Source organism: Accumulibacter sp. (assembly GCF_036625195.1).
Classification (GTDB): Bacteria; Pseudomonadota; Gammaproteobacteria; order Burkholderiales; family Rhodocyclaceae; genus Accumulibacter.
This window is the reverse complement of sequence record NZ_JAZKUG010000001.1, coordinates 627,596-858,281: the sequence shown is the minus strand read 5'-3', so window position 1 is coordinate 858,281 and position 230,686 is coordinate 627,596. Positions and strand designations below refer to the sequence as shown.

General features: G+C 65.7%; 185 protein-coding genes, 2 tRNA genes and 3 pseudogenes (1 of these 190 only partly in view). 126 read left to right on the top strand and 64 right to left on the bottom strand.

Annotated elements, in window-relative coordinates:
* Positions 1-168 precede the first annotated feature (168 nt).
* The 14 genes from V5B60_RS03780 to tcdA all read left to right on the top strand — a co-directional run bounded on the left by V5B60_RS03780 (position 169) and on the right by tcdA (position 16,869).
* Positions 169-1,065 carry a GNAT family N-acetyltransferase gene (locus V5B60_RS03780; RefSeq protein WP_332345692.1) on the top strand — a complete coding sequence of 299 codons (897 nt, stop codon included), beginning with the start codon at positions 169-171 and terminating at the stop codon, positions 1,063-1,065.
* Positions 1,066-1,092: 27 nt separating this feature from the next.
* Positions 1,093-2,493: a PIG-L deacetylase family protein gene (locus tag V5B60_RS03775; protein WP_332345691.1), complete on the top strand. Its 1,401-nt coding sequence runs from the start codon at positions 1,093-1,095 to the stop codon at positions 2,491-2,493.
* Between the two features lie 123 nt (positions 2,494-2,616).
* Positions 2,617-3,363, top strand: a complete 747-nt coding sequence (locus V5B60_RS03770; protein ID WP_332345690.1) for a zf-TFIIB domain-containing protein — start codon at positions 2,617-2,619, stop codon at positions 3,361-3,363.
* A gap of 186 nt (positions 3,364-3,549) precedes the next feature.
* Positions 3,550-4,725 carry an aspartate aminotransferase family protein gene (locus tag V5B60_RS03765; RefSeq protein ID WP_332345689.1) on the top strand — a complete coding sequence of 392 codons (1,176 nt, stop codon included), beginning with the start codon at positions 3,550-3,552 and terminating at the stop codon, positions 4,723-4,725.
* A gap of 9 nt (positions 4,726-4,734) precedes the next feature.
* Positions 4,735-5,688, top strand: a complete 954-nt coding sequence (argF, locus tag V5B60_RS03760; RefSeq protein ID WP_034941391.1) for an ornithine carbamoyltransferase — start codon at positions 4,735-4,737, stop codon at positions 5,686-5,688.
* Positions 5,685-6,914, top strand: a complete 1,230-nt coding sequence (locus tag V5B60_RS03755; RefSeq protein WP_332345688.1) for an argininosuccinate synthase — start codon at positions 5,685-5,687, stop codon at positions 6,912-6,914. Before argF ends, V5B60_RS03755 begins: the two co-directional genes overlap by 4 nt.
* A gap of 47 nt (positions 6,915-6,961) precedes the next feature.
* On the top strand, positions 6,962-7,171 hold the full coding sequence (locus V5B60_RS03750; RefSeq protein ID WP_034941400.1) for a DUF2788 domain-containing protein: 210 nt from the start codon (positions 6,962-6,964) through the stop codon (positions 7,169-7,171).
* Positions 7,172-7,243: 72 nt separating this feature from the next.
* Complete coding sequence (locus V5B60_RS03745; RefSeq protein WP_332345687.1) at positions 7,244-7,738, top strand: YajQ family cyclic di-GMP-binding protein; 495 nt, start codon at positions 7,244-7,246, stop codon at positions 7,736-7,738.
* Between the two features lie 227 nt (positions 7,739-7,965).
* Complete coding sequence (locus tag V5B60_RS03740) at positions 7,966-10,977, top strand: DEAD/DEAH box helicase (RefSeq protein WP_332345686.1); 3,012 nt, start codon at positions 7,966-7,968, stop codon at positions 10,975-10,977.
* A gap of 501 nt (positions 10,978-11,478) precedes the next feature.
* On the top strand, positions 11,479-11,691 hold the full coding sequence (gene rpsU / locus V5B60_RS03735; protein WP_012807257.1) for a 30S ribosomal protein S21: 213 nt from the start codon (positions 11,479-11,481) through the stop codon (positions 11,689-11,691).
* A 356-nt stretch (positions 11,692-12,047) separates the two neighbouring features.
* On the top strand, positions 12,048-13,787 hold the full coding sequence (gene dnaG, locus V5B60_RS03730) for a DNA primase (protein WP_332345685.1): 1,740 nt from the start codon (positions 12,048-12,050) through the stop codon (positions 13,785-13,787).
* 50 nt (positions 13,788-13,837) lie between these two features.
* Complete coding sequence (gene rpoD, locus V5B60_RS03725) at positions 13,838-15,781, top strand: RNA polymerase sigma factor RpoD (RefSeq protein WP_332345684.1); 1,944 nt, start codon at positions 13,838-13,840, stop codon at positions 15,779-15,781.
* Positions 15,782-15,925: 144 nt separating this feature from the next.
* Entirely contained in the window at positions 15,926-16,075 is a 150-nt protein-coding gene (locus tag V5B60_RS03720; protein WP_332345683.1) for a hypothetical protein, read from the top strand.
* Entirely contained in the window at positions 16,018-16,869 is an 852-nt protein-coding gene (gene tcdA / locus V5B60_RS03715; RefSeq protein WP_434735359.1) for a tRNA cyclic N6-threonylcarbamoyladenosine(37) synthase TcdA, read from the top strand. Before V5B60_RS03720 ends, tcdA begins: the two co-directional genes overlap by 58 nt.
* A 30-nt stretch (positions 16,870-16,899) precedes the next feature.
* On the opposite strand, the gene V5B60_RS03710 is transcribed toward tcdA, so the two are convergent.
* Positions 16,900-18,684 (bottom strand): GGDEF domain-containing protein, encoded by a 1,785-nt coding sequence (locus tag V5B60_RS03710; protein ID WP_332345681.1) that lies wholly within the window; start codon positions 18,682-18,684, stop codon positions 16,900-16,902.
* 272 nt (positions 18,685-18,956) lie between these two features.
* Here V5B60_RS03710 and V5B60_RS03705 point away from each other — a divergent pair, with 272 nt between their 5' ends.
* Positions 18,957-19,442, top strand: a complete 486-nt coding sequence (locus V5B60_RS03705; RefSeq protein ID WP_295354277.1) for a bacteriohemerythrin — start codon at positions 18,957-18,959, stop codon at positions 19,440-19,442.
* Positions 19,443-19,543: 101 nt separating this feature from the next.
* Positions 19,544-19,617, top strand: a tRNA-Thr gene (locus V5B60_RS03700).
* 15 nt (positions 19,618-19,632) lie between these two features.
* On the opposite strand, the gene asnB is transcribed toward V5B60_RS03700, so the two are convergent.
* From asnB to V5B60_RS03680, 4 genes are read right to left on the bottom strand one after another with little or no spacing between them, the layout of a single operon-like run.
* On the bottom strand, positions 19,633-21,627 hold the full coding sequence (gene asnB, locus V5B60_RS03695) for an asparagine synthase (glutamine-hydrolyzing) (RefSeq protein ID WP_332345680.1): 1,995 nt from the start codon (positions 21,625-21,627) through the stop codon (positions 19,633-19,635).
* A gap of 5 nt (positions 21,628-21,632) precedes the next feature.
* Positions 21,633-22,550, bottom strand: a complete 918-nt coding sequence (locus V5B60_RS03690) for an ACP S-malonyltransferase (RefSeq protein WP_332345678.1) — start codon at positions 22,548-22,550, stop codon at positions 21,633-21,635.
* A gap of 7 nt (positions 22,551-22,557) precedes the next feature.
* Entirely contained in the window at positions 22,558-23,598 is a 1,041-nt protein-coding gene (locus V5B60_RS03685) for a hypothetical protein (RefSeq protein ID WP_332345677.1), read from the bottom strand.
* Entirely contained in the window at positions 23,589-23,756 is a 168-nt protein-coding gene (locus V5B60_RS03680; protein ID WP_295354193.1) for a hypothetical protein, read from the bottom strand. Before V5B60_RS03680 ends, V5B60_RS03685 begins: the two co-directional genes overlap by 10 nt.
* Before the next feature lie 234 nt (positions 23,757-23,990).
* Between V5B60_RS03680 and V5B60_RS03675 the strand changes: the two genes are divergently transcribed.
* The 6 genes from V5B60_RS03675 (at position 23,991) to V5B60_RS03650 (ending at position 34,046) form a co-directional block, all read left to right on the top strand.
* Positions 23,991-24,227 (top strand): type II toxin-antitoxin system Phd/YefM family antitoxin, encoded by a 237-nt coding sequence (locus V5B60_RS03675; RefSeq protein ID WP_295354192.1) that lies wholly within the window; start codon positions 23,991-23,993, stop codon positions 24,225-24,227.
* The gene (locus tag V5B60_RS03670; protein WP_332345676.1) at positions 24,224-24,631 is read left to right on the top strand and encodes a type II toxin-antitoxin system VapC family toxin; all 408 of its coding nucleotides are present in this window, start codon (positions 24,224-24,226) and stop codon (positions 24,629-24,631) included. Before V5B60_RS03675 ends, V5B60_RS03670 begins: the two co-directional genes overlap by 4 nt.
* Before the next feature lie 163 nt (positions 24,632-24,794).
* On the top strand, positions 24,795-26,423 hold the full coding sequence (locus V5B60_RS03665; protein ID WP_434735302.1) for an efflux transporter outer membrane subunit: 1,629 nt from the start codon (positions 24,795-24,797) through the stop codon (positions 26,421-26,423).
* A gap of 36 nt (positions 26,424-26,459) precedes the next feature.
* Positions 26,460-27,644, top strand: coding sequence for an efflux RND transporter periplasmic adaptor subunit (locus V5B60_RS03660; RefSeq protein WP_332345674.1), 1,185 nt, complete (start codon positions 26,460-26,462; stop codon positions 27,642-27,644).
* Between the two features lie 17 nt (positions 27,645-27,661).
* Positions 27,662-30,862, top strand: a complete 3,201-nt coding sequence (locus tag V5B60_RS03655; RefSeq protein ID WP_332345673.1) for an efflux RND transporter permease subunit — start codon at positions 27,662-27,664, stop codon at positions 30,860-30,862.
* Between the two features lie 28 nt (positions 30,863-30,890).
* Entirely contained in the window at positions 30,891-34,046 is a 3,156-nt protein-coding gene (locus tag V5B60_RS03650; protein ID WP_332345672.1) for an efflux RND transporter permease subunit, read from the top strand.
* A 117-nt stretch (positions 34,047-34,163) separates the two neighbouring features.
* Here V5B60_RS03650 and V5B60_RS03645 read toward each other — a convergent pair whose 3' ends face one another.
* Positions 34,164-34,358, bottom strand: a complete 195-nt coding sequence (locus tag V5B60_RS03645; protein ID WP_332345671.1) for a hypothetical protein — start codon at positions 34,356-34,358, stop codon at positions 34,164-34,166.
* A 340-nt stretch (positions 34,359-34,698) separates the two neighbouring features.
* Between V5B60_RS03645 and V5B60_RS03640 the strand changes: the two genes are divergently transcribed.
* Positions 34,699-34,965, top strand: coding sequence for a hypothetical protein (locus V5B60_RS03640; RefSeq protein WP_332345670.1), 267 nt, complete (start codon positions 34,699-34,701; stop codon positions 34,963-34,965).
* Between the two features lie 8 nt (positions 34,966-34,973).
* On the top strand, positions 34,974-35,387 hold the full coding sequence (locus V5B60_RS03635; RefSeq protein WP_332345669.1) for a type II toxin-antitoxin system VapC family toxin: 414 nt from the start codon (positions 34,974-34,976) through the stop codon (positions 35,385-35,387).
* 198 nt (positions 35,388-35,585) lie between these two features.
* Here the strand turns inward: V5B60_RS03635 and V5B60_RS03630 are convergent, their stop codons facing one another.
* Positions 35,586-35,840 carry an AbrB/MazE/SpoVT family DNA-binding domain-containing protein gene (locus V5B60_RS03630; protein WP_332345667.1) on the bottom strand — a complete coding sequence of 85 codons (255 nt, stop codon included), beginning with the start codon at positions 35,838-35,840 and terminating at the stop codon, positions 35,586-35,588.
* Between the two features lie 260 nt (positions 35,841-36,100).
* Here V5B60_RS03630 and V5B60_RS03625 point away from each other — a divergent pair, with 260 nt between their 5' ends.
* From V5B60_RS03625 to V5B60_RS03615, 3 genes are all read left to right on the top strand, one after another.
* Positions 36,101-36,652 (top strand): Uma2 family endonuclease, encoded by a 552-nt coding sequence (locus tag V5B60_RS03625; protein WP_332345666.1) that lies wholly within the window; start codon positions 36,101-36,103, stop codon positions 36,650-36,652.
* Between the two features lie 233 nt (positions 36,653-36,885).
* Positions 36,886-38,334, top strand: coding sequence for a permease (locus V5B60_RS03620; RefSeq protein ID WP_332345665.1), 1,449 nt, complete (start codon positions 36,886-36,888; stop codon positions 38,332-38,334).
* Positions 38,331-38,567, top strand: coding sequence for a thioredoxin family protein (locus V5B60_RS03615; protein ID WP_332345664.1), 237 nt, complete (start codon positions 38,331-38,333; stop codon positions 38,565-38,567). Before V5B60_RS03620 ends, V5B60_RS03615 begins: the two co-directional genes overlap by 4 nt.
* Before the next feature lie 40 nt (positions 38,568-38,607).
* Here the strand turns inward: V5B60_RS03615 and V5B60_RS03610 are convergent, their stop codons facing one another.
* The gene (locus V5B60_RS03610; protein ID WP_332345663.1) at positions 38,608-39,249 is read right to left on the bottom strand and encodes a helix-turn-helix transcriptional regulator; all 642 of its coding nucleotides are present in this window, start codon (positions 39,247-39,249) and stop codon (positions 38,608-38,610) included.
* Positions 39,250-39,824: 575 nt separating this feature from the next.
* Between V5B60_RS03610 and V5B60_RS03605 the strand changes: the two genes are divergently transcribed.
* Together V5B60_RS03605 and V5B60_RS03600 are read left to right on the top strand one after the other, a co-directional pair.
* Positions 39,825-40,265 (top strand): hypothetical protein, encoded by a 441-nt coding sequence (locus V5B60_RS03605; protein WP_332345662.1) that lies wholly within the window; start codon positions 39,825-39,827, stop codon positions 40,263-40,265.
* Positions 40,258-41,577: an ImmA/IrrE family metallo-endopeptidase gene (locus tag V5B60_RS03600; protein ID WP_332345661.1), complete on the top strand. Its 1,320-nt coding sequence runs from the start codon at positions 40,258-40,260 to the stop codon at positions 41,575-41,577. Before V5B60_RS03605 ends, V5B60_RS03600 begins: the two co-directional genes overlap by 8 nt.
* A gap of 556 nt (positions 41,578-42,133) precedes the next feature.
* Here V5B60_RS03600 and V5B60_RS03595 read toward each other — a convergent pair.
* On the bottom strand, positions 42,134-42,700 hold the full coding sequence (locus V5B60_RS03595) for a helix-turn-helix transcriptional regulator (protein ID WP_332345660.1): 567 nt from the start codon (positions 42,698-42,700) through the stop codon (positions 42,134-42,136).
* 160 nt (positions 42,701-42,860) lie between these two features.
* On the bottom strand, positions 42,861-43,070 hold the full coding sequence (locus V5B60_RS03590; protein ID WP_332345659.1) for a hypothetical protein: 210 nt from the start codon (positions 43,068-43,070) through the stop codon (positions 42,861-42,863).
* A gap of 563 nt (positions 43,071-43,633) precedes the next feature.
* On the opposite strand from V5B60_RS03590, the gene V5B60_RS03585 reads away from it, so the two are divergent.
* The 4 genes from V5B60_RS03585 to V5B60_RS03570 all read left to right on the top strand — a co-directional run bounded on the left by V5B60_RS03585 (position 43,634) and on the right by V5B60_RS03570 (position 48,152).
* Positions 43,634-44,341, top strand: coding sequence for a hypothetical protein (locus V5B60_RS03585; RefSeq protein WP_332345658.1), 708 nt, complete (start codon positions 43,634-43,636; stop codon positions 44,339-44,341).
* A 226-nt stretch (positions 44,342-44,567) separates the two neighbouring features.
* Positions 44,568-44,888, top strand: coding sequence for a hypothetical protein (locus tag V5B60_RS03580; RefSeq protein WP_332345657.1), 321 nt, complete (start codon positions 44,568-44,570; stop codon positions 44,886-44,888).
* A gap of 11 nt (positions 44,889-44,899) precedes the next feature.
* The gene (locus V5B60_RS03575; protein WP_332345656.1) at positions 44,900-45,979 is read left to right on the top strand and encodes an MBL fold metallo-hydrolase; all 1,080 of its coding nucleotides are present in this window, start codon (positions 44,900-44,902) and stop codon (positions 45,977-45,979) included.
* A gap of 811 nt (positions 45,980-46,790) precedes the next feature.
* Complete coding sequence (locus V5B60_RS03570) at positions 46,791-48,152, top strand: methyltransferase domain-containing protein (protein WP_332345655.1); 1,362 nt, start codon at positions 46,791-46,793, stop codon at positions 48,150-48,152.
* A 243-nt stretch (positions 48,153-48,395) separates the two neighbouring features.
* Here the strand turns inward: V5B60_RS03570 and istB are convergent, their stop codons facing one another.
* Positions 48,396-49,130: an IS21-like element helper ATPase IstB gene (istB, locus tag V5B60_RS03565; protein ID WP_332345654.1), complete on the bottom strand. Its 735-nt coding sequence runs from the start codon at positions 49,128-49,130 to the stop codon at positions 48,396-48,398.
* 12 nt (positions 49,131-49,142) lie between these two features.
* Positions 49,143-50,684, bottom strand: a complete 1,542-nt coding sequence (istA, locus tag V5B60_RS03560; RefSeq protein ID WP_332345653.1) for an IS21 family transposase — start codon at positions 50,682-50,684, stop codon at positions 49,143-49,145.
* Between the two features lie 159 nt (positions 50,685-50,843).
* On the opposite strand from istA, the pseudogene V5B60_RS03555 reads away from it, so the two are divergent.
* Positions 50,844-53,489 (top strand): annotated as a pseudogene (locus tag V5B60_RS03555) (DUF3427 domain-containing protein); the annotation flags it as partial.
* 167 nt (positions 53,490-53,656) lie between these two features.
* On the opposite strand, the gene V5B60_RS03550 reads toward V5B60_RS03555, so the two are convergent.
* The gene (locus tag V5B60_RS03550; RefSeq protein ID WP_332345651.1) at positions 53,657-55,291 is read right to left on the bottom strand and encodes an ATP-binding domain-containing protein; all 1,635 of its coding nucleotides are present in this window, start codon (positions 55,289-55,291) and stop codon (positions 53,657-53,659) included.
* Between the two features lie 158 nt (positions 55,292-55,449).
* Here V5B60_RS03550 and V5B60_RS03545 point away from each other — a divergent pair.
* Positions 55,450-55,692: pseudogene (locus V5B60_RS03545) on the top strand (DUF2442 domain-containing protein); the annotation flags it as partial.
* A gap of 50 nt (positions 55,693-55,742) precedes the next feature.
* Here the strand turns inward: V5B60_RS03545 and V5B60_RS03540 are convergent.
* Both V5B60_RS03540 and V5B60_RS03535 read right to left on the bottom strand, forming a co-directional pair.
* Positions 55,743-56,543: a polysaccharide pyruvyl transferase family protein gene (locus V5B60_RS03540; RefSeq protein WP_332345650.1), complete on the bottom strand. Its 801-nt coding sequence runs from the start codon at positions 56,541-56,543 to the stop codon at positions 55,743-55,745.
* A gap of 74 nt (positions 56,544-56,617) precedes the next feature.
* Positions 56,618-57,475: a class I SAM-dependent methyltransferase gene (locus V5B60_RS03535; protein ID WP_332345649.1), complete on the bottom strand. Its 858-nt coding sequence runs from the start codon at positions 57,473-57,475 to the stop codon at positions 56,618-56,620.
* Positions 57,476-57,923: 448 nt separating this feature from the next.
* On the opposite strand from V5B60_RS03535, the gene ahpC reads away from it, so the two are divergent.
* Both ahpC and ahpF read left to right on the top strand, forming a co-directional pair.
* Positions 57,924-58,487, top strand: coding sequence for an alkyl hydroperoxide reductase subunit C (ahpC, locus tag V5B60_RS03530; protein WP_332345648.1), 564 nt, complete (start codon positions 57,924-57,926; stop codon positions 58,485-58,487).
* Between the two features lie 126 nt (positions 58,488-58,613).
* Entirely contained in the window at positions 58,614-60,173 is a 1,560-nt protein-coding gene (gene ahpF, locus V5B60_RS03525; RefSeq protein WP_332345647.1) for an alkyl hydroperoxide reductase subunit F, read from the top strand.
* An 87-nt stretch (positions 60,174-60,260) separates the two neighbouring features.
* Here the strand turns inward: ahpF and V5B60_RS03520 are convergent, their stop codons facing one another.
* From V5B60_RS03520 to polA, 3 genes are all read right to left on the bottom strand, one after another.
* Positions 60,261-60,587, bottom strand: a complete 327-nt coding sequence (locus V5B60_RS03520; protein ID WP_332345646.1) for a hypothetical protein — start codon at positions 60,585-60,587, stop codon at positions 60,261-60,263.
* A gap of 132 nt (positions 60,588-60,719) precedes the next feature.
* Positions 60,720-61,313 (bottom strand): DUF2242 domain-containing protein, encoded by a 594-nt coding sequence (locus V5B60_RS03515; RefSeq protein ID WP_332345645.1) that lies wholly within the window; start codon positions 61,311-61,313, stop codon positions 60,720-60,722.
* A 26-nt stretch (positions 61,314-61,339) separates the two neighbouring features.
* Entirely contained in the window at positions 61,340-64,081 is a 2,742-nt protein-coding gene (gene polA, locus V5B60_RS03510) for a DNA polymerase I (RefSeq protein ID WP_332345644.1), read from the bottom strand.
* 243 nt (positions 64,082-64,324) lie between these two features.
* Between polA and V5B60_RS03505 the strand changes: the two genes are divergently transcribed.
* The 18 genes from V5B60_RS03505 (at position 64,325) to V5B60_RS03420 (ending at position 79,757) form a co-directional block, all read left to right on the top strand.
* Positions 64,325-64,666 (top strand): DUF2782 domain-containing protein, encoded by a 342-nt coding sequence (locus V5B60_RS03505; protein ID WP_332345643.1) that lies wholly within the window; start codon positions 64,325-64,327, stop codon positions 64,664-64,666.
* Between the two features lie 52 nt (positions 64,667-64,718).
* Positions 64,719-65,720 (top strand): homoserine kinase, encoded by a 1,002-nt coding sequence (locus tag V5B60_RS03500; protein ID WP_332345642.1) that lies wholly within the window; start codon positions 64,719-64,721, stop codon positions 65,718-65,720.
* Positions 65,713-66,999, top strand: a complete 1,287-nt coding sequence (locus V5B60_RS03495; RefSeq protein WP_332345641.1) for a class I SAM-dependent methyltransferase — start codon at positions 65,713-65,715, stop codon at positions 66,997-66,999. The genes V5B60_RS03500 and V5B60_RS03495 overlap by 8 nt, the downstream gene beginning before the upstream one ends.
* A gap of 86 nt (positions 67,000-67,085) precedes the next feature.
* Positions 67,086-67,823 (top strand): BPSS1780 family membrane protein, encoded by a 738-nt coding sequence (locus tag V5B60_RS03490; RefSeq protein ID WP_332345640.1) that lies wholly within the window; start codon positions 67,086-67,088, stop codon positions 67,821-67,823.
* A 13-nt stretch (positions 67,824-67,836) separates the two neighbouring features.
* Positions 67,837-68,616 (top strand): BPSS1780 family membrane protein, encoded by a 780-nt coding sequence (locus tag V5B60_RS03485; RefSeq protein WP_332345639.1) that lies wholly within the window; start codon positions 67,837-67,839, stop codon positions 68,614-68,616.
* Positions 68,609-69,286: a nicotinate-nucleotide adenylyltransferase gene (gene nadD / locus V5B60_RS03480; RefSeq protein WP_332345638.1), complete on the top strand. Its 678-nt coding sequence runs from the start codon at positions 68,609-68,611 to the stop codon at positions 69,284-69,286. The genes V5B60_RS03485 and nadD overlap by 8 nt, the downstream gene beginning before the upstream one ends.
* A gap of 7 nt (positions 69,287-69,293) precedes the next feature.
* Positions 69,294-69,677, top strand: coding sequence for a ribosome silencing factor (rsfS, locus tag V5B60_RS03475; protein ID WP_332345637.1), 384 nt, complete (start codon positions 69,294-69,296; stop codon positions 69,675-69,677).
* Complete coding sequence (rlmH, locus tag V5B60_RS03470) at positions 69,674-70,144, top strand: 23S rRNA (pseudouridine(1915)-N(3))-methyltransferase RlmH (RefSeq protein ID WP_332345636.1); 471 nt, start codon at positions 69,674-69,676, stop codon at positions 70,142-70,144. Before rsfS ends, rlmH begins: the two co-directional genes overlap by 4 nt.
* Positions 70,145-70,768 carry a Maf family protein gene (locus V5B60_RS03465; protein ID WP_332345635.1) on the top strand — a complete coding sequence of 208 codons (624 nt, stop codon included), beginning with the start codon at positions 70,145-70,147 and terminating at the stop codon, positions 70,766-70,768.
* Positions 70,769-70,875: 107 nt separating this feature from the next.
* Positions 70,876-71,478, top strand: coding sequence for a thermostable hemolysin (locus tag V5B60_RS03460; RefSeq protein WP_332345634.1), 603 nt, complete (start codon positions 70,876-70,878; stop codon positions 71,476-71,478).
* A complete protein-coding gene (locus tag V5B60_RS03455; protein WP_332345633.1) occupies positions 71,475-72,998 on the top strand; it encodes an AMP-binding protein in 1,524 nt (507 codons plus the stop codon). Before V5B60_RS03460 ends, V5B60_RS03455 begins: the two co-directional genes overlap by 4 nt.
* Positions 72,985-73,650, top strand: a complete 666-nt coding sequence (locus tag V5B60_RS03450; RefSeq protein ID WP_332345632.1) for a TenA family transcriptional regulator — start codon at positions 72,985-72,987, stop codon at positions 73,648-73,650. Before V5B60_RS03455 ends, V5B60_RS03450 begins: the two co-directional genes overlap by 14 nt.
* Complete coding sequence (locus V5B60_RS03445) at positions 73,641-74,426, top strand: SDR family oxidoreductase (RefSeq protein ID WP_332345631.1); 786 nt, start codon at positions 73,641-73,643, stop codon at positions 74,424-74,426. Before V5B60_RS03450 ends, V5B60_RS03445 begins: the two co-directional genes overlap by 10 nt.
* 23 nt (positions 74,427-74,449) lie before the next feature.
* Positions 74,450-75,106: a hypothetical protein gene (locus V5B60_RS03440; RefSeq protein WP_332345630.1), complete on the top strand. Its 657-nt coding sequence runs from the start codon at positions 74,450-74,452 to the stop codon at positions 75,104-75,106.
* Positions 75,107-75,769 (top strand): response regulator, encoded by a 663-nt coding sequence (locus V5B60_RS03435; protein ID WP_332345628.1) that lies wholly within the window; start codon positions 75,107-75,109, stop codon positions 75,767-75,769.
* Positions 75,769-77,157, top strand: coding sequence for an ATP-binding protein (locus V5B60_RS03430; RefSeq protein WP_332345626.1), 1,389 nt, complete (start codon positions 75,769-75,771; stop codon positions 77,155-77,157). Before V5B60_RS03435 ends, V5B60_RS03430 begins: the two co-directional genes overlap by 1 nt.
* Positions 77,158-77,221: 64 nt before the next feature.
* Positions 77,222-79,207 (top strand): UvrD-helicase domain-containing protein, encoded by a 1,986-nt coding sequence (locus V5B60_RS03425; RefSeq protein ID WP_332345625.1) that lies wholly within the window; start codon positions 77,222-77,224, stop codon positions 79,205-79,207.
* 157 nt (positions 79,208-79,364) lie between these two features.
* Positions 79,365-79,757, top strand: coding sequence for a hypothetical protein (locus V5B60_RS03420; RefSeq protein ID WP_332345624.1), 393 nt, complete (start codon positions 79,365-79,367; stop codon positions 79,755-79,757).
* A 105-nt stretch (positions 79,758-79,862) separates the two neighbouring features.
* On the opposite strand, the gene V5B60_RS03415 is transcribed toward V5B60_RS03420, so the two are convergent.
* Positions 79,863-80,273 (bottom strand): c-type cytochrome, encoded by a 411-nt coding sequence (locus V5B60_RS03415; protein WP_332345623.1) that lies wholly within the window; start codon positions 80,271-80,273, stop codon positions 79,863-79,865.
* 164 nt (positions 80,274-80,437) lie between these two features.
* Here V5B60_RS03415 and V5B60_RS03410 point away from each other — a divergent pair.
* Positions 80,438-80,514 (top strand) — tRNA-Arg (locus V5B60_RS03410).
* 195 nt (positions 80,515-80,709) lie between these two features.
* On the opposite strand, the gene V5B60_RS03405 is transcribed toward V5B60_RS03410, so the two are convergent.
* Positions 80,710-81,309 (bottom strand): CBS domain-containing protein, encoded by a 600-nt coding sequence (locus V5B60_RS03405; protein ID WP_332345622.1) that lies wholly within the window; start codon positions 81,307-81,309, stop codon positions 80,710-80,712.
* Between the two features lie 369 nt (positions 81,310-81,678).
* On the opposite strand from V5B60_RS03405, the gene secA reads away from it, so the two are divergent.
* Positions 81,679-84,396 carry a preprotein translocase subunit SecA gene (gene secA / locus V5B60_RS03400; protein WP_332345621.1) on the top strand — a complete coding sequence of 906 codons (2,718 nt, stop codon included), beginning with the start codon at positions 81,679-81,681 and terminating at the stop codon, positions 84,394-84,396.
* A 109-nt stretch (positions 84,397-84,505) separates the two neighbouring features.
* A complete protein-coding gene (gene argJ, locus V5B60_RS03395; protein WP_332345620.1) occupies positions 84,506-85,744 on the top strand; it encodes a bifunctional glutamate N-acetyltransferase/amino-acid acetyltransferase ArgJ in 1,239 nt (412 codons plus the stop codon).
* Between the two features lie 182 nt (positions 85,745-85,926).
* Here the strand turns inward: argJ and apaG are convergent, their stop codons facing one another.
* Entirely contained in the window at positions 85,927-86,310 is a 384-nt protein-coding gene (gene apaG / locus V5B60_RS03390; protein WP_287459691.1) for a Co2+/Mg2+ efflux protein ApaG, read from the bottom strand.
* A 168-nt stretch (positions 86,311-86,478) separates the two neighbouring features.
* Between apaG and rpe the strand changes: the two genes are divergently transcribed.
* The 3 genes from rpe to trpE all read left to right on the top strand — a co-directional run bounded on the left by rpe (position 86,479) and on the right by trpE (position 89,449).
* Complete coding sequence (rpe, locus tag V5B60_RS03385; protein WP_332345619.1) at positions 86,479-87,183, top strand: ribulose-phosphate 3-epimerase; 705 nt, start codon at positions 86,479-86,481, stop codon at positions 87,181-87,183.
* Positions 87,183-87,866, top strand: coding sequence for a phosphoglycolate phosphatase (locus V5B60_RS03380; RefSeq protein ID WP_287459699.1), 684 nt, complete (start codon positions 87,183-87,185; stop codon positions 87,864-87,866). Before rpe ends, V5B60_RS03380 begins: the two co-directional genes overlap by 1 nt.
* A gap of 110 nt (positions 87,867-87,976) precedes the next feature.
* Positions 87,977-89,449, top strand: a complete 1,473-nt coding sequence (gene trpE / locus V5B60_RS03375) for an anthranilate synthase component I (RefSeq protein ID WP_287459695.1) — start codon at positions 87,977-87,979, stop codon at positions 89,447-89,449.
* Between the two features lie 39 nt (positions 89,450-89,488).
* On the opposite strand, the gene V5B60_RS03370 is transcribed toward trpE, so the two are convergent.
* From V5B60_RS03370 to V5B60_RS03355, 4 genes are all read right to left on the bottom strand, one after another.
* Positions 89,489-89,992, bottom strand: a complete 504-nt coding sequence (locus V5B60_RS03370; protein WP_332345617.1) for a BCAM0308 family protein — start codon at positions 89,990-89,992, stop codon at positions 89,489-89,491.
* A gap of 197 nt (positions 89,993-90,189) precedes the next feature.
* A complete protein-coding gene (locus V5B60_RS03365; protein WP_332345616.1) occupies positions 90,190-91,611 on the bottom strand; it encodes a homospermidine synthase in 1,422 nt (473 codons plus the stop codon).
* A gap of 91 nt (positions 91,612-91,702) precedes the next feature.
* The gene (lon, locus tag V5B60_RS03360; protein WP_332345615.1) at positions 91,703-94,102 is read right to left on the bottom strand and encodes an endopeptidase La; all 2,400 of its coding nucleotides are present in this window, start codon (positions 94,100-94,102) and stop codon (positions 91,703-91,705) included.
* A gap of 14 nt (positions 94,103-94,116) precedes the next feature.
* The gene (locus tag V5B60_RS03355; protein WP_332345614.1) at positions 94,117-94,521 is read right to left on the bottom strand and encodes an Hsp20/alpha crystallin family protein; all 405 of its coding nucleotides are present in this window, start codon (positions 94,519-94,521) and stop codon (positions 94,117-94,119) included.
* Between the two features lie 239 nt (positions 94,522-94,760).
* Here V5B60_RS03355 and V5B60_RS03350 point away from each other — a divergent pair, with 239 nt between their 5' ends.
* The 3 genes from V5B60_RS03350 to trpC are packed head-to-tail and all read left to right on the top strand — an operon-like array spanning position 94,761 to position 97,171.
* Positions 94,761-95,333: an aminodeoxychorismate/anthranilate synthase component II gene (locus V5B60_RS03350; protein ID WP_332345613.1), complete on the top strand. Its 573-nt coding sequence runs from the start codon at positions 94,761-94,763 to the stop codon at positions 95,331-95,333.
* Positions 95,330-96,355, top strand: coding sequence for an anthranilate phosphoribosyltransferase (gene trpD, locus V5B60_RS03345; protein WP_332345612.1), 1,026 nt, complete (start codon positions 95,330-95,332; stop codon positions 96,353-96,355). Before V5B60_RS03350 ends, trpD begins: the two co-directional genes overlap by 4 nt.
* A gap of 27 nt (positions 96,356-96,382) precedes the next feature.
* Positions 96,383-97,171, top strand: a complete 789-nt coding sequence (gene trpC, locus V5B60_RS03340; protein WP_332345611.1) for an indole-3-glycerol phosphate synthase TrpC — start codon at positions 96,383-96,385, stop codon at positions 97,169-97,171.
* A 126-nt stretch (positions 97,172-97,297) separates the two neighbouring features.
* Here the strand turns inward: trpC and V5B60_RS03335 are convergent, their stop codons facing one another.
* Positions 97,298-97,546, bottom strand: a complete 249-nt coding sequence (locus tag V5B60_RS03335) for an AbrB/MazE/SpoVT family DNA-binding domain-containing protein (protein ID WP_332345610.1) — start codon at positions 97,544-97,546, stop codon at positions 97,298-97,300.
* A 322-nt stretch (positions 97,547-97,868) separates the two neighbouring features.
* Here V5B60_RS03335 and V5B60_RS03330 point away from each other — a divergent pair, with 322 nt between their 5' ends.
* The 15 genes from V5B60_RS03330 (at position 97,869) to V5B60_RS03260 (ending at position 112,219) form a co-directional block, all read left to right on the top strand.
* The gene (locus V5B60_RS03330) at positions 97,869-99,167 is read left to right on the top strand and encodes a porin (RefSeq protein WP_332345609.1); all 1,299 of its coding nucleotides are present in this window, start codon (positions 97,869-97,871) and stop codon (positions 99,165-99,167) included.
* A gap of 360 nt (positions 99,168-99,527) precedes the next feature.
* Entirely contained in the window at positions 99,528-100,733 is a 1,206-nt protein-coding gene (locus V5B60_RS03325; RefSeq protein WP_332345608.1) for a porin, read from the top strand.
* 199 nt (positions 100,734-100,932) lie between these two features.
* Positions 100,933-102,852 carry a tRNA uridine-5-carboxymethylaminomethyl(34) synthesis enzyme MnmG gene (gene mnmG, locus V5B60_RS03320; protein ID WP_332345607.1) on the top strand — a complete coding sequence of 640 codons (1,920 nt, stop codon included), beginning with the start codon at positions 100,933-100,935 and terminating at the stop codon, positions 102,850-102,852.
* Positions 102,849-103,517, top strand: a complete 669-nt coding sequence (gene rsmG / locus V5B60_RS03315) for a 16S rRNA (guanine(527)-N(7))-methyltransferase RsmG (protein WP_332345606.1) — start codon at positions 102,849-102,851, stop codon at positions 103,515-103,517. Before mnmG ends, rsmG begins: the two co-directional genes overlap by 4 nt.
* The gene (locus tag V5B60_RS03310; protein ID WP_332345605.1) at positions 103,496-104,308 is read left to right on the top strand and encodes a ParA family protein; all 813 of its coding nucleotides are present in this window, start codon (positions 103,496-103,498) and stop codon (positions 104,306-104,308) included. Before rsmG ends, V5B60_RS03310 begins: the two co-directional genes overlap by 22 nt.
* Positions 104,305-105,144, top strand: a complete 840-nt coding sequence (locus V5B60_RS03305; RefSeq protein WP_332345604.1) for a ParB/RepB/Spo0J family partition protein — start codon at positions 104,305-104,307, stop codon at positions 105,142-105,144. The genes V5B60_RS03310 and V5B60_RS03305 overlap by 4 nt, the downstream gene beginning before the upstream one ends.
* 145 nt (positions 105,145-105,289) lie before the next feature.
* Complete coding sequence (locus tag V5B60_RS03300; RefSeq protein WP_332345603.1) at positions 105,290-105,652, top strand: ATP synthase subunit I; 363 nt, start codon at positions 105,290-105,292, stop codon at positions 105,650-105,652.
* A gap of 18 nt (positions 105,653-105,670) precedes the next feature.
* Positions 105,671-106,441, top strand: a complete 771-nt coding sequence (gene atpB / locus V5B60_RS03295; RefSeq protein WP_332345602.1) for a F0F1 ATP synthase subunit A — start codon at positions 105,671-105,673, stop codon at positions 106,439-106,441.
* Between the two features lie 114 nt (positions 106,442-106,555).
* Positions 106,556-106,807, top strand: a complete 252-nt coding sequence (gene atpE, locus V5B60_RS03290; RefSeq protein ID WP_034921580.1) for a F0F1 ATP synthase subunit C — start codon at positions 106,556-106,558, stop codon at positions 106,805-106,807.
* Between the two features lie 40 nt (positions 106,808-106,847).
* The gene (locus V5B60_RS03285; RefSeq protein WP_034939400.1) at positions 106,848-107,318 is read left to right on the top strand and encodes a F0F1 ATP synthase subunit B; all 471 of its coding nucleotides are present in this window, start codon (positions 106,848-106,850) and stop codon (positions 107,316-107,318) included.
* Positions 107,319-107,322: 4 nt separating this feature from the next.
* A complete protein-coding gene (locus V5B60_RS03280) occupies positions 107,323-107,859 on the top strand; it encodes a F0F1 ATP synthase subunit delta (RefSeq protein ID WP_287461097.1) in 537 nt (178 codons plus the stop codon).
* Positions 107,860-107,869: 10 nt separating this feature from the next.
* Positions 107,870-109,408, top strand: coding sequence for a F0F1 ATP synthase subunit alpha (gene atpA / locus V5B60_RS03275; protein WP_287461096.1), 1,539 nt, complete (start codon positions 107,870-107,872; stop codon positions 109,406-109,408).
* A gap of 18 nt (positions 109,409-109,426) precedes the next feature.
* A complete protein-coding gene (gene atpG / locus V5B60_RS03270; protein WP_287461094.1) occupies positions 109,427-110,290 on the top strand; it encodes a F0F1 ATP synthase subunit gamma in 864 nt (287 codons plus the stop codon).
* 36 nt (positions 110,291-110,326) lie between these two features.
* Positions 110,327-111,727 (top strand): F0F1 ATP synthase subunit beta, encoded by a 1,401-nt coding sequence (gene atpD / locus V5B60_RS03265; RefSeq protein ID WP_332345601.1) that lies wholly within the window; start codon positions 110,327-110,329, stop codon positions 111,725-111,727.
* A gap of 69 nt (positions 111,728-111,796) precedes the next feature.
* The gene (locus V5B60_RS03260; RefSeq protein WP_332345600.1) at positions 111,797-112,219 is read left to right on the top strand and encodes a F0F1 ATP synthase subunit epsilon; all 423 of its coding nucleotides are present in this window, start codon (positions 111,797-111,799) and stop codon (positions 112,217-112,219) included.
* A gap of 65 nt (positions 112,220-112,284) precedes the next feature.
* Here the strand turns inward: V5B60_RS03260 and V5B60_RS03255 are convergent, their stop codons facing one another.
* The 6 genes from V5B60_RS03255 to V5B60_RS03230 form a co-directional block, all read right to left on the bottom strand.
* Positions 112,285-112,872: a ubiquinone biosynthesis accessory factor UbiJ gene (locus tag V5B60_RS03255; RefSeq protein WP_332345599.1), complete on the bottom strand. Its 588-nt coding sequence runs from the start codon at positions 112,870-112,872 to the stop codon at positions 112,285-112,287.
* A 16-nt stretch (positions 112,873-112,888) separates the two neighbouring features.
* A complete protein-coding gene (ubiE, locus tag V5B60_RS03250) occupies positions 112,889-113,632 on the bottom strand; it encodes a bifunctional demethylmenaquinone methyltransferase/2-methoxy-6-polyprenyl-1,4-benzoquinol methylase UbiE (protein ID WP_332345598.1) in 744 nt (247 codons plus the stop codon).
* A 26-nt stretch (positions 113,633-113,658) separates the two neighbouring features.
* A complete protein-coding gene (locus V5B60_RS03245; protein ID WP_332345597.1) occupies positions 113,659-114,087 on the bottom strand; it encodes a DUF971 domain-containing protein in 429 nt (142 codons plus the stop codon).
* Positions 114,088-114,223: 136 nt separating this feature from the next.
* Positions 114,224-115,831 (bottom strand): hypothetical protein, encoded by a 1,608-nt coding sequence (locus V5B60_RS03240; protein WP_332345596.1) that lies wholly within the window; start codon positions 115,829-115,831, stop codon positions 114,224-114,226.
* A 39-nt stretch (positions 115,832-115,870) separates the two neighbouring features.
* Complete coding sequence (locus V5B60_RS03235; protein ID WP_332345595.1) at positions 115,871-116,302, bottom strand: HIT family protein; 432 nt, start codon at positions 116,300-116,302, stop codon at positions 115,871-115,873.
* Between the two features lie 273 nt (positions 116,303-116,575).
* Positions 116,576-120,451 carry a DUF3683 domain-containing protein gene (locus tag V5B60_RS03230; protein WP_332345594.1) on the bottom strand — a complete coding sequence of 1,292 codons (3,876 nt, stop codon included), beginning with the start codon at positions 120,449-120,451 and terminating at the stop codon, positions 116,576-116,578.
* A 242-nt stretch (positions 120,452-120,693) separates the two neighbouring features.
* On the opposite strand from V5B60_RS03230, the gene V5B60_RS03225 reads away from it, so the two are divergent.
* The 4 genes from V5B60_RS03225 to V5B60_RS03210 all read left to right on the top strand — a co-directional run bounded on the left by V5B60_RS03225 (position 120,694) and on the right by V5B60_RS03210 (position 145,964).
* Positions 120,694-122,892, top strand: a complete 2,199-nt coding sequence (locus V5B60_RS03225) for a type I secretion system permease/ATPase (protein ID WP_332345593.1) — start codon at positions 120,694-120,696, stop codon at positions 122,890-122,892.
* Entirely contained in the window at positions 122,889-124,307 is a 1,419-nt protein-coding gene (locus V5B60_RS03220) for an HlyD family type I secretion periplasmic adaptor subunit (RefSeq protein ID WP_332345592.1), read from the top strand. Before V5B60_RS03225 ends, V5B60_RS03220 begins: the two co-directional genes overlap by 4 nt.
* Positions 124,308-124,310: 3 nt before the next feature.
* Positions 124,311-124,925 (top strand): helix-turn-helix transcriptional regulator, encoded by a 615-nt coding sequence (locus V5B60_RS03215; protein WP_332345590.1) that lies wholly within the window; start codon positions 124,311-124,313, stop codon positions 124,923-124,925.
* Between the two features lie 96 nt (positions 124,926-125,021).
* A complete protein-coding gene (locus V5B60_RS03210; RefSeq protein ID WP_332345589.1) occupies positions 125,022-145,964 on the top strand; it encodes an Ig-like domain-containing protein in 20,943 nt (6,980 codons plus the stop codon).
* Between the two features lie 130 nt (positions 145,965-146,094).
* On the opposite strand, the gene V5B60_RS03205 is transcribed toward V5B60_RS03210, so the two are convergent.
* Positions 146,095-148,032 (bottom strand): bifunctional diguanylate cyclase/phosphodiesterase, encoded by a 1,938-nt coding sequence (locus V5B60_RS03205; protein ID WP_332345588.1) that lies wholly within the window; start codon positions 148,030-148,032, stop codon positions 146,095-146,097.
* Between the two features lie 25 nt (positions 148,033-148,057).
* The gene (locus V5B60_RS03200; protein ID WP_332345587.1) at positions 148,058-148,777 is read right to left on the bottom strand and encodes a transglutaminase-like cysteine peptidase; all 720 of its coding nucleotides are present in this window, start codon (positions 148,775-148,777) and stop codon (positions 148,058-148,060) included.
* 94 nt (positions 148,778-148,871) lie between these two features.
* On the opposite strand from V5B60_RS03200, the gene V5B60_RS03195 reads away from it, so the two are divergent.
* From V5B60_RS03195 to V5B60_RS03175, 5 genes and pseudogenes are all read left to right on the top strand, one after another.
* Positions 148,872-150,416: a TolC family outer membrane protein gene (locus tag V5B60_RS03195; protein WP_332345586.1), complete on the top strand. Its 1,545-nt coding sequence runs from the start codon at positions 148,872-148,874 to the stop codon at positions 150,414-150,416.
* A 159-nt stretch (positions 150,417-150,575) separates the two neighbouring features.
* A complete protein-coding gene (locus V5B60_RS03190) occupies positions 150,576-151,496 on the top strand; it encodes an amino acid ABC transporter substrate-binding protein (RefSeq protein ID WP_332345585.1) in 921 nt (306 codons plus the stop codon).
* 99 nt (positions 151,497-151,595) lie between these two features.
* Positions 151,596-153,107, top strand: coding sequence for a threonine ammonia-lyase, biosynthetic (gene ilvA, locus V5B60_RS03185; protein ID WP_332345583.1), 1,512 nt, complete (start codon positions 151,596-151,598; stop codon positions 153,105-153,107).
* 101 nt (positions 153,108-153,208) lie between these two features.
* Positions 153,209-154,374: pseudogene (locus V5B60_RS03180) on the top strand (MalY/PatB family protein).
* Positions 154,371-155,999, top strand: a complete 1,629-nt coding sequence (locus V5B60_RS03175; RefSeq protein WP_332345582.1) for an alpha-amylase family glycosyl hydrolase — start codon at positions 154,371-154,373, stop codon at positions 155,997-155,999. Before V5B60_RS03180 ends, V5B60_RS03175 begins: the two are co-directional and overlap by 4 nt.
* A 318-nt stretch (positions 156,000-156,317) precedes the next feature.
* On the opposite strand, the gene V5B60_RS03170 is transcribed toward V5B60_RS03175, so the two are convergent.
* Positions 156,318-157,952: a methyl-accepting chemotaxis protein gene (locus tag V5B60_RS03170; protein ID WP_332345581.1), complete on the bottom strand. Its 1,635-nt coding sequence runs from the start codon at positions 157,950-157,952 to the stop codon at positions 156,318-156,320.
* A gap of 47 nt (positions 157,953-157,999) precedes the next feature.
* Positions 158,000-160,735 carry a bifunctional [glutamate--ammonia ligase]-adenylyl-L-tyrosine phosphorylase/[glutamate--ammonia-ligase] adenylyltransferase gene (gene glnE / locus V5B60_RS03165; protein ID WP_332345580.1) on the bottom strand — a complete coding sequence of 912 codons (2,736 nt, stop codon included), beginning with the start codon at positions 160,733-160,735 and terminating at the stop codon, positions 158,000-158,002.
* Between the two features lie 166 nt (positions 160,736-160,901).
* Between glnE and V5B60_RS03160 the strand changes: the two genes are divergently transcribed.
* The 7 genes from V5B60_RS03160 (at position 160,902) to V5B60_RS03130 (ending at position 173,987) form a co-directional block, all read left to right on the top strand.
* Positions 160,902-164,840: a YhdP family protein gene (locus tag V5B60_RS03160; RefSeq protein WP_332345579.1), complete on the top strand. Its 3,939-nt coding sequence runs from the start codon at positions 160,902-160,904 to the stop codon at positions 164,838-164,840.
* 31 nt (positions 164,841-164,871) lie between these two features.
* The gene (locus V5B60_RS03155; protein ID WP_332345578.1) at positions 164,872-165,717 is read left to right on the top strand and encodes a carbon-nitrogen hydrolase family protein; all 846 of its coding nucleotides are present in this window, start codon (positions 164,872-164,874) and stop codon (positions 165,715-165,717) included.
* 39 nt (positions 165,718-165,756) lie between these two features.
* Positions 165,757-167,205: a metalloprotease TldD gene (gene tldD, locus V5B60_RS03150; RefSeq protein ID WP_332345577.1), complete on the top strand. Its 1,449-nt coding sequence runs from the start codon at positions 165,757-165,759 to the stop codon at positions 167,203-167,205.
* A gap of 102 nt (positions 167,206-167,307) precedes the next feature.
* The gene (locus V5B60_RS03145) at positions 167,308-168,972 is read left to right on the top strand and encodes a mechanosensitive ion channel family protein (protein WP_332345576.1); all 1,665 of its coding nucleotides are present in this window, start codon (positions 167,308-167,310) and stop codon (positions 168,970-168,972) included.
* On the top strand, positions 168,969-170,984 hold the full coding sequence (locus V5B60_RS03140; protein ID WP_332345574.1) for a fused MFS/spermidine synthase: 2,016 nt from the start codon (positions 168,969-168,971) through the stop codon (positions 170,982-170,984). Before V5B60_RS03145 ends, V5B60_RS03140 begins: the two co-directional genes overlap by 4 nt.
* 385 nt (positions 170,985-171,369) lie before the next feature.
* Positions 171,370-173,394, top strand: coding sequence for an NADPH-dependent 2,4-dienoyl-CoA reductase (locus V5B60_RS03135; RefSeq protein ID WP_332345573.1), 2,025 nt, complete (start codon positions 171,370-171,372; stop codon positions 173,392-173,394).
* 5 nt (positions 173,395-173,399) lie between these two features.
* Complete coding sequence (locus tag V5B60_RS03130) at positions 173,400-173,987, top strand: TetR/AcrR family transcriptional regulator (protein WP_332345572.1); 588 nt, start codon at positions 173,400-173,402, stop codon at positions 173,985-173,987.
* 110 nt (positions 173,988-174,097) lie between these two features.
* Here the strand turns inward: V5B60_RS03130 and V5B60_RS03125 are convergent, their stop codons facing one another.
* Both V5B60_RS03125 and V5B60_RS03120 read right to left on the bottom strand, forming a co-directional pair.
* Positions 174,098-174,958, bottom strand: a complete 861-nt coding sequence (locus V5B60_RS03125; protein ID WP_332345571.1) for a sulfurtransferase — start codon at positions 174,956-174,958, stop codon at positions 174,098-174,100.
* Positions 174,955-175,326 carry an STAS/SEC14 domain-containing protein gene (locus V5B60_RS03120; RefSeq protein ID WP_332345570.1) on the bottom strand — a complete coding sequence of 124 codons (372 nt, stop codon included), beginning with the start codon at positions 175,324-175,326 and terminating at the stop codon, positions 174,955-174,957. Before V5B60_RS03120 ends, V5B60_RS03125 begins: the two co-directional genes overlap by 4 nt.
* Positions 175,327-175,470: 144 nt before the next feature.
* Here V5B60_RS03120 and xseB point away from each other — a divergent pair, with 144 nt between their 5' ends.
* Genes xseB through folE2 form a run of 4 tightly spaced genes read left to right on the top strand, consistent with a single transcriptional unit; the run spans position 175,471 to position 179,456 of the window.
* Entirely contained in the window at positions 175,471-175,758 is a 288-nt protein-coding gene (gene xseB / locus V5B60_RS03115; protein ID WP_332345569.1) for an exodeoxyribonuclease VII small subunit, read from the top strand.
* Positions 175,755-176,678 (top strand): polyprenyl synthetase family protein, encoded by a 924-nt coding sequence (locus V5B60_RS03110; RefSeq protein ID WP_434735301.1) that lies wholly within the window; start codon positions 175,755-175,757, stop codon positions 176,676-176,678. The genes xseB and V5B60_RS03110 overlap by 4 nt, the downstream gene beginning before the upstream one ends.
* Before the next feature lie 45 nt (positions 176,679-176,723).
* Complete coding sequence (dxs, locus tag V5B60_RS03105) at positions 176,724-178,613, top strand: 1-deoxy-D-xylulose-5-phosphate synthase (protein WP_332345568.1); 1,890 nt, start codon at positions 176,724-176,726, stop codon at positions 178,611-178,613.
* Between the two features lie 18 nt (positions 178,614-178,631).
* A complete protein-coding gene (gene folE2, locus V5B60_RS03100) occupies positions 178,632-179,456 on the top strand; it encodes a GTP cyclohydrolase FolE2 (RefSeq protein WP_332345567.1) in 825 nt (274 codons plus the stop codon).
* Between the two features lie 89 nt (positions 179,457-179,545).
* Here the strand turns inward: folE2 and rplS are convergent, their stop codons facing one another.
* The 4 genes from rplS to rpsP are packed head-to-tail and all read right to left on the bottom strand — an operon-like array spanning position 179,546 to position 181,571.
* Positions 179,546-179,911: a 50S ribosomal protein L19 gene (gene rplS / locus V5B60_RS03095; protein WP_034935693.1), complete on the bottom strand. Its 366-nt coding sequence runs from the start codon at positions 179,909-179,911 to the stop codon at positions 179,546-179,548.
* A 23-nt stretch (positions 179,912-179,934) separates the two neighbouring features.
* Complete coding sequence (trmD, locus tag V5B60_RS03090) at positions 179,935-180,702, bottom strand: tRNA (guanosine(37)-N1)-methyltransferase TrmD (protein ID WP_332345566.1); 768 nt, start codon at positions 180,700-180,702, stop codon at positions 179,935-179,937.
* A 35-nt stretch (positions 180,703-180,737) separates the two neighbouring features.
* Positions 180,738-181,313, bottom strand: a complete 576-nt coding sequence (gene rimM, locus V5B60_RS03085; RefSeq protein ID WP_332345565.1) for a ribosome maturation factor RimM — start codon at positions 181,311-181,313, stop codon at positions 180,738-180,740.
* 3 nt (positions 181,314-181,316) lie between these two features.
* On the bottom strand, positions 181,317-181,571 hold the full coding sequence (gene rpsP / locus V5B60_RS03080; RefSeq protein ID WP_332345564.1) for a 30S ribosomal protein S16: 255 nt from the start codon (positions 181,569-181,571) through the stop codon (positions 181,317-181,319).
* A gap of 332 nt (positions 181,572-181,903) precedes the next feature.
* Between rpsP and V5B60_RS03075 the strand changes: the two genes are divergently transcribed.
* Positions 181,904-183,427, top strand: coding sequence for a hypothetical protein (locus V5B60_RS03075; protein WP_332345563.1), 1,524 nt, complete (start codon positions 181,904-181,906; stop codon positions 183,425-183,427).
* Here V5B60_RS03075 and V5B60_RS03070 read toward each other — a convergent pair.
* Positions 183,424-184,266 carry a YihY family inner membrane protein gene (locus V5B60_RS03070; protein ID WP_332345562.1) on the bottom strand — a complete coding sequence of 281 codons (843 nt, stop codon included), beginning with the start codon at positions 184,264-184,266 and terminating at the stop codon, positions 183,424-183,426. The two genes, V5B60_RS03075 and V5B60_RS03070, sit on opposite strands and share 4 nt — an antisense overlap.
* A gap of 20 nt (positions 184,267-184,286) precedes the next feature.
* Between V5B60_RS03070 and wrbA the strand changes: the two genes are divergently transcribed.
* The gene (wrbA, locus tag V5B60_RS03065; protein ID WP_332345561.1) at positions 184,287-184,883 is read left to right on the top strand and encodes an NAD(P)H:quinone oxidoreductase; all 597 of its coding nucleotides are present in this window, start codon (positions 184,287-184,289) and stop codon (positions 184,881-184,883) included.
* Entirely contained in the window at positions 184,880-185,224 is a 345-nt protein-coding gene (locus V5B60_RS03060; protein ID WP_332345560.1) for a DUF2069 domain-containing protein, read from the top strand. The genes wrbA and V5B60_RS03060 overlap by 4 nt, the downstream gene beginning before the upstream one ends.
* Before the next feature lie 51 nt (positions 185,225-185,275).
* Here V5B60_RS03060 and V5B60_RS03055 read toward each other — a convergent pair whose 3' ends face one another.
* The 5 genes from V5B60_RS03055 to V5B60_RS03035 form a co-directional block, all read right to left on the bottom strand.
* Positions 185,276-186,814 (bottom strand): 2-isopropylmalate synthase, encoded by a 1,539-nt coding sequence (locus V5B60_RS03055; protein ID WP_332345559.1) that lies wholly within the window; start codon positions 186,812-186,814, stop codon positions 185,276-185,278.
* Between the two features lie 280 nt (positions 186,815-187,094).
* On the bottom strand, positions 187,095-187,868 hold the full coding sequence (gene pssA, locus V5B60_RS03050; RefSeq protein WP_332345558.1) for a CDP-diacylglycerol--serine O-phosphatidyltransferase: 774 nt from the start codon (positions 187,866-187,868) through the stop codon (positions 187,095-187,097).
* Between the two features lie 192 nt (positions 187,869-188,060).
* Positions 188,061-189,077 carry a ketol-acid reductoisomerase gene (ilvC, locus tag V5B60_RS03045; RefSeq protein WP_332345557.1) on the bottom strand — a complete coding sequence of 339 codons (1,017 nt, stop codon included), beginning with the start codon at positions 189,075-189,077 and terminating at the stop codon, positions 188,061-188,063.
* A 35-nt stretch (positions 189,078-189,112) separates the two neighbouring features.
* A complete protein-coding gene (gene ilvN / locus V5B60_RS03040) occupies positions 189,113-189,604 on the bottom strand; it encodes an acetolactate synthase small subunit (protein ID WP_034935674.1) in 492 nt (163 codons plus the stop codon).
* Between the two features lie 11 nt (positions 189,605-189,615).
* Positions 189,616-191,328: an acetolactate synthase 3 catalytic subunit gene (locus V5B60_RS03035; protein ID WP_332345556.1), complete on the bottom strand. Its 1,713-nt coding sequence runs from the start codon at positions 191,326-191,328 to the stop codon at positions 189,616-189,618.
* Positions 191,329-191,463: 135 nt separating this feature from the next.
* On the opposite strand from V5B60_RS03035, the gene V5B60_RS03030 reads away from it, so the two are divergent.
* Genes V5B60_RS03030 through V5B60_RS03015 form a run of 4 tightly spaced genes read left to right on the top strand, consistent with a single transcriptional unit; the run spans position 191,464 to position 193,454 of the window.
* On the top strand, positions 191,464-192,027 hold the full coding sequence (locus tag V5B60_RS03030; protein WP_332350401.1) for an RNA polymerase sigma factor: 564 nt from the start codon (positions 191,464-191,466) through the stop codon (positions 192,025-192,027).
* Positions 192,024-192,401, top strand: coding sequence for a DUF3619 family protein (locus V5B60_RS03025; protein ID WP_332345555.1), 378 nt, complete (start codon positions 192,024-192,026; stop codon positions 192,399-192,401). The genes V5B60_RS03030 and V5B60_RS03025 overlap by 4 nt, the downstream gene beginning before the upstream one ends.
* Entirely contained in the window at positions 192,374-193,024 is a 651-nt protein-coding gene (locus tag V5B60_RS03020; RefSeq protein WP_332345554.1) for a DUF3106 domain-containing protein, read from the top strand. The genes V5B60_RS03025 and V5B60_RS03020 overlap by 28 nt, the downstream gene beginning before the upstream one ends.
* Positions 193,025-193,028: 4 nt before the next feature.
* The gene (locus V5B60_RS03015) at positions 193,029-193,454 is read left to right on the top strand and encodes an RDD family protein (RefSeq protein ID WP_332345553.1); all 426 of its coding nucleotides are present in this window, start codon (positions 193,029-193,031) and stop codon (positions 193,452-193,454) included.
* A 16-nt stretch (positions 193,455-193,470) separates the two neighbouring features.
* Here V5B60_RS03015 and lptG read toward each other — a convergent pair whose 3' ends face one another.
* Both lptG and lptF read right to left on the bottom strand, forming a co-directional pair.
* A complete protein-coding gene (gene lptG / locus V5B60_RS03010; RefSeq protein ID WP_332345552.1) occupies positions 193,471-194,559 on the bottom strand; it encodes an LPS export ABC transporter permease LptG in 1,089 nt (362 codons plus the stop codon).
* Positions 194,556-195,635 carry an LPS export ABC transporter permease LptF gene (lptF, locus tag V5B60_RS03005; protein ID WP_332345551.1) on the bottom strand — a complete coding sequence of 360 codons (1,080 nt, stop codon included), beginning with the start codon at positions 195,633-195,635 and terminating at the stop codon, positions 194,556-194,558. Before lptF ends, lptG begins: the two co-directional genes overlap by 4 nt.
* Positions 195,636-195,712: 77 nt before the next feature.
* Between lptF and V5B60_RS03000 the strand changes: the two genes are divergently transcribed.
* Genes V5B60_RS03000 through V5B60_RS02985 form a run of 4 tightly spaced genes read left to right on the top strand, consistent with a single transcriptional unit; the run spans position 195,713 to position 201,019 of the window.
* Positions 195,713-197,209: a leucyl aminopeptidase gene (locus tag V5B60_RS03000; protein WP_332345550.1), complete on the top strand. Its 1,497-nt coding sequence runs from the start codon at positions 195,713-195,715 to the stop codon at positions 197,207-197,209.
* Positions 197,206-197,631 carry a DNA polymerase III subunit chi gene (locus tag V5B60_RS02995; RefSeq protein WP_332345549.1) on the top strand — a complete coding sequence of 142 codons (426 nt, stop codon included), beginning with the start codon at positions 197,206-197,208 and terminating at the stop codon, positions 197,629-197,631. The genes V5B60_RS03000 and V5B60_RS02995 overlap by 4 nt, the downstream gene beginning before the upstream one ends.
* On the top strand, positions 197,631-198,149 hold the full coding sequence (locus V5B60_RS02990) for a hypothetical protein (RefSeq protein WP_332345548.1): 519 nt from the start codon (positions 197,631-197,633) through the stop codon (positions 198,147-198,149). Before V5B60_RS02995 ends, V5B60_RS02990 begins: the two co-directional genes overlap by 1 nt.
* A 32-nt stretch (positions 198,150-198,181) precedes the next feature.
* The gene (locus tag V5B60_RS02985; protein WP_332345547.1) at positions 198,182-201,019 is read left to right on the top strand and encodes a valine--tRNA ligase; all 2,838 of its coding nucleotides are present in this window, start codon (positions 198,182-198,184) and stop codon (positions 201,017-201,019) included.
* Positions 201,020-201,208: 189 nt separating this feature from the next.
* Here V5B60_RS02985 and pabB read toward each other — a convergent pair whose 3' ends face one another.
* From pabB to V5B60_RS02970, 3 genes are read right to left on the bottom strand one after another with little or no spacing between them, the layout of a single operon-like run.
* The gene (gene pabB, locus V5B60_RS02980) at positions 201,209-202,987 is read right to left on the bottom strand and encodes an aminodeoxychorismate synthase component I (RefSeq protein WP_332345546.1); all 1,779 of its coding nucleotides are present in this window, start codon (positions 202,985-202,987) and stop codon (positions 201,209-201,211) included.
* Between the two features lie 54 nt (positions 202,988-203,041).
* Positions 203,042-203,269 carry a sulfurtransferase TusA family protein gene (locus V5B60_RS02975; RefSeq protein ID WP_332345545.1) on the bottom strand — a complete coding sequence of 76 codons (228 nt, stop codon included), beginning with the start codon at positions 203,267-203,269 and terminating at the stop codon, positions 203,042-203,044.
* Between the two features lie 27 nt (positions 203,270-203,296).
* Positions 203,297-204,766, bottom strand: a complete 1,470-nt coding sequence (locus V5B60_RS02970) for a beta-barrel assembly-enhancing protease (protein WP_332345544.1) — start codon at positions 204,764-204,766, stop codon at positions 203,297-203,299.
* Between the two features lie 143 nt (positions 204,767-204,909).
* On the opposite strand from V5B60_RS02970, the gene moaC reads away from it, so the two are divergent.
* From moaC to soxZ, 3 genes are read left to right on the top strand one after another with little or no spacing between them, the layout of a single operon-like run.
* Positions 204,910-205,392: a cyclic pyranopterin monophosphate synthase MoaC gene (moaC, locus tag V5B60_RS02965; protein ID WP_332345543.1), complete on the top strand. Its 483-nt coding sequence runs from the start codon at positions 204,910-204,912 to the stop codon at positions 205,390-205,392.
* A 4-nt stretch (positions 205,393-205,396) separates the two neighbouring features.
* Positions 205,397-205,894, top strand: a complete 498-nt coding sequence (gene soxY / locus V5B60_RS02960; protein ID WP_332345542.1) for a thiosulfate oxidation carrier protein SoxY — start codon at positions 205,397-205,399, stop codon at positions 205,892-205,894.
* Between the two features lie 16 nt (positions 205,895-205,910).
* Positions 205,911-206,231, top strand: a complete 321-nt coding sequence (soxZ, locus tag V5B60_RS02955) for a thiosulfate oxidation carrier complex protein SoxZ (RefSeq protein ID WP_332345541.1) — start codon at positions 205,911-205,913, stop codon at positions 206,229-206,231.
* A gap of 74 nt (positions 206,232-206,305) precedes the next feature.
* Here the strand turns inward: soxZ and V5B60_RS02950 are convergent, their stop codons facing one another.
* Entirely contained in the window at positions 206,306-206,509 is a 204-nt protein-coding gene (locus tag V5B60_RS02950; protein WP_034935631.1) for a cold-shock protein, read from the bottom strand.
* 259 nt (positions 206,510-206,768) lie between these two features.
* Between V5B60_RS02950 and clpS the strand changes: the two genes are divergently transcribed.
* The 4 genes from clpS (at position 206,769) to V5B60_RS02930 (ending at position 210,427) form a co-directional block, all read left to right on the top strand.
* Positions 206,769-207,077, top strand: coding sequence for an ATP-dependent Clp protease adapter ClpS (clpS, locus tag V5B60_RS02945; protein ID WP_034889699.1), 309 nt, complete (start codon positions 206,769-206,771; stop codon positions 207,075-207,077).
* On the top strand, positions 207,078-209,336 hold the full coding sequence (clpA, locus tag V5B60_RS02940; RefSeq protein ID WP_332345539.1) for an ATP-dependent Clp protease ATP-binding subunit ClpA: 2,259 nt from the start codon (positions 207,078-207,080) through the stop codon (positions 209,334-209,336).
* Between the two features lie 74 nt (positions 209,337-209,410).
* The gene (rraA, locus tag V5B60_RS02935; protein WP_332345538.1) at positions 209,411-209,905 is read left to right on the top strand and encodes a ribonuclease E activity regulator RraA; all 495 of its coding nucleotides are present in this window, start codon (positions 209,411-209,413) and stop codon (positions 209,903-209,905) included.
* 15 nt (positions 209,906-209,920) lie between these two features.
* Complete coding sequence (locus tag V5B60_RS02930) at positions 209,921-210,427, top strand: ankyrin repeat domain-containing protein (protein WP_332345537.1); 507 nt, start codon at positions 209,921-209,923, stop codon at positions 210,425-210,427.
* A 128-nt stretch (positions 210,428-210,555) separates the two neighbouring features.
* Here V5B60_RS02930 and minE read toward each other — a convergent pair whose 3' ends face one another.
* The 7 genes from minE to V5B60_RS02895 all read right to left on the bottom strand — a co-directional run bounded on the left by minE (position 210,556) and on the right by V5B60_RS02895 (position 216,864).
* Positions 210,556-210,822 carry a cell division topological specificity factor MinE gene (minE, locus tag V5B60_RS02925; protein ID WP_034935616.1) on the bottom strand — a complete coding sequence of 89 codons (267 nt, stop codon included), beginning with the start codon at positions 210,820-210,822 and terminating at the stop codon, positions 210,556-210,558.
* A gap of 2 nt (positions 210,823-210,824) precedes the next feature.
* Entirely contained in the window at positions 210,825-211,646 is an 822-nt protein-coding gene (minD, locus tag V5B60_RS02920) for a septum site-determining protein MinD (RefSeq protein WP_332345536.1), read from the bottom strand.
* A 106-nt stretch (positions 211,647-211,752) separates the two neighbouring features.
* Positions 211,753-212,547: a septum site-determining protein MinC gene (minC, locus tag V5B60_RS02915; protein WP_332345535.1), complete on the bottom strand. Its 795-nt coding sequence runs from the start codon at positions 212,545-212,547 to the stop codon at positions 211,753-211,755.
* Between the two features lie 133 nt (positions 212,548-212,680).
* Positions 212,681-213,835 (bottom strand): FAD-dependent monooxygenase, encoded by a 1,155-nt coding sequence (locus V5B60_RS02910; RefSeq protein WP_332345533.1) that lies wholly within the window; start codon positions 213,833-213,835, stop codon positions 212,681-212,683.
* Complete coding sequence (locus V5B60_RS02905; protein WP_332345532.1) at positions 213,828-215,135, bottom strand: aminopeptidase P N-terminal domain-containing protein; 1,308 nt, start codon at positions 215,133-215,135, stop codon at positions 213,828-213,830. Before V5B60_RS02905 ends, V5B60_RS02910 begins: the two co-directional genes overlap by 8 nt.
* Positions 215,132-215,833 (bottom strand): N-acetylmuramate alpha-1-phosphate uridylyltransferase MurU, encoded by a 702-nt coding sequence (gene murU / locus V5B60_RS02900; RefSeq protein WP_332345531.1) that lies wholly within the window; start codon positions 215,831-215,833, stop codon positions 215,132-215,134. The genes V5B60_RS02905 and murU overlap by 4 nt, the downstream gene beginning before the upstream one ends.
* Positions 215,833-216,864, bottom strand: coding sequence for an aminoglycoside phosphotransferase family protein (locus V5B60_RS02895; protein ID WP_332345530.1), 1,032 nt, complete (start codon positions 216,862-216,864; stop codon positions 215,833-215,835). The genes murU and V5B60_RS02895 overlap by 1 nt, the downstream gene beginning before the upstream one ends.
* 709 nt (positions 216,865-217,573) lie before the next feature.
* Between V5B60_RS02895 and V5B60_RS02890 the strand changes: the two genes are divergently transcribed.
* The 4 genes from V5B60_RS02890 to rsmA are packed head-to-tail and all read left to right on the top strand — an operon-like array spanning position 217,574 to position 222,998.
* Positions 217,574-219,889: an LPS-assembly protein LptD gene (locus V5B60_RS02890; RefSeq protein ID WP_332345529.1), complete on the top strand. Its 2,316-nt coding sequence runs from the start codon at positions 217,574-217,576 to the stop codon at positions 219,887-219,889.
* A 5-nt stretch (positions 219,890-219,894) separates the two neighbouring features.
* Positions 219,895-221,202 (top strand): peptidylprolyl isomerase, encoded by a 1,308-nt coding sequence (locus V5B60_RS02885; RefSeq protein WP_332345528.1) that lies wholly within the window; start codon positions 219,895-219,897, stop codon positions 221,200-221,202.
* Between the two features lie 3 nt (positions 221,203-221,205).
* Positions 221,206-222,195, top strand: a complete 990-nt coding sequence (gene pdxA / locus V5B60_RS02880; RefSeq protein WP_332345527.1) for a 4-hydroxythreonine-4-phosphate dehydrogenase PdxA — start codon at positions 221,206-221,208, stop codon at positions 222,193-222,195.
* Positions 222,186-222,998 carry a 16S rRNA (adenine(1518)-N(6)/adenine(1519)-N(6))-dimethyltransferase RsmA gene (gene rsmA, locus V5B60_RS02875; protein ID WP_332345526.1) on the top strand — a complete coding sequence of 271 codons (813 nt, stop codon included), beginning with the start codon at positions 222,186-222,188 and terminating at the stop codon, positions 222,996-222,998. The genes pdxA and rsmA overlap by 10 nt, the downstream gene beginning before the upstream one ends.
* A 192-nt stretch (positions 222,999-223,190) precedes the next feature.
* Here the strand turns inward: rsmA and V5B60_RS02870 are convergent, their stop codons facing one another.
* The 3 genes from V5B60_RS02870 to xth all read right to left on the bottom strand — a co-directional run bounded on the left by V5B60_RS02870 (position 223,191) and on the right by xth (position 224,955).
* Positions 223,191-223,388, bottom strand: coding sequence for a YgaP family membrane protein (locus V5B60_RS02870; protein WP_332345525.1), 198 nt, complete (start codon positions 223,386-223,388; stop codon positions 223,191-223,193).
* Positions 223,389-223,513: 125 nt separating this feature from the next.
* Positions 223,514-224,188: a Crp/Fnr family transcriptional regulator gene (locus V5B60_RS02865; RefSeq protein ID WP_332345524.1), complete on the bottom strand. Its 675-nt coding sequence runs from the start codon at positions 224,186-224,188 to the stop codon at positions 223,514-223,516.
* Positions 224,188-224,955 (bottom strand): exodeoxyribonuclease III, encoded by a 768-nt coding sequence (gene xth, locus V5B60_RS02860; protein ID WP_332345523.1) that lies wholly within the window; start codon positions 224,953-224,955, stop codon positions 224,188-224,190. The genes V5B60_RS02865 and xth overlap by 1 nt, the downstream gene beginning before the upstream one ends.
* A gap of 454 nt (positions 224,956-225,409) precedes the next feature.
* On the opposite strand from xth, the gene V5B60_RS02855 reads away from it, so the two are divergent.
* The 5 genes from V5B60_RS02855 to V5B60_RS02835 all read left to right on the top strand — a co-directional run.
* Positions 225,410-226,045: an XrtA/PEP-CTERM system exopolysaccharide export protein gene (locus V5B60_RS02855; RefSeq protein WP_332345522.1), complete on the top strand. Its 636-nt coding sequence runs from the start codon at positions 225,410-225,412 to the stop codon at positions 226,043-226,045.
* A gap of 107 nt (positions 226,046-226,152) precedes the next feature.
* The gene (locus tag V5B60_RS02850) at positions 226,153-227,712 is read left to right on the top strand and encodes an XrtA system polysaccharide chain length determinant (RefSeq protein ID WP_332345521.1); all 1,560 of its coding nucleotides are present in this window, start codon (positions 226,153-226,155) and stop codon (positions 227,710-227,712) included.
* A 9-nt stretch (positions 227,713-227,721) separates the two neighbouring features.
* Positions 227,722-228,726, top strand: a complete 1,005-nt coding sequence (locus V5B60_RS02845) for an XrtA-associated tyrosine autokinase (protein WP_332345520.1) — start codon at positions 227,722-227,724, stop codon at positions 228,724-228,726.
* A 73-nt stretch (positions 228,727-228,799) separates the two neighbouring features.
* Positions 228,800-230,296, top strand: coding sequence for a TIGR03016 family PEP-CTERM system-associated outer membrane protein (locus V5B60_RS02840; RefSeq protein WP_332345519.1), 1,497 nt, complete (start codon positions 228,800-228,802; stop codon positions 230,294-230,296).
* 9 nt (positions 230,297-230,305) lie between these two features.
* A protein-coding gene (locus V5B60_RS02835; protein ID WP_332345518.1) for an XrtA/PEP-CTERM system-associated ATPase crosses the window boundary here: on the top strand, positions 230,306-230,686 show its 5' portion. The gene runs 714 nt beyond the window's last position; the window shows 381 of its 1,095 coding nt (coding positions 1-381); its start codon is at positions 230,306-230,308; the stop codon falls past the right edge of the window.

Here is a 230,686-nt window from a genome sequence, read left to right as displayed (position 1 = left end):
AAGGATGTACATGCGTACTTCATGGATGGCTGGCGATGTGCTGAACCTGCCACGGTTTTCTGGCAAGGCATGGTGCAGCTTGCGGTGCATGGTTGCACGCGGCGCCTTTGCGCGAATGATCCCCACGGCTGCGCGCCGTGTACCAGCTGTGCCCGCGGCGGGCGGCGGATGCTGAATCGTTGGCGTTCCTGGCGCGAGCGCGGCTGGACACCGGTTGCCGCAAGCGATTACGCGCGCGCCTGGCAGCTCTTTGGCGGCAGTGTCGCGACGCATCCAGCGATCGTCGAGCGCCTTTCTGCACTGGCAGAGATTCCCGTGCGCTACCTTGGCTGGTTTGCAGGCGGCGAGCTGCTGGCCGGAATCGCCTGCTGGGAGAGCCACCTCGCCTTGTCGAAGGAGGTTCTGAAGAAGCGCGGCCAGCGCGGACTGTTCGACTTGGGCAATTCGGAGGTCATCCTGCCGCTTGCCGCTGGCGTACAGGTACCGGTGCGCTGGCGGATGCGTTACGTGTCCGAACTCAACTGTGGCCAGATCAGTACGCTGCGGCCGCAACCCGAAGAGCTGGCTCTGCTGCGTCCGCTGCACGACTGCTCGGCGAAGTTCCTCTACAATCAGCGGCGGGAACTGCGGCGACTCGAGGAACGCGGAGGCCGCTTGCGCCCGCTTGCGGGCTACTCACCAACCGAGCAGGCGGCAATCTATGCGGACCTTTTTCGCCGCCGCTGGGGCTTTGCACCCCGGGGCGAGTCGCATCTGGCCGAGGTGTTTGGGTTGTTGCGCGAGTTCATGACGGGTTCGCTGCTCTTGCGTGATGGGCAGCCGATTGCCATCCAGATTCTTTACCGCGTGGAAGCGCCGAAATGGATTTCGCTCGAGTACATCAACGGCGGAGTCGATCCGCAGAACAGCGAGTTCAGCCCGGGCAGCGTGCTGACCTTCGTCAATGCCCAGGCGGCGCGCGCAGAAGCCATGGCGGCAGGCAAGCCATTGCGCTATTCCTTTGGCCGCGCTGACGGTGGCTACAAGGATCGTTGGTGCCATCGCACGCCCGCCTACCGAATCTGAGGACGGGGCAGGGATGCGAGTCCAACCATGAGTCCTCGCAAGCAACACCTGCTGTCGCGCCACCGCCGGCACAAGCGCCTCTTCCTGCTGTGCGGCGCCTCCTTCCTGGTGGCAACAGCCGTCTTCGTGGCCTGGTGGCTGGCGGTGTTGCTGTTGCTGTGCGGCTGGGTCGCGCACGAGGCCTGGTTTGCCGATCACCTCTTCTATTCGCCACGCGCTGATTACCAATACCGCTTCCCGGATGGGACGGCGCAGCAAACGGTTTCGCTGGACGAGGGAAGAGTGACGCTGACCGCGCCGCTGGCCAGCGGCGACACGCTGTTTCTCGAGCTGCGGCTGATCAGTTCCTGGCTTGGCCGCTGGATCGACCCACACGTCTTGATCGGTGGCGACCGGCAGGACTTCGAGCGTGGCGTTCGTGGGCGACGCTTTCTCAACCTGTCGGGGCAGGAGGCGGCGCTGGCCGCGGGAGAGCTGCGGGTCCGAGGCTGCCATTGCCGCCTGTCGGCGAACGCGACTCTCTACGTCCTGCGCAATCCGGACTACGCCGAAAAACGGATGATGATCGTGGCGCCGCATGCGGACGATGCCGAGCTGGCGGCATTCGGTCTCTACCGGCGGGCGGCCAGTGTGGCGATCGTCACCCTGACGCTGGGTGAAACCGAGGCCGGGAGCTACCGGCGCCTGGGTCTCGATGCCGCTGCTGCGGCACGTCTGAAGGGACGCCTGCGCACCTGGGACAGCCTGGCTGTGCCACTGTGGGGCGGAGTCCCGCAGAGCCGCTGTGTGCAACTGGGTTACCACTGCATGCAGCTGTCGGCGATGCTGGCTGACCCCGGATCGCCGTTCCCTTCGCGCGAGTCAGGTGACGCGGATGTGCGCGAAGCTCGCCGCCACAACCCGTTGTCACTACCCGCCGATGCCGACGGGCTGCCGTGCGGTGGCAACCTCGTCGCCGACCTGGCGGCACTGCTCGACCACTTCCGGCCGCAAGTCGTCGTCACCCCGCACCCGCAGCTCGATCCGCACGTCGACCATGTCGCCGCCACGCGGGCGCTCGAACTGGCGATGCAGCAGTCGGCCTGGCAGCCGGAAGTCGCGCTGCTGTACGCCAATCACCTGCATGACAACGACCGCTGGCCAATGGGTCCCGCTGGGAACGGCACGGCATTGCCACCAGCATTGACGGCGCTGCCGGCGGATGGCCTCTGGAGTCCGCTGCTGAGCTCGGCTGCACAGCTCGACAAGGCGATGGCCCTGGCCATGCAGCATGATCTGCAGGGTGGGCTGCGCTGCAAGCTGCGGTTGCGGCGACAGATCCAGCGAGCGCTTGCCGGCCGTAGCTGGCCCGCAACCGGCGACAACGAGTTTTTCCGCAAGTCGGTGCGGCGCCACGAGGTCTTCTGGGTTCGTCGCCTGCATGGCTGAGCTGTCGGCTTCTTGCGACCACGCTGCTGCAGCTATACTGCCGTACCCATCGGCTCGGTGGTCTGTAGCGAGGTCACGACCCGGTCGCGCTCACCGTCTCTTTTCATCTGCTCGTCCACCGCCATGAACCAGCAAACCAATACGCCGCGCGCGCGCATCGAACAAGGCAGTACCTGCCCCAGTTGCGGCGCAGCGATGGCTGTACATCGTTTCAAACGCCAGCTTGGTGGTGAAGTCTTGCTCGACATCTGCTTTGCCTGTCAGGGCATCTGGTTCGACGAGCACGAGAGCGCGCAGCTGGCACCAGCGGGCGTACTCGACCTCTTTCGTCTGCTGCACGAGCACCAGGTTGACCAGCGCCAGCCGTGGTCCACAGTCCTGCGTTGTCCGCGCTGCCGGGAATCCCTGCTGAACTGTCTGGACAGTACCCGTGCCGGTCGCTTCGCCTATGGCCGCTGTCCGCAGCGACACGGCCGCTACAGCGCATTCGCGGCGTTCATGATCGAAAAGGGGTTCGTCCGCCAGCTCAATGGCGCCGAGGTGACCGATCTGGCGCGCAGGGTGCGGACGATCCGCTGTGCAAGCTGCGGCGCGCCGGTGGATATCACTCGCGATCACGTCTGCAACCATTGCCGCTCGCCGATCGTCATCCTCGATCCCGATGCCGTGCGCACGGCTCTCGCTGACTTCGGCAGCAAGGCCCGCCGCCAGGAGGCGGCCGATCCACACGCCATCGCCGATGCGCTGATTGCCAACGAGCGCCAGAAGTCGTTGCATTCGCGGCAGGCGAGGAAGGACGTGCTGGAGACGGAACTCTCCGATCTCGTTGTCGGGGGCATCGAGACGATCTGGAATCTCATCCGCAGGTAGCTATTTTCCCCGTGCCCGCTACACATCGCGGGCGTTATCGCTTAGAATCCTTCGCCTGTAGGCCGGTCCCTGCAACCTCGGCAATGTGTCCGCGGGGAACAGTTTCCGGTCCTGGGTGAGAACGCATCTGTCCGGCGGCGCGAGCCGCCGTTTCAGTTTTGACGTCTGCGCAATGGGTTGTGCTCAATGTCCCATCTGATGAATACCTACAGCCGTTTGCCGGTCGCTTTCAGTCACGGCGAAGGGAGCTGGCTGACCGACACCGAGGGCAAGGTCTACCTTGATGCCCTGTCGGGAATCGCAGTCAATACGCTGGGACACCGTCACCCGGCGCTGGTCGAGGCGATCGCGACGCAGGCTTCGCGTCTGCTGCACGCGTCGAATCTCTACCGGATTCCTGAGCAGGAGCGCCTGGCGGACAAGCTGGCGGTCCTTTCCGGAATGGAAGAAGTCTTCCTCTGCAATTCCGGTTGCGAAGCCAATGAGGCGGCGATCAAGCTGGCCCGCCTGCACGGCCACCGGCAAGGGGTGGACAGTCCAGTGACGATCGTGATGGAGAGAGCCTTCCATGGCCGGACCATGGCGACCCTGTCCGCTACCGGCAACCGCAAGGCGCAGGCCGGCTTCGAGCCGCTCGTCGCGGGCTTCGTGCGCGTTCGCTACAATGACCTCGAAGCGATCAGAACACTGGCCCGCGCGAACCAGAACGTCGTTGCCGTGATGCTCGAAATCGTCCAGGGCGAGGGTGGAATCAATGCCGCCGATATCGAATTCCAGCGTGGTCTGCGGGCATTGTGCGACGACCGGGGCTGGTTGCTGATCTGCGACGAGGTTCAATGCGGGATGGGCCGCACCGGGACATGGTTTGCTTTCCAGCATTCCGGCGTCCGTCCGGATGTGGTGACGATGGCCAAGGGGCTGGGCGGCGGGGTGCCGATCGGCGCCTGCCTCGCTGCCGGGTTGGCGAAGGGCCTTTTCCAGCCGGGCAAGCATGGCTCTACGTTCGGCGGCAATCAGCTGGCGTCGATCGCGGCATTGACTACCATCGACGTGATCGAGAGGGATGGGTTGATCGATCACGCGCGGTGCGTCGGCGAGTTGATCCGCAACGGACTGGCCATGGCACTGGCGGATTGCCGAGGCGTGGTGCAGATTCGCGGCCAGGGTCTGATGATCGGCATCGAGCTTGATCGCCCATGCGGCGAACTGGTGCTGCTGGCGTTGCAGGCCGGCTTGCTGATCAACGTGACGGCAGATACGGTCATTCGCCTTCTGCCACCGCTGACCTTCAGCCCCGATGAAGGACGTGAACTGACGTCGCGCCTGGCGGTTCTCATCCGTGCCTTTCTCGCCTCGACCTAGAGATCGACCATGGACCGCCCTCGGCATTTCCTCCAGTTCAAGGACTTCACGCGTGCGGAGTTCGATCATCTGTTCGAACGAGCGCGTTGGATCAAGGCCGAGTTCAAGGCCTTTCGCAAGTACTGGCCGCTGAGCGATCGCACTCTCGTCATGATCTTCGAAAAGGCCAGCACGCGCACCCGGCTTTCGTTCGAGGCCGGCATGCAACAGCTCGGCGGCTCGGCGATTTACCTCAACAGTCGGGATTCGCAACTGCAGCGTGGGGAGTCGGTTGAAGATGCGGCGCAGGTGATCTCGCGCATGAGTGATATCGTGATGATCAGGACCTTCGAGCAGGCGATCATCGAGCGCTTTGCTGCGTTTTCGCGTGTGCCGGTGATCAATGGCCTGACCAACGAGTATCATCCGTGCCAGATTCTTGCGGACATCTTCACCTATATCGAGCATCGCGGACCGATCCAGGGCAGGACGGTCGCCTGGATCGGCGATTCGAACAATGTCTGCAATACCTGGCTACAGGCGGCGGAAGTGCTCGACTTCCGGGTCCACGTGTCCACCCCTCCAGGCTATGAGGTCGTCCCCGAGCGCCTCGGTCTGCAGGGGACCAGACATTTCGAACAGTTTGCCGACCCTCTGGCAGCAGTCCGGCAGGCTGACCTGGTGACCACCGATGTGTGGACCTCGATGGGCTTCGAAGCGGAGAACGATGACCGGCGGCGCGCCTTCGCCGCTTGGCAGGTGAATCGGGAAATGATGCGCCTGGCCGGTCCGCAGGCGCTGTTCATGCACTGCCTGCCGGTCCATCGGGGCGAGGAGGTTTCGGCAGAGGTCATCGATGGGCCGCAGAGCGTCGTCTGGGATGAGGCCGAAAACCGCATGCACACACAGAAAGCGCTGCTGGAGTACCTGTTGTGCGGGCGCGTCGATGTATCATCATCCTGTTCGCCAGGAGAAAGAACATGAGTCAGATTCGCAAAGCCGTCCTCGCCTACTCCGGCGGCCTCGATACATCCGTCATCCTGAAGTGGTTGCAGGATACCTATCACTGCGAGGTCGTGACCTTCACCGCCGATCTCGGACAGGGTGAGGAGCTCGAGGCCGCGCGTCCGAAAGCGCTGAAGCTCGGCATCGCTGCAGGGAACATCTACATTGAAGACCTGCGTGAGGAGTTCGTCCGCGACTTCGTCTTCCCGATGTTTCGCGCCAACACGGTCTATGAGGGCGAATACCTGCTCGGCACGTCGATTGCCCGGCCGCTGATTGCCAAGCGCATGATCGAGATTGCCAATCTGACTGCTGCCGACGCGGTGGCGCATGGCGCGACCGGCAAGGGCAACGACCAGGTTCGCTTCGAGCTTGGGGCCTACGCGTTGCGGCCCGACATCCGGATCATCGCGCCTTGGCGCGAGTGGGATCTGCTGTCGCGCGAGAAATTGCTGGCGTATGCCGAGGAGCACGGCATCCCCGTCGAGATGAAGCATCGCCAGGGTGGTGCTCCGTATTCGATGGACGCCAACCTGCTGCACATCAGTTACGAGGGACGTCACCTCGAGGATCCTGCAGCCGAAGCCGAGGAATCCATGTGGCGCTGGACCGTCTCGCCGGAGACGGCGCCCGATGCGGCCGAGTACCTCGATCTCGATTTCGAATGTGGTGATCTGGTGGCCATCAACGGGCAGCGGTTGCCGGCACACGGGTTGCTCGGGCGCTTGAATGAGCTGGGCGGCAAGCACGGGATCGGTCGCATCGATCTCGTCGAGAACCGCTATGTGGGCATGAAGTCACGTGGCTGCTACGAAACGCCTGGCGGCACGATCCTGCTGCCGGCACACCGCGCCATCGAGTCGATCACTCTCGACCGCGAGGTGGCGCATCTGAAGGATGACCTGATGCCGCGCTACGCCAGCCTGATCTACAACGGCTACTGGTGGAGCCCGGAACGGCTGGCGCTGCAGAAACTGATCGACCATACGCAACTGGCGGTGAACGGCTGGGTGCGGGTGAAGCTTTACAAGGGCAACGTGATCGTCGTTGGCCGCGACTCGGCGACCGATTCGCTTTTTGACTCGACGATCGCGACTTTCGAGGATGACGCCGGCGCCTATGACCAGAAGGATGCTGCCGGGTTCATCAAGCTCAACGCCCTGCGCATGCGCATTGCGGCCCGACTCGCTGCTCGCCGGCAATGATCCCGGGATGATCGGTCGATGTGCGGCCTGAGAGAAAGACGGCGCCGATGTTTGGCCTGACCGAAGAACAGATCTCGGACTTCGGCATGACCTTCGGGGTCGGTGCCTTCATGCTCTTCATGCTGTTCATCATCGGCGAGATCGCCTGGAAGTCAAAGGCCGGCAAGACCGGCACGATCATTCTTTTTTTCGTCCTTTCATTCGGCATGCTGGGCTTCATTGCCAAGACGATCATGGAAAAGCTCTGGGGGCTGTAGACTGTTCAACTGCCGCGGCCGGCGGCGTGGGGCCGCGTTTCGCGGCCTCTTCGACCGAAAACTGGATGCACTATGCCTTCATTCGATTTTTCTTCCGAAGCCGACATGGCGGCGTTGCACAACGCCCTCGATGTCACCCGGCGTGCCATCGACAATCGCTATGACTTCAAGGGCACGAGCGCCCGGGTGGAGCTCAACGACAAGGACAAGGTCATCACCATGCACGGTGACTCCGAATTCCAGCTCGGCCAGATCAGGGATCTCCTCTTCCCGGCGATGGAAAAGAAGGAAAAGGAAAGCACCAAGCGGCTCGATCATCAGCCGGTGCAGCGCGTCTCGGGCAACAAGGTCAAGCAGGATCTGAAGATCCGGATTGGCATCGAGTCGGAACTGGCGAAGAAGATCGTCAAGCTGATCAAGGACTCGAAGCTCAAGGTACAGGCATCGATACAGGGCGATGCGGTACGCGTCAGTGGCGCCAAGCGGGATGAGTTGCAGGCCTGCATCGCATTGGTCACAAAGGAGATCACCGATTTTCCGGTCCGCTACGGCAACTTCCGCGATTGAGGAAGGGACGAAGGAAAGCACGGTGTCTGCCCTTGCCGGAGCGTGCTGCCCGACGCTGGCTTCCGTCTCGCGGTTGCCGCCAATGCGCCGCTTCGCGTTGCGCGACACGGGCAATCAGCCGCCCGCCTGGCCGCTGGTCAGGAGCTTGAGCGAGCCTGCGATCGCTTGCTCCTCAGGTCGTACCGTCTGGCGCGAGGCATGTGTCGCCGGGCCGTCGGGGCTGCCGCGTGGATAAGCCGGTCGAACGATCTCTGCCGGTCAGCAAGGGTGACGTCGGTGCGCTGTCGTGGACCGAGGAGTTGCGCCGGGTGGCGTTGGCCGTGAGCAAGAAGGACCGCGGTCCTGCTGCGGGCCGTCAGCAACTGTTCTACCTGCTGCATTGGACGGCTGATCTGACGGGCTTCGGGGTCACTGTTCACAAGGGTCGCGAGCCCGAGGGTGCCACCGAGTTGTGGACCATCGATCGTGCGCTCGCGAAAGCCCTTCGCTTCGTGAGCGACGAGGATCGCCCGATCCTGCGACTGCTGTGGGCTGAACGCGCTGTTGACACGGGCCTGCATGCCTTCGGACTCGGGCCGCGACACGGCGGCGAAGCGCTGCAGCTCATGGCGAAGACCGGCCGCCTGTGTCGTGGGGACGATCACTCCTTCCTCACCCTCGCGGCGCCGCGTCCGGCGGCCCTGGGCTGGCGGCAGGCCGGCGAGGGGCGGCAGTTGGCGACGCTGCTGACAGAGCCGGCAGGTGGTCTGGTGATCCCGCTGCCGCAGCCGTGGTTCGTCGATCTCGACCGGCGTCTGGTCGGTCCCCTGCAGGTTGGCGGCAATCCGGCCGTCGTCGCTCGCCTGTTCTCGCTGCCCCCCTTGTCGCCTACCGCGGCAGCACTCGTCGGCGAGGCCCTCGCCGAGCCCGCCATCGATCTGCCCCGGGACCCGGAGCAGGCGGCGAGTGTCGATAGCCGTTGCATCGTTGCCGAGCCGGTCGCCGTGCTGCGTCTGCGGACCCTCCAGACACATGGGAATCGTGCCTGGCGGGACTACTCCACTGTCTACGGCGGTGGACCCTTCGATGTCGCCTTGGCAACGTTTCGCTACGAGGATGTCGAGGTGATTCCCGAAGACCGGCGTGACTTCACCATCCTGGCGAACGGTGAGATGGTTCGCATCGAGCGCCAGCGTGCGCGCGAAGAGGAGTTGATGTCTGAACTGGCGAAGGTCGATCTGGAAAAGATTCCGGGCTACGTGCTGCACACTTTCGGTAGACCGCCAGACAATGCATACGGCCTGGCGCAGGAGAGCAACTGGCCGCTGTTCATGCGAGAGCACCTGGGGCAACTGCGCAGCCGTGGCTGGCAGATCGACTTCGCCATGGAGTTTCGCCATCGTCTGCTCGAGGTGGAGGCTTGGGATGCCGATCTGACTGAGTCCGGGACGGGCTGGTTTGAACTCGACATGGGGATCGTTGTGGAAGGCGAGCGTCTGCCACTTGCGCCCCTTCTGGCCGGTCTCTTCCGGCGTGACGGGCGTTGGCTCGACGCTGCTCTGCTGGAGCAGGTCGCTGACGGCGAAATGGTCGAACTGGTGACGACTGCCGGCCTGAGAATTCGCGTCCCGGCGTGGCGTCTGAAACCGTTGGCGGCGACCCTGATCGATCTCTTCGAGGGGTTCACTGGCGGCACCAGCCTGCGCCTTTCCCGTTTCGATGCGCCGCGCCTGAGCGAACTCAATGACAGCACGCGTTGGCGGTTCAGGGGCCAGAAGGACGTGCTGGCACTTGCCGAGCAGTTGAGTGCGGCGCAGGGCATCAGCCATATCGTGCCACCACGTGGGCTTGGTCTGGAACTGCGCCACTACCAGACCGAGGGGCTGGCGTGGCTGCAGTTCCTGCGCGAACAGAATCTTGCTGGAATTCTCGCCGACGACATGGGTCTGGGCAAGACGGCGCAGACACTGGCACACCTGTTGTTGGAAAAGGAGTCGGGGCGGCTCGACCGGCCGGCGCTTATCGTCCTGCCCACCTCCCTGATCTTCAACTGGACCAACGAGGCCGCACGCTTCGCCCCCGGGCTGTCGCTCCTGTCCTTGCATGGACCAGAACGCAAGAGCCGCTTCGCGGACATCCCGACCCATGATGTCGTGTTGACCACCTACCCGTTGCTGTGGCGGGACGTCAACGATCTGACCCGGTACGCCTACCACCTGCTCATTCTCGACGAGGCGCAGACCGTGAAGAATGCACGCAGTCAGGGTGCTGAAGTGGTGCGTCGGATCGAAGCGCGGCACCGTCTCTGCCTCACCGGAACGCCGCTCGAGAACCACCTGGGCGAACTCTGGAGCCAGTTTGACTTTCTCCTGCCAGGCTTTCTCGGCAGCAACCAGACTTTTGCCAAGTACTGGCGGACGCCGATCGAGAAGCAGGGGGACGTCAGGCGACGCGAGCTGCTGGCACGGCGTGTGCGTCCGTTCATCCTCCGCCGCAAGAAGGAGGAAGTGGCGCGCGAGCTGCCGCCAAAGACGATCATCGTACGCAGGGTGGAGTTGGCTGGTGGTCAGCGCGATCTCTATGAGACCGTCCGTGTCGCAATGGACGCCAAGGTACGCCAGGAAATCGCCAGCAAGGGATTCAATCGCAGCCAGATCGTCATTCTCGATGCTCTGCTGAAGTTGCGGCAGGTCTGTTGCGACCCGCGGCTGCTCAAGTCCAAGTCGGCGCAGAAGCTCAAGGAACGAGCCAAGCTGGCTCTCCTGATGACGATGTTGCCGGAGCTGGTTGAGGAGGGCAGGAAGATCCTGCTGTTCTCGCAGTTCACCAGCATGCTGTCACTGATTGCCAGGGAACTGCGCCTCCTCGCCCTCGACTACGCCCTGCTCTGCGGTGATACGGGTGATCGCGAGGAGCAGGTTCGTCGCTTCCAGTCGGGTGAGGTGCCCATCTTCCTGATCAGCCTGCGTGCCGGCGGCGTTGGCTTGAATCTGACGGCTGCGGATACGGTGATCCACTTCGATCCCTGGTGGAACCCTGCGGCCGAGAATCAGGCGACCGATCGGGCGCATCGGCTCGGTCAGGACAAGCCGGTCTTCGTATACAAGTTGATCGTTGCCGGCAGCATCGAAGAGAAGATCCTCGCCTTGCAGGAGGGCAAGGCCGAACTTGCGGCCCGCATTCTGTCGGCCGATCATGGCGTCGAAGCCAAGTTCGGCAGCGAAGACATCTCGGCCCTCTTCGCGCCGCTGGCGAGTTGAGGAAGAGGCCCGATGCATGGTGGTGGCGCAGGGCGAGCAACGTACGGTTAGCAGGCGGTTGGCCGCATGTCGCACGATTGGTCCGGATCGACGGCCGGACGGCTCCCGTCAGCCGCCAAGACCCGCCGCGGGTGTCCAGCGATAGCCACTTTCTGAACTTGCCGCGTGTTGCATCTGGGCAGTCAGGTCCTGGCACACGCGGTGCACCGGGATCGTGCGGACTGGTTCGAGCACTGGGGCATGGCAGGGGGTTCCCATCGACAGGCATCAGGACTGTCGGCCGTGCGCATGCCTTTGTCCTCGACTCGAATGCCGCGCGGGGCGACCACTTCGTCATGTCTCGGTCGCGTGTCTGCAACGGGGCGGCGGCGATCGGCTCCGATTCGGCAGGGCCATGTGTCAGGGGTGCCGGGCTTTGGCTTTGCTTGGAACTTCGATGGGAGTGTGCTTATAATGGCGGCCTTCGTTGTCGTCCAGAATTTTTGAACTTGGGAAGAGTCGATGCCAGCCATTCGCGTCAAGGAAAATGAACCGTTCGAGGTTGCGATCCGTCGTTTCAAGCGTACCGTTGAGAAAACCGGTCTCCTGACCGAATTGCGCGCTCGTGAGTTCTACGAGAAGCCCACGGCCGAGCGCAAGCGCAAGCTTGCAGCAGCGGTCAAGCGTCATCACAAGCGCATGCGCAGCCAGACCCTGCCGCCCAAGCTTTACTGATCCCACTCTTGTCGCGCAGAGCGCCGCCCCTCTTGCGACGGGCGGCAGTTTGCGCTTGTGGCGGGGTGGATGCCCGATCGGCTGCGTCGGCGTTCCGCCAGTACGCACCGGGGTCTTGGCACGACGAACAGGGGGCTCGGCACGATTGATGTCATTCGGGTGACCACTGCGCATCGCCAGATCTGTTGGTCGTACCGCTACGGCAACTTCGCCAGCGGTGTGCCCTGGGCGATGCTTCACCTGGATCGAGTGCTTTTCCGCGAGCCCGGCTCTTGCCGCCCGATGGTCGGCGATCGCCGGCGGGGACCGGCTCTTGGGCCGGCGCGCGGTGGTCGCCGGAGCATGGGGGTGGGAACTTGATTCCGGAGTCGTTCATTCAGGAGTTGCTCTACCGGGTTGACCTGGTTGACCTGATTGACGAGCTTGTCCCGCTCAAGAAGGCGGGTGCCAACTACGTGGCATGCTGCCCGTTTCACCACGAAAAATCCCCGTCGTTCACCGTCAGCCCGAGCAAGCAGTTCTACCACTGTTTTGGTTGCGGGGCGCACGGCAACGCGATTGGCTTCCTGATCGAGTATTCTGGCCTTGGCTTCGTGGATGCGGTTCGCGAGCTTGCCGGCCGCGCCGCCATGGAGCTTCCCGATGGGCGTGCGGCAGGCGGTGGCCGCGCTCCGCAGGTACAGATTCTGGCCGAACTGATGGGGCGTGCGGCGAAGTTCTACTGCGAGCAGCTCAGGGGTTGCGAGCGGGCGATCGGTTATCTCAAGGAGCGGGGCGTCAGCGGCGAGATCGCGCGTCGCTTCGGAATCGGCTATGCAGCGGAAGGGCGCCAGAACCTCGCCCGGGTCTTCGCCGACCATGCCGATGCCGACCTGCAGTTGGCCGGGCTGGTGATCAAGGATGAGCGCGGTCGCCTGTACGACCGCTTCCGCGATCGCGTGATCTTTCCGATCTGCAACCAGAAGGGCGAGGTGATCGCCTTCGGTGGTCGGGTGCTCGGCCAGGGAGAACCGAAGTACCTGAATTCGCCGGAAACTCCGCTGTTTGAAAAAGGCCGCGAGCTCTTCGGCTTGCCGCAGGCGCGCGTCGCCATCCGCCAGGCGGGGACGGTGATCGTCGTCGAAGGCTATCTGGATGTCGTGGCGCTCGCCCAGCATGGCGTGGAGAATGCGGTCGCGACCCTGGGCACGGCCACCTCGGTGGCGCAGGTGCAGAAGCTGCTGCGCCAGGCCGATCGTATCGTCTTCTGCTTCGATGGCGATGCTGCCGGGCGGAAAGCCGCCTGGCGCGCTCTCGAGAGCAGCCTCGAGGTGCTGGCCGAGCCCAAGAGCATCGCCTTTGCCTTCCTGCCTGAGGGCGAGGATCCCGACAGTCTGGTTCGACAGCGCGGCCCTGAAGCGTTTCGCGCGCTGATGACCCAGGCAACCCCGCTGTCGGAGTTTTTCCTGCGCGAACTCGCCGGACACTGCGATCTGGCCAGTGCGGAAGGTCGAGTCAAGTTGATCGCCGAGGCAAAACCCCTTCTCCTTCGTTTGCAGTCCAGCATGCTGCGCCTGCAACTGGTGAAGCGCCTGGCCGAGCTGAGTGCTTTCTCCCAGGCCGAGGTCGAGCATCTCTGCGACCTGCGTCCGGCGGTTCAATCGGCTCCTGGACGCGCACGACGGCAGGCGCCGTCGCTGTTGCGACCACTGCTGCGCCTGCTGCTGCAGAAGCCCCGGCTGGCGTCCGAGTTGCCCGAGGATCTTCTGCCTGAGGGCTCTGCGGAGGCCAGCGCCGTACGCATGCTGTGCGCAAGCATCCGCTCGGCCCCTGGCGGAGACCTCCCCTATTCGGCATTGCTCGGGCGCCTTCAGGGCAGCGGATGTGAGGACGTTCTCCGGGCGGCAGCTGCTGAACTAATGCAACAGCCCTTTGCCGAAGATGAGATCGACGCCGAGTTCGCCGGTGCGCTCAGCAAACTCCGCGAAGGCAGTCACCGGCGCACCTTTCAGCTGCTGCAGGAGAAGGTGCAAAAGCTTGGCGTGAGCGGGTTGTCGAGTGAGGAAAAGCAACGATACCTGCAATCCATTGCTGTCCGCGGCAACGGTGATGGCTAGCATGTGATAAACTGTAGAGTTTTTCCAGTCCAGCTATTCGGGAATTGGTCATGGTTAGGGAAAAGGCGGTAACGACGAAGGCGGCTAAGGCCAAGGCGACGGCAGATCTCCTGGCGCAGGCGGGAGCACAGCCGGCACCGGTGGATGATGAAACCCGGAAGACGCGTCTGAAGACGCTGATCAAGCTCGGCAAGGAGCGTGGCTTTCTGACGTACGCCGAGATCAACGATCATCTCCCCGATGACGTGGTCGATGCCGAGCAGATCGAGAGCATCATCAGCACCTTCAATGACATGGGTATCCAGGTCTATGACGAGGCGCCCGATGCCGAAACGCTGCTGATGTCCGACGCCACGCCGGCTGCAGCCGCAGACGATGCGGATGTCGAGGAGCAGGCGGAACAGGCGTTGTCAACCGTCGACTCCGAGTTTGGTCGCACGACCGACCCGGTACGCATGTACATGCGCGAGATGGGATCAGTCGAGTTGCTGACCCGCGAAGGCGAGATCGAGATTGCCAAGCGCATCGAGGATGGCCTCAAGCACATGATCCAGGCCATCTCCGCCTGCCCGACGACCATCGCGGAGCTGATCAGTTGTGCCGACCGGATCGGCCGCGACGAAATGCGCATCGATGAACTGATCGACGGCCTGATCGATCCAGAGGCCGACGAGTCGCTCGAAGAGCTGGCGGAGGCGGTCGCCGTGGAAGACGAGGAGGATGAGGAGAGCGCGGAAGCAATCGAGGGTGCCGCTGCCGCGGCCTCACTCCTCAAGCTCAAGACCGAGGGTCTGGAGAGGCTGGAGTTGATCCGCGCGCACTACCTCAAGGCGCAGGTGATCCTGCCCCGGCGCGGATCGCAGGACAGGACCTACCTCAAGCTGCAACAGCAGATCTCGGAAGAGATGATGGGAATTCGCTTTACCTCGAAGACCATCGAGCGGCTTTGCGATTCGGTGCGCGCCATGGTGGAGGAAGCGCGCGCCTGCGAGCGCAAGATCCAGCGCATCTGTGTCGACACCGTACGCATGCCGCGCCTGCACTTCATCAAGGTCTTCCCCGGCAACGAGCTGAACATCGACTGGGTCGATGCTGAAATCGCCGCCGCCAGCAAGACCTACGCCGCGGTTCTCTCGCGCAATGCGCCCAACATCAAGGAGGAGCAGCGCAAACTGCTCGCCCTGCAGGAGCGTATCGGAATTCCGCTGCGCGAACTGAAGGACATCAACAAGCAGATGTCAACCGGTGAGGCCAAGGCCCGCCGTGCCAAGCGCGAGATGACCGAGGCCAACCTGCGGCTGGTGATTTCGATCGCCAAGAAGTACACCAACCGCGGCCTGCAGTTCCTGGATCTGATCCAGGAGGGCAACATTGGCCTGATGAAGGCGGTGGACAAGTTCGAGTACCGGCGCGGGTACAAGTTTTCCACCTATGCCACGTGGTGGATTCGGCAGGCGATCACGCGTTCAATCGCCGACCAGGCTCGCACCATACGCATTCCGGTGCACATGATCGAGACGATCAACAAGATGAACCGCATTTCCCGGCAGATCCTGCAGGAAACCGGAATGGAAGCCGATCCGGCGACGCTGGCAAAGAAAATGGAGATGCCGGAAGAGAAGATCCGCAAGATCCTGAAGATCAGCAAGGAGCCGATCTCGATGGAGACGCCGATCGGCGACGATGACGACTCGCACCTTGGCGACTTCATCGAGGATCAGGCCACTCTCGCGCCGACCGAAGCAGCACTTTATTCCAGCCTGCGCTTCATCACCAAGGACGTGCTCGATACCTTGACGCCGCGTGAAGCCAAGGTGCTGCGGATGCGCTTCGGTATCGAAATGAACACCGACCACACGCTCGAGGAAGTGGGCAAGCAGTTCGACGTGACTCGCGAGCGCATCCGGCAGATCGAGGCCAAGGCTCTCAGGAAGCTTCGGCACCCGTCCCGCTCGGACAAGTTGCGCAGCTTTCTCGACAATGGCAACAGCTAGCGTCACTGGCAAGACGTCTGTCGTGAGGTAAAGGACGGCGCCTTGGTGCACGGCTCAGTCTGGAAATTTCTGGGCCAATGCTGGCCAGCCACACCGATGGCTTTGGCACACACTCTGCGCCAAGGCGTGCCGCAGGGCTCCAGCATGGACGCACAGCAAATCGAGGACTGGCTCCGGGTCGACCCCGACGGACGGCAGGATTTCATCACGGCGCTACGTGACTGCCTGCCGGCCGCATCGAAGCGGATCATCCCGTTCAACCAGGTGGTGCGCCGCCTGCTCGACGACCTGTGAGTGCGGAGACCTGCGATCCGGCGCGCCGTTTCGGCGGGGTAGCTCGCGTCTACGGGGCCGATGCCCTGCGATCCTTCCAGGACGCCCATGTCGCCGTCGTTGGCATCGGTGGTGTCGGTTCGTGGGCAGCCGAGGCGCTTGCCCGTTCGGCGGTTGGCCGGATCACCCTGATCGATCTCGACATGATCGCCGAATCGAACGTCAACCGGCAGATACACGCCCTCGACGGCGAATTCGGCAAGGCCAAGGTCAGCGCGATGGCCGAGCGCATCCGCGCCATCAACCCGCAATGCACGGTGCACGAGGTCGAGGACTTCGTGACCCCGGACAACGTCGAAACGATGCTCGCCGGCGGCGTGCGGCATGTCATCGACGCCACCGACCAGGTGCGGACCAAGGCGGCGATGATCGCTTGGGCGAAGCGTCGCGGCTTGCCGTTGATCACCACCGGTGGCGCCGGCGGTCAGATCGACGCCACCCGCATCGAGGTGGCCGACCTCGCTCGCACGATCCAGGATCCACTGCTCGCCAGGGTGCGCTCGCTGCTGCGCCGCGAACATGGCTTTCCGCGCGAAGCGAAGACGAAGTTCGGTGTGCCCGCGGTCTTCTCCAGCGAGCCCCTGCGCCCGCCGCCGCGCAACCCCGACTGCGCCGTGCCGCAGACCGCGAGCGGCCTGGGCTGCGCGGGTTTCGGCTCGGCAGTCTGCGTCACCGCTTCCTTTGGTTTGCTGGCTGCCGGAGAGGTTCTGCGGCAGCTCGCGAGCAGCTCGCTCGTCGCGGCGCGCGGCCGCTGAGCCCGCGCACGCCGCTTTCGCCGCTGGCGCTCAGCCGATCAGGACCCGGTTCTTCCCTGCCTGCTTGGCTGCGTACATGGCCTCGTCAGCCCGTTTCGTCACCGACGCCTGGGTGTCGCCTGGCCGCACATCGGTGACACCAGCGCTGAAGGTGATCAACTGGCGATCGTTGTTGTGCAGGAAGATGCGCCGCGTCAGCTCGCGCTGCAGGCGGACGACCGCCGTCTGCGCGTCCTCCACCGGCGTCTCGGGCAACAGGATGATGAACTCCTCACCACCGAAACGGGCCACCGTATCCTGTGGCCGCATTGTTTCGCGAATCACGGTCGCCAAGTGGATCAGCGCCGCATCGCCGGCGTCGTGGCCCAGCGAATCGTTGAGTCTCTTGAAGTTGTCGATGTCGAGCAGCGCCACGCAGAGCGCCGACTGACGCCTTTGCGCCCGCCCCACTTCCTTCTCGAAAGCTTCCTCGAGCCCGCGCCGGTTGAGTGCACCGGTGAGCTGGTCATGCCGCACCAGGGTGCTTGCCCGTTCGAGTTCCTGCTGCAGCTCGGCGATCCGCCGCTCGGTTTCACCAACCCGCTGCCGGGCGGCGCGCAGATCATCGCGTGAGCGCTGCGCGTTCAACTGGATGATCCTGGTCTCGCGGATCACTTCGGCGAGCACCTGTTCGAGCTGGGTGATGTCTTCGGCCTGGCTGATCCTTGTCGCGCAGACCTCGATCTTGTCGTGGTAGTCCGAAGTCGAATCGGCAAATTCCGCCAGGTGGTCAACAAACCCCGCCAGCATCTGCTTCAGGTTCTCCCGTGCCTCGTTGAGGCTATGCTTGAGCTGGCTCTGCTTGAAGATGACTTCCTTCAGCCGGATCTCGGCATCCTCGATCGACCGGACATTCAGCGGACCGGCGACGATGTCACGGACGATGTCGATCTGTCCACGCAGCCAGTGGTCCTCGACGACCAGTTCGCCAACGTTCTCGATCAGCAGCTGCAGCAGCTTCAGCAGGCTGGCACGCAACTCGTCCCGATCCTCGGCCAGCAACTCGAGACGAAAGGTGAAGCGCTTGCTGCTGGCCAGCAGGTCGTCGAGCGCGCCGCGCGAAGTGGCGGTGCGCACCCTGTGGATCAGCGCGCGGGCATCGGCAGCCAGCTCCGGCTCGTTGGTGAGCTGCGAGTCGATGAGCGCTTCCAGAAGGTGGGCGAGGAGGTCGCGCAGCGGTCCCGATGGCTCGCTGCCATCGACCGCAGCGGTTGCAGCACCGCCGTCTGCAGACTGTGGCCCGCCGGCGCTGGCTGCGACTGCGTCGGGTGCCAGCAGCGGGATGTCCTCGCCCGCAGGGACGGCTGCCGACCATGACTTCACCAGTCCCTGCAGTCGTCCGAACAACACTTCGCCGTTGCCCGAACCACCGGCCAGAACGCGTTCGAGGGCTTCGCGCTTGCGGGCCACGGTGAGCCCGGCCTGCTTGTTCTCCCATTCCCGAACGAGGTCACGGAACAGCTCGTTCCACGGCAGCTCCTGCTCCTTGCCGATTTGCCGTACCAGGTCGGACAGGCCGGTGCCCAGTTGCTGCCAGTTGCCCGCGGTGAACACTTGCTCCAGGCGTCGTGCCAGCCGCTGCTGCGCCGGTGTCTCCTGTGGCAACGAAGCCGCGAGCGACCTGAGCTCGCGCTGCGGCAGCGCGTCTGCCGGCTGTGTGCCCGCAATCTCGTGGTAGAGCGCGCGGTAGTTGTCGGGCGACGGTTGCAGCCGGCGAACCGCCAGCAAACGCAGCGCTTCGCGTGCAATCTCCGAGGGGTTGGAAGGGGTCGCCATGATTTAACGCAGTGAAGCGGTCGCCGCATTCTAGCAGCGGTCGGCGCCCCGGGAAAGCGGCGGCAGTTGCCCGCACTGGAGCGTCCGCTGTGGCGGCACGGCGGATGTCGACGCCGCTTGCCCGGTTGGCGCTGTCCGGCCGCCGACTCCGGCCGGTCCACTCCGCACCCCGGTGACGTGGTGGCGCGACGAATGATTGATCGATGTCAAGACCACAGGCTTGCGTCCGCGTACGCTTGCATGTCTACGACAATCCGTTTCGGGGGCAGCGCATGGGTGCGACAGACTTGATCCAGTGGTCCGACGAGTTCAGTATCAACATCCAGGAAGTCGACGAACAGCACAAGGTTCTCGTTGGCCTCCTCAACGATCTGCACCGGGCGATTCGCGAACATCACGGCAAGGCCACATCGCGGGAGATCCTCGGCCGTCTGGCCGAATATACCCGCACCCACTTCCTGCTCGAAGAAAGCCTGATGCGGCTGACGCATTACCCCGGGCTCGAGATCCACAAGCAGCAGCATCAGGATCTGATGCAGCAGGTGGATGCGTTGCAACACAAGCTGGACACGGAGAACGCGGCAATCAGTTTCGAGCTGCTTCACTTCCTGCGCAACTGGCTGATCCAGCACATCAACGACAGCGACCGGCGTTTCGGAGCGCACTTCCACAAGGTGGGTCTGGCGGCACACGCGCAGTGGAGCAAGGATACCGAACGGACGATGAAGAAGAAGAAATGGTGGTGGAAGTTCTGGTAGCGGGATCGGCTGTCGTGCAGCCGTTTTCCATGATCAGGAAGCGACATCGGCATGCAGCGACAGCTTGCGGCTCCGGTATAATCGCGGTGCAGCTTTCCTGAGCCCCCGTAGCATGAAGGTCGTGCAGTTGATTTGTAATCATCAGGTCTTGGTTCGATTCCGAGTGGGGGCACCAACGAAACAATAGCGCTCAGCAGCCCGGCCACGGCTTCAGCGAACGCCGGTCATGGATCGTGCGTGGCAGCAGGTGCCACCGTGGCTGTCGGAAATCGTGTCCCTGGCAGACGAAGGAACGGTTGAGCAGGCTCAGGGAGAGAAGGAGGACGAAAGCCTGGTTCTCGGCCTGACTGAGCCGGTCTGGCGGCTTGCGGCGGATCATGTCCAGGAAGCGCAGGCTGGTGCCGAGGTCGAGCACCTCGATCGTAGCCAGTTCGGCGGGGTGGAGAGCCGCGTCGACTTCGTCGACCTGGCCCGCCTGCCCGAGGAAGGCCGGCGCATCCGGCGCGCGATAGGGCTGTTTCGGGCGCGCGGCGATTTCCGGCGGCAGGTGCTCGGCAAAGGCACTCTTCAGGATCTGTTTCTCGCGCAGGCCGTGCTCGAGACGCAACTCCACCGGCAGCGAGGCGGCAAACTCGAACAAGCGGTAGTCGAGGAACGGACAGCGGTTCTCGACGCCGTGCGCCAGCCTTGCACGGTCGCCCTGGGTCGACAAAAGGTAGCCGGGCAGCAGCGTGGCCAGCTCGATCAACTGTCCGCGCTGGACCGACGACCAGTCGAGGAATGCCGGGTGCTGTACCGCAAGGTGCCGTTGCAGACGCGCTTCACCGCCACTACCGGCCTGCAGCAGACGGCCAGCCAGCGCCGAATTGGCGAAACGAGTGGCGTGCGACAGCGACCAATGCTCCGCCAGCTGCGCCTGTCGCTCGTAGAGCGGTACGAGCAAGCGGGCGTTGGCCTTGCTGAAGTGTTTCAGGTAGGGGTACATGGCGGCGACGAAATCGCTTCGCTGTTCGGCGCTCATCGTCGCCCAATGCTGCAGCAGCCACGCCTCCTTGAAGATGTCGTAGCCGAGGAAGGCCTCGTCCGCGCCCTCCCCGGTCAGCACGACCTTGATGCCGTGCTCTCTCACCTTGGCCGAGAGCAGGTGCAGCGGCACGAAGGCGGTACGGAAGACTGGGATTTCGGCCTGCAGCAGCGCAGCGGGAAAGCTTCGCGCGATGTCCCCCGGCTCGATCGTCAGGACATGATGTGAGGTTCCGAGGGCCTCGCTGACACTCCTCTGATGGGCGGACTCATCGAAGTCGGGGTCGGCAAAGGAAACCGAAAAACTGTGAATCCGTTGCCCGGCCTGCTCCTGGGCCAGGCAGGTCACTGCTGCCGAGTCGATGCCGCCGCTGAGATAGGTGGCAACCTCGACGTCGCTGCGCAGGCGCAGGCGAACGCTGTCGGCCAACAGGCTGCGGATCGTCTCCTCAGCCTCCTGCCGGCTGCCAGGGAAGGGTGCCGCTGCCGGATCGGGTCGCCAGTATCTCTGCTGCGTCACCTGCCCGTCGCAGAAGCGGACGCAACAGCCCGGCAGCACCTGCCGGACTCCCTGGTAGCAGCCGTCGTCCGGCAGCGGCGTCCAGCAGGCGAAGACGCTGCGCAGCGCATCCGCATCCCACGCGAAACGCCAGCCCGGAAAGACTGAAAAGGCTTTCATTTCAGAGGCGAACAGCCAGCCAGCGTGATGCTGCGCGTAGAACAGCGGGCGCTTGCCGAAGCGGTCGCGGACCAGCGTGATGCTGCGCTCCAGGGCATCGTAGATGCAGAAGGCGTAGCCGCCGTTGAGCCGGGCGAGGGCAGCGAATCCCCATTCGATCCACGCCTGCTGGACCACTTCGGTGTCGCTGCCGGTACGGAAGCGGCAGCCCAGGTCAGCCAGTTCGCGACGCAGCTCCAGGTAGTTGTAAACCTCGCCGTTGTAGGCAATCCAGTAGCGCTGGCTGGCGTCGCCCATCGGCTGCGACCCGTTCGCCAGATCGATGATGCCCAAACGCACGCAGCCAAGAGCCGCGTGGTCGTCGAGGTAGTAGCCGATCTCGTCCGGGCCGCGATGGACGATGGTCGACAGCATCTCGCCGATGATCCGCTCGTGCATCGCCGGATCGGTCCCGCAGGCGAAGAAACCAGCGATGCCGCACATGGCCGTCAGCCGCTGCTGCCCTGATCGTGGAACGACCGATGCAGCACCTTGCGGTTGATGAAGAAGCCGAACGAAGTGAGCACCTGGCCGAACCCGGTTTCGATGAACTCGTTGCAGCCTGCGCGGAGCAGCGTCAGCATGCATGCTTCCCATTGCACCGGTGCCGCCACCTGCCGGGCGAGTTGCCGCTTCATCTCCTGGTCGTTTTCCGGCAGGAAGCCGCCGCTGACGTTGTCGCAGACGGGCAGCGAAGGCCTGCCGAGCGGCAGTCCTTCGAGAAAGGCAAGAAAGCGGCGCTCGGCCTCGTCGAGCAGGGCGCAATGCCAGGCACCGGCCACCGGCAGGCGCTGGACTTTCTTCGGTTGCAGGGCGGCAAGCCGGGGGATCGCCCGTTCAACCGCCGCCAGCTCGCCGGACAGCGAGTACTGGCCAACGCAGTTGTGGTTGCTGACGGCGAGGAAGCAGCCATCCGCGCGCAACTCCTCGCACACCTGCTCCACCGCTGGCAGCGACAGGCCGATGACCGCGAGCATCGCCCCGCGGCGCTCCGCGAAGCAGTCGTCCATGAACAGGGCGCGGGTGTGGACGATGTCGACCAATCGCTCGAAGGAAACGACGCCGGCAGCGTACAGTGCCGTCCACTGCCCGACGCTGTATCCGGCCAGTGCTGCCGGGCGAGTGCCCTGCGCGCGCAACAGATCGAGCGACAGGCTGCTGGCGAGCACGGTATACAGGGAGCTGACCTGGTTCGTGTTGATCAGCTCGGCCGCATCCGGCTGGCGCAGCGGGTCGAGCTTGATCCGTTCGACGATGCACGCATGGCGCTCGCCGAAAGGCGGGCAATCGCGCAGTCCGTCAAGCATCGCGAGGGCGTGCGCGCCCTGCCCGGGAAACACCAGGGCGGTCCGCCGAGCTTCGCGCATGCCAGCCTCAGGATTGGGGCGGGCGCTCGCGGGCGGCGCCGGGCGCGACTTCGGCGAGCTTCCTGCCGACCGAGGCGACGAGCCCGTCGAGGCTGTTGAGTTGTCCGAGCAGCAGTTCCTCCGCCGCGTACTCGACAGCGAACTCGGTTTCGAGAAAGGAGACCAGCTCCATGAACCCGAAGGAGTCGATGAAACCGCCAGCGAACAGATCGGTTCCCCCGTCGACCTTGTTGCCGTCGAAATCGACGAGAAACTGATCGTGGAGAAAGCGCGCCACGGTCTCCCTCAGGCTTTCAATGTCCATCGCCGTTGCCCTCCGCTGCTCGAGCCAGAGATGGTAGAACCAATCGCTGCCAGTGTGAACCATCCCGAGCTTGCGGTAATACTGGATGGAGACCGGATTGTCACTGTAGATCCGGGTGACGATACCGGTCAGCAGCGGGAAGCGCTGACGACAGAGTTCGAGGTTGGCGCGCAACATCGCCGCCAAGGCGAAGCCGGTACGTGAATCGGCTGACACCACAGACTCGTAGAGGTCGAAGCAGCCTTCCCGTGGCATGCACCCCTGGACGCTGACGACCTCGTCGCGTGATCCCAGCGCGACCAGAAAGAAACCGGGGAAGTCCTGCCAGTAGGTACGCAGACACTTGAGCTTGTGCCGAAGCGCGCGTGCCGGGCCGATGGCCGGGTCGCGACTGAAGCGCGTCGGTGAGGCCTGGCGATAGAGCGCGGCGATGGCCGGCCAGTCACCTTCGGCCAGGGCCCTGGTCCGGTACTTCTGCGGAAAGCGGCCGAGGACTGCCAAGGCAGCGTCGCGGTCGCCCTCAAACTGCAGCAAGCAACCCTGAAAGCACGGCGCCAGGTCTTCGATCGGCTCTGCGGAGCGGACATGGACGACCGAATAGCCGTCCGCCGCCGCGTTCTCGCGCAGTTCCGCCAACTGTCGCCGGGAGACCGCAGGCGGTGCGCGCCAGGTTCCCACCTTGTGCGCGATCAGGCCCTGATCGAAGCGGCATTCGACGATTGCCGGCAAGGCGGTCAGATGCATGCGTCGCTCGCGATGCTCCTGCGCAGGCGATCGCGGCCAGTCGGCATCCATGCCTCGAGACAGGCGCAAACCGGCGCCACGGTCGAAGCGCCGCGTTCGGCGCTGCCCGGGTGCTCGCCGGGCAGGATTTCCTGCAGCCTCGCCTGCAATGGGTCCATCGTGACTCTCCAGGTCTGGGCAGAGCAACACGACCCGGGTGCGCCGATGGGCATCTTCCGGACCGATCCAGTCACCATTGTGCCAGTCTGGCGTTCGCTTGTGGGTGTCGGCGCGTGCGCGCGGCTGCCCAGCATCCGGCTCGGCAGGGGGGCTCTTCTCCTGGTTCTCGCCGCGTTTGAATGCGTACGTCAGATGACGTAACATGTACGCAATCGCCTTCGAGGAAGACTGCCATGGCTCATCGCATGACTGCCACCCGCCTGCGTGCCGAACTGTTCAAGACCCTGGACCAGGTCGTCAGCAGTGGCGAGACGGTCGAGATCGAACGTCCCGGAGGAACCGTGCGCATGGTTCTGGCCGCGTCGGGCAGCCGCTTGGCCCGCCTCTCCCCTCACCCGGGCACGGTCAGCGGCAATCCGGAGGATCTGGCGAATCTCTCGTGGGACGACGCCTGGCAGCCGCTGCCGTGAGTCGAGTGCCGACGCCGGATCCGTCGCCGCTCTACCTCGACACCCACGTCCTCGTCTGGCTCTACCAGGATGGGGCCAGGCGCCTGACGCCAGCCGGCGGTCGTGCCATCGATGCCGCAGAACGGCTGCTGATCTCGCCCATCGTTGAACTGGAACTTGCGTACCTGCACGAGATCGGTCGCATCAACTGCAACGCGGCCACGCTCCTTGACGTCCTTCGCCGCGAAGTCGACCTCGAAACCTGCAAGCGACCGTTCGCTTCGGTCGTGGGCGCAGCGGTAGACCAGACATGGACCCGCGATCCCTTCGACCGGCTGATCGTGGCTCAGGCCGCCCGTGGCCAGGCACCTCTGCTCACGGCCGATCGCAACATTCTGCTCCATTACCCGCGAGCTTTCTGGTAGTGCAGCGGTACCGGCGCCACCCGGATTCGACCGCTGCCGCCACTCGGCCGTCGAGAAGCGCCAAATCGGAGTCGAACACGTTCCGGGATTGACGCTGCTTCACGGGAGCTCATACACTGCCGGTGGTGTCGCTCGATTCCCTATCCTTGTCCCTGGTTGCAGCATGACGGGCGCTCTGAGTTTCCTGACCTTACCGGTTGCCAGCCCTCGGCGCACCCGTTCGCGCGGCGACTGCCGGCCAGCACGGCGCGTGTGGCTTGCCTGTACGTTCGCCCTGCTGTCGTCCGCATGCATGATCGGTCCCGACTTCAAGCGCCCGCCCGTGGAGGTCGCGACCGACTGGATGGATGCCGGCAGCGGGACGATCGACTCCGGCCGGGCGCAGTACCGCGACTGGTGGTCGTCGCTCGACGATCCGGTCCTGTCGAAGCTGATCGACCTCGCCTATGAGCGGAACCTGAGCCTCCTGTCCGCCGGTGTACGCGTCCTCGAGGCGCGCGCCCAGCTGGGTGTTGCGATCGGCGAAATCTACCCGCAGCAGCAGCAACTGAGCGCGACGGCGAGCTACAACCGGATCCCGGTCTCGGTGCCCTATGCGCCCATTGACAACACCTTCTGGCAGCTCACGCTGGGCGCACAGGTCGGCTGGGAGCTCGACCTGTGGGGCAAGGTGCGGCGCGGCATCGAGTCGGCCAGCAGCGCCTTTCTCGCGTCGGTCGCCGCCTACGACGACGTGCTCGTCACCCTGACCGGCGACGTCGCCAGCGCCTACGTCAGGATCCGCACCATCGACGTGCAACTCGACATCGCCCGCGAGAACATCCTGCGCCAGCAGAAGGCGCTGGCGATCGCGCGTGCCCGCTTCGCCGGCGGCGTCGTGACCAGGCGCGACGTCTACCAGGCGGAGAACGTCCTCGGCGCCACCGAAGCGACGATCCCCCAGCTCACCATCGAGCGACGGAAAGCGACGAACGCGCTCAGCGTGCTGCTCGGCATGCCACCGGCGCCGCTCGACGACCTGCTGGCGGGAACGTCCGGGATCCCGGTCGCGCCCGCGAGCCTGGTCGTCGGCATTCCCGCCGACCTGCTGCGGCGCCGCCCCGACGTGCGCAAGGCGGAGCTCCACGCGGCAGCGCAGTCGGCGCAGATCGGCCTCGCCAAGGGCGCGCTCTTCCCCTCCTTCTCGCTCATTGGCAGCATCGGCAGGCTGAGTTCCGACGTCGGCCAGTCGAGCCTTGGCTCCGGCAGTGTCGGCTACTCCGCCGGGCCCGCGATCCAGTGGAGCATCCTCAACTACGGCCAGATCACCAACAACGTGCGCGTCCAGGATGCCAAACTGCAGGGGCTGCTCGTCGACTACCGGAACGTCGTGCTCAAGGCGCAGCAGGAGGTGGAGAACGGCATCACCGAGTTCAGCCAGTCGCGCGTCGAGGCGGCCTTGCTGCAGACGAGCGTCGTCGCCGCGACGGGCGCGTTCCAGATCGCCCTCCTGCAATACAAGGAGGGCACCGCTGACTTCAATGTCGTGCTGAACGCCGAGGAAAACCTCTACAAGGCGCAGAACAGCCTCGCCCTCGCGCAGGGCAACATCCCGCTTGGCCTGATCAAGGCGTACCGCGCGCTCGGGGGCGGATGGGCGTTGCGCGATGGTCGCGATTTCGTGCCGCTGGCGACGCGGGAAGAGATGGCAGCGCGCACCGATTGGGGGGCGCCGGAGCTGTTGCGCCCGCAAGCGCCCGGCCTGCCGGGGCCCGCGGACGTCGGGCCCCTGCTCCGCCCGCCCGAGTGGTGATCCGCTGAGCCGGCCCGAGTGTACGGGAGAGCGCAAATGATCGCTTCGCGCGCGCGCCGCTGCCGCGCTTTCCTGCACCTGCTCGCCGTCGCGGCGGCGGTGGCGTCGGTGCCCGGCTGCCGGGATGCGCAGGAGACCGCGGCCCCTCCGCCGCCGGCCGTCACCGTGGCCCGGCCGGTCAGCGAGAGCGTCGCCAACTACCTCGACTTTACCGGCAACACCGCGGCGACGCAGAAGGTCACCGTGGTGGCGCGCGTCGAGGGCTATCTCGAGAAGATCCACTTCACCGACGGTCAGCAGGTGAAGAAGGGCGATCTGCTGTTCACCATCCAGCAGGCGCAGTACCAGGCGCAGCTGAAGAAGGCGCAGGCACAGGTGGCGGTGGAGAAGGCAGCGCTCTGGCACGCAACCACCGAGCTGCGCCGCTACACCGACCTCGTCCGGCAGGACGCCGCCACGCAGACGCAGGTCGACCACTGGCGGACGGAGAAGGAGCAGGCGGCGGCGAGGCTGCTCGCCGCGCAGGCACAGGTCGAAATCGCGCAGCTCACCCTGGGCTACACGCTGGTCAGGGCACCGATCGCCGGGCGCATCGGCCGGCACCTGGTCGACACCGGCAACCTCGTCGGCGGCATCGGCCAGCCAACGTCGCTCGCCGAGATCGAACAGATCGACCCCATCCACGTCTACTTCACCATCGACCAGCGCGAGCTCCTGCGGCTGATCGAACGGCAGAAGACGCTGCCGCGCGACGCGATCGGCCGCGGACTCGTTCCCGCAACCTTCGGCCTGCTCACCGAAGAAGGCCATCCGCACCAGGGGCACCTCGACTTCGCCGCCATCGGCATCGCGCCGACGACCGGCACCCTGCAGGTGCGCGGCGTCTTCGCCAATCGCGACCAGCGGATCCTGCCCGGCCTCTTCGCGCGGCTGCGGGTGTCCGCCCTGGAAGCGAAGGAGGCCCTGCTGGTTCCCGGCGATGCCGTCCGCTTCGACCAGCAGGGCGAATACGTCCTCGTCGTCAATGCGCAGAACATCGTCGAACGCCGCGGCGTCAAGCTGGGGCTGCAGGTCGGCGACCGCCTCGTCGTCAGCGAAGGCCTCGCTGCCGACGACCTGGTGATCGTCGAAGGCCTGCTGCAGGCGGTTCCCGGGCGCGCGGTGAGCCCGCACCCGGCGGCGGGCAGCGCAGGCGCGGCGCCCGCCAGACCGGGCAGCTGAAGCACCGGGAGGCCGGCGTGTCGCGATTCTTCATCGAACGGCCGATCCTCGCCAACGTCATCGCGATCATCGTCGTCGTGCTCGGGCTCGCCTGCCTGTTCACCCTGCCCGTCGCCCAGTATCCGCAGATCGTCCCGCCAACGATCCAGGTCGCGACCACCTACCCGGGCGCCAGCGCCGAGGTGGTCGCGACCACCGTCGGCATTCCGCTCGAGCAGGCGGTCAACGGCGTCGAGAACTCGATCGCCATGCAATCGACGAGCGGCAGCGACGGCAGCTACACGCTCACGCTCACCTTCGACGTCGGCACCAACCTCAACACCTCGATCGCGCTGGTGCAGAACGCGGTCAACAGCGCGCTCGCGCAGCTGCCGCAGGAAGTCCAGGCGCAGGGCGTCAGCGTGCAGAAGGTGAGCACCAACGTCCTGCTGATCGGCAGCCTCTATTCCCGGGACGACCGCTTCGACGAGACCTTCCTCAGCAACTACGCGCTGATCAACCTGCAGAGCCCGCTGGCGCGCCTGCCCGGTGTCGGCCAGGTGCAGATCCTGGGCGCCGGACCGTACAGCATGCGCATCTGGCTCGACCCAACGAAGCTCCAGTCCTATGGCCTGACCGTGCTCGACGTCCAGAACGCGATCCAGAACCAGAACGTGCAGGTCGCCAGCGGGCAGCTCGGTGCGGCTCCGGTCCCCTCCGACCAGATCTTCCAGTTCACCGTCCTGACGCTGGGGCGGCTGTCGGACGTCGCGCAGTTCGAGAACATCGTCGTCCGGAGCAAGCCGCCGGCGAGCCAGGCCGCGCAACTCCTGAAGGCGACGCCAACGGGCGAGACGGCCGCGATCGTTCGCCTCAAGGACCTGGCCCGGATCGAGCTGAGCCAGCAGACGTTCAACACCTTCTCCGGTCTCAGCGGCCGGAAAGCGGCACAGATCAACGTCTACACGCTGCCCGGGGCGAACGCCCTCAAGGTGGCGGAGGAAGTGCGTCGATCGATGGCGCAGATGCGCGAGAAATTTCCGCCGGGCCTCGAGTACACCGCGCTGCTCGACACCTCGGCGTTCATCGGCGATTCGATCGACGGCGTCTACTTGGCACTGATCGAGGCCGGGGTGCTGGTGCTGGTCGTCATCATGCTCTTCCTGCAGAACGCGCGCGCCATGCTGGTGCCCGTCGTCACGGTGCCGGTGACGGTCATCGGCGCCTTCGCGGCGATGGCCGCGCTCGGCTTCACCGTCAACCTGATGACCCTCTTCGCGCTCATTCTCGCCATCGGCATCGTCGTCGACGATGCGATCGTGATCGTCGAGAACAGCGCCCGCCACATCGAGCAGGGCCTCACGCCGAAGGACGCGGCGATCAAGGCGATGCGCGAGCTGACGGGCCCGATCCTGGGCATCACCCTGGTCCTCACCGCGGTGTTCCTGCCGGCGTCGTTCCTGCCCGGGATCACCGGCCAGATGTTCCGCCAGTTCGCCCTCGTCATCGCCGCCACCGCCCTCATCAGCGCGCTGATCGCGCTCACGCTGAACCCGGCGCAATGCGCGCTCTACCTCAGGCCGGACACCGGTGAGCGGCGGGTGAACGCCTTCTTCCGCGGCTTCAACCGGGTTTACGAAGCCGTCGAGAGGCGCTACATCGGCGTCGTGCGCTGGCTGACGGCTCATCCGCGCAGCATGGGCTGCCTGTTCGTGGCCATCGTCGCCGTCGCCGGAACGAGTTTCGCCCGCCATCCCACCGCCTTCCTGCCGGTCGAGGACCAGGGTTACTGCATCATCGTCGCCCGCCTTCCGCCCGGCGCCGCGCAGCCACGCGTCCGCGAGCTGGCCGCCGACATCGACGCCGTGCTCGGCGCGATGCCAGGGATCAAGGGCTGGGTGACGAGCGGCGGCTACTCCGCGCTCGACTCGGCCACGCTCGCCAACGTCGTCACCGAATACGTGATGTACGACGACTGGGCGCAGCGGCCAGCGGGTTTCTCGCAGGCGAAGCTCATCGCCGATCTGCGCGAGCGGCTCGCCACCATCCGCAAGGCCGAGTTCGCCGTGCTCATTCCGCCGCCGATCCCCGGGCTCGGGCAGGCGGGCGGCTTCGAGATGGTGCTCGAAGACCGCGGCGGCATGGGCCCGCGTCCGTTCCAGGAGGTCGTCCGGCAGACCCTGTCGAGCGCGCGCGAGCAGCCCGGGCTGCGCGGCGTGACGACGACGTTCAGCGTCGACAGCCCGCAGCTCCATCTCGACATCAACCGGACGATGGCCGAGTCGCTGGGCGTCACCATCGACGACGTCTTCCAGACGCTGCAGACCTATCTCGGCTCGACCTATGTGAACCAGTTCAACAAGTTCAATCAGAGCCTGCAGGTGCGGGTACAGGGCGAGGCCGCGCAACGCCGGCAGTTGCAGGACATCGCCGACCTGCACGTCGCCAACCGCAGCGGGCAGATGGTGCCGCTCGGCGCCATCCTCGGCGTTCGCCGCACGCTCGGCCCGGAACTGGTCACCCGCTACAACCTCTATCCATCGGCATCGATCGTCGGCGGCGCGGCACCCGGCTTCAGCTCCGGCCAGGCGCTCGACGCCATGCAGCGCGTCGCCGTCGCCAAGCTGCCACCGGGAGTCGGCCACGACTGGAGCGGGCTCGCCTACCAGGAGCGGCTGCTCGGCAACCAGGCCTACTTCATCTTCGCGCTGTCGCTGACCCTCGTCTTCCTCACCCTCGCCGGCCAGTATGAAAGCTGGACCGATCCTGCGGTGGTGATCCTGTCGGTGCCGATCGCCCTCGTCGGGATCGTCGCCGCGCTCGCCATCCGCGGTTTTCCCGCCGACCTGTACACGCAGATCGGCGTCGTCCTGATGATCGCGCTGGCGGCGAAGAACGCGATCCTCATCGTCGAGTTCGCCAAGCAGCTGCGCGCCGACGGCATGTCGGCGACAGACGCGGCGGTCGAGGCCGCGCGCCGCCGCTTCCGGCCCATCGTCATGACCTCGATCGCCTTCATCCTCGGCGTCGTGCCGCTGCTGACCGCGACCGGGGCGGGCGCCGCCAGCCAGCAGGCCCTCGGCACGGTCGTCTTCGGCGGCATGCTCGCCTCGACGCTGATCGCCATTCCCTTCGTGCCCGGCTTCTACGTCGTGATGGAGAACCTCGCCGAGCGCCGGCGCGGGCGCAGGAACGCCGCCGCCGGGCGGCCGCCGGCGCCGGCGTCGGACGCGCCGTAGGCGCGCGCGGCGGCGGCGCTCCCGACCCATGTCGACCTTCTTCATCGACCGCCCCATCCTCGCCAACGTCATCGCGCTGGTCACGCTCCTGCTCGGTGCCGTCTGCCTGTACGGGCTGCCCGTCGCGCAGTACCCGCAGATCGTCCCGCCGACGATCCAGGTGGCGACCAGCTTCGCCGGTGCCGATGCCGAGACGGTGGCGAACACGATCGCCATTCCGCTCGAGCGCGCCGTCAACGGGGTCGAGAACTCGATCTACCTGCAATCGACCAGCGGCAGCGACGGCAGCTACACGCTCACCGTCACCTTCGCCATCGGTACCGACCTCGACACCGCGCTGGCGCTGGTGCAGAACGCCGTGAACAGCGCCGTGCCGCAGTTGCCGCAGCCGGTGCGGGCGCAGGGGGTGAGCGTGCGCAAGCTCAGCACCAACATCCTGCTGATCGCCAGCCTCTTCACGCAGGACGACCGCTTCGACGAGACCTTCCTCAGCAACTACGCGATCATCAACCTGCTGAGTCCGCTGGCGCGCCTGCCCGGCGTCGGCCAGGTGCAGGTCTTCGGCGGCGCGCCGTACAGCATGCGCGTCTGGCTCGACCCGGGCAAGCTGAAGGCCTACGGGCTGACCGCCATGCAGGTGCAGCGGGCGATCGAGCGGCAGAACGCGCAGGTCGTCGCGGGGCAGGTCGGCGGCCCGCCGGCGGCGGCGGAGCAGTTCCTCCAGCTCACCGTGAACGCGCTCGGCCGGCTGTCCACCGTCGCCCAGTTCGAGGACATCGTCGTCAGCAGCGAGCCGCCGCCGACCCGCAGCGCGGCGGCCGCGAGCGCCGCGCAGCCGCTGCAGACCGCCTCGCTGGTGCGCCTGAAGGACGTCGCCCGGGTCGAACTGAGCCAGCAGGCATTCACCGTCTTCTCCAGCCTGAACGGCAGGAAGACCGCACACGTGGCGGTCTTCGCGCTGCCGGGAGCGAACGCGCTGCAGGTCGCCGGCGAGGTGCGCGCGCTGCTGGCCGGCATGCGCCAGGACTTCCCGCCCGGCCTCGAGTACACCTCGCTCTACGACACCACCGTCTTCATCCAGCAGTCGATCAGCGCCGTCTACGAGACGCTGCTCGAGGCCGGCGTGCTGGTGCTGGTCGTCATCCTGCTCTTCCTGCAGAACGCGCGCGCCATGCTCGTGCCGGCGACCACGGTGCCGGTGACGATCATCGGCGCCTTCGCGGCGATGGCGGCGCTCGGCTTCACCGTCAACCTGATGACCCTCTTCGCACTCATCCTGGCGATCGGCATCGTCGTCGACGACGCCATCGTCATCGTCGAGAACAGCTCGCGCTACATCGAACAGGGCCTCGCGCCCAGGGAGGCGACGATCAAGGCGATGCGCGAGCTGACCGGCCCGATCCTCGGCGTCACGCTGGTGCTCACCGCGGTCTTCCTGCCGGCCTCGTTCCTGCCCGGCATCAGCGGCCAGATGTTCCGCCAGTTCGCGCTCGTCATCGCCGCCACCGCGATCATCAGCGCGCTCAATGCGCTGACGCTCAAGCCGGCACAGTGCGCGCTCCACCTCAAGCCGCGCCCGCCGCAGCAGCGCCCGAACGCGTTCTACCGCGGCTTCAACCGCACCTACGGCGCGCTCGAGCAGCGCTACCTCGGCCTCGTCGGCTGGATGGCGCAGCGGCCGCGCAGCATGGCGTGCGTCTTCCTGGCGCTGGTCGGGCTCGCCGCCGGCGTCTTCGCCGTCTACCCGACGGCGCTGATGCCGCTCGAGGACCAGGGCTACTGCGTCGTCACCGCCAAGCTGCCGCCCGGCGCGGCGCAGCCGCGCGTGCGCGAGGTCGCCGCCCGCGTCGATGCCCTCCTCGGCAAGACCGCCGGCGTCCGCGGCTGGGTGACGATCGGCGGCTATTCCGCGCTCGACTCGGCCAGGATCGCCAACGCGGTGACGACCTTCGTCATCTACGACGACTGGGACAGGCGCCCGCCAGGATTCTCGCAGTTGCAACTGATCGGCGACCTGCAGCAGCAGTTCCGGTCGATCCCGCAGGCGAGCTTCGCCGTCCTGCCGCCGTCGCCGATTCCCGGCCTGGGGGTTGCCTTTGGCTTCCAGATGATGATCGAGGATCGCGCGGGCCTCGGGGCGCGGGGGCTGCAGGCGGCGACGGACGAACTGCTGCGCCGGGCGAGCGACGAGCCCGGGTTCCTTCGCCTCGCTTTCACCACCTTCAGCGCCGACAGCCCGCAACTCCTTCTCGATCTCGACCGCGACCTGGCCAGGGCCCTCGGCGTTCCCGTCGACGAGGTGTTCCGGACCGTGCAGACGCATCTCGGATCGAGCTACGTGAACCTGTTCAACCAGTTCAACCAGAGTTTCCAGGTGCGCGTGCAGGCCGATGGGGACTACCGCCGCAGCGTCGAGGACATCCGCAATCTCGCCGTCGCCAACCGCAGCGGACAGATGGTGCCGCTCGGCGTCCTCGCCGATCTGCGCCCGATGCTCGGCCCGGAGCTGATCTATCGCTTCAACCTCTACCCGGCCGCCGCGCTCATCGGCATCCCGACGCCGAAGTACAGCTCGGGCGAGGCGCTCGGCCGGATGCACGATCTCGCCGCGGCGACGCTGCCGCCCGGCATGGCCTACGAGTGGACCGGGCTCGCCTACCAGGAAAAGCTCATCGGCAACCAGTCCTACTTCCTCTTCGCGCTGTCGATCGTCCTCGTCTTCCTCGTCCTCGCGGCGCAGTACGAGAGCTGGACCGATCCACTCGCCGTCGTCCTGACGGTCCCGATGGCGCTCGTCGGCATCGTCATCGCGTTGCTGCTGCGGCGCTTCCCGATCGACATCTACACGCAGATCGGCCTCGTGCTGATGACCGCGCTGGCGGCCAAGAACGCGATCCTCATCGTCGAGTTCGCGCGCCTGCTGACGGCCGCCGGCATGGCGCCGACCGAGGCGGCGATCGAAGTGACGCGGCGCCGGTTCCGGCCGATCGTCATGACCTCGCTGGCCTTCATCCTCGGCGTCGTGCCGCTGCTCACCGCCACCGGGGCCGGCGCCGCGAGCCAGCAGGCGCTCGGCACCGTCGTCTTCGGCGGCATGCTGGCCTCCACCTTTCTCGCCATTCCCTTCGTCGCCGTCTTCTACGTGCTCATGCACCGCCCGGCCGCGAGCAAGTCAGCGCCTTGAGCGAGCGAGCAGCAATGGCTGCGCATGGCTGGTGGCAGGGGCCCGGAGATGGTCGCCACGGTTGAGCAGTCAGCAGACAGCCCGCGCGGTGGTGCTGTGGGCGCCAGCGCGCGTGCTTCATGCTTCCGCCAGTTCCTGCGACAACTCGGGGTGCTTGATGATCAGCCGAAGCAGGCACGAGTCCTCCCACGACGGGCGATGACAATTCATCATGCTGCAGTCTGGACCCTTGCGCATTGGCACCTGGCAGGCAATGCGCTGGTCGAATTCGTACTCCGGCACTGGTTGGGCCTGCGCTTCGTCCTCGCCCATGTTGGTGTCCAGCCTCCCGGAGCGGGGGCGCACGGGCTTTCATCAGACGTGGCGGCGAGGTCGCTTTGCCCAAGTGGCTCAGGATCTCGCGGACGGCACCGGCGTCGGTGATGACGGCGATGATTCGCATCCCGCCGCCGCAGCGTGCACAGACGAGCGGAAAGACCTCATGGCAGCAATGCCGCAAGATTCCTCGCGGCAAACGCGATTGGGCAAACGATTCGTCGTCACCGACGGATTTCGACACCGGAATTCCGCCCTGACTTTGACGAAAGTCCTTGCGGCGCCTTGCTCCCGGAAATATCATCATTGTTGAAATATTCCACAACCGGAGCAAGCCATGGCCACCATGAACTTCAGCGTTCCTGACGACGTCAAGGAAAGCTTCAACCAGACCTTTGCCAACCAAAACAAGAGCGCCATCGTGACCCGCCTGTTGCAGGAAGCCGTCGCGCAGGCGCGGCGCAAGGCGCAAAGCGACGCCGCGTTCATGCGTATCCTCGTGCGCCGGCAACAGGCGCCGCATGTTTCCAGCGAGGAGATCCTCCAGATGCGCGACGATATCCGGGCCGAATCCGACAGCGCCCACGGCATCCCGGGGCGATGACCCGCTATGTGATCGACGCCAGCGTCGCGATCAAATGGTTCCTGCCCGATACGGCGGACGAAGCCGATACGCAGCAAGCGCTGGAGCTGTTTCTGCGACTGCGGGCGGCGGAAGTCTCGCTGGTGCAGCCGGCGCACTGGAAAGCCGAGGTAGCCAGCGTGCTGGCGCGCCGCGCGCCGACCACTGCCGCCGCCGACCTTGACGACCTGAACCTGCTCGAAGGCATCCAGGTCATCGACACGCCGATGATCTATCATCGCGCCGTGGAGCTTGCCGTCGGCTTGTCACACCACCTGTTCGACACGCTGTACCACGCCACCGCGATCGAAAGCGAAGCGCTGATGATTACTGCCGACCGCCGCTACCATGACAAGGCGGCCCATCTCGGACGCATCGTGCTGCTCGAACAGCTTGCCGCATGAACGACATCGAGTTCCGGGGACAGCCGGAGTTCCAGTCCGTGTGCCCGCCCGCTTCGATCCAGCGCAGGCGTTGCACTTCGCCCGCGACCTGCAGATCTGCCCACGGACCGAAGTGATCGTCGCCCCAGGCGCTTGCCCACTGCGGCGGAAACGCATCGGGACCGCGACGCTGCCATTCGGCAAGATCGAAGACGGTACTCATCGTACCGCAGCGTCGGGCAACGCACCCGGGCCATTGGCGACTCCGACGCAGACCACCCTGTGCGAATCGAGGCCGGCGGCGAGCCACTGCTTCTCGATTTCGACGGGATAAGCCGCCGCAGGACGCAGCACGATGGCGCCGTCACCGGTGGTGTCCACCAGCAGCGCGATATCGCCTTCGAGTCCGAGCTTTTTCAGTATCGATCGGGGAATCGATACCTGTCCCTTCTTGCCGAGCTTGACCAACTCCATGAGAACCATCGTCAATCAACCCGGCACGCCGGAAACCGGGAAATCATGCCGCCCGCCCGGGCGACCGGGAAGCAAGTCATCAACGCGTTGCCCGCCAGCGTTTGCGCGCTCCATGAGGTCCTTTCGCCGCCCAGCGGCGCTGTCGCGAAGCACTCCCGCAAGACGAAGACCAAGCTTGACGGCCATCCATCGGGCTTCGTACACTGATGAGGCTCCGTCGGACCCCGGTCCGTCTGCAAACGAAGGGAGTCCTCCTCGCCATGCCCACACAGCCAGCAAGCGAAGCCTACACGGTGCAGGATTACCAGCAATGGCAAGGTGACTGGGAGCTGATTCACGGCCAACCGGCAGCCATGGCCCCGTCGCCCAGCTTCGATCATCAGCGGGTGAGCGCCGCCGCATTCCGGCAACTCGACGAATCGCTCGACGATTGCCCGCACTGCCAGGCGGCGTTTGAGGTGGACGTGGAATTTGCCCAGGACACCGTCGTCCGGCCCGACGTGCTGGTGATCTGCTACCAACCTGAGGGTGAACGGCTGACCCGCGCCCCCGATCTGATTTTCGAAGTCATCTCGCCCAGGACCGCCCGCCGGGATGAAGTCCTCAAGTTCGATCTGTACCGCGCGGAAGGCGTATCCCATTACGTGCTGGTCTACCCGGAGGCAAGAAAGGCCAAGGTGTGGCGTCTGGTGCAGGGCGAATATCGCAAGGTCGGCGACTTCCACGACGAAAGCTGCCGCTTCGAACTGTCCCGATGCGCCCTTGATTTCGATTTCGGCCGCCTGTGGAAGCGCAAGGGCGTCCAGGCATGAAGGCCCCCGGATTTCGCGCGTGCCCCGTGCCCGGGCGGCGGGTGTCGTTGCAGCCGATGCCGTGAGCGAAAAAGGGTCGGATTGGGTGAGTCGCCAGGGCGACTTTCACGGCAGGCCGCCATGACCGGTATGGGTGCGTGCTCGATTCCGGCCTTGCTGGTGGCGAAGGTCGCGAACGCCGCGATGGGGCAGTACGCAAGGACGCAGAAAACCAGGGCAACAGGGAGTGACCCATGAACTGGATGATGACCGCGTTGCAAGGCGGCCTCGCCAGCCTCGTCTCCTACCTTGCCGCCCACGTGCTGCTCTGTCTGGTGCCGGCCTTCTTCATCGCCGGCGCGCTGTCGGCCCTGGTGCCACAGCAGTCGATCATCCGTTTCCTCGGACCCGACGCGCCGAAGTGGAAGTCCTACTCGGCCGCCGCCGGTGCCGGCAGCCTGCTGGCCGTCTGCTCCTGCACCATCCAGCCGTTGTTCGCCGGCATCTACAAGAAGGGTGCGGGCCTTGGCCCGGCGGTGACCTTCCTGTTCTTCGCGCCCGCAGCCAACATCCTGGCCCTGGCCTATACCGGTGTCGCACTCGGCGCCGAGTTCGCCACTGCCCGCATCCTGCTGGCGCTGTCGTTCGGCATTGGCATCGGCATGATCATGGCCATCATCTTCCGCGAGACGGATGTGGCCCGGGTGGCTGGTGCCCAGACCTTTGCCGAAGGTGGTGGCATCCCGGGCAAGACGCTGCTCTTCATCGGCGCGCTGGTGGCACTCCTGATTTCCGGTACGCTGAAGCTGGACTTCCTGCAGGCCGTACTGTTCGCTGCGGAACTGCCGTGGGGCGGCGCAACGGCCATCCAGCAAACCCTCGACCGCTGGGTGCCGGTCGATGAAGCCGTCGGTGCGGAAGGCCTGAGCCTGCAAGGGGCCATCCTGATTGCCCTGCTCGCGGCCATCGGCGTCTTCGCCTGGCGAGGGCTGGGCGAGGTCGATGAAGGCTTCAACCGCTGCACGCCCATCGCCCTTGGGCTGACGATCCTGACCCTGGTGTTTGCCGCGCTGGGCTGCAAGGTGAACGATGCCGGCATCGCGCTGACCGTGACCGGGCGAAGCCTCGCGGTGACGCTGTTCTGTCTGGCGCTCGTTCGGTTGGCTCGCCGCTTCGATCCCTGGGATGTGCAGCAGTGGCTGTGGGAAACCGGACGCTTCGTGAAGCAGATCTTTCCGCTGCTGGTGGTCGGCGTGTTCCTCGTCGGCGTCGTCCGCGTGTTCATCCAGCCCGAGTGGATTCGCATGGTGGCTGGCGAGAACACCGTGCTGGCCAATCTGGCTGGCGTCGTGTTCGGCGTCTTCATGTACTTCCCGACCCTGGTCGAAGTCCCCATCGCCAGGATGTTCCTGTCGCTCGGCATGCACCCGGGGCCGCTCATTGCCTACCTGATGGCCGACCCGGAACTGTCGCTGCAGAGCATCCTGATCACCGCCGCCATCATCGGCAAGCTGCGGGCCTGGACCTATGTCGGGCTGGTGGCGCTGTTCTCGACGGTGTCGGGCCTGGCCTACGGCGCCTGGGTCGATGGCACGTCGTCATGGCTGCTGGCGGGTGTGATCGGCGGCTTCATTGCGCTGATCGTCGGGACCCTGAATTGGATTGAAGCCCATCGCAAGACGCTCATAGAGGTGAAAGCATGATCATCAAGATTCTCGGAAGTGGCTGCGCCAAGTGCAGTCGTCTCGAACAACTGACGCGCGAGGCCGTGGCCGAGCTCGGAATCGAGGCGACCTTTGAGCATTTGAAGGAGATGGACAAGATCATGGCCTATCCGATCATGACGACGCCGGCACTGGTGGTCGACGAGCAGGTCAAGGTGGCCGGGCGCATTCCGAGCAAGGCTGAATTGGTCGGCTGGCTGAAGGCCGGCTGATTCCCGGATTTCGGGCGCGCCAGTCGAATCGAGCCAAGGGTCATGGCTTCGCCGGACACTCCGGATGATGCAAGCCATGAGCGTTCCCCGCTCCCCCGGCTACTCTCCAGCGGGCGGGCGAGGGGAGATTCGTCATCGTCACCCGTCGGTCGGTATCGTTTGTCAGCTCGTCGGTGCCGCGCGCATGGTAGCGGATCAGCAGGCGTTTTCGCCGCAGCAGGGCGGAGCCGACGCTCTGGAAGTGGTCCAGGTGCAATTCGCGGGCACCGACCGTCTGGATACGGATGCGGCGCTGCACCTCCTCGGCCGGGTTGTCGGCGCTGCCGGGCAGGCCGGTGAGACGGGCGAGCAGGGGCCGGATCTGCGGCCCGAGCAGGCCGCCGGTGTCGAGCTTCGACAGGAGATGATGCATGGTCAGCAGGGCATGGATTTCCTCGGCGCTGAACCACAGGCCGGGCAGCTCATGGTGCGCGCCGACCCGCTGTCCGGCCTTCTCGAAGCGGTAGCCGCCCAGGTTGCGGTCGAAGCGGATCGGCGCGTTCAGGCGGTCGCGCATGTAGGCGAGGTCGCGCTTGAGCGTGGCCCAGCAGACGCCGAGACGTTCCTGCAACTCCTTGCGGGTGACGCAGTGGCGTGCGCCGAGAATCTGGTCGATCTGATAAATACGTTCCATGTTGTTCATGGCAGTCCTCGAGTGATCCGCGGTCTCAGTCATCGCCTTGCTGTGAGCCCGCCGCCTGGCATGCTCGCACAGGACGGGAGGCAACGCAGGGGCCAGGCGCGTTTGCAGAAATCCGATACAACATTCGGTCCTTGGGCCCCGATGCTTGTTCACGGTGAGCCAAGGTTGGCCGCGAGCGACCGGTCAGAAGCCGCCATTGGGCTGAGCTGCGGATCCTCTCGACTTCCCGACCGCTCCTGTGCAGGAAGCGGCCACTGGGTGTAGGATGGCGGCGGTCGGTGACCGGCCGGTAGCGGCCGCAGCTGCCCCTGAAGATCGAGCAGCCCGAGCGGCAGGTAACCGATCAGAGACCGGCCGCTCGGCGCTGTAGTGGGTCGGCCTGCTTTTCGGCCAGAGCAGTCATTGGGGGTGGCGAGGATGCATGGCTGAAGTCGCACGGATTGCTGTCGCTGTCAGCTTGAATGGCCTGACCGTTGGCGTTCCCGGATGACGAACGCGAACTACCGGTCCATTTTGGCCAGTACCATCGAATGGGCTGGTAGACTCAACAGCGGTACTTGTCTCCCCTGAACACGATGAAGCGTCGCTACGCACAGTTCAATCCCAAGCGCAAACTACTCTCGCCCGCTGAGGTGGAAGTTCGCGTGGCCGAACTCCGTGCGTTGGCCAGTCGCGCTCGCTATGGCGGCAACCCGGAGCATAAGAAGAACCCCGGCGATTTTGGGCTCGTTCCACCTTCCGATCCAAGACAAGGGAAATCGCTGTGCGATTTCGCCAGGATTCTCAAGCGTAACCAAGCTGAAGCGTTACTTCGCGCGGGACTGCGCAAGGGCCTTGTCAGCGACCGGATGGTTGGCGATTGGCCGAAGAACGTATGGGCAGTCACTGACGACGGTCTTGCCGTGGAAGCGCAGCTTGAAAGCCCGGATTTGGGGACCTATCACGGGTACCCCATGCCTGAGACTGATCCGCTGTCGCTGGAAGTCATTCGTCGCTGGCGGTGCCTCAATGGCTGAGCTGCGCATCAACGCAAAGTGGATGGCATCAGTATCCGGGGAACCGGAAGTCATGGCCACAGCAGCCTGTGTCGAGATGTATGTCGACAACATCAGCCTGACTCGGAACCAGGACATCTGGGCGGAGACCGTGCGTGACAACGTCTTTGTCTCTGCCTACCCGCTGGCCATGTGGTTTGCGAGTTCGTGGTGGCGCCTCAACCATGAGCCCCTGCCAACGCAGCAGCCTCGCCATGACTGGCGTATGGTCCATGAACTCGGTGCAGCCAATCACGGCTTCGTATGGCCGCGCGTCATCTTCATCCCGGATGGTGAGGCGATTCACGTGTGGGCCGGGACGTCGATGATGCCGGAGCAGTCGGTGCAGTACCTGCAAGCGCTGGAGGTGCCGAGAATGATCACGTTGACTGGCTTTCAGCAGAGCGTCGAGCGCTTCATATACAGCGTGCTGGCCCGCTTGGATGCCAAGGGGCTCGCTGGGTCGAATTTGGCGCACCTGTGGGCCCTCGTGCAGGAAGACTTGGCCGACCCCGAGGCGGTCCGCCGGCGGAAGCTGGAGGCCGAACTGGGATTTGATCCCGAGGAGTGTCCGGAGCAAGCGCTGGACGCGGCGCTGCAGCGGGAGAGCCAGGTCGGAGACGCGGCACTTTCAGAACTGGCACCGGCGATTGCAGCGTCGGGAGGCCCCCCGGATTTGGCGCTGATTGGGCAGCTGGCCAGCGCCGACGGAATTCTTGGCAGCCCCGATGTCTCGCCTGGCAGCATCGATCACCTGGACCACGGGGCACCCTGGGAGCGCGCGGTTCATGACGCTCGTGCGCTTCGCAACAAGATTGGCAATGTCAGAGACCCAGTTCCCGACCGCAGTCTGCATGACCTGCTTGGCATGAGCAGTGAAGCTGCTGCCAAGTACTCGGTGCCGGTTGGACGGTCGCCAGTCGCGGTGGCGATACCGACGAACGATCACCGGTTGAAGTTCGTTCCGCGCAAGCGCAACCCTGGCGGGAAACGCTTCGAGTTGGCACGTTTCCTGGGCGAGTACCTCCGTCCCGCGGCTGACGAATTGCGTTGGCTTGTATCAACCGACCTATGGACTTTCCGTCAGAAGTACCAGCGCGCTTTCGCCGCAGAGTTTCTTTGCCCCATCGATTCATTGACGTCTTTCCTGAACGGTGATTTCTCTTCCTACGCCATCGAAGAAGCCGCCGCCGAGTTCGACGTCAGCGAGCAGACGATAACGAGCCTGTTGCGCAACAATGGCTACATGCACGATCACTGGACCGATGGCATGCCGTATCGAATGGCAGCCTGATCTGCTTTTCGTGATCTCAACTTCCACTTGGGGTCGAGAGTTCGCCTTCCCCAAGGGAACCGCAGAACAGGCGCCGTCGATCCTCGATGGCAGTTGGAAGGTTCCTGAGGTCCAGGAAGCGTCCTAGCCGGGCGCCCGGGCTGGCCGGTTACCGCGCCTGCCGCTGCAGGACGGTTCGAAGACGAAGAGCCCGCCGGACGGTGGGCTCTTTCTTGCCGCGTGCGCGCGTGTTCCGATCCGCGGCCGATCAAGCGCTTCAGCCGAACAGGCACCTCCGTCTGTATTCCTGACCACTGGCATCATCGACTGCGTCGTCGCTGCTGCTGCTCAAGGGCGCGCCGCTGCGTCGAGTGGATCGTTCGGCACGCGGCAATCACCGCAACGCCCGTCCGCCACCCAGGTCGGTCGGCGCCGACCTCGGGAAGCCGCTCAGGCTCGCTGCCCGAACGGGCATCAACCAGAGAACAGCCCGCAGCGTCGACGCCGATCACCCGTGCAGGATCAACCTCGGACGCAGCACGCCGTGCGCGGCGCCGACGAACAGTTGCGCAGTCGATCAGGCCGAGGTTCCGTAGCGAGCCAGCCCCGCCGCGACCTTGGCCGCCACCCGCGCCCTGAGCGCTTCCGACCCGATGACCTCGCAGTCGCTGTCGCCGCCGTACTTCATGATGTCCATGAACAGCTCGCGGTCGTCGGTGTAGGGAACGCGCAGATCGTAGCGCCGGTTCGCGAGAAACGCGCCCTCCTGATCCGTGTGCCAGCGCTCGGAAGCGACCCAGCGCGCCCGTTCCGGCGTTAAGCGCAATACCGCCCAGGCGATGCGCTCACCCGAGAAGACGCCGTAGCCCGATCCCGGCACTTCGTCGAGGCGCTCGTCGGCGACATCCAGGGCGCGCGTGTGGAGGATCTCGGCGTGTTCGATGGCGTCGACCGAGAAGGCGCGCAGGCCGTCACGCAGATGGCACCAGCCGTCGAGGTACCAGTTGCCGCGGTGGTGGTTGAGGCGTTGCGGCGATACCTCGCGTTCCGTCACCTCGTCGGTGCCGCGCGCAGGGTAGCGGATCCGCAGGCGCTTTCTCCGCAGCAGGGCGGAGCCGACGCTCTGGAAGGGGTCCAGGTGCAATTCGCGGGCACCAGACCGTCTGGATACGGATGCGGCGCTGCACCTCCTCGACCGGATCTGCGCCCCTGCCGGCCGCCGGTGTCGAGATTCGACAGGAGATGATGCATGTGCTCAGCACCGGATGCATTTTCTCGGCGCTGAACCACAGACCGGGCAGTTCCTAGTGCGCGCCGACCCGCTGTCCGGCCTTCTCGAAGCGGTAGCCGCCCACGTCACGGTCGAAGCGGATCAGCGCGTTCAGCCGGTCACGAATGTAGGCGAGTTCGCGCTTCAGCGTGGCCCAGGAGACGCCGGGGCGTTCCTGCAACTCCGCGCGGGTTAAGCAGTGGCGTACGCCGAGAATCTGGGAAATCCGTTGCATGTTGTTCATGGGACGCCTCGAGTGATCCGCAGTCTCGATCATCGCCTTAACGCAAGCCCACGGCCTAGCATCCTCGCACAAGCTGGGAGGCGATGTAAGCGTCAGGCGGGGTTGGTATACGACATCCAGTGGTTGGGCACCGGTGCTTGCTCACGGTGAGCCGACGTTGGCCTCGATCGACCAGTTAGAAGCCGCCATTGGGCTGAGGTGCGGATTCTCTCGACTGTCCGACCGTTACTGTGCAGGAAGCGGCCACTGGGTGTAGGATGTCGGGGTTCGGGAATTGGCCACGAACTGTCCTTCGACTATCCTTCAGAGCAGTTACCTAAACGGCAGCATGACTCTAAGACCTGCCGGAATACCAACGCCAGTAACTCAGGCTTTGCAGCCGTTCAGGCATTGGGCTGGGTCGGATGGCAATGTGGCATCGCCCGGCCGTACCCCATGCAGTTGTCCGCCTAGGGAACCAAATGCTTGAGGCATGCGAAGATTCTTGATACGGCGCTCGCCTACTGTTGGCCACGTGTATAATCAGCTACTTGCACTGGATTCGCTCAAGGAGGGAAAGTCCCGTGATCTACAAGCCAGAAGCCACCTCGGCCAGCATTGTTGCCATTGGCTCCTTCAATCCGGCGATATTTTCGCCCGATTGGTTAGAGGCGAATGGTCTAATCGGGTCTGACGATGCGAAAGAGATGCGGGACAAGCCGAACCTGATAATCACGCATCAGGTTACAGTCCTTGAGGCTGCTGGATTCGTTCTTCAAGTAGACGAAAATAGGTTCAACGTGAGCAGCAAAGGCGTTGTTACGCCTGCACTACGCGATCTTGCGATGGGGATCTTCGAAGTTCTCCCGCATTCGCCGATCAATGCGCTTGGCCAGAACTTTGACACCATGTTCAAGTTCCTCGACAAGATTGCGTATCACCATGTTGGCGATGCTCTTGCGCCAAAATCGCTCTGGGGCAAGGTCTTTGATTCAGAAAAATTCGTTGCTGGATTGGAGCGCCTTGTAATCAAAATTGAAGAAGGAAGCCGTTTTGGGGAAGTGAAAACTGCGAATTGTACGAATGTCACCGTCTCGCGAGGCGCAACATCCTTTCCCGCAATTATTTTTTCGTACAACGACCACCACGATCTGACTCAGGATCGCGTAGAAGGTCAGACTTCTGCTGAACAAGCTGCAAGTATCGTGCGGTCGAGTTGGGAAGAAACTTGGCGCTCTTCAGGCGATGTCTTCAAGAGACTGATAGATCTAACATTGCCGAAAGATGCCTGACATGATGAGATCAACCACTTTGGAGCCAAGCGCGATGCCGTTTGTGCCGAGTGCTCCACTCCCAACTGACGCTGACGTTGCACGGTTACGTCCCTACGAAGTCAAGAATTATGCGGCGACCTCTGCAGACACCGATGAAGGGCCGAGTACTGCTAACGCTTCCAGAAAAAGGTTGGGAATAGCTTCGGTAGAGGCAGTTCGCCGGCGGAGTGTGAGTGCAGATTCATTGCCGATCCAGATCTGGGAAGGAACGGTGATGTCGGTAGATCGTGAATTGGGGTCGATGGACGTTCTACTCGAAGCCAAGATTGGCCAGCTGCCTCGTCACGTGGCCACGATTTCATTGGAATGGGTGCCGGATCAGGATATTCCCCTAGTCATGCCGGGGGCTGTTTTCTACCTTACGCTCTACAAGCAATCTGAACGTACCACAGTGCGCAATGCACAGGAGATTCGTTTTCGAAGGCTGCCTTCTTGGTCGAGTTCGCAGATTCGCCGTATTCAAGAAGATGCTGATCTTCTTAAAGCAGGTTTCGCTGAAATTTGACGATCCGGCGCATGATTGACTACGGCCCCCCACCCGCGGCAGACGAAATAGAGGTTACAGTATTCGGTCCGGGTTTAGGTGAAGCTGTCGTCGTCCACCTCGGTGAAGACAACTGGATTCTTGTCGATTCATGCGTTTCCGAAAATGGTTCTGCTCCGGCAAGCGCGGAATACCTGACCGCACTGGGTGTACAAAAAGATAGAGTCCGCGCTATTGTCGCAACGCACTGGCATGACGACCATGTTCGTGCAATCAGCCAGCTCGCGCGGACCTATATAGAAGCTGACTTTTTCGTTTCCGGGGTGTTGCGTGAGAAAGAAGCGCTCGCCTTTCTCGCGACTTACAGCGGCCGAATTGCCCCCGGCCAAACAGATGGAACGAAAGAGCTTGTTTCCGTATTGCAAGAGCTAAATGGCAAGAGACGGGTCAAACCGACCCAGAGCCAGACGTATCTCGTTGACGAGAAGATAAACGGGCAAAACGTGAAAGTTTCAGCACTTTCACCGCTTCCTGCCGCCAACCAGAAAGCTGCCGCCCACCTTGCGCAGTATCTAGTAAAAAAGGATCAACCCATCAACAAAGCTCCTCCCGAGCCATCTCCTAATGCTGCTGCGATAGTGCTGCATCTCGATTTTGGAGGTGGCGACGCCGTCTTGTTGGGTGCCGATTTGGAAGACAACAAGGTATGGGGTTGGTCAGCTATGGTTGCTGATGACTGGGCGCTCAAGAAAAAGAATGCCGGCGCTTATAAGGTCTCTCACCACGGCTCGAAATCAGGCGACAGTGACCATATTTGGACCACTTTGCTTACCAAAAACCCCGTCGCTTGCATAACCCCGTTTATTTTCGGCCGCCACAACCTTCCGACCGACGACGATAAGGCCAGAATAAGGGCGCGCACCAACCAAGCATACATCTGCTCTGGCGCAAGCCGAAAGCCGGCCATCGATTCCGATCAACTTAAACGGCTCAACGACATTTGTACTAAGGTGCGCCGAGTCGATACAGGACTTGGTGCAGTACAAATTCGAAAGAAGATTGGCGCAGATAGTTGGTCGATAGCGCTATTCGGAGCTGCAAGCAAACTGTAACGACAAAATATCGGGATATCTTTGAGCAAATCAGTCGATTTGTCGATCGCACGATATTAACCAAGAATGGGAAATCCACTGGCTCTGCCGCCATCCGCACAACTTAGCACTTGAGCATAATCTCGATGGCGCTTCCAAGGCCACGCAGGCGTTCGCCTTGCGGCGGGTATAGGTCTGTTGCATCGAGGACTCAAAGGGCCTGGATGGACTTATCTTGATGAGATCAGTACCTCCGTCCCTGTCCTGCCGGGCAACCCAAACAGCGCAGAAATTCGTTGATCAATCCATTGACGCAGAAGTCTATGCCGGAAGGCGGCAAAGCCGCATGAAGCGGTCGGATGGCTTTGGGATGTCATGAGGCCGCTATGGGTCGTTTGCCGTCATCAAGTCACCCGCGCTGAGTGGCCGCTCATGCGCGGGAGCGGCCAGCCGGGCGAGCACGCGTTGAGGGCCGTCGCCAACGGCCTCGTGAGCGTACCAGGCAAGTTCTTCGTCACCCGTCGCCAGAGGCGCTTGCCGCCGAGGCGCGAGGAAGGTCCGAAGCCTCGAGTAGCGCCACGCCCAGTTGGGCGCCCCAGCAGGCCGCGCCGCTCTCGCTTGCCCGCCTTGCCGCCGCCCGTCTCGACTGTGGCCTGCCGCCCGTTGTTCGGACGGTTCCCGCACTCAGCAGCTCTGGCAACCAGCCCTTTCCTGCGCTAAGCTCGTCCCCAACGCCGCTTCTCTCCTCCGGTCGATGAACGCCTCGACAAGCTCATCTCGCCGAATCGAACCGGTGGCTGACCAGCCTCCCCACTTACCGCAAGCCACAGATTTGACCTCCGATAACGCCTCGTACTACGACGGTCACGCCCGAGAGTTCTTCGACGCGACCGTCAGTGTCGACATCTCGCCGCTGTATGAGGTCTTTCTGGCGAAGTTGCCTGTAGGGGCGACCATTCTTGACGCCGGGTGCGGGTCGGGGCGTGATGCCCGGGCCTTCCGGGATCGAGGCTACCGGGTGACCGCATTCGATGCATCCCCGGCGCTGGCGGCGTTGGCGGCTGAGCACTGCGGTTTCGAAGTGGAGGTGCGCGGTTTCACCGATGTCGGCGAAGTCGGCGCTTACGACGGCATTTGGGCCTGCGCCAGCTTATTGCATGTCTCGCTCGCGCAGATGCCCGATACGCTCGGGCGGTTGTGGCGTGCCTTGCGGCCCGGTGGCTGCCTTTACCTGAGTTTCAAGCTTGGACGCGGCGAACGTGAGCACGAAGGGCGCCACTTCACCGACGCGGACGACGAGATGCTCAAGGTCTGGTTTGATCAGTTGCCCGATGTGGCTTCGATCGAGTCGTGGATCACCGCTGACCGTCGGCCGGGGCGGGAAGATCGATGGGTCAATGGGCTGGTTTGCCGCGCCGAGAGGCCGGTCGGTAAGCTGATCACGGGTGGCGACGACCCCTTCCTCCCGCACTTGTTGAAGTCCATCGGCCGGGCGAGCGAAATCGATATCGCCGTGGCTTTCGTCAAGACCACGGGTTTGCGTTTGTTGATGCCCGATCTGCTGGTAGCGCTGTCGCCGGCAGAGGATGCCCGGCAAACGCCCTGTTGTGTGCGCATCCTGACCAGTGACTACCTGGACGTCACCGACCCGGAGGCGCTGCGCCTCCTCATGCTGCTCCAGGAGCAGGGCGCCGATACGCGCGTGTTCGAGGTTGGGGACGCGAGCTTCCACCTCAAAGCCTACCTCTTCGCCAGCGCCGCGGATGGCGGGATCGCCGAGGGAACGGCATTTGTCGGTTCCAGCAACATCAGCCGCCAGGCTTTGACCGACGGCCTGGAGTGGAACTACCGTGCGAGCTACCCTGGTGATGACGGCTTCCTCGAAGCGCGGCGCAAGTTCGAAGAACTCTTTGCCCACCGGCGGTCGTTGCCGCTGACTGCGGACTGGGTCGAGCGCTACGAGCAGCGCCGCGTTCCGCTGCCGCGTGCCGTTGCGCCCGGTAGCACTGAACAGGAGCCACCGCCGATTCCGACCGAGATCCAGTGTGTATTCCACGCAAACTGGACACTCATTCCACGCCAAACTGGACACTCATTCCACGGCAAACTGGACAGTCGGAGCGTAGCGACGCGGGGTGGATCGGTTGTACTCCAAGACGCTTGCTCGGGTCAAGTTTTTAGCTCGTCCGAATAAATGTCTTTGGGCTTTTTTTCACCTGTCGGTAGAGGCCGGATTCGTTTCTCCGCAACGATTTCGGGCCCCCCTCGACGCTGTTTCTGGTATCAGTGATTGCAATCGAGGCGCAGGCGGTGGAGTGCCTGGCGCCTGGAGGAGCAACGCGCAGAGTTATCCACGGGCGCCCGCCAGACGGCGCTCCTTCTATAGCTGGACGGCTGGCGGGCGGCGGTGGATAACTCGTCTGGCTGGCTCGGAGGTTCATTCGGGTTTGGCGTTCTTGCGCAGCGATTCGCCATCGAGATCCAGGACATGCGCCTGATGCACCAGGCGGTCGAGGATCGCGTCGGCAAGCGTTGGATCGCCGATCGAGGCATGCCAGTGCTTGACCGGCAACTGACTGGTGATGATCGTCGAGCGGGTACCGTGGCGGTCGTCGAAGATCTCCAGGAGGTCGCGACGGCTCTCGTCGGTCAGTGGCGCCAGCGCCCACTCGTCGATGACCAGGACCTCGGTCTTGGCGATCTGCGCCAGGGACTTGAAGTAACTGCCATCGCCGCGGCCGATGGCCAGGGTCGGCAGGAGTCGGGTCAAACGCACATAAAGCACCGAATGACCCTGTCGGCACGCCTGATTGGCGAGCGCGCAGGCGAGAAAGGTCTTGCCGATGCCCGTCGGACCGCAGAGCAGGACGTTCTGGTGCTCGCACACCCAGCGGCCGGTCATCAAACGAGCGAACAGCGCGCGGTCGAGACCGCGCGGATGCCGATAGTCGACATCCTCTGGCGTGGCGGCCTGTTTGAGTCGGGCCCGCTTCAGACGGGCGGCGTTCTGCCGCGACTCACGGTCGGCGGCCTCGCTGTCGACGAGCAAGCCGAGGCGCTCCTCGAACGACAGTTGGCCGATGTCCGGGGTTTGTGCCTGGCTGGCCAAGGCACGAGCCATGCCGGAGAGACGCAGTTGGTGGAGTTTATCGACGGTCGGATGGTTGAGCATGGCAAGTCTCGTTCAGTGGTAGTAATCGGGGCCACGCAGATTGGCGTGTTCGACGGGCAGACAGGTCTGGGCCGGGGCGCTGACGACGCGCTTCTGGTCCAGACCGTTCTTCAGGATCGATTTCAGGCTGCTGTAGGACGTCGCGCCGATGGCGATGGCCCGTTCGCAGGCGGCTTCCAGGCGATCGTCGCCGTAGGTCTTGCCGAAGCGCAGGATACCCAGGCACGCCCGGTAACCCTGCTGCGGATGTCGGCGCTGGTGCAGAAGGCTCTGCACGACCGCAGCGGTATGCGGCCCGATCCGCCCCGCCCAGTCGAGCAGTCGGGGCGCATTCCAGCCGAGGACCGCTTGGTGGCCCGGGGTCATGTGCGCATCAACCGTGGTGTGCCGACCACGGGCGTCGTTCCGGGCATGGCTGGCGATGCGCACGCCGCGGTGAAACAGTTCGATGGTCGTCGCCGTCAGCCGACTGTCGACCTTCTCGCGGGCAAAGCGGTAGGGCACCGAGTAGTAGTGGCCAACCACCTCGACGTGATAGTCGATGCCGACCCGGACCACTTTCCATTCGGCAAACTCGTAACGCGTGAGCGGCAAAGGCCGCAAGGCGGGCCGGTCCATTTCGCCGAAGGCCGACTGACGGCAGCCCGGTAACTTCTTGAACGGACGGCTATTGAGCGCCGCCATCAGTTCGACCAGGCGGCCGTTCAGTTCATCCAGGCTGAAGAACGTTTGATGCCGCAGGCGGGCCAGAACCCAGCGCTCGACCAGGAGCACGGCTGCCTCGACCTTGGCTTTGTCTTTCGGGCGATGCGGTCGGGCGGGGAGGACCGCCGTGCCATAGTGGGTGGCCAAGTCGCGGTACGTCGGGTTGAGTTCGGGGTCGTAGAAGCAGGGGGTGGTGACCCCGCTCTTGAGATTGTCTGGGACCAACAGAGCCGTGCAACCATTGAGGTGCTCGAAGGTGCGCACATGGCTGCCAATCCAGTCGGGCAGGCTCTGACTCCAGGTAGCTTCGCCGTAGGTGTAGCTCGAGGCGCCCAGGACGGCCAAAAAGATCGCCGCCTGGCGAATTTCCCCGGTCATCGCGTCGGTGATCGGCACGGTCGGGCCGGCGTAGTCGATGAACAGTTTCTCGCCCGGGGTGTGCGTCTGGCGCAGGCTGAGCGAGAGCCGGGCGACCCACCGCCGATAATGGGCGCAGAAGCCACTGTAGTGGTAGCCCGACGGATGCTCGGCCTTGTATTCCTGCCACAGCAGGTCGAGCGTGACCCCCTTGCGCCGCAGTTCGCGGTGGACGGACGGCCAATCGGGTTCGGGACGGCTCTGGCTCGACGGCGCCACCGGCGGGTAGAGCTGCGCCTCCAGCCACAGCTCGCTCACACCTGCCGGCAGCGGCCAAGTCACGCCGACGAGCTTCGCCCGGCGCAGGATCTCGCCGACCGTCGTCGGCGAGCTCTTGACCACTCGGGCGATCTCGCGATGGCTGAGGCCACCCTCGTGGGACAGCCGCAAAACGTCAATAATCTTGCGCATGGATAACCTGGTATTCGCCATGTGGGCCTCGGCAAAGTGACCGAGGGTGCCACAGTTATCCCGCGCGCTACTTTACGACAAATGACTGTCCAGTTTGCCCTGGAATCGGTGTCCAGTTTGGCGTGGAATCACTGTCCAGTTTGCCGTGGAATCGGTGTCCAGTTTGCCGTGGAATACGCAATCCAGGAACGGGCGCTCGTAGCGCTGGCCAACACGCGCGCCGAAGGCTTCGGGCGCGGCCTCGTGGTGCTCGCGACGGGCCTTGGCAAGACCTGGCTGGCGGCCTTTGATGTGGATCGTACGAGGGCGCGCAGGGTCTTGTTCGTTGCGCACCGGCAGGAGATTCTCAGCCAGGCGGCGCAGACCTTCCTGCGTATTCGCCCCAGCAGTCGGATCGGTTTCTACACCGGTCTGGGCCGCGACGTGGATGCCGACGTGCTCTGCGCATCGGTCCAGACCCTGGGGCGTGCCGTGCATCTGGAGCGCTTCAACCCGCGGCACTTCGACTACCTGGTGGTCGACGAATTTCATCACGCCGAGGCGCCGACGTATCGGCGTCTGCTCGCTCACTTCCGGCCGACCTTCTTGCTGGGGCTAACGGCGACGCCAGACCGAACGGACCAGTCCGACATCCTGTCGCTGTGCGACGACAACCTGGTCTTCACCTGCGGCCTGTTCGAGGGCATCGAAGCCGGTCGCCTCGCCCCGTTCCACTACTACGGCATCCTGGACGACTCGGTCGACTACCGGGAGTTGCCCTGGCGCAACGGCCGCTTCGACCCGGAGCAACTGGCGCACAAACTGGCCACGCTGGCGCGCGCTCGCCATGTTCACAAGGAATGGCGCGCCCGTGCTCAGCAACGCACGCTGGCCTTCTGTGTGTCGACGCGTCACGCGGATTACATGACGGAGCAGTTCCACAAGGCCGGGGTAGCGGCCGCGGCGGTGTACGCTGGTTCGCAGATGGGCCGTGCCGAAGCGTTGGAGGGTTTGCGTGCCGGCCGCCTGCAGGTCATTTTCTCGGTTGATCTGTTCAATGAAGGGGTTGACCTGCCCAGCATCGACACGGTCATGATGCTTCGCCCGACAGAGTCCAAGATCCTGTTCCTGCAACAGTTGGGCCGTGGGTTGAGGCGCGACGAAGGCAAGTCGCACCTCGTGGTACTCGACTTTATCGGCAACCATCTGGCTTTCTTGCAGAAGCCGCAGGCGCTGTTCGCTGCCGGCTCGACCTATCGCGCACTGGCGGCGTTCGCCCGCGATGTGGAGTCGGGACGGCTTCAATTGCCCGAGGGTTGCTACGTCAACTACGACCTTCGCATCATCGAGTTCCTCAAATCGCTCGACAGCAGCGGGCCGGCGAAGGACTACGAGGCACTACGCCTGAGCCTTGGTCGCCGGCCGACACTCGCGGAGTATTACCGCGCCGGCAGCAGCATGCAGGAGATGCGGCGGCAGTATGACAGTTGGTTCGAACTGGTGGAAGCCATGAGCGATCTCGAGGCCGGTCAGGCGGCCGTGCTGCGTGCTCAACTCGGGCTGTTGCGCGAGATCGAAACCACGGCGATGACGAAGAGCTTCAAGATGGTCACGCTGGAGGCTCTGCTCGAACTCGATGGACTGCGGGATCCGCCACCGCTACCGCAACTGGCGGAACGTTCCTGGCAAATCCTGAACCGGCGGCACCAGTTCCTGGCCGATCTGCCGGAAGCACTTCGCACGCTACCCGACGGACGATCGACGGAGTGGCAGGGCTACTGGCGGGGCAACCCGATCAACGCTTGGCTCGGGGGCAATCGTGCCGAGCGAGCGGCGGCGCAGTTCAAGCTGGAAGGCGATCGGTTCCGCCTGCTCGCTGAGGTATCCGCCGAACAGGTTGCCGACGCAGAGGCAATGCTCCAGGAACTGGTCGACTACCGCCTCGCAGCCTACGAGGTCCGGCAGGCGGCGCAAGAGACGCCGCCAAACGTGATCCCCTTCGTAAAGCCGACGACGAGGGAGCGGGTCGAACTGCCGTACTTCCCGAACCTCAAGATCGCCTGTGGTCACTTTCGCACCGGCAGACACGACGCCGAGGAGTACAAGGCCCTGCCGGTCGAGTATGGCCGACTCGAGCCGCAGAGGCATTTCATCGCGCGCGCCACAGGTGATTCGATGAACGGTGGCAAGCAGCCGATTCGCGACGGTGACTACCTCCTTCTTGAACTCGTGACACCGAGTAGCGCTGGCTCGATCACCGGCAACGTGATGGCGATCGAACGTCAGGACGTCAGTGGCGATAGCCAGTATCTGCTGCGCGTGGTCAGGAAAGTGGCCGGCGGTGCCTACATGCTGAAGGCCAACAATCCCGACTACGAAGACCTCCCTGCCACCGACGAGATGAAAACGCTGGCGCGACTCAAGGCCGTCGTCGATCCACTGGACTTCGTCCTGGGCGAGAGCTTTGACCGCGAACAGATTCCGACCCTGTTCGGCGAGACCTTCAATCCCGGCAACTGGAACTCCGGCCATGTCGTTCTCAACGAGCAGAAGGTCCACGTGCTGCTGGTGACGCTCAACAAACAAGGCAAGGCCATTCAACTCCGCTTTCACGACTACTGGATCGACGAGAACACCTTCCACTGGCAGAGCCAGAACGCCACGACGCCGACCAGCAAGCGCGGGCAGGAGCTGATCCAGCACGAGATGTCAGGCATCCGCATTCACCTCTTCGTGCGGGAAACGAGGCTGAAGGGCGGCAAGGCAGCACCGTTCGTGTACATGGGCAAGCTCAAGTACCGGTCACACGAAGGCACTCGCCCGATGAGCGTAATTTTCAGTCTGTGATATGGGCCTGCCGCTCCGGCAAGGGCGCGCTTGAGCGCCTGGAGTAGGATCCGGTGGGCGTCGTGGTCCACCCGCGGCTCTCCTTTTCGTCCATCGCCACTGCCGGCAGATGCGGGCCGGATCACTATCGCCGGACTCGCACGAACCGCCTCCCGGCAGAAGATTGCTCAGCCAATACGTTCCAGCAGCCGGGCCGCGGACCTCTCGTGCACGACCAGAATCACCTTCATCGAACAGCGCGTCGCGCCGACGAATAACTTGCGCACCGCCCGGTCGTCGAGCGCCTCGAAGTCGACCTCGGCGAGGATCACCGCGGGCGCCGACTGGCCCTTGAAGCGGTAGACCGATTCGACCAGTACGTCGCCATCCGTGTACACCGGCTGCCCGAAGAGATCGTAGTTGCCGGTGAAGTGGCGCAGGCTGGTCTGGCCGAGCCGGTCGAGGGCCATCAGCTGCGAGCGCTCGCGGCCGTGGTAGCTGACGATGGCGAGGTCGTGCTTCCTGAAGCCCGCCGAGTAGCAGATGCGGATGGCTTCCTTGATGCGCGCGAACAGGCCGGCGGTGTCGGCATAGTCGAGGAACTCGATCTCGTCGGCGGCGATCGGCGAGGCGGCCTCGATCGCGGGTTCGCCGGGGAGCAGACGACGCAGCAGCTCGACGACCGGCCGCGGGCTGCGGTAGTTGCTCTGCGAGCGCAGCGTCACCCAGCCCGGCAGCGGCGTCGGCGGGCGGCCGTAGAGGTTCTGCATCGGGTCTTCCAGCCAGAGGAGGCGCGCATCGGCGCGGGCATGGCGGAAGATGAAATCGCGCCACGTCTCGGAGATGTCCTGGCCCTCGTCGACGATGATCGTGTCGAAGACGAAGGCGGCGTCCACCGGCAGTGCCGCGGCGCTTTGCCGCAGGCGCTCGAAGGCGTCGGGTGCGCTGAAGTCCGCTTTCTTGCCGGCGTCGCGCAGCCGCTGGTCGCAGAGCTGGTGGAAGGTGCAGGCGACGCCGCCGCGCGGGGCGATGCGCTTGAAATGGTCGGCCAGCGGGCGGTTGAAGCAGACGTAGAGCGGCCGCTTGCCGGCCTCGATGGTGGCGCGGTATTCCGCCAGCGCGAGTTGCGTCTTGCCCGAGCCGGCCGTGCCGCTGATGCGCAGCCGGAAGGGCGCGAATTCGAGCCGCCGCGCCCACTGCGCGAGGCCGCCGGAAACCCGCGTGACGAGGTTGCGCGCATGCCCCATCAGCGCGCTGACGTCGGTTTCGAGCTGGATCAGGTCGCGCAGGAAGGCGTCGATTTTCGGCGTCGCGGGCGTCTTCGCGCGCGCCGGCAGCAGTTCCTGGATGATGCGGCACAGCTGCTCGCGCGTGCTGGCGTCCACGATGCGCTCGCGGACGAGGCCGGCGGTTTCCGGGCTGCGGACCGTGTAATCCGGGCAGTAGAGCAGGGCATCGATGTGCACCGAGGGGATGTCGGCGCGGCTGGCGAGCTTGCCGCGCAGCTTGCCGACCATGCGCGAGATCTGCACGGGGACGCTCTTCGACCGGCCGGGGTACTGTTTGACCAGCCCCGCGGCGGTCTCGCCGAGGAAACCGCTCTTCTGTTCGATCAGCAGGATGTCGCCGGAGAGGTTCACCACGGCGAAGTCGATTTCGCCGAAAATGGCCTGGCGCCCTTCGGTCGCGGTCCAGTGCACGGCGTGATACACCGAATACGCGTCGGGCAGGCCTTCGGCAAGGAGGGCGAGGGTTTCGATCTCGCGCTGCGCGCCCCCGGTGACCGAGAGTTCGCGCCAGCCGTCGGGGATGATGCGGGCCATGCGGGTCTCCTGCCGAGCGCTGTCTGTCAGCACACGATGGTACGGCAGGTCGGGGCGATCAGTGTACTCCGCCGGCAACCGCGGTTTGGTGCCCCGGGATTTGCGGGAAATCGAGCGGCTGGGCCTTGAAAACGAACGACCATTGAACGAGCGATACCATGATCACTGAAACCGAACCCGTAGCCATCAGGGCCTGGTCTGAAAAGCGGTTCATCTATCTCGAACTGACCGACGGAAGGGTATTCGGCTTTCCGGCAGACCGTTTTCGCATTCTTTGCCAGGCGTCTGACGATCAGCTCAAGGAGGTCCGGGTCGCAGTCGATGGACATGCGCTGCGCTGGGAAGAGCTTGACGAAGACCTGAGCGTCGCCGGTGTCGTTGCGGGAAGATTTCAACTTCCCCTGTCGAGACGGGCATCCCCGACTGCTCGCGACGATTTCGTGACGACCGCTCAGACGACGTCCGGAAACGAGCGCAGCAGCTCGGCGCAACGGCTGTCGACGTCGGGTCGGCGATAGTCGCCGACGAGGCGCTCGGGGCTTTCGTTGCCGCGCAGCAGCCGGGCGTCGAGCGGGGCGGGTTCGGCGAGGCCGAAGGCCGAGTAGTAGTCGGCGAACTTGAGCGTCGAGCGGATGTGGTCGGAGATGATCATGCGGCGATTCGGGACCTCGAGCCCGTCGCTGATGATCAGTCCGTGCAGGCTCGATGACAGCACCTGTGCGCAGGAGAGCACCTCGTGCAGGATGTCGTCGATCGGCGCGAAGACGTTGATCAGCCGCGCGCCGGGGATGCGCAGCAGCGCGGCGACGGCGGCGCTGTCCTGGTCGACGAAGTGCGGGATGACGCCGAGCGCGTACCGCTTCGGCGGCCGCGGCCGGCCGCTCCAGTAGTGGCCGACGAGGAGTCCCGGGTCGCCGAGCGCGGCACCCTGGCCGCCGCCGGCGATTGCCGCCAGCGTGTGGCGGCCGCGGACGGCGTGATAGTGGTGGCGGCCAGGGAATCGTTCGCTGGCGTCGCCGGCACCGCTGCCCCAGATGTGCAGGCGGCGCGGCAGCAGGAGCCGGCGGGCCTGCCGTTCCCGTTTCAGGATCGTGCCGATGGCGAGCAGGTCGGCGCTGGCGACCGGCGCGTGCACCACGGGTCGCCCCGACACCATGCCGACGATCAACGGCGACAGGTAGTCGCCAAAATTCTGCCGGGTCGGGTCATCGCGGCCTTCGCCCTGCCACCAGTAGAGTCTGATCGGCTTCAAGAGTCCCTCTCCCGCCCTGTGGGTTGGTCACCGCTCGCCCGGCGGGCTGCGGCCGCTGCCCGCCCGCGGCCCGCTCAGGCGGTGGCGGCGGCGACCATGACGTTGATGTCGCCGTGCTCGGGCCAGGCGCGCTTCGATGCGAGGTAGGTCTGCCAGGCACGCAGGCTCCAGCGTGGCCGCGTCAGCGTGCGGCGCAGCGAGGGCGCCGAGTGGTCGACGTCGAGTACCCGGAAGGCGGAGAAGCCGGCACGCGTGACGACCGTCTCCAGGCTGTGCGGCGAGAAGTAGAAGTGGTGGTCGAGGAGATAGAGGCTCCAGCGCTCCCCTTCGAGGATCCGGCGCCAGTTCTCGTAATTGCCGGTTTCCAGCAGCAGGACGCCTTCCCGGCGCAGGCGGTCGTGCAGCATCCGCAACACGGTGAGTGGGTCGCGCAGGTGCTCGACGACGTCCCACATCGTGATCACGTCGAACTCCTCGTCGGGCAGCGTCGCCTGCAGTTCAACGCCGTAGTACTCGCGCGCGCGGGCGATCGCCGCTTCGCTCTGTTCGACGCCGATGGCCTGCCAGCCGGCATCGAGGCTGGCGCGGACGAAGGCGCCGGAACCGGCGCCGAAGTCGAGCAGCCGGCCAGGCAGCGGGCGCACTTCCTGCACGTGCTCCAGTTTGGCGCGCGCGGCGCGGCGCTTGTTCTCCGAATCGGTCACGTAGCTGTCGCCGGAGGACCAGCGCCAGTTCATGTAGGCGCGCGACGCTTCCTCGGATGGCCGCGGCGTCTGGTAGGCGAGGCGGCAGGGAGCGCACTCGGCCACCGACGTCAGCATGCCGAAGCGGGCGGGGATGACGCGCGCCGCGTTCGATTGGCCGCAGAGCGGGCAGGCGATCGGCTCGAGCCGTGGAAAGCTGGCGCCATCGATGACGTCGACCATGCTCATCGCCAGGGCTCCGCCATGGCGTTCGCCGGCAGGCCCGCCGGCAGGGGTGGTGCAGGGAAAGGGGGATTCACCGGTCCGGATCCTGAAACAAGGTTGCCTGCGTCGAACGGCCGCGTGCCGCGCCACTGCCCGGACCGGGCCCGGTCAACCGCCAAGTGGCGCGCCGGAATGACCGGGCGATCACCTTGCCGAGCGGGGGGTTCGTGCTCATCGGCAGAGCCCCGAGTATCGGCGAAATGGTCGTCGGCCGTCAATCCGCGTCCGTCCCGCTGGCGCGATCCCGCCGCCATTGCTCCTTGCGCAGGGGATGCGCCCGTCGTCCGCGGTCGTGCCGGATAGCGCCGGGCTATGGCAGAAATTACCAGAATCAATTGGAACCAATCCGCCGCCTGCACTACGATTCGTCCGTCGCTTCTTTTCATCCACCGAACTCGAAGGAGAGCTCACGATGTCCTTGATCAACACCGAAATCAAGTCGTTCACAGCCACCGCTTTTCACAATGGCAAGTTCGTCCCCGTTTCCGATGCCGACCTGAAAGGCAAGTGGTCCGTCGTCGTTTTCTACCCGGCCGACTTCACCTTCGTCTGCCCGACCGAACTCGGCGACCTGGCCGATGAGTACGATGCCTTCCAGAAGATCGGCGTCGAAGTCTATGCGGTGTCGACCGACACCCACTTCACGCACAAGGCGTGGGCCGATGCGTCGGAGACGATCAAGAAGATCCGCTATCCGATGATCGGCGACCCGACCGGCAAAATCACGCGCAACTTCGACGTCATGATCGAGACCGAGGGCCTGGCGCTGCGCGGCACCTTCGTCGTCAATCCGGAGGGCGTCATCAAGGTCTGCGAAATCCACGATCTCGGCATCGGCCGCGACGCCAAGGAACTGCTGCGCAAGGTGCAGGCCGCGCAATACGTCGCCAGCCACCCGGGTGAGGTCTGCCCGGCCAAGTGGACTCCGGGTGAGGCCACCCTGGCACCGTCGCTGGATCTCGTCGGCAAGATCTGAGCGCCGCTGCACGCGCCGCTGCCGGGCGTGCAGTCCGGCAGCCGCCGCGGGTGCCAATGCACAGGGGCCGCGAAGCACAGCTTGGCGGCCCCTTTTCAATGCCACTCGTCAATGGAGAATGGAGTCATGCTCGACAGCAACATCAGGAACCAGTTGCGCGCCTACCTGGAGAAGATCCAGCAGCCGATCGAACTCGTCACGTCGCTCGACGACAGTGACCAGGCGCGCGAGATGCTCGCGCTGGTACAGGAAATCGCCGAGTTGTCGGCGAAGGTCAGCGTCCGCCAGGACGGCGATGCCGTGCGCCGGCCGTCGTTCGCCGTCGGCCGGGTCGGTGAGGCGGCGCGCATCAGCTTCGCCGGCATCCCGATGGGGCACGAGTTCACCTCGCTGATCCTCGCCCTGCTGCAGACCGGTGGCCATCCGCCGAAGGCCGAGGCGAGCGTGCTCGACGAGATCCGCGCGATCCCCGGCCGCTTCCACTTCGAGACCTTCATCTCGCTCTCCTGCCACAACTGTCCCGACGTCGTGCAGGCGCTCAACCTGATGTCGGTGATCAACCCGGGCATCAGCCACCAGATGATCGACGGCGCACTGTTCCAGTCGGAAGTCAGCGAGCGGCAGATCATGGGCGTGCCCACCGTCCTGCTCAACGGCGAGCACTTTGGCCAGGGGCGGATGACGCTCGAGGAGATCGTCGGCCGGATCGACGTCGGTGCCGTGCAGCGCGAGGCCGAGAAGGTCTCGGCGCGGGCACCGTTCGACGTGCTGATCGTCGGCGGCGGCCCGGCGGGTGCCGCGGCGGCGATCTACGCCGCGCGCAAGGGCGTGCGCACCGGCGTCGTCAGCGAGCGCTTCGGTGGCCAGGTGCTCGATACGCTGGCGATCGAGAACTTCATCTCGGTCAAGGAGACCGACGGCCCGAAGCTCGCCGCCGGCCTCGAGCAGCACGTGCGCGAGTACGAGGTCGACATCATGAACCTGCAGCGTGCCGAGCAACTGATCGCCGCCGGCGAAGACGGTCTTGCCGAGGTCCGCCTGGCCAGCGGCGCCAGCCTGCGCAGCCGGACGGTGATCATCGCCACCGGCGCCCGCTGGCGCGAGATGAATGTCCCCGGCGAGAAGCAGTACCGCGGCCATGGCGTCGCCTATTGCCCGCACTGCGACGGCCCGCTGTTCAAGGGCAAGCGGGTTGCGGTCATCGGCGGCGGCAACTCGGGCGTCGAGGCGGCGATCGACCTCGCCGGCGTCGTCGGGCATGTCACGCTGCTCGAGTTCGAAGCCAGCCTGCGTGCCGATGCGGTGCTGCAGAAGAAGCTGTTCAGCCTGCCGAACGTCCGCGTGATCACGCAGGCGCTGACCACCGAAGTCACTGGCGACGGGCAGAAGGTCAATGGCCTCGTCTACACCGATCGCGCCAGCGGCGAGTCGCAGCGAATCGACCTCGAGGGCGTCTTCGTGCAGATCGGCCTGCTGCCGAACAGCGACTGGCTGAAGGGAACACTGGCGCTCTCGCGCCACGGCGAGATCGAGATCGACGCGCGCACGCAGACCTCGCTGCCCGGCGTCTTTGCCGCTGGCGACGTGACGACCGTGCCCTACAAGCAGATCGTCATCGCCATGGGCGAAGGCTCGAAAGCCGCGCTGAGCGCCTTCGATCACCTGATCCGCACGTCCGTCTCCTGATGCCCTGGCCGTCGTGGTCGGCGCGGGCGCCGGCCGCGACCGGGGCACCACTGCAGGTTGGGGCCGGCCGCCGGGTGGCGGGCGTGTTCAACCGAGAACGATGACCTTGAGCTTGTCGTAGAAGCCGAGCCCCTCCCACCACTGCCGGCCCTTGTCATGGAAGCTGCGCCCCGTCGGCGTCAGGCGCAATTGGTGGGCGCCGAACTCGGTCAGCCCGGCATCCCGGACGAAGGCATGCCGCATCAGGAACTGCGCGATCGCCGGCTGCACCTGCTGCCCGCCGAGGGTCCAGCGGGTGCCGTAGCCGTCTTCGTCTCCCGGCAGCATCATGAACGGTTCGCCCCGCCCCAGATGGTGCAGGACCATCAGCGTCTCGTAGCGGGCCGGGATCTCGCTTTTCTGGTAAGGGCTCATCACGCCGCCGACTCGCGGCTCTCCGGAGAGGGAATGCCACGGCAGGGTCGCACGCATCCGCGCACGCGCCGGGTAAGCCGGGCGCCCACCCGAGCCAGGGGCCCCGTTTCTGGCGGGCGATGCCGCTGCCGTCTACCGCCCACCTGCCTGCTGTGCCAGGTTGCGGTGCATCAGGGCGAAGAAGCGGTCGTAGAACGGCCCGGCGGGGATCGTCTCGCTGGCGACCTTGACCAGCGAATCCTCGTTCGCGCCGAGCGGGATCGACAGCGAGCCGATGGCGGCGACACCGACGCTGGCCGAGTTCGGGTTCTTCTTCAGCGTGTAGCGGTCCTCGATGGCGCTGACGTAGGCCGTCGCCAGCTCTTCGTTGCCGCCCTCGCTGGTGCACACGACGTTGAAGACGATCTGCACATGCACATCGCCCTGCGGCTGGAAGTTCTTGCTGGCGCTGACCGCATCCGGCTTGACGGCGGTCAGCAGGTAGCCCTGGCTGAGCAGCGCGCGCCGGGCCGCTTCGCAGGTCGCTTCGGGGCTGGCGTCGAAGAGGCGCGAGAAGGTCTCGTCGGCGGCGAAATCCTCGCTCTGGTAGACGGCGACGTTGCGCGTCGCGTCGCCGCAGGCGGTGAGGCCGCAGGCGAGCAGCGCCGCCAGCAGCAGTCCGCGCGCGCGCCCTGGCCGCAGGGATGTCCGTTGCTGCGCGGGTGGCTGGCGGCACGCGGGGTGCATGTTGCGGACGGCCCTGTCGCCTCGTCTCAATGTGCCTCGTCCCAGTTGCCGCCGACACCGATGTCGACAACCAGCGGCACACGCAGGCTGGCGACCTCGCTCATCAGCCGCGGCAGCTCGCCGCGCACGGTTGGCAGTTCGTCCGCTGGCACTTCGAGGACGAGTTCGTCATGCACCTGCAGCAACAGGCGGGTGCGCAGCCCTTCGCCGTCGAGCCAGCGCTGGACGGCGATCATCGCCGACTTGATCAGGTCGGCGGCGGTGCCCTGCATCGGCGCGTTGATCGCCGCACGTTCGGCGCCCTGGCGGCGGCCGACGTTGCTCGAGCGGATCTCGGGCAGCCACAGCCGGCGGCCGAAGACGGTCTCGACGTAGCCCTGGCGCTTCGCCGCCGCGCGCGTCTCTTCCATGTAGGCGGCGACGCCCGGGTAGCGGGCGAAGTAGCGATCGATGTACGACTGCGCGGCACCGCGTTCGAGGTCGAGCTGGCGGGCCAGGCCGAAGGCGCTCATGCCGTAGATCAGGCCGAAGTTGATCACCTTGGCGACACGCCGCTGGTCGGCGCCGACTTCCGCCGCCGCGACGCCGAAGATCTCGCTCGCCGTCGCCCGGTGCACGTCCTCGCCGGCGGCGAATGCGGCGAGCAGGCGCGCGTCCTGCGACAGGTGCGCCATGATGCGCAGCTCGACCTGTGAGTAGTCGGCGGAGAGCAGGTGGCTGCCGGGCGGGGCGATGAAAGCGGCGCGGATGCGGCGGCCTTCGGCGGTGCGCACCGGGATGTTCTGCAGGTTGGGGTCGTTCGACGCGAGGCGGCCGGTGACCGCCACCGCCTGTGCGTAGCTGGTATGCACGCGGCCGGTGGTGGCGTTGATCATCTTCGGCAGCTTGTCGGTGTAGGTGCCCTTGAGCTTGGCGAGCTGCCGCGATTCGAGCAGGATCTTCGGCAGCGGGTAGTCGAGCGCGAGCTCGGAGAGCACTTCTTCGTCGGTCGACGGCGTTCCCGTCGGGGTCTTCTTCTTCACCGGCAGCCCGAGGCGGTCGAACAGGATCTCGGCGAGCTGCTTTGGCGAATTGAGGTTGAACGGTTGCCCGGCGGCGGCATGCGCGCGTTCCTCGAGTTCGAGCAGGCGCTTGCCGATCTCGTGGCTCTGCTGCGTCAGCAGCCCGGCATCGATCAGGATGCCGGTACGCTCCATGCGGAAGAGGACCTCGCGCACCGGTATCTCGATCTCTTCGTAGATCCGCCGCAGGCCGGCGTCGCTGTCGATCTGCGGCTGGAGCTGCTGCTGCAGGCGCAGGCAGAGGTCGGCGTCCTCTGCGGCGTAGGCTGCCGCCTGGTCGATCGCCACCTGCTCGAAACCGATCTGCTTCGCGCCCTTGCCGCAAAGCGCTTCGTAGGGGATCGTCTGCAGCCCGAGGTGGCGGCTGGCGAGCTGGCCGAGGTCGTGCCCGCGGACGCCGTCGCGGCCCGATTCGAGGACGTAGGACTCGAGCAGCGTGTCGTGCCGCACGCCGGCGAGGCGGATGCCGTGGTTGGCGAGGACGTGCTGGTCGTACTTCAGGTTCTGGCCGATCTTTGCCTGCGTGGGGTCTTCGAGCCACGCCTGCAGGCGGGCCAGCACGGCGTCCTGCGGCAGTTGCGACGGCGCGCCGGGGTAGCGATGGGCGAGCGGCAGGTAGGCTGCCTCGCCCGGCGCGACCGCCAGCGACAGGCCGACGAGGCGGGCGGCGAAGGGGTCGAGGCTGGTGGTCTCGGTATCGAGCGCGGTCAGCGCACAGTTGCCGATCTTCTGCAGCCAGCGGTCGAAGGCCGGCCAGTCGAGGATCGTCTCGTAGGCCGCGCGGTGCGCGCCGTCGGCCGCCGCGGGCGTGGCGGCGGCCGGTGTCGCTGCCGGAGCTGCCGCTGTGTCAGCCGTGCCCTGCACCTCGCGCAACCACGAGCGCATCTCGTAGTGCCGGAAGAGCTCGAGCAGCCGTTCGCGGTCGAGGGCACGCGGCTGCAGCTCGGCGAGCGTCAGCGGCAGCTCGAGGTCGCAGCGCACGGTCAGCAGGCGGCGTGCCAGCGGCAGGAAATCGAGTGCGCGCCGCAGGTTGTCGCCGACGGCGCCGCCGATGTCGTTGGCGGCGGCGATGACCCCGTCGAGCGAGCCGTACTGCTGCAACCAGCGGACGGCGGTCTTCGCTCCCACCTTGGCGACGCCGGGGACGTTGTCGACGGTGTCGCCGACCAGCGCCAGGTAGTCGACGATGCGCCCGGCGGGAACGCCGAAGCGGCTGACGACGCCGGCCTCGTCGAGCGTTTCGTTGCTCATCGTGTTGACCAGACGGACCTGCGGGCCGACGAGTTGCGCCAGATCCTTGTCGCCGGTGGACACCACGACCTGCATGCCCTGCGCCGCCGCCTGCGTCGCCAGCGTGCCAATGACGTCGTCCGCCTCGACCCCGTCGACGACCAGCAGCGGCCAGCCGAGCGCGGCGATGGCGGCGTACAGCGGCTCGATCTGGCGGACGAGGTCGTCGGGCATCGGTGGCCGGTTGGCCTTGTAGGGGGCGTACCAGTCGTCGCGGAAGGTGCGCCCCTTGGCGTCGAAGACGCAGGCCTTGTAGTCGACGCCCGCCGCCTGATGGTCGCTCTCGAGCCGCCGCAGCATGTTGAGGACGCCGTGCAGGGCGCCGGTCGGCTCGCTCTGCGTCGTGCGCAGATCGGGCAGCGCGTGGAAGGCCCGGTAGAGATAGGAGGATCCGTCGACCAGCAGCAGGGTGGGCATGGGCGGGGTCAGGGCAATGGAGGTGAACGATGAGCGCGCCTGGCGTCTGGCGTGAGCGACATGCCTCGCGTCGTGCCGTCGCCAGCGCGGCCGCGACGAACCATCCGCATTATGGCAGAGTTCGGCGGTCGGCCGCGCCGCCTGCGGACTGCCGGCGGTCGCAGACAGCACGTGATTCTGTACTACAATCGGTGCTGGCCGGCCGCATGTCGGCGAACCGATCAATCACCCGGAAGACCGCCGATGCGCCGCACCCATGCTTTTCTGGCCACTCTGGTTCTCGCCACGGCGCCAGTGCTTGCCCAGACTCCGCCCGATCTGCAGCCGTTGCCGGCAGTGCCGCCGCCACCGCCGGAGATGGCGCCGCTCGACGCTTCGCTGGAGCCGCAGGTGACGATCGTCCAGCGGGACGGCGAGACGGTCGAGGAACACCGGATCGGCGGCAGGCTCTACATGATCCGGGTGACGCCGGCGCACGGCGTGCCGTACATCCTGGTCGACCACCAGGGCGACGGGAACTTCGCGCGGCATTCGATCGGCGGTCCGCCGATCAGTGTGCCTATGTGGACCATCGGCACGTTCTGAGCGGCGGGTCACCAGCCTTCCTGCCGCTGCCCGCCCGACATCGACCGCGCCCATGTCGGTGTTCACCGAACTCAGCGCCAGTGTGGTGTCTGCCTGGCTCGAGAACCATTCGCTGGGCACGCTGCGGGACCTCACCGGGATTGCCGAGGGCGTCCAGAACTCGAACTTCTACCTCGCCACGACGAGCGGTGATTACGTCCTGACCCTCTTCGAGCAGGTGCCGCACGCGCAGCTTCCGTTCTACACGCAGTTGCTGGTTCATCTGGCGGCGCGCGGAATTCCCTGCCCGGCGCCGGTCGCCGACCGGCGCGGCGGCTATCTCGGCGAACTCGCGGGCAGGCCGGCGCTGGTCGTCAGTCGTCTCGCCGGTGCTTCCGAGGCCGTTCCGAGCGCGCGGCAGTGTGCGGCGGTCGGTGCGGCGCTGGCGGAGCTGCACCTGGCCGCGCAATCGTGCCCACTGCGCCAGCCGCACCCGCGCGGTACGCAGTGGTGTGCCGCAGTCGCCGCGCAGCTCGCACCGCGCCTCAGTCCCGGCACGGCCGCCCTGCTGGCCGACGAGCTGCAGCAGCAACGGGCCTTGCGGCCCGGCGGCCTGCCGCGTGGCATCATCCATGCCGATCTCTTCCGCGACAACGTCCTCTTCGTCGGTGACCGCCTCAGCGGCCTGCTCGACTTCTATTTCGCCGGTGTCGACGACCTGCTTTTCGACCTGGCGGTGGTCGCCAACGACTGGTGTACCGCGGCCGGCGGTGGCATCGATGCCGATCGCTGCCAGCTGCTGCTGGCTGCCTATCATCGCCGGCGGCCACTGACTGCCGGCGAACGGGCGGCGTGGCCGCTGCTGCTGCGTGCTGCGGCCCTGCGTTTCTGGCTCTCGCGCCTGCAGGACCAGTTGCTGCCCCGATCCGGTGAGGTGGTGACGCAGCGCGATCCAGCGGTTTACGAGGAGATTCTGCTGGCGCACCGGGCGGGCGACGGCCGCCGGCAAGGCTTGGCGCCGGTTTCGGATGGACTCTTGGCCGACGAAGTGCCCAGGGCGGCATGGCATGAGTGACGCGGTCCTGCCACAGGTCCGGGAGCAATACGAAGCGCTGCCCTATCCGCCGCGCGATCCCGACGAGGAAAGACAGCGGCTGCTGCCGACCTGGCTCGACTCGCTGCCGATGATCAACCACTACTGCTGCGCCGGCCGGCAGGATTTCCGCCGCGGCTGGCGCGTTCTCGTTGCCGGTGGCGGTACCGGCGACGCGACGATCTATCTCGCGGAACAGTTGCGCGCGACCGACGCCGAGATCGTGCACCTCGACCTGAGCGCGGCGAGCATCGCCATCGCGCGCCGCCGGGCCGAAATCCGCGGCCTCGCGAACATCCGCTGGCTGCAGGCGTCGCTGCTCGAACTGCCCCGGCTGGGGCTCGGCGAGTTCGACTACATCAACTGCTCGGGGGTCCTGCACCACCTGCCGGACCCCGATGCCGGCCTGCGCGCGCTGCTCGCCGTCCTCGCGGCCGGCGGCGCGATCGGCGTGCTGGTCTACGCGACCTACGGCCGTACCGGCGTTTACCAGATGCAGGAACTGCTGCGCCGGATCAACGTCGGCTGCGGCAGCATCGACCAGCGCCTCGACCATGCCCGCCAGGTGCTGGCGACGTTGCCGCAGACGAACTGGTTTGCCCGCGGCGAAGCCTTGATCTCCGACCATCGGCGCGGTGATGCCGGCATCTACGATCTGCTGCTGCATGCGCAGGACCGCTCGTACACCGTCGAGGAGCTGTACGCGTGGCTGCACGACGCGCACGGCCTGCACATCGAGTTCTCCGACGTCGGCCGCGGGCGGGCGCCGTACCTGCCGGCGCTGGTGCTGGCGCCGCGACGGCCGCCGTTCCTCGACGCCGTTGCGCACCTGCCGCTGCGCCAGCAGCAGGCGATCGCCGAATTGCTCGGCGGTACGCTGGTAACGCACTCCTTCTATCTTTGCCACGGTGCGCGCGTCGCTCCCTATGGCGACCCGCAGTACATCCCGTTCTTCTGCCACGAACCGGTCACCGGGCCCGAGTTGTCGGCCATCATCCACCGCAGCACCGAGGTGCCCTTCATCATGCGCCACAGCCATACCGGCATCAGCCTGCCACTCGACGTCGGCCGCTTCGGCAAGTTCATCCTCAAGTACATCGACGGCCGGCGCAGCTTTGCCGAAATCTTCGCGCTGGTGCGCGGCGAGGAGAAGTTCCGCCGCTCGCCGCCCGACGATGCCACGCTGTTCGCCGACTTCGCACCGCTCTACGGCTTTCTCAACGCCATCGAGCGCATGCTGCTGACGCGTTGCCCGACCTGAGGACGGCGCGGATCAGCGGTGCGGCTTGCCTCGTTCGTTGCGGGACGCTAGCATCTCCTACCCTTTGCCATCAGGCCGCGATCCCCATGGAGCAATTTCCGATCCCCGCGCCGCAGTTCGACGGCGCCAGCCGCCGGCTCGAAGCGGGCAGCGTGTTCGACTGGTTCCGCCAGGGCTGGGCGATCTTCGCCGCCAACCCGGCCGTCTGGATCGCCATGATGGTCCTGATGATCGTCATCTACGTCGGGCTGGCGGTCGTTCCGGTCATCGGCTACCTCGCGGCCTACCTGCTGACGCCCTTGCTGGCAGCGGGAATGTTGCTCGCCTGCCGCAAGGCGGTGATCGGCGAAGCGCTCGAGGTCGGCGACCTGTTTGCCGGTTTCAGGCGTGACACGGGTGCGTTGATGACGCTGGGCGTTTTCTACATGTTGGCGATGCTGCTGCTCGTCGTGTTGGTCTTCCTCTCGCTGGGCGGCGGCATCGCCGGCGGCCTGGTGCTGGCCAACCCGCTCGGCGTCGGCATCGCGCTCGGCGGCATCGCCGTCGCCGGCCTCGTCTGGTTGCTGCTGTCGCTGCTGATCGTCATGGCCGTCTGGTTCGCGCCGGCGCTGGTCGTGTTCAACGGCATGCCACCGACGGCGGCGCTCAACGCCAGCTTCCATGCCTGCATGAAGAACCTTCCCTGCCTGCTGGTCTATGGATTGCTGACCATGATCCTGTGCTTCTTCGCCGCCCTGCCGCTCGGCCTCGGATTCCTGGTCCTCGGACCGGTACTGGCGGGCTCCGTGTATGCTTCGTATCGCGATACCTTCATCACCGCCTGAGCCGCCCGAAAACATGCAAGCACTGACTCTTTCCGCAGCGCAGGGATGGCGCTGGCTCGCCGATGGTTTCCGCATCTTTCGCCGGGGGCACGTGATGCTGACCTTCCTCGTCGTCAGCTACTGGCTGCTGATGGCGATGGTCAACCTGTTGCCGGTGATCGGCACGGTGCTCACCACGCTGTGCATCCCGGCCTTCTCGGTCAGCCTGATGAACGTCTGCCGCAACATCGACCGCTCGTTGCCGGTGACGCCGCAGATGCTGTTCTCGGGCTTTCGCAGCAACCAGCGTTCGCTGCTGGTTCTCGGCGCCGCGTACCTGGCGGCGACGGTCGGCATCCTGGCGATCTCGGCGGTGGCCGATGGCGGCGCGCTGATGGCGATGATGCTGCTCGGCACGAAGCCGGCGGACGACGTGCTGGCGAGTGGCGACATGCTTTTCGCGGCACAGGTCGCGCTGCTGTTCCTCTGCCCGCTGGTGATGGCCTACTGGTATGCGCCGGTTCTCGTCGGCTGGCATTCGCTGCCACCGGCGAAGGCGCTGTTCTTCAGCTTCGTCGCCTGTGCCCGCAACTGGCGCGCCTTTCTCGTCTACTCGCTGGCGCTGGCCCTCGTCGCGGTGGTGCTGCCGGCGTTGTTGCTCGGCGTCGTCGGGACGCTGCTGCAGCTCGGCGCGTCGCTGGTGGCCACCGGCATGACCGTCCTCGTCCTCCTCGTCGTCGCGCCGACGGTCTTTGCCAGCTTCTACGTCAGTTATCGCGATGTCTTCGTCAGCACCGGCGACAGCGATGCCTGATGCGGGTGGCGGCGATGGCCCGCTGGGGATCTTCGGTGGCACCTTCGACCCGGTTCATTACGGCCACCTGCGCCTGGCCGAGGAGGCCGTCGGCGCACTCGCGCTGAGCACGATCCGCTGGCTCCCGGCGGGTCAGCCGCGGCTGCGTGACGCGCCGCGGGTGACCGCCGGGCAGCGGCTGGCGATGGTCCGCCTGGCGACTGCCGACAACCCGTTTTTCGAGGTCGACGAGAGCGAGGTGACGGCCGCGCGGCCGAGCTGTACCGTGCCGACGCTGGAACGACTGCGTTCGCCCGAACACTGCGGCCGCCGCCGGCCGCTCGTCCTGCTGCTCGGCGCCGATGCATTTGCCGGCCTGCCGGGCTGGCATCGCTGGCAGTCGCTGTTTGCCCTGGCGCACCTCGCGGTCGCCCATCGCCCGGGCTATCCGCTCGACCCGGCGCAGTTGCCGCCGGCGCTGGCGGCGCACTGCCGCGACCGCTTCTGCAGCAGCCCGGCCGAGCTTGCCGCTTCGCCGGCGGGGCTGGTCGCCACCTTTGCGATGACACAACTGGCGATCTCGGCGACGCGTGTCCGCCAGCTGCTCGCCAATGGCGAGAGCGTCCGCTATTTGCTGCCCGATCCGGTTATCGCTTATATTCGGCGCCATCGTCTTTATCCCCACTGCTGAGCTGCCCATGAAACTTGCCGATCTCGAAAAGCTGGTCGTCGCTGCCCTCGACGACATCAAGGGCCGCGATATCGAGGTCATCGACACCAGCCGCCTGACGGCGCTGTTCGACCGGATGATCATCGCCTGCGGCGATTCGAACCGTCAGGTCAGGTCGCTGGCACGCAACGTACAGGAAAAGGTGCGCGAGGCCGGTGGCGGAGTCCTCTCCTGCGAGGGCGAGGAGGCGGGCGAGTGGATCCTCGTCGATCTCGGCGACATCATCGTCCATGTCATGCAGCCGCCGGTCCGCAGCTATTACAACCTGGAGGAACTGTGGGGCGGCAAGGGTCCGCTGCGCGTTCGCCAGGCCGGTCGCCAGCTCGCGGAGGCCAGCCTCGGCGAGGCATGAGGCTGGCCATCGTCGCCGTCGGCAACAGGTCGCCCGCCTGGGTCAGCGCTGGCTGCGCCGAGTACCTCAAGCGCATGCCGCGCGAACTGCCCCTGTCGGTGATCGAGGTCAAGGCCGAGGTGCGTGGCGCGAAGAGCCGCGAGCAGCTCCTGGCCGCCGAGCGGACGCGCCTGCTGGCGGCGCTGCAGGGTTTCCGCCGGCTGGTGGTACTCGACGAGCGCGGGTCGGATCTGAGCACGCTCGAGCTGGCGCAGCGCCTTGCCGGCTGGATGCAGGCCGGCGGCGACACCGCCTTCGTCATCGGCAGTGCCGACGGCGTCGACGCGGCGTTGAAGCAGCAGGCCGACGAGCTCATTCGTCTCTCGCGCCTGACCCTGCCGCACGCGCTGGCGCGGCTGCTGCTGTGCGAGCAGCTCTACCGCGCCTGCAGTGTGATCCGCAACCATCCCTACCATCGCGAGGACTGAGTGCCTGCCGGCCCGCTGCAGCAACGCGTCCATCTCGCCTCGCGCAGCCCGCGCCGGCGCGAGCTGCTGGCGCAGATCGGCGTGGCCTTCGACACCATCAGTTTCCGCAGTGCGCCACGCGAAGATGCGGCGGTCGACGAGACGCCGCTGCCCGGGGAGGATGCGCGCCATTGCGTCGAGCGCCTGGCGCGCAGCAAGGCGGAGCACGGTTGCGATCTGGTTCGCTGGCGACGGCTGTTGCCCCAACCGGTTCTCGCCGCCGACACGACTCTGGAACTGGCCGGTGAGCTGATCGGCAAGCCGGCCGATGCCGACGATGCCTGCCGCATCCTGCGCTCTCTTTCGGGTCGCAGTCATCGCGTGCTGACCGCCGTCGCGGTGGCCTTCCAGGGGCGCATCGAACTCGCGCTGTCGGACAGCGTGGTGCGCTTCCGTCAACTCGACGATGGCGAAATCTGTCGCTACGTTGCCAGCGGCGAGCCGCTGGACAAGGCCGGCGCCTACGGCATCCAGGGTCGCGCGGGGATGTTCGTCGAGCATCTCGCCGGCAGCTACTCCGGGGTCATGGGTCTGCCGCTGTGCGAGACGGCGCTGTTGCTCAGGCGCTGCGGCGTCTTGCCCTAGCCGCCTGCCCACCTTCCTTTCGCTTGCATGCCCCGCGGCGTTGCCGTTTAAGAGCTTGTTAAGGAAGCCTCGTCAAGCTGCGCGCACTTGCTCAGAGGGTTCCTGCCATGCAGCCAGCACGCCGCCACTTCTTCGACAACCAGAGCGACACGGTCACCGTGACGCACGCCGATCCTGCCTCGCCCCGCCGCGCGCAGGCCGAGTCGTTCATTCGCCAGGTCTTCGCGCGCCACCATGCCGCCGACGTCACTTCCTTCGCTCCCAACCTGGTGCTCTTCGAGCGTCGCCAGCAGATCGTCGCCGCCTGCGGCTGGCGGCCGGCAGCCAGCGAGAAGCTGTTTCTCGAATGCTACCTCGAGCAGCCCATCGAGCACGCGATGACCGGCCTGGCGCAGCAGCCGGTTCGCCGTGACGAGATCGTCGAGGTCGGCAACTTGGCGGCGGACAAGCCGGGTGGAACGATACAGGTCGTGCTGGCGCTGACGGCCCACCTCGATCGGCTGGGCTACAAGTGGCTCACCTTCACCGCCACGCGCGAGCTGATCGCCATCCTGAACCGACTGGGGCTGCCGGCGCTGGCACTGGCGCCGGCTGATCCGCAGCGGCTGGGCGAGGCTGCGGCAGCCTGGGGCAGCTATTACAGCCAGCAGCCCGTCGTCGTCGCCGGGCGTATCCGGACGGCCCTGGCGCGCGTCGGCCGGCGCGCATGAGCGGCGCTCCGCAGACCGCGCAGGGCCTGGGCGAGCAGCTGTTCGATTCGCTGTCGGCGCGTCCGCGCGATGCGGTCGTCCTGCGTGGCGACAGCGAGACCTGGCGGGCCGCCGCGTTGCAATCGGCCATCGACTCGCTGGCCTGCGGCCTCGCGGGCGTGCGGGTGCTCGCCGTGCTGGCGGACAACGGGCCCGCCTGGGTGATCGCCGACCTCGCTGCCTTGCGTGCCGGCGTCGTCCATCTGCCGTTGCCGGGCTTCTTCAGCCCGTCGCAACTGGCGCACGCCCTGACGCAGGCCGGTGCCGACACGGTGCTGACCGACCAGCCGGCGCGGATCGCCAGTCTGGACCTCGGATTCACCGTGGTCGGCAAGGCGAACGGGCTGCTGCGGATGGCGCGTGCGACGCCGGCAGCGCCGCTGCCGCCGGCAACCACCAAGATCTCGTTCACCTCCGGCAGTACCGGCGCTCCCCGCGGCGTCTGCCTGAGCGCCGCCGGCCTGCTCGATACCGCCGTTGCCGTTGCCGGCTGCTTCGCCGACCTGGCGATCGAACGGCATCTGGCCGTCCTGCCGCTGTCGCTGCTGCTCGAAAACAGCGCCGGCATCCACGCGTCGCTGTTGCTCGGCGCCGAGATTCGCGTCGCCGGACTGCAGACGCTTGGCTGGCGCGGCATGGTGGGTTTCGACCCGGTCGCGCTGCAGCGGACCGTCGTCGCCAGCGCTGCCAACAGCCTGATCCTGGTGCCCGAACTGCTCAAGATGTGGAGCGCGCAGCGGGCGGCAGGCGAACCCGCGGCGGCGAACGATCTGCGCTATGTTGCCGTCGGCGGCGCGCGTGTCGCCCCGGAGCTGCTGGCGCGGGCGCGTGCCGTCGGTCTGCCGGCCTATCAGGGGTACGGACTGACCGAGTGCGGTTCGGTCGTCAGCCTCAACCGTCCCGGCGACGATGCCGAGGGTGTCGGGCGTCCGCTGCCGCATGTTCGCGTGCGCATCGCCGACGGTGAAGTGCTGGTGGGCGGGCGCGCCTTTCTCGGCTACGTCGGCGACGAGTGGCCGCAGCCGGCGACGGCGGCGAAGCTGCCGGAGTTCGCCACCGGCGACCTCGGCCGGCTCGACGGCAATGGCCATCTGCACCTCGACGGGCGTCGCAAGAACCTGCTGATCACCTCCTTCGGCCGCAACGTCGCGCCGGAGTGGATCGAGTCGCTGCTCCTCGCCGAGCCCGCAATCGCCCAGACGATCGTCTGCGGCGACGGCATGCCCGGCCTGTGTGCGCTGCTGGTCGCCGCGCCGGGAGCCGAGCGCGGCGCCCTGGGCGCGGCGGTGGCGCGGGTCAACGCCGGATTGCCGGATTACGCGCGCATCGCCGACTGGCTGCCGGTAGCCCCCTTCAGCGTCGACAACGGGCTGGCCACCGGCAACGGACGGCCGCGCCGCAACGCCATCCTGCAACATCACGCTGCCGATCTGGCGGCGCTCTTCCATCCAGAAAGGGAAGCAAACGATGTCCTTTCATGAACGACTGATCGCCGCCACGGCCACCGAGCGCGCACGCCTGCTGGCCGCGCCGGTGATCGCCGACTGCCTGCAGGGACGGGTCAGCCTCGGCACCTACCTCGCCTTCCTCGGCCAGGCCTATCACCACGTGCGCCAGACCACGCCACTGCTGATGACACTCGGCGGTCGGCTGCCGGAGCGGTTGTCGTGGCTGCGGCGGCCGGTCGCCGCCTACATCGACGAGGAAATCGGCCACGAGGAGTGGATTCTCGACGACATTGCCGCGGCCGGTGGCGATGCCGACGCGGTGCGTGCCAGCCAGCCGGATCTGCCAGCCGAGCTGATGGTCGCCTATGCCTACGACCTGCTCCATCGCGGCAACCCGGCGGCCTTCTTCGGCATGGTCTTCGTCCTCGAGGGCACCAGCGTCGCGCTCGCGCTGCAGGCGGCCGACCGCATCCAGCAGACACTCGGTCTGCCCGACAATGCCTTCTCCTACCTGCGTTCGCACGGGACGCTGGATCAGGAGCACACGATGCACCTGGCCCGCCTGCTCGAGCGGATGACGCCGGACGACCAGGCCGACGTCGTGCGCAGCGCGCGGGTCTTCTACAAACTCTATGGCGACGTCTTTCGCGCCCTGCCTTGCGTCGAGGAAGAGGCATGCAGCTGAACCATGCCCGCATCCTCCTCACCGGTGCCAGCGGCGGACTCGGGCAGGAACTCGCCCGCCAGCTGGCCGCCGCCGGTGCCGTGTTGCTGCTTGCCGGGCGTGACCATGCCCGCCTGCGCGAGTTGAGCGCCGCACTCGGCAACGGCTCGGCGTGCGTCACCGGTGATCTCGGCCGCCCCGCCGGCGTCGCGGCGCTGGCTGCGGCAGCGCGTGACTTCGAGCTCAACGTGCTGATCAACAATGCCGGCGTCGGCGCCTTCGGCCTTCTCGATACGCAGGAGTGGAGCACCGTCGAGGAGGTGCTGGCGACCAACCTCGAAGGCCCGATCCACCTCACGCACGCCTTGCTGCCGTGGCTCAAGGCACAGCCGCAGGCGGCGATCGTCAACATCGGGTCGACCTTCGGCAGCCTGCCGTTCCCGGGTTTCGCCGCCTACTCGGCGGCCAAGGCAGGCCTGCGCGGCTTCTCGCAGGCGCTGCGCCGAGAGCTGGCGGATTCGCTCGTCGCCGTTATCCACGTCGCGCCGCGGGCGATCGATACGCCGCTCAACAGCGCTGCGGTCAACGCACTGAACCGGGCGCTGAAGAACCACAGCGACCCGGCGGCAGAGGTGGCGCGACAGATCGTCGCCGCTCTCCGCCGTGGCGACGGCGAGCACCATTTCGGCTTTCCGGAACGCTTGTTCGCCTGGCTCAACGGCGTCGCTCCATCGTTGATCGACCGCGGCCTGGCCGGCAAGCTGCCGATCGTCAAGCAGCACAGTCCATCATCCTGAATCGTATCGAAAGGAACATCTCCATGAAGACCGCGCTTGTCGTGGGCAGGTTCATCACCCTGCTCGCCTTTCTTGCCGGCAGCTCGCTGGCCACCGCCAGCACCGCTGACGATCTCATCCGGCCGATCCAGGAGCAATGGGCCGAGATCAAGTACCGCCAGCCCGACAAGCAGCAGGCCGAGGGCTATCATGCTCTGGCCGAGCAGGCGCGCAGGATCGTCGAAGCCAACCCGAAGATGCCCGAGGCACTCATCTGGGAAGGCATCGTCCTTTCCAGTGAAGCGGGTGCCAAGGGTGGCCTCGGGGCCCTGTCCCTGGCCAAGGAAGCCCGGCAGCGACTCGACGAGGCGCTCAAGCTGAACGACAGGGCGCTGAATCGATCGGCCTACACCAGCCTGGCGACGCTCTACGCCAAGGTGCCGGGCTGGCCGGTCGGCTTTGGCGACAAGGAACGCGCCGAGGAGTACTTCCGCAAGGCGCTGGCGATCAACCCCGATGGTATTGACCCGAACTTCTTTTACGGCGAATATCTGGCCGATCGTGGCCGATCGGCCGAAGCCCTGCCGTACCTCGAGAAGGCACTGAAGGCGCCACCCCGTCCCGGGCGCGAACTCGCCGACAGTGGCAGGCGGCAGGAGGTCCAGGCCTTGCTGGCAAAGCTGAAGAAGGAAACCAGGTAATTGCGCGTCCTGCTCGTCGAAGATGATGCCCTGCTCGGCGACGGCGTCCGCGCCGGCCTGAAGCTGGGCGGGTACACGGTTGACTGGGTGCGCGATGGCGAGGCAGCGCGACTGGCGCTGCTCGACCACGCCTACCAGGCCTGCGTGCTTGACCTCGGGCTGCCGAAGCGCGGCGGCCTGGCCGTATTGAAGGACTTGCGCGAGCGCGGCAACCCGCTTCCCGTCCTCATCCTGACGGCGCGCGACAGCAGCGCCGACAAGATTGCCGGGCTCGATGCCGGTGCCGACGACTACCTCACGAAGCCCTTCGATCTGCCGGAACTGCAGGCGCGCCTGCGTGCGCTGCTGCGCCGCGCCGGCGGCACGGCGACGCCGACGCTCGAGCACGCGGGTGTCGTGCTCGACCCGGCGAGCAAGCGGGTGACCCGCGACGGCGAGGCCGTCAGCCTGTCGGCGCGCGAGTACACGCTGCTGCTCGATCTGCTGCGGCACAGGAACCACATCCGCACCCGCGCCCAGCTCGAGGAAAGCCTCTATTCCTGGGGTGAGGAAACGGGCAGCAATACGGTCGAAGTGTATGTCCATCACTTGCGCAAGAAGCTGGGTGCGGACTTCATCCGCACGGTGCGCGGGCTTGGGTACCAACTCGGCGATTCTGCCTGATGCCCGGTTCGCTGCAGAGTGTTCGCCTGCAGTCGCTGCGCTGGCGCCTGCTGCGCACCGTCTGCCTCGCTTCGCTGTGCGGCCTGGCGTTGACCGCGACGATGAGCTACTGGCAGGCGCAGCATGAGGCCGAGGAGCTCATGGATGGGCACCTGGCGCAGTCCGCCCGGCTCCTGTTGGCGCTGGTGCGCGACAACGAGGCGCATCTCGGCGACCTGGCAACGCGGCTGGCGACGGTGCGCAGCAACGAGGAGAACCTCTACGAGCCGCCGCTCGAATTCCAGATCGGCGGCGTCGATGGCGCCTTGCTGTTGCGCTCCGAACACGCGCCGCCCGTGGATCTCTCCGCTCCTGCCGGCTACACGGACATCGAACACGATGGCCAACCCTGGCGGATCCTCAGTCTCGTCGCCAGCTCGGGTGATTACCGGGTGCAGGTCGGCCAGTCGATCGTGCTGCGTGACCGGGCGGCGCTGGAGGTGGCGGTGCAATCGGTCCTGCCGATCGCGCTGATGTCGCCGTTGCTGCTGCTGCTGCTGTACTACTCGGTGCGGCGTGGATTGAAGCCGCTCGACGACCTGACCGCCGACGTCGCCGCCCGTTCACCGGACAACCTGATGCCGCTGGCCGGGCGTCACGTGCCGACCGAAGCGCAGCCGCTGGTGGTCGCGCTCAACCGCCTGTTGTTCAGGCTGCGCGCCACCCTCGAAAACGAACGTCGCTTCACCGCCGATGCCGCGCACGAGCTGCGAACACCGCTGGCGGTGGTCCGCATCCAGGCGCAGGTGGCGCAGCTCACTGCCGACAGCGCCGATCGGCAGCACGCGCTCGACCAGGTCCTGGCCGGTACCGACCGGGCGACGCGGGTGGTCGAGCAGCTGTTGCGCCTGGCACGCCTCGACCCGCTGGCGCGGCTGCCGACGTCGAGCGAGATCGACCTGGCCGAACTCGCGCAAAGGGTGCTCGCCGATACGCAGGTGCCGGCGAGCCGGCCGGGACCGCGCCTGCAGACAAGCGGGACGCCGCTGTCGGTCAGCGGCGACGGCGAACTGCTCGAGATCGCGCTGCGCACGCTGCTCGACAACGCCCTGCGCCATACCCCGGACGAAGCGCGGATCACGGTCATCGTCCGCCGTGAGGCGGCGGAACTGGCTCTCGCCGTGGCCGACGACGGGCCGGGGGTCGCCGCGGACGAACTGCCGCGCCTTGCCGAACGCTTCCATCGCGGCAGCGAGGCCGGCGGCGATGGCAGTGGCCTCGGCCTTGCCATCGCGCAGCGGATTGCCGAACTGCACGGCGCGCGTCTGGAGGTCGAGAACCTCGTCGCAGGGGGCTTCGAGGCCCGCCTGCGCTGGCCACGGCCGGCTGCCAGCGTGCAGCGGGGGTGAGGCTGCGGTCGGCGCCGCCGGGTGCGTGCTAGAATCGCGCCCCGGTCCAGCCCACCCTGCCGCAATGTCCGTTCTCAACCCGCAGCAGCGCGAAGCGATTCACTACCTCGATGGTCCGCTGCTGGTCCTGGCCGGCGCCGGCTCGGGCAAGACGCGGGTGATCACCGAGAAGATCGTCTACCTGATCGAGTCCTGTGGTCTGCAGCCGCGCAACATCGCCGCGATCACCTTCACCAACAAGGCCGCGCGCGAGATGCAGCAGCGTGTCGGCAAGCTGCTTGCCGGGCGTTCGGCTGCCGGTCTGGTCCTCTCCACCTTCCACGCCCTGGGTGTACGGATGCTGCGCGAGGAAGCGGCGGCCATCGGCTACAAGCCGGCTTTCTCGATCCTTGATTCGGCTGACTGCCTCGGCATCCTCGCAGAGCTGTCAGGCAGCGCCGACAAGGCCCTGGCGCGCCGGTTGCAGTGGCAGATTTCGAGCTGGAAGGGCGCGCTGGTGCTTCCCGGGGAGGCGGCACGGATTGCCGGCAACGAAAGCGAAGCGCGCGCTGCCCGGGTCTACGCGAGTTACGCCGAGACCTTGCGAGCCTATCAGGCGGTCGACTTCGATGACCTGATCGCCTTGCCCGTACGCCTGCTGGAGACGCAGCCTGCACTGCGCGAGAAGTGGCAGAATCGCCTGCGCTACCTGCTGGTCGACGAGTACCAGGATACCAATGCCGGTCAGTACGCATTGCTCCGCCTGCTGGCCGGGCAGCGCGCGGCCTTCACCGCAGTCGGCGACGACGATCAGTCGATCTATGGCTGGCGCGGTGCCGACCTCGCCAACCTGCGCGGCTTGCCACACGACTACCCGAACCTCAGGCTGATCAAGCTGGAGCAGAACTACCGTTCGACGGCGCGCATCCTGAAAGCGGCCAACGCGCTGATCGCCAACAACGAGAAGCTGTTCGACAAGAGCCTGTGGTCGGAGCTCGGACCGGGCGATCCGATCACCGTCAGCGCCTGCCCGGATCAGGAGCGCGAGGCCGAGTCGGTGGTCATGAAGCTGCAGGCGCACCGCTTCGAGCACCGCGGCCGGTTCAGCGACTACGCGATCCTCTACCGCGGCAATTTCCAGGCGCGCGCGGTTGAAGAGTTCATGCGCAAGCAGCGCGTTCCTTACCGCTTGTCGGGCGGCCAGTCGTTCTTCGACAAGAGCGAGATTCGCGACATTGCCGCCTATCTGCGCCTGCTGGCCAATACCGACGACGACCCGGCGTTCATTCGTGCGGTCGGCGTGCCACGGCGTGGTGTCGGCAGCAGCACGCTGCAGGCACTCGGCGAGTATGCGGGCGAACGCCATCTGCCGCTGTTCACGGCTGCCTTCGAGGAGGGGTTCGCGCAGCGGGTGCAGGCCCGCCAGCTCGCGCCACTGCTCGAGTTCGCTGCTTTCGTCCGCCGTCTGCAGCAGCGCGCCGAGCACGCGCCGGCGGCGTCGGTGCTCGACGAACTGCTTGCCGGGATCGCCTACGAGGACTGGCTGCGCACGCAGGACGACGCGCGCACGGCGCGCAGCCGGCTGGAGAACGTGCGCGAGCTGTGCGACTGGCTGGGCCGGAAGGCTGCGGAGGAGGGCAAGACCCTGCTCGCGGTGACGCAGGGAATCGCCCTGATGAGCATGATCGAGAAGGACGAGGTCGACGCCGACGCCGTCCAGTTGTCGACGCTGCACGCCGCCAAGGGCCTCGAGTTCAAGCATGTCTTCCTGATCGGTGTCGAGGAAGGGGTGCTGCCGCACCGCGAAGCGCAGGCCGAGAACCGGCTCGAGGAAGAGCGTCGCCTGATGTACGTCGGGATCACCCGCGCGCAGCGATCGCTGCATCTGAGCTACGCTGAGAGACGCCTGCAGGGCCGGCAGCTGATCCCCAGCGAGGCCTCACGCTTCATTGGCGAGATGGGCGGTGCCGACCTGCGCTTCCTCGGGCGTGGCAGCGACGGCGTGCCGGACAGGGCGGGGGGCGCGCAGCGCCTGGCGGCACTGCGGGCGATGCTCGGCGGAGCCCGCTGAGCAGGCTGCGGCAGGAGGTCAACGCGCGTCACAGCGCGTTACGCAACTGCTGACATCGCAGCCGTCGGCCACCGCGTTGATCGGTGCAAGGCCGCAGGACAATCCGACAGTTCCCTGGAGCGGCCGAGCAAACCCCAATCAACTCAAGGAGATCATCATGCTGAAGAACATCATCGCCATCGCCGTCGCCGCTGCTTTCGGTACCGCCGCCCTTGCCCAGGGCACCGCCACCAGCCCGGCGAAACCGGCCGACACCGTCAAGCCGGCTGCCCAGGCTGCCGCCGCGCCAGCCGCCGCCGTCGCCACCAGCCCGGCGAAGCCGGTCGAATCCGCCAAGCCGGTTGGCCAGGTCGCCGCGGCGCCCGCCCCTGCCACCGCCACCCCGGCTGCCGGCAGCGTTACGACCGCGACGCCGGCGAAGGGCGAAGCGGTAGCGGTCGAGAAGACGCCGCACGCGAAACCGCAGGCGAAGAAGGCGCAAGCTGCGCCCGCCGTGACGACACCGGCTCCGGCTGCCACCACCGGTTCCGCTCCGGCAGCAGGCAAGTAATCACCAGCATGGCGCAGCCCGCGCCGTTGCCCGGCAGCGGCGCGGGCTGCGCGCAGAAAAGAAAAGGAGGCCCACGGCCTCCTTTTCATGCTCCCCAGGTGAAGTCTATTTTGCGAGGCCGACGAGATGCTCCACCGCTGCCTTGATCTCGGCGTCGCTGAGATCCGCGCCGCCTCCCTTCGGCGGCATGGCGCCCTTGCCGTTGGTGACGCTCTTGACCAGTGCGGCGGTGCCCGTCGCGATGCGCGGTGCCCACGCAGCCTTGTCACCCGCCTTCGGCGCTCCGGCCGCGCCGCTGGCGTGACAGGCCATGCACACCGACTGATAGACGGTCGCCCCGTCGCGTGGCTTGCCATCGGACTTGGCGGCAGCCGCCTTCGCCAGTTCCACCTTCGCGACCGGCTGGATGCGCGCGTCCGCGTCATCGGTAGCGCGGGGCGTGCCTGCACCCTTGCCCATCAGCGACAACGGCCAGATGACGACGACGAGAAGGAGCGCGACGACGATGGTGATCACGAGAATCAAGCGCGATGAGGATTGCTGCTGAGCCATACCAAGTCCTTAGTGGTCTGCTGGTCAAAAACCATATTCTACCGCCGTTTGGCGCCGTCCAGAAGTGGCGGGAAGTGCTCGCAGGCTGGACTGGCCGCGACAAACCGGTTAAGCTTGCGACCCTGCACGCGCCCGTAGCTCAGCTGGATAGAGTACTGCCCTCCGAAGGCAGGGGTCGGACGTTCGAATCGTCTCGGGCGTGCCATGCACCCAGCCGCTTGGCTCATCCCTCGACGGCAGGGCTCTCCGAACCCAGTAAGTACGGATACCCTGGCAAGTCTCGCCCATCGGCGCCACCGGAAACCGCCCCGCGTGACGGCGGCAGCGGCATGCAGCGGGCCTGCTGGCCGTTGCCCTCGACCGCCCGGCGATCTGCCGCCGTGTCAGGGCGTCAGGTTGCTCAATGGCCGAGCGAACTGACGACCTGCGAGAAAGTCTGCGCGATCTCCTCGGTTGGGGAAGTGAGGCCGAGTTGCCGGTCGATCTGCGCCAGCGAGAAGACGCCACAGAGCACGTGGTGGTCTTCATCGTCGTGATCCACCACCAGGCAGAACGGCGAGCCGATTTCGCGCAGGGCGGCGAGGACGTTGCCCACCTTCGCCGATCCGAGGTCGCGCAGATGGATGACTTCGGCATCGTCATGCTTGCTCACCATGACGTCGCCAACGACCAGCTCGGCGGGTTTGACGCCCAGTCGGTGCGCCGCCGCCAGTGGCCGGTGGCCCCTCGTTCCGGCTTCGCTGACGATGCCGACGAGATGCCTCTGCTCGTCGGCCACGAGAAGGTAATGCGCGTGGCTGAGTTCCATGAGCCTGTTGGCGTCTTCAAGCGAGGTGTCGCGGCTCACCGTGACTGGGGGCTGGCGTTGAAAATCGGTCATCACGGCCAGTGCCGGCGAATGGATATCGACAGCCGGGCGGGGAGCGGCTTTCGGGAGGTAACAGGGGACGCCCCGCTGCAGTCGCGTCCACGGCAGGGGTTTGAAGCGCGTATCGGGCATGTGCGGTTTCCTCCGGCGTCTGTGATTGCAGAAGCATTAGAGCATTGATGTTTGCCCACTGGCAAGCCTGCCGCGTCCGGCCTCCGGTGGTTGCCGCCGGAGACCGGGCAGCGGGCCACAGGGGGCTGCCAGCGCCCGGCGCAAGCAGGGCGATGAGGCCGAATTGCCAGGCGGAATGCGCCAGGCAGAATTGCGTCGGGCGAGTGTTGAAGGTAGTATCGAGGCCGCGCGCCGCATGATGGTCGGGATGCAGTCATCGTGCCGCTCAGGTGGCGCAGTGCGAACGGCACTGCCAGCTCCACCGCGGAGGCGAGTCGGCCCCTGGCTCGGGTCCGCCCATCAACTGCAACTTCCTCTACCGTTCCCAGAATGATTTCCGGTTTACTCAAGAAGATTTTCGGCAGCCGCAACGATCGGCTGATCAAGCAGTACTTGCAGGTCGTGCGCAGGATCAACTCGCTCGAGGCGGGGATCGCTGCGCTGTCCGACGGCGCGCTGCGTGACAGGACGGCACACTTCAAGGAGCGGGTGGCGAATGGCGAGACGCTGGACGCGTTGTTGCCGGAGGCATTCGCCGTCGTCCGCGAGGCCGGCAAGCGGACGCTGGGCATGCGGCATTTCGATGTCCAGTTGATTGGTGGCATGGTCCTCCACGATGGCAAGATCGCCGAGATGCGCACCGGCGAGGGCAAGACTCTGGTGGCGACGCTGGCTTCCTACCTCAACGCGCTTTCCGGCGAGGGCGTGCACATCGTCACCGTCAACGATTACCTCGCCAATCGAGATGCCGAGTGGATGGGGCGGCTGCACCGCTTCCTCGGCCTCACGGTCGGCGTCAACCTGTCGCAGATGCCGCATGACCAGAAGCAGGCGGCTTACGCCGCCGACATCACCTACGGCACCAACAACGAGTTCGGTTTCGATTATCTGCGCGACAACATGGTCTACTCGGCCGGCGAGCGCGTGCAGCGCAGGCTGGCTTTCGCGATCGTCGATGAGGTGGACTCGATCCTCATCGACGAGGCGCGGACGCCGTTGATCATTTCCGGGCAGGCGGAGGACCATACCGACCTCTATGTACGGATGAACAGGGTGGCGCCGTTGCTCAAGCGCTGCGCCGAAGAGAATGGCCCTGGCGACTACTGGGTGGACGAGAAGGGGCATCAGATCCTGATGACCGAGGACGGGCACGAGCATGCGGAAGAACTGCTCGCCAGTGCCGGGCTGTTGCCCGATGGCGGCAGCCTCTATGACGCTTCCAATATCCTCATGATCCATCACCTCTACGCCGCACTGCGGGCACACAACCTCTTTCTGCGCGATCAGCAGTACGTCGTGCAGAACGGCGAGGTGGTCATCGTCGATGAGTTCACCGGTCGCCTGATGTCCGGCCGCCGCTGGTCCGACGGCCTGCACCAGGCGGTCGAGGCGAAGGAAGGGGTGCGCATCCAGAACGAGAACCAGACACTGGCCTCGATCACGTTCCAGAACTACTTCCGCATGTACGGCAAGCTGTCCGGGATGACCGGGACGGCCGACACGGAAGCCTACGAATTCCAGCAGATCTATGGCCTGGAGACGGTCGTCATCCCGACCAACCAGCCGATGCGGCGGACCGACAACAACGACCAGGTCTTTCGCACCGCCAAGGAGAAGCACAGCGCGATCATCGCCGACATCCGCGGCTGCCGCGAACGCGGCCAGCCCGTTCTGGTCGGCACCACGTCGATCGAGAACTCGGAACTGCTGTCGGCTCTGCTCGACCACGAAAAGCTGCCGCACCAGGTGCTCAACGCCAAGCAGCATGCGCGCGAGGCCGAGATCGTTCGCGAGGCCGGCCGGCCGGGGATGATCACCATTGCCACGAACATGGCCGGCCGCGGTACCGACATCGTCCTTGGCGGCAGCATCGAGAAGCAGGTGTCCGCGGTGCGTGACGACGAGGCGCTTGGCGAGGCCGAGCGCACGGCACAGATCGCCGCGATCCGGGGGCAGTGGCAGGTGCTGCACGAGCAGGTCGTGGCGGCCGGCGGCCTCCACATCATCGGTTCCGAGCGTCACGAATCAAGGCGCATCGACAACCAGTTGCGTGGCCGTTCCGGTCGCCAAGGCGACCCGGGGTCGTCGCGTTTCTACCTCGCCCTCGATGATTCGTTGCTGCGCATCTTTGCCGGCGAACGCCTGAAGGCGATCATGGAACGTCTGAAGATGCCGGAAGGCGAGCCGATCGAGCATCCGCTCGTCTCGCGTTCGCTGGAATCGGCGCAGCGCAAGGTCGAGGCGCGCAACTTCGACATCCGCAAGCAGCTGCTCGAGTACGACGACGTCGCCAACGACCAGCGCAAGGTGATCTACACGCAGCGCAACGAGCTGCTCGAGACCGAGGACATCACGGAAACCATCACCGCCATGCGCGAAGGCGTGTTGCACGACAGCTTCCGCCTTTACGTGCCGGCCGACACGGTGGAGGAACAGTGGGATCTGCCCGGACTCGAAAAGGCGCTCGCTGCCGATCTGCAGATCGTCCTGCCGGTGGGCGAGTGGGCGCGCGATGAACCGAACCTGCGTGATGACGAAATCCTGCGGCGGATCGTCGATGCGGCGGCAGCCAGCTACGCCGCGAAGATCGATCTGGTGGGGGCCGAAATGTTCCACCAGTTCGAGCGCAACGTCATGCTGCAGAGCCTCGACACGCACTGGCGGGAGCATCTGGCGGCGCTCGATCATCTGCGTCAGGGCATCCACCTGCGCGGCTACGCGCAAAAGAACCCGAAACAGGAATACAAGCGCGAAGCCTTCGAGCTCTTCCAGCGCATGCTCGACAGCGTTCGCGCCGACGTCACGCGGCTGCTGGTGACGGTGCAGGTGCGGGCGCAGGATGTCGAGGAAACGGCGCCACATGCCGAGGTGCAGAACGTCCGCTACCACCATGCGGATTATGACGAAGCGCTCGGTCAGGCTGCCGCGGCAACGGGTGCAGCGGCTGCCGCCAGGCCGGCACCGGCGGCGCACAAGGTCGGGCGCAACGAACCGTGCCCCTGCGGCTCGGGGAAGAAATACAAGTACTGCCATGGCAAGCTGTCCTAGTTCCTGCCGCGGCTGATCCGCAGCAGCGGAGCAGCGGCGCTGGCCAGCCGCGGTTGCCGGCGCGCGGCCCCTTGTCTGCCGCCGGTTTGCCTTTGCCAGCGAGGTCTTCATGCCCGTCAACTACCGTACTCCTGCCGCCGCCGAGCTGTTGCCGGTGGCTGGCGTTCGCCTCGGTGTCGCCGCAGCGGGAATCCGCAAGCCGGATCGCCGCGACTTGGCCGTTCTGGCTTTCGACAGCGGGACCCGGGTCGCCGGCGTGTTCACCGCCAACCGCTTCTGCGCGGCACCGGTACAGGTCTGCCGCAGGCATCTCGAACTCGGCTGCGACATCCGTGCGCTGGTGATCAACACCGGTGTCGCCAACGCCGGCACCGGCGAAGCCGGCTGGCAGGTGGCGACGGCGACCTGCGCCGCCCTGGGCAAGCTGCTGGCGATCGCCGACCGGCAGGTGCTGCCCTTTTCGACGGGAGTGATCCTCGAACCGCTGCCGCTGGATCGCCTGCTCGCCGGCCTGCCGGCCTGCATCGCGGACTTGCGGGCGGACAACTGGCACGCGGCGGCACACGCCATCATGACCACCGACACGGTCGCCAAGGCGGCATCGCGGCGCGTCGAGGTCGCAGGCCGGGCGGTCACGGTCACCGGCATCAGCAAGGGGGCGGGCATGATCCGGCCCAACATGGCGACCATGCTGGCCTTCGTGGCCACCGATGCCGGCATCGCCGGCCCGCTGTTGCAGGAGTTGTTGCGCGAAGCGGCCGATGAATCGTTCAACGGCATCACCGTCGATGGCGATACCTCGACCAACGATTCCTTGATCCTCGCCGCCACCGGCCAGGCAGGGGTCGATGTCAGCGCGCCGACGGACCCGGGCTACCAGGTCGTGCGGCAGGCGGTGATTGCCGTCGCCAGCGAACTCGCGCAAGCCATTGTCCGTGACGGCGAGGGGGCGAGCAAGTTCATCCGCATCGCCGTCGAAGGTGGTCGTGACCGTGCCGAATGCCGTGGCGTCGGCTACGCCATCGGCCACTCACCGCTGGTGAAAACGGCATTCTTTGCCGCCGATCCCAATCTCGGCCGCATCCTGGCAGCGATCGGCTACGCTGCGCTCGACGAACTCGACGTCGGGCGGGTGCGTGTCTGGTTGGGCAGTGCCGGGCGCGAAATCCTGGTCGCCGAGAACGGCGGCCGGGCGGATTGCTATCGCGAGGAGGATGGCGCTGCGATCATGCAGGAGGCCGAGATCACCGTCCGTGTGGCGCTTGGCCGCGGCGACGCACGTGCCACCGTGTACACCTGCGACCTCTCCTACGAGTACGTCCGCATCAACGCCGACTACCGCAGCTAGCAGCCTGTCGGACTTGACCAAGTCGGCTGCAAGAAGTGGGAAGACGGCTCATTTCTCCCCGTATTTCTGCACGAATAGAACCACTATTCGCTTGAAATCCGTGAAAAACTGCGCTCGTCTCCCACTTCTTTCGCTTCGACCCATCAAGTCCGACAGGCTGCTGGGCCAGACTGGACGACCGATCAGTGCAGGACGTGCGGTACCGCGAGCGTGAAAACCGGGATCTCCGCCTCGAACTGCTGCCCATCGACGGCGGTGAACTGGTAACTGCCACGCATCGTGCCCACTGGTGTGTCGAGCTGGCAGCCACTGGTGTAGGCGAACTTCTCGCCCGGCTGCAGGAGCGGCTGCCGGCCGACTACCCCGAGTCCCCGTACCTCCTGTACCTCGCCGGTGGCATCGGTGATCACCCAGTGCCGCGAAACGAGTTGCGCTGCCACCGTGCCGACATTCTCGATGCTGATCGTGTAGGCGAAGACGTAGTTGTCGCGCGCGGGATCCGACTGTTCGGCAATGTATTGCGGCAGAGCGCTGACGGCGATCTCATATTTTTTGCTGGCGGCCATTGTTGCCCCGTGGCGGATCGATCGGAACCGGCATTGCACACCAAACTCGCGACGCTGACAAGTCCGTCGGGCAACCCGTCCGGCAGCCTGCGACTGACCGAACGCTTGCTCTAAGCCAGGCGCCCTTTTCGCGCTAGAATCAAGGCCCATATCGCGAAGGCCCCCGTCATGTACGTCATCGCTCCAAGCATCCTCTCCGCCAGCTTTGCGCGGCTCGGCGAGGAGGTGGTCAACGTCATTGCCGCCGGCGCAGACTGGATTCATTTCGACGTGATGGACAACCATTACGTACCCAATCTGACCATCGGTCCGCTCGTCTGCGAGGCGATCCGGCCATTGATCACGGCGCCGATCGATGTCCACCTGATGGTCAAGCCCGTCGACCGCATCGTTCCCGATTTTGCCCGTGCCGGTGCCAACGTGATCAGCTTCCATCCCGAAGCCTCCGAACACGTCGACCGGACCCTGGCCCTGATCCGCGAGAATGGCTGCCAGGCGGGATTGGTGTTCAATCCGGCGACGCCGCTTGCCCACCTCGACCACGTCATGGATCGACTCGACCTGATCCTGCTGATGAGCGTCAACCCGGGCTTCGGCGGGCAGGCGTTCATTCCGTCCACGTTGCCCAAGATCGCCGCTGTGCGCGCCCGCATCGACGCCTACGAGCGCGAGTGGGGCCGGCGGATCCGGCTCGAGGTCGATGGCGGAGTCAAGGTCGACAACATCGCCGCGATTGCGCGCGCCGGCGCCGACACCTTCGTCGCTGGCTCGGCCGTCTACGGTGCGGGCCGCGACGGTGACCCGAATCGCTACGACAGCGTCCTCGCCGCCCTCCGCGCACGACTGGAGAATGCACGACTGGAGAATCCATGATGCCCCCGCCGCTTGCCGTACGTGCCGTGCTCATCGATCTCGACGGTACGCTGCTCGATACCGTGCTTGATCTGCATGCCGCGGCCAACGCCATGCTGGACGATCTGGGCCGCCCCGGGGTCGCCGTCGAATCGATCCGCAGCTATGTCGGTCGTGGCATCGCCAATCTCGTCAAGCGCGTGCTGGCCGGGTCGATGGCGGCTGCCGACGATGGCACACCACCGCCTGCCGACGCGCTGGCCAGCTTCAAGCGGCACTACAGCATCGAGAATGGTCGCAATGCCACGCTCTTTCCCGGCGTCCGCGAGGGTCTCGATGCCCTCCAGGCCCTTGGCTTGCCACTCGGCGTCATCACCAACAAGGCCGAGGCCTTCACCCTGCCCCTGCTGCAGCGCACCGGCCTCTATCCCTATTTCGACGTCATCGTCAGCGGCGACGTCCTGCCGCGGCCGAAGCCTGATCCGATGCCGCTGCTGTGGGCCAGTGGCCGCCTCGCCGTGTCGCCGCTCGACGTGCTGATGATCGGCGATTCGGTGCACGATTTTCATGCCGGCCGGGCCGCCGGCTGCCATGTCTTTCTCGTCCCCTATGGCTACAACGAGGGGCGCGACGTTCGTGAGCTGGCTTGTGATGGTATAGTCGCGAGCCTTGCCGAGGCGGCGGAGCGCCTGGTTCACGCCTGAGCAGGCTGCCGAGGCGGCGAGCGGCGGCCGCGCGCCACGGATTGCCGCGCAGCATGCGAACACCGGCAGGAAGCCCGTCCGCCGCCGGCGTGTTTCCTTGTGGAGTTCCGATGACCGAAGCCTATTTCAATCGCCTGGCTGCCGAAGGTTACAACCGCATCCCGGTGACGCTCGAGACCTTTGCCGATCTCGACACGCCGCTGTCGATCTACCTCAAGCTGGGCAATACACCGTACAGCTATCTGCTCGAATCGGTGCAGGGTGGCGAGCGCTTCGGCCGTTACTCGATCATCGGCCTGGCCAGTCCGACGCGCATCGTCGTCAACGCGCACCAGGTGCTGGTCCTCAACGGCAACCGGATCGCCGAGCGTGAAGACGACACCAACCCGCTCGAGTTCATCGGCAAGTACATGAAGCGCTTCCGCGCCGCGCCGACCACCGGCCTGCCTCGTTTCTGTGGCGGGCTGGTCGGCTGTTTCGGCTACGATACCGTGCGCTACATCGAGACCCGGCTGACTCGCTCGCAGAAGTCCGATGAGCTGGGGATTCCCGACATCCTCCTCCTCCTGTCCGAGGAGATCGCGGTGGTCGACAACCTCTCCGGCAAGCTGACGCTGGTCGTCTACGCCGAGCCGGGGGTTCCCGCGGCGTACCAGAAGGCGCAGGCGCGCCTGCGCGAACTGCTCCTCCGGCTGCGCGAGCCGGTCGCCATTCCGCCGGAGACGCCGCAGTCGTCGCCGCCGGCGGCGTCACTGTTTGGTGAGGCCCAGTTCCGGCGGGCAGTCGTCAAGGCCAAGAGCTACATCAGCGAGGGCGACATCATGCAGGTCGTCCTCTCGCAGCGCATGAGCAAGCCCTTCGCCGCGAGCCCGATGGCGCTCTACCGCTCGCTGCGCTCGCTCAATCCGTCGCCCTACATGTTCTACTTCGACTTCGAGGATTTCCATGTCGTCGGCGCCTCACCGGAAATCCTCGTACGCCTCGAGGGCGACACGGTCACCGTGCGACCGATTGCCGGAACGCGTCGGCGTGGCGTCTCCTTCGAGGAGGACCAGGCGCTCGCCGCCGAGCTGCTCGCCGACGAGAAGGAGCGGGCCGAGCATGTCCAGCTTCTCGACCTCGGCCGCAACGACGCCGGCCGTGTCGCCCGCGTCGGAACGATCCGGCTCACCGAGAACATGATCGTCGAGCGTTACTCGCACGTGATGCACATCGTCTCCAATGTCGAGGCCCGACTGCAGCCGGGTCTGGACGCTCTCGACGTGCTGCGCGCGACCTTTCCCGCCGGCACCGTTTCCGGCGCGCCGAAGGTGCGCGCGATGGAGATCATCGACGAACTCGAGCCGGTCAAGCGCGGCATCTATGCCGGTGCCGTCGGCTACCTGGGATTCAACGGTGACATGGATCTGGCGATCGCCATCCGCACCGCCATCGTCAAGGACGATCACCTGCACGTGCAGGCCGGAGCCGGAATCGTCGCCGATTCCGATCCGGCGGCCGAATGGCAGGAAACGCAGAACAAGGCGCGCGCGATCCTGCGCGCCGCCGAACTGGCGGAGCACGGTCTCGACACGCGCTTCTGAGTGCCGATGGTGTCGCCGCGCCCGTGGCTCGGCTGTCGTTCAACGCGACCAGTGCACGTGCAGGCGGAGTTCCTGCGGGTTGTAGTGGAACTCGAGGGTACCCTGGTAGGCGTGATGGACCGCTTCCCCGATGGCGCGCGCGAGGTGGATGTCGGTGGTGCTGAGCGTCAGCTCTGCCTCGTGGTCCTCGAAGGCCATCACCCGTTTCAGGGGGTGCTCGGCGCGTTGCCTTTCCGCCTCGTTGCGCACCAGGTGGACGATGTCGTCGTGATGCGCCTGCAGGAAGGCGCCGTCGAGGACGACGCAGCCCGCCGGACAGTGGTCGTGGACGCGGTGGCATGCCGGGCAGCGGACGCGGTGCGCGTCGGCCGGCGCGGCAATGCCCCATTGCCAGCGTCCGTGGTTGAACACCGCATGGCAGTCCGGGCAGATGGTCGGCTCGGCGAGCTTGCCCTTGCTGCGGTAACTGTCGTGCGCCTCTTCCTGCAGCAGGCGGTCACGGCGTATCTGCTGAAAACCGGCGGGAATGGACTTGCTGCTCATGATCAACCTCCTTGTCGATGGCCAGGCCACCAGCCTTCGTGGCAGCAGCCCTGCGTCGTCGGCGGGGCAACCGCCGCCCTGCGGTTGACGGCCCGGGCTGCCCTCGTCCTGCTTTAAGGATAGATCGTGCGGCTGCGTTTGCCAGTGCAAATACCTTGCGCCAACGGGGAAACGTGGCCGCCGCCGGGCGCGGCCTGCTACTGCACGCGGACGTTGCTGAATTGCCAGGGATCCGAGTCGTCGAGTTCTTCCGGGAACAGGCGGCCGCGCCCATGCAGTGGCGTCCACGCGGTGTAGGTGCCGATCACCCGGCCGAGGTAGGGCATGCAGACCGGCAGCACCCGCTCGAAGTCCATTTCATCGGGCTCGACGATCCCACGAGCGGGATTCTCGATCGCCCAGATCATCGCCGCGAGTGCTGCCGCGCAGACCTGCAGGGTGGTGGCGCTGTTGTGCGGCGCGAGACGCCGCGCCTCATCGATCTCGAGTTGCGAGCCGAACCAGTAGGCGTTGCGTGCGTGCCCGGCGAGCAGCACGCCCAGTTCGTCGATGCCGCCGGGCACGATGTCGTCGAGCAGGATGCGTTTGCGTTCCGGACTCTGGTAATTGCGCGCCGAGAAATCGTGCAGCGACAGCAGCGCGTCATCGCATGGCTGATAGGCGTAGTGCACGGTCGGCCGGTAGCTCGGTGCCTCGCCGCGGCCGACGCTCAGGTAGTCGGCGATCGAGATCGATTCGCCGTGTGTGATGGCGAAGCCGTGGAACGGACCGCCACCCGGTGTCCAGCTGCGCACGCGCGTCGCACACCCCGCGCGCCGCAGATAGATGGCTGCCTGCGAGCCGCTGCCATGGCGGCAACCATCCTCCGGCAGGCGGCGCTCGTGCGAGCCCCAGCCGATCTCGCACGGCTGCTGCGCCTCGCTGATGAAGCCATCGACCGACCAGGTATTGACGAACTCATCCGCCTGCCGGCGCAGCGCGGAGACCTGCGTGTCGCGCTCGGCGATGTGGATCGTCCGCACGCCGAGGCGGCAGGCAAGCTCTGCCCAGTCTGCACGCTGCCGCGGGGTGGCAATGGCCAGACCGGTTTCGGCGGCGAGGTCGAGCAGAGCGCGCTTGACGAAATGCGAGACCAGGCCCGGGTTGGCGCCGTGCGTCAGCACCGCCGTCGGCTGTTGCGGCGAGTCGGTGCGCAGCGCCAGCGCCTGCTCGCGCAGCGCGTAGTTGGTGCGTGCGGCGAGCGCCAGCGTCGGGTCATCGTAGCCCCCGCGCCAGGGCTCGATCGACGTGTCGAGGTAGAGGGCACCGCGGCTGCGGGCGTAGCCGATCAACGCCAGCGACGAGACATCGACGGCGACGTTGACCAGGAAATCGCCACGGCCAAGCAGTGGATCGAGGATCTGTCGGTAGTCCTGCGGGCGCAGGACGTGCGTCAGCAGACGGATCCCGGCCTGTTCGGCGACGGCAGCGCCTGCCGCGTCGGCGGCGACGACGGCGATCCGCGCCGGGTCGATGCCGATGTGGCGCTGGATGAGCGGCAGCAGACCCTGGCCGATGCAGCCGAAACCGACGAGGACCAGACGGCCGGGAAAGTCGAGGTGGCGCCTGTGCCCGCTCATGCCGCATCGCCAGCAGGATCAGGAGCGGGACCTGGCGGCGCCAGATGGCCGGCGGCGGGCGGCAGGCTTCGCGTGCGGTCGCGCCACCCGTTCATTGCCGTTCGCCAGCCGTTGCCACTGTTTCCTCGCTGCGCAGTGCATTGGCCAGGGCGTCGTCAACGCTGTCGAGAAAGACGAACTCCAGCTTCTCTCTCGCCTCGCTGGGGACCTCTTCGAGATCGCGACGGTTTCTCGCGGGCAGCAGGACGCGCCTGATGCCGGCGCGCATCGCCGCCAGCACCTTGTCCTTGATGCCGCCGACCGGCAGCACGAGTCCGCGCAGGCTGATCTCGCCGGTCATCGCGGTGTCGTTGCGCACCGGCTGGTCGACGAACAGCGATGCGAGCGCAACGAAGATCGCCACACCGGCGCTCGGGCCGTCCTTCGGGATCGCTCCAGCAGGCACGTGCACATGCACGTCGCTCTTCTCGAAGCGGCCAGGGTCGATGCCAAGGTTGCCGGCATGGGTCTTCACCAGCGTCAGTGCCGCCTGTGCCGATTCCTTCATCACCTCGCCGAGTTGCCCGGTGAGGATCAGCCTGCCGTCGCCGATCGTCCGGCTGGCCTCGACGAACAGGATGTCACCACCGACCGGCGTCCAGGCCAGTCCGGTGGCGACACCGGCCAGCCCGGTACGCAGGGCGACTTCGTTGTCGTAGCGGCCGGCGCCGAGGATGCCGGCGAGATCGGCTTCGCCGACCTGCATGCCTGCGCGCTTGCCCTCGGCGATCTCCACCGCGACACGGCGGCAGACGGCACCGATCTCGCGTTCGAGCGAGCGCACGCCCGCTTCGCGCGTGTAGTCGCGGATGATCGCCTGCAGCGCTGCCGGCGCGAACTCGATCTGTCCTTCGTGCAGGCCGTTCTGCACCATCTGCCTGCCGACCAGGTAGCGTTTGGCGATTTCGCGCTTTTCCTCCTGCGTGTAGCCGGGCAGCTGGATGATCTCCATGCGGTCGCGCAGCGGTCCCGGGATGTTGTCGAGCACGTTGGCCGTGGTGATGAAGAGCATTCGTGACAGGTCGAAGGGCAGCGCCAGGTAGTTGTCGCGGAAGCTGTCGTTCTGCTCCGGGTCGAGCACCTCGAGCAGCGCCGCCGACGGGTCGCCCTGGAAACTGGCGCCGAGCTTGTCGATCTCATCGAGCATCATCACGCAGCCGCGTGAGCCGGCCTTGCGGATCGCCTGGATGATGTTGCCGGGCAGGGCGCCGATGTAGGTCCGCCGGTGTCCCCGTATCTCGGCCTCGTCGTGGCAGCCGCCGAGCGAGGCGCGGACGAACTTGCGACCGAGTGCGCGCGCGATCGACTGCCCGAGCGAAGTCTTGCCGACGCCGGGCGGCCCGACGAAGCAGAGGATCGGCCCGTGGCCCCCGGGGTTGAGCTTGCGCACGGCGAGGAACTCGACGATCCGCTTCTTCACCTGGCTGAGGCCGAAGTGGTCGGCTTCGAGGATGCGGCGCGCTTCGGAGATCTCGATGCTGTCCGGCGGTGGCTCCCGCCAGGGCAGCTCGATCAGCCAGTCGAGGTAGGCGCGGACCATCGAGTACTCGGCCGAAGCGTCGGTCATTCGCTCCAGGCGCCGGAGTTCCTTGCTCGCCTGCGCCTCGACCTCCTGCGGCATCGCCGCCTCGGCGATCGCCTTGCGCAGGGATTCGATCTCGACGCTGTTGCTGCCGTCGCCCTCGCCCAGTTCCTTCTGGATCGACTTCATCTGTTCGCGCAGCAGGTACTCGCGCTGGCGCTGGTCGATGCTCGCCTTGGTTCGCTCGTCGACCTCGCGTGACAGCCGCAGCACCTCCAGCCGGCCGAGCAGGCAGGCGAGCACGACGTCGAGCCGCTGCGTCAGATCGACCGTCTCGAGCACCAGCTGGCGATCCGCCAGCTTGAGTTCGCTGACGCCGGCGACCAGGTCGGCGAGTGCGCCGGGCTGGCTGATGCTCTTCACCGCGCCGACCAGTTCCTGCGAAACCTGCGGCAGGTACTGCAGGAGCTCGAGCGCGCGTTCGCGGACGCGGATCATCCTCGCCTCGATCTGGCTGTCGGTCGTCTCGGGCTCGTCGATCCGCTCCGGATGAGTCACCGGGAACGGGTAGCCGGGCAGCAAGCCGCTGACGCGAAAGCGCTGCAGCCCCTGGCAGACGATGACGTGGGTGTTGTCCGGGAGGGTGACGTAGCGCAGGATGTTGGCAATCGTGCCGACCGGGCACAGATCCTGCTGCGTCGGTTGCTCGACCTCGGCGTCGCGCTGCAGCAGGATGCCGACAGGCCGATCGGTCTTGGCCGCCTGCTGCGCGGCAAGGATCGAGGGCTCGCGACCGATCGTCAGCGGCAGGATCATGCCGGGAAAGAGGACGGTATTGCGGATCGGGACAATGATCAATGCGTTTTCCGGTACCACCAGCAGGCTGCCGCCCCGTGGCTCGCTCCTGTCGTCGCCCCGCTCACCGCGCATGTTCTCGTCGCCTCTCAGAACGGGTGCAGGACGAGCATCAGGCAGCCGTCCGCGATGAAACGCTCATGCAGGCGGTAACGCCCCGCCGGCAGGGGGATGCGGCGCTCGAAGCGGCCATAGGGAATCTCCAGACGGTGTATCGCCGCTCGGCTGAGCCGCGCCGGCATCGGCCTTTCGCCGCGCACCAGCAGGCCCTCGTCGTCGAGCGCGACTTCGACCTGCCGTGGGCTGACTCCGGGCAGCGCGACCAGCAGGCGCAGCTCGTCATCGTTCTGGTAGACATCGACCGCCGGCTCCCAGCACGGTACCGGCTGCGGGCCATCGAGAGTGAAGAAACGACGCTGCAACCGCTCGCCTCCCTGCAGAAGTTCAAGGGTCTCCGCCCACATCCAGAAGCTTCGCGCGCGCGATCTCATCATGTATTACCTTCCCTCTCCGGACCCGGGGTAGCCGTTGCCCACGTCCATCAGAAGTATCAGTATAGTGGCAGATGGCGATCCTCAACCGGTCGGCGAGCTTGAGCTTGCCGGCGGCAAGCGCGATAATCGCCGCTTTTTCCGCAGCTCTCGGCGGCGACCCCCGGCAGGCCTCGCCGGTGCGGGCAGCGAGCGGTGACATGGCAGCTGGGAGCCTGCCAAACCGGAAGGACGGATTCCGCATGCTGTTGATGATCGACAATTACGACTCCTTCACCTACAACCTCGTGCAGTATTTCGGCGAGCTGGGACAGGAGGTCCGGGTCTTCCGCAACGATGCGATCGGCATCGCCGAGATCGCCCGCCTGGCGCCGGCGCTGCTGGTCATTTCGCCAGGGCCCTGCGCGCCGGCGCAGGCCGGCATCTCATTGACGGCGATCCGCGAGTTTGCCGGCAGGATCCCGCTGCTCGGCGTCTGCCTTGGCCATCAAGCGATCGGCGAGGCATTCGGCGGCCGCGTCGTGCACGCGCAGAAGCTGATGCACGGCAAGGTGTCACCGGTGCAGCACAACGGGCAGGGCGTCTTCCGCGGGCTGCCGAGTCCGCTCACCTGTACACGTTACCATTCGCTCGCCGTCGAGCGAAAGTCGCTGCCGGCGTGTCTGGAGGTCACCGCGTGGACCGACGACGGCGAGATCATGGGCCTGCGGCACAGGACGCTGGCCGTCGAGGGCGTGCAGTTCCACCCGGAGTCGATCCTCACCGAGCATGGCCACGACCTGTTGCAGAACTTTCTCGAGGAGCACGGCAAATGAAGCCGCAGGACGCACTGGCGCGGGTCATCGATCACCGCGAGATCTTCCACGATGAAATGGTGGCGCTGATGCGCCAGATCATGGGCGGCGAGGTGACGCCGGTGATGATCGCCGCGATCATCACCGGATTGCGGGTCAAGAAGGAAACCATCGGCGAGATCTCGGCGGCGGCGCAGGTGATGCGCGAGCTGTCGACGAAGGTGCAGGTCCGCGAGCGCACGCACCTCGTCGATACCTGCGGTACCGGCGGCGACGGCGCGCAGACCTTCAACATCTCGACGGCGGCGATGTTCGTCGCCGCCGCAGCCGGCGCGCGTGTCGCCAAGCACGGCGGCCGTTCGGTTTCGTCGCAGTCGGGCAGTGCCGATGTGCTCGAGGCGCTCGGCGCCAACATCAGCCTGACGCCGGAACAGGTCGGCCGCTGCGTGGACGAGATCGGCATCGGTTTCATGTTCGCGCCGAGCCACCACAGCGCGATGAAGCACGCCGCGCCGGTGCGCCGCGAACTCGGTGTGCGCACCCTGTTCAACATCCTCGGGCCGCTGACCAATCCCGCGAACGCGCCGCACCAGGTGCTCGGTGTCTTCCATCCCGATCTCGTCGGCATCCAGGTGCGCGTCCTGCAGCGGCTCGGCAGTTCGCACGCGCTGTCGGTCTTCGGCCGCGAAGGACTCGACGAAATCTCGATTTCCGGCGAGACGCTGGTCGGCGAGCTGAAGAACGGTCGCGTCGAGGAATACAGCGTCCATCCCGAACAGTTCAACCTGCCGGTGCACGACCCGCGCGTGCTGCGCGTGGCCACCGTCGAGGAGTCGAAGGCGATGCTGCTGGCCTCGCTCGAAGGACGCGCCGGCGCCGCGCGCGACATCGTCGCCCTCAATGCCGGTGCCAGCATCTACGTCAGCGGTCGGGTAGCCAGCCTCGCCGACGGCGTCGACCAGGCATTCGAAGCGATTGCCTCGGGCGCGGCGCGGGCCCGCCTCGACGAGTTCGTCGCCTTCACCCAGCGCATCGCCAGCTGATCGACCGGCCCCTCGCCAGCGCACGTCATGAGTGACATTCTCGACCGGATCCTTGCCGTCAAGCGTGACGAGGTCGCTGCCGCGCAAGCTCGCGTGCCGCTGGGCGAGTTGCGTGCCAGCGCCGAAACGGCGCCGCCCGTGCGCCCCTTCGTCGGCAGCCTGAGCCGACGGATCGCCGCCGGCGAAGCGGCGGTGATCGCCGAGATCAAGAGGGCGAGTCCGTCGCGCGGTGTCCTGCGCACCGACTTCCGGCCGGCCGGGATCGCCGCCAGTTATCAGCGGCATGGCGCGGCATGCCTGTCGGTGCTGACCGATCGGCAGTTCTTCCAGGGGTCGCCCGGCTTCCTGCAGGAAGCGCGTGCCGCCTGCGAGCTGCCGGTTCTGCGCAAGGATTTCCTGGTCGACCCCTATCAGCTGTACGAAGCGCGGGCGATGGGCGCCGACGCCGTCCTGTTGATCGTTGCCGCGCTCGACCTGCCGGCGCTGCGCGACTTCGAGGCGCTCGCCGACGGCCTCGGAATGGCGGTTCTGGTCGAAGTGCATGACCGCAGCGAACTCGATCTCGCGCTGCAGCTCGCGACACCGCTGCTCGGCATCAACAACCGCAACCTGCGCAGCTTTGCCGTCAGCCTGCAGACGACGCTCGAGCTGCTGCCCGAAATTCCCGCCGACCGCCTCGTCGTCACCGAGAGTGGCATCCTCGCCCCAGCCGACGTGCGCCTGATGCGTGCGCACGGCGTGCACGCCTTCCTCGTCGGCGAAGCCTTCATGCGTGCCGAAGAACCGGGCGAGGCGCTCGCCGGGCTGTTCGCCTGACGCGGAGAGTGGTCGCCAGCGGCCGCGACCCGGAGAGCGCCGACAGCCTGGCCATCCACCATGCGGACCAGCTGCTCTCGGCTGCCAGAAGATCGATGATGACGCACGAGTCGACCAATACTGGCGTCACGCTTCCGGGTCTCTCAGGAAGGCCATGATCTCGTCGGCAGACTTGCCACGGAAAGCCTGCGTCAGGGGCACCGCACGCGCGCGCTGGATCGCCGCTTCGAATCTTGACCGCCGGTCGTGGTCGCTGGCGCGCAGGATGACCTGCTCGTTTTCGTAAACGAATTCGACTTCAGTGTGCGGCAGCAGCCCGGCCGCATGGCGGATCGCCTGTGGCATGGTGACTTGGCCTTTGCTCGTGACACGCATCCCGGGACTCCAACAAGCAAGAGTGCGAGTAAGAATTCTACATCGTTCCTCTTTGTCCGGCAGGGCGAGCGCTTTGGTCGCGCTTGCGCGCCCGATCGCAGGCTGGCAGGACAATCGGTCGAATCTTTTCTCGCGAGAATTCTGCCGCCTGTTGCGAAAAACCAACAAACGCCCGCGGGCCGTCAATGAAAGCGTACACGGCGCTTGCCGCGGCAATTTCGCTTTGCCAGAATCGCTCCAACTTCTCGTTTCTTTTTCGAGAGGTCCGGTTTGGTGAGGCTGCAGTTCGCTTCATCGATCTCAAACCTAGAGGAGATTCACCATGCAAAAGAAACTCATCGCACTGGCAGTCGCCAGCGTGGCTTCGGGCGCCGCTTTTGCCCAGACCAATGTCACGATGTACGGCATCGTCGATGCCGGCTATGTCTATAGTTCGGGAGACGCTGGAAGGGCTTACGTTCCTGCTCTTGGGGGGCAAAGCCTTGATATCGTCCAAGTTCCAGGCAAGAACACCTTCAGCGGCATCCAGTCCGGCCTGCTGAGCGGCTCGCGTCTTGGCTTCCGCGGGGAAGAAGCTCTGGGCAATGGCCTGAAGGCCGTCTTCACCCTCGAGTATTCGCTCGGCATCGATGGCAACAATGGCGTCGGCAGCACCGGTAGCCTCAATGCCCGCCAACAGTTCGTCGGTCTTGCCGGCAACTTCGGTCAGATCGCCCTAGGTCGCCAGTATTCGCCGGGCTACCAAGCGACGGCGAACAACGATCCGGCCGCTGGCGCTGCCTTCGAGCCGCAGTCGTTCATGACCGCTCAGGCCGGCAACACCATCACCCCGAACAGCAACGCACGGTGGAACAACGCCCTCACCTACACGACTCCGAACTGGGGTGGGTTCACGGGTAAGGCAATCTATTCGTTTGGCGAGAACAGCACTTGCACGACGTTTCGGGTTCCGACCGCAGCCAATCCGAGTAACACGACAACGGCTGCCACCTACAACGACAATTGCGTCTCGACCACCGACAACAGCCGCTGGGCTCTCGGTGCCAACTTTGCAACCGGCGGGCTGAATCTCGATGCCGTGTATCAGGTTCGCCAAAAAGTCCGGACCACGGACGGCTACATCCCGAATGCCAACAATGCGTTGCCTCTCGTAAACAACACAAACACTGCATTCGCGACGGCGCCGATTACCTACACCACCAATTCATTCGCCTGGGGTGACGACATCAACGAGTGGTATGTCGGCGGCAGCTACGACTTCAAGGTCGTCAAGGTGATGGCCAGCTACCAAGACCAGAACGACAAGAACTTCTATGACAACGACAACAATACTTGGTCGGTCGGTGCGGTGGTCCCGCTGGGCAACGCCAACATCCATCTTGCGTGGGCGCAGACGAATTTCGATGGCGCTGTCGACGGCAAGAGCAACGGCGCGATGATCGCCGGCACCTATGCCTTCTCGAAGCGCACGACGGCGTACGCGGGTTATGTCTGGGTCAAGAACGACAACGACAGCATGCCGCTCAACCCGGTCAGCGCGAATGTCGGCGGCTTTGGCGGCACCGGTGGCATGGGCGAGAGCAACAACACCTTCCTCGCGGGCATTCGCCACAGCTTCTAAGCCGGCTACATCAGGCTGAAATACGGAACGGGCGCTTCGGCGCCCGTTTTTTCTTGCCTGGCGACCACCTCCCCAAGCGATTCATGCCACCGGGGCAGCCATGGCGCACGAACTCACCTCCCGGGTAGCCATGCCGTTTTCGCCCACAGCCATGCGGCGTCCGCAAGAGATGTGACGAAAAGGCAACACTTTTCGCCGGCCAGCAGCAACGGCGGGCGACACAGCTTGCCGATTCCTCGCCCCGCTGCCAAAATTGCGCCATGGAATACAAAAGAAGCGGGCGTCCAGCGAGCTGAGGCGTTCGCACTGGTGAGAGAAATCAGTCCGGCTTTCCCTAATTGACCTATCGGAGTTGAGCTCATGAACAAGAAGATCATCGCACTAGCCGTGGCAAGCCTTGCTTCAGGCGTTGCTGTAGCGCAGACCAACGTCACCATGTACGGCGTACTCGACAACATGTACGTTTATAGCCAGGGCAAAGCCGGGGTCGGCGGCGGTACCAACAAGTTCAGCGGTCTCAATGGCGGCGGCGGAACGGCCGGCAATCGCCTCGGATTCAAGGGTGAAGAGGCGCTGGGCAACGGTCTGAAGGCGGTGTTCACGCTTGAGTACGGTCTCGACATCGACGGCAACAATGGTATCGGTACCGCCGGCTTGAATGCGCGGCAGCAGTTCGTCGGACTGTCGAGCAACTGGGGCACCGTTGCCCTCGGCCGGCAGTATGCACCCGGCTTCAACGCCACCGCCAACAACGACGCGCTAGAAGCGACCGACTTGGGTATACAGTCGAGTTTGAGCGTCTACGCGGGTAACTCGATCACCCCGAACAGCCCGGCGCGCTACAACAACGCGATCACCTACACCAGTAACAGCATGGCCGGCTTTACGGTCAGCGCGATCTACGGCTTCGGCGAAAACAGCAGCATAACCGAGCGTACGCCGACCCCTGCCGACCCGGATGCGACGACTACGATCACCACCCGCAACGACAAGTTGGTTTCGACCAGCGAAAATGGCAGTGTTGGCCTCGGTCTCAACTATGCCAATGGCCCAATAAACCTCGATGCGGTCTACCAGAGCCGCCAGAATGTCAAGCAGAAGTGGCCGGCGCAGACCCTCGGTCAAGGCCAAGGCGCGGACATCAACGAGTGGTATGTCGGTGGCAGCTGGGACTTCAAGGTCGTCAAGGCCTACGCCAGCTATCAGGCGCTGGATAACAACAACAGGGGTATCGTTCTTGGCGCATATGGAAACGAGATCGCTGCCAAGAATGACATCTGGACCGTCGGCCTGTCCGCGCCTCTGGGCAATGGCGTCGTCGGCATCAGTTACGGCAAGCTTTCGGTCGACAACCGCAACGCCCCTGACGGCGACAGCTGGGGATGGGGTGCAATGTATCAGTACAACCTGTCGAAGCGCACGGCGCTGTACGCCGCCTATAGCTACTTCGACAACGACCGCTACTCGGTTCCTGTGCAGACCCAGGTCGCTGGCAACGGCGAGGGAATCGGCGCGCGTGGCGAGAGCAACTACACGCTGGGTGCCGGGATTCGCCACAGCTTCTGATCGTCTGCAGACTTCTCCGAGTATCACCAGCGGGCGCTTCGGCGCCCGTTGCCGTTCACGCCTGCAGCACGGACCTATCGCCACGGGCGGTGCCGCGGCGCGCGCCGCGCCAGCGCGGAATGCTTTGGGCGGGCGGCGAACTGGCGTAGAATCGCGCGCTCCCGCTCTTTCCATTGCGTTTCCAGATCGCGTATCGCCGATGCTCTTCCCCGACCGGTTCGACGTCATCGTCGTGGGTGGCGGCCATGCCGGCACCGAGGCGGCGCTCGCAGCGGCGCGCATGGGCGTGCGGACGCTGCTGCTGACGCACAACCTCGAAACGCTCGGTGCGATGAGCTGCAATCCGTCGATTGGCGGCATCGGCAAGGGGCATCTGGTGAAGGAGGTCGACGCGCTGGGCGGGGCGATGGCGGTGGCTACCGACGAGGCTGGGATCCAGTTCCGCATCCTCAATGCCAGCAAGGGCCCGGCGGTTCGTGCGACGCGTGCGCAGGCCGATCGCGTGCTCTATCGCCAGGCGATTCGCCGCCGGCTGGAGGTGCAGGAGAATCTGACGATCTTCGCCCAGGCCTGCGACGATCTGCTGCTCGACAACGGGCGGGTCGCGGGCGTCGTCAGCCAGCTCGGCATCCGTTTTCCGGCGCGTGCGGTGGTGCTGACCACCGGCACCTTCCTCAACGGCCTGATCCACGTCGGTCTCGCAAACCTCAGCGGCGGCCGGATGGGCGACCCGCCGTCGGTCTCGCTGGCGGCGCGGCTGCGCGAGCTGCAGTTGCCGGTCGGCCGCCTGAAGACCGGCACGCCGCCGCGGCTCGACGGCCGCACGATAGACTTTGCGGCGATGACCGAGCAGCACTCGGATGATCCGCTGCCGGTCTTCTCCTTCCTCGGCGCCGCGAGCCAGCATCCCCGTCAGCTACCGTGCTGGGTCACCAGCACCAACCAGCAGACGCACGACATCATCCGCGCCAACCTCGATCGCTCGCCGATGTACACCGGGGTCATCGAGGGGGTCGGACCGCGTTACTGCCCGTCGATCGAGGACAAGATCCATCGTTTCGCGAGCAAGGACAGCCACAACGTCTTTCTCGAGCCGGAAGGTCTGGAGACGAACGAGATCTACCCGAACGGGATCTCGACCAGCCTGCCGTTCGACGTGCAACTGGCGATCGTCCGTTCGATTCGCGGTCTCGAGCGCTGTCACATCCTGCGCCCGGGCTACGCGATCGAATACGATTTCTTCGACCCACGGCGCCTGCGTGCCTCGCTCGAGACCAGCGCCATCCCTGGCCTGTTCTTCGCCGGCCAGATCAACGGCACCACCGGCTACGAGGAAGCTGCCGCACAGGGCCTGCTGGCCGGCGCCAACGCGGCGCTGCTGGTGCAGGAAAGGGATGCGTGGACCCCGCGCCGCGACGAGGCCTACCTCGGAGTTCTGGCCGACGACCTGGTCACCCGTGGCGTTTCCGAGCCCTACCGCATGTTCACCAGTCGCGCCGAGTATCGCCTGTCTCTGCGCGAGGACAACGCCGATCTGCGGCTGACCGCGATCGGGCGTCGACTCGGGCTGGTCGATGACCGGCGCTGGGCGGCCTTCTCTGCCAAGCAGGAGGCCATCGCCCGCGAGCAGGAGCGGTTGCGGTCCACCTGGGTCCATCCCGCCCGGCTGGCCGATGCGGAAGCGCTGCGTGTCTTCGGCAGGCCGCTCGAGCGCGAGTATGCGCTGCACGAACTGCTTCGTCGACCGGAGGTCAGCTATCCGACGTTGATGACGCTGCGCGTAGACGGTGTCCTCGTCGATGCCGGTCTCGACGATCCGCAGGTCGCCGAGCAGGTCGAGATCCAGGCCCGGTATCAGGGCTACATCGAGCGCCAGCAGGACGAGGTGGCAAGGAAGCAGGCGAGCGAAGAGCTGCGTTTTCCCGACGATTTCGATTTTGCGCAGGTCGGTGGGCTGTCACGCGAGGTACGCGACAAGCTGCAGCAACAGCGCCCGCAGACGCTCGGGCAGGCCTCGCGGATCCCGGGCGTGACGCCGGCGGCGATCTCCATCCTGCTCGTCTGCCTGAAACGCGCGCAGCCAGGCGGCGGCACGCGGTCTTCCGGCGAGGAGCGATGAGCCTATCCGAGCAGTTGACCGAGGGTGCCGCCTGCCTCGGCATCGAACTGGCACTGCCGGCACGGCAGAAGCTGCTCGACTACCTGCAGCTGCTCGAGAAGTGGAACAGGGTCTATCGCCTGACCGCCATCGCCGATTCGGCACAGGCCGTCAGCCATCATCTGCTCGATTCGCTGGCGGTGCTGCCCTTCGTCGGTGGGACGCCGCTGCTCGATGTCGGCAGCGGTGGCGGCATGCCGGGAATCCCGCTGGCGATTGTCCGCCCGGAGTTGCAGGTCGTCCTCGTCGACAGCAACTCGAAGAAGGCGGCCTTTCTGCAGCAGGCGGCGATCGAGCTGGCGCTGGGCAACCTCGCCGTACACTGTCGGCGGGTGGAGGCCCTGCAGCCGAGTGGTCGCTTTGCGGCGATCACCGCGCGCGCCTTTGCCGATCTCGGCACGCTGGTCTCGTCCTCACGCCACCTGCTGCGGACGGGTGGCCGCTGGCTGGCGATGAAGGGGCAGCGGCCGGACGAGGAGATCGCGCGGTTGCCGGCCGGGGTCCGCGTCGCCGGCGTGCATCGCCTGGCGGTACCGGGGGTTGGCGGCGAGCGCCATCTGGTGGTGATCGAGACTGATACAGCAGCATGCAGGGGAGAGTCGAGTTGGCAACAGTCATCGCAGTGACCAATCAGAAGGGCGGTGTCGGCAAGACCACGACCGCTGTCAACCTTGCCGCCTGTCTGGCCGAACTCGGGCAACGGGTGTTGCTGATCGACCTCGATCCGCAGGGCAACGCCACCACCGGTTGCGGGGTGGTCAAGCGGGAGGCCATGCCGACCGTCTATCAGGTGCTGATCGGGAGTTCGACTCTGCTGGCTACCTGTCTGCGGACCGACTTCGCCTTCGACCTGCTGCCGGCGAACCGGGAACTGGCCGGTGCCGAAGTCGACCTGATCGACCTCGTCCGGCGCGAGTACCGCCTGCGCGAAGCACTCGTGGCGGTTCGCGGCAGCTATGATTTCATCCTCCTCGATTGTCCGCCTGCGCTCAACCTGCTGACGGTCAATGGCCTGGTGGCTGCCGATCGGGTGATGATCCCGATGCAGTGCGAGTATTACGCCCTCGAGGGCCTGACCGATCTCGTCGCGACGCTGAAGAAGGTGCGCGCGCATCTCAACCCCGTGCTGGAAATCGAGGGGCTGCTGAGGACGATGTTCGACCCACGTTCGACGCTGACGCAGCAGGTGTCACGCGATCTCGAGGGGCACTTCGGTGGCAAGGTCTATCGCACGATAATCCCGCGCAACGTCAGGCTGGCGGAAGCGCCCTCCCATGGCAAGCCTGCGATCGCCTTCGATCGCGCATCGAAGGGAGCGCAAGCCTACCTCGCGCTGGCACACGAAACGCTGGTGCGGCACCGTGACCAGGCCTCCACGGCGAAAGCACCGCCGGCCACTGCGGGAGGGAGGCCATGAAGATGAAGGGACTCGGGCGCGGGCTCGATGCGCTGCTGGCTGGCGACGAGGCGGAGAAGCGCGAGCAGCAGCGGACGCTGCCGGTTGCCTTGATCCAGCCAGGCAAGTATCAGCCGCGAACCCGGATGGACCTCGCTTCATTGGAGGAGTTGGCGGCATCGATCAGGGCACAGGGGCTGATGCAGCCCATCCTCGTCCGCCCGATCGCCGCCGAGCGGTACGAGATCATTGCCGGCGAGCGGCGCTGGCGGGCAGCGCAGATGGCTGGCCTGCACGAGGTGGCGACGCTGATCCGCGAGATTCCGGACGAAGCTGCGCTGGCGATGGCACTGATCGAGAACATCCAGCGCGAGAACCTCAATCCGCTCGAGGAGGCGCTCGGTCTGCAGCGGCTGATCGACGAGTTCTCGATGACCCACCAGCAGGCTGCCGATGCCGTCGGCCGCTCGCGACCGGCAGCATCGAACCTGCTGCGCCTGCTGCAACTCGCGCCGCCGGTACAGGAACTGCTGCTGCAGGGCGAGATCGACATGGGGCATGCGCGGGCGCTGCTGCCGTTGGCCGGCGCGCAGCAGGTGCAACTGGCGCAGCGCGTGGTGCACAAGGGGTTGTCGGTGCGTGAGGCCGAGCGCCTGGTGCAGCATGCGCTGCAGCCGCCGAAGGCCGTGGCGTCGGTACGGCCGGACCGTGACCTGTTGCGTCTGCAGGACGAACTCGCCGACCTGCTGGGCGCTCAGGTGGCTATCCGTGCCAACCGACGGGGAGCCGGCAAGGTTCTGATCGACTTCGGGGATCTCGACCAGCTCGAGGGTATCCTGCAACGCCTGCGTCATTGACGCGGTGCACCATGGGGGGGCCTGAACGACCGCCTGAACAGCCCTGCAAGCCAGACGCAGTAAAGGAATCCAAACTTTTTTGCATGTGCGGTTTGATTCCGCTTTGCGAGTCTGGTATCCTGCGAACGTTTTGGAGGGGCTAGCTGTGCATCCACAGGTCCGCTGGATCCTCCGCTGCCAGTTTCTGGTGACGCTGGCGGCGGCTATCCTGGCTGGACTGGCAGCAGGCCTTGATGCAGCCGTTTCCGCAGTGCTCGGTGGTGGCATCGCCATGGCAAGCGCTTTTGCCTATGCCTGGCGCGCCTTGCGGCCATTGGAGCAGACAGCGGCGGACGCGCGCAAGGCCTTCAATGCGCAGGTGGCCGGCGAGGCCTACAAGTTCGCTGTGAGCCTGCTGCTGTTTGCTCTGGTCTTCAAGACCTATGCACAGCTCGCCGCCTTGCCGCTCTTCCTGGCCTATGCGGCAACGATTGTCGTTTACTGGATGGCGCTGCTCCGGCAGCAATAGTCGAAACGGGGGGAATTCATGGCTTCGGGCGAACCGCTCACAGCGAGCGCTTACATCGTTCACCACCTGACCAACCTGACCGTCGGTCAAGGGTTCTGGGCCCTGCACCTTGATTCGCTGATCGTCTCCGGCCTGCTCGGCCTGGTCGCCTTCGTCGGCATGGCCATGCTGGCGCGCCAAGCGACGGCGGGAGTCCCCGGCAGGATGCAGGCCTTCGTCGAGATGCTGGTTTCGTTCATCGATCAGCAGGTGAAGGACACCTACCACGGCAAGAGCCCTCTGGTGACGCCGATGGCGATCACCATCTTCGTCTGGGTGTTGCTGATGAACGCCATGGACCTGATTCCGGTCGATTTCGTGCCGATGCTCCTCGGCATGACCGGCGTTCATTTCTTCAAGGTCGTTCCCACCACCGATCCGAACCTGACCTTCGGCATGTCGCTGAGCGTTTTCGTGGTCATGATCGTCATGGGCTTCAAGGTGAAGGGTTTCGGCGGCTTCATGCACGAGGTGTTCACCGTTCCCTTTGGCGCCAAGATGGCGCCGGTCAACCTGCTTTTCCGCCTCATCGAGGACATCGCCAAGCCGATCTCGCTCTCGCTGCGTCTGTTCGGCAACATGTACGCCGGCGAAATGGTCTTCATCCTGATTGCCCTGCTGGGCATCTGGCAACTGCCGCTCGCTTTGCCCTGGGCGCTGTTCCACATCCTGATCATCACCCTGCAGGCTTTCGTCTTCATGATGTTGACCATCGTGTACCTGTCGATGGCCAGCGAGTCGCATGGTTAGCGGCCCGCTTGCCCTGCACCGATCACCGGTTTGATCCACGCGTTGTCCCCGTTTAACCCGTTTAACCCGTTTAGCATGTCTTACTAGGAGAGACTAATGGAAGCTGCTCTGTCAATGTTGCTCGGTAACACCGCCATCGCCGTCGCCATCCTGATCGGCGCGGGCGCTCTTGGTACCGCCATCGGTTTTGGTCTGCTTGGTGGCCGCTTCCTCGAAGGTGCAGCCCGGCAACCGGAAATGATCCCGACTCTCCAGGTAAAGATGTTCATCGTTGCCGGTCTGCTCGACGCGGTCACCATGATCGGTGTCGGTATCGCTCTCTTCATGCTGTTTGCCAACCCCTTCATCGCTGTCGTCAAGGGCTGATCGCTACTCCTTGCCGACAAACTTTTGACAGGAGGTTAGCGTGAACATCAACGCAACGCTGATTGGCGAGGCGATCTGGTTCGCCGTCTTCATCTGGATCACGATGAAGTACGTCTGGCCGCCGCTGGCGAAGGCCATGTCTGATCGCCAAAAACTGATTGCCGACGGGCTTGCCGCCGGTGAGCGTGGCAAGCACGAGCTGGAACTGGCCGGCAAGCGGTCCGCCGATGCCCTGCGCGACGCCAAGGCGAAGGCCGCGGAGATCATCGCAGCAGCCGAGAAGCGCGGTGCGCAGATGGTCGAGGAAGCGAAGGTCGCGGCCAAGGTCGAGGCCGACAAGGTGGTTGCCGCGGCCAAGGCGGAGATTGCACAGCAGGTCGAGCAGGCGAGGGCAGAGTTGCGCGGCCGGGTCGCCGACTTGGCGGTGGCTGGCGCCGAGCAGATCCTGAAGCGTGAGGTGGATGCCAAGGCCCATGCCGAGATGCTGACCGCACTCAAGCAGGAACTCTGAGATCATGGCCGAACTCGTTACCATCGCGCGCCCCTACGCCGAGGCGGTCTTCCGGATGGCGCTGGAAAACAAGGCACTGGCGGCTTGGTCCGAGCGGCTGTCGCTGCTTTCCGCAATCGCCTCGAATGAGCAGATGCGTGCCTGCATCGGCAATCCCGAGCTCTCGGCCGCGCAGAAGAGCGCGCTCTTCAAGTCGCTGGCCGGCAAGGCACTTGCAGGCGGTGAGGCCAATCTGATCGACGTCCTCGCCAGCAACGAGCGGCTTGCCGCACTGCCCGAGATCGCGGGTCTCTTCGAAGGGCTCAGGGCTGCACAGGAAGGCGTCAAGGAAGCCACGATCTACAGCGCTTTCCCGCTTGACGAACTGCAGCGCAAGACTCTGGTGAGCGACCTGGAAGCACGCTTCAAGACCCGGCTGACTGCCGAAGTGGTCGTCGATCAATCGCTGATCGGCGGCGTCAAGATTGTCGTTGGCGACCAGGTGCTCGATACCTCCGTGCTCGGAAAGATCGAGAGCCTGCGGTTGGCGCTCAAGAATTAGGAGAATGTCCATGCAGTTGAATCCTTCCGAAATCAGCGAACTGATCAAGAGCAAGATCGAGAATCTTGCGATCAGCGCCGATCTGCGCACCCAGGGCACCGTGGTTTCGGTGACCGATGGCATCTGCCGTGTCTACGGCCTGACCGATGTCATGCAGGGTGAAATGCTCGAGTTCCCGGGTAACACCTTCGGCATGGCGCTCAACCTCGACCGCGATTCGGTCGGCGCCGTCGTCCTCGGTGAATACGACCAGATCAGTGAGGGCGATACCGTCAAGACGACGGGCCGCATCCTCGAGGTGCCCGTCGGACCGGAACTCCTCGGCCGCGTGGTCAACTCGCTCGGGCAGCCGATCGACGGCAAGGGTCCGATCAACGCCAAGCTGACCGACAAGATCGAGAAGGTCGCACCTGGCGTCATCTGGCGCAAGTCCGTCTCGCAGCCGGTGCAGACCGGCCTCAAGTCGATCGACGCCATGGTGCCGATCGGTCGCGGCCAGCGCGAACTGATCATCGGCGACCGGCAGACGGGCAAGACCGCGGTTGCCGTCGATACGATCATCAACCAGAAGGGCCAGGATCTCATCTGCATCTACGTTGCCGTCGGGCAGAAGGCCTCGACGGTTGCCAACGTCGTTCGCAAGCTCGAAGAGAACGGCGCCATGGAGTACACCATCATCGTCGCCGCGACCGCTTCCGAGTCGGCCGCGTTGCAGTACATCGCGCCCTACTCGGGCTGCACGATGGGCGAGTACTTCCGCGATCGCGGCCAGGATGCGCTGATCATCTACGACGACCTGACCAAGCAGGCGTGGGCCTACCGCCAGGTCTCGCTGCTGCTGCGCCGGCCGCCGGGTCGCGAGGCCTATCCGGGTGACGTCTTCTACCTGCACTCGCGCCTTCTCGAGCGCGCGGCGCGCGTCTCGGCGGATTGGGTCGAGCGCTTCACCAACGGCGAGGTCAAGGGCAAGACCGGCTCGCTGACCGCCCTACCGGTCATCGAGACCCAGGCGGGCGACGTATCCGCCTTCGTGCCGACGAACGTGATCTCGATCACGGACGGCCAGATCTTCCTCGACACCGACCTTTTCAATGCCGGTATCCGTCCCGCCATCGACGCCGGCATCTCGGTCTCCCGGGTTGGCGGTGCGGCGCAGACGAAGGTCATCAAGAAGCTCGGCGGTGGCGTGCGCCTGGCACTCGCCCAGTACCGCGAACTCGCTGCGTTTGCCCAGTTCGCCTCCGATCTCGACGAGGCCACCCGGAAGCAGCTCGACCGCGGCCGGCTGGTGACCGAGCTGATGAAGCAGCCGCAATATTCGCCGCTCACCATCTCCGAGATGGCGATCACGCTGCATGCGGTCAATAAGGGCTACTTCGACGACGTGGATGTCAAGAAGGCGCTCGCCACCGAGAAGCAGATGCATGGTTTCGTCAAGCAGAAGTACCCCGACCTGATCACGAAGATCGAGACGAGCAAGGATCTTGATGCCGACGCCGAGCAGAAGCTGAGCAAGGCGATCGAGGAATTCAAGGCCACTCTGGCCTGATCGAGCGAGGAGATCGCCATGCCCAGCGGCAAGGAAATCCGCACCAAGATCAAGAGCGTCGAGAGTACGCGCAAGATCACCAAGGCCATGGAGATGGTGGCCGCGTCCAAGATGCGCAAGGCGCAGGACAGGATGCGGGCCGCCCGCCCATACGGCGAGAAGATCCGTGTCGTTGCCGGCAATCTTTCGCACGCCCTGACCGACTACCGGCATCCCTTCCTCACCGTGCGCGAGCAGGTGAAGTCGGTCGGCCTGATCACCATCACCTCCGACAAGGGACTCTGCGGCGGCCTCAACACCAACGTGTTGCGCCTCGCTCTGGCCAAGATGAAGGAGTGGGATGCCGAAGGCAAGAAGTTGCGGGTGACGGCGATCGGCAACAAGGGCCTCGGGTTCATGCAGCGTGCCGGCGCCAACATCGTTTCGCAGCTCACCGGAATCGGCGATACCCCGCACCTGGAACGGCTCATTGGCCCGGTCAAGGTGCAGCTCGATGCCTACATGAAGGGCGAGATCGACGTTCTCTACATTGGTTTCACGCGCTTCATCAACACCATGAAGCAGGAGCCGACGCTCTACCAGCTGCTGCCACTGGCTGGTGATCTGGTCGGTGGCCAGGGCAACCGCTGGGACTACCTTTACGAGCCCGATGCCAAGACGGTGATCGACGATCTTCTCGTGCGCTACGTCGAGGCGATGATCTATCAGGCCGTCGCCGAGAACATGGCGTCCGAACAGAGCGCGCGCATGGTTGCGATGAAGTCGGCATCGGACAACGCCAAGAACGTCATCGGTGAGCTCAAGCTGGTTTACAACAAGGCTCGCCAGGCAGCGATTACCAAAGAGCTTTCGGAGATCGTCGGCGGCGCAGCGGCTGTCTGACCACGGATAATCAGTTTATTGTTTAGGGATACGACGATGAGTCAAGGAAACATTGTTCAGTGTATCGGCGCCGTGGTGGATATCCAGTTCCCGCGTGACGCAATGCCCAGGATTTACGACGCGCTCGAGCTCGACAAGGCGGAAGAGTCGGACATGTGCGAAGCCGATCTGGTCTTCGAGGTGCAGCAGCAGCTCGGCGACGGCATCGTGCGCACCATTGCCATGGGATCGTCGGACGGACTGCGCCGTGGCATGAAGGTGAACAACACCGGTAGCGGGATTTCCGTGCCGGTAGGCGACGCGACCATCGGCCGGATCATGAACGTCCTCGGGCGGCCGATCGATGAGGCGGGCCCGATCGCCACCGACGAGCGGCGCGAGATCCACCAACTGGCGCCGAAGTTCGACGAGCTGTCGCCATCGGTCGACCTGCTGGAAACCGGCATCAAGGTCATCGACCTCGTCTGCCCCTTCGCCCTCGGTGGCAAGGTCGGCCTCTTCGGCGGCGCCGGCGTCGGCAAGACCGTCAACATGATGGAGCTGATCAACAACATCGCCAAGCAGCGCTCGGGTCTGTCGGTTTTTGCCGGCGTTGGCGAGCGGACGCGTGAAGGAAACGACTTCTATCACGAGATGAAGGAGTCGAACGTACTTGACAAGGTGGCGATGGTCTTCGGCCAGATGAACGAGCCGCCCGGCAACCGCCTGCGCGTCGCACTGACGGGCTTGACCATGGCCGAGCGTTTCCGCGACGACGGCCGCGACATCCTTTTCTTCGTGGACAACATCTATCGTTATACGCTGGCCGGTACCGAGGTGTCGGCGCTGCTCGGCCGGATGCCTTCTGCCGTCGGTTATCAGCCGACGCTGGCGGAGGAAATGGGGCGCCTGCAGGAGCGGATCACCTCGACCAAGGTCGGTTCGATCACCTCGATCCAGGCGGTCTATGTGCCTGCCGACGACTTGACCGATCCGTCGCCGGCGACGACCTTCCTGCACCTCGACTCGACCGTCGTCCTGTCGCGCGACATCGCCTCGCTGGGTATCTATCCGGCCGTCGATCCGCTCGACTCGACCTCGCGCCAGCTCGATCCGCAGGTGGTTGGCGAGGAGCACTACAGCGTCGCCCGCGCGGTCCAGATGACGCTGCAGAAATACAAGGAACTGCGTGACATCATCGCCATTCTCGGCATGGACGAGCTGTCACCCGAGGACAAGCTGGCGGTATACCGGGCACGCAAGATCCAGCGCTTCCTGTCTCAGCCATTCCACGTTGCCGAGGTCTTCACCGGCTCGCCGGGCAAGTTCGTTCCGCTCAAGGACACGATCAAGGGTTTCAAGATGATTGTCGACGGGGAGTGCGACAACATCCCCGAACAGGCCTTCTACATGGTGGGTGGCATCGAGGAGGTCTTCGAGAAGGCCAAGACCCTTTAAGGCGCCGATCGGGCAACGTTGCGCCGCCGCCAGCTTGCGGCCGGCGGCGCGACCCAGCAAGGAAATACCATGGCAATCAGAGTACATGTTGACGTCGTCAGCGCCGAGGAACTGATCTTTTCCGGGCAGACCGATTTCGCCGTCTTCCCTGGCGAGGCCGGCGAGTTGGGCATCTACCCGAAGCACACCCCGTTGCTGACGCGCATCAAGCCCGGGACCGTCCGTCTGAAAGTCCCGGACCGCGATGAGTACGAGCTGGTATACGTTTCGGGAGGCATGCTCGAAGTACAGCCGGAACTGATCACCGTTCTGGCCGACACGGCAATCCGGGCGCACGACCTGGACGAAGCGAAGGCAGCGGAGGCCAAGCGTCGGGCGGAAGAAGCACTGCGCGATCGCACCTCGGATATCAGTCTGGCGACCGCGGAAGCGGAACTGGCACAGGCGGTTGCCCAGTTGCAGGCCATCAAGAAACTGCGCAACCGTCATTAGCAGCTGCTGCCGGCGACAGCAGCCAGCAGGCAGGGGCAGCCGTCAGCGCGGTTGCCCTTTCTTGTTCATGGAGTCTGGCGGCTCGCTTCCAGCCTTCTCAACCTCTTTTCCAGGCGCGCGAAGTCGTCACGAAGCAGGTCGACCTGTTCGCAGAAGCCGTGGATGTCGCGTCGATTGGCGATCTCCGCCGCTTCCTCGGTCAGGTACTCTGCGACCGCGCCTGCCAACCTGTTTGCCGCCTGCCAGTGCCAGCGGGCGACGTGTCCGGCCAGCTGCAGACCACGACGGGCGGCGATGTCGCCGACCAACTGCGACAGATCCTCCTCGATATCCCAGCGCAGGTTGCCGAAAACCTGGCCCAGGGTCTGCGCCAGATCGGCCGAGCCGGCGATCGTCGCCGCCGAGAACACCGCAGCCCGGTCGCCAAGAAGCCGTGCCGGAGTGTCTGCAGGAAGTTCGATGCTGACTGTCGGGCTCGTTCCGGCGGCGTCCCGTTGCAGCAGCCCGTGCTCGTCGATGACCACCCGCAGGAACTCGCGTCCACCAAGGCGCAGGCTTGCGGTCTTGCCGACGAATGTGGCAAGGCGTTTGCGTGCCCAGTCGTCGGCTGCCAGCAGGTGGTTGGCGAAAGGCAGCACGACCGGGGCGATCATCGCGCGGTGGCCAGATTCAGAACTTGAAGCCGCGATGCAGCGCCACGACACCCAGTGCAAGGTTGAAGTATTCGACGTTTTCCAGTCCGGCTTGCGCCATCAGTTCCTTGAGCGCCTGCTGGTCGGGATGAACACGAATCGACTCGGCCAGGTAGCGATAGCTCGCCTCGTCACCGGTGACCATCTGGCCAAGGCGCGGGATCAGCTTGAAGGAGTAGAAATCGTAAGCTGGGGCCAGCGGCTTCCAGACGCGGGAAAACTCGAGTACGAGCAGTCGCCCGCCGGGGCGCAGCACGCGCCGCATCTCGGCCAGTGCCACGTCCTTGTGCGTCATGTTGCGCAGACCGAAGGCAACCGTCACGCAATCGAAGTGCTCATCCGGAAACGGCAGCTTCTCGGCATCACACTGCGCCACGGCAACGATGAAACCCTTGTCGGCCAGGCGATCGCGGCCACGAGCAAGCATGGCGTGGTTGATATCGGTCAGCCATACCTCTCCTTCGCCAGCCAATCTCCTGGCGAACGCCAGCGACAGGTCGCCGGTCCCTCCGGCAACGTCGAGTATGCGCCAGCCGGGGCGGACGCCACTCTTGGCGATCGTGAACGCCTTCCAGAGGCGGTGCAGGCCTGCCGACATGAGGTCGTTCATCAGGTCGTAGCGCTCGGCGACCGAATCGAAGACATCTGCGACGTGCCGGGCCTTCTGGTCCTCAGCGACTTCCTGGAACCCGAAGTGGGTCATGCTCTTGTCGCTGGTCATCCCCCCGCCCCGGACCGTGATCGTCGTCAGGATTTCTTGCAGCCGCCAGCTACCTTGACGGACGGTGCCGCAGGCGGCGACTCGCCATCGCGGCTCGCGCCGGCGAGTCGCAGGCGATCCAGGTAGCTTTGCCAAAGCGTGTCATGATTCCTGCCCAGGTCATAGAGCAGATCCCACGAATACAGTCCGCTGTCGTGTCCGTCGGAGAAGACCGGCCGGATGGCGTAGTTGCCGACCGCCTCGACTCGGTCGATGTCCACCGTGCGCTTGCCGACCTGCAGGACCTCCTGCCCCGGTCCGTGGCCGCGCGCCTCAGCCGACGGCGTGAAGACGCGCAGGAACTCGTAGCTCAACTGGAAGCTCTCGCCGCCATCGAAGCTCACTTCCAGCAGGCGCGACTTCTGGTGCAGCTTGATCTCGGTCGGGATTCTGGTACTTGCGTCCAGGCCAGCCATTGCGGTCTCGGTACGGGTTGACGACGCCACATGATAACGCAAAAACGGCGCACCGGCGGCCGTGGGATGCCAGCTGCGGCCGGATCGAGGCGTCGCCGGTATTCCACGCGGATCCTTGGGCCGCCGCGCGCCGCCGCTAGAAGGCGACGAAGCTGACCCGCTCGAAATCCGGGCCATCGCCGGTCACGTGTTGCAGCCGCACGCGCGTCAGCCCTTCGTCGTAGACTTCAAGGACTCGTTGTGGACGATACCAGCCACGGGGAATGATCAGCGTCGGCTCCGAACCCATCGCCGGCAGCGCCGGCAGCAGGAAGGCACGGCTGAAGAGCGCGGATGAATCGGCATCGATGCCCAGCATGCGGGCGGCGATGGCCCGAGGTCTGCCGGGCAGGGCCGCGACCCCGACCGTCAGGCTGTCATCGTTCTCCTGCATCAGCCAGATGACCTGCGCCAGCAGGTAGGAGTGGCCGTCATGGGGGCAAAGGGCAAGCAACTGGCCACCTTCGATCCTCGTACCAGCGAGCGAGCGCAGCATGCGGAAGCCGTTGGCGCACTGGTCGAGAACGGTCCAGTTGTCGAGGTGGAGCCCCAACTGCGACTGCCGGACCTCGAGAACCTGAGTCGGATCCAGCATGTGGCGAAAGGCGAAAAGGCTGTCGAAATCCTGGCGCGAATACGCGTTGCCACTTTCCGGCTGAGTGAACTCGCTGCCCAAGATGTGGAAGTGCATGCCGACGAAGCCGGTGCACACCTTGGCGGTGCCCGCAGCATCGTGGCGACGGAAGCGGCGCCCGGAGCGCATCAGGCACCACGGTCGATAGAGCCGGTTGAGCAGGCGCTGACACCGTCCCGTACTGCAGTCTTCACCAAGCCCCAGTTGTGCCGGCGCGATGCGCTGCTGCAGTTGCGTCCTCGCGGCGCTGATCTGCATCGCCAGACGAGAGGTCTCGAGGCGGCGGATGTGGTCGCTCACCCGGCCACCGACCGGGCTCCGCGGGCCGCCATCGTGCATCAGATCGGCCACGAGCGCCGGGAGTGGCTCACCCGCGACAGGCGGCTGCAGGCTGACCAGTGGTGCCCAACTGTTCGCCCAGCGGCGAACGAGACCGAGATCGACGGCGGAGAGGCTGTAGGGGCCGGCAAGTTCGAGCAGCAGCAGGGCGACGGTGGCCGCCATGCAATGCGTGCTGCGCCCATGGCAATCGAGAGAATCGGCGACCGGCAGGGTTGCGATGCCCCACTCCTCGGCGCTGGCGTAGTAGCCGTGCAGGTTGAGCCACAAGCCTGCCGGTAATTGGCGGCGGGCTCGGAAGTGCTCGGTGATGGCCATGCCCGTGTAGTAGATGCAGCGATGCAGGATCAACGCCAGGCGTTCGGCCTGCGCAGCGCTGTCGCCGGGACCCTGCAGTTGTGCGCAGTGGGCGTAGGCACGAGCGGCCTTGAGCCAGGTTCCAACCACTTGCCGGAAGGCTTCCTCCTCGCTGCGGCCGAGTGGCAGCGCCTTGTCCGTGTAGCGTCGCGCGAGTTCCTCCTCGATGAAGCAAAGCGAGATGCGCGTCTGTTCGAGGAGTTGCAGGTACACCTCGGCGGCTGGCGGACTCTGCAGCAGGCTGTCGAGGAAGTGGTTGATCTCGCATTCGGCGCGCTCGGAGTTCGCCAGGGGAAGGCGGGAAAGAAGCTCGAAGCCGCTCTGCAGGTCGGCGATCCTCCTTCCTGCTCGGGCTTCAGCGAGGGCTGCGTTCATGATGTCCTCCTCTTTTTCTTCCATAAAGCGAAGCGAACACTAGCGAGTGCGTAGGGCGTGGATGATCTGGTCCGCCAGGCGACGACCGTCGACCTCGCGGCGGTGCGCCGCGTGCGCACGCTGCGGCGTTGCCCAGACCGGCTGCGGGAAGTGCCGGTCATCCCGCCAGCGCGGAATCACGTGCCAGTGCAGATGCGGCGTCATGTTGCCGAGGCTCGCGAGATTGATCTTGTCCGGCTGGTAAAGGGCGCGAATCGCCTTCTCGACGCCAAACAGCACGTGCATCAGCCGTATCCGTTCCTCTTCGCTGAGATCAGTCATTTCGCGCACATGGCTGTTGAGGATGACGCGGCAGAAGCCGGGGTAGTCGGGGTCACCGACGGCCACGACGCGACACAGCTCGCTCTCCCAGATCACCTCTCCGCCAGGTGATTGGCACAGCTCACAATCCTCGATACGGTGTTCCGGCACCTGCAGACTCCTCGTCAATCACGCGGCGCTCCAGAGCCGCCTTGAGGCGAACGATACGCACGCGGGTGGACCAGCGTTAGGAAATAGGTCACGGTCGGGGAGCTGAGAGACGCAGTCCTGTGGCAAACTTCACCAGTCGTCGCGCATCGATCCTTGCTTGGAGCGCCGACCCCGACGCGTGTGTGTACGCACCGGCCGGCCGGCGCAGAAGCAGGCGCGTGCCGTCGGGGCTCGCGGCGAGCCAAGCGGGGGGCGACGGCTGGCTGTGGCTTGCTAGAGGAGGACCCGTTCGATGCCGCCATCGCTGGCGGCACTGAGGTAGCGCGCCATCCAGTCATCGCCGAGCCGCCGGCGCACGATCTCGACGACGATGTAGTCGGCGACGGTGTCGGCGTCGCCGTTGTAGCGCGACAGTCCCTGCAGGCACGAAGGGCAGGCCGTCAGGAGCTTGACCTCGCCACTGAAACCCGTGCCGCGCAGCCTGGCGGCAGCTTTTTCGATCACTTCCTGCTTGCGGAAGCGGACTTGCGTCGATACGTCCGGGCGCGTCACCGCCAGCGTTCCCGACTCGCCGCAACAGCGCTCGGACAGTTCGACTGCCTGCCCCATCAGCTGGTTGACGACCTTGATTCCCGGCATCGTGCGCATCGGCGCATGACACGGGTCGTGGTACAGGTAGCGGCTGCCGCTGATCCCAGGGAGCCGGACACCCTTTTCGAGGAGGTACTCGTGAATGTCGAGCAGGCGACAGCCGGGGAAGATCTGCTCGAAGTGGTACTTCTCGAGCTGGTCCATGCAGGTGCCGCAGGAGACGATGATCGTCTTGATATCCAGGTAATTCAGCGTGTTGGCGACACGGTGAAAGAGCACCCGGTTGTCCGTCGTGATCCGGCGACCCTGGTCGGCTTCGCCGGCTGCCGTCTGCGGATAGCCGCAGCACAGATAGCCCGGCGGCAACACCGTCTGCGCGCCGATCTCCCAGAGGATCGCCTGCGTCGCCAGTCCAACCTGCGAGAACAGGCGCTCCGAGCCGCAGCCCGGGAAATAGAATACCGCTTCGCCATCGTAATCCGCGGCGGCAAGTTTTCGCGGGTCACGGATGATCGGCACGATGCGCTCGTCCTCGATGTCGAGGAGCGCACGCGCCGTGCGCTTCGGCAAGCCGGACGGCAGCGGCTTGTTGATGAAATGAATGACCTGCGAGCGCAGCGCTGGCGCGCCGACCGTCGCCGGCGGCTGCCGGGTCTGGCTGCGCAGCAGCCCCAGCGACACGGCAGCGCGATGTGCCAGCCGCTGTCCCCGGTAGCCCCAGTCGATCATCAGCTTGCGCACGAGCTTGATCGTCACCGGATCCTTCATCGTCAGGAAGGCCATCGCTGCCGCCTTGGCAGGGACGAACTTCTTTCGTCCCTGTTCGCGCAGCAGGTTGCGCATGCCGATCGAAACGTCACCGAAGTCGATATCGACCGGACAGGGGTGGACGCACTTGTGGCAGATGGTGCAGTGATCGGCGACGTCGCTGAACTCGTCGAAATGCCGCAGAGAGACGCCGCGGCGAGTCTGTTCCTCATAGAGGAAGGCCTCGATCAGCAGCGAGGTCGCGAGGATCTTGTTGCGTGGCGAGTAGAGGAGGTTGGCGCGCGGCACGTGCGTCGAGCACACCGGCTTGCACTTGCCGCAGCGCAGACAGTCCTTGACCATCGCTGCGATGTGGCCGATCTCGGATTGTTCCATGATCAGCGATTCGGTCCCGAGCAGCGAGAAGGACGGGGTATACGCCCGCGCCAGGTCGCCGCCCGGAAGGAGTTTGCCCTTGTTGAAACGACCGGCGGGATCGACCCTCGACTTGTAGTCGCGAAACGGCTGCATCTCCGCTTCGCTGAGGAACTCGAGCTTGGTCATGCCGATCCCGTGCTCGCCGGAGACGACGCCATCGAGCGCGCGCGCCAGGTGCATGATGCGTTCGACGACCGCGTAGGCCGTCCGCAGCATCTCGTAGTCATCCGAGTTGACCGGTATGTTCGTATGCACGTTGCCATCGCCGGCGTGCATGTGCAGGGCGACGAACAGGCGGCTGCGCAGGACCCGGCGCTGGATCGTCGCGATCTGCTCGAGCACCGGGCGATAGACGACCCCGTCGAAGATTCCCGCGAGCTGCGGCCGGAGCTCCGTCTTCCACGAAACGCGCAGTGAGTGGTCCTGCAGACGATGGAACAGCGTTGGCGCCGGCGCCTGGTTCTGCAGCGGTCCGGCAGAGATGCCCAACGCGTCGAACTGCTTCTCCGCCTCCGCCAGTGGCAGGTCGAGGTGGTCGAACAGCCATTGCCAGCGGCAGCGCACGCCGCTGACTGCCTCCAGCGCAGCCGCCCGCCGCTCGCCGACCAGTGCCTCCTCGTCCAGCGCGGCGTCGCCCTGATGCAGCGGCAGGCTGCCGCGCAGGAAGCGCTCCAGCGCATCGCACAGCGCCAGCTTGTTGCGCAGCGACAGCTCGATGTTGATGCGCTCGATGCCGTCACAGTACTCACCCATGCGCGGCAGTGGAATCACCACGTCCTCATTTAGCTTGAAGGCATTGGTATGGCGGGAGATGGCAGCGGTGCGCGCGCGGTCGAGCCAGAACTTGCGCCGTGTTTCGCCGTCGACGGCGATGAAACCCTCGGCGCCGCGCAGGTTGCACAGGCGCACGACCTCCGACGCGGCGCGCATCACGGTCGTCTCATCGTCACCGACGATGTCGCCCAGCAGCACCATCTTCGGGCGCCCGGCGGTTTCCGCGCGACGCTTTGCCTTGGTGGCGTAGCCGACGGCGCGCAGGTAGCGCTCGTCGAGGTGCTCGAGGCCGGCAAGCAGGACACCGCTGAGTCTGCCGGCACCGCCGGGCTTGAAGTGATCGGTGATCTCGACGATCGCTGGCACGGCTTCGCGCACTTGGCCGAAGAATTCGAGGCAGACGGTCCGCGTGTGCCGCGGCATCCGATGCAGGACCCAGCGCGCGGCGACGATCAGGCCGTCGGTTCCCTCTTTCTGCACTCCCGGCAGACCGGCGAGGAACTTGTCGGTGACATCCTTGCCGAGGCCGCTGCGGCGAAACTGCACCCCGGGGACCGTGAGGATTTCGGGTTCGCCATAGGGGGTGCGACCGTCGCGTCGCAGGCGCCTGATCTCGAAGCGCACCCATTCCTGTTCGTGGATCTTGCCCAGGTTGTGATCGAGGCGGGTGATCTCCATTTCGTGCCCGGTGGCGTCGACCATCTTCCACCAGACCAGATTGTCGAGGGCGGTGCCCCAGAGTACGGCCTTCTTGCCGCCGGCGTTCATCGCGATGTTGCCGCCGATGCACGAGGCCTCGGCCGACGTCGGGTCGACGGCGAAGACGTGGCCGGCAGCAGCGGCGGCTTCGGCGACGCGGGCGGTGACGACTCCGGCGCCGGTGCGGATCGTCGCGCAGGGCCTGTCGCAACCGGGTAGCGTCAGCTCCTCGACGGCGCCGAGGTCGATCAACTTCTCCGTGTTGATGACGGCGGCGAGCGGGGTCAGGGGGATCGCGCCCCCCGTGTAGCCGGTGCCGCCGCCACGCGGGATGATGCTCAGACCGAGCTCGATGCAGTCACGCACCAGCAGTGCGATCTCCGCCTCGCTGTCTGGATGGAGGACGACAAAGGGATACTCGACGCGCCAGTCGGTGGCGTCCGTGACATGCGAGACGCGCGCCAGCGCATCGAAGGCGATGTTGTCGCGGCGCGTGTGCCTCGCCAGCACGCGGGTGGCCCGGGCACGCAGCCGGACCGTCTCGGCGAAGTGCCGCTCGAAGTCGTCGACCGCCTTGCCTGCGGCGACCAGCAACTGCTGTACGCGGCTGTTGCCGTGCCGCCGCTTTTCGATCTCGCGCAGGCGATGGCGCAGCGCGTCGACCAGCGCGTCGCGGCGCGAGCCACTGGCCAGTAGATCGTCCTCGAGGTACGGGTTGCGCTGCACCACCCAGATGTCGCCGAGCACCTCGTAGAGCATGCGTGCCGATCGGCCGGTGACCCGCTCGGCGCGCAACTGGTCGAGCAGCAGCCACATCTCTTCGCCGAGCAGGCGTATGACGATCTCGCGATCGGAAAACGACGTGTAGTTGTAGGGAATCTCGCGCAGGCGTGCGTCCATGCATGTTCCCGGCGGCTGCCAAAGGATGCATTCTAACTTACCGCAATGCAGCATCGCAGCGTTTGCCGGTTCCTTCGAGCGGCGCGCTCAAGCATTGCAGTCGCGCTGCCGTAAGCTAAGATGCCGGATCGAAGGTGTACCCGGTGGATTGACGAGGAGGAAACAATCTTGATGGCGATCTGTCACGAGTCCGCCCTTTGTGACGAGCCGCAGTTGCCGAAGCCGCGGCTGGAGCCCGTGTGATGCCGGTCACGCCCGCACAGGACACGACGGCCAGCGGCGAGCGCGGCCGGTCCGCTGCTGGTCTGCGCGAGGATCTCCTGCATCACGACCCACTTCTGGCGTGTCTCGTCGAACTGACGCGGCTCCATGGCCGACCGAGTACGCGCGCAGCGTTGTCGGCCGGGCTTCCCTTGGGCGCCGAGCGACTCACTCCTTCGCTCTTCTCGCGCGCGGCTTCGCGGGCGGGGATGGCCAGCCGGATCGTCCGCCGTCCTCTCGAGCGCATCGATGGCAGCCTGCTGCCGGTGATCCTGCTCCTCGCGGGCGACGAGGCCTGTGTTCTCCTCGGTTGGCAGGATGACGGCGAAACGGCTCGCCTGCTCTTTGCCGAGACCGGCCAGGGAGAGGTCCTGCTGCCACGTGCGGTGCTGGGCGAGCGCTACCTCGGCATCGTCATCTTCGCCCGACCGCGCTTCAGCTTCGATGCCCGCACGCCGGAAGTCGGCCAGGTGGCCGATCGTCATTGGTTCTGGGGGGCGCTTATCGAACAGCGGGGCCTGTACCGCGACGTGCTCGGTGCCGCGCTTCTGGTCAATGTTTTCGCCCTGGTCATGCCGCTGTTCGTGATGAACGTCTACGATCGCGTCGTTCCCAACAACGCCACCGACACGCTGTGGATGCTGGCGCTTGGCGTGCTCCTGGTGATCGCCATGGACTACATGCTGCGCCTGCTGCGCGGCCGCTTCATCGACCTCGCCAGCGCGCGCATCGACGTCAAGCTGTCGGCGTTGATCATGGAGCGGGTTCTCGGCATGCGCCTCGAGACGAGACCGGCGTCGGTGGGCTCCTTCGCCGCCAACCTGCGTTCGTTCGAATCGGTGCGCGACTTCATCGCCTCGGCCACCGTCTCGGCGTTGATCGATCTGCCCTTCGCGCTGATCTTCCTGCTGCTGATCGTCTGGATCGCCTGGCCCCTGGTCCTGATCCCGTTGCTGGGCCTGGTCGTCGGCGTGGTCTACGCCTATCTCGTGCAGCACCGGATGCACGAGCTGGCGGAAACGACTTACCGCGCCGCGGCGCAGCGCAATGCCGCACTGATCGAGAGCCTGACGGCGCTGGAGACGATCAAGACGCAGTGTGCCGAGGGTGTCGTCCAGAACAAGTGGGAGCGGACGACGGCGTTCCTCGCGCGCAGCGGGGTGCAACTGCGCCTGCTGTCGTCGTCGGCCAGCAACGGAGCGGCAGCGGTGACGCAGGTGGTCAGCGTCGCCTTGGTGATCGCCGGTGTCTACCTGATCCAGGAACGCCTGCTGACCATGGGCGGGCTGATCGCCATCAGCATGCTCGGTGGCCGCGCCATCGCGCCGCTGGCGCAGGCAGTCGGACTGCTGATGCAGTATCAGAACGCGCGCATGGCCCTGTCCTCACTGGACCAGATGATGGCGCAGCCGATCGAGCGCCCGGACGCGACGGCCTTCGTCCATCGACCGGAACTCAGCGGCGAGATCGAGTTCCGCGACGTTTCATTCAGCTATCCGGAGCAGGGCGAAGCGGCGTTGCGCAACGTCTCGCTGCGCATCGTGCCGGGCGAGCGCGTCGTCATCATCGGCCGCACCGGCTCCGGCAAGAGCACGCTGCAGAAGCTGATGCTCGGTCTCTACCAGCCGGGCAGCGGCGTCGTCCGCATCGACGGCATCGACCTGCGTCAGCTCGACCCGGCCGACCTGCGGCGCAACATCGGTTGCGTCGGCCAGGACGCGACCCTCTTCTACGGTACCCTGCGCGAAAACATCGCCATCGGCGCACCCTACGCCGATGATGAGGCGATCGTCGCCGCCGCCGAGCTCGCTGGCCTGGCGCCGTTCGTCAATCGCCACCCGAAGGGCTTCGACATGCTCATCGGCGAGCGCGGGGAATCGCTCTCGGGAGGTCAGCGGCAGGAGGTGGCGATCGCCCGCGCGGTCCTGCTGGATCCGCCGATCCTGTTGTTCGATGAACCGACCAGCGCGATGGATTTCTCGACCGAACAGGCTTTCAAGGAGCGCCTGATGCGCTTCGCGGCGCACAAGACGGTGGTCCTCGTCACCCATCGGACGAGTCTGATCGACCTTGCGACGAGAATCATCGTCGTTGATGAGGGTCGCATCGTCGCCGATGGACCGCGCGCAGAGGTAGTCGCCGCCCTGCAGTCCGGGCGAGTCGGACGGGCAACGCCATGAGCAAGCCGCTGCTCGTCCTCCTGCGTCGTCTCCTCGGCGGACTCGAGTGGCTGCGGACGCGCCTGCAGCCGGCCTTCGACTCCTGGGTGAATCGTGCGATCAACGTTGAGAAGGAGCGTGAGCAACAGGGTTTTGCCGCCGACAGCGATTACGCCATCCTGCAGCAGGAGCCTCTGCGGGCGCGTGTTCTGCTGAAGTCGATTGCAGTCGCTTTCGCCGTGTTCGTGATGTGGGCAGCGGTGACGCGGGTGGACGAGGTGACGCGTGGTGAGGGCAAGGTCATCCCGTCGCGCCAGTTGCAGGTGCTGCAGAGTCTCGACGGCGGCGTCGTGGACGAGATCCTGGTCCACGAAGGGGATATCGTCGAGCCCGAGCAGATCCTGCTGCGTATCGACCAGACGCGCTTCGTCTCGTCGGTGCGCGAGAGCCGAGTGCAGTACACAGCGCTGGTGGCAAAGGCCGCACGCTTGCGGGCCCTCGCCGAAGGTGGTGCGTTTGCGCTTCCGGACGAGGTTCTGCAGGAGGACCCGAAGACCGCCGAAGAGGAGCGACGCCTGTACGAGTCCCGGCGCAGCGAACTCGAGACGACGATCTCGATCGCTCGCCAGCAACTCGCGCAGCGCCAGCAGGAACTGGTCGAGGTGCGTGCCAGGCACGAGCAGGCGAGCAAGGCGCATGAACTGGCGGCACGGGAACTCGCGGTGACGAAACCGCTGATCGGCTCGGGTGCCGTATCGGAAGTCGAACTGCTGCGCCTCGAGCGCGACGTGGCGCGATTCCGCGGCGAGCGTGAAATGGCTGCGGCGCAGATCGGCCGCCTGCAGTCGGCCATCAACGAAGCCAACCGCAAGATCGAGGAAGTCGCCCTGGCCTTTCGCAACGAGGCTGGAAAGGAATTGGCGGAGACGATGGCCCGTCTGAAGAGCCTCGCCGAAGGAGGGGTCGGCCTCTCCGACAAGGTCAGCCGATCGGTCCTGCGTTCCCCGGTCAAGGGCACGGTCAAGCGTCTGTTGGTCAACACGGTCGGTGGTGTCGTCCAGCCGGGGAAGGACATCGTCGAAATCGTCCCGCTGGAGGATAACCTCCTTCTCGAAGCACGGGTCCATCCGCGTGACATCGCCTTCCTGCATCCGGGTCAGAAAGCCGTCGTCAAGTTCACGGCCTACGATTTCGCCATCTACGGTGGTCTCGAAGGCAAGCTGGAGCACATCGGTGCCGACACCGTGGTCGACGACAAGGGCAATGCGTTCTACGTCGTTCGCGTACGCACGCACCAACCGACGCTCGGCAACAATCTGCCGGTCATTCCCGGTATGGTGGCCGAGGTGGATATCGTCACCGGCGACAAGAGCGTCCTCTCGTACCTCCTCAAACCAGTTCTTCGTGCCAGGGCACGTGCCTTCTCGGAACGTTGAGGGATGCGCCAGCTTTTTCTCTCGGCCGACGCGCGTCAGCGGGACTCCTGGCGGGAAGCGTTTCCGGACCTGATGGTGGGGTACCTCGATGAGGTGCCCGCGGATGCGGCGATCACATGGGCGCTGCTGCCAGCCGGACGCGACGTTGTCGAGCTGATCGCGAAAGTGCTTGGTTCTCTGGCAGGGCGCCCGCTCGTCATCCTGGCAGACGAACCGGACGAGGAAATGGCGTTGGCTGCCCTCAATGCCGGCGCGGCGGGCTTCTGCAATGGCCACGCTGCGCCGGTGGTCCTGCAGCAGGTGGCGGCTGTCGTCGGCAGCGGTGGCATCTGGATCGGGCAGGGTTTGATGAAGCGTCTGCTGGCGGCCACTGCCCGGCTGCTCGGCGAGCGCGATACGGCCCGCGCTGCCTGGCGCAGCAAGCTCACTCCCCGCGAGCAGGAGGTGGCCGTGGCGCTCGCCAAAGGCTCCAGCAACAAGGAGATCGCCCGCCAGTTCGGCATCAGCGAGCGTACCGTGAAGTTCCACGTCAGCGCCCTGTTCGACAAGCTGGCGGTGCGCGATCGGCTGCAGCTCTCGCTGGTCGTCAATGGTGTGGACCTCGGCGCCTGCACCTGAACCGCGCCGCACCGGTACCCGTACTTCAGTACAGTAGGCGAGTGTCGTGCCCAAGCGTATCGTGCGCATTCCCAAACTTGGTCGCGAGAGTTCGTCATGGCTGATCTGATCCCGGTGGCACGCGTTTCAGCAATTCAGGGCAAGGCATACATCAGGCAGCCGGATGGCAGTCTGCGGCCGTTGCAGGTCGGCGACATGGTCTTCGAAGGGGACGTCATCGTCGCCGGCAGGGCCAGCCGTGTCGAGTTGAGCACCCCGGATGGTCGTGCCGTGCTGCTGCGGGCCAACGAGACGCTGACCATGGATGGCGAGGTCAGCGCAGCAATCCCGCCAAGTCGGACGGAGGCTGCCCTGAGCTCCGGAGCGGCCGACGTCAGCAAGGTGATCCAGGCGCTCACCAGCGGGGCGAGTCTTGACGATCTGTTGGACGAGACGGCTGCCGGGACGGGCACGCCGGGAGCGGACGGCGGACCAAGTTTTGTCCGGCTGTTGCGGATTGCAGAGAATGTGGACCCTCTTGTCTTCGAGTTCGGCACTGCGCGAGGCCGCGTCATCGAGGATGCCGGCGGTGGTGCAGCCAGTGCGGGGGCGGATCTCCTGGCGTTGGCTGAGTCCAGCGTCGCGGGACGCGACACGGTGGTCGTCGACAGCACCGCCCCGACGATCAGCATCGATGTCGTCGCCGGCGATGACCTCATTGACGACGCCGAAGACCAGAGCGTCACCTTGTCGGGCAGCACCAGCGGCGTCGAGAACGGCCAGGTCGTCAGCATCACCCTGGTTGACGCCGGTGGCACCGTCGTCTACAGCGGCAGCGCCGTGGTCGGCAACGACGCCTGGAGCATCGCCGGCGTCGACCTCTCGGCCTTGCCCGACGGCGCCGCCTACACCGTCACCGCCAGCGTCTCCGACGCCGCCGGCAACGCCGCGACCCCGGCGACGCGGCCGGTCAGCACCGTGGACAGCAGCGCCCCGACGATCAGCATCGCCGTCGTCGCCGGTGACGACGTCATTGACGACAGCGAAGACCAGAGCGTCACCCTGTCGGGCAGCACCAGCGGCGTCGAGAACGGCCAAGTCGTGAGCGTCACGCTGGTCGACACCAGTGGCACCGTCGTCTACAGCGGCAGCGCCCTCGTTGGCAACGACGCCTGGAGCATCGCCGGCGTCGACCTCTCGGCCTTGCCCGACGGCGCCGGCTACACCGTCACCGCCAGCGTCTCCGACGCCGCCGGCAACGCCGCGACCCCGGCGACGCGGCCGGTCAGCACCGTGGACAGCAGCGCGCCGACGATCACCATAGATGTCGTCGCCGGCGATGACCTCATCGACGACAGCGAAGACCAGAGCGTCACCCTGTCGGGCAGCACCAGCGGCGTCGAGAACGGCCAGGTCGTCAGCATCACCCTGGTTGACGCCGGTGGTACCGTCGTCTACAGCGGCAGCGCCCTCGTTGGCAACGACGCCTGGAGCATCGCCGGCGTCGACCTCTCGGCCTTGCCCGACGGCGCCGCCTACACCGTCACCGCCAGCGTCTCCGACGCCGCCGGCAACGCCGCGACCCCGGCGACCCGCCTGGTCAGCACGCTCGACAGCACCGCGCCGGCGATCACCATCGATGCCGTCGCCGGCGATGACGTCATCGACGACGCCGAAGACGACAGCGTCACCCTGTCGGGCAGCACGAGTGGCGTCGAGAACGGCCAGGTCGTCAGCGTCACCCTGGTCGACGCCGGCGGCACCGTCGTTTACAGCGGCAGCGCCGTGGTCAGTGGCGGCACGTGGAGCCTCCCCGGCGTCGACCTCTCGGCCTTGCCCGACGGCGCCAACTACACCGTCACCGCCAGCGTCTCCGACGCTGCCGGCAACGCCGCGACCCCGGCGAGCCGCCCGGTCAGCACCGTGGACAGCAGCGCCCCGACGATCACCATCGATGTCGTCGCCGGCGATGACCTCATCGACGACGCCGAAGACGACAGCGTCACCCTGTCGGGCAGCACGACTGGCGTCGAGAACGGCCAGACGGTCAGCGTCACCCTGGTCGACGCCGGTGGCACCGTCGTCTACAGCGGCAGCGCCGTGGTCAGTGGCGGCACTTGGAGCCTCCCCGGCGTCGACCTGTCGGCCTTGCCCGACGGAGCCGCCTACACCGTCACCGCCAGCGTCTCCGACGCCGCCGGCAACGCCGCGACCCCGGCGACGCGGCCGGTCAGCACACTCGACAGCACCGCGCCGACGATCAGCATCGCCGTCGTCGCCGGCGATGACGTCATCGACGACAGCGAAGACCAGAGCGTCACCCTGTCGGGCAGCACGACTGGCGTCGAGAACGGCCAGGTCGTCAGCGTCACCCTGGTCGACGCCGGCGGCACCGTCGTCTACAGCGGCAGCGCCGTGGTCAGTGGCAGCACTTGGAGCCTCCCCGGCGTCGACCTCTCGGCCTTGCCCGACGGAGCCGCCTACACCGTCACCGCCAACGCCTTCGACGCTGCCGGCAACGCCGCGACCCCGGCGAGCCGCCCGGTCAGCACCGTGGACAGCACCGCGCCGACGATCACCATCGATGTCGTCGCCGGCGATGACCTCATCGACGACGCCGAAGACGACAGCGTCACCCTGTCGGGCAGCACGACTGGCGTCGAGAACGGCCAGACGGTCAGCGTCACCCTGGTCGACACCAGTGGCACCGTCGTCTACAGCGGCAGCGCCGTGGTTGGCAACGACGCCTGGAGCCTCCCCGGCGTCGACCTCTCGGCCTTGCCCGACGGCGCCAACTACACCGTCACCGCCAGTGTCTCCGACGCCGCCGGCAACGCCGCGACACCGGCGACGCGGCCCGTCAGCACGCTCGACAGCAGCGCGCCGACGATCACCATAGATGTCGTCGCTGGCGACGACGTCATTGACGACAGCGAAGACCAGAGCGTCACCCTGTCGGGCAGCACCAGCGGCGTCGAGAACGGCCAGGTCGTCAGCATCACCCTGGTCGACGCCGGTGGCACCGTCGTCTACAGCGGCAGCGCCGTGGTCAGTGGCAGCACTTGGAGCCTCCCCGGCGTCGACCTGTCGGCCTTGCCCGACGGCGCCGCCTACACCGTCACCGCCAACGTCTCCGACGCCGCCGGCAACGCCGCGACACCGGCGACGCGGCCCGTCAGCACGCTCGACAGCACCGCGCCGACGATCAGCATCGCTGTCGTCGCCGGCGATGACGTCATCGACGACAGCGAAGACCAGAGCGTCACCCTGTCGGGCAGCACGACTGGCGTCGAGAACGGCCAGGTCGTGAGCGTCACCCTGGTCGACGCCGGCGGCACCGTCGTCTACAGCGGCAGCGCCGTGGTCAGTGGCGGCACGTGGAGCCTCCCCGGCGTCGACCTCTCGGCCTTGCCCGACGGCGCCAACTACACCGTCACCGCCAGCGTCTCCGACGCCGCCGGCAACGCCGCGACCCCGGCGAGCCGCCCGGTCAGCACCGTGGACAGCACCGCGCCGACGATCACCATCGATGTCGTCGCCGGCGATGACCTCATCGACGACGCCGAAGACGACAGCGTCACCCTGTCGGGCAGCACGACTGGCGTCGAAAACGGCCAGGTCGTCAGCGTCACCCTGGTCGACTCCGGTGGCACCGTCGTTTACAGCGGCAGCGCGGTGGTCGGCAACGACGCCTGGAGCATCGCCGGCGTCGACCTCTCGGCCTTGCCCGACGGCGCCGGCTACACCGTCACCGCCAGCGTCTCCGACGCCGCCGGCAACGCCGCGACCCCGGCGACGCGGCCGGTCAGCACACTCGACAGCACCGCGCCGACGATCAGCATCGCCGTCGTCGCCGGCGATGACGTCATCGACGACAGCGAAGACCAGAGCGTCACCCTGTCGGGCAGCACGACTGGCGTCGAGAACGGCCAGGTCGTCAGCGTCACCCTGGTCGACGCCGGCGGCACCGTCGTCTACAGCGGCAGCGCCCTCGTTGGCAACGACGCCTGGAGCATCGCCGGCGTCGACCTCTCGGCCTTGCCCGACGGCGCCAACTACACCGTCACCGCCAGCGTCTCCGACGCCGCCGGCAACGCCGCGACCCCGGCGACGCGGCCGGTCAGCACCGTGGACAGCAGCGCGCCGACGATCACCATAGATGTCGTCGCCGGCGATGACCTCATCGACGACAGCGAAGACCAGAGCGTCACCCTGTCGGGCAGCACCAGCGGCGTCGAGAACGGCCAGGTCGTCAGCATCACCCTGGTTGACGCCGGTGGCACCGTCGTCTACAGCGGCAGCGCCCTCGTTGGCAACGACGCCTGGAGCATCGCCGGCGTCGACCTCTCGGCCTTGCCCGACGGCGCCAACTACACCGTCACCGCCAGCGTCTCCGACGCCGCCGGCAACGCCGCGACCCCGGCGACGCGGCCGGTCAGCACACTCGACAGCACCGCGCCGACGATCACCATCGATGTCGTCGCCGGCGATGACCTCATCGACGACGCCGAAGACGACAGCGTCACCCTGTCGGGCAGCACGACTGGCGTCGAGAACGGTCAGGTCGTCAGCGTCACGCTGGTCGACACCAGTGGCACCGTCGTCTACAGCGGCAGCGCCCTCGTTGGCAACGACGCCTGGAGCCTCCCCGGCGTCGACCTCTCGGCCTTGCCCGACGGAGCCGCCTACACCGTCACCGCCAACGTCTTCGACGCTGCCGGCAACGCCGCGACCCCGGCGACCCGCCCGGTCAGCACGCTCGACAGCACCGCGCCGACGATCAGCATCGCCGTCGTCGCCGGCGATGACGTCATCGACGACAGCGAAGACCAGAGCGTCACCCTGTCGGGCAGCACGACTGGCGTCGAGAACGGCCAGGTCGTCAGCGTCACCCTGGTCGACGCCGGCGGCACCGTCGTCTACAGCGGCAGCGCCGTGGTCAGTGGCAGCACTTGGAGCCTCCCCGGCGTCGACCTCTCGGCCTTGCCCGACGGCGCCAACTACACCGTCACCGCCAGCGTCTCCGACGCTGCCGGCAACGCCGCGACCCCGGCGACGCGGCCGGTCAGCACCGTGGACAGCAGCGCGCCGACGATCGCCATAGATGTCGTCGCCGGCGATGACGTCATCGACGACAGCGAAGACCAGAGCGTCACCCTGTCGGGCAGCACGACTGGCGTCGAGAACGGCCAGGTCGTGAGCGTCACCCTGGTCGACGCCGGCGGCACCGTCGTCTACAGCGGCAGCGCCGTGGTCGGCAACGACGCCTGGAGCATCGCCGGCGTCGACCTCTCGGCCTTGCCCGACGGCGCCAACTACACCGTCACCGCCAGCGTCTCCGACGCCGCCGGCAACGCCGCGACCCCGGCGACGCGGCCGGTCAGCACACTCGACAGCACCGCGCCGACGATCACCATCGATGTCGTCGCCGGCGATGACCTCATCGACGACGCCGAAGACGACAGCGTCACCCTGTCGGGCAGCACGACTGGCGTCGAGAACGGCCAGGTCGTCAGCGTCACGCTGGTCGACACCAGTGGCACCGTCGTCTACAGCGGCAGCGCCGTGGTCGGCAACGACGCCTGGAGCATCGCCGGCGTCGACCTCTCGGCCTTGCCCGACGGCGCCGCCTACACCGTCACCGCCAGCGTCTCCGACGCTGCCGGCAACGCCGCGACCCCGGCGAGCCGGCCCGTCAGCACACTCGACAGCACCGCGCCGACGATCAGCATCGATGTCGTCGCCGGCGATGACCTCATTGACGACGCCGAAGACGACAGCGTCACCCTGTCGGGCAGCACGACTGGCGTCGAGAACGGCCAGGTCGTCAGCGTCACCCTGGTCGACACCAGTGGCACCGTCGTCTACAGCGGCAGCGCCGTGGTCAGTGGCGGCACTTGGAGCCTCCCCGGCGTCGACCTCTCGGCCTTGCCCGACGGAGCCGCCTACACCGTCACCGCCAACGTCTCCGACGCCGCCGGCAACGCCGCCACACCGGCGACGCGGCCCGTCAGCACGCTCGACAGCACCGCCCCGACGATCAGCATCGATGTCGTCGCCGGCGATGACGTCATTGACGACAGCGAAGACCAGAGCGTCACCTTGTCGGGCAGCACCAGCGGCGTCGAGAACGGCCAGGTCGTCAGCGTCAACCTGGTTGACGCCGGTGGCACCGTCGTCTACAGCGGCAGCGCGGTGGTCGGCAACGACGCCTGGAGCATCGCCGGCGTCGACCTCTCGGCCTTGCCCGACGGCGCCGCCTACACCGTCACCGCCAGCGTCTCCGACGCTGCCGGCAACGCTGCGACCCCGGCGAGCCGGCCCGTCAGCACACTCGACAGCACCGCGCCGACGATCAGCATCGATGTCGTCGCCGGCGATGACCTCATTGACGACGCCGAAGACGACAGCGTCACCCTGTCGGGCAGCACGACTGGCGTCGAGAACGGCCAGGTCGTGAGCGTCACGCTGGTCGACACCAGTGGCACCGTCGTCTACAGCGGCAGCGCCGTGGTCAGTGGCGGCACTTGGAGCCTCCCCGGCGTCGACCTCTCAACCTTGCCCGACGGCGCCGCCTACACCGTCACCGCCAGCGTCTCCGACGCCGCCGGCAACGCCGCGACCCCGGCGACGCGGCCCGTCAGCACGCTCGACAGCACCGCCCCGACGATCAGCATCGATGTCGTCGCCGGCGATGACGTCATTGACGACAGCGAAGACGACAGCGTCACCCTGTCGGGCAGCACGACTGGCGTCGAGAACGGCCAGGTCGTCAGCATCACCCTGGTTGACGCCGGTGGCACCGTCGTCTACAGCGGCAGCGCGGTGGTCGGCAACGACGCCTGGAGCATCGCCGGCGTCGACCTCTCGGCCTTGCCCGACGGCGCCGCCTACACCGTCACCGCCAGCGTCTCCGACGCTGCCGGCAACGCTGCGACCCCGGCGAGCCGGCCCGTCAGCACACTCGACAGCACCGCGCCGACGATCAGCATCGATGTCGTCGCCGGCGATGACCTCATTGACGACGCCGAAGACGACAGCGTCACCCTGTCGGGCAGCACGACTGGCGTCGAGAACGGCCAGGTCGTGAGCGTCACGCTGGTCGACACCAGTGGCACCGTCGTCTACAGCGGCAGCGCCGTGGTCAGTGGCGGCACTTGGAGCCTCCCCGGCGTCGACCTCTCAACCTTGCCCGACGGCGCCGCCTACACCGTCACCGCCAGCGTCTCCGACGCCGCCGGCAACGCCGCGACCCCGGCGACGCGGCCCGTCAGCACGCTCGACAGCACCGCCCCGACGATCAGCATCGATGTCGTCGCCGGCGATGACGTCATTGACGACAGCGAAGACGACAGCGTCACCCTGTCGGGCAGCACGACTGGCGTCGAGAACGGCCAGGTCGTCAGCATCACCCTGGTTGACGCCGGTGGCACCGTCGTTTACAGCGGCAGCGCGGTGGTCGGCAACGACGCCTGGAGCATCGCCGGCGTCGACCTCTCGGCCTTGCCCGACGGCGCCGCCTACACCGTCACCGCCAGCGTCTCCGACGCTGCCGGCAACGCTGCGACCCCGGCGAGCCGGCCCGTCAGCACACTCGACAGCACCGCGCCGACGATCAGCATCGATGTCGTCGCCGGCGATGACCTCATTGACGACGCCGAAGACGACAGCGTCACCCTGTCGGGCAGCACGACTGGCGTCGAGAACGGCCAGGTCGTCAGCGTCACGCTGGTCGACGCCGGTGGCACCGTCGTCTACAGCGGCAGCGCCGTGGTCAGTGGCGGCACTTGGAGCCTCCCCGGCGTCGACCTCTCGGCCTTGCCCGACGGCGCCGCCTACACCGTCACCGCCAGCGTCTCCGACGCTGCCGGCAACGCCGCGACCCCGGCGAGCCGGCCCGTCAGCACACTCGACAGCACCGCGCCGACGATCAGCATCGATGTCGTCGCCGGCGATGACGTGATCGATGACAGCGAAGACGACAGCGTCACCCTGTCGGGCAGCACGACTGGCGTCGAGAACGGCCAGGTCGTCAGCGTCACCCTGGTCGACGCCGGTGGCACCGTCGTTTACAGCGGCAGCGCGGTGGTCGGCAACGACGCCTGGAGCCTCCCCGGCGTCGACCTCTCGACCTTGCCCGACGGCGCCAACTACACCGTCACCGCCAACGTCTCCGACGCCGCCGGCAACGCCGCCACACCGGCGACGCGGCCCGTCAGCACGCTCGACAGCACCGCCCCGACGATCAGCATCGATGTCGTCGCCGGCGATGACCTCATCGACGACGCCGAAGACGACAGCGTCACCCTGTCGGGCAGCACGACTGGCGTCGAGAACGGCCAAGTCGTCAGCGTCACCCTGGTCGACGCCGGTGGCACCATCGTCTACAGCGGCAGCGCCGTGGTCGGTAACGACGCCTGGAGTATCCCCGGCGTCGACCTCTCGGCCTTGCCCGACGGCGCCAACTACACCGTCACCGCCAGCGTCTCCGACGCCGCCGGCAACGCCGCGACCCCGGCGACGCGGCCGGTCAGCACACTCGACAGCACCGCGCCGACGATCAGCATCGATGTCGTCGCCGGCGATGACGTGATCGATGACAGCGAAGACGACAGCGTCACCCTGTCGGGCAGCACGACTGGCGTCGAGAACGGCCAGGTCGTGAGCGTCACCCTGGTCGACACCAGTGGCACCGTCGTCTACAGCGGCAGCGCCGTGGTCAGTGGCGGCACTTGGAGCCTCCCCGGCGTCGACCTCTCGGCCTTGCCCGACGGCGCCGCCTACACCGTCACCGCCAGCGTCTCCGACGCTGCCGGCAACGCCGCGACCCCGGCGAGCCGGCCCGTCAGCACACTCGACAGCACCGCCCCGACGATCAGCATCGATGTCGTCGCCGGCGATGACCTCATTGACGACGCCGAAGACCAGAGCGTCACCTTGTCGGGCAGCACCAGCGGCGTCGAGAACGGCCAGGTCGTCAGCATCACCCTGGTTGACGCCGGTGGCACCGTCGTCTACAGCGGCAGCGCCGTGGTCGGCAACGACGCCTGGAGCATCGCCGGCGTCGACCTCTCGGCCTTGACCGACGGCGCCGCCTACACCGTCACCGCCAGCGTCTCCGACGCTGCCGGCAACGCCGCCACACCGGCGACGCGGCCCGTCAGCACGCTCGACAGCAGCGCGCCGACGATCAGCATCGATGGCGTCGCCGGCGATGACGTGATCGATGACAGCGAAGACGACAGCGTCACCCTGTCGGGCAGCACGACTGGCGTCGAGAACGGCCAGGTCGTGAGCGTCACCCTGGTCGACACCAGTGGCACCGTCGTCTACAGCGGCAGCGCCGTGGTCAGTGGCGGCACTTGGAGCCTCCCCGGCGTCGACCTCTCGGCCTTGCCCGACGGCGCCGCCTACACCGTCACCGCCAGCGTCTCCGACGCTGCCGGCAACGCCGCGACCCCGGCGAGCCGGCCCGTCAGCACACTCGACAGCACCGCCCCGACGATCAGCATCGATGTCGTCGCCGGCGATGACCTCATTGACGACGCCGAAGACCAGAGCGTCACCTTGTCGGGCAGCACCAGCGGCGTCGAGAACGGCCAGGTCGTCAGCATCACCCTGGTTGACGCCGGTGGCACCGTCGTCTACAGCGGCAGCGCCGTGGTCGGCAACGACGCCTGGAGCATCGCCGGCGTCGACCTCTCGGCCTTGCCCGACGGCGCCGCCTACACCGTCACCGCCAGCGTCTCCGACGCTGCCGGCAACGCCGCCACACCGGCGACGCGGCCCGTCAGCACGCTCGACAGCAGCGCGCCGACGATCACCATAGATGTCGTCGCTGGCGACGACGTCATTGACGACAGCGAAGACCAGAGCGTCACCCTGTCGGGCAGCACCAGCGGCGTCGAGAACGGCCAGGTCGTCAGCATCACCCTGGTTGACGCCGGTGGCACCGTCGTCTACAGCGGCAGCGCCGTGGTTGGCAACGACGCCTGGAGCCTCCCCGGCGTCGACCTCTCGGCCTTGCCTGACGGCGCCAACTACACCGTCACCGCCAGTGTCTCCGACGCCGCCGGCAACGCCGCGACCCCGGCGAGCCGCCCGGTCAGCACCGTGGACAGCAGCGCGCCGACGATCAGCATCGCCGTCGTCGCCGGCGACGACGTGATTGACGACGCCGAAGACGACAGCGTCACCCTGTCGGGCAGCACGAGTGGCGTCGAGAACGGCCAGGTCGTCAGCGTCACCCTGGTCGACGCCGGCGGCACCGTCGTTTACAGCGGCAGCGCCGTGGTCAGTGGCGGCACGTGGAGCCTCCCCGGCGTCGACCTCTCGGCCTTGCCCGACGGCGCCAACTACACCGTCACCGCCAGCGTCTCCGACGCTGCCGGCAACGCCGCGACCCCGGCGAGCCGCCCGGTCAGCACCGTGGACAGCACCGCGCCGACGATCACCATCGATGTCGTCGCCGGCGATGACCTCATCGACGACGCCGAAGACGACAGCGTCACCCTGTCGGGCAGCACGACTGGCGTCGAGAACGGCCAGGTCGTGAGCGTCACCCTGGTCGACGCCGGCGGCACCGTCGTCTACAGCGGCAGCGCCGTGGTCAGTGGCGGCAATTGGAGCCTCCCCGGCGTCGACCTCTCGGCCTTGCCCGACGGCGCCAACTACACCGTCACCGCCAACGTCTCCGACGCTGCCGGCAACGCCGCGACCCCGGCGACGCGGCCGGTCAGCACCGTGGACAGCAGCGCCCCGACGATCAGCATCGCCGTCGTCGCCGGTGACGACGTCATTGACGACAGCGAAGACCAGAGCGTCACCCTGTCGGGCAGCACCAGCGGCGTCGAGAACGGCCAGGTCGTCAGCATCACCCTGGTTGACACCAGTGGCACCGTCGTTTACAGCGGCAGCGCGGTGGTCGGCAACGACGCCTGGAGCCTCCCCGGCGTCGACCTGTCGGCCTTGCCCGACGGCGCCAACTACACCGTCACCGCCAGCGTCTCCGACGCTGCCGGCAACGCCGCGACACCGGCGACCCGCCCGGTCAGCACGCTCGACAGCACCGCGCCGACGATCAGCATCGCTGTCGTCGCCGGCGATGACCTCATTGACGACGCCGAAGACGACAGCGTCACCCTGTCGGGCAGCACGACTGGCGTCGAGAACGGCCAGGTCGTCAGCGTCACCTTGCGCGACAGCGGCGGCACCGTCGTCTACAGCGGCAGCGCCGTGGTCGGCAACGACGCCTGGAGCATCGCCGGCGTCGACCTCTCGGCCTTGCCTGACGGCGCCAACTACACCGTCACCGCCAGCGTCTCCGACGCCGCCGGCAACGCCGCGACCCCGGCGACGCGGCCCGTCAGCACGCTCGACAGCACCGCGCCGACGATCAGCATCGCTGTCGTCGCCGGCGATGACGTGATCGATGACAGCGAAGACCAGAGCGTCACCCTGTCGGGCAGCACCAGCGGCGTCGAGAACGGCCAGGTCGTCAGCATCACCCTGGTTGACGCCGGTGGCACCGTCGTTTACAGCGGCAGCGCGGTGGTCGGCAACGACGCCTGGAGCATCCCCGGCGTCGACCTGTCGGCCTTGCCCGACGGAGCCGCCTACACCGTCACCGCCAGCGTCTCCGACGCCGCCGGCAACGCCGCGACCCCGGCGACGCGGCCGGTCAGCACACTCGACAGCACCGCGCCGACGATCAGCATCGATGTCGTCGCCGGCGATGACGTGATCGATGACAGCGAAGACGACAGCGTCACCCTGTCGGGCAGCACGACTGGCGTCGAGAACGGCCAGGTCGTCAGCGTCACCCTGGTCGACGCCGGCGGCACCGTCGTCTACAGCGGCAGCGCCGTGGTCAGTGGCAGCACTTGGAGCCTCCCCGGCGTCGACCTCTCGGCCTTGCCCGACGGAGCCGCCTACACCGTCACCGCCAACGTCTCCGACGCCGCCGGCAACGCCGCCACACCGGCGACGCGGCCCGTCAGCACGCTCGACAGCACCGCCCCGACGATCAGCATCGATGTCGTCGCCGGCGACGACGTCATCGACGACAGCGAAGACCAGAGCGTCACCCTGTCGGGCAGCACGACTGGCGTCGAGAACGGCCAGGTCGTCAGCGTCACCCTGGTCGACGCCGGCGGCACCGTCGTTTACAGCGGCAGCGCCGTGGTCGGCAACGACGCCTGGAGCATCCCCGGCGTCGACCTCTCGGCCTTGCCCGACGGAGCCGCCTACACCGTCACCGCCAACGTCTCCGACGCTGCCGGCAACGCCGCCACACCGGCGACGCGGCCCGTCAGCACGCTCGACAGCAGCGCGCCGACGATCAGCATCGCTGTCGTCGCCGGCGATGACGTCATTGACGACAGCGAAGACCAGAGCGTCACCCTGTCGGGCAGCACGACTGGCGTCGAGAACGGCCAGACGGTCAGCGTCACCCTGGTCGACGCCGGCGGCACCGTCGTTTACAGCGGCAGCGCCGTGGTCAGTGGCGGCACTTGGAGCCTCCCCGGCGTCGACCTCTCGGCCTTGCCCGACGGCGCCAACTACACCGTCACCGCCAGCGTCTCCGACGCCGCCGGCAACGCCGCGACCCCGGCGACCCGCCCGGTCAGCACGCTCGACAGCAGCGCCCCGACGATCAGCATCGCTGTCGTCGCCGGCGATGACCTCATCGACGACAGCGAAGACCAGAGCGTCACCCTGTCGGGCAGCACGACTGGCGTCGAGAACGGCCAGGTCGTCAGCGTCACCCTGGTCGACGCCGGCGGCACCGTCGTTTACAGCGGCAGCGCCGTGGTCGGTAACGACGCCTGGAGTATCCCCGGCGTCGACCTCTCGGCCTTGCCCGACGGCGCCAACTACACCGTCACCGCCAGCGTCTCCGACGCCGCCGGCAACGCCGCGACCCCGGCGACGCGGCCGGTCAGCACACTCGACAGCACCGCGCCGACGATCAGCATCGATGTCGTCGCCGGCGATGACGTGATCGATGACAGCGAAGACGACAGCGTCACCCTGTCGGGCAGCACGACTGGCGTCGAGAACGGCCAGGTCGTGAGCGTCACCCTGGTCGACACCAGTGGCACCGTCGTCTACAGCGGCAGCGCCGTGGTCAGTGGCGGCACTTGGAGCCTCCCCGGCGTCGACCTCTCGGCCTTGCCCGACGGAGCCGCCTACACCGTCACCGCCAACGTCTCCGACGCCGCCGGCAACGCCGCCACACCGGCGACGCGGCCCGTCAGCACGCTCGACAGCACCGCCCCGACGATCAGCATCGATGTCGTCGCCGGCGATGACGTCATTGACGACGCCGAAGACGACAGCGTCACCCTGTCGGGCAGCACGACTGGCGTCGAGAACGGCCAGGTCGTCAGCGTCACCCTGGTTGACGCCGGTGGCACCGTCGTCTACAGCGGCAGCGCCGTGGTCAGTGGCGGCACTTGGAGCCTCCCCGGCGTCGACCTCTCGGCCTTGCCCGACGGCGCCGCCTACACCGTCACCGCCAACGTCTCCGACGCCGCCGGCAACGCCGCGACACCGGCGACGCGGCCCGTCAGCACGCTCGACAGCACCGCCCCGACGATCAGCATCGATGTCGTCGCCGGTGACGACGTCATTGACGACAGCGAAGACCAGAGCGTCACCTTGTCGGGCAGCACCAGCGGCGTCGAGAACGGCCAGGTCGTCAGCATCACCCTGGTTGACGCCGGTGGCACCGTCGTCTACAGCGGCAGCGCCGTGGTCGGCAACGACGCCTGGAGCATCGCCGGCGTCGACCTCTCGGCCTTGCCCGACGGCGCCGCCTACACCGTCACCGCCAACGTCTCCGACGCCGCCGGCAACGCCGCCACACCGGCGACGCGGCCCGTCAGCACGCTCGACAGCACCGCCCCGACGATCAGCATCGATGTCGTCGCCGGCGATGACGTCATTGACGACGCCGAAGACGACAGCGTCACCCTGTCGGGCAGCACGACTGGCGTCGAGAGCGGCCAGGTCGTCAGCGTCACCCTGGTCGACACCAGTGGCACCGTCGTCTACAGCGGCAGCGCCGTGGTCAGTGGCGGCACTTGGAGCCTCCCCGGCGTCGACCTCTCGGCCTTGCCCGACGGAGCCGCCTACACCGTCACCGCCAGCGTCTCCGACGCCGCCGGCAACGCCGCGACCCCGGCGAGCCGGCCCGTCAGCACGCTCGACAGCACCGCGCCGACGATCAGCATCGCTGTCGTCGCCGGCGATGACGTGATCGATGACAGCGAAGACGACAGCGTCACCCTGTCGGGCAGCACGACTGGCGTCGAGAACGGCCAGGTCGTCAGCGTCACCCTGGTCGACGCCGGTGGCACCGTCGTCTACAGCGGCAGCGCCGTGGTCGGCAACGACGCCTGGAGCATCGCCGGCGTCGACCTCTCGGCCTTGCCCGACGGCGCCAACTACACCGTCACCGCCAACGTCTCCGACGCTGCCGGCAACGCCGCGACCCCGGCGACGCGGCCGGTCAGCACCGTGGACAGCAGCGCCCCGACGATCAGCATCGCCGTCGTCGCCGGTGACGACGTCATTGACGACAGCGAAGACCAGAGCGTCACCCTGTCGGGCAGCACCAGCGGCGTCGAGAACGGCCAGGTCGTCAGCATCACCCTGGTTGACGCCGGTGGCACCGTCGTCTACAGCGGCAGCGCCGTGGTCGGCAACGACGCCTGGAGCATCGCCGGCGTCGACCTCTCGGCCTTGCCCGACGGCGCCGCCTACACCGTCACCGCCAACGTCTCCGACGCCGCCGGCAACGCCGCCACACCGGCGACGCGGCCCGTCAGCACGCTCGACAGCACCGCGCCGACGATCAGCATCGATGTCGTCGCCGGCGATGACCTCATTGACGACGCCGAAGACGACAGCGTCACCCTGTCGGGCAGCACGACTGGCGTCGAGAACGGCCAGGTCGTCAGCGTCACCCTGGTCGACACCAGTGGCACCGTCGTCTACAGCGGCAGCGCCGTGGTCAGTGGCGGCACTTGGAGCATCGCCGGCGTCGACCTCTCGGCCTTGCCCGACGGCGCCGCCTACACCGTCACCGCCAACGTCTCCGACGCCGCCGGCAACGCCGCCACACCGGCGACGCGGCCCGTCAGCACACTCGACAGCACCGCCCCGACGATCAGCATCGATGTCGTCGCCGGCGATGACGTCATTGACGACGCCGAAGACGACAGCGTCACCCTGTCGGGCAGCACGACTGGCGTCGAGAACGGCCAGGTCGTCAGCGTCACGCTGGTCGACACCAGTGGCACCGTCGTCTACAGCGGCAGCGCCGTGGTCAGTGGCGGCACTTGGAGCCTCCCCGGCGTCGACCTCTCGGCCTTGCCCGACGGCGCCAACTACACCGTCACCGCCAGCGTCTCCGACGCCGCCGGCAACGCCGCGACCCCGGCGACCCGCCCGGTCAGCACGCTCGACAGCACCGCGCCGACGATCAGCATCGCTGTCGTCGCCGGCGATGACCTCATCGACGACAGCGAAGACCAGAGCGTCACCCTGTCGGGCAGCACGACTGGCGTCGAGAACGGTCAGGTCGTCAGCGTCACCCTGGTCGACGCCGGCGGCACCGTCGTCTACAGCGGCAGCGCCGTGGTCGGCAACGACGCCTGGAGCATCGCCGGCGTCGACCTCTCGGCCTTGCCCGACGGCGCCAACTACACCGTCACCGCCAACGTCTCCGACGCTGCCGGCAACGCCGCGACCCCGGCGACGCGGCCCGTCAGCACGCTCGACAGCACCGCGCCGACGATCAGCATCGCTGTCGTCGCCGGCGATGACGTGATCGATGACAGCGAAGACGACAGCGTCACCCTGTCGGGCAGCACGACTGGCGTCGAGAACGGCCAGGTCGTCAGCGTCACCCTGGTCGACGCCGGTGGCACCGTCGTCTACAGCGGCAGCGCCCTCGTTGGCAACGACGCCTGGAGCATCGCCGGCGTCGACCTCTCGGCCTTGCCCGACGGCGCCAACTACACCGTCACCGCCAGTGTCTCCGACGCTGCCGGCAACGCCGCGACCCCGGCGAGCCGCCCGGTCAGCACGCTCGACAGCACCGCGCCGACGATCAGCATCGCCGTCGTCGCCGGCGACGACGTGATTGACGACGCCGAAGACGACAGCGTCACCCTGTCGGGCAGCACGACTGGCGTCGAGAACGGCCAGGTCGTCAGCGTCACCCTGGTCGACACCAGTGGCACCGTCGTCTACAGCGGCAGCGCCGTGGTCAGTGGCGGCACTTGGAGCCTCCCCGGCGTCGACCTCTCGGCCTTGCCCGACGGCGCCGCCTACACCGTCACCGCCAGCGTCTCCGACGCTGCCGGCAACGCCGCGACCCCGGCGAGCCGGCCCGTCAGCACACTCGACAGCACCGCCCCGACGATCAGCATCGATGTCGTCGCCGGCGATGACGTCATTGACGACGCCGAAGACGACAGCGTCACCCTGTCGGGCAGCACGACTGGCGTCGAGAACGGCCAGGTCGTCAGCGTCACGCTGGTCGACACCAGTGGCACCGTCGTCTACAGCGGCAGCGCCGTGGTCAGTGGCGGCACTTGGAGCCTCCCCGGCGTCGACCTCTCGGCCTTGCCCGACGGCGCCAACTACACCGTCACCGCCAGCGTCTCCGACGCCGCCGGCAACGCCGCGACCCCGGCGACCCGCCCGGTCAGCACGCTCGACAGCACCGCGCCGACGATCAGCATAGATGTCGTCGCCGGCGATGACCTCATCGACGACAGCGAAGACCAGAGCGTCACCCTGTCGGGCAGCACGACTGGCGTCGAGAACGGCCAGGTCGTCAGCGTCACGCTGGTCGACACCAGTGGCACCGTCGTCTACAGCGGCAGCGCCGTGGTCAGTGGCGGCACTTGGAGCCTCCCCGGCGTCGACCTCTCGGCCTTGCCCGACGGCGCCGCCTACACCGTCACCGCCAGCGTCTCCGACGCCGCCGGCAACGCCGCGACCCCGGCGACCCGCCCGGTCAGCACGCTCGACAGCACCGCGCCGACGATCAGCATAGATGTCGTCGCCGGCGATGACCTCATCGACGACGCCGAAGACGACAGCGTCACCCTGTCGGGCAGCACGAGTGGCGTCGAGAACGGCCAGGTCGTCAGCGTCACCCTGGTCGACGCCGGCGGCACCGTCGTTTACAGCGGCAGCGCCGTGGTCAGTGGCGGCACGTGGAGCCTCCCCGGCGTCGACCTCTCGGCCTTGCCCGACGGCGCCAACTACACCGTCACCGCCAGCGTCTCCGACGCTGCCGGCAACGCCGCGACCCCGGCGAGCCGCCCGGTCAGCACCGTGGACAGCAGCGCCCCGACGATCACCATCGATGTCGTCGCCGGCGATGACCTCATCGACGACGCCGAAGACGACAGCGTCACCCTGTCGGGCAGCACGAGTGGCGTCGAGAACGGCCAGGTCGTCAGCGTCACCCTGGTCGACGCCGGCGGCACCGTCGTTTACAGCGGCAGCGCCGTGGTCAGTGGCGGCACGTGGAGCCTCCCCGGCGTCGACCTCTCGGCCTTGCCCGACGGCGCCAACTACACCGTCACCGCCAGCGTCTCCGACGCTGCCGGCAACGCCGCGACCCCGGCGAGCCGCCCGGTCAGCACCGTGGACAGCAGCGCCCCGACGATCACCATCGATGTCGTCGCCGGCGATGACCTCATCGACGACGCCGAAGACGACAGCGTCACCCTGTCGGGCAGCACGAGTGGCGTCGAGAACGGCCAGACGGTCAGCGTCACCCTGGTCGACGCCGGTGGCACCGTCGTCTACAGCGGCAGCGCGGTGGTCGGCAACGACGCCTGGAGCATCGCCGGCGTCGACCTGTCGGCCTTGCCCGACGGCGCCAACTACACCGTCACCGCCCGCGTCTCCGACGCCGCCGGCAACGCCGCGACCCCGGCGACCCGCCCGGTCAGCACGCTCGACAGCACCGCGCCGACGATCAGCATCGCCGTGGTCGCCGGCGATGACGTGATCGATGACAGCGAAGACGACAGCGTCACCCTGTCGGGCAGCACGACTGGCGTCGAGAACGGCCAGGTCGTCAGCGTCACCCTGGTCGACGCCGGTGGCACCGTCGTCTACAGCGGCAGCGCCGTGGTCAGTGGCGGCACTTGGAGCCTCACCGGCGTCGACCTCTCGGCCTTGCCCGACGGAGCCAACTACACCGTCACCGCCAGCGTCTCCGACGCCGCCGGCAACGCCGCGACCCCGGCGACCCGCCCGGTCAGCACGCTCGACAGCACCGCGCCGACGATCAGCATCGCCGTCGTCGCCGGCGATGACGTCATCGACGACAGCGAAGACCAGAGCGTCACCCTGTCGGGCAGCACGACTGGCGTCGAGAACGGCCAGGTCGTCAGCGTCACCCTGGTCGACGCCGGTGGCACCGTCGTTTACAGCGGCCGCGCGGTGGTCGGCAACGACGCCTGGAGCCTCCCCGGCGTCGACCTGTCGGCCTTGCCCGACGGCGCCAACTACACCGTCACCGCCAGCGTCTCCGACGCTGCCGGCAACGCCGCGACCCCGGCGACGCGGCCGGTCAGCACCGTGGACAGCACCCCGCCCGTTCCGACGATCAGCCTCGATCCGAACATCACCGCCGACGACACCCTCAACGCCGCCGAAGCTTCGGCTCCAGTCACGCTCACCGGCCGCGTCGGAGGCGACGCGCAGGTCGGCGACACCGTCACCCTGACGATCAACGGCCAGAGCTTCAGTGGGTCGGTCGTGTCCGGTCCCGGCGGCAGCCTCGTCTTCGCCGTCGTCGTTCCCGGAGCCGACCTCGCCGCCGACCCCGACCGCACCATCGACGCCAGCATCAGCACGACTGACTCTGCCGGCAACAGCGGCAGCGCCAGAACCAGTGAACGCTACACGGTCGACGTCAGTGCTGCGGCGGCGATTGCCGTCGATCCGATCACGGCCGATGACGTCCTCAACGACGCCGAGGCAACAGGCCGGGTTACTGTCACCGGAACGGTTGGTGGTGACGCGGCTCCCGGCGACACGGTGGTCCTCACGATCAACGGCACCGCCTATGTCGGCTCGGTGCTGCCAGGGAACACCTTCAGCATCGACGTTGCCGGTGCCGATCTCGCCGTCGATACCCTGTTCCTGGCGTCGGTCAGCGGCTTCGACGATGCGGGCAATCCCTTCGTCGGCACCGCCCTGTCGCAGCACACGGTCGATCGCTCGGCTTCGGCGACCATCACGGTGGACCACATCACCGCCGATGACCTGTTGACCGCCAGTGAGGCCGCCGGGATGGTGCCGGTTACCGGAAGAGTTGGCGGTGATGCGGCGCCGGGTGACACGGTCGCACTGTCGATCAACGGCGTCTCCTATGTAACGACGGTTCTTCCCGGAAACACCTTCAGTGTCAGCGTTGCCGGATCCGACCTGGCTGCAGGAACCCAATTCACGGCAACGGTCAGCGGTACGGATGCTGTGGGCAATCCCTTCACTGCGACCGATACCTCGACCCACCGACTCGGCCCGGTGGCGGTCGATGACCGGGCGATGGTCTACGAACTACCCGCGCAGCGGATCTACTACAACGACTCGGCTGGAAACATCGGTACCGTCAGTCCAGCAACCGGAACACGCTCGCTGATCGGTAATGCCGGCCGGGTCTTCGGCGACATCGCGGTTGGTTCGACGGGCACGTTGTTCGGGATCACTCTCGACTCGACGAGTGTGCTCTACAGCATCAATCCGGCGACCGGCAGCGCAACCCGCATCGGAACGGTGACCGGCGCAGGTTTCATCAACGCCCTGGTCGCAAGTCCTGATGGCCGGCTTTTTGCTGCGGGAAACACTGGCGATCTGTACCAGTTGTCCACCATCACAGGTGCGGCGACACGGATCGGTACTTTCGGTTCCGGGCAAGGCTCGTCGGGCGATTTGCTGTTTGCCAACAATGCGCTCTACCTGTCGACGACGAACGGGACGATACGCAAGTTCGACCTTGCCACCGGTATTGCCACCACGGCCGTCTCCGGCCTGCCGAACGACCTCTACAATCTGGCGCAGACCGACGTCGGGAGCTGCGTCGGCAGCACGTCGAGCGGGCAGATGTATACCATCGATCTCGCCGCGGGAACTGCGGTTCGCACCGGTGTTTCGTCGGGTGGATCACCGTCGATGTATGGTTTCGCCGCCGCCCCGGTGGGCGGACCACTGGTGACGATCAGCGGTGACGTGACGCCGAGCACGGTCGGGCAGGACCGCGATCCCGATGGCTCGACGCTGGCCGTTGTCGGCGTCGTCGCCGGCGACGTCCCGGCGCCGGCGGCGACCGGTGTGGGTGCCGTCATCGATGGCACCTACGGGACGCTCACCATCGCTGCCGATGGCAGTTACGGTTACTCCCTCGACCATTCCCGAGCCGCCGTCCAGAGCCTCGGCGCGGGCCAGGTTGCCGACGACGTGTTCACCTACACGATCCGGGATGCCGACGGTGCGGTCGATACCGCCACCCTGACCGTCCAGGTGACCGGCGCCAGCGAGGTCCCGCCGCCGGTGAGCACGACGGGTGGCGCCGGCGCTGACACGCTCACCGGTGGTATCGGCGCCGAGACCATGCTGGGTGGCGCTGGCAACGACCTGATGAGCGCGGGGCTGGGTGCCGACGTGTTCGCCTGGCGTCTTGCTGACCGCGGAACGCCGGCAACGCCGGCGGTCGACACGATCACCGATTTCTCGGTCGCCTCGCGGGCGGCCGGTGGCGACGTCCTCGACCTGCGTGACCTGCTGCAGGGCGAGAACTCCTCGCCAGGCAGTTTGGACAACTACCTGCACTTCCGCGTCGAGGGTGGGGCAACGACTGTCGACGTCAGCAGTTCTGGCGGCTTCGCGGCCGGCTACGATCCCGCTGCGGTCGACCAGCAGATCGTCCTCGCCGGCGTCGACCTCTCGGCTGGAGGCCTGAGCACCGATCAACTGATCATTCAGGATCTGCTCAACAGGAACAAGCTGATCACCGACTGACCCTGGCGCTTTTCCTCCTGCCTGCCGACGGCGGCTTCTGCCCCGGCAGGCAGGCGGTGGCGGGGGCAGTGGTCGCCGTCGCTCGCACGCTGCAATGCGAGCTCGCCGTGCCGCTACCGGCGCGCGGGGGTCAGTCCCACTGCGGGTTCGCTGCCGGCGCCAGCACTGCCGGACCGGTGGCGCCGTCAAAGCCCAGGTCGGCGACAGCGGAAAGTTCATCCGCCGTCGCCACCCCCTCGGCGAACACCTGCCAGTCGAGTGCATGCGCGATCGTCGTCAGCCCCTTGAGAAAAGCCTGGTTGCCCCGGTTCGACGTGATGCCGCCAATGAAGCTGGCATCGACCTTGATGTAGTCGAGCGCCAGATCGTGAAGCGATCCGACTTGGCTGAAGCGGTTGCCGAAGTGCTCCAGGCCGACGCGGCAGCCGGCGGCTCTGGCGTCACGACAGAACTCGCGGAACGCGGTGAGATGCCGCAGGGCGCCGCTTTCGCCCACTTCCAGCCAAAGCTGCCGGGAATCGCTGGCGGCGTCGGCGAGCATGCTCAGGAGGGTCCGCCGGAAGCGTGTGTTCGCCAGCGAACTGGCGGCGAGGTTGATTGCCAGTCCATGGGGCGCGGGGTACGCCCGCAGTTGGCCGATGGCCAGGCTGACCGCCGCGAGATCGAGCGCAGGAGTCAGCCGCAGCCGTTCCGCGACCGGCAGGAAGACGCCAGCCGCCAGCCACTCCCCCTCTTCCGCGAAACGCAGTCGCAGGGGGCATTCACGGTGCGACAGCTCGCCCGTCGTGTCGATCACGGGGAAGGATGCCAGCCGCAGCCACTTCCTGTCGACGGCGCGGGAGATGGCTTGCGCCCATTGATCGGCCGTCGGCGGCAGCGCTTGCGCTGCGCCCGCGGTCGCCCCGCGGGTGCAACTGGTCCCAGTTGCTTCCGCGGCGGCGAGTGCGCGGTCGACCCTGGCGAGAAGATCGGCAAGCAGCGTCCCGTGCCTGGCGTGGCCATAGCCGATCCAGGCGAATGCCTCCTCGTCCGAGTAGGGTCTGCCGGCCTCGCGCAGCGCCGCCAACAGCTCGGCCGCTGCTGCCTGCGGATCGCGTCCGCCCGACAACATCATCGCGAAATCGGCGCCGTTCAGCCGACCGGCAAGCGACTGGCCGTCCCTTGCTGTGTGCTCCCGTATCGTTGCCGCAAGACAGCGAAGGAGCTCGTCCGTCGTCGCGCGGCCGAGCTGTCGGTTGCGGTCGGCCAGGTGCGCGAGGCGGATCAGAAGCAGGCTGCCCTCGCCGGCATGCTCGGCGTCGAGCCACTGCTGCAGTTGTGCCATGAAGTGGCCGCGGTTGGCGAGACCCGTCAAAGGATCGAGGTTGGCTTCCTGATGGAGCTTGTCGAGGCGCGCGGCTTCGTCGGCGAAGATCGTTGCGAGTCGCCGCACAGTCGCGTTCATCGCCATCGCCAGACGCTTCAATTCGGGTACCCTCGGCTCGTCGATGGTGACGAAGCGCCGCTCGGTGATCGCCGTGGCCTGCTCGATCACCGCCTGCAGCGGCGCCTTTAGGCGGCCGACGATGAACCAGCCGAGGCCGCCGGCGACCAGGCTGGCCAGCGCCAGTGCCACCACTACCCGCCAGACGCCCTGCCACAGGACCGTGTAGGCGAAACGCCGGTTGCTGATCACCGTCAGGGTGCCGATCTGATCCCAGCCGCTGCTGATCTGCGCCGTACCCGGTATCGCCTCGATCGGCAGCAGCCGGACAAACCAATCGGGAGCGTCGGGATCGTCTGGCAGGGCGGCCTTCTCGACCAGCGTTGCCCCTTCAGCATCGACGACCCGGATCAACTCGTAGCGGCCGCTGTCGAAAAGCGCCGCCGCACTCAGTTCGACCATCGCCGCGTCCGGTTTGCCAAGGCTGATGGCCAGTGCCAGAGCCGTGGCATTGTCGGCGTTCTTGATCGACAGCTCCGCCTCGAGGTAGGCACGCGCGCTCAGCAACGAGGCGACCAGGCTGCCTCCGAAAGCGAGCAGCATGCTGGTGACGATGGCAAGCCAGAATTGGCGGTAGATGGACATGATCGTGATCCTCTCTGTCGGCCCCTCAGTGGAAGCCCTCGCTGCGCGCCCGTTGCAACAGTCTCTCCCAGCGCGAGAGGCGACCAAGTGGCCCCGCGCTGGCCGACGTGGTTCCGGCGATCCCGGGATAGAGCCCCTCGCTGTTGAAGCTGAACACCGGCTGCAGGTCGCGGCGTTGCGCTGCCGGTCTAATGGTGGTGTGCAGATTGTCCAGCAGGACCGGTTCGGCGCGCGGGTTCGCGTAGTAGGCGAGGACCATGTGCGCCTGCTGTGCCGCCCCTGATGGCGTCGTCGTGCTGGCACGGACGTAGATGAGGCGCATCTTGCGCACCGGAATGCCGGCAAGCTGCAGCGAGAAGTACTTGGCAATGGCGAAATCCTCGCAGTCGCCCCTGCCGCGGCCGATGGTCTCGAGCGGCGTCGCCCAGTAGTCCGACTCCTGCCAGATCGCCCGGTCGTCGTCGAAGCTGATGTTCTGATTGAAAAAGTCGTTGATTCGCCGCAATTTTTCGCTGTCGTTGAGGAGGCTGGTCGAGGCGATCATGCGGGCCCAGTCGCGCAACAGGGTGATCCGGGCGGGGCCGAAGCGGGCGATGAGCTGTTGCTCCATTGCCGCCAGGTCGGGGTTGGCGGCTGCGTACCAGCTGGCGACGAGCAGCAGCGAGGCCGCGACGCAGGCCTGCACGCTGGCCGCGAGAGCGCCGAGCGCCGGCCGGATCGGTGCAAGGCGGGAGAAGGTGAGCAAGATCGATCAATCCCGGGGCATGAGCGGCCTTGTCGCCGCGGACCAACTGCTGAGTATAATGCGGCAAACCTCACACTCTCGGGTCCACTTTGACATGAAAAACAAGAGACAGGGTTCAAGCCTGCCCCCCGTGTCATTCCTGCTGGCGGCTCTGCTGCCGCTGATGACTTCCTCTGCCGCCAGTGCAACGAATCCCGAGCATGTCTCTCTGCACGAGGCGGCGCAGATCGCAGTGCTGCGGAACCCCGAGGTGCAGGCGCGCTGGCATGCCTTTCGCGAAGGGCGGGAGGAGGTCGACGTCGCGCGCGGCGGTTTCCTGCCGCAGGTCGACGTCGCGGCGGCCGTCGGTCGTGAGAGGCTGACGCCGCGAAGCGATCCCGCCGCCGAGACGTCCTGGAGCCGAAATTACGCACTGATCAACCTGCGGCAGATGGTGTTCGACGGTTTCGCCACCGCCAGCGAGGTCAAGAGGCTGGGCAAGGCCAAGCTCGTCCGTTACTTCGAACTGCTCGATGCCTCGGAGAATACGGCTCTCGAAGCGGGCCGCGCCTATCTCGACGTCGTTCGCCATCGTCGTCTGGTGTATCTTGCCGAGGAGAACTACATCCAGCATCAGGCGGCGCTCGATCAACTCCGCTTGCGGGCCGAATCGGGTGTCGGCAAGCGGGTCGATGTCGATCAGGCCGCCAGCCGCTTGGCTCTGGCGGATGTCAACCTGACTACCGCACTCGCCAACCTGCACGATGTGACGGCGCGCTATCTGCGATTGATTGGCGAGCAGCCGGCGAAAGTCATGTTTGCCCCGGCCGATCTTGCGAGTTCGTTTCCCGATCGCGCCGAGGCCGTCCTCGTCGTGGCACTGGCGAACAACCCGGCCTTGCAGGCGACGGTCGAGAACGTCGAAGCATCGCAGCACGACCTCGAAAAGCAGCGCGCCGCCTTCATGCCGCGACTGCACCTGATCGCCCGCAGCGAGCATTTCAGTGACTTCGCGGGCCTCGGCGATGCCCGCGACAACAGCGTCGTCGAAATGCGGCTCGACTACAATCTCTACAACGGCGGCTCGGACCTGGCGCGCAACCGCCAGTACCGGGAGCGCAAGAACATCGCCCTCGACCAGCGCGAGAAGGCCTGTCGGGACATCCGGCAGACGCTGTCGATCGCCTTCCACGACACGATCCGCCTGCGCGACCAGATCGGCCAGATCGCCATGCAGGTCGAACTGGTCGAGAAGACGCGCAACGCCTATCGCGACCAGTTCAACATTGGCCAGCGCACACTGCTCGACCTGCTCAACACCCAGAACGAGTATTTCGATGCCCGCCGCTCGCAGGTCAATGCCGAGATCGAGCTTGCCCTGGCCTATTTGCGCAGCTACGCCGGCATGGGCCGACTGCTCGAGAAGCTCGGCCTGAAACGTGCGGAAGGCGATGAAGCGCCGGCGGCCAAGGAAATGGCGGCGGCCGATCCGGCGCAACTCTGCCCGCCAGCGGCACCCACCTACGCCCAGCCCGATCGCGAACTGCTCGCGCGCAGGGCCAAGGAATTGAGCGACGGGGCAGCGGCTGGCCTGGTCGGCGCTCGCAACCAGCCGGTGGTACCCGGTCAGTTCCCCGCGACACGGCCGGCGGTGCCGTGAACTCGGTCGCCCGCCTGACGACCGGCGTCGCTGCCGCCGCGCGCACCGCCACGGCAACTCACGCTGGCAATAGGTTCGGCATGCGCGCGGCATCGCGTTTCGCCATTGGCCGCGCCGCCCGTCGCCCGGGCCGGCCGGTCCGACCACGGAGGTCGTGACATGAGAGTTGCCGCTGCGTGCCTGTCCCGCGCCTTGCTCGCTGCCGCCTGCCTGTTCCTCCTCGTCCCGGCGCCGAGCGCCGAGGAAGGACCGGCGTCGCCGACCTTGGCGAAGATTCGTGCGGCGAACGCGGTCTATATCGGCTACCGTGAGGCCGCCATCCCCTTCTCCTATCTGGCTGGCGGGGGTGAGGCGATCGGTTTCGCGATCGACCTCTGTCGTCATGTCACCGACGCCATCCAGGCGCAGCTGAACCTGCCGCATCTGGCGGTGGTGCCGGTTCCGACGACGCCCGGTGCGCGCCAGATCATGCTCGAGACCGGAACGATCGACCTCGATTGTGGCGCAACGATCAACACCGAACATCGGCAGCGCGACCTCGCTTTCAGCAGCACCATCTTCGTTGCCGGCATCCAGGCGCTGGTCAGCAGGGATGCCGGCATCCGTTCATTTGCCGACCTGCAGGGCAAGACCGTGGCGACCGTCTTCGGGACGACGGCGGCGGCCTACCTGGCTTCGGCAGCCGCCCGCCAGGGACTGCAAGTCAGCCATCGCGGCAGCCGTGATCAGGCGGAAGGACTGCGACTCCTGCTGCGTGGCGAGGTCGCTGCGCTGGTGCTCGACGACGTGTCGCTGCGTGGCCTGTTGCTGCAGCTTGCCGCCGTTGAGCGCGAGCGCTTCATGTTGCTCGACGACCGCTTCGGTTTCGAGCCTTACGCCATTGCCTTCCGTCGCCACGACGCGCAGTTCAAGAAGCTGGTCGATCGGACACTGGGCGGCCTGATGCAGAGCGGCGAGTTCGCGCGCATCTACGAGCGTTGGTTCACCTCGCCGATTCCGCCAGACGGTGGCAATCTGCATCTGCCGATGGGCGACGCCCTGCGGCAGCTCACGCTGACGCCCAACGATCGCGGGGCCTGAAGCGGCCGCGCAACCGCCGCGCCAGCGGGCAGCGGCTGCTCGCCGCCTTCTCCTGCTAGAATCGGCGCCTTTGGCAAAGCACTGGGGCGACCTGCCGCCATGCCCATCGATTACCTCGAGAGAATCCTCAACGCCCGCGTCTATGACGTGGCGATCGAAACCCCACTCGACCGGGCCCCTGGCCTGTCGGCACGCATCGGCAATCGGGTGCTGCTCAAGCGCGAGGATCTGCAGCCCGTCTTCTCCTTCAAACTGCGTGGCGCCTACAACAAGATCGTGCACCTGTCGAAGGAGAAGCTGCAACGCGGCGTGATCTGCGCTTCGGCAGGCAACCATGCGCAGGGCGTCGCGCTGGCCGCAGCCAGGGTGGGCTGCCGGGCAGTGATCGTCATGCCGACGACGACGCCGCAGATCAAGGTCGAGGCAGTCCGGCAACGCGGTGGCGAAGTGCTATTGGCCGGTGAGTCGTACGACGACGCCTACGCGCATGCGCAGGCAATCGAGAAGAGCGAGCGCCTGAGCTTCGTGCATCCCTTCGACGATCCGGAGGTGATCGCCGGCCAAGGCACCATCGGCATGGAGATCCTGCGCCAGCATGCGGAGCCGATCGACGCCATCTTCTGCTGTGTCGGTGGTGGCGGGCTGATCTCGGGAGTTGCCGCCTACGTCAAGCGCCTGCGACCAGCGACCCGGATCGTCGGCGTCGAAGCGGTCGACGCCGACGCCATGGCGCGCTCCCTGCGTGCCGGCAAGCGTGTCCGGCTCGAGCACGTCGGCCTGTTTGCCGATGGCGCCGCTGTCAAGTACGTCGGCGAGGAGACCTTCCGCCTCTGTCAGACCCACGTCGATGAAATGGTGCTGGTCGATACCGACGCCATCTGCGCCGCGATCAAGGACGTCTTCGAGGACACGCGCGCGGTGCTCGAGCCAGCCGGCGCGCTGGCAGTTGCCGGCGCCAAGGAGTACGCGGCGCGCCACCGGCTGCAGGGCAGGACCCTGGTCGCCACGGCATCGGGCGCCAACATCAACTTCGACCGGCTGCGTTTCGTCGCCGAACGGGCGGAGATCGGCGAGCAGCGCGAGGCGGTCTTCGCCGTGACGCTGCCCGAGCGACCGGGGGCCTACAAGCAGTTCGTCGCCCTGATCGGTGCCCGCAGCATCACCGAGTTCAACTACCGCTACAACGATCAGCGCGAGGCGCACATCTTCGTGGGCATCCAGGTTGCTTCGCGTGCGGAGTCGGTACGCCTGTTGCAGCATCTGCGCAAGCACGGCTACCCCACCCTCGACCTGACCGACGACGAAATGGCGAAAGGCCACATCCGTCACCTGGTCGGCGGTCACTCGCCGACGATCAGCAACGAGATCGTCTACCGCTTCGAGTTCCCCGAGCGACCGGGAGCACTGATGAACTTCCTCAACCGGATGAGTGCCGGATGGAACATCAGCCTCTTCCACTATCGCAACCACGGCGCCGATTACGGCCGCGTGCTGGTCGGCATGCAGGTGCCACCGGACGAGATGGGCGACTTCCGGCAGTTCCTGCGCACGCTCGGTTACGCGCACTGGGACGAGACCGGCAACGAGGCCTACCGGCTCTTTCTTGCCTAGCCGGCCGGTGCGGCCGCTCATCGATCATTCCCGGGAGAGTCCTCGTGTCCATGGTTCAGCAAGCGCCGCCTGACGGCCCGGCTCGACGCCCGCAGCGCACGGTGCGCAGCTGCGCTGCCGATCTGCCGGCTCACGACTTCGAGCGGGTCATCGACCGCTCGTCCGGCGACTCGCTGAAATGGAACCGCGCGCCGGGCGCGACGTGCTGCCGCTGTGGGTTGCCGACATGGATTTCGCCGCGCCGCCGGCGATCATCGCTGCACTCGAACGCCGCGTCGCGCACGGCTGTTTCGGTTACGCCGAACCGATGCCCGAACTCCACGAGGCCGTCATCGGCCATCTGCAGCGCGAGTACGGCTGGCAGGTCGAGGCAGACTGGCTGCTCTGGTTGCCCGGCCTGGTGAGCGGGCTCAACGTCGCCTGCCGCGCCGTCGATGGTGACGTGATCACGGCGACGCCGGTCTATCCGCCGTTCCTCAGCGCGCCGCGCCTGTCCGATCGGCGGTTGACGACGGCGCCGCTGTGCCAGGTCGACGAGCGCTGGGTGTACGATTTCGCGGCGCTGCAGGACGCGGTACTGCCGAGCAGCCGGCTGCTGTTGCTCTGCCATCCGCACAACCCGGTCGGTCGCGCCTGGGAGCGCGAAGAACTCGAGCGGATCGCAGCCTTCAGCCTGCGCAACGACCTCATCGTCTGCTCCGACGAGATCCACTGCGGGCTCGTCCTTGACGAGCACCGCCGGCACCTGCCGTTGGCGATGCTCGACGACGAGGTGGCGCGGCGAACGATCACGCTCATGGCACCATCGAAGACGTGGAACATTCCCGGCCTCGGCTGTGCCTTCGCCGTCATCGCCGACGCTACACTGCGTCGCCGTTTCAACGCCGCCATGCGGGGCATCGTGCCGCATGTCAATGCGCTCGGGCTGGCGGCCTGCGAAGCCGCCTACCGCGACTGTGACGACTGGCAGCGCGCCCTGCTCGCCACCCTGCGGCGCAACCGCGACACCGTCGAGGCTGCCGTCCGCTCATTGCCCGGCCTTGCCATGAGCCATGTCGAGGCGACCTACCTGGCGTGGATCGATGCGCGCGGCCTCGCCGTCGCCGATCCGGCGGCCTTCTTCGAGGCAGCCGGGGTCGGCCTGTCGAGCGGCGCCGAGTTTGGCCTGGCGGGGTGGGTCCGGCTCAATTTCGGCTGCCCGCGACAGACCCTCGCCACCGCCCTCGACCGGATGGCCACCGCCTGCACGGCCGCCGTGCGATCATGAGCGCTACCGCCAGCTGGTGGCAGACCGGCATCATCTACCAGATCTACCCGCGTTCGTTCCAGGACAGCAATGGCGATGGCGTCGGCGACCTGGCGGGGATCATCGCCCGTCTCGATTACCTGCACAGCCTCAACGTCGATATCCTCTGGCTGTCGCCGATCTATCCGTCGCCAATGCATGACTTCGGTTACGACGTCGCCGATTACTGCGCCATACACCCCCTCTTCGGCACGATGGCCGACTTCGACCGCCTGCTCGCCGAGGTGCACGCGCGCGGCATGCGGCTTCTTCTCGATCTGGTTCCCAACCACAGCTCGCATCTCCATCCCTGGTTCATCGCCAGCCGCAGTGCGCGCGACAACCCGCGGCGAGCCTGGTACATCTGGCGCGACCCGGCACCCGGCGGCGGCCCGCCGAACAACTGGCTGAGCCACTTCGGCGGTCCGGCCTGGACCTTCGACGAGGCCAGCGGCCAGTACTACATGCACCAATTCCTGCCGCAACAACCGGAACTGAACCATCGCCACCCCGAAGTCCTGCCGGCGATCCTGGACTGCATGCGCTTCTGGCTCGACAAGGGTGTCGACGGCTTCCGCGTCGACGTCATCGGCGAGCTGCTGAAGGACCCGCTGTTCCGTGACGAACCGGAGAACCCGAACTGGAACGGGGTTCGCGAGTACCAGCGGCTGCTGCATGTGCACACCGGCAACCTGCCTGAGGTGCACGGCCTGATTCGCCGCATGCGGACCTTCCTCGACGGCTGGAACGACCGCCTGATGATCGGCGAACTTTACCTGCCGAACGCCGACTTGGTCCGCTACTACGGTGATGAGCAAGGCGCGGAGTGCCATTTGCCGTTCAACTTCCAGCTCATCCGTGCCTCCTGGGAGGCCACCGTCGTCCGCCGCCTGGTGGACGCTTACGAAGCGGCCCTGCCCGGGCACGCCTGGCCCAACTGGGTGCTCGGCAATCACGATCAGAAGCGGCTGGCCAGTCGTGTGGGATCGCGCCAGGCACGGGTCGCGCACATGCTGTTGCTCACCCTGCGCGGTACGCCGACCTGCTACTACGGCGACGAGATCGGCATGCTCGACGTGCCGCTGCCCCTGACGCTGATGCAGGACCCGCCGGCGCTCAGGCAGCCGGAAATCGCCCATCTCGTCGGCCGCGACCCGCAGCGCACGCCGATGCAGTGGGATGCCTCGGCGAATGCCGGCTTTGCGGCTGCCGGGGTCCGTCCGTGGTTGCCATTGGCGCCGGATTGCGGCGCGCACAACGTGGCCCGCCAGTTGGGTGACCCGAGTTCATCGCTCGCCTTCTTCCGCGCCATGAGCACGCTGCGGCGAGCCGAGCCGGCACTCGCCAGCGGTTCCTACCGTTCTCTCGACGCCGGGCAGCCGGACGTCTTCGCCTACCTGCGCGGTGACCCGGGCAACGCCCTGCTCGTGCTGCTCAACTTCGCTGCCGAGCCTCGCTGCCCGGTGTTGCCGCTGTCCTGCGCTGCGGCCGAACTGCTGCTGTCAACAACCATGACTCCGCCACGACGGGTCGGCCTCTCGCCGTTGGTCCTCGCAGCCGACGAGGGCATGGTCCTGCGGCTTCCCGTCGCCGGCTGCGTCGCCTGAACGGTGTCCCGGCCCACGGCCGGGCGAGCCGGTCGCGCGGGTACTGCCAGTGCATGTGGGCCGATCGCCCGGTCTGCAGGCGCTGCTGGCACAGCGTCTGGTCTTTCTGCCCTGGGCCGCTGCGTTCTCGAGCATTCGGCTCTGCCGGGGCTACCTCGGCCCAACGTCGTTCTCCACATCGCCTGGCATGAGGACGTGCTGGTGGGCGACGGTGAGGCGCTTGTTGCCGGCATGTCCCGTCTGCGCGCAATGGTCCGCCGGTCCGGCGACCGCTGTCGCCGCCGTCAGCGTGGTCCTGCGAGCGGCACGGCCAAGCTGCTAGAGTGAGAACTGGCCGACCGACTTCTCCATCCGGTCGACCATCGCCGTCAGTTCAACCACCATGACGTCGGTCTGGCTGGCGAGCGCGACGCAGGCGGCGGTCATTGCCGATACCTGCCTGACGTTTTCCGCCAGTTGCGACATCGCGGCGGTCTGGCCCACCGAGGCTTGCGAGATTTCCTCCACGCGCCGGATCGTCTCGTCCATCTCGGCATTGATCCGCTGCAGGATTTCCTTCGACGAAGTGACCCGTTCGACTCCCTCGCCAACCTGCGTCGCACCGGCGCGCATGCCATCGACCGCGGTCGTGGTTTCAGCGTGGATGGCGGTGACCAGGTCGCTGATCTGCTGCGTCGCCTTGCCGGTGCGTTCGGCCAGTTTTCGCACTTCATCGGCCACCACGGCGAAGCCCCGTCCCTGCTCACCGGCCCGCGCAGCCTCGATGGCGGCGTTCAGCGCCAGCAGATTGGTCTGATCGGCTATCTCCTTGATCACCGAGGTGATCTGGCTGATCTCGGTCGATCGCTGGCCGAGCGTCTCGACCTGTTCGGCCGACAGGCGGACCGTTTCGGCGAGGGAGCCGATCGCCGCACAGGCCTGCTCGGACTCCTTGGCTCCGGCGCGCGAAACGCCGCCTGTCTGGCTGGCGACTGCCTGCGTTGCGCGGGCATTGTCGGCAACGCGGGCGATCAGGGCGGTCACTTCATCGACCGCGGCGGTTGCCGAAGCGGTCGCCACGTTCTGTTTGCCCGTCGCTTCCTGGACCTGTTGCACCCCGCGTCCGACATCGCGCGTGGCATCGCCGACCTGCGCCGCGACGTCGGCCATCCCCTGCACGGTCGCCTGTACCGAGGAGACGAAGCGGTCGGTCTGGCGGATGACGGTGCCGATCAGGTCGCTGCGTGGCGAATCGATTCGTTGCCTGAGATTGCCGCTGGTGAGCAGTTGCTCGAGCCACTCGGCGAATCCGTGCAGGTCGCCATGCAGGCGTGGCACATAGGCGAAGAGGAAGAACAGGCCATAAAGAACGGAAGCAACCGCCAGCAGGTCGAGAAGCGTACCCAGTATGCCGCCGCTGAAGCTCGTACCGCCAAGGCGCATCGCCGCACCGAACAGCGCGACGCTGCCGACCAGCGTCAGCTGTACCGGAAGCGAGAGCAGGCGGGCGATGCTTGCGGCACGACGATTCACCACGCGGCCCTGCTCGATGCGCAGCCGCGGGTCGCCCTGGCGGATGCGCTGGTAGGCGCTCGCCGTGGCATCGATCTCGGCGCGGGTCGGCCGGCTGCGCACCGACTGATAGCCAACCACGTGGCCACCTTCACGGACCGGCGACACATTCGCCACCACCCAGTAGAAGCCGCCGTCCTTGCGCCGGTTCTTGACGATGCCACGCCAGGGGCGACCACTCTTCAGCTCGCGCCAGAGGTCGGCGAACGCCTCGACCGGCATGTCGGGGTGACGCACGATGTTGTGTGGCTGGCCGACCATCTCCCGCCGCTCGAAGCCGCTGACACTGGCAAAGGCTTCATTGGCTTCGACGATCACGCCCTTCAGATCGGTCCGGGAGTAGATGAACGCGTTCTCGGGCAGCATCGTCTCGACATCAGTCACCGGCAGGTTCTGGCGCATCGGCGTCCTCCATTGCTTGCTGTGGGAGCGTGGATGATAACCGATGCCTACGGCGAAGCGAAAACCTGCTGCCAGAGTGCGAGCACCGCCTCGATGCGGCCGCTGACCGTGGCACGTGCGACGCGCGCGCGGCGGCCGGCGTTCAGTCGCAGCACGTGCTGCATGCGGCGATACTCGCGGTAGGCGTCACGCACCGCCGTCGCGGCTGCGACCGGAATCAGCCCCAGATCGCCGGCGATGCCGAGCAGCGCGATGTTGCCGAGGTTGCCGCAGAGTCGGGCATGGTGCTGTGCATGGCCGAGGATCAGGTACTGGACGATGAACTCGACGTCGATCAGGCCGCCACGGTCGTGCTTGATGTCGAACGACTGCTGGCTACCCGAGCCATGCTGCTCGAGCATGCGCTGTCGCATCGCCAGCACTTCCCGGCGCAGGGTCGCCAGATCGCGGGGCTGGCGCAGGATCTCGGTGCGAATCGCCTCGAAGCGCTCGCCGACAGCCGGGTCGCCGGCGCAGAAGCGCGCGCGCGTCAGGGCTTGGTGTTCCCACACCCAGGCGTGCTGCAGTTGGTAGTCGCGGAAGGCGTCGACCGGGCAGACGAGCATTCCCGAATCGCCGTTCGGGCGCAGCCGCAGGTCCACTTCGAAGAGGCTGCCGGCGGCGGTCTGGCTCGACATCCAGGTGCTCATGCGCTGGCCGAGGCGGGCATAGAGCTCACCTGCGCCGCTCTCGGGGTCGTCATGCAGATAGACGAGGTCGAGGTCGGAGGCGAAGCCCAGTTCCTTGCCGCCGAGCTTGCCGTAGGCGATGACGGCAAAGCGTGGCGGCAGTTCCGGACGCGGGTGGCGGGACTTCAGCTTCTGCCAGCAGAGATCAAGGGTCGTCTGCACCATGATGTCGGCAAGCTCGCTGAGCCGGTCGGCGAGATGCTCGACCGTGTGCATGCCCGCCAGGTCCTGCGCCAGGAAATGGAAGACCTGCGCATGATGGGTCTCGCGCAGGATGTCCATCTCCCGCTCGGTGTCATCGACGTGCTCCGCCAGCCGCGCCTGCAGGTTGCCGCGAAACTGCTGCCAATCGGTGGTGACGTCGAAGATGCGCGAATCGAGGAGCTCGTCGAGCAGGATCGGGTGGCGGGTCAGGTAGTCGGCTGCCCAGGACGAACTGCCGATCAGCTCGGCGAGTTTCTTCAACGTCTGCGGATACTGCTGCAGGAGCGCGAGATAGGCGCCGCGACGGCTGATCTTGTCGAGAAAGTCAAGGCCGCGCTGCCAGGTTGCGTCGGGTGTCGCCGTCGCGGCGGCCGCATCGATCAGTCGCGGACCCAGCGCGTCGAGCCGCTCGCGGTTGCTCGCCGGCAACTGCAGATAGCGGCCGCTGTCGCGGAAGCGCTGTACCCGTTCGATGAGCGCCTGTGGCTGGCGGAAGCCGAGCGCCGCCAGTTGCTCGAGACTGTCCTCGTTGGCCGTCGCGCCGTCCCAGATGCCGGCCAGCGGGTGCCGTCCTTCCTCGGGCTCGGAGAACACCTGCTCGAAGTGGCGGGCGACGAGCGCACGATGCGCGTCGAGCGCCACCATGAACGAGGCCCAGTCGTGGCAAGCCATCGAGGTTGCGATCGCCTGGCGCTCGTCGTCACCGCCCGGCAGGCGGTGCGTCTGCGCGTCAGCGACATACTGCAGGCGGTGCTCGAGGCGGCGCAGGAATTCGTAGGCGGTCGCCAGCTCGCGTTCACTCTCCGCCGGCAGCAGCCGACGCTCGGCGAGCAGGGCGAGGATCCGCAACGTCGGGCGAACCTGCAGTGCCGGGTCGCGCCCACCGCGAATGAGCTGGAAAACCTGGGCGATGAACTCGATTTCGCGGATGCCTCCGGGGCCGAGCTTGATGTGCTCGGCCATGTCGCGACGCGCCACTTCGCGCCGGATCTGCGCGTGCAGCTCGCGCATGGCGTTGATCGCCCCGAAATCGAGATACTTGCGAAAGACGAACGGGCGGCAGATGCGCTGCAGGGCGTCGATCCACTCCGGTTGCAGATTGGCTCCCTCGTTCATCACCCGTGCCTTGATCCAGGCGTAGCGCTCCCACTCGCGGCCCTGTGCGATGAAGTAGTTCTCGAGCGAGCCGAGCGAGCCGACCAGCGCCCCGGAATCGCCGTTCGGCCGCAGTCGCATGTCGACACGGAAGACCTGGCCATCCTCGGTGGCGTCGCCGAGGGCGCCGATCAGTCGCTTGCCGAGGCGCAGGAAGAACTCGTAGTTGTCGAGGCGGCGACCGTTGCCGGCGGTTCGCCCCTCCTCCGGATAAACGAAGATGTAATCGACGTCCGACGAAACGTTGAGTTCGCGACCGCCGAGCTTGCCCATGCCGATGACGAGCAGCCGCTGCGGCCGGCCGTGCTCGTCGAGGGGCTCGCCGAACTGTCCGGCGAGCTGTCGATGCAGGAGGTCGAGCGCGAAGTTGGTGACGACGTCGGCGAGCCGGGTCATCGTCTCGATGACCTCGGAGAGGGGCGCCAGACCACCGATGTCGCGCACGATCAGCGTCGCCATGACGCGTTGCCGCAGGTGCCGCAGGCAACGCTTCAGTTCCTCTTCGTTGCGCGGTGCGGCAGCGCGGAGGAAGGCGCTCATCCGCTCCGCGGAAAGTGGGCTGGCGGCGTTGCCGTCGAGCCAGACGGCGACTTCCGGCCGCGCTGCCAGCAGCTGACGCAGGTAGCGGCTGTGCGCAGTCGCCGCCAGCCGCGCGGCAGCGAGATCGGGTAGCCTGGCGTCGCGGGAGCTGTTCATGGTTCCTTCATCTCGTCTGGATCCGGATCGCGCGCTGCGCCACGGACGCTGAAGCGGTGCGGCAAAGCCGTTACAATGGGATATTGGCGAACTCGACCGGGTACCCCGACATTCTAGTGACGCGCACCGACTGTTGGCAAAAGTCTCTCCGCGCGAGCCCACTCTGATGCGGCAGGAGGAACTGCGCCCGGCGGTCTACCATCGCCTGCACCGTCTCGTGCCCTTCGTCTCGCATCCGGCGGTGCGCACCGGCTGGCGCTGGGCCGTGCGCGCCGCCCTCGTGCTCTACTTCGCCTTCGTGCTGCTGGTGCTTGGCCTGCGCTACCTGATCCTGCCCAACATTGAGCACTATCGGCCGGAAATCGAACGTGCGGCTGGCCAGGCGCTCGGCCTCTCGGTCGCCATCGGCGGCATCGAGGCGAGCTGGGCCGGTCTCAATCCCGATCTCGTCCTCTCCGACGTGCGCATCGCCGATGCCCGGGGCCAGCCCGCGTTGGCCTTCTCGCGCGTCGAGAGCGTGCTGTCCTGGTCCTCGCTGCCGCGGCTGCAGTTGCGCCTGCGCCTGCTGCGCATCGATGAGCCGACGTTGCATCTGCGGCGTGACCACGACGGCCGCTTCTTCGTCGCCGGCATCGCCGTCACCGAGGATGACAGCGATGGAGGTGTCGTGGACTGGGTCCTGGCGCAGAAACAGATTCGCGTCAATGGCGCAACGGTGCTCTGGGAGGACGCCAGACCCGGCGCCCCGCCACTGGTACTGGAAGACGTCAACCTGGCGCTCGACAATGACGGCCGCCACCACCGCTTCGGATTGACCGCGCTGCCGCCTGCCGAGCTGGCGTCGGCGATCGACCTGCGCGGCGACTTCCGCGGCAGGGACCTGGAGAACGCCGCCAGCTGGAAAGGGGAGGCCTTCGTCCAGGTCGACTACGTCGATCTCGCTGCCTGGCGGGCATGGATCGACTATCCTTTCGCGCTGCCGCATGGTCGTGGCGCGATACGCGCGTGGGCAGGCTTTGCCGAGGGGGCGCTGCAGAACCTCACAGCCGACCTGTCGCTCGCCAGCGTCAACCTACGGTTGGCCAGGAACCTGCCGGAACTGGCTCTGGATCGGCTCTCCGGGCGTGTCGCGGCACATTTCCTGGCCGCGGGCATGCGCCTTGACGGACGTCGCGTCGAACTCCTCGCCCAGTCGCCGGCGCCAGCGGTGGCTGCCGATGCCGCCGCAGCGGGACCGCCGGAGCAGGCAGGCGGACTGCGCATCGAGCCGACCGATTTCCACCTCGAATGGCAGCAGGAGAAGGCGCCGAGCGCTTCGCTGCGCGGCAGTGCGACGGCGACAGCGGTGGACCTCGGCGTCCTTGGCGGACTGGCCGCCTACCTGCCGCTCGACCCGCAGTCGCGCCGCCTGCTCGACGACTTCGCGCCGCGCGGCCGCATTGGCGACCTGCACGCCAGCTGGCGCGGCAGCTCCGAGGAGCTGCAGGCCTATTCGCTGCAGGCTTCGTTCGCCGACCTCGCGTTGCGACCGGTGCGGCAGTTCCCCGGCGCCAGTGGCCTGTCGGGCTCGCTCGACGCCAGCGAGAAGGGCGGTGCCGTGCAACTGCGCTCGCGGCAGGTGCGTGTCGAGCTGCCGCAGGTCTTTCCCGAGTCGGCGATCGCCCTCGACACGCTGCACGCGCAGGCGAAGTGGAAGGTCAGCCAGGGTCGGCTCGAGGCCGAGCTGTCACGTGCCGAGTTCGCCGGCGCCGACGCGGCCGGTTCGGCGCAGGGAACTTACCGCAGCAGTCCGGACGGGCCGGGCAGCATCGACCTGACGGCTGCGCTGACGCGTGCCGAAGCGACCGCGGTCTGGCGCTACCTGCCGGCGGCGATCAACGTCGATGCCCGCCACTGGGTGCGCGACGCGCTGCTGGCGGGAACCGCCAGCGAAGCCCGGCTGATCCTCAAGGGCGATCTGGCGCACTTCCCCTTTCTCGACCGCAAACAGGGACAGTTCCTCGTCACCGTCAAGGCGCAGGATGTCGTCCTCGACTACGGTACCGGCTGGCCGCCGATCACGAGCATCGATGCCGACCTGCGTTTCGAGGGCAACGGCATGGTGGTGCAGGCGCGCCACGGCACGATTCTCGGTGCGACGCTGGCGCAGACGCGGGCCGAGATCCCGGATTTCGACGCACCGGTGAGCACGCTAAAGCTCAAGGGCCACGTCGCCGGGCCAACCGCCGAGTTCCTCAAGTTCATCGACCAGAGTCCGGTGGCAGCGCAGATCGACCACTTCACCGAGAAGATGAGTGCACGCGGAGCAGGCCGGCTGGAAATCGGTCTGGTCATTCCGCTCGAGGAGGCGCGGCTCGGCGATTCGAAGATCGACGGCACCTATACGTTCCAGGCCAACGAGGTCGTCGTCGACCCTGTGCTGCCGCCGTTGCAGCAGGTGAAGGGCAACCTGCAGTTCTCGGAACGGGACCTGCGTGTCCCCGGGATCAACGCGACGCTTTTCGGCGGCCCGCTGCGCATCACCGGGGGCACCGAGTCCGGCAGGGTGCGGGTGCTGGCAAGCGGCTCGCTGCTGGTCGACGATCTGCGCCGGCACATCGGCTCGCCCGTACTCGCCGCTTTCGCCGGCGGCACCGCCTATCGCGCCGAGATCCGGTTGCGCAAGCGCGATGTCGACGTCCTGGTGGACAGTGATCTGCTTGGCGTCAGCTCGACCCTGCCGGCGCCGCTTGGCAAGTCTGCCAGCGAAGCGATGCCCCTGCATTTCGAGAACGGACTGCTGCCGGCGGCCGCTGGCGGCCAGGCCATCGTCCGCGATCAGGTCCGTGCCACCCTCGGCGACGTGCTCAGCGTGCAGCTGGTCCGCCGCAGGAAAGACAGCGAGGCACAGATCGAGCGCGGCATGATCGCGATCGGCCGGCCGGCCGCGGCGCTGCCCGAGCGCGGGCTCAATGTCGGCATCAGCGCGCGCAGCCTCGATCTGGACGCCTGGCAGAGCCTTCTCGGCGGTGGCCGGAAGAGCGCTGAGGTCGCCGCGACCGGCTTCCCGGTCGCCGTCGATGTCAGGGCTGACGAACTCGTCGTCATTGGTCAGACCTACACCGGCGTCGGTGTTGGCATCACCGGCATCACGACGCGCTGGCGCGGCAATGTCGAGTCGGAGCAGGCGATCGGCAGCTTCCAGTGGGACGGCAGCGGTGCCGGCAGGTTGAAGGCGCATTTCAGCAAGTGGCGGCGTCCCGACAGGGTGCGCAGCGATACCACCAGCCGCGAGCCGCTCAAGGAACTGCCGGCGCTCGACGTCATCGTCGATGATTTCACCATCGGGCAGAAGCGCTTCGGACGCCTCGAGGTGCAGGCGCACAACGACGGCGGCATCTGGCGCCTGGACCGCATCGATCTGCGCAACCCGTATGGCAGCCTGGCGGGCAGTGGGCAGTGGCAGCTCACTGCAGGGAACCGGACGCAGCTCGATTTCGCCCTCGAGAGCGGCGATGTCGGGCGTCTGCTCGACCGCCTCGGCTACGGTGGCACGATACGCGGCGGCAAGGCGGCGATGAAAGGCCGCATCGGCTGGACCGGCGCGCCGACCGAGCTGGACCATGCAACCCTCGCTGGCGACATCCAGGTCGAGGCAAGCCACGGCCAATTCCTCAAGGTCGATCCCGGCGTCGGCAAGTTGCTCGGGCTGATCAGCCTGCAGGGGCTGCCGCGACGCTTCACCTTCGATTTCGGCGATATCTTCAGCGAGGGTTTCGCGTTCGACGGCATCACCGGCAGCATCGCGGTCAAGAGCGGCGTCATGCACACCGATCGGCTGCAGATCAGCGGCCCAGCGGCGCGCGTCGTCCTCAGCGGCGACGCTGACCTGAAAAATGAGACGCAGCGCCTCGAAGTCAGCGTCCAGCCCGATCTCGGCAGCAGTGCGGCGCTCGGCGTGGCGGTGATCAACCCGCTGGCCGGCGTCGCGACGCTGCTCGCCGACAAGATCCTGCAGGGGCCATTGAGCAAGGCCTTCAGTTTCGACTACCTGGTCACCGGCAGGTGGGACGACCCCAAGGTGGAGCGCCTGTCGCGGCCGCCGGCGGTCGCGACGACGCCGTGACCGAAACCAACTCAGCCGAGTGGAGCCCACCATGAAGCCACACCCCGACGAGCGGCTGCCGGCAGCGCCAGCCACCGGCGTCCTCCGCGTCGCCGCCCTGCAGATGGTGTCGACGCCACGCGTCGACGAGAATCTGCGCACCGCCGCGGCGCTGATCAGTGAAGCCGTTGCACAGGGCGCCGAACTGCTCGCGCTGCCGGAATACTTTGCCATCATGGGAATGACCGATGGCGACAAGTTGCAGTTGCGGGAGGCCGATGGACATGGCCCGATCCAGGATTTTCTTGCCGCCAGTGCGCGCGAACACGCGGTCTGGCTGATTGGCGGCTCGCTGCCGCTGCTTGCGGGCAGTCCCGACAAGGTGCTCAACTCCACGCTGGTCTACGATCCGCAGGGGCGGCGTGCCGCCCGCTACGACAAGATTCACCTCTTCGGCTTCCAGCAGGGCAGCGAGCGTTACGACGAGAGCACGACCATCGAGGCTGGCCGCCAGCCGGCAGCCTTCGTCACGCCTTTCGGCCGCGTCGGTCTGTCGATCTGTTACGACCTGCGCTTTCCGGAGCTTTATCGCGCCATCGGTGTCACAGATTTGCTCGTCGTGCCAGCGGCCTTCACCGAGACGACCGGCCGTGCCCACTGGGAGATCCTCCTGCGCGCGCGGGCGATCGAGAACCAGTGCTACGTGCTGGCGGTTGCCCAGGGTGGCCGGCACGAGAACGGCCGCGAAACGCACGGCAACAGCATGCTCATCGACCCCTGGGGGACGATCCTCGATCGCAAGCAGAAAGGACCCGGCATCGTCATCGGCGACCTCGCAAGAAGTCGCCTGGATGAGGTCCGAGCCAGCCTGCCGGCACTCGCGCACCGTGTCATGTAGACGTCGGCGGCAGAAAACCGCAGCAAACAGGGAAACCGAATGACCAACAGAGCCCAGACCCTTCTCGCGCAGGCACGCAAGACCCTGCTCACGCCCTATGGCCTCGATGTCGCCGACCTGACGCCGGTGTTCGGCAGGATCATGGCGCACCAGGTCGATTATGCCGATCTCTACTTCCAGTACAGCCGTTCCGAAGCCTGGAGCCTTGAAGAGGGCATCGTCAAGAGCGGCAGCTTCAGCATCGACGAAGGCGTTGGCGTGCGTGCCTTGGCCGGCGAGAAGACCGCTTTCGCCTATTCGGACGACATCAGCAGACCGGCGCTCGACGCCGCCGCCGCCGCCGTGCGGGCGATTGCCGGCGCCGGGCAGGAACGGCGCGTGCCGGCGCTGAAGAGGAGCACGGCGCACCGCCTCTACCTGCCGAACGATCCGCTGGCTTCACTCGATGCGGGCAGCAAGGTCAGTCTGCTGGAGCGGCTCGAAGCGCTGGCGCGTGCTGCCGACCCGCGGGTGACGCAGGTCATGGCGCACCTCGCCGGCGAGTACGAGGTGGTCCTGGTCGCCGGCAGCGATGGCCGCCTGGCAGCCGACGTGCGGCCCCTGGTGCGGGTCTCGCTGACGGTCATCGTCGAACAGGGCGGAAAGCGTGAACAGGGGTCGGCCGGCGGCGGTGGACGCACCGACTACGGCTTCTTCACCGATGCGGTGCTGCAGGACTACGCGCGCGAAGCCGTACACCAGGCCGTCACCAACTTGGCGGCGCGACCGGCGCCGGCCGGGACGATGACCGTCGTCCTTGGTGCCGGCTGGCCCGGCATCCTCCTGCACGAAGCCGTTGGCCACGGACTCGAGGGCGACTTCAACCGCAAGGGCAGCTCGACCTTCGCCGGTCGCATCGGTAGCCGCGTCGCCGCCAGCGGCGTGACGGTCATCGACGACGGCACGATCGCCGGCCGGCGCGGTTCGCTGAACATCGACGACGAAGGCAATCCGACGCAGCGGACGGTGCTGATCGAGGACGGCATCCTGCGGGGCTACATGCAGGACAGCCTCAACGCGCGCCTGATGGGCGTCGCGCCGACTGGCAACGGTCGCCGCGAATCCTTCGCCCACCTGCCGCTGCCGCGCATGACCAACACCACGATGCTCAACGGCGAGTCCACTCCGGAAGAGATCATCCGCTCGGTGAAGAAAGGAATCTACGCGGTCAATTTCGGCGGCGGACAGGTCGACATTACCAATGGCAAGTTCGTCTTCTCGATGTCCGAGGCCTACCTGATCGAAGACGGCCGCGTGACCACGCCGGTCAAGGGGGCGACCCTGATCGGCAGCGGCCCTGAGGCGATGACGCAGGTGTCGATGATCGGCAACGACATGCGCCTCGATCCGGGCGTCGGCACCTGCGGCAAGGAGGGACAGAGCGTGCCAGTCGGTGTCGGCCAGCCGACCCTGCGCATCGACGGCCTGACGGTCGGCGGCACCGCCTGATCATTGGCCGGTCGCGATCGGCGCTCGCGGCAAAGCCATGCTGCCGGGCAGGGGCTATAATCGCAGCCCAGTCCAGACCGTCACCCACCTGCCGTCATGATCATGAAGCCGTTCTGCTGCCGGCTGTCCGCCGGCTTCGCCCTCTTCGGGCTCCTCGCCAGCCTGTTCCTTGCCAGCCTGCCGGCGGCCGCCGCCGCTGCCGGCGAGGCGCGTCCGGCAGAGGCGACGCTGCACTACCATTTCCGGCCGATCGTCACCCTCCGCGCGACCTTGGTCGGCGCCAGCCCGGAGTATCGCGTGCGCCGCGCCCTCGCGCGCATCGATGCCCTGCCGGCGGCGCAGATGCAGCAACCGATCGAACTGACGCCGTTCTCCATCGACAGTCGGCGGGGAATCAGCCTGCACATCGGTGAATCGGTGCTCTTCGGCATCGTCGACGGCGACCTCGACCCCGAGGAGAAGATTTCGCTCGAGGCGGCTGCCCGCCGCAGCGCCGACGAACTCCACACGGCCCTGCTGGCGGTCAGCGAGCAGCGCCGGCCGATGGTACTGGTCAAGGGGATTGGCCTGTCGCTGGCGGCGACCGCCATCGCCCTGCTGCTGCTGTGGCTGATTCGCCGCACCACCGCGTTCATCGTCCGTCACTTCGAAAAGGTCATCGACGCGCATCCCGAGTCCAGCGGCTTCCGCTGGGCGCGGCATGGCTGGGCGCTGGTGCAGCGGATCGCGCAGCTGCTGATGGGCTTTCTCTGGCTGAGCGTCGCCTACCTCTGGCTGACCTTCGTCCTCGCGCGCTTCCCGTTGACCGAACCGCTTGGCGACCGCCTGACCGGCTTCCTGTTCGGCCTGTTGGAAACCATCGGCATCGGCTTTATCGAAGCCGTACCGGCGCTGACCACCGCCCTCGTCATCCTCTTCCTGACCAAGGCCTTCAACGACGCCCTCGGCAACTTCTTCAAGGCGGCAAGGGCCGGGCGCGTGCATGTGCACGGTCTGCACCCGGAGACCGTCAACGCTACCCACCGCATCTGCACCATCATCGTCTGGGGCCTCGGCATCGCCGTTGCCTATCCGTTCATCCCGATGTCCGACAGCGATGCCTTCAAGGGACTGTCGGTGATGTTCGGCTTCATGTTGACGCTCGGCTCGGCCGGCATCGTCAACCAGTTGATGAGCGGTCTCGTGCTTGTCTACTCGCGCGCGCTGTCGGTCGGCGACTTCGTCGACCTCGGTGAAACCGTCGGCGTCGTCAGCGAGGTCGGCGCGCTGTCGACCAAGATCATCAACATGCGCAACGAGGAAGTGACGATTCCCAACGCCGTGCTCGTGGGCAATCCGATCAAGAACTACTCGCGCCTGGCCGGCGCGCGCGGGACGCTGGTGTCGACCAAGGTGACGATCGGCTATGACACCCCGTGGCGGCAGGTGCACGCGCTGCTCATCGCCGCGGCCGAGCAGACGCCGGGCCTGCGCGCGTTGCCGAAGCCCTTCGTCTATCAGCGCGGACTCGGCGATTGGTACGTCGAATACGAACTCTTCGCGCACATGGACAAGCCGCTCGAGCGGGTACCGGTGCTCTCCGCACTGCACGCGAACATCCAGGATCAGTTCAACAGCTACGGCGTGCAGATCATGTCGCCGCATTTCGTCATGCAGCCGGCGAGCAACGTCGTCGTCCCGCGCGAGAGCTGGCATGCGGCACCGGCGGCAGCGGAGGCTGCAGGGCCGGCGACGGAAACGGCGCCGCAGCCGGGAACACCGGCATGATCAGCTTTGCGGTTACCGTCTTCCTCTCCGCCTTCCTGCTTTTCCAGATCCAGCCGATCATCGCCAAGATGATCCTGCCCTGGTTCGGTGGCTCGTCGTCCGTGTGGAGCACCTGCCTCGTCTTCTTCCAAGCTGCGCTGCTGCTCGGCTACCTCTATGTTCACCTGCTCCACGAGTGGCTGTCGCCACGCCGTCAGGTCATCGTGCACGGCGTGCTGCTGTTGCTCAGTCTGGCGACGCTGCCGGTGGTCGCCAACCCGGCCTGGAAGGACGTCGCCTTTGCCAGCCCGACGTGGAACGTCCTCGCCGTCCTCGCGACGACGGTCGGCATGCCCTACCTGCTGCTGTCCACCACCGGGCCGCTGATGCAGGCGTGGTATGCGCGCTCGTTCAACAGCATGATGCCGTACCGGCTTTATGCGCTGTCGAACCTGGCGTCGATGCTCGCGCTGCTCTCCTACCCAGTGCTCGTCGAGCCCTTCTTCGTCGTCGTGCAGCAGGCACATGCCTGGTCGGTTGGCTACGTCTTCTTCGTCGTCGCCTGTCTGGCCAGCGCCTGGCAGTCGTGGAAGGGTGTCTCGAGCGAACTCGAGCGCCGCCCGGCCAGTTCGGAGCCAGTCCCGCGGCCGCCGCTGCGCGAGTGCCTGCTGTGGATCGGCCTGGCGATGACCGCCTCGATCCTCCTCCTCGCGCTGACCCGCCACCTGACGCAGGACGTCGCGCCGGTCCCCTTCCTCTGGGTGCTGCCGCTGAGCATCTACCTGCTGAGCTTCATTCTCTGCTTCGATGCGCCGCGCTACTATCATCGTCGGGGCTTCCTGATCGCGCTGCCGATCGCCTTCATTGCCCTCGATCAGGTTCTCGCCGAAGTCGGCATGCCGGTGCCGTTGCTGGTCAGCCTGCTTTGCGGCGCTCTCTTCGTTTTCTGCATGGTCTGTCATGGCGAGCTGGTGCGGCGGCGACCGCCGGTGCGTCACCTGACGCTGTTCTACCTGATGCTGTCGATCGGCGGCGCGCTCGGCGGCAGTCTGGTCGGTCTGCTCGCGCCGGCGCTGTTCAACGCCTACTTCGAGCTGCCCATCGGCCTCTTTCTCTGTGCCGTGCTGGTGATCATCGTCCTCTGGCCGCAAGCCAGGCCGATCTGGCGCTGGCTGTTGCTCGCGGCCCTCGCCGTGTATGGCTGCCGGCTGGTGGGGCTATCGGTCGATTATGTCGAGGATTACCGGCGCGTGATGCGCAACTTCTACGGCCAGCTGCGGATTTCCGACGTCAGCGAGGAAGATCTCGGCATCAAGCGCAAGCTCCTGCACGGACGCATCAACCACGGCGAGCAGTTCATCGCCACCGAGCACAGTCGGCGGCCAACCGCTTATTACTGCGAGCGTTCGGGAATCGGCCAGGCTCTGCTCAGCCTGCCGACCGAGCGGCCACGCAGGATCGGCGTCGTCGGCCTCGGTGCCGGTACCCTCGCGACCTACGGCCGCGAGGGCGACGAGATGCGGCTGTACGAGATCGACGACCAGGTCCTCGAGCTTGCGCGCAGCGAGTTCAGCTACCTGGCGGCAAGCCGGGCGCGCATCGTGCCGGTGCTCGGCGACGGGCGCCTGATGCTCGAGGGCGAAGCACCACAGGCCTTCGACCTGCTCGCCATCGACGCCTTCTCCGGCGACTCGATCCCGGCGCACCTGCTGACGCTCGAAGCGATGCAGTCCTACCTGCGGCACATGAAGGGCGACGGCATCCTCGCCGTGCACATCACCAACCGCTACCTCGACCTGCAGCCGGTGGTCGCTGCCGCCGCCGCGAAGCTCGGGCTGAGCGTCCTCGTCGTCGATCTCGAACCGGCTGACGGCGACGTCTTCTGTCGCCGTTCTCTGTGGGCGCTGCTCGTCCGACCCGAGCGCGCGGCGAGCCTGCAGGCGGCGATCACCAGTGCCCGGCCGCTGTCGCCGCGGCCCGGTTTCGCGGCGTGGACGGACGGTTTCTCGAATCTGCTCGGGATTCTGAAGTGAGGCGGTGCCAGCGGATGGCCGGCGGCGGGTGATCAGGCCGCTGAACTTGTGATGCCGGGAATCCTGCGCAGGTCCTGGCGAACACCATTGATCCGGCCACCGGCGAGCGATGTCTGAAACCGGTGCGAGTTCGATTGTTCGGTGCGGGTGAAGACGAGGCCGTGTCGCTGCCGCGATACCTGCAGGACGCCTGCCTGGCCCGCCTCCGCCACAGCCACCCTGCCGCCGTGGCCCCGGCTTCGCCGTCTCCGGGCGGCTTCCCGTCGCGGCCGCAGCAGCCACGCACTTGCACCCCGCAAGCCGATCGTCGATAATCGAACAAGCGCCTGCTTGCCCAAACTTTGATCGCCCAGCCCTCGACTACCTGTCCCAGGAGATTCCCTGCATGCACCATTACGCCTATCCCCATCTGCTCGCCCCGCTCGACCTCGGTTTCACGACGCTGAGGAATCGCGTCCTGATGGGTTCGATGCACACTGGTCTCGAAGAGGCGCCGCAAGGTTTCCGCCGTCTCGCCGCGTTCTATGCCGAGCGCGCGCGCGGCGGCGTCGGCCTGATCGTCACCGGCGGCATAGCGCCCAACCAGGAAGGGGTCGTGATGCCCGGCGCGGCGGCGCTGGAGAACGAGGCACAGGTGGTCAAACACCGCCTGGTCACCGACGCGGTGCATGCGGCCGGCGGCAAGATCGCCATGCAGATCCTGCACACCGGCCGCTACGCCTACCATCGCGGCGCGGTTGCGCCGTCGCCGTCGCAGGCGCCGATCTCGCCGATTCGCCCGCGTGAGCTGAGCGCCGAGGACATCGAGCGGACACTCGACGATTACGCCCGCTGCGCCGGGCTGGCCCAGGCGGCCGGTTATGACGGGGTCGAGGTGATGGGCTCGGAAGGCTACCTGATCAACCAGTTCATCGCCCGCCAGACCAACTTCCGCGAGGATGGCTGGGGCGGCAGCTTCGAGAACCGCATCCGCTTTGCCCTCGAAACGGTGCGCCGGGTGCGGGCAACGACCGGGCCGAATTTCATCATCATCTTTCGCCTGTCGATGCTCGACCTCGTCGAGGGTGGCAGCACCTGGGACGAGATCGTCGCACTCGCCAAAGCGGTCGAGGAGGCCGGCGCAAGCATCATCAATACGGGCATCGGCTGGCACGAGGCGCGCATCCCGACGATCGCGACGATGGTGCCGCGCGCTGCCTTCGTCTGGGTGACGAAGCGGCTGATGGGGCAGGTGGGCATCCCGTTGGTGACCACCAACCGCATCAATGCGCCAGAGGTGGCGGAGGAGGTGATCGCTTCCGGTTGTGCCGACATGGTGTCGATGGCACGCCCCTTCCTGGCCGATGCCGAGTTCGTCAACAAGGCGGCGGCCGGCCGTGCCGACGAGATCAACACCTGCATCGCCTGCAACCAGGCCTGTCTCGACGAGATCTTCGAGGGTCGGCTGACCTACTGCCTGGTGAATCCGCGGGCGTGCCGCGAGACCGAGCTGGTGATCGCGCCGGCGCCGGCGCCGAAACGGATCGCCGTCGTCGGTGCCGGACCGGCCGGCATGGCCTGCGCGCTCACCGCCGCCGAGCGTGGCCACTGGGTGACGCTGTTCGACGCGGCGCCGGAAATCGGCGGCCAGTTCAATCTCGCCCGCCGCATTCCCGGCAAGGAGGAGTTCGCCGAGACGCTGCGCTATTTCGGTCGCCGCCTCGAAAGAGTCGGCGTCTCGCTGCAGCTCGGCAGGGAGTGCACCGCCGCCGAGCTGGCGGATGCCGGCTTCGAACATGTCGTGCTGGCGACCGGCGTCGTGCCGCGGCGGCCCGACCTGCCGGGGATCGAACACGAGAAGGTGATTTCCTACATCGACCTGATCGAGGGCTATCGCGTTGCCGGCGAGCGTGTGGCGATCATCGGCGCGGGTGGCATCGGCTTCGATGTGGCCGAGTTCCTGACGCATGTCGAGGACGATCGCGATGAACTCGAGCGCTTCCAGAGCGAGTGGGGAATCGACGCCGATTTCGCCAATCCGGGTGGCCTCAAGGCACCCACCGGCGACCGTGGCCGGCGCCAGGTCTGGCTGTTGCAGCGCAAGGCGGCAAAGGTCGGCGATGGTCTGGCCAAGACGACCGGCTGGATTCGCCGCACCCTGCTCAAGAAGCGCGGTGTGCAGATGCTCGCGGGGGTCAGCTACGAGCGCATCGACGACGCTGGACTGCACATCGTCGTCGATGGCCAGCGGCAGTGCCTGCCGGTCGACCATGTCGTCGTCTGCGCCGGCCAGGAACCGCGGCGCGAACTGGAGGAGGGGTTGCGTGCCGCCGCCGTACCGGTGTCGCTGATCGGTGGCGCCGACGTTGCCAACGAGCTCGACGCCAAGCGTGCGATCGACCAGGGCACCCGCCTGGCGGCGACGCTCTGAGCTGGATGCCGGTCGGGCACCGAAGGGCGCGTGCGGCGCCCGAGATCAACCGCCGCGACGACCTGCTGCGCGCCGCGGCGCGCCTGTTCGTCGAGAAGGGCTTTGCCGCGACGACGACGCGCGACATCGCGCAGGCAGTCGGCATGCGCTCGGGCAGTCCGTTCTATCACTTCCGCAGCAAGCAGGATCTCCTCAAGGCGGCGATGATCGAAGGGCTGGAAGCGGGGCACCGGCGCCTGCAGGCCGCGATCGCAGGGGTCGACGATCCCGAGCGACGCCTGCGGCTGATGATCCGGATCCACTTCGGCAACCTCCTCGAGGGCGACTGCCATACGCCGATGCTGATTCACGAGTCCCGTTCGCTCGATGCCGCGGCGCGGGCCGAGATCGCCGCCGCCAGTGACCGTTACCAGGCGGCGTGGCAGGGCACGCTCGACGAACTGGCGGCGTGCGGCCGGTTGCGCAGTGCGGCGAGTCCGGTCCGGCTGCTGCTCTTCGGCATGCTCAACTGGAGCGGCCAGTGGTATCGGCCCGATGGCCCGCTGTCGCTGGACGAGATTGCCGACGCGGCCAGCGAGCTGCTGTTGCGCTGAAGGCGTCGCTCGCACTTCGCCGGCCGCAGCCGCTTGCGCTGCGGTCGACAGCAGGCGAGGTGGCGGCCACGTTTCCCGGGGAAGTGGCAGCGGCCGGCGAGTCCGGTGTGTCAGGCGGCGATCGTCGACGTCCGGCAGGCGATCGGTCGTGCCGGGTCGCTGCACCATTCGCTCCACGAACCTGCGTACAGGCGGGCGCCCGGGAGGCCGGCGAGCTCCATCGCCAGCAGGTTGTGACAGGCGGTCACTCCCGAGCCGCAGGACATCACCACATCGCGTGCGTCGAAGCCGGCGAGGATCTCCGTGAACTCGCGCCGCAGCTCGGCGGCTGGCCGAAAACGGCCGTCGGCATCAAGGTTGTCGCGAAAGAAGCGGTTGTCAGCGCCGGGTATGTGTCCGCCGAGCGTATCGAGGGTTTCGTTCTCGCCACGGAAGCGGTCGGGGCTGCGGGCATCGATCAGCCGGAATCTCTGGCTTGCGAGATTGGCCAGCACGTCGTCGGTGCTGACGACCCGGTCTTGCCGCTGGATCACGAAGGTCGCCGGTTGTCCCTTTGGCACTGCCGCAGACAGCGGTCGACCCTCGGCCAGCCAGGCGGCGATGCCACCATCGAGCACGGCGACGCGATCGTGGCCCAGCCAGCGCAACAACCACCACAGGCGAGCGGCGAAGGCGCCACCGGCATCGTCGTAGGCGACCACCTGCGTCCCGCACGAGACGCCGGCAGCACCGAGCCTGTCGGCAAGCTCTTGTGGGTCGGGCAGCGGATGGCGCCCGTTGCGGCCGTTCTTCGGGCCCGACAGGTCGTCGTCGAGATGGCAGAAGAACGCGCCCGGCAGATGCCCGGCGCGGTAAGCCTGTTGTCCGGCAGCCGGATCGCTGAGCAGGTGACGGCAGTCGAAAATGCGCCAGTCGGGATCCCCCAGGTGCGCGGCGAGAGCCGCGCAATCGACCAGCGTGCGGTGGCTCATACCGCTTCCCCTCCGGCCCCGGCATCCTCGGCCAGCCAGGCGCGCGCCTCGGTTTCCTCGGCGAAGATTCGCATCTCGGCGCGGACGAAGATCTGCGACAACCAGGCGCTCCAGGCGACCCACTGGCTGTCGGTCAGCACGGCAATGCGGCTGAAGTCGTTGGCATGGGCGCGGGCGAAGACGATGTCTTCCCAGGCGACGTCGAGGGTGAAGTCGGCCATCTCGCGCAGGTCGAAGAGCAGGTCGACCGGCCCTTCGAAGCGGATCGCGTCGTTCACGACACTCTCGAATTCCTTGTAGTCGGCCAGAGTGAACTCGGCGTACACGGTCACTTCGACGCGCTTGGGTTGATGCTCGATGACGATCATGTTCGGCTCCCTTCATGTGCAAGGCAAGTTTAGCACCTCTGTCGGGCGGCGAGTTCGCGGCCATGCCTGCCGAGCGACCCGTTTTTGATTTGACCGCAAGCCCAGTAATAGGCTATTTTCGCCCGTTTGATTCGAGCCTTGTCCATGTCCCGACCGAAACCCGAGCCTGCTGCCGGCACTGACAGCACCATCGTGCCGCCGACCGTCGTCGGCGAGATGAAGTTCGAGATGGCTCTGGCCGAACTGGAAGGCATCATCACCAGCATGGAGGGCGGCCGGCTGCCGCTTGCCGAATCGCTGGCCGCCTACCGGCGCGGCAGCGAACTGCTGCGGCACTGCCAGCAGCAGCTTGCCGATGCGGAGCGCGAGATCCTGATTCTCGAGAACGGAAGCCTGCGCGATTTCGCCGCCGGCAACGGGCGATCCGGATGAGTCCAATGGACACGGTGTCGGGCGCGGCGACGCGGCTTCTCTTTCCGGACTGGATGCGCGGCGTGCAGGGCCGCGTGGAAACGGCGCTCGCCCGCCAACTGCCAGCTGCCGAAGCGATCCCCGCCCGTCTGCACCAGGCGATGCGCTATGCCACTCTGAACGGTGGCAAGCGGGTGCGGCCCCTGCTGGTGTTCGCTGCGGGTGAACTGAGCGAGGCACCTCTGCCCCGACTGGAGGTCGCCGCCTGCGCCGTCGAGCTGATCCACAGCTATTCGCTGGTGCATGACGACATGCCGTGCATGGACGACGACGTGCTGCGCCGCGGTCGTCCGACCTGCCATGTCGAATACGACGAAGCGACCGCGCTGCTCGTCGGCGACAGCCTGCAGTCCCTGGCGTTCGAGATCCTGGCACGCGCCGATTTCGCTGATGGTCCGCGGCAGCTCGAGATGCTGGCCCTGCTCGCCCGAGCCAGTGGCTCATGCGGCATGGCGGGCGGACAGGCGATCGACCTCGCGGCCGTCGGCAGGACACTCGATCAGCCGGAACTCGAATTGATGCACGCGCTCAAGACGGGGGCGCTGATCCGTGCCGCGGTCCTGCTTGGCGGTCTTTGCGGGACGGCGCTCGGTGCCGACGAAAGGGATTCCCTCGACCGCTTTGCCAAGCGCGCCGGCCTGCTCTTCCAGGTCGTCGACGACATTCTCGACTGCACGGCCAGCACGGTGACGCTGGGCAAGACGGCCGGCAAGGATGCCGCTGCGGCGAAGCCCACCTACGTCAGCCTGATGGGGCTCGAGCGCGCACGCGAGTTCGCTGCCGATCTCGGGGGACAGGCCCTTGCGGCACTGAGTTCATTCGGTGAGCGCAGCCGGCGCCTGGTCGAGTTGACCGATTTCATCACCCAGCGGAAATTCTGACCCCGTCGTGTGCGGTCAGTCGCTGCAGCAGGACAAGACAAGCCAATGATGCGTTATCCCCTTCTCGACACGATCAGCGATCCGACGCAACTGCGCAAGCTCGATCGCCGGCACCTGCCGCAACTGGCCGACGAGTTGCGCACCTTCCTCGTCGAGTCGGTGGCCAGGACTGGCGGTCACCTGTCGTCGAATCTGGGCACGGTCGAACTGACGATCGCGCTGCACCACGTCTTCGATACGCCGCATGATCGCCTCGTGTGGGATGTCGGCCACCAGACCTACGCCCACAAGGTGCTCACCGGGCGACGTGCGGGCATGGCGAGGCTGCGCATGCAGGGCGGCGTCTCGGGCTTCCCGAAGCGCAGCGAGAGTCCTTACGACACCTTTGGTGTCGGTCATTCGTCGACTTCGATCTCGGCCGCGCTCGGCATGGCGCTCGCCGCCAAGACCAAGGGTGAGGCGCGCAAAGTGGTGGCGATCATCGGCGACGGGGCGATGTCGGCCGGCCAGGCTTTCGAGGCGCTGAACAATGCCGGCGTTGCCGACGCCGACATGCTCGTCATCCTCAACGACAATGACATGTCGATCTCGCCGGCTGTGGGAGCCCTCAACCGCTACCTGGCACGCCTTTTTTCCGGCAGCAGCTTCAACGCCGCGCGCAAGGCAGGGGAAAAAATCCTCGATTTCTCGCCGTCACTGCGTGAGTTCGCCAAGCGCGCCGAAGAGCACGTCAAGGGAATGCTGACACCGGGCACGCTGTTCGAGGAGATGGGCTTCAACTATATCGGGCCGATCGACGGCCACGACCTGGAGTCGCTGATCCCGACGCTGCTCAACCTGAAAAACCTGAAAGGGCCGCAGTTCCTGCACGTGATCACCAAGAAGGGACAGGGTTACAAGCTGGCCGAGGTGGATCCTGTGCTCTATCACGGGGTCTCGAAGTTCCAGCCCGACGTCGGCATTGCCGGCGGATCAGGCGGTGGCAAGCCGAGCTATACGCAGGTTTTCGGCGACTGGTTGTGCGACATGGCGGCGGCCGACTCGCGGCTCGTCGGCATCACCCCCGCGATGCGCGAAGGTTCCGGGTTGCTGCGCTTCAGCGAGAGCTTTCCCGAGCGCTACTACGACGTGGGCATCGCCGAGCAACATGCCGTCACCTTTGCTGCCGGTCTGGCCTGCGAAGGACTGCGGCCGGTTCTGGCGATCTACTCGACCTTCCTGCAGCGGGCCTATGATCAGTTGCTGCACGACGTCGCGCTGCAGAACCTGCCGGTGGTCTTTGCGCTTGATCGTGGCGGTCTGGTTGGCGCCGACGGCCCGACCCACCACGGTGCCTTCGACCTCTCGTATCTAAGCTGCATTCCCAATCTGCTGCTGATGACACCGTCGGACGAGGACGAGTGCCGCAAGATGCTGACCACCGCCTTCGGCCACGATGGACCGGCGGCGGTGCGTTATCCGCGCGGCGGCGGTCCGGGCGTCGCGATCGACCCGCAGCTGGTCGGCCTGCCGGTCGGCAAGGGGGAGATCCGCCGCCAGGGCCGGGATGTGGCCCTGTTGGCCTTCGGCAGCATGCTGACACCGGCGCTGGCGGCAGCGGCCGAGCTCGGCGCAACGGTGGCCAACATGCGCTTCGTCAAGCCGATCGATCGCGAGCTGATCCTGTCGCTGGCGGCGGAACATTCGCTGCTCGTCAGCGTCGAAGAGAATGCCGTCATCGGCGGGGCAGGCGCCGAGGTCGCGCGCGTGCTCGAGGAGGCCCGTAGCCTTGCCCGACTGTTGCGGCTGGGCATTCCCGATCGCTTCATCGAGCATGGCGACCAGGCGCTGCTGCTCGCTGACGTCGGGCTGGACCGGGCGGGCATCGTGCATGCGGTTCAGGCCTGTCGATCGGCGGCGGATGCGGGTACGGCGCCAGGCGCAAACCCGGAATGACCATTACCAGGAGCTGCAATGAACGCCCCCGAAACCCCGCGCAGTCCGGCCGCCATGGCCGATGTCCAGGGCTCCGCCGATACGCGGCGGATTGCCATCAACAAGGTGGGCATCAAGGCCATGCGGCATCCTGTGCGGGTGCTGGACAAGTCTGGCGGCATCCAGCACACGATCGCGCTCTTCAACATGTACGTCGGGTTGCCGCACAATTTCAAGGGCACCCACATGTCACGCTTCGTCGAAATTCTCAACGGCCATGAACGCGAGATCTCGGTGGAGAACTTCCCGGCGATGTTGCGCGAGATGGTCGATCGGCTGGAGGCCGAGACCGGCCACATCGAGATGAGTTTTCCCTACTTCATCAACAAGGCGGCACCGGTTTCCGGGGTGCAGAGCCTGATGGATTACGATGTCACCCTCACCGGCGAAATCTGCCACGGGCGGATCGAGTCGACGATCCGGGTGGCGGTCCCGGTCACCAGCCTGTGCCCGTGTTCGAAGCAGATCTCGGAACGCGGCGCGCACAACCAGCGCTCGCAGGTGACGGTGACGGTGCGCATCAACGAGCATCTGTGGATCGAGGAACTGGTCGAGATCGTCGAAGCGCAGGCATCCTGCGAGTTGTATGGGTTGCTCAAGCGGCCGGATGAGAAGTATGTCACCGAGCGTGCCTACGACAACCCGAAGTTCGTCGAAGACATGGTGCGAGACGTTGCCGCGCGGCTCGGCGTTGAAGCCCGGATCGATGCCTTCATCGTCGAGTCGGAGAATTTCGAGTCGATCCACAACCACTCGGCGTACGCGCTGATCGAGCGGGACAGGCGGCTGGCCGGCAATTCCTGAGAGCTTGTACAGTCGTCGCGGGAACAAGAAAAAGGGGGCGAAGTCCGCAGACTTCGCCCCCTTTTTTCGTATCGCCGCGCGCCAGCCGTTCAGCGCTGCTTGCGCACGAGTTTTTCCTTGATCCGCGCCGACTTGCCCGAGCGCTGGCGCAGGTAGTAGAGCTTGGCACGGCGGACGTCGCCGCGGCGCTTGACCTCGATTGACGCGACCAGCGGCGAATAGGTCTGGAAAGTACGTTCGACACCCTCGCCCGAGGACACCTTGCGGACGATGAAACTGGAATTGAGGCCGCGGTTGCGCTTGGCGATGACGACGCCTTCGTAGGCCTGCAGACGCTCGCGCGCGCCCTCCTTGACCTTGACCTGGACGACGACCGTGTCGCCCGGAGCGAACTCCGGAATGACCTTGCCCAGACGGGCGATTTCTTCTTGCTCAAGTTGCTCGATCAGATTCATTTATTGAACTCCATGGATGATTGTCAGCTCTTGTTATCCTGATCGCATTGCTCCTGAAACTTCACCAGGAGTTGCGTTTCCAGCTTCGACAGCGGGCGGCCCGCCAACAACTCGGGTCGCCGCTGCCAAGTCCGACCCAGCGCCTGTTGCAGGCGCCAGCGCCGAATCTCTTCGTGATGTCCGGACAACAGCACGTCCGGCACCCGCCACCCGCCGTGTTCCTCCGGTCGCGTATAGTGCGGGCAATCCAGAAGGCCCGCAACGAAAGAATCCTGCTGCGCGGACTCGGCGTCGTTGAGTACGCCCGGCAGTTGCCTGAGCACGGCGTCGAGCAGCGCCATCGCCGGGATCTCGCCACCGGAGAGGACGAAATCCCCGATCGACACCTCCTCATCGACATGGCCGTCGATCACACGCTGGTCGATTCCCTCGTAACGTCCACAGACGAGAACCAGTGCCTCCGCGGCCTGCGCCAGGCGCACCACTCGCGCATGGGTCAACAGCGGCCCCTGCGGCGACAGGCAGACGACGCGACTGCGGTCGGCGCCGAGCGCCCGTTGTCGCGCTTTCGCTGCCGCGATGGCCGCTGCCAGCGGCGGCAGCATCATGACCATCCCCGGTCCGCCGCCGTAGGGACGATCATCGACCGTACGATGCCTGTCGGCCGTGAAATCACGAGGATTCCACAGGTGCAGCTGCCAGCGGCCGGTTGCCAGTGCCCGTCGAGTGACACCCGCGCCAGTGAGCGCGGAAAACATTTCCGGAAACAGCGTCACGACATCGGTCACCAAGGGCCGCAGGTCCGACGCCGCGTCCGCTGCGCCGCTTACCAATCCGCTTCCCAGTCGACCGTCATGTGACCACCAGCCAGGTCCACTTCGAGGACCACTGCCGCGACGAAGGGCAGCAGTCTCTCGACACCGGTTCCATCGGCCACCTGGAGCACTGCGTTCGCCGGCGTCTCGATCAGGCCGACGATGCGGCCGAGTGACTGATTCCGGATATTGCCCACCGCCAGACCCAGCAGATCGGCCCAATAGTACTCGTCCTCGGCAGTCGGTGGCAGTGCCGAGCGCGGCGCACCGACGAGAACGCCCCTGAGCGCCTCGGCCGCATTGCGGTCGACAACGCCTTCGAGCTGAGCCGTCAGCCGGCCGTTGCGAAACGAACATCCGATCAGCTTCCGTTGTTGCCAGCGCGCGGCCGCATCGCCCTCGCTGCCGAGCCACCAGTGCGCCAAGGTCGACCACTTGTGAGGGTCGTCGGCGAAGGGGTGTACATGCACCCCGCCCTTTACTCCGCTGGCCGCGCCGATCCTGCCGAGAACGACCATTTCCTGCGGCGTCGGCCGGCCATCCGCCACGACGGCAGCGCCACCGGGCGGCTGCGCCTGTGCCGACAATGCCTAGGCCGCTACCTTGGCGGCGGCCTGCTTGAGCAGGCGGGTGACGGTCGGCGAAGCCTGCGCACCTTGCTGCTGCCAGTAGCTCAGGCGATCGACCGCGACGTGCAGGCCCTGCTCCTTCTCCGTCGCGAGCGGATTGTAGAAGCCGATGCGCTCGATGAAACGACCATCGCGACGGGACCGTGAATCGGTTACGACCATGTTGTAGAACGGGCGTTTCTTGGCGCCACCACGGGCAAGACGAATAACGACCATGTGACTCTCTTCCAGAGCAGAAAAAAGCGCGAATTATAACAACAAAGGGCCTTCCGGGCGTGCGCGATCGGTAGCTCATCGCGGTTTCAGCATCGGCCCGCGGCTTTTTGAGGGGCCTCCTGCCCCGCCTGAGCCATCCTTCGGAGAGGTGGGCAACACACTTCCCTGTTTCCTGGCAGTATATAATCAAAGCCAGAGGCAGTTCAGGGCACGCAATGGCGACGGGCTGGGGCGTGCCATTCCCCTTTCCGGCAGTTGCTTCGTTCCGTCGGGCAGCGAACGCCGCTGCAGCTGCCCGCGCCGTGATGCAAACCTCCTTCGCAGGTGGCCTGATGACCGAGACCCCTTCTACCGCTACGGGCAAGGATCGCGGAGCCGCTCCGGAATCCGGAATACGGTCGATCCTGCAATGGCTGGCGCTGCCGCTTGCGCCGCACCCCGTCGAGGAGTTGCCGTCGCTGCGCTCACACCTGATAGCCCTGCGCGACGTCGGGGGGTCGGCGGAACAGCGCGCTCTTGCGCTGGATGGCCTGTATCGACGAAGCAGCACGGTGATCGACGGCCTACTCCCGGCGCTGAGCATCGACTTGGTGTTGCCGGTGCCGCGGAAGGAGCGACGCATCGTTCGCAGTGTCCTCGACCTGTTGCAGATGCTCGCCGACGAAGCGCTGGCCTTGTTCGAGAGGGGGCCGCCGCCGAAGAACGCAGACCCATCCCGGGCACCCGACCTGGCGCTGTGGCGCAGCGTGGATGCAGTCGCCAGGCAACTCATGATCAGCGACCTGATCGCTTCGCCGGCACGTGCCGGCGCCTGGCAGCAACTTCACCAGACCTATGCCACCGCGCAGCGGTCGCGGTTGCATACGGTACGCCCCGAAGGCGCGCCGCGCAGCCTGCAGGAGGTCTACCACGCGGCCGTACTCCTCGGGTGTGCCCAGCCGGCTTCGCTGACGCCGCGCGAAGTGCTGTTCCTCGCCAGCTATTTCGAACGCTTCTGCCACCACATCGAGGCGGTTCCGAACGGTTCCCTGCGAGCACCCGGCGTTTTCTGGATCGACCCGGCGCGTGACGCGCCAGCGGTTTCCTCACTGCGCAAACCGCTGCAGGCGGATTCGCCGGGCAGCGGGTTTTCGAGTTCCGCCCTCTGTCTGTTGCTCAGGGCGCAGATCGATCAACTCGAGGGTGGTGCGCTGCCGCAGGACCTGAACCTGCCGGATTTTGCGGGCACGGCTGCCGGCCGGGGAGTGCTGCAAAGACTCTCGGCGCGGTGGGGCGATGCTGGCCGACGCCGCTTCCATCGCCGGCGGCAGAACCATCGCACCCTCCTCGCTGCCGGTATCGATGGATTGTGGCACCTGTCCCGCAAGGGGGAAGGGGTTAACGTCGATCTGTCGACCTGGATGATCACCAATGAAAGTCCCGAGGGTTATGCCGTGATGCATGTCTCCGGCAAGCCCGGGGCGCTGACGGTAGGCGACGTGGTGACGGTGCGTACCGCGCTCGATCCCAACTGGCAGATTTGCCTGGTGCGCTGGGCGATCTCGGAAAACCCCGAGCACCTCGAACTCGGACTGCAGGTTCTGGCGCCGAAGGCCGTACCGGCGACTCTGGCGCTGCCGGGCGGGAACGGCGGCACGGATCTGCAACGGGTGCTGATCCTGCCGGAGATTCCCAAGCTGCGCTCACGGCAAGCGTTGATCGTCGCTGCCGGCGTCGTTCCCAGGGAGAGCAGGAAGCTGTTGCTCCTGATCGAGGGCCAGAATCTCATCGTGCGCGAGGTCAACCGGACTTGTGTCGACGAAGAGACGGGCAGCATCGAGATCCTTTCGATCGAGCCGGACCAGAATCCGCATTAGGGCGGCGCGTCTTTCGCGCAACGAGCCCTGAACTCTGGCAGAGTGGCAGCCACCAGTGCGCCCAGCAGGACGACCGCCCAGGACAGGTAGAGCCAGAGCAGGAACACCGGCACCGTCGCAAAGGCGCCATAGACCGCGGTGTACGATGGAAAGCTGGCGAGGTAGAGCTCAAACCCCTGCTGCAGGATGAGGAAGCCGATCGTCGCGACGATGCCCGCGCAGGCAGCGTCGCGCGCCGCGACGCGGGTATTCGGCAAGGCATGGTAGAGTCCGCCAAGGAAGAGTCCGGCGATCATCAGGCCGAGCGCCCTGAACAGCAGTCGTCCCAGCCACCCGGGTTCATGCAGCAGGCCGAGGGAGACCGTCACGGCATAAGAGGTTGCCAGCAGGACGCCACCGATGACCAGTGGCCAGAGGACGATCAGGCCTGAATAGAGGCGGGCGCGCCGCCACCAGGAGCGTGTTTCGCGTACCAGCCAGACGTGGTTGAAGGCGCGTTCGATGGTCAGCAGCAGCATCGCTGCCGTCGCCACCAGCACCAATGAACCGACGGCAGTGACCTTGATCGCTTGCCGGGAGAACTGCAGGACGTGTTCGATGATCATCCCGGCACTGCGCTCGGGCAGGAAGCTGCGTGCCAGGAAGAGTTCGAGCTGCTCGACCATGCTGGGAAAGAACGGCACTGCGGCGACGATGCTGAGGACTACGGCGACCAGCGGCACCAGCGACAGCAGGGTCGTGAAGGCGAGACTGGCACTGATTTGGTCGAAGTTCTCTTCGACGAAGCGACGCGCGATGCGTCCCAGAAAGCGGCGCCAAGGGAAGCGTGAGAAGAACATGAGGTGGATATAATAAGCCGATGTCGGAGATTCTCGTCCTTTACTACAGTCATCGGGGTTCCGTACGGGCCTTGGCACAGCAGATCGCGCGCGGCGTCGAGTCCGTCGCCGGCGTCACGGCTCGCTTGCGGACGGTGCCGCGGGTCGCCACCGTGTGTACCGTCGGCGAACCGGGGATCCCGCCCGTTGGGGCGCCGTACGCCGATGCCGCCGATCTCGACGAGTGCATCGGCCTTGCGCTCGGCAGTCCCACCCGTTTCGGCAACATGGCGGCGCCGATGAAGTACTTCTGGGACAGCACCGCGGCGCATTGGTCGGCCGGCGTCCTGGCCGGCAAGCCTGCATGCGTCTTCACCTCGACCGCCAGTGCGCACGGCGGTCAGGAGAGTACGCTGCTGTCGATGATGCTGCCTCTGTTCCACCACGGCATGCTGCTGCTTGGCCTGCCCTACAGCGAAAGTGCGCTCTCGGTCACCCGCAGCGGTGGTACGCCGTATGGCGCCAGCCATGTGGCTGGTCCGGAAGGGAGCCCGACACTCTCCGACGAAGAGCGGCAGCTCGCCTTTGCGCAAGGACGCAGACTGGCATCGATCGCCCTGCAACTGCGTCCGCGATGATCCGTGTCTTCTATCTGGGTGCTTGTGGCAGCCTGATTGCGCTGATCTTCCTCTGCTTGGCGTGGGAGTTGCGCCTGGCGCCGGTAGTACCCGGAGGTACTTGGCTGGCGCTGAAGTGCTTGCCTTTGCTGGCGCCGCTTTTTGGCATTCTCAACGGACGGCGCTACACGTACCAGTGGGCGTCGATGCTGATCCTGTTGTACCTCACCGAAGGCATCGTGCGGGCAACCACCGAGCACGGTGCGGCACAACTGCTGGCCATCACCGAAATCTTCCTGGCGTCGATCTTCTTCTGTTCCTGTGTCGGCTACGCTCGCCGCACGCGCCCGTCCGCGCTCTGAAAGCAGTCGCTCCAGCTGGGCGGCCGCCGCGCGCAGCGGGCGAGGCTCTGCTCAGACGTCGCCCTGCGGGTCCAGCCGATCGGGAAACTGCAGTTTGTTCAAGGCGTTGAGATAGGCTCGTGCGGAAGCGATGACGATGTCCGTATCGGCACCGTTGCCGTTGACGATTCTCCCCTGCCGCGCCAGGCGAACCGTGACTTCGCCCTGTGCGTCGGTCCCGGTGGTGATCGCGTTGACCGAGTAGAGCAGCAACTGTGCGCCACTGGCGGCGATCGACTCGATTGCCTTGAACGTTGCATCGACCGGGCCGCTGCCGATGCCTGCAGCCTTCCGCTCGACCCCGCCCACGGTCAGAGTGACGTCGGCTGCCGGCGTTTCACCGGTTTCCGAGCAGACGCGCGAGTAGACCAGCTTGAAGTGCTCACCTGGCGGCGTCATTTCATCATCGGAGACCAGCGCCTGCAGGTCCTCGTCAAAAATCTCGTGCTTCTTGTCCGCCAGTTCCTTGAAGCGGCCAAAGGCGGCGTTGAGCGCCTCCTCGCTTTCGAGCACGATGCCGAGTGCCGACAGGCGGGACTTGAAAGCGTTGCGTCCCGAATGCTTGCCGAGCACCAGCTTGTTCTGAGCCCAGCCAACATCCTCGGCCCGCATGATTTCGTAGGTCTCTCGATGCTTGAGGACTCCGTCCTGATGGATGCCCGATTCATGGGCAAAGGCGTTGGCGCCGACCACCGCCTTGTTCGGCTGCACCGGGTAGCCGGTGATCTGCGACACCAGCTTCGAAGCGGGAACGATCTGTGTCGTATCGATGCGAGTCTGTACCGGAAACAGGTCGCTGCGCGTGCGGACGGCCATCACGACTTCCTCGAGTGAGGCGTTGCCCGCGCGCTCGCCGAGACCGTTGATCGTGCACTCGACCTGCCTTGCCCCGGCGAGTACCGCCGCCAGTGAGTTGGCGACCGCCATGCCAAGATCGTTGTGGCAGTGCGTGGACCAGACGACGCGCCCAGCTCCCGGGACCCGCGCAATCACGGTACGCATCAACTCGCCCCAGACCGTGGGAACGCTGTAGCCGACGGTGTCGGGCACGTTGATCGTGCTGGCACCAGCCTCGATGACCGCCGCGAAGACGCGGCAAAGGAAGTCGACTTCGGAGCGCACTGCGTCTTCGGCCGAGAACTCTACGTCATCGGTGTACTCGCGTGCCCAGTGCACGGCTCTTACGGCTGCTTCGACCACCTGATCCGGCGTCATGCGCAGCTTCTTCTCCATGTGGATCGGACTGGTGGCGATAAAGGTGTGGATGCGACCGCGTGCCGCCGGGGCGATGGCCTCGCCGGCACGACGAATGTCGTTCTCGCTCGAGCGGGCCAGGGAGCAGACCGTCGAGCTCTTGATGACGCGAGCAATGTTCTGGATCGCTGCGAAGTCTCCCGGGGAGGCTGCCGCGAACCCCGCCTCGATCACGTCGACCTGCATGCGCTCCAGTTGCCGAGCAACGCGCAGTTTTTCTTCCTTGGTCATCGAAGCGCCGGGGCTCTGTTCGCCGTCCCGCAACGTGGTGTCGAAGATTACCAGATGCTCTTTCATGTCCTGACTCCGCATGGAACGATGGGACCGCCAGCGTCGTTGCCCGAGCCGGGCAAGGGCTTGCGGTACGCAAATAGGGGGATGGCTTTCGTGGCGTGTGTCGCGCTGCAGCGCCCGTCGCAACAGTCAGGCACCGATCAGGATGTGGCAGGACCCTTGATTGGGCTGAGGTATGCGCTGGACTATAAACAGTTTCGAATCGCCGTGTCAATGAGGCTGCCAGCGGCACTCCGCATGCCACTGCACTTGCTCGCTGTGGTCAGGGAGCCGTGGTTCGAACTCAGACGCGAGGCGGTAGCTGTGGTTGCGTTCTGCGTCTGCATCGTTGCAGCAGCGCCACGATGTAGCCGGACACGGAGTAGGCGACGAAGAGGCCGAACACGGCGACTGGCGTATCGTACGACAGGACGGCAAAGCCCAGGGCGATACCGACGACGAAGATGAAAGGGACGCTGCGCCGCAGGTTGATGTCCTTGAAGCTGTAGAAACGCAGATTCGAGACCATGGAAATGCCGGCAAAGACCACCAGCCCGCAGGCCAGCCAGCGGACTTCGGCAGCGGCGACGCTCTTGTCGATCATCACCCAGAAGAAACCGGTGACCAGAGCCGCTGCAGCCGGGCTGGGCAGGCCTTGGAAGTACCGTCTGTCGACCACCTCCAGGCTGGTGTTGAAACGTGCCAGGCGCAACGCTGCACCAACGCAGTAGACGAATGCGGCAATCCAGCCGAGGCGGCCCATGTCCTTCAGGGCCCAAGCATAGATGACGAGTGCTGGCGCGACGCCAAAGGAGACCATGTCGGAGAGCGAGTCGTACTCGGCCCCGAAAGCGCTCTGAGTTCGCGTCATCCGCGCCACCCGCCCATCGATGCCGTCCAGGATCATCGCCACGAAGATTGCCACTGCGGCCCGCTCGAAGCTGCCGGTCATTGCCTGCACGATGGCGAAGAAGCCGCAGAACAGGGCGGCTGTGGTGAACAGGTTGGGCAGGACGTAGATGCCTCGACGCCGCAACTCGGGGTTGAAGAGTGTCTTGCGAGGCTTGATTTCTGGCATTGCTCTGTCAGGCTGGAGTCAGACGCGGAAGCCGCTGCCGGGAGCTTGCTGGGCAGGTTGCCGGTGGCCACCGGTGCCGTGTCGGTAGACCGTCGGCGGGCAGGTGTGCGGTGAGGTGCATCGAAGACCCGGCGCGGCGGCAGGGGTCGTGCTCTGGTGCCAGACCGGGCCTGCCGCCGCGCCAGGGAGCAATCAGTTCTTGCTCTGGTCGACCAGACGATTCTTCTTGATCCAGGGCATCATGTCGCGCAGCTTGGCGCCGACGACCTCGATCTCGTGCTGCGCCGTCAGCCTGCGACGGGCGGTCATCGAGGGATAGTTGGTACGTCCTTCAAGGATGAACATCTTGGCGTAGTCACCGTTCTGGATCCGCCGCAAGGCGGACCGCATCGCTGTGCGTGAGGTCTCGTTGATCACCTCAGGACCGGTGACGTACTCGCCATACTCGGCATTGTTCGAGATCGAGTAGTTCATGTTGGCGATCCCCCCCTCGTACATCAGGTCGACGATCAGCTTCAATTCGTGCAGGCACTCGAAATACGCCATCTCGGGCGCGTAACCGGCCTCGACCAGGGTCTCGAAACCCATCTTGACCAGTTCCACCGCGCCACCGCAGAGCACGGTCTGTTCGCCGAAGAGGTCGGTCTCGGTTTCCTCGCGGAAGTTGGTCTCGATCACACCGCCCTTGGTACCTCCATTGGCGGCAGCATAGGAGAGGGCGATGTCGCGCGCCTTGCCTGAACGATCCTGGTGCACGGCGATCAGCGACGGCACGCCACCACCCTTGAGGTACTCCGAACGTACGGTGTGTCCCGGGCCCTTTGGCGCAACCATGATCACGTCGAGGTCGTCGCGTGGCACCACCTGGTTGTAATGGATGTTGAAACCATGCGCAAAAGCCAGGGCGGCACCCTTCTTCATGTTCGGCGCCACATCGGCGTTGTAGACCTGCGGAATGCTCTCGTCGGGCAGCAGAATCATCACCACGTCCGCACTGCGGACCGCTCTGGCGACCTCCTCCACCTTCAATCCAGCCGCCTCGGCCTTGCTCCACGAAGCACCGTCCTTGCGCAGCCCGACCGTGACCTTGACTCCGGAGTCATTGAGATTCTGCGCGTGTGCGTGGCCCTGCGAGCCATAGCCGACGATGGTGACCTTCTTGCCCTTGATCAGTGAAAGGTCGGCATCCTTGTCGTAGAAGACTTTCATTTGATTTCCTCTGCTTGCTGTTGTCGGTGGTCTGCTCAGACCTTGAGAATGCGTTCGCCGCGACCGATGCCACATACGCCGGTGCGGACCGTCTCGAGAATGAGTCCGGCGTCGATCGCCTGGATGAACGAGTCGAGCTTTGAGCCGCTGGCGGTCAGTTCGATGACATAGGTCGATTCGGTCACGTCGATGATGTGGCCGCGGAAGATGTCGGCCAAGCGCTTCAGCTCCTCGCGGTCCTTGCCGGTGGCGCGCACCTTGATCAGCATCAACTCACGCTCGATGTGCGCCGCCTCCGAGAGGTCGACGACCTTGATGACGTCGATCAGCTTGTTCAGCTGCTTGGTGATCTGCTCGATCACCGCATCGGTGCCGGTGGTGACGATCGTCAGGCGGGAGAGCGAGACGTCTTCTGTCGGTGCCACCGTCAGCGTTTCGATGTTGTACGCACGGGCGGAAAAGAGGCCGGCGACGCGTGACAGGGCACCTGCTTCGTTCTCGAGCAGGATCGAGATGATGTGTCGCATCTTGCTTCCCCCTACAGGTCTTCGGTGAGGATCATGTCCGCCAGACCCTTGCCGGCGGCGACCATCGGGAACACGTTTGCCTTCTGATCGGTGATGAAGTCAATGAACACGAGATCGTCCTTGTGGTCGATGAACGCCTTGCGCAGCGCCGGCTCGACATCCTCCGGCCGCTCGACGCGGATGCCGACGTGACCGTAGGCCTCGGCGAGCTTGACGAAGTCCGGAAGCGAATCCATGTACGACTCCGAGTAGCGGCTGCCGTAGAACATCTCCTGCCACTGCCGGACCATGCCGAGATAGCGGTTGTTGAGGTTGACGATCTTGATGGGCAGGCGGAACTGCTTAGCCGTCGACAGCTCCTGGATGCACATCTGGATCGAACCCTCGCCGGTGACGCAGACCACCGGCATCTCCGGGTGCTGCAGGGCGGCACCCATGGCGTACGGCAGGCCGACCCCCATCGTTCCGAGGCCGCCTGAATTGATCCAGCGGCGGGGCTCATCGAACTTGTAGTACTGCGCTGCCCACATCTGGTGCTGACCGACGTCAGAGGTGACGATGGCCTTGCCGGCGGTCACCTCATACAGCTTCTCGATGACGTACTGCGGCATGATGACGTTCTTCTTCCTGGCGTACTTCATGCACTGCTTGGCGCGCCAGGCGGCGATCTCCTTCCACCACGCGGCCAGAGCCTGCGCGTCCGGTGCGGCGTTCCCCGCGCTGAGCAGGCGGAGCATCTCCTCGAGCACGTCGGGGACATTGCCGACGATCGGGATGTCGACCTTGACCCGTTTCGAGATCGACGAGGGGTCGATGTCGACATGGATGATCTTGCGCGGGATCGACGCGAAGTTGTCGGGATTGCCGATCACCCGGTCGTCGAAGCGGGCACCGATGGCGAGCAGCACGTCGCAGTGTTGCATCGCAAGGTTGGCCTCGACCGTACCGTGCATGCCCGGCATGCCGAGGAACTGTGGGTCGGTCGCCGGAAACGCGCCGAGCCCCATCAGGGTATTGGTGATCGGAAAGCCGAGGCGGCGGGTCAGGCGGGTCAGTTGCTCGGCGCCATTCGCCAGAATGACCCCGCCTCCGGTATAGATCATCGGTCGCCGGGCTTCGAGCAACAGGTGTACGGCCTTCCTGATCTGGCCCAGATGACCCTTGACCACCGGGTTGTACGAGCGCATCTGGATGGCTTCCGGATATTCGAATTTGCACTTGGCGGCGGTGACGTCCTTGGGGATGTCGACGACGACCGGACCGGGGCGACCGCTGTTGGCGATGTAGAAGGCCTTCTTCAGCGTCAGCGCGAGCTTGTGTACGTCGTTGACCAGAAAGTTGTGCTTGACGCAGGGCCGCGTGATGCCGACGGTATCGCACTCCTGGAAGGCGTCCTGGCCGATGTAGTCGTTCGGCACCTGCCCCGAGATGACGACGACCGGGATCGAATCCATGTAGGCTGTAGCGATCCCGGTCACGGCATTGGTCGCACCCGGGCCGGAGGTGACGAGCGCGACGCCGACCCTGTTCGACGAGCGTGCCAAGCCGTCGGCAGCGTGTACGGCAGCTTGCTCGTGGCGGACGAGAACGTGCTTCACCTGATCCTGCTTGAAGAGCGCATCATAAATGTGCAGCACGGCGCCACCGGGATAGCCGAAAACGTACTCGACCTTTTCTTCCTGCAGGCACCTGATTACAATCTCAGCACCGGTCATCATCGTCATTGCCGTCGCCCCAGCAAGCAAGTTACGTTAAAAAAATCAGCAACGTTAAAGCTTTGGCTTCGATTGGTCAAGGCGTTCACGACGACCAGCGACTGCGGTAGCCACTTCCAAATTGAAAATGCAAGGATTTTCGCTCTGGCCAGCCAACGCGAACTGTCGGATTTCCTGACTGCCGTCGAACGTCGTGCATTCAAGCAGGCCATGTTCGCCGTGCACAACCAAGAGTCGGCGCTCGACATCGTCCAGGACGCGATGATGAAGCTCGCCGAGAAGTACGGTGACCGCCCCGCCGAAGAACTGCCGATGCTGTTCCAGCGCATCCTGCAAAACACCATCCGGGACTACTATCGGCGCAGCCGGGTGCGCTCGCTGTGGACGACGCTGCTGTCGGCGCTGTCGCCGAACGATGATGAGGACCACGATCCACTCGAAACCTTTGGCAGCGAATCGGGGTCCTATAGTCCGCAGCTGCCCGAGGAGCAGCTCGAGCAAACGCAAGTCCTTGCCATCATTGAGAAAGAGATCGCCTCCTTGCCAACGCGTCAACGCGAAGCCTTCCTGCTGCGTTACTGGGAAGACATGGACGTCGCCACGACGGCAGCCGCCATGGGCTGCTCTGAGGGCAGCGTCAAGACGCATTGCTCGCGTGCCAATCACACGCTGGCAGCAGCACTGAAGGCAAAAGGAATCACGCTATGAACGAACAGCATTTCGCCTACAAACTCAGGCAGCACCTGAACCGTGGCTTGCACGAGTTGCCGGGGGACACGCGCTCGCGCCTGGAAGCCGGACGGCGGCTCGCGCTGGCGAGGCAGAAAGTGGCCGTTCGGCATGGCGCGCTGGCTGGGGTCGCCGGCTTTCTGCAGCAGCAGGCAGACCATTTACGTCTCAGGCAGGTGGCGCTTGTCCTTTTTGTGGTGCTGGGGATCGGTACCTACACGGTCTGGCATGCCGAGCAGAGCATTTCCGAGCTCGAGGTCATTGATAGCGCGCTGCTCTCGGACGAACTGCCGGTCGCTGCCTTCACCGACAAGGGCTTTGCTGCATGGCTGAAAAGCTCGGCGCAGCAATAGCAGTCCTGGCAAGTCTCCTGCTGGTGCTGCCGGTCGGGGCCGAGGTGTCCGGGCCGTCGGCAATCATCACTCCGGCGCAACCGCAGTGGACCGAACTGACCGTCGAGCAGAAGATCGTCCTCGCGCCGTTGAGTGACGACTGGGATAGCCTGGAGTCCAATCGCCAGAAGAAGTGGCTCGGCATCGCGCGGCGTTTTGCCAGCATGACGCCTGCTGAGCAGAAACGCATCCAGACGCAGATGCAGGAGTGGGGCAAGCTGACTCCGGCACAGCGCGCCTTGGCGCGCGAGAACTTTCTCAGCGCCAGTCAGTTGCCGGCCGAGAAGAAGGAACAGTTGCGGCAGAAATGGGAAGAGTACTCGAGCCTGCCGGAAGAGGAGAAGGAGCGGTTGAAGAAACAGGCCGCAAGCAGGCCGCTGCCGAAGCCCGGGCACGCCCCTCTGAGCACGACCCCGCCAGCTGCCCCACGCGAGACCCAGTCCGGCTTGGCGACCGGCAGGGCATCGAAGGATGGCACGGACGGAGTCGCTGCCCTGCCGTCGTCGGCGCCCGGCAACGCCACGGTGCCGGCGGCCGAAGCGGTCCCGGCCCCTGGCGCTGGCGCTGGAGATTCGGGGCGCTGACGGCGTGCCGCTCGCACGGCCCGTCGCCAGCCCCGGGATTGCCCGCCGGCTCGCCAGCATGTGTTACGAGTCGCTGCTCGTGCTGGCCGTGCTTGCCGTCCTTTTCGTCTTGCCGCACCTCATGCTTGGTGTCTTTGCGCAGCGCATGGCCTCCCCGGCGATCATCCAGGTGCATTGCTTTCTTGTCCTGCTGGTCTATTTCGTCTGGTTCTGGTTGCATGGTGGGCAGACACTCGCGATGAAGACGTGGCGCATCCGCCTGGTGAGTTCCGATGGTCTACCCCTTCGGCCGGGGCAGGCGCTGTTGCGTTACCTTCTCAGCTGGCCAAGCGTCGTGCTTGGCGGAGCCGGTCTCGCCTGGGCCCTTCTCGACCGCGACGGGCAGTTTCTGCACGATCGCCTTGCCGGGACCCGCCTCATTCTTGCCTGAAGCGCGACTGCTCCCCTCAGCGCCGTTCAACCCACCAGATCATCAGCCCCGCCGCCAGCAGGAACAGGGCCGACGGAGCCGCTGCACTCAGCAGAGGTGGCCAACCATGGATTGCTCCAAGGTTCGACGACAGGCCGTTGAGCGTGTGAAAGAGGACTCCGATCATGACCCCGACGAAGATCTGCAAGCCGATTCCCGATGCGCGGTGATGGCCGGTGGAGAACGGCAGGGCCAGGGCAACCATGACCAGACCAGCGAGCGGGTAGACGATCTTCTTCCAGAACGCGATGTCGTAGCGGTTGGTTCGCTGGCGATTGTCGGACAGGTGCCTCGTATACGCCGACAGATGACGCAGCGACATGCGGTCGGGTGGAAGCATGAGCACAGCAAGCATTTCGGGATTCAGCGCCGAGCGCCACGACAATTCAGCCAGCTTCTCGACTTTGGCGCTGTCCTTCTGCAGCACGGTATGGGCTACGTCAGTCAAGCGCCAGCCGTCGGCCGCTGTGAATTCCCCTGCGCCTGCCTCGGTCACGCTGCGCAGCTTGCCGTGTTCGTCAAACTGGAAGATCCGGATGCCGCGCAGACTCCTGTCGGAGAGGAGGAGGCGGATGTTGATGAAGTTCCTTTCGTCTTTGACCCATAGCCCGGAACGCAGATTGCGCACGCTGCGCAGTTCCTGCATCGTGCGCCCACGTTCCTTCAGCCGCAACTGGCTGGCGGCATGCTCCGCCGGTGGTGCGACGTACTCGCCGATCAGGAAGGTGAGGACGGCAAACGCAGCAGCGATCTGGCACAGGCAGACGAGCAGCCGGCCGGTCGATAGACCGGAGGCACGCAAGACAGTGATTTCGGAGTGCCGCGACAGGTTGGCCAGCGCATACAGGGTGCCAATCAGGATGGCCAGGGGCATCAGTTCATAGGCCCGCCCGGAGAGACGCAGCAGGACATAGACAAAGGCATGTTGAATCCTGTAGCCACCTTGGCCGAGACTGCCCACCTCGCCGAGCAGATCGAAAAAGGCGAAGAGTGCCAGGAAGGCGAGCAGGACGAGCAGGACCGCGATGACTACTTCGCGCGCGAGGTAGCGCTGATAGACCTTCATCGCGCCAGCCGCAAAAAGGAGGATACGGCAATCCGTCGGTAGAAGAGCACGGGCAGGAGACACAGCATCAGCAGATGAATGCCGAGCAGGGCGACGGAGAAGGAGAGCTTGCCGCGCGCCACCCATTCCTGACCGATGGTCACCAGATTGTTGTAGAACAGATAGGCCAGAATCGCCAGCAGCATGTTGGCCGAGCGACCGGCGCGCGGATTGACGAAGGAGAGCGGAATCGACAGCAGCGCCAGGATCAGCGCCGAAATCGGCAGGCTGAGGCGGCCGAGCAGTTCGCTTCGATGTTGCCGCGAGTCGTTCGCCGCCAGTTCCACAGTGCCCATGCTGCGGGGCGTCTGGACCACACCGCGCGCCTCCTTGGTTTCCAGGCGAACCGCATAGCGTGCGAACTCGATCTGACTGATCTCGGCGCTCCCCGGCGCGAACTCGTAGCGGCGACCTTCCTGAAGGACGATGAAGCGATCGCCGTTGGCGGCAATCTCCTGGTATCCCGTGCCGGCGGTGGTGATGCCGAGGTGGTCGGGACGCGTGTCACTGACGAAGACGTTGCGCACGTGGCTGGTGTCATCGGCGACTTCTTCGACAAACACCACGCGGTTGCCCGTCGATGATTCCTGAAAGGTGCCAGGTGCCACCTGACCGGCGTCCCGGCGCGTGCTGAGCTTGTTGCGGAACTCGATGCTTTCGGACACGGCCCAGGGCGACAGGAAGAAGGCCAGTGCGGCGATGGTCGCCACCAACGGCGCGGCGAAGTCGATGACGGGGCGGATCCATGCTGTCAGCGGTAGACCACAGGAAAACCAGACGACCATCTCGGAGTCGCGGTAAGCCCGGGAGAGACTCAGGAGAATGGCGACGAACAGCGACAGAGACAGCAGGTGCGGCAGGTAGTTGAGTGCGGCAAAGCCAAGCAGTGCTGCCACGGCGTCCGCTTCGACCTTGCCCTGGACAGCCTCGTTGAGCAGGCGGATCAACTGCGTTGTCAGCATGATCGCGAACAGAGCCGTGAAGATACCTGCCGCCGTCTGCGCAAACTCGCGCCGCACCGCCCGCTGAAAGATCATTCTTTGACTTTGCTGAAATACTGCAGTGATAATCGATGCTTTTCTGAACCAGCACGCGCTTGACGAGGAGGGGGTCGGTGGAATTTAGCATAAAAAGTGGCAGCCCGGAGAAGCAGCGCAGTGCCTGTGTGGTAATCGGCGTCTTCGAACCGCGGAAGCTGACGCTGACGGGCGAAGTCCTCGACAATGCGGCCCGGAACCATTTGTCGGACATCATTCGTCGCGGTGACATGGAGGGCAAGGCAGGTTCCACCTTGCTGCTGCACAACGTTCCCGGCACCCTGTGCGATCGGGTGTTGCTGGTTGGACTCGGAAAGGAGAAGGAGTTTGGTGACAAGGAGTTCGCTGATGCCATCCGTGTGGCGGTGCGCACGCTGAATGAAACGGGATCCTTCGACGGGACGGTCTTCCTGACCGACACTGCCGTCAGGAGACGCAGTACGGCGTGGCGTGTGCGACAGGCGGTGATCGTTGCGCACGAGGCGGTCTATCGCTTCGACCAGTTCAAGAGCAAGAAGGACAAGGTGCGCCGGCCGCTGCGCAAGCTGACCTTCGTCGTCGACCGGCGGAATGAACTTGCCGCCGCCGAGGCGGCCCTGATCCAGGGTCAGGCGATCGGCGAGGGCATCAACATGGCCAAGGATCTTGCCAATCTGCCAGCCAATGTGTGTACGCCCAGCCATCTCGCCGAAACGGCACAGAGGCTGGCGGTCGAGCACAAGCTCGACTGCCAGATAATTGACCGCGACGAGATGACCGCACTGGGCATGCATTCCCTGCTCGCAGTTGCCAGCGGTTCGCGCCAGCCAGCCAAGCTGATCGTCCTCCAGTACAAGGGAGGCAAGGGGGATGACAAGCCCCTGGCGCTGATCGGCAAGGGCATCACCTTCGACACGGGTGGCATCTCCCTCAAACCGGCGGCCGACATGGACGAGATGAAATACGACATGTGCGGCGCTGCCAGCGTGCTCGGTACCATGAAGGCAGTGGCCGCGATGAGACTGCCGCTCAACCTGACCGTGATCGTTCCGGCGGCGGAAAACATGCCGGGCGGGGGGGCGACGCGTCCGGGCGATATCGTTACCTCGATGTCCGGTCAGACCATCGAGATCCTCAACACCGATGCCGAGGGCCGGCTGATCCTGTGCGATGCACTGACCTATGCTGCGCGCTTCGACCCGGATATCGTGGTCGACGTCGCGACGCTGACCGGTGCCTGCGTGATCGCTCTCGGTCACGTCGCCACCGGTCTTTTCGCCAACAACGACACGCTCGCTCGCGAGCTGCTGCACGCCGGTGACGAGGCACACGATCGTGCTTGGCAGATGCCATTGTGGGGCGACTATCAGGAGCTGCTCAAGAGCCCGTTTGCCGACATGTCGAATGTCGGTGGCCGCTTCGCCGGCAGCATCACGGCTGCCTGCTTTCTCGCCCGTTTCGCGCGGAAGTACGTCTGGGCGCATCTTGACATCGCCGGTACGGCCTGGAAGTCGGGGAACGACAAGGGTGCGACGGGGCGACCGGTTTCGCTGCTCCTACACTATCTGCTCAAACGAGCCGGAAGACTTCATTGACCCGGATCTTCTTCTACCACAACACCGCCGATCGGGTGGCAACGGCCGCCAGCCTGATTGCCCGGGCGGTGGGCCAAAAGAAGAGCTTGCTGGTCTACGCGCCCGACACTGCGGTTGCCGCGGCCCTCGACCGTCACCTCTGGCTACATCCACCGACCGGCTTCGTGCCGCACGTCGCCAGCGATTCTCCGCTGGCTGGAGAAACACCGGTGGTGATTGCCGGCCGACTGGATGCCATCGATCGTGATGAGCGGCTGTTCAACTTGGCACCTGAGGTGCCGCCGGGTTTCTCGCGTTTCAATAGCCTGATCGAGATCGTCGGCCAGGATGACGAGGGGCGAATTGCCGGGCGCCAGCGCGCGCGGTTCTACCGCGATCGTGGCTATGACATTCAGTACTTCGATCAAGGGGGGAGAGTCTGATGGCGGACGACGGCGACCTGATCAGGCGTGCGGATTCGCTGATCGGATCCGATGCGGGTGCGACTGGCGCCGAACGTCACGGCAATCCCCGTCCCGGGCGGCGTCGGCGCAGCTTCGTCGCGTCGACCGCAGACCGGCCCGCCGTCGGAGGCGGCGCGATGGCTGGTGGCGAGGACGAGGATCTGCCGTTGCTCACTGAGGTCGTTCCTCCGGCAACGGGTGCTGTAGATGAAGTGCCGGCAGCAGTCGCTGCGGCCCTTCGCGCTCATCTTGCCGGTGACCTTTGCCACCAGCTCGAGCAGCGGCTGGCGAGCGAAACGCCGGCCCTCATCGCGTCGACCCTGGACAGCGCGGGCGTGCAACTGCGACGGGGGATCACTGCAGCCATAGTTGCCGTACTGGATGACTTCCTAGCGCAACGTGGCCAGCTGCCGCTGCCGGGGTTCGAGGAACGCTCGTCGCCGGCAACGGTCGGAACGCGGCGGGTGACAGCTGAGGCCATGGACGATCCGTTATAATGTGCTTCCCTCACCTCTCGTGATGCGCGCCCATGGAACTCGCCAAGAGCTTTGAACCGGCAGAGATCGAACGTCGCTGGTATCCTGTCTGGGAGGCACGGGGCTACTTCGGTGCGGGCTTGGACACGGGCAAAGGTAGCTCTTTCTGCATCCTGCTGCCACCGCCCAACGTCACCGGTACGCTGCACATGGGCCACGGCTTCAATCAGGCGATCATGGATGCGCTGACGCGCTACCACCGCATGCGGGGTGACAACACACTGTGGCAGCCGGGTACCGATCATGCAGGAATTGCGACGCAGATCGTCGTCGAGCGCCAACTCGACGCCGAAGGGGTCTCGCGCCATGATCTCGGGCGCGAGAAGTTCTTGCAGAGGGTATGGCAGTGGAAGGAGTTTTCGGGTAGCACCATCACCCGCCAGATGCGCCGCTTGGGCACCTCGCCCGACTGGAGCCGCGAACGTTTCACGATGGACGCCGGCCTGTCGCGAACGGTCACCGAGACCTTCGTCCGACTCTACCGGGAGGGTCTGATCTATCGCGGCAAGCGCTTGGTCAACTGGGACCCCGTCCTGCAGACCGCAGTTTCTGACCTGGAAGTGGTCCAGGAAGAGGAGCGCGGGCATCTTTGGCACATTCGTTACCCATTGGCTGACGGCAGCGCGTCGCTGGTTGTCGCGACGACCCGTCCTGAGACGATGCTCGGTGACACCGCGGTCATGGTTCACCCCGACGACGAGCGCTACCGCCACCTTTTGGGGAAGATGGTCCGCCTGCCACTGTGTGGGCGCGAAATCCCGATCATTGCCGATGCCTATGTCGATCTCGCCTTTGGCACCGGCTGTGTCAAGGTGACCCCGGCACACGATTTCAACGACTACGCGGTCGCTCAGCGTCACCGGCTACCGATGATCCCGATTCTGACGCTCGACGCGCGCGTGAGCGACAACGCTCCGGAACGCTATCGCGGTCTCGATCGCTTCGCCGCGCGCGAACTGGTCGTCAGTGATCTCGAGCAGCACGGCTTTCTGGACCAGGTCGAGCCGCATGCTCTCAAGGTTCCACGTGGAGATCGCACGGGTGTCGTCCTCGAGCCGATGCTCACCGACCAATGGTTCGTGGCGATGAGCAAGCTTGGTGCCGACGGCAGCAGCATCGCCGGCAAGGCCCTCGACTGCGTCGCTTCAGGCGAGATCCGCTTTTTTCCGGAGAACTGGGTCAACACCTACAACCAATGGTTGAACAACATTCAGGACTGGTGCATCTCGCGGCAACTCTGGTGGGGTCACCAGATTCCCGCCTGGTACAGCGAAGATGGGCGGGTCTTCGTCGCCCACGACGAGGACGAGGCGAGGGCGGAAGCGAACGCTGCCGGCTGCCAGGGTCCGCTGGTGCGTGACCCGGATGTCCTCGACACTTGGTATTCGTCGGCGCTGTGGCCGTTTTCGACGCTCGACTGGACGCCGCGATGGCCGGTGGAGAGCAACCCCGCACTGGACCTCCACCTGCCGTCGACGGTGCTCGTCACGGGGTTCGACATCATCTTCTTCTGGGTTGCGCGGATGGTCATGATGACTCGGCACATCACCGGCCGCATCCCGTTCAGGCATGTCTATGTCCACGGCCTCATCAGGGACGCCGAAGGGCAGAAGATGAGCAAGTCAAAGGGCAACGTGCTCGACCCGATCGATCTCATCGACGGCATCGGTCTCGATGCGCTGATCGAGAAGCGTACCAGCGGGCTGATGAACCCGAAGCAGGCCGAGCAGATCGAGAAGCGAACGCGCAAGGAGTATCCGCACGGGATTGCGGCCTTTGGTACCGATGCCCTGCGCTTCACCTTCCTCTCGCTCGCCAGTCCGGGACGTGACATCAAGTTCGATCTCGGCCGCTGCGAGGGCTACCGCAATTTCTGCAACAAGCTGTGGAACGCGAGCCGTTTTGTCCTGATGCACACTGCCGGGCACGATCTGGGCCTCGATGACTGCACGCCCGGCGGTTGCACAACCCGACTTGCCTTCTCCTTTGCAGACCGCTGGATCGTCAGCAGGCTGCAGCGTGCCGAGGCCGAACTGGCGCAGCATTTCGCCGACTACCGTTTTGATCTGCTGGCGCGGTCGCTTTACGAATTCGTCTGGGACGAGTTCTGTGACTGGTACGTCGAACTGTCGAAGGTTCAGCTGCAGCACGGGAGCGAAGCAGAGGTGCGGGGGACGCGTCGGACGTTGGCCCGCGTGCTGGAGGCAGTTCTTCGCCTGGCACATCCGCTGCTGCCGTTCATCACTGAAGAACTTTGGCAGGCGGTGGCCCCGCTTGCGGGTCGCAAGACGCATGACTCGGTGATGCTGGCAGCCTATCCGCAGGCGCAGCCGGAGAAGATCGATGCGCAGAGCGAAGCCAGCGTGCAGGAGTTGAAGTCACTGGCATACGCCTGTCGCAATCTGCGCGGCGAAATGAAACTGTCGCCGGCAGTGCGGGTGCCTTTGGTCGCTTGCGGCAAGGCGAGCGTATTGGCCGATTTCGCTCCCTATCTGAAGGCGCTTTGCAAGCTCTCCGAGATGCAGATCGTTCCCCAGATGCCGGGCAGCGCCAATGCGCCGATTGCCGTCGTCGGTGAGACCAGACTCATGCTGCAGGTCGAGATCGATGTCGGCGTAGAGTGTGAAAGGCTCGACAAGGAGATCGCCCGGCTCAGCGGTGAGATTGGCAAGGCGAGAGCCAAGCTGGCCAATGCGAGCTTCGTGGCGCGTGCACCGGCTGTGGTGGTCGAACAGGAGAGACAGCGTTTAGACGCTTTCATCGCGACCCTCGCCGAACTCGAGCCGCAGCGTGCGCGCCTTGACGGAGGCCGGAGGCCGGCCGGCCACTGACGAAGCTCGACCGCCGCCGCTCCGCGGCGGCGGTCGAGCGGTCGTGAAGAAATCGTCTCGCGCAGGCCGCGATGCAAGGCGCGATGGGGGCGAATGACTAGGCGTATCAAGTGCATGGGCGCAGAGTGAACGACTGCGCAACGCAGCACATCGGTTGCGCAGTAGGCTCCTTCATGCGCTCTAGGCCGTTCAGCCGGCCAGGGTCACGGCGACCAAGCCACGCAGGGCGTTGCCGAGGTAGAGGCCAGAGGCCCGCTGCAGGTCAGTCCGCCGGAGGATCCTTTCGACCGCACGTCCTGACTCGAGCAACTGTCGCCGCAGGACTCCCGGCAACAGACCGCAGGACGGCGGGGGGGTCAGGAGCAGTCCGCCGTGCGCGACGAACACGTTGCTGCGCGCGCCTTCGCAGACCTCGCCGCGTTCGTTGCAGAAGATCGCATCGAACACCGTGGGTCGATCGGCCAGTGCCGCCAGCGCGCGATCGTATCGACACCGCGCCGTGGTCTTGTGTCGCAGGAGGTAGTCATCGGCGGACACGGCGTCGCTGGCGAACACCGCCGTACGTTCAGCCGCTGCGTCGTCTGTCAGCGGCGACACGTCGGTGACATGGCTCCCATCGTGGCGGAGCAGCAGGCGAACCCGGAAGACACCTTCCGGATGGCTGGTGGCGGCAGCGGCGAGCGCGGCCGACAGGCGGGGTAGCTCACAGGTGAAGCCAAGGCTGGCGGACGACGCCTGCAGGCGCTCGAGATGCAAACGCAGCAGGGGATAGCGGCCGGCTTCGAGGCGCAGCGTTTCGAAGAGTTCGAATCCGGGGTCGGAGTCGACCAGAAAACGCGCTTTCAGCAGGCACTCGGCGTATTCACTCGCCGCAACGGCATCGGCGACGATGCCGCTGCCGACGCCCATCCGCGCGTACCCGTGCGGGTCGAGTTCGAGGGTGCGGATGGCCACGTTGAAGCGGCAGTCGCCGCCCGGGGCCAGCCAGCCCAGAGCGCCAGTGTATAGCCCGCGCGGTTCCTGCTCTAGTTCGGCGATGCGTTGCATGGCGCGGATCTTCGGTGCGCCAGTGATCGAGCCGCACGGAAACAGTGCGCGGAACAGGTCGACAAGGTTTACGCCTGGCAGCTCAGCGGACACCGTGGATACCATCTGCCACAGTGTCGGGTAGGCCTCAGTCTCGCAGAGGGCACGCACGTGGATCTTTCCGGGTTGGGCCAGCCGTCCGAGATCGTTGCGGAGCAAGTCGACGATCATTATGTTTTCCGCGCGCTCCTTGGGCGAAGAGACGAGAGCTGCACGCCGCGCCTCATCCTCTGCCGCCGTTGTGCCGCGAGCTGCAGTGCCTTTCATCGGCCGCGTCAGCACTTGGTCCGCTTGGCGCTGGAAGAACAGCTCGGGAGAAAACGAAAGGATTCTCTCGCCGGCGATTTCCAAGTAGCCGCCATAGCGTACAGGTTGTCTTGCCCGCAAGCGTCGATACAGAGCCAGCGGGTCGCCATAGACACGACAGCGCATGGGGAACGTGAGGTTTATCTGATAGCAGTCGCCAGCAGCGATCCAGTCGCGGATCTGCCTCACCTGGTCTGCGTACCGTGAAGTCGAGACGCTTGGCAGCAGATCGGCGATGCCCGTCGCTCTCTGCGCTTCAGGGAGGACGGCCACGCGGGCGGACAGGAAATCGCTGACTGCCTGCGCGTCGAGCCATTCGCCACTCTGGAACACCCAGGCGCGGATGACTGCTCCCACTCCAGGTATCGCCGTTGCGGCGGCCTCAAAGGAGGTCGCGAGTGCGTAATCGGCGGCCATCGCAACCCACCGCCCGGCCGCGAGTTCACCCTCGATCGCCACGAAAAGAGGTGTGGGATCGCGCCTTGCGGCGAGCCGGAAAATACGGCAGCAGCCGCCAAGCAGCAGCGCATCGCCGCGATCACCATCGAACAGCGCGAAGTCGCTGCTGCCCGACATCAAGCTGCGGGCGCCTGAGCCCTCACGCGCCACGCGTTGTGATGGCTGGGCGTGTCACTTGCGCCGGATAAAGAACTCGAAGGACTTGCCGGTCTCGGAACGCGACAGCAGCTCGTTGCCCGTTTGTCTGGCGAAGGCCTCGAAATCCTTGACGGCGCCGGGGTCCGTCGCCAATACATGCAGCACCTCACCTGCCGACATTTCGGCAAGCGCTTTCTTGGTCCGCAGGATGGGCAAGGGGCAGTTGAGGCCCTTGACATCTAACTCTCGATCGAAATGCATGCTGTGATCCGCAAGAAAGCCAAGTCGCTATTGTAAGCTCTGGAAACCGCTTCTTCTCTGCTTCGCTTCCTCAGCCTGCAGTCGGCGCAGTTCGCGCAAGCGTGCGTCCACTGCTGACTGCTCGAAGAAACTCCCGTCGGCCGCCTGTTGCGCAAACTGCAGTTGTTCGACGGCGGGTCCGAGTTGTCCCTGCAGAAAATAGAACTCGGCTTGCGCGCGATGCTGCTGCAGGCGCTTGCCGGTTGCCGAAAAGGTCCTGGCCAACAAGCCGTACAGTTTGTAGTCCGACGAACGAAGCTGCAACTGCGCATCGAGGAAGATGCGAGCCTGCTGGTACTCCTTCGCAGCGAGGAGCGCGTCAGCGTAACCGTAGGCCAAGGCCATGGACTGCGGATAGCGCTGCAGGCCCTCACGATAGATCGCCGCTGCGCCGACCGGGTCGCTGTCGGCGATCCTGATCGCCGCTGCCAGCCCGGCAAGCAGCGGCGACGAGGGTTTCAGCGCGGCCAGTGCGTCGTACTCGCGCTGTGCTCCGGCGGTGTCCTTTGCTCGCAGCAGCGAGTAGCTCAGCCCGTAACGGACTGCCACCTCTGACGCATACTTCTTCTCCCGAAGTTGTCTGGCGAACTCACTGATTCCCTCCTGCGGTGTGCTCGCCTGGGCTCGCAACTTGGCCCGAACGAGCTGGAAGTCGAGACTGTCGGCCACTTGGCGATAGGGGGCGCTCTGCGCCCGGTTCTGCATGTCCGACATTCGCTCGACGGTCAGCGGGTGTGATCGCAGGTAGACAGGGGCGCTGTTTTCATAGACCTTGCCCGCCTGTTGCAGGCGGCCAAAGAAATCCGCCATCCCGCGTACGTCGAAGCCGGCCTGCCCCAATGTCTGAAAACCGACGCGATCGGCCTCACGTTCGAAATCGCGGCTGTAGGCGAGCTGCGCCTGTATCGACCCGGCTTGTGCCGAAGCGATGGCGGCGTGTGCCACTTGCGAGTTTGAGCGAGCGGCGAGCACGCCGACGGCCATGGCGATCATGGTGGCGACCGAGCTCTGCTTCTCGCGCATGATCTGTCGCGCCAAGTGTGCCTGCAGCACGTGCGAGATTTCGTGCGCCAGGACGGCCGCCAGTTCGGACTCCGACTGCGCCGTCAGCAGGGTGCCGGTGTTTACGCCGATGAAACCACCGAACATGGCAAAGGCATTGACGGTGTTGTCGCGGACAAGAAAGAAGTGGCAGTCGGCCGTGGGGTCCGCGCTGGCTGCGAGCAGCCGAGCTCCCAAGCGGTTGAGGTAATCCGACAACTCGGGATCGTCGACATAGCTTGGCTCGCGCAGGCGGATCTCGTTCAGAATCCGCTCGCCAATCTTACGTTCCAGTTGTGGCGACAGCTCGGCACGGGCGGCCTCACCCAAGTCTGGCAGTTCGTCCGTGGTCAAGGCTGCCGAGGACGTCATGGCGGTTGCCAAGGACACCACGGCGACGAAACGCAGCAGAGGCATCAAACGGGTTTTCCAGTCTTCTTGCGGAGGCGATGGGTGGTATGATACCGGAGCGGAAGCCGAGAAAGTGTGACTGAGCGTTACAGAGTCTGTCTGTGGTACGGCCCGCTTGTACCGCCTGTCGCAAGAGATTCTTTTCGGCGATGCCTACGAGCCCTTTCTCCCATTTTGATCGGCATGGTCAGGCGCAGATGGTCGACGTTACGGCGAAGGCGGAGACGCTCCGGCACGCGACTGCCACTGGCTTCATCTCGATGCGCCCGGAGACCCTGTCGCTCATCGTTCAAGGTTCGGCTAGCAAAGGCGACGTGCTGGCTGTTGCCCGGATCGCGGCGATACAGGGTGCCAAGCGCACGTCGGACCTCATCCCGCTCTGCCACCCGATTCCCGTGACCCGAATCACGGTCGAGTTCGAGATCGATGGCCGGAACAGCCGCGTCGCCTGCAAGGCGCGTGTCGAGACTTTCGGTCGCACCGGTGTCGAAATGGAGGCTCTGGCGGCGGTCAGCATCGGTTTGCTGACGATCTACGACATGTGCAAGGCCGCCGATCGCGGCATGCGCCTGGAAGGTGTTCGCCTGCTCGAGAAGGGCGGCGGTCGCTCCGGGCACTGGCAGGGTGACTGAGGCCATGCTGCCGGCAGAAGCGGGTGACGTGGACCGCCTGCGTCGTCTGCTGCTCAAGGCAGCCACCGCAGGCGCCAGTGCTGGCGTCGTGGTGGCTGGCGATCTGCTGCAGCCCACTGCGGTTCTGGCTGCCGACGGGAACCGTGCGGCCTTTACCGCCACCGGTCTGTCCGAAGCGATTCGAGCGGCTGGCGCAGGCGGTTCCATCGCCAGCGGCGGGATCGTCATCAAGACGGTCGACATCGCCGACAATGGTGCTCAGGTACCAGTCGAGGTGATCAGCAACATACCGGATAGCCAGAGCATCAGCATCTTCATCGAGAAGAACCCCATGCCGCTGGCGGCCAGCCTGACATTCGCCGGGGGCGCGCAGGCGCGCGTCCGGCTGCAAGTCAAAATGGCCGAGTCATCTAGCGTACGCGTTGTCGTCAGGGCGGCTGACGGAAAGAACTACCATGCGAGCCGTGAAGTCAAGGTGACGCTTGGCGGGTGTGGCGCCTGAAGGAGACGAGTCTGGGATGGGTGAAGCAATCCGGATTCGCGCCAGCCTGCAGGGCGAAGTGACCGAGATCCGCGTCCTCATGCCGCATCCGATGGAGACGGGTCAGCGCAAGGACGCCGGCAGCGGACAGTTGATTCCCGCGCACTTCATACAGAGCTTCTCGGTCACGGCAAACGGCGCGCTCCTCGTCGGCGGCCAACTGAACACGGCGATCGCGCGCAATCCCCTGTTCTCCTTCTACGCTCGCGGACTGAAGGCGGGCGACCGGATTGCGGTCGAGTGGACCGATAGCAGGGGAGACCGGCGTCGCGACGAAGCCATCATCACTGCCCCATAGGCAGCGACCCGTCGCACCAAACGCTGAGAAAAAAAACCCGCCGGAGGCGGGTACTTGGTGCGTCCCCGAAAGTATCAGGTGCGCGCGATGTTCGATGCTTGCTTGCCCTTCGGGCCCTGCGTCACGTCGAAGGAAACCTTTTCGCCCTCTTTGAGGGTCTTGAATCCGCCCATGCTGATCGCGGAGAAATGGGCGAAGAGATCCTCGCTGCCATCGTCCGGGGTGATGAAGCCGAAACCCTTGGCGTCATTGAACCACTTCACTGTACCAGTTGCCATATTGCCACTTCCTTCAAAAAAGACTGAATCCGGGCATTGCCCGACTTGCATGCCTCCAAATCAACAACCGCCGACAAGGTATGTCACACAGCTGGAACGACCTCGCTGCGCAATGAATCCGGAGCATGCCGGCTTTTTACGCTAAAGCAGGCCGGGGCGTCAAGCTTTTTTGCTTGCCAGCGTGCGCAAGTGGCCCGCGACTTGCCGAAAGCGACCGCGGGTGGTATTGCGTATCCGTATGGACTGTTAGAATTCTGCCATGGCAACAAAGCATCAGGACGGATCACTCCTCGAAACCAAGCGTACGCAGCTAGCGCCACCGCCACTGTACAAGGTACTGCTGCTGAACGATGATTTCACGCCGATGGACTTCGTCATCGTCGTCCTGCAGAGGTTCTTTGCAATGGATCGTGAACAGGCAACGCGGATCATGCTCAAAGTGCACACGGAAGGCAGAGGTGTCTGTGGAGTTTACCCGCGCGACGTCGCTGCCACCAAGGTAGAACAAGTTACAGGTTTCGCACGCAGCAACCAGCACCCGCTGGCGTGTGTCATGGAGGAAAATTGAATGATTGCGCAGGAACTTGAAGTGAGTTTGCACATGGCGTTTGTCGAAGCGAGGCAGAAGCGCCATGAGTTCATCACCGTCGAGCACCTGCTACTGGCGCTGCTCGACAACCCGTCTGCAGCCGAAGCTCTGCGGGCTTGCGGGGCGAACATCGAGCAATTGCGCAAGGATCTGACCCGCTTCATCGGCGAGCACACGCCAACGGTATCCGGTGAGGACGAGATCGACACGCAGCCGACACTGGGGTTCCAGCGCGTCATCCAGCGCGCCATCCTGCATGTCCAATCCTCCGGGCGGAAGGAAGTGAACGGGGCGAACGTCCTCGTCGCGATCTTCGGCGAGAAGGATTCGCACGCGGTCTACTATCTGCAGAAGCAGGGCGTCACGCGCCTGGACGTGGTCAACTTCATCTCGCATGGGATCAGCAAGGTACCGCAGAACGCGCCGCGAAGCGAACCCGAACCCGAGCCGGAAGCCGACCAGCAGGCGGCAGCCGGACCCCTTGACAGCTACACGATCAACCTCAACGCACTCGCCTTGCAGGGCAAGATCGATCCCCTGATCGGCCGTGACACCGAGCTTGAAAGAGTGATTCAGACGCTGTGCCGGCGGCGGAAGAACAACCCCTTGCTGGTCGGGGAAGCGGGCGTCGGCAAGACAGCCATTGCCGAAGGACTGGCACGACGGATCGTCGAGAGCGACATCCCGGAGATCCTGGCGAAGGCCAACGTCTACTGTCTCGACATGGGTTCCCTTCTGGCGGGCACCAAGTACCGTGGTGATTTCGAGCAGCGTCTGAAGGGGGTGCTCAAGCAACTGAGCGAGAACCCGCAGGCAATCCTGTTCATCGACGAGATCCACACCCTGATCGGTGCCGGTTCGGCTTCCGGCGGCACCCTCGATGCTTCGAACCTGCTCAAGCCGGCGCTTTCCACCGGGCAACTGAAGTGCATCGGTGCGACAACCTACAACGAGTATCGTGGCATCTTCGAGAAGGATCATGCGCTGTCGCGACGGTTTCAGAAGATCGATGTCAATGAGCCCTCGAGCGCCGAGGCGGTGGAGATCCTCAAGGGCCTCAAGTCCCGTTTCGAAGCCCACCATGGCATCAAGTACTCGGCTGCCGCGCTGACGTCGGCCGTGGAACTGTCGGTGCGCTTCATCACCGACCGGCACCTGCCGGACAAGGCGATCGATGTCATCGACGAAGCCGGTGCTGCGCAAAGGATTCTGCCGAAATCGAAGCAGAAGAGGCTGATCGGCAAGATCGACATCGAGGAGATCGTTGCCAAAATTGCCCGTATCCCGTCGACGCACGTCTCGTCCGATGACCGCAACAACCTGCGCAACCTCGACCGCGACCTGAAGGCGGTGGTGTTTGGCCAGGATGCCGCCATCGACGCACTTGCCAGGGCGATCAAGATGGCCCGATCGGGTTTGGGCAATCCGACGCGACCGATCGGCAGCTTCCTCTTTTCCGGTCCCACCGGTGTGGGCAAGACCGAGGTCGCCAAGCAATTGGCCTACTGCCTCGGCAATGAGCTGGTGCGCTTCGACATGTCCGAGTACATGGAACGGCACGCGGTTTCCCGCCTGATCGGGGCGCCGCCCGGCTACGTCGGCTTCGACCAGGGTGGCCTGTTGACCGAGGCCATCACCAAGAAGCCATACAGCGTGCTGCTGCTCGACGAGATCGAAAAGGCACACCCGGACATCTACAACATCCTGCTGCAGGTCATGGACCATGGCACGCTGACCGACAACAATGGCCGCAAGGCGGACTTCCGCAACGTGGTGATCATCATGACCACCAACGCGGGACAGGAGGCAATCCAGAAGGCGACGATGGGCTTCACACCGTCGCGGCAGGCCGGTGACGAAATGGCCGAGATCAGGCGCATCTTCACACCCGAGTTCCGCAACCGGCTCGATGCAACCATCTCGTTCCGGGCTCTCGACCACGAGATCATCCTGCGCGTGGTCGACAAGTTCCTGATGCAGCTCGAAGCTCAGTTGCATGACAAGAAGGTCGAGGTGGTGTTCACCAGTGCCCTGAAGGAGCATCTCGCAGCGAAGGGCTTCGATCCTCTGATGGGTGCCAGGCCGATGGCGCGACTGATACAGGACACGATCCGCGCCTCGCTGGCTGACGAACTGCTGTTTGGCCGGCTGGCGCATGGTGGCCACGTCACGGTCGACCTCGACGACGACGAGAAGGTGAAACTGGTCTTCGAGGAAGAGCCCGAGGTCGTTGCCTGAATGTTCCACTACCGACGGTCACACGGTAGGGTGTGTGCAGTTTCTCGCGTCCCGTAAGGGCGAAAGGCAACCATATGAGCATCAGCACTCCCGACCTGCTCGACAGACACGAGGCCCTGACGGTAGCTGGTGCCGTGCGCGTCGTTTCGCCGGTCTTCCAGCGTTATGGGGGGCGCTCCAGCTTCTGCGGGCGCATCGTCACGCTTAAAGTGTTCGAGGACAACTCTCTGGTCCGTGAAGTGCTTGCCGAAGGCGGCCACGACAAGGTGCTGGTGATCGACGGTGGCGGCTCTCTGCGCTGTGCACTGGTTGGCGACCAATTGGCGATCTTGGCGCAGCGCAATGGCTGGCAGGGAATCGTGGTGTACGGTTGTATTCGGGACTCGGAGCCGATCGCTCGCATCGATCTCGGCCTGCGTGCCCTCAATACGCATCCACTCAAGAGCATCAAGAAGGGCGTTGGCGAACGTGATCTGGCGGTCACCTTTGCCGGTGTGACGTTCCGGCCCGGCGAGTGGATCTACGTCGATGCTGACGGGATCGTCGTCAGTGATCAGTCTCTGGACTGAAGCGGAGGGTAACGAGTGAACTCTGCAATCGACCTGCTCAAGGCCATCCGTAGTGGACGTCTGCAGGAGGTGTTGGCGGTTCTGGATTCAGGTGCTCCGGTCGAGCTGCAGGATGGACGTGGCGACCCGGGTTTGCCCTTGGGCGTGGCATGCTTCATGGGTTTTCCCGACATCGTGCGCGAGTTGGTCAGGCGGGGTGCCAAGGTCAATACGGCGGACAACTCGCAGCCCACTTCGCCCGTGTCGATGGCCATTCGCGGCAAGCGGAAGGAGGTGCTGAAGGTGCTGATCGAACTGGGCGTCGAGATCCCGCCCGGACTGAACACGGGGCTGACTGAACAGGAGATTCTGGTCGCTCGCTGGCGCGGGCAGCACTATGGTGCGGCCATGCCCAAGGCCGCCGACGCCGCACTGGACGCGCCGGTGTACGAGGAGATCGAGATGGTGCGTTGCTACGGAACGGACACCTCGGTGCTCGACGCAGATCTGATCCGTGCTGCACGGGAGATGGAGAGGAAGTAGGGCGGACGCGAGCGAGGCGACCTAGATCGGGAAGGTCGCCTTCCGCTGACCGCTCGGCACGTCTCGTCGTTGGCTCGCTGGCACCTTGCCTTGCGGCCTGCTTCCAACGACGGTGCCTGCACAACCTCTCAGGGCCTGCTGCCAGCCTCCGGCATGACGATGTTCACCTCCAGAACCTCGAAGTTGCCCTGCTTCTCCAGCGATACCTTGATGTCCTCCGGGTTTACCGCAACATACTTCGAGATCACCGCCATCAGTTCCTGCTGCAAGGCCGGCAGAAAATCCGGTTGGCTGCTGCCGCCGTTGCGTTCGTGCGCGATGATCAGTTGCAGACGTTCCTTGGCGATCGCTGCCGTCTTCGGTTTGCTGCCGAAGATGAGGGAGAACAGGGACATCCTCATTTACTCCCGAATAGTCGCTTCAACAGTCCAGGCTTTTCATAGTCGACGAAACGCAAGGGAATGCTTTCGCCAAGAAAGCGTCCGACGACGTCGAGGTAGGCACCGGCGACATCGGTGCCGGCAAGATGGATCGCCGGCGTGCCCGCGTTTGACGATTGCAGGACCGCTTCGGATTCGGGGATGACGCCAATGATGGGAACGCGGAGGATTTCCTGGACATCCTTGTAAGACAGCATCTCGCCATCATTGACCCGCTTTGGCGAGTAACGGGTGATCAGCAGGTGTTCCTTGACGGGCTCGACTCCGAGCAGCGCACGCCGCGACTTGGCCTGGATGATGCCGAGGATGCGGTCGGAATCGCGTACTGAAGACACCTCAGGGTTGCTGACGACCAGAGCCTCGTCGGCGAAGGTCAGAGCCATTACCGCGCCCTTCTCGATGCCTGCCGGAGAGTCACAGACGACATAGTCGAAGCCCATGTGTTCGAGCTCCTTGAGGACCTTTTCCACGCCTTCCTCGGTCAGGGCATCCTTGTCGCGGGTCTGTGAGGCCGGCAGGACGTAGAGAGTTCCGCTTTCGACATGCTTGTCCTTGATCAGCGCCTGGGTGAGGGTTGCCTCACCGTTGAGGACGTTGACGAGATCATATACGACCCTGCGCTCGCAACCCATGATCAGATCGAGATTGCGCAGGCCGACATCGAAATCGATCACGGCCGTTTTGTAACCACGCAGGGCGAGGCCCGATGCAAAGCTGGCGCTGGTGGTGGTCTTGCCCACTCCGCCTTTGCCGGATGTCACGACGACAATACGTGTCACGGATGTTTCCCCGCAAGTCAAAGATGCGATTCTACCTGCAGAATGCGCATTCTGTCGCAAGCCAAGCTGCCGCGGTGGCGGGCCAAGCCACCTCGCCACGGTGGCGTCAGTCGGTGTTCAGTGCCTCGACGAGCAACTGGTTGGTGTTGCCGTCGGCACGTTCCGCCAGTCTCACCTGGACCGCTCGGCCAGCCAGTTCCTTCGGGACGCCACCGTCGAACGTCCGATAGAGTCCAGTCACCGAAACGAGTTCGGCGTCGAAGCGCGTACACAGGATGCGCGCCTCCGCCGCACCGCTTGCGCCGGCAAGTGCACGCCCGTGCAAGGGCGCGTAGATGTGGATGCTGCCATCGGCAATCACCTCAGCACCCGCATTGACTGCTGCCAGCACAACCAGGTCGCCGCCACGGGCGTACACCTGTTGCCCGGAACGCAAGGGCCGATTGATGAACAGCGTTGGCGTCCTGGTGGAAGTCGGGGCCGGCGGCGGCGCCGGATCAACCTGGATGGCCGGTGTCTTCTCGACAGGGGGTGGGGGGCTCGCTGCGGCCGCCAGTGCGGCCGTGGCGGTGGGCGGACGGTCGTTGAACGCATAGGTCGGCAAGCCGGCGAAGGCGGCTCCATAACGCAAGTCCTCGCTGCCGCCGCGAACGCCAATGACGTTCAGGCCGTGCGCCTTGAACACCTGTTTCAGCCGTCGCCAGTCTGGCTCGGGAACCTCGACCAGTTGCGCCAGGTCGAGCACGGCGGCATCGCCGTCAAAGAAGTCGTTTCCACCAAACAGTGCCGTGGCTGCACGCGCCAGTTCGTCCGCTTGCAGCGAACGCAGGGTGACGACGACTACCGGCAGGGTAGTGCCCTTGAATTCGATGGGCTGAGGAGTCCTGTCTGTTCGCTGCATGAGATCGTCGCGCGTGCTGGGCTAGAGTGGGCAGGCGAACAAGTCTAGCCCAATCAGCGATAAAGCGGAACATCGCAGGCCTCATCTGGCTGCGGTCGCGTCGCTGGTGGGGTGCGTGCGACAGCGAATGTGGCTACGGCCAGGCGCGCGCACCCCAGATCATTCTCCGGGCGACGAAGTGACGCAGCGGCGGCAGCAACTCGAGCGCCAGCAGGCCGAGTCCGCGTGCGTGGCGCAGCGGCGCCAGATCGTTCGAGAAGGCGCGCACGATGCCGTCGGTGAAAACTGCGCTGCCGCTGCGGTCGATCCGCCGCCGGCGTCCGTACGCCGCGAGGCCTGCAGCGTCCCCGGCATCGCCGCTGGCACACCCGCGCAGCGTGTCGGCGAGTTCCCAGGCGTCGCGCAGGCCAAGGTTGAAGCCCTGGCCGGAGACCGGGTGCAGCGTCTGCGCGGCGTTGCCAATCCACACCTGCCGTCCGAGCGTGAGTTGCCGACGCATTCGCAGCGCCAGCGGAAAGCTTGCGCGCGGGCCGCAGGCGATGAAGTCGAGGCGATGCGCGAAGGGAATCCGGAGAGCGCTGAGGAAAGCGCCTTCGTCGAGGTCGAGCAACTCCCCTGCCCTCGCCTGGGGCACCGTGAACACCAGCGAGTAGTCAGGGCCCAGTGGCAGCAGGGCGATCGGTCCGTCGCTCGTAAACCGCTCCCACGCGCGATGATCGTGGGCCGCTGTCGGCTTGACCTCGGCGACCACGGCGTGTTGGCGATAGTCGCAGACGCGGACGGCGCCGTCGTGGCCCGGCGTGCCCTCGGCATGGACGACGAGTTGCGCCTTGATGCGCCAAGTCTCATCAGGGCGAGCAAGCATGAGCTCGGCACTGTGTCCGTCGCTGTCGACGCCCAGCACACTGCAGTTGTCAAGCAATACGGAATCTTCCAGGCGTGCATGGAGGGCTGCAGCAAGTTCGCGGTAACGCATCACATAGCCCAAGGCCGGCAGTCCGTAGTCACTGGCGTCGATGAGGGTGCGACCGAAGCCGGCGTGCTGCGAGACGTGAATCGACGAAATGGCGGTTGCCGCGTTGAGGTTCCACGCTTGCAGCCCTTCCAGAACCTGCCGCGTGCCGTGTGACAGGGCAAGCGCCCGCGGGTCGCCGCGCCAGGCGCCGCGCCGCCGCGCGTCGATCAGGCGCAGGCGATGCGGGCCGCCGGCCAGTGCCAGCGCAAGCGTCATTCCCACCGGGCCGGCGCCGATGATCGCGATGTCGACCGATTCCCGGTGCTCAGTCATGGTGCATGACCTCTTCAATCTCGGCGATGGTTTTCGGGGCGCTGGTATAGACCCGGCAGCCTCCTTCGCTGACCAGCACGTCATCCTCAATGCGCACGCCAATGCCATGCAGGTGCTCCGGCACGTTCACTCCCGGACGGAAGTAGAGACCAGGTTCGACGGTGAGGGTCATGCCGGGGGTGAGTCGGGTCCACTCCTGGTTGCCGTTGCCGCTGCGGTAATCGCCGACGTCGTGCACGTCGAGCCCGAGCCAGTGGCCAGTCCGGTGCATGTACCAGGGCTTGTACGCATCACTCTCGATTGCTCCGTCGACACTGCCACTGAGCAAGCCGAGATCGATCAGCCCCTGGACGAGAACGCGAAGTGCGGCGTGGTGGTAATCCATGAATGATGCACCGGGGACAATGGCGGCGATCGCTGCCTCCTGAGCGGCGAGGACGATCTCGTAGACCGTCCGCTGCTCGGCACTGAAGCGGCCGTTGATCGGGAAGGTACGGGTGATGTCGGAGGCGTAGCCGGCCAACTCGCAGCCGGCGTCGATCAGGACCAGGGAACTTCCCGCCAGCAGTCTGTTGTTCGCGACGTAATGCAGGACACAGGCGTTCAATCCCCCCGCGACGATGGGTGGATAGGCGTGTCCATCGGCACCGCGGCGGCGGAACTCGTAACCCAGTTCCGCCTCCAGCTCATATTCGGCCATTCCAGGCCGGCAGGCATGCATGGCGCGTGCGTGGCCGGCCGAGGCGATGTCGGCCGCCCGTCGCATGAGGTCGATCTCGTGCGCGTCCTTGATCAGCCGCATCTCGTCGAGCAGTGCCCGCAGATCACGGATTTCGCCGGGCGCACGCGCGCCGCTGCGGCTGTTCGCACGAACCGTGTTGAGCGCTGCAGCGATTCGGCGGTCCCATGCCGGTTCATGACCAAGCGAGTGCCACAGGCTGCCACGATTGGCGATCAGGTCCGGCAGCTTCTCCTCAAGGGTGCCGATCGGGTGCGCTTCGCTGAAGCCGAAGGCTTCGGCGGCGGTTTCCGGCCCGTAACGGAAGCCATCCCAGACTTCGCGCGCCTCGTCCCTTTCGCGGCAGAAGAGAATCGATCTGGCTTCCTTGCCGCCAATCAGGACGATCGCCGCCTCGGGTTCGGGGAAGCCGCTGAGGTACCAGAAGTAGCTGTCGAAGCGGTAGGGATAATGGGCGTCGCGGTTGCGCAGCTTCTCTGGTGCGGTCGGGATGATGGCCACCCCGTCACCCAGACGTTCAAGGACGATCTCGCGGCGGCGAGAATAGGGTTGGTGGTTCATCCGCTCCGTCCAAGCTCCAAGTCCAGCAGCGCGAGCCTTTCGCTGGTTCCGACGTCGACCCAGCGGCCCGCGTGCCGTTCGCCGCTGACGAGCCGGCGGTGGACTCCGGCGTCCAGCAGGGGGCGCAGCTTCATGACGGCGCCGGGCGCGACGCCGGCAAAGAACTCGGGCCAGAAGACGCCGATTCCGGCGTAGGTCAGCGTGTCCTCGTCGGTGGACCGGTTGGCAGCCACGACCTCGTTGCCAGCGAGCTGGAAATCTCCCCTTGGATGATGCGGCGGGTTGTCGACGAGAACGAGGTGCGCGCCGCGCTGTCGGCGGTTCCTGCTCTCGACCACCTGTCGGGCGCGGCCGACATCCCAGTCGCACCAGATGTCGCCGTTGATCGCCAGGAACGGGTCCGCGCCAAGCAGCGGCAGGGCTGCGGCCATCCCTCCCGCGGTTTCGAGTGCGCCCTGTGGTTCGGGCGAGTAGGTGATCGACAGGCCGAACTCGGCGCCATCGCCGAGCGTCGCCACGATCTGGTGGCCGAGGTGGGCGTGGTTGATGACCACCTCGCGCCAGCCGGCTGCCGCGAGGCGCTGCAGGTGCCAGACGATCAGCGGCCGTCCGCCGGCGCGAAGCAACGGTTTCGGCGTCGTGTCGGTCAGCGGGCGCAGCCGTTCACCGCGCCCCGCCGCCAGGATCATGGCCTTCATCAGAATCCGAAGGCGACGCCAGGCCGCTGCCCTGCGAGGCGTTCACACAGCCTGGCGAGTGCTCCGAGTTCGCCATAGCGCTCACAGGTGCGGCGCAGGTAGGCCATGACCCTTGGCATGTCCTGCAGGTAGTCGTTTTTGCCGTCGCGATGGCAGAGACGGGCGAAGATCCCCAGGACCTTGAGCTGACGCTGCACGCCCATCCACTCGTAGTCGCGGTAGAAGTCATGGAAATCGTCCTGAACCGGCAGCCCGGCGCGGCGCGCCGCTTCCCAGTAGCGGATCACGAAATCGAGTTCCTGCTCCTCCGGCCAGTCGATGTAAGCATCGCGATAGAGCGAGACGAGGTCGTAGGTCAGTGGGCCATAGACCGCGTCCTGGAAATCGAGTATGCCCGGGTTGGCTGGAAAGGCTGCCGATCCCTCGCCAACCAGCATCAGGTTGCGCGAATGATAGTCGCGATGGACGAAGACCCGTGGCTGTTGCAGATTGTTGGCCAGAACGGCGGCGAAGACCGCCTGCAGATCACGATCGAGCGCGGCGTCGACGGTCAGGCCGAGGTGTCGCCGCAGGTACCATTCGGGGAACAGGGCCAGTTCGCGACCGAGCAGCGCAGCGTCATACTCCGGCAGCTGGCCGGGCTGGCTGGCAAGTTGGATGGCGATGAGCGCCCTGTTGGCGTCGCGGTAGAGTGGTGCGGCGGCACTCCTGTCCACCAGCGCTTGCAGATAGGTCGTGCTGCCCAGATCCGAGAGCAGCAGGAAACCGTGTTCGAGGTTCTCTGCGTGGACCTCGGGAACATGCGCGCCGGCACGCCGGAAGAGCGTCGCTATCCGCAGGAACGGGCGGCAATCCTCCTTGTCGGGTGGCGCGTCCATGACGATCCGGGTGCTCCCGTCGGGCAGGGTGAGTCGGAAGTACCTCCGGAAGCTGGCATCGGCCGAAGCCGGCTCCACCGGGATGGGCCGCCCAGGGAACTGCTGCGCGAACAAAGTCTGTACCCAGTGCTGCAGCAGGGTCGTGCGCGGCATGCCGCCTCTCCTTTGACGATGGTGCTAAAATTCGCCGATTCTAGCATCCGCCTGCCCGCCCCATGTGCCGACGACCGACGACTCGCCCTCCCATCAACTGACACGCAGCGGAATGAAGCTTCCTTTTCGGCGCAAGCCGACGACCTTGATCTTCTGTTGCGCTGTCGCCGGGGCGTTGGCTGGTAGCTTGTCCACCGCTGCGCGTGGACAGGGCACGCTACCCTTCCGGGTCGACCCGCGGCTGCTCGGCTTGCCGCCCCCTGCACCTGCACGACCGGCTGTCGACGCTCAATCGGAGCGATCTGCGGCCGACGTGAGAGCGGTCGAGCAGCCGGTGGTGGAGGCGCGCCCGTTGCCGGGTTCGCCTGCCGCCGCAGCGGCCCCCAAAGCAACAGGCGATTCCGGTTCTCGTGGCGGAACGGCGACGGCACCGTCGGCAGCCAGTACGGCGCCGGCTGCAGCTGCGGAGTCAGCGCGGGGAGTCCCGACTGCAGCGACTACCCAGGCAGCCGCGGCGACTCCGGCAGCGGCGGCGGAGAGCACGGTCGGCGAAACCACGCCGCCGCTTCCCGCTTCCCGCGCTGCGGCGGGCTCGCCACCGGTTGCGCCGGCGGCGGTCGCTACCAGCCCGGCAATCGGCGGTGGTGGCCAGCTGCCGGCAGCGCCGCCGGCGGTACCGGCGTCCGTTGCCACACCGACGACCCGACCCGTGGCTGGACCACCGCTCGCGTTGCAGGCAGCTACTGCCGTGCAGCCGTCACCGCCGGACAGCGATGTGCCGCGACCCGTGTTCCTGAGTGGGCGCAGCCTTTCGGGCGTTCTCGATCGCGAGGTCGTCGCCGAGGAGGATGCCGAGCTGCGCCAGGCCGGCGCCGTCCTCACCGCCGACCGGATGACCTATTCGCCGGTCGAGGACGAGGTCGAGGCAACAGGCAACGTCGAGTTGCGGCAGGCCGAAGACCGCATTTCGGGTGCGCAGGCACGCCTCAAACTCGAGGATCAGGTCGGCTTTGTCGACCAGGCGTCCTACTTCATCAAGCGGCAACCGACGGTCGTGCCAGCCGCCGACGTGGACCAGACGACAGGTTTCGCTGCGCCGCGGGTGATCGCCATCAAGCCGGGTCAGAGCAAGGTCAAGACGGCGCCGAAGCCGGCCAGCGAGTTGACCGAGGCGCGTGGCGAGGCCGGGCGCATCGATCTGGAAGGCGAGAATCAGTTCCGTCTGACCAGCGCGACCTACACTACCTGCAAGCCAGGCAGCGAAGACTGGTATCTGACCGTCGCCGACCTCAAGCTGGATTACGACAACGAGGTGGGAACAGGAAGCGACGCCACGATCCGCTTCTTCGACGTGCCGATTCTCCATTCGCCATGGATGTCGTTCCCGTTGAACAACGAGCGCAAGTCGGGTTTCCTGACCCCGAGCTATGGTTCCAGCAACAGCAGCGGTATCGAAGTGACGGTGCCCTACTACTGGAACATCGCGCCGAACATGGACGCCACCTTCGAACCGCGGCTGCTGACCAAGCGTGGCGTGCAACTCGGCAGCCAGTTTCGCTACCTCAACGAGGCGTTTGGCGGCATCTACCGCGGTGAGGCGCTGGTCGAATATCTGCCACATGACCGGCTGGCGGACCGGGATCGCTGGGGCGTCGGTCTGCAGTACTCGCAGGCGACGGCGAGCGGCTTCAGCGGGACGGTGAACTACAACCGCGTCTCGGACAACGACTATTACACCGACCTATCGAGCCGCATCACGGATACGTCGCGCGTACAACTCCTGCAGCAGGGGACCGTCACCTATAGCGGCGGTGGTTGGTGGACGGCGACGGCCAACGTCCAGTCTTTCCAGACCCTGGAGCCGGACCCGAAGAATCCGGTCACGAAGCCATATCGTCTGCTACCACAGATCACCGTCAATGCCCGGCAGCCGGATCTGTTCTTCACTGACAGTTCCTTCTACGGTCAGTACACCTCGTTCGTCCATCCCGAGAAGGCTCTGGTGGAAGGGCAGAGGATTGTCCTGCAGCCGCAGATTTCGGTTCCGTTCGTGACCCCAGGGTGGTACGTTACCCCAAGAGTGGGCGTAAACATCACCCACTACGACCTTTCTTATCCTGCCGGCAGCGTTCTGCGCCCGGAATCGATCAGCCGTACCTTGCCGATCTTCAGTGTCGATTCGGGAATGACTTTCGAAAGGTCGAGCGTCTGGTTCGACCGCGAGTACACGCAAACGCTCGAGCCCCGTCTGTTCTACCTCAACATTCCCTACAAGAACCAGGACGACATACCGATCTTCGACACCGCGCTGGCGGACTTCAATTTCGCCCAGATCTTTGCCGACAACCAGTTCTCCGGCTGGGATCGCTTCAACAATGCCAACCAGCTGACAGCTGCCCTGAGTTCACGCCTGATCGATCCGGTGACCGGGGCCGAGGTCATGCGCACGATGATTGGCCAACTTTTCTACTTTACGGACGACAAGGTGGCGTTGCCGGGTACCACCAACCGCAAGTGGGGGTCGTCCGATTTCCTGGCGGCTTTCAGTGGCCAGATCTGGCCCAGGGTGTATGTGGACGCGGCGTTGCAGTATGACCCAAGCGACTCGCAGTTCGAGCGCTACGCCGTTGGTGCCCGTTACCATCCATCGCCAGGCAGAGCGCTCAACGCGAGCTACATTTTCAATACCGAGGCTTCGGTGCCCATCAAGCAGGTCGACCTTTCCGGATATTGGCCGATCACTGGTCGCTGGCAGGCGGTGGGCCGCTACAACTACTCCTTCCTGCAGAATACGCCGATCGAGATCATCGGTGGCCTGGAATACAATGCCGGTTGCTGGGCCGTGCGCACGGTGGCACACCGGTTGCAGACGGCGCAGGCCGATTCGACGACGCAGTTCTTCGTCCAACTGGAACTCAATGGCCTGTCGAGCCTGGGTTCGAGCACCCAGAGCCTCCTGCAACGCCGCATTCCTGGCTACGCCGGTGGGGCGACAGGCAGTGACGAGGGTCTCGCCCAGTGGTAAAGTTGATGATCACGTTACTCTTGCGCGGCGTTCTGGTCGGCTGCTGTCTCGTCGGCGCAGCGGTCGCGCAGCAGCGGCCTGGCAGCCAGCCCGTACCGGTTGACCGGGTGATTGCCGTGGTCAATGACGAGGTGATCACGAGGCATGACTTGCGCGTGCGTCTCGACTCGGCTTTGGCGCAGCTGAAACGACAGGGAGTACAGCCACCGCCCAGGGAAGTGCTCGAGCGGCAGGTCTTGGAACGGCTGGTGGTCGACAGGGTGCAACTGCAACTGGCTCGCGACATGGGCTTGCGTGTCGACGACGCACAACTGGAGCAGGCGTTGCAACGCATTGCCAACGGCAATCGCATGACGCTTGCTCAGTTCCGGGCTGCGCTGGAGAAGGACGGTATCGCCTTTGCCAGCTTTCGCGAGGAAATCCGCGCCGAGATGACCATCGCCCGCGTACGCGAGCGCGAAGTCGACAGCAAGATATTCATTTCGGACGGTGAGATCGACAACTATCTGTCGGGTCTGTCGACTCCGGGGGGAGCGGGCGAGGAGTATCGGCTGGCGCACATTCTCCTGCGCGCGCCCGAATCCGCCAGCCCCGAGCAGATCCAGAAGCTGCGGGCCAAGGCGGAACAGGTGCTTGATCGGCTGCGAAAGGGTGATGACTTCGGCCAACTGGCAGCAAGCTACTCGGATGCTCCGGACGGCATGAAGGGCGGTGACCTCGGCTGGCGGCCCATCGATCGCCTGCCCGCGATCTTTGCCGAGGCCAGCGGCAGGCTGAAGGTGGGTGAAGTGTCACCGATTCTTCGCAGCTCCAATGGCTTTCACCTGGTCAAGCTGCTGGACAAGCGTGGCGGCGGCGCGGTGGCGGCGGTCGAGCAGACGCACGCCCGCCATATCCTGATCAAGGTGAACGAGATCGTCTCCGAACCCGAGGCGCGGCACAAGATCGAGGGTCTGCGGCAGCGGATCAGCCATGGCGAGCGCTTCGCCGAACTGGCGCGGCTCTTCTCACAGGACGGATCGGCGTCCAAGGGGGGCGACCTCGGCTGGATCTATCCCGGTGACACGGTTCCCGAGTTCGAGCGCGCCATGAATCAACTCGCACCAGGCGAACTCAGTCAGCCGGTGCAGTCGCCTTTCGGCTACCACCTGATCGAGGTGCTTGAGCGGCGGGTGCAGGATGTGTCGAGCGAGCGACAGCGAGTGGCCGCCCGTCAGGCGTTGCGCGAGCGCAAGCGTGACGAGGCGTACCAAGACTGGCTGCGGCAGGCACGCGACCGTGCTTATGTAGAAATCCGGCTGGAGGAGGGCTAGGTCGTGTCCCGCCTGCCGGTGATCGCGGTGACCGTTGGCGAGCCCGCGGGCATTGGCCCAGACATATGCCTGCGCTTGCTTGATCGTGTGCGCCAGGCACCCTTTGCGGCTCGTATCGTCGTCCTCGCCGACCGCTTCATGCTGGCCGAGCGTGCGGCGTCGCTGGGACTGCCGGTCAGCCTGCGTGACTGGGAAGCATCGCAGCCACCGCGTGCGGACACCCTGGACGTGCTGCATCTGCCGTTGGCCGCACGGGCGTCAGCTGGCCGCCTCGACGCCGCCAACGCGCCGCAGGTCCTGGCCATGCTCGATCGCGCGCTGGCCGGTTGCCGGTCCGGCGAGTTTGCGGCGATGGTCACCGCACCGGTACACAAGGGCGTGATCAACGACGCCGGCATGCAGTTCACGGGGCATACCGAGTACCTGGCCGAACAGACCGACACCTCGCGGGTGGTGATGATGCTTGCCGGTGGTGGGCTGCGGGTTGCGCTGGTGACGACGCACCTGCCTCTCAAGCAGGTGCCCGCTGCCGTGACCCATGTGGCACTCGAGGAGACTCTGCGCATCCTGCACCGGGAGATGGGCCGCAAGTACGGCATCAGCCGTCCTCGCATCCTGGTTGCCGGGCTCAATCCGCACGCTGGGGAGGGCGGTTACCTCGGTCGCGAGGAGATTGATGTCATCATTCCGGTTCTCGAACGTCTGCGTTCGGAGGAAGGGATGACCTTGCTTGGGCCGCTGCCGGCAGACACGATGTTTTCGCGGCCCGTACTGGCGCGCGGTGACTGCGTTCTGGCGATGTACCATGACCAGGGCCTACCCGTCCTGAAGTACGCAAGCTTCGGTCACGGCATCAACGTGACCCTCGGCTTACCGATCATCCGCACTTCGGTCGACCATGGTACCGCCCTCGACTTGGCAGGCAGCGGTCAGGCCGATCCGGGCAGCCTGTTCGTCGCCATCGAACAGGCCATCGAGATGGCGTGCCGCTGACGGCAACCGCTGATCGGCTGTGGCCGCATCGCGCGCGCAAGCGGTTTGGCCAGCATTTCCTGGTTGATCAGGAGGTCATTGCCGGCATTGTCGGCTGCCTGCGGCTGCAACGCGGCGACCGGATGGTCGAGATCGGTCCCGGTCTGGGAGCCTTGACCGGTCCACTGCTGCAGCAGTTGGACCACCTGCACGTGGTCGAAATCGATCGCGACATCATTACCCGTCTGCAGCGAAGGTACCCGCCCGATCGTCTGACGATACACGCTGGCGACGCTCTCGATTTCGATTTCGGCTGCTTGGAGGCTGCGACAGGCGCCCGGTTGCGGATCGTCGGCAACCTGCCGTACAACATATCGACGCCACTTCTCTTCCACCTCGTACACTTCGCTCGCGTGATCGGCGACATGCACTTCATGTTGCAACGGGAAGTCGTCGAGCGCATGGTCGCGGTTCCGGGCTGCAGCGCCTTCGGTCGCCTGTCGGTCATGCTGCAGTACCGTTTCGAGATGGAAGCATTGCTGCATGTGCCGCCCACGGCCTTCGACCCGGCGCCGCGGGTCCATTCAACGGTGGTGCGTCTGGTTCCGCGGCCACCAGAGGAATTGGTCGCAAACGACGAGACGCGTTTCGCCGCGCTCGTTACAGCTGCTTTCGCGCAGCGGCGAAAGATGCTGCGCAACAGTCTCGGCGGTTTGGTCGAGAGTTCACAGCTGGCAGCGCTGGGTCTTGCCTCGAGCTGTCGTGCTGAAGAACTGACGGTTGCCGATTTCGTTCGCTTGGCGAACTCGCGGCAAGGCTGCTAGCTCGCGCGGTCGGCATCGATGGCGAATGTCATGGATGCCTGATCGGCACATGCTGGACGCAAACCGCGGCCATGGCCACGACGAGGGTTCCCGTCGTTGCATGCGGCGCGAGACGACGGGGGGCTCCGCGTGCGGTCTGGAGGACCACCTTGCAGGAGGCTCCCAGTCGCTTCCCGGCGGCCGGGATCCTCTTCAGGAATTCTTCTTTACCGGGCATGTATTCATGCCGAGTAGCGTGTAGGCAGGGCAGACGCTGAAGATGCCGGTCAGCAGGGGCACGACCCCGATCCAGCCCCAGGCGCCGATCATGCCCAGGGCGGCCATGGTGATGAGCGCGATTCCGACCACGATACGCAGCACTTTGTCGATTCCACCAACGTTGGTTTTCATGATGAACTCCGTTTTGCGGTTGTTGACGATCGCTGCAGGATAGGCTGCGATCGCCGCGATGTATGTAACTGTGGTCACAGAGTTTACTGTGCCACCTGGGCGAATCGGCGCCAATAGCCGCAGGCTCAGCGCCCAGCGTCGGCCAGTTGCCGGAGGCCCGCACGATCGACGACGAGGATCTGCTCGCGCGCGAGCGACACGAAGCCGGCGGCAGCAAAGTTCTTGAGCAGGCGACTGACGATCTCGCGAACGCTTCCGAGCTCTTCGGCGAGGGTCTGGTGGGTGCAGTTGATGGCGTCGCCGCGGGCAAGCAGGAGCTTGGCGAGTCTCTGGTCGAGACGCTGGAAGGCGACCTCCTCGACGAGTTGCATCAGCTCGGCGATGCGTTCGGCAAAGAGTCGAAAGACGAAGTCGCGAAACGGGCGGTTGGTGGCGACCAGTTCCTCGAAAACGGCGATTGGCACGAGGAGCAGCGAGACCGGCGTCTCGGCGATGCCGCGCGCGGAATACGGGCTGCCGGCGAGCAGGCAGCTGGAGGTGATGACGCACGAATCGCCTGCCGGGACCCGGTAGAGCAGTATCTCGCGTCCGCCTGCCGAGATCTTCACTACCTTGATCGTGCCGTGGAGGATCAGCGGGAATCCCGTGCACGTCTGTCCCTCGGCAAACACCTCTCGGCCGGCCGGCAACTGCAGGAGGGTCGCCGCTTGACACAATGCCGCCAGCTGGCCTGCCGGCAAGCTGCGCAGTGCCGGGTAGAGCAGCAATAGCGCCTGTTGCGGATCCGCTGGCTTTGCCATCAATCCGCCAGCTCCGCGGTGACCGGTGCATGGTCCGAAGGACGTTCGAGCTTGCGCATCTCGCGTTCGATGCCTGCGGCGGTGCAGCGGGCAGCCAGTGGCGAGGAAAGCAGGATGTGGTCGATGCGCAATCCACGGTTCTTCTGAAAGCCGAGCATGCGGTAGTCCCACCATGTGAAACTCCGCTCGGCCTGTGCGAACAGGCGAAAGCTGTCGTGCAGACCAAGGTCCAGCAGGGCCCGATAGGCACGGCGCTCGGCTTCCGAGCAGAGGACTTGTCCGGCCCAGGCGATCGGATCGTGGACATCGCGGTCTTCGGGCGCAATGTTGAAGTCGCCGGCGACGATGAGCTGCGGATTGTTGCCCAGGAGTTCGCTGATCCAGCGCTGCAGGGCCTCCAGCCAGGCGAGCTTGTACCGGTACTTGTCGCTGCCGACTGCCTGGCCATTCGGGACGTAGGCACAGACGACACGGGTTCCCCGGACCGTCGCCGTCAACAGGCGCATCTGCTCGTCAGGTAGCAGGGGATTGCCGACCACCACGTCCGACGTGGTCTCCCGGGTCAGCAGGGCGACACCGTTATAGGTCTTCTGGCCGGCATGCGTGCAGTGATAGCCATGGGCTTCAAGTTCCAGCCTCGGGAAACTGCAGTCCTCAAGCTTCGTCTCTTGGAGACAGACGATGTCCGGGCGGCCGCTGTCAAGCCATGCCAGGAGCTGTGGCTGGCGGATCTTGAGCGAGTTGACGTTCCAGGTAGCGATCTTCATGGGCGGACGACGGGGTGGTGCGACGGATCCTCATGGCGACCCGGCGCTGTCAGGTCACCCTCCTGTTGAGCACTTATATGAGCATGTTATCGTATCGTCTGTTGTTTTCGCCGCCATTGCTCAAGAAATGGTGTGCAGTGTGCGTTATTTCCCTTGTGCGAGGTGCTGCAGCCGGTATCCTTCGACCGTTGCCACGCCCTCTTGGGCAGCGTCTGACCAGGAAGGGCACTCGTGGTGTTGCGGTGCGTGGGAGCAGGCGTCCGTTATGGGTAGCAAGCAGTGTGGGCTCACAATCCTGCGGGCGATGTTGCGCTCGCTCGAGCGCTGCGCCTTTTTTTGCCGCCCGGGCCAATTCCACTATACTGTGGCGCGCTCCCTGGGGGGGCCGCCGGCCCGGGCACGAGTCACTTGTGGTGAACCGTTTCCAAGCTGGGGATTTGAATAGGAGAAAACCATGCCCAAGCGCCTGAACGCCGTAATTGGCGTTGTCCTTCGTTGGTTCGTGCCGGCCGTTACCGTAGCCTTGATCGCCGGTTGCGCCTCGCCGTTCCCCCCGGCGCCGGTCTCGGCAGCATCGTCGGACTATCGCTACATCATTGGTCCTGGCGATAACGTCAATATCGTCGTCTGGCGCAATCCGGAGCTTTCGATGTCGGTGCCTGTGCGTCCAGATGGACTCATTGCCGGTCCATTGATCGAGGACATGCAGGCGATGGGCAAGACGCCGACCGCTCTGGCGCGCGACATGGAGAAGGCACTCGGAACCTTCATCCGCGATCCGATCGTTACCGTCATCGTCACCGGTTTTGTCGGTACCCAGGCCGAACAGATCCGGGTCATCGGCGAGGCGGCCAAGCCGCAGTCGCTTCCCTACCGACAGAACATGACTCTGCTTGACGTGATGATCGCCGTTGGTGGCCTGACCGACTTCGCCGATGGCAATCGCGCGTCTGTCCTGCGCGTCAACCCCGAAGGACCGAGCCAGCAGTATGGCGTTCGCCTCACCGACCTGATTCGACGCGGAGATGTCTCGGCGAACGTCGACATGAAACCGGGTGATGTGCTGATCATCCCGCAGAGCTGGTTCTGATCCACGGACGGCAGGCAGTCCTGTTTCAAATCCTGCTTCCATCCTGTGCCCTCGCGCCGTGCTGTCTGGCGGGGGCCGCAACCGCTAACTGATAAAGTCTGAATCCGATGGATGAACTGCTTCGACAGGCTATCGCCGTCCTGCGCGGAATGTGGCAGCGCCGCTGGCTGGGGATCATCGTCGCTTGGATCGTGGGTCTCGCCAGCGTCGTGGCGGTGATTGTCATTCCCGACAAGTATGAGGCGTCGGCCCGTGTCTATGTCGACACGCAGTCGATCCTGCGACCCCTGATGTCGGGCTTGGTCACACAGCCCAACATCGACCAGCAGGTGAACATGCTGAGCCGCACCCTGATCACCCGTCCCAACGTCGAGAAGCTGATCAGAATGGCTGATCTCGATCTGAAGGTCCAGTCGCGGTCGGATCGCGAAAGTCTCATCGAAGGGCTGATGTCCTCGCTGAAGATCAACAACACGTCGCGGGACAACATCTATACGATCACCTATCGGGACACCAATCCGGAGAGCGCGAAGCGGGTAGTGCAGTCGCTGGTGTCGATCTTCGTCGAATCGAACCTGGGTGATGCGCGCAAGGACACGGAGTCGGCACGCAAGTTTCTCGACAAGGAGATCACGCAGTACGAGAAGAGGCTCGAGGAGGCGGAGGCGCGCCTGAAGGAGTTCAAGATCCGCAACATGGCGACCCAGAGCGCCGAGGGCAAGGACTACTTCGCGCGCTTGACTGCCGCTGGAGCACTGCTCGAGCAGAGCAAACTGCAGTTGCGCGAGGCCGAGCAGTCGCGCGACACGCTCAAGCGGCACATCGTCGGCGACGAGCCCTCGCTCATGCCGGACCCGGCGCAGGAATCCATCGCCGGCATCTCGGTTCCTGAACTGGATGCGCGCATCGATGCCTTGCAGAAGAACCTCGATGGGTTGCTGCAGCGCTACACCGACCAGCATCCCGATGTCGTCAGTGCGCGTCGTCTGATCAAGGAACTGGAGGACCAGAAACGGCAGGAGGTTGCTGCCCGTCGGAAGGCGGCAGCGACCAATCCGGCGGCGTCGCTGAGCGGCAACCCGGCACAGCAGCAGCTGAAGCTGACGCTCTCCGAGGCCGATGCGAACGTTGCCGCCCTGCGTACCCGCGTCGCCGAGTATCAGACCCGCTACAATCGTCTCGCCGAGTCAGCGAAAATGATGCCGCAGATCGAAGCCGAGTTTGCCCAGCTCAATCGCGACTACGAGATCAACAAGAAGAACTACGAACAACTGGTGCAGCGGCGTGAGTCGGCCAGCATGGGAAGCGAGATGGAGAACGCAGCAGGGGTGGATTTCCGGCTGATCGATCCGCCGCGGGCCTCGCCGAAACCGGTGGCACCAAACCGGACCCTCTTCCTGCCGTTGACCCTGCTGCTCGCCCTGGGCGCTGGCATCGCGGCCACCTTTGCCACGAGTCAGTTGCGCCCGGTCTTCTTCGATGCGCGGTCGTTGCGCGAAACGAGCGGCCTGCCGTTGCTGGGAACAGTGACGCTGCTGGTCGACGATGCGCGCAAGCAGCGCGAGAGGAAGGACATGCTGCGTTTCGCCGCAGCTTGCCTGACGCTGATCGGTGCCTATGGGGCTGGTCTGCTTGCGTTGTTTCTCATTTCCGTCCGTACTGCCTGAGGAAAACCGATGAGCCTCATTGAACAAGCGGCGAAACGTCTCGAGCAGTTGCGCAAGGCTGGGGTTTCCGTACATGGTCCGACATCGGACGATGATCAAAGGCCAACGGACGCGGGCGCCGAGACCCGCGTGCCGAACGCCGCCGCATCGTTGGAAGCTGGCCCGTCCGCTCCGGTGGTCAGTGCCGCAGCGGCAACCCGGGGTGCGGCCCCGGTCGCCGTTGCGGCAACGGCGCCGCCACCGGCACCTGCGCCAGTGTCGCGGCGCGTCGAGATCGACCTGCAGGCGCTCGCGGCCCGCGGTCTGATGAGCCCCGATGCGCCACGCTCGCAACTGGCGGACCAGTTCCGCGTCGTCAAGCGGCCGCTGATCGCCAACGCCATGGGCCGAGGAGTTGCCCCTGTGAAGCGTGGCAACCTGATCATGGTGACCAGTGCGCTGTCGGGTGAGGGCAAGAGCTTCACGGCGATCAATCTGGCGATCAGTATCGCCATGGAACTCGACAATACGGTCATGCTGGTCGACGCCGATGTACCCAAGCCCTCGGTGTTGAAGATGCTGGGCGTTGAGCCGGCGCGCGGTCTGCTCGATGTGCTGACCGATCAGTCGGTGGAACTCTCGCAGGTGCTGCTGCGCACCAACGTCGAGAAGCTGAGCATCCTGCCAAGCGGTACGCAGCACGCCCGTGCAACCGAACTACTGGCCAGTGCGGCAATGGCGCAGATGCTTGACGAGATGGCCAGCCGCTATCCGGACCGGATCATCATTTTCGATTCACCGCCGCTGTTGATGACCACGGAGTCGCGGGTCCTGGCGAGTCACATGGGCCAGGTGGTGGTGGTGGTGAAGGCCGCAAGCACTGCCCGTAACGATGTCAAGCATGCTCTGATGACGATCGATTCGTGTCCGGTGAAGCTGATGCTGCTGAATCAGGCGCGGACAGTGTCACAGGACGGATATGGCTACGGTTATGGCTATGGGTACGGCTATGGTTACGGTTCAGAAGGTGCTTGAGGTTGCGGCATGCCCCGGCGACGCTGCGAGGCTTGCTGCGGCGTCGTTTTCCGCTTGCCGGCAGCCTGCACGCATGCCCGTGCCGCTGGCCTGCATACTGGTCGTGCTGGCGCTGCCGGCGCACGCGGAGAACTGGACCATCACGCCGAGCATCGCGATCGGCGGTACGCTGACCAACAACCTGTATCTGACACCGACGAACCGTACCAGCGACCTGGTGACCTCGATCACGCCGGGTATTTCGATCGACGGCCGGGGGGCACGAGCCAATCTTCGACTGAGCTACGGGATCACGCAGAACATCTATGCGCGCGAGTCTTCTGAGAACAATCGGCAGCAAAGTCTCGTTGCTGCAGGGACGCTGGAGGCGGTCGAGGACTGGCTGTTCGTCGACGCCAGTTCAACGATCTCGCAGCAGTACATCTCCGCTTTCGGTCCGGTCGCCCCGTCCGACGTCAACATCAACCGGAACCGTACCGAGACCTTCTATTACTCACTTTCGCCGTACATCCGGGGCCGTCTGTTTTCATCCGCCGACTACCTGCTGCGCTACACGGTCAGCGGGACCAATCCCGACTCGTCGGCGGTGTCCAACACGACGACGAGTCAGTGGCTGGGGCGCATCAACGGCAATACACGCTGGAGCGCGCTCAGCTGGTCGATCGACTACAGCAGCAACAGCGCCAACTACGATGTTGGCCGCGACCGTGAGGACACACGCTACGGTCTGACGCTGGCGTACCGTTTCAATCCGGAACTGCAGGTTTCGGCGATCTTTGGGCGCGAAAGGACGAATCTCGTCAGCCTGCAGGAGGAGACGAACAACGACTCCGGATTCGGTCTGCTGTGGACACCAAGCCCGCGGACGAAGCTGGATGCCCGCATGACGCGACGGTTCTTCGGCAACGGGTACAACGTTGCCTTCAGTCATCGCATGCCGCTGTCCGCCTTCAACTATTCTGCCAGCCGGGATGTTTCCTATCAGCCGGCCGGGGTGACCAACACCGGCCAGGGCAGCAACTACGATGCCTTCTACGCCATCGTCGCGGCGAACAATCCGGGTCTCGCTCCAGAAGCGATCAGGACGCAGGTCAGCCAGATCCTGCAGGGCAGGGGCGTGCCGGTGGATGGGTCGGTGGTCAATGGCTATCTGACCAACCGGCCCAGCCTGCAGACCACGCAGCAGGTTTCCTATGCGCTTCTCGGCGTGCGCAACACGCTGACGTTCAACGCGACGGAGAGCCAGCAGCAGCCCCTGGGTGTGATCAGTGGCCTGACCGATGACTATTCGCTGGCCAACGAAGTGACCCAGCGCGGCTATGGCGTGATCTGGGGGCACCAGCTCACCGGGTTGTCGTCGCTGTCGCTGTCCCTCAATCAGCAGCGCAGCCTGGCGAAAGGCACGGGCGCGGTGGACTCGAAAACGACCGGGGCCTATCTCCTGTACACCACCTCGCTCGGTCCGAGGACGAGCGCCAACGTCGGTGCGCGGCACGTCATCTCGGATGGCGGTGTGAACGCGGACTATACGGAAAGTGCCCTGACTGCCTCGCTCTCGCACAACTTCTGATCGATCTGCATGTACGAATCATTCTATGGCTTGAGCAGCAAGCCGTTCCAGCTCAACCCGGACCCTTCGTTCTATTTCGCCAGCAAGCAGCACCGACGTGCGATGGCCTATCTGGAGTATGGCCTCAATCAAAACGAAGGATTCATCGTCGTCACGGGAGAGGTGGGCGCTGGCAAGACGACGATCGTTCGCGGCTTGCTGAATGAGCTCGATTCAGAGAAGGTGGTCGCCGCACAGCTGGTGAGCACGCAGCTTGACGCCGAGGACACTCTGCGCATGGTGGCGGCTGCCTTTGGTGTCGGTGGCAGAAACCTGGGAAAGTCGGAGACTCTGCTGGCCCTCGAGGCGTTTCTGGTCGATGTCACTCGCCAGGGCAAACGCTGCCTGCTG

Coding starts and splice junctions, on each gene's coding strand:
- V5B60_RS03780 (WP_332345692.1), top strand. CDS start 169: ATGCTGAATCGTTGGCGTTCCTGGCGCGAGCGCGGCTGGACACCGGTT.
- V5B60_RS03775 (WP_332345691.1), top strand. CDS start 1,093: ATGAGTCCTCGCAAGCAACACCTGCTGTCGCGCCACCGCCGGCACAAG.
- V5B60_RS03770 (WP_332345690.1), top strand. CDS start 2,617: ATGAACCAGCAAACCAATACGCCGCGCGCGCGCATCGAACAAGGCAGT.
- V5B60_RS03765 (WP_332345689.1), top strand. CDS start 3,550: ATGTCCCATCTGATGAATACCTACAGCCGTTTGCCGGTCGCTTTCAGT.
- argF (WP_034941391.1), top strand. CDS start 4,735: ATGGACCGCCCTCGGCATTTCCTCCAGTTCAAGGACTTCACGCGTGCG.
- V5B60_RS03755 (WP_332345688.1), top strand. CDS start 5,685: ATGAGTCAGATTCGCAAAGCCGTCCTCGCCTACTCCGGCGGCCTCGAT.
- V5B60_RS03750 (WP_034941400.1), top strand. CDS start 6,962: ATGTTTGGCCTGACCGAAGAACAGATCTCGGACTTCGGCATGACCTTC.
- V5B60_RS03745 (WP_332345687.1), top strand. CDS start 7,244: ATGCCTTCATTCGATTTTTCTTCCGAAGCCGACATGGCGGCGTTGCAC.
- rpsU (WP_012807257.1), top strand. CDS start 11,479: ATGCCAGCCATTCGCGTCAAGGAAAATGAACCGTTCGAGGTTGCGATC.
- rpoD (WP_332345684.1), top strand. CDS start 13,838: ATGGTTAGGGAAAAGGCGGTAACGACGAAGGCGGCTAAGGCCAAGGCG.
- V5B60_RS03720 (WP_332345683.1), top strand. CDS start 15,926: ATGGACGCACAGCAAATCGAGGACTGGCTCCGGGTCGACCCCGACGGA.
- V5B60_RS03710 (WP_332345681.1), bottom strand. CDS start 18,684: ATGGCGACCCCTTCCAACCCCTCGGAGATTGCACGCGAAGCGCTGCGT.
- V5B60_RS03705 (WP_295354277.1), top strand. CDS start 18,957: ATGGGTGCGACAGACTTGATCCAGTGGTCCGACGAGTTCAGTATCAAC.
- asnB (WP_332345680.1), bottom strand. CDS start 21,627: ATGTGCGGCATCGCTGGTTTCTTCGCCTGCGGGACCGATCCGGCGATG.
- V5B60_RS03690 (WP_332345678.1), bottom strand. CDS start 22,550: ATGCGCGAAGCTCGGCGGACCGCCCTGGTGTTTCCCGGGCAGGGCGCG.
- V5B60_RS03685 (WP_332345677.1), bottom strand. CDS start 23,598: ATGCATCTGACCGCCTTGCCGGCAATCGTCGAATGCCGCTTCGATCAG.
- V5B60_RS03680 (WP_295354193.1), bottom strand. CDS start 23,756: ATGGACCCATTGCAGGCGAGGCTGCAGGAAATCCTGCCCGGCGAGCAC.
- V5B60_RS03675 (WP_295354192.1), top strand. CDS start 23,991: ATGGCTCATCGCATGACTGCCACCCGCCTGCGTGCCGAACTGTTCAAG.
- V5B60_RS03665 (WP_434735302.1), top strand. CDS start 24,795: ATGACGGGCGCTCTGAGTTTCCTGACCTTACCGGTTGCCAGCCCTCGG.
- V5B60_RS03660 (WP_332345674.1), top strand. CDS start 26,460: ATGATCGCTTCGCGCGCGCGCCGCTGCCGCGCTTTCCTGCACCTGCTC.
- V5B60_RS03650 (WP_332345672.1), top strand. CDS start 30,891: ATGTCGACCTTCTTCATCGACCGCCCCATCCTCGCCAACGTCATCGCG.
- V5B60_RS03645 (WP_332345671.1), bottom strand. CDS start 34,358: ATGGGCGAGGACGAAGCGCAGGCCCAACCAGTGCCGGAGTACGAATTC.
- V5B60_RS03640 (WP_332345670.1), top strand. CDS start 34,699: ATGGCCACCATGAACTTCAGCGTTCCTGACGACGTCAAGGAAAGCTTC.
- V5B60_RS03630 (WP_332345667.1), bottom strand. CDS start 35,840: ATGGAGTTGGTCAAGCTCGGCAAGAAGGGACAGGTATCGATTCCCCGA.
- V5B60_RS03625 (WP_332345666.1), top strand. CDS start 36,101: ATGCCCACACAGCCAGCAAGCGAAGCCTACACGGTGCAGGATTACCAG.
- V5B60_RS03620 (WP_332345665.1), top strand. CDS start 36,886: ATGAACTGGATGATGACCGCGTTGCAAGGCGGCCTCGCCAGCCTCGTC.
- V5B60_RS03615 (WP_332345664.1), top strand. CDS start 38,331: ATGATCATCAAGATTCTCGGAAGTGGCTGCGCCAAGTGCAGTCGTCTC.
- V5B60_RS03610 (WP_332345663.1), bottom strand. CDS start 39,249: ATGAACAACATGGAACGTATTTATCAGATCGACCAGATTCTCGGCGCA.
- V5B60_RS03605 (WP_332345662.1), top strand. CDS start 39,825: ATGAAGCGTCGCTACGCACAGTTCAATCCCAAGCGCAAACTACTCTCG.
- V5B60_RS03600 (WP_332345661.1), top strand. CDS start 40,258: ATGGCTGAGCTGCGCATCAACGCAAAGTGGATGGCATCAGTATCCGGG.
- V5B60_RS03590 (WP_332345659.1), bottom strand. CDS start 43,070: ATGAACAACATGCAACGGATTTCCCAGATTCTCGGCGTACGCCACTGC.
- V5B60_RS03575 (WP_332345656.1), top strand. CDS start 44,900: ATGATTGACTACGGCCCCCCACCCGCGGCAGACGAAATAGAGGTTACA.
- istB (WP_332345654.1), bottom strand. CDS start 49,130: ATGCTCAACCATCCGACCGTCGATAAACTCCACCAACTGCGTCTCTCC.
- istA (WP_332345653.1), bottom strand. CDS start 50,684: ATGGCGAATACCAGGTTATCCATGCGCAAGATTATTGACGTTTTGCGG.
- V5B60_RS03550 (WP_332345651.1), bottom strand. CDS start 55,291: ATGGCCCGCATCATCCCCGACGGCTGGCGCGAACTCTCGGTCACCGGG.
- V5B60_RS03535 (WP_332345649.1), bottom strand. CDS start 57,475: ATGAGCATGGTCGACGTCATCGATGGCGCCAGCTTTCCACGGCTCGAG.
- ahpC (WP_332345648.1), top strand. CDS start 57,924: ATGTCCTTGATCAACACCGAAATCAAGTCGTTCACAGCCACCGCTTTT.
- ahpF (WP_332345647.1), top strand. CDS start 58,614: ATGCTCGACAGCAACATCAGGAACCAGTTGCGCGCCTACCTGGAGAAG.
- V5B60_RS03520 (WP_332345646.1), bottom strand. CDS start 60,587: ATGAGCCCTTACCAGAAAAGCGAGATCCCGGCCCGCTACGAGACGCTG.
- V5B60_RS03515 (WP_332345645.1), bottom strand. CDS start 61,313: ATGCACCCCGCGTGCCGCCAGCCACCCGCGCAGCAACGGACATCCCTG.
- polA (WP_332345644.1), bottom strand. CDS start 64,081: ATGCCCACCCTGCTGCTGGTCGACGGATCCTCCTATCTCTACCGGGCC.
- V5B60_RS03505 (WP_332345643.1), top strand. CDS start 64,325: ATGCGCCGCACCCATGCTTTTCTGGCCACTCTGGTTCTCGCCACGGCG.
- V5B60_RS03500 (WP_332345642.1), top strand. CDS start 64,719: ATGTCGGTGTTCACCGAACTCAGCGCCAGTGTGGTGTCTGCCTGGCTC.
- V5B60_RS03495 (WP_332345641.1), top strand. CDS start 65,713: ATGAGTGACGCGGTCCTGCCACAGGTCCGGGAGCAATACGAAGCGCTG.
- V5B60_RS03490 (WP_332345640.1), top strand. CDS start 67,086: ATGGAGCAATTTCCGATCCCCGCGCCGCAGTTCGACGGCGCCAGCCGC.
- V5B60_RS03485 (WP_332345639.1), top strand. CDS start 67,837: ATGCAAGCACTGACTCTTTCCGCAGCGCAGGGATGGCGCTGGCTCGCC.
- nadD (WP_332345638.1), top strand. CDS start 68,609: ATGCCTGATGCGGGTGGCGGCGATGGCCCGCTGGGGATCTTCGGTGGC.
- rsfS (WP_332345637.1), top strand. CDS start 69,294: ATGAAACTTGCCGATCTCGAAAAGCTGGTCGTCGCTGCCCTCGACGAC.
- rlmH (WP_332345636.1), top strand. CDS start 69,674: ATGAGGCTGGCCATCGTCGCCGTCGGCAACAGGTCGCCCGCCTGGGTC.
- V5B60_RS03460 (WP_332345634.1), top strand. CDS start 70,876: ATGCAGCCAGCACGCCGCCACTTCTTCGACAACCAGAGCGACACGGTC.
- V5B60_RS03455 (WP_332345633.1), top strand. CDS start 71,475: ATGAGCGGCGCTCCGCAGACCGCGCAGGGCCTGGGCGAGCAGCTGTTC.
- V5B60_RS03450 (WP_332345632.1), top strand. CDS start 72,985: ATGTCCTTTCATGAACGACTGATCGCCGCCACGGCCACCGAGCGCGCA.
- V5B60_RS03445 (WP_332345631.1), top strand. CDS start 73,641: ATGCAGCTGAACCATGCCCGCATCCTCCTCACCGGTGCCAGCGGCGGA.
- V5B60_RS03440 (WP_332345630.1), top strand. CDS start 74,450: ATGAAGACCGCGCTTGTCGTGGGCAGGTTCATCACCCTGCTCGCCTTT.
- V5B60_RS03430 (WP_332345626.1), top strand. CDS start 75,769: ATGCCCGGTTCGCTGCAGAGTGTTCGCCTGCAGTCGCTGCGCTGGCGC.
- V5B60_RS03425 (WP_332345625.1), top strand. CDS start 77,222: ATGTCCGTTCTCAACCCGCAGCAGCGCGAAGCGATTCACTACCTCGAT.
- V5B60_RS03420 (WP_332345624.1), top strand. CDS start 79,365: ATGCTGAAGAACATCATCGCCATCGCCGTCGCCGCTGCTTTCGGTACC.
- V5B60_RS03405 (WP_332345622.1), bottom strand. CDS start 81,309: ATGCCCGATACGCGCTTCAAACCCCTGCCGTGGACGCGACTGCAGCGG.
- secA (WP_332345621.1), top strand. CDS start 81,679: ATGATTTCCGGTTTACTCAAGAAGATTTTCGGCAGCCGCAACGATCGG.
- argJ (WP_332345620.1), top strand. CDS start 84,506: ATGCCCGTCAACTACCGTACTCCTGCCGCCGCCGAGCTGTTGCCGGTG.
- apaG (WP_287459691.1), bottom strand. CDS start 86,310: ATGGCCGCCAGCAAAAAATATGAGATCGCCGTCAGCGCTCTGCCGCAA.
- rpe (WP_332345619.1), top strand. CDS start 86,479: ATGTACGTCATCGCTCCAAGCATCCTCTCCGCCAGCTTTGCGCGGCTC.
- V5B60_RS03380 (WP_287459699.1), top strand. CDS start 87,183: ATGCCCCCGCCGCTTGCCGTACGTGCCGTGCTCATCGATCTCGACGGT.
- trpE (WP_287459695.1), top strand. CDS start 87,977: ATGACCGAAGCCTATTTCAATCGCCTGGCTGCCGAAGGTTACAACCGC.
- V5B60_RS03370 (WP_332345617.1), bottom strand. CDS start 89,992: ATGAGCAGCAAGTCCATTCCCGCCGGTTTTCAGCAGATACGCCGTGAC.
- V5B60_RS03365 (WP_332345616.1), bottom strand. CDS start 91,611: ATGAGCGGGCACAGGCGCCACCTCGACTTTCCCGGCCGTCTGGTCCTC.
- lon (WP_332345615.1), bottom strand. CDS start 94,102: ATGCGCGGTGAGCGGGGCGACGACAGGAGCGAGCCACGGGGCGGCAGC.
- V5B60_RS03355 (WP_332345614.1), bottom strand. CDS start 94,521: ATGATGAGATCGCGCGCGCGAAGCTTCTGGATGTGGGCGGAGACCCTT.
- V5B60_RS03350 (WP_332345613.1), top strand. CDS start 94,761: ATGCTGTTGATGATCGACAATTACGACTCCTTCACCTACAACCTCGTG.
- trpD (WP_332345612.1), top strand. CDS start 95,330: ATGAAGCCGCAGGACGCACTGGCGCGGGTCATCGATCACCGCGAGATC.
- trpC (WP_332345611.1), top strand. CDS start 96,383: ATGAGTGACATTCTCGACCGGATCCTTGCCGTCAAGCGTGACGAGGTC.
- V5B60_RS03335 (WP_332345610.1), bottom strand. CDS start 97,546: ATGCGTGTCACGAGCAAAGGCCAAGTCACCATGCCACAGGCGATCCGC.
- V5B60_RS03330 (WP_332345609.1), top strand. CDS start 97,869: ATGCAAAAGAAACTCATCGCACTGGCAGTCGCCAGCGTGGCTTCGGGC.
- V5B60_RS03325 (WP_332345608.1), top strand. CDS start 99,528: ATGAACAAGAAGATCATCGCACTAGCCGTGGCAAGCCTTGCTTCAGGC.
- mnmG (WP_332345607.1), top strand. CDS start 100,933: ATGCTCTTCCCCGACCGGTTCGACGTCATCGTCGTGGGTGGCGGCCAT.
- rsmG (WP_332345606.1), top strand. CDS start 102,849: ATGAGCCTATCCGAGCAGTTGACCGAGGGTGCCGCCTGCCTCGGCATC.
- V5B60_RS03305 (WP_332345604.1), top strand. CDS start 104,305: ATGAAGATGAAGGGACTCGGGCGCGGGCTCGATGCGCTGCTGGCTGGC.
- atpB (WP_332345602.1), top strand. CDS start 105,671: ATGGCTTCGGGCGAACCGCTCACAGCGAGCGCTTACATCGTTCACCAC.
- atpE (WP_034921580.1), top strand. CDS start 106,556: ATGTTGCTCGGTAACACCGCCATCGCCGTCGCCATCCTGATCGGCGCG.
- V5B60_RS03280 (WP_287461097.1), top strand. CDS start 107,323: ATGGCCGAACTCGTTACCATCGCGCGCCCCTACGCCGAGGCGGTCTTC.
- atpA (WP_287461096.1), top strand. CDS start 107,870: ATGCAGTTGAATCCTTCCGAAATCAGCGAACTGATCAAGAGCAAGATC.
- atpG (WP_287461094.1), top strand. CDS start 109,427: ATGCCCAGCGGCAAGGAAATCCGCACCAAGATCAAGAGCGTCGAGAGT.
- atpD (WP_332345601.1), top strand. CDS start 110,327: ATGAGTCAAGGAAACATTGTTCAGTGTATCGGCGCCGTGGTGGATATC.
- V5B60_RS03260 (WP_332345600.1), top strand. CDS start 111,797: ATGGCAATCAGAGTACATGTTGACGTCGTCAGCGCCGAGGAACTGATC.
- V5B60_RS03255 (WP_332345599.1), bottom strand. CDS start 112,872: ATGATCGCCCCGGTCGTGCTGCCTTTCGCCAACCACCTGCTGGCAGCC.
- ubiE (WP_332345598.1), bottom strand. CDS start 113,632: ATGACCAGCGACAAGAGCATGACCCACTTCGGGTTCCAGGAAGTCGCT.
- V5B60_RS03245 (WP_332345597.1), bottom strand. CDS start 114,087: ATGGCTGGCCTGGACGCAAGTACCAGAATCCCGACCGAGATCAAGCTG.
- V5B60_RS03240 (WP_332345596.1), bottom strand. CDS start 115,831: ATGAACGCAGCCCTCGCTGAAGCCCGAGCAGGAAGGAGGATCGCCGAC.
- V5B60_RS03230 (WP_332345594.1), bottom strand. CDS start 120,451: ATGGACGCACGCCTGCGCGAGATTCCCTACAACTACACGTCGTTTTCC.
- V5B60_RS03225 (WP_332345593.1), top strand. CDS start 120,694: ATGCCGGTCACGCCCGCACAGGACACGACGGCCAGCGGCGAGCGCGGC.
- V5B60_RS03220 (WP_332345592.1), top strand. CDS start 122,889: ATGAGCAAGCCGCTGCTCGTCCTCCTGCGTCGTCTCCTCGGCGGACTC.
- V5B60_RS03215 (WP_332345590.1), top strand. CDS start 124,311: ATGCGCCAGCTTTTTCTCTCGGCCGACGCGCGTCAGCGGGACTCCTGG.
- V5B60_RS03210 (WP_332345589.1), top strand. CDS start 125,022: ATGGCTGATCTGATCCCGGTGGCACGCGTTTCAGCAATTCAGGGCAAG.
- V5B60_RS03205 (WP_332345588.1), bottom strand. CDS start 148,032: ATGTCCATCTACCGCCAATTCTGGCTTGCCATCGTCACCAGCATGCTG.
- V5B60_RS03195 (WP_332345586.1), top strand. CDS start 148,872: ATGAAAAACAAGAGACAGGGTTCAAGCCTGCCCCCCGTGTCATTCCTG.
- V5B60_RS03190 (WP_332345585.1), top strand. CDS start 150,576: ATGAGAGTTGCCGCTGCGTGCCTGTCCCGCGCCTTGCTCGCTGCCGCC.
- ilvA (WP_332345583.1), top strand. CDS start 151,596: ATGCCCATCGATTACCTCGAGAGAATCCTCAACGCCCGCGTCTATGAC.
- V5B60_RS03175 (WP_332345582.1), top strand. CDS start 154,371: ATGAGCGCTACCGCCAGCTGGTGGCAGACCGGCATCATCTACCAGATC.
- V5B60_RS03170 (WP_332345581.1), bottom strand. CDS start 157,952: ATGCGCCAGAACCTGCCGGTGACTGATGTCGAGACGATGCTGCCCGAG.
- glnE (WP_332345580.1), bottom strand. CDS start 160,735: ATGAACAGCTCCCGCGACGCCAGGCTACCCGATCTCGCTGCCGCGCGG.
- V5B60_RS03160 (WP_332345579.1), top strand. CDS start 160,902: ATGCGGCAGGAGGAACTGCGCCCGGCGGTCTACCATCGCCTGCACCGT.
- V5B60_RS03155 (WP_332345578.1), top strand. CDS start 164,872: ATGAAGCCACACCCCGACGAGCGGCTGCCGGCAGCGCCAGCCACCGGC.
- tldD (WP_332345577.1), top strand. CDS start 165,757: ATGACCAACAGAGCCCAGACCCTTCTCGCGCAGGCACGCAAGACCCTG.
- V5B60_RS03145 (WP_332345576.1), top strand. CDS start 167,308: ATGAAGCCGTTCTGCTGCCGGCTGTCCGCCGGCTTCGCCCTCTTCGGG.
- V5B60_RS03140 (WP_332345574.1), top strand. CDS start 168,969: ATGATCAGCTTTGCGGTTACCGTCTTCCTCTCCGCCTTCCTGCTTTTC.
- V5B60_RS03135 (WP_332345573.1), top strand. CDS start 171,370: ATGCACCATTACGCCTATCCCCATCTGCTCGCCCCGCTCGACCTCGGT.
- V5B60_RS03130 (WP_332345572.1), top strand. CDS start 173,400: ATGCCGGTCGGGCACCGAAGGGCGCGTGCGGCGCCCGAGATCAACCGC.
- V5B60_RS03125 (WP_332345571.1), bottom strand. CDS start 174,958: ATGAGCCACCGCACGCTGGTCGATTGCGCGGCTCTCGCCGCGCACCTG.
- V5B60_RS03120 (WP_332345570.1), bottom strand. CDS start 175,326: ATGATCGTCATCGAGCATCAACCCAAGCGCGTCGAAGTGACCGTGTAC.
- xseB (WP_332345569.1), top strand. CDS start 175,471: ATGTCCCGACCGAAACCCGAGCCTGCTGCCGGCACTGACAGCACCATC.
- V5B60_RS03110 (WP_434735301.1), top strand. CDS start 175,755: ATGAGTCCAATGGACACGGTGTCGGGCGCGGCGACGCGGCTTCTCTTT.
- dxs (WP_332345568.1), top strand. CDS start 176,724: ATGATGCGTTATCCCCTTCTCGACACGATCAGCGATCCGACGCAACTG.
- folE2 (WP_332345567.1), top strand. CDS start 178,632: ATGAACGCCCCCGAAACCCCGCGCAGTCCGGCCGCCATGGCCGATGTC.
- rplS (WP_034935693.1), bottom strand. CDS start 179,911: ATGAATCTGATCGAGCAACTTGAGCAAGAAGAAATCGCCCGTCTGGGC.
- rpsP (WP_332345564.1), bottom strand. CDS start 181,571: ATGGTCGTTATTCGTCTTGCCCGTGGTGGCGCCAAGAAACGCCCGTTC.
- V5B60_RS03075 (WP_332345563.1), top strand. CDS start 181,904: ATGACCGAGACCCCTTCTACCGCTACGGGCAAGGATCGCGGAGCCGCT.
- V5B60_RS03070 (WP_332345562.1), bottom strand. CDS start 184,266: ATGTTCTTCTCACGCTTCCCTTGGCGCCGCTTTCTGGGACGCATCGCG.
- wrbA (WP_332345561.1), top strand. CDS start 184,287: ATGTCGGAGATTCTCGTCCTTTACTACAGTCATCGGGGTTCCGTACGG.
- V5B60_RS03060 (WP_332345560.1), top strand. CDS start 184,880: ATGATCCGTGTCTTCTATCTGGGTGCTTGTGGCAGCCTGATTGCGCTG.
- V5B60_RS03055 (WP_332345559.1), bottom strand. CDS start 186,814: ATGAAAGAGCATCTGGTAATCTTCGACACCACGTTGCGGGACGGCGAA.
- pssA (WP_332345558.1), bottom strand. CDS start 187,868: ATGCCAGAAATCAAGCCTCGCAAGACACTCTTCAACCCCGAGTTGCGG.
- ilvC (WP_332345557.1), bottom strand. CDS start 189,077: ATGAAAGTCTTCTACGACAAGGATGCCGACCTTTCACTGATCAAGGGC.
- ilvN (WP_034935674.1), bottom strand. CDS start 189,604: ATGCGACACATCATCTCGATCCTGCTCGAGAACGAAGCAGGTGCCCTG.
- V5B60_RS03035 (WP_332345556.1), bottom strand. CDS start 191,328: ATGACGATGATGACCGGTGCTGAGATTGTAATCAGGTGCCTGCAGGAA.
- V5B60_RS03025 (WP_332345555.1), top strand. CDS start 192,024: ATGAACGAACAGCATTTCGCCTACAAACTCAGGCAGCACCTGAACCGT.
- V5B60_RS03020 (WP_332345554.1), top strand. CDS start 192,374: ATGGCTGAAAAGCTCGGCGCAGCAATAGCAGTCCTGGCAAGTCTCCTG.
- lptG (WP_332345552.1), bottom strand. CDS start 194,559: ATGAAGGTCTATCAGCGCTACCTCGCGCGCGAAGTAGTCATCGCGGTC.
- lptF (WP_332345551.1), bottom strand. CDS start 195,635: ATGATCTTTCAGCGGGCGGTGCGGCGCGAGTTTGCGCAGACGGCGGCA.
- V5B60_RS02990 (WP_332345548.1), top strand. CDS start 197,631: ATGGCGGACGACGGCGACCTGATCAGGCGTGCGGATTCGCTGATCGGA.
- V5B60_RS02985 (WP_332345547.1), top strand. CDS start 198,182: ATGGAACTCGCCAAGAGCTTTGAACCGGCAGAGATCGAACGTCGCTGG.
- pabB (WP_332345546.1), bottom strand. CDS start 202,987: ATGTCGGGCAGCAGCGACTTCGCGCTGTTCGATGGTGATCGCGGCGAT.
- V5B60_RS02975 (WP_332345545.1), bottom strand. CDS start 203,269: ATGCATTTCGATCGAGAGTTAGATGTCAAGGGCCTCAACTGCCCCTTG.
- V5B60_RS02970 (WP_332345544.1), bottom strand. CDS start 204,766: ATGCCTCTGCTGCGTTTCGTCGCCGTGGTGTCCTTGGCAACCGCCATG.
- moaC (WP_332345543.1), top strand. CDS start 204,910: ATGCCTACGAGCCCTTTCTCCCATTTTGATCGGCATGGTCAGGCGCAG.
- soxY (WP_332345542.1), top strand. CDS start 205,397: ATGCTGCCGGCAGAAGCGGGTGACGTGGACCGCCTGCGTCGTCTGCTG.
- soxZ (WP_332345541.1), top strand. CDS start 205,911: ATGGGTGAAGCAATCCGGATTCGCGCCAGCCTGCAGGGCGAAGTGACC.
- V5B60_RS02950 (WP_034935631.1), bottom strand. CDS start 206,509: ATGGCAACTGGTACAGTGAAGTGGTTCAATGACGCCAAGGGTTTCGGC.
- clpS (WP_034889699.1), top strand. CDS start 206,769: ATGGCAACAAAGCATCAGGACGGATCACTCCTCGAAACCAAGCGTACG.
- clpA (WP_332345539.1), top strand. CDS start 207,078: ATGATTGCGCAGGAACTTGAAGTGAGTTTGCACATGGCGTTTGTCGAA.
- rraA (WP_332345538.1), top strand. CDS start 209,411: ATGAGCATCAGCACTCCCGACCTGCTCGACAGACACGAGGCCCTGACG.
- minE (WP_034935616.1), bottom strand. CDS start 210,822: ATGTCCCTGTTCTCCCTCATCTTCGGCAGCAAACCGAAGACGGCAGCG.
- minC (WP_332345535.1), bottom strand. CDS start 212,547: ATGCAGCGAACAGACAGGACTCCTCAGCCCATCGAATTCAAGGGCACT.
- V5B60_RS02910 (WP_332345533.1), bottom strand. CDS start 213,835: ATGACTGAGCACCGGGAATCGGTCGACATCGCGATCATCGGCGCCGGC.
- V5B60_RS02905 (WP_332345532.1), bottom strand. CDS start 215,135: ATGAACCACCAACCCTATTCTCGCCGCCGCGAGATCGTCCTTGAACGT.
- murU (WP_332345531.1), bottom strand. CDS start 215,833: ATGAAGGCCATGATCCTGGCGGCGGGGCGCGGTGAACGGCTGCGCCCG.
- V5B60_RS02895 (WP_332345530.1), bottom strand. CDS start 216,864: ATGCCGCGCACGACCCTGCTGCAGCACTGGGTACAGACTTTGTTCGCG.
- V5B60_RS02885 (WP_332345528.1), top strand. CDS start 219,895: ATGATCACGTTACTCTTGCGCGGCGTTCTGGTCGGCTGCTGTCTCGTC.
- V5B60_RS02870 (WP_332345525.1), bottom strand. CDS start 223,388: ATGAAAACCAACGTTGGTGGAATCGACAAAGTGCTGCGTATCGTGGTC.
- V5B60_RS02865 (WP_332345524.1), bottom strand. CDS start 224,188: ATGGCAAAGCCAGCGGATCCGCAACAGGCGCTATTGCTGCTCTACCCG.
- xth (WP_332345523.1), bottom strand. CDS start 224,955: ATGAAGATCGCTACCTGGAACGTCAACTCGCTCAAGATCCGCCAGCCA.
- V5B60_RS02855 (WP_332345522.1), top strand. CDS start 225,410: ATGCCCAAGCGCCTGAACGCCGTAATTGGCGTTGTCCTTCGTTGGTTC.
- V5B60_RS02850 (WP_332345521.1), top strand. CDS start 226,153: ATGGATGAACTGCTTCGACAGGCTATCGCCGTCCTGCGCGGAATGTGG.
- V5B60_RS02845 (WP_332345520.1), top strand. CDS start 227,722: ATGAGCCTCATTGAACAAGCGGCGAAACGTCTCGAGCAGTTGCGCAAG.
- V5B60_RS02840 (WP_332345519.1), top strand. CDS start 228,800: ATGCCCGTGCCGCTGGCCTGCATACTGGTCGTGCTGGCGCTGCCGGCG.